Source organism: Streptomyces sp. NPDC046860 (assembly GCF_040645115.1).
Classification (GTDB): domain Bacteria; phylum Actinomycetota; class Actinomycetes; order Streptomycetales; family Streptomycetaceae; genus Streptomyces.
Genome location: NZ_JBEYXQ010000008.1, coordinates 1 through 230,686 on the forward strand (window position 1 = coordinate 1; position 230,686 = coordinate 230,686).

At 71.7% G+C, this 230,686-nt stretch carries 192 protein-coding genes, 1 tRNA gene, 1 rRNA gene, 3 pseudogenes and 1 riboswitch (1 of these 198 cut by a window edge); of the genes and pseudogenes, 128 read left to right on the plus strand and 69 right to left on the minus strand.

From position 1 onward, the window contains the following. The 3 genes from rrf to ABZ898_RS13795 form a co-directional block, all read left to right on the plus strand. Nucleotides 1-88: ribosomal RNA gene (gene rrf, locus ABZ898_RS13785) — 5S ribosomal RNA — on the plus strand; the annotation flags it as partial. 118 nt (nt 89-206) lie between these two features. Then, the gene (locus tag ABZ898_RS13790) at nt 207-872 is read left to right on the plus strand and encodes a DegT/DnrJ/EryC1/StrS family aminotransferase (protein ID WP_361657721.1); all 666 of its coding nucleotides are present in this window, start codon (nt 207-209) and stop codon (nt 870-872) included. 85 nt (nt 873-957) lie between these two features. Next, nucleotides 958-1,030 (plus strand) — tRNA-Thr (locus ABZ898_RS13795). Between the two features lie 77 nt (nt 1,031-1,107). Here the strand turns inward: ABZ898_RS13795 and ABZ898_RS13800 are convergent. Beyond that, nucleotides 1,108-3,864 (minus strand): SpoIIE family protein phosphatase, encoded by a 2,757-nt coding sequence (locus tag ABZ898_RS13800; RefSeq protein WP_361657086.1) that lies wholly within the window; start codon nt 3,862-3,864, stop codon nt 1,108-1,110. A gap of 425 nt (nt 3,865-4,289) precedes the next feature. Here ABZ898_RS13800 and ABZ898_RS13805 point away from each other — a divergent pair, with 425 nt between their 5' ends. The 10 genes from ABZ898_RS13805 (at nt 4,290) to ABZ898_RS13850 (ending at nt 19,056) form a co-directional block, all read left to right on the plus strand. Then, nucleotides 4,290-9,749: a HAMP domain-containing protein gene (locus ABZ898_RS13805; RefSeq protein ID WP_361657088.1), complete on the plus strand. Its 5,460-nt coding sequence runs from the start codon at nt 4,290-4,292 to the stop codon at nt 9,747-9,749. A gap of 241 nt (nt 9,750-9,990) precedes the next feature. Next, nucleotides 9,991-10,668, plus strand: a complete 678-nt coding sequence (locus ABZ898_RS13810) for a response regulator (protein ID WP_361657090.1) — start codon at nt 9,991-9,993, stop codon at nt 10,666-10,668. 124 nt (nt 10,669-10,792) lie between these two features. Next, a complete protein-coding gene (locus ABZ898_RS13815) occupies nt 10,793-13,498 on the plus strand; it encodes a DNA translocase FtsK (protein WP_361657093.1) in 2,706 nt (901 codons plus the stop codon). A gap of 280 nt (nt 13,499-13,778) precedes the next feature. Beyond that, nucleotides 13,779-14,624, plus strand: coding sequence for a RodZ domain-containing protein (locus ABZ898_RS13820; protein ID WP_361657096.1), 846 nt, complete (start codon nt 13,779-13,781; stop codon nt 14,622-14,624). A 103-nt stretch (nt 14,625-14,727) separates the two neighbouring features. Beyond that, nucleotides 14,728-16,200, plus strand: a complete 1,473-nt coding sequence (gene rimO / locus ABZ898_RS13825; protein WP_361657099.1) for a 30S ribosomal protein S12 methylthiotransferase RimO — start codon at nt 14,728-14,730, stop codon at nt 16,198-16,200. Further along, complete coding sequence (gene pgsA / locus ABZ898_RS13830) at nt 16,197-16,949, plus strand: CDP-diacylglycerol--glycerol-3-phosphate 3-phosphatidyltransferase (protein WP_361657102.1); 753 nt, start codon at nt 16,197-16,199, stop codon at nt 16,947-16,949. Before rimO ends, pgsA begins: the two co-directional genes overlap by 4 nt. Next, nucleotides 16,946-17,491 (plus strand): nicotinamide-nucleotide amidohydrolase family protein, encoded by a 546-nt coding sequence (locus tag ABZ898_RS13835; protein WP_361657105.1) that lies wholly within the window; start codon nt 16,946-16,948, stop codon nt 17,489-17,491. The genes pgsA and ABZ898_RS13835 overlap by 4 nt, the downstream gene beginning before the upstream one ends. Before the next feature lie 109 nt (nt 17,492-17,600). Then, a complete protein-coding gene (locus tag ABZ898_RS13840) occupies nt 17,601-17,975 on the plus strand; it encodes a helix-turn-helix transcriptional regulator (protein ID WP_086696108.1) in 375 nt (124 codons plus the stop codon). 197 nt (nt 17,976-18,172) lie between these two features. Then, the gene (locus ABZ898_RS13845; protein ID WP_361657109.1) at nt 18,173-18,643 is read left to right on the plus strand and encodes a DNA starvation/stationary phase protection protein; all 471 of its coding nucleotides are present in this window, start codon (nt 18,173-18,175) and stop codon (nt 18,641-18,643) included. A gap of 128 nt (nt 18,644-18,771) precedes the next feature. After that, nucleotides 18,772-19,056, plus strand: coding sequence for a hypothetical protein (locus ABZ898_RS13850; RefSeq protein WP_361657724.1), 285 nt, complete (start codon nt 18,772-18,774; stop codon nt 19,054-19,056). 103 nt (nt 19,057-19,159) lie between these two features. On the opposite strand, the gene ABZ898_RS13855 is transcribed toward ABZ898_RS13850, so the two are convergent. Together ABZ898_RS13855 and ABZ898_RS13860 are read right to left on the minus strand one after the other, a co-directional pair. Continuing rightward, a complete protein-coding gene (locus tag ABZ898_RS13855; protein ID WP_361657112.1) occupies nt 19,160-20,002 on the minus strand; it encodes a DNA-formamidopyrimidine glycosylase family protein in 843 nt (280 codons plus the stop codon). An 86-nt stretch (nt 20,003-20,088) separates the two neighbouring features. Continuing rightward, nucleotides 20,089-25,023: an ATP-dependent helicase gene (locus tag ABZ898_RS13860; RefSeq protein WP_361657115.1), complete on the minus strand. Its 4,935-nt coding sequence runs from the start codon at nt 25,021-25,023 to the stop codon at nt 20,089-20,091. Between the two features lie 100 nt (nt 25,024-25,123). On the opposite strand from ABZ898_RS13860, the gene ABZ898_RS13865 reads away from it, so the two are divergent. Genes ABZ898_RS13865 through ABZ898_RS13875 form a run of 3 tightly spaced genes read left to right on the plus strand, consistent with a single transcriptional unit; the run spans nt 25,124 to nt 27,108 of the window. Then, entirely contained in the window at nt 25,124-25,993 is an 870-nt protein-coding gene (locus tag ABZ898_RS13865) for an AraC family transcriptional regulator (protein ID WP_361657118.1), read from the plus strand. A 54-nt stretch (nt 25,994-26,047) separates the two neighbouring features. Then, a complete protein-coding gene (locus ABZ898_RS13870; RefSeq protein ID WP_361657121.1) occupies nt 26,048-26,803 on the plus strand; it encodes an AzlC family ABC transporter permease in 756 nt (251 codons plus the stop codon). Continuing rightward, entirely contained in the window at nt 26,800-27,108 is a 309-nt protein-coding gene (locus tag ABZ898_RS13875; RefSeq protein ID WP_361657124.1) for an AzlD domain-containing protein, read from the plus strand. The genes ABZ898_RS13870 and ABZ898_RS13875 overlap by 4 nt, the downstream gene beginning before the upstream one ends. 8 nt (nt 27,109-27,116) lie before the next feature. On the opposite strand, the gene ABZ898_RS13880 is transcribed toward ABZ898_RS13875, so the two are convergent. After that, complete coding sequence (locus ABZ898_RS13880) at nt 27,117-28,061, minus strand: hypothetical protein (RefSeq protein WP_361657127.1); 945 nt, start codon at nt 28,059-28,061, stop codon at nt 27,117-27,119. A gap of 79 nt (nt 28,062-28,140) precedes the next feature. Here ABZ898_RS13880 and ABZ898_RS13885 point away from each other — a divergent pair, with 79 nt between their 5' ends. Both ABZ898_RS13885 and ABZ898_RS13890 read left to right on the plus strand, forming a co-directional pair. Continuing rightward, nucleotides 28,141-28,335 (plus strand): DUF3046 domain-containing protein, encoded by a 195-nt coding sequence (locus ABZ898_RS13885; RefSeq protein WP_361657129.1) that lies wholly within the window; start codon nt 28,141-28,143, stop codon nt 28,333-28,335. Between the two features lie 301 nt (nt 28,336-28,636). Then, on the plus strand, nt 28,637-29,791 hold the full coding sequence (locus tag ABZ898_RS13890) for an AI-2E family transporter (RefSeq protein WP_361657727.1): 1,155 nt from the start codon (nt 28,637-28,639) through the stop codon (nt 29,789-29,791). On the opposite strand, the gene ABZ898_RS13895 is transcribed toward ABZ898_RS13890, so the two are convergent. Next, nucleotides 29,788-30,354, minus strand: a complete 567-nt coding sequence (locus ABZ898_RS13895; protein ID WP_361657132.1) for a CGNR zinc finger domain-containing protein — start codon at nt 30,352-30,354, stop codon at nt 29,788-29,790. The two genes, ABZ898_RS13890 and ABZ898_RS13895, sit on opposite strands and share 4 nt — an antisense overlap. A 56-nt stretch (nt 30,355-30,410) precedes the next feature. Here ABZ898_RS13895 and ABZ898_RS13900 point away from each other — a divergent pair, with 56 nt between their 5' ends. From ABZ898_RS13900 to recX, 3 genes are all read left to right on the plus strand, one after another. Next, complete coding sequence (locus tag ABZ898_RS13900; RefSeq protein WP_361657135.1) at nt 30,411-31,592, plus strand: MFS transporter; 1,182 nt, start codon at nt 30,411-30,413, stop codon at nt 31,590-31,592. A 232-nt stretch (nt 31,593-31,824) separates the two neighbouring features. Continuing rightward, nucleotides 31,825-32,961: a recombinase RecA gene (gene recA / locus ABZ898_RS13905; RefSeq protein ID WP_361657138.1), complete on the plus strand. Its 1,137-nt coding sequence runs from the start codon at nt 31,825-31,827 to the stop codon at nt 32,959-32,961. Between the two features lie 3 nt (nt 32,962-32,964). Continuing rightward, entirely contained in the window at nt 32,965-33,774 is an 810-nt protein-coding gene (gene recX / locus ABZ898_RS13910; protein WP_361657141.1) for a recombination regulator RecX, read from the plus strand. A gap of 53 nt (nt 33,775-33,827) precedes the next feature. Here the strand turns inward: recX and ABZ898_RS13915 are convergent, their stop codons facing one another. From ABZ898_RS13915 to ABZ898_RS13950, 8 genes are all read right to left on the minus strand, one after another. Then, nucleotides 33,828-34,247: a rhodanese-like domain-containing protein gene (locus ABZ898_RS13915; RefSeq protein ID WP_361657730.1), complete on the minus strand. Its 420-nt coding sequence runs from the start codon at nt 34,245-34,247 to the stop codon at nt 33,828-33,830. Continuing rightward, entirely contained in the window at nt 34,238-34,768 is a 531-nt protein-coding gene (locus ABZ898_RS13920; protein ID WP_361657144.1) for a cysteine dioxygenase, read from the minus strand. Before ABZ898_RS13920 ends, ABZ898_RS13915 begins: the two co-directional genes overlap by 10 nt. 67 nt (nt 34,769-34,835) lie before the next feature. After that, complete coding sequence (locus tag ABZ898_RS13925; RefSeq protein WP_361657147.1) at nt 34,836-35,108, minus strand: putative leader peptide; 273 nt, start codon at nt 35,106-35,108, stop codon at nt 34,836-34,838. After that, entirely contained in the window at nt 34,999-36,618 is a 1,620-nt protein-coding gene (locus tag ABZ898_RS13930) for an FAD-dependent monooxygenase (protein ID WP_361657733.1), read from the minus strand. Before ABZ898_RS13930 ends, ABZ898_RS13925 begins: the two co-directional genes overlap by 110 nt. A gap of 235 nt (nt 36,619-36,853) precedes the next feature. Then, nucleotides 36,854-37,756: an amino acid ABC transporter permease gene (locus ABZ898_RS13935; protein WP_361657150.1), complete on the minus strand. Its 903-nt coding sequence runs from the start codon at nt 37,754-37,756 to the stop codon at nt 36,854-36,856. Next, nucleotides 37,753-38,418, minus strand: coding sequence for an amino acid ABC transporter permease (locus tag ABZ898_RS13940; RefSeq protein WP_361657153.1), 666 nt, complete (start codon nt 38,416-38,418; stop codon nt 37,753-37,755). Before ABZ898_RS13940 ends, ABZ898_RS13935 begins: the two co-directional genes overlap by 4 nt. 130 nt (nt 38,419-38,548) lie before the next feature. Next, the gene (locus ABZ898_RS13945) at nt 38,549-39,382 is read right to left on the minus strand and encodes a glutamate ABC transporter substrate-binding protein (RefSeq protein WP_361657156.1); all 834 of its coding nucleotides are present in this window, start codon (nt 39,380-39,382) and stop codon (nt 38,549-38,551) included. Nucleotides 39,383-39,516: 134 nt separating this feature from the next. After that, nucleotides 39,517-40,293, minus strand: a complete 777-nt coding sequence (locus ABZ898_RS13950) for an amino acid ABC transporter ATP-binding protein (protein WP_161191257.1) — start codon at nt 40,291-40,293, stop codon at nt 39,517-39,519. Nucleotides 40,294-40,587: 294 nt separating this feature from the next. Here ABZ898_RS13950 and ABZ898_RS13955 point away from each other — a divergent pair, with 294 nt between their 5' ends. Together ABZ898_RS13955 and ABZ898_RS13960 are read left to right on the plus strand one after the other, a co-directional pair. Beyond that, nucleotides 40,588-41,277: a response regulator transcription factor gene (locus ABZ898_RS13955; protein ID WP_361657160.1), complete on the plus strand. Its 690-nt coding sequence runs from the start codon at nt 40,588-40,590 to the stop codon at nt 41,275-41,277. A gap of 9 nt (nt 41,278-41,286) precedes the next feature. Beyond that, complete coding sequence (locus tag ABZ898_RS13960; protein WP_361657163.1) at nt 41,287-42,714, plus strand: HAMP domain-containing sensor histidine kinase; 1,428 nt, start codon at nt 41,287-41,289, stop codon at nt 42,712-42,714. Here the strand turns inward: ABZ898_RS13960 and ABZ898_RS13965 are convergent. Then, nucleotides 42,693-43,712 carry a TAXI family TRAP transporter solute-binding subunit gene (locus ABZ898_RS13965; protein ID WP_361657166.1) on the minus strand — a complete coding sequence of 340 codons (1,020 nt, stop codon included), beginning with the start codon at nt 43,710-43,712 and terminating at the stop codon, nt 42,693-42,695. The genes ABZ898_RS13960 and ABZ898_RS13965 overlap by 22 nt on opposite strands. A gap of 121 nt (nt 43,713-43,833) precedes the next feature. Here ABZ898_RS13965 and ABZ898_RS13970 point away from each other — a divergent pair, with 121 nt between their 5' ends. From ABZ898_RS13970 to ABZ898_RS13980, 3 genes are all read left to right on the plus strand, one after another. Next, nucleotides 43,834-44,238 carry a MazG nucleotide pyrophosphohydrolase domain-containing protein gene (locus ABZ898_RS13970; protein ID WP_361657169.1) on the plus strand — a complete coding sequence of 135 codons (405 nt, stop codon included), beginning with the start codon at nt 43,834-43,836 and terminating at the stop codon, nt 44,236-44,238. Nucleotides 44,239-44,315: 77 nt separating this feature from the next. Beyond that, entirely contained in the window at nt 44,316-45,842 is a 1,527-nt protein-coding gene (gene miaB / locus ABZ898_RS13975; RefSeq protein ID WP_361657171.1) for a tRNA (N6-isopentenyl adenosine(37)-C2)-methylthiotransferase MiaB, read from the plus strand. A 70-nt stretch (nt 45,843-45,912) separates the two neighbouring features. Beyond that, nucleotides 45,913-46,644 carry a hypothetical protein gene (locus ABZ898_RS13980; protein ID WP_361657174.1) on the plus strand — a complete coding sequence of 244 codons (732 nt, stop codon included), beginning with the start codon at nt 45,913-45,915 and terminating at the stop codon, nt 46,642-46,644. On the opposite strand, the gene ABZ898_RS13985 is transcribed toward ABZ898_RS13980, so the two are convergent. Further along, nucleotides 46,641-46,901, minus strand: coding sequence for an antitoxin (locus ABZ898_RS13985; RefSeq protein ID WP_361657177.1), 261 nt, complete (start codon nt 46,899-46,901; stop codon nt 46,641-46,643). The genes ABZ898_RS13980 and ABZ898_RS13985 overlap by 4 nt on opposite strands. 182 nt (nt 46,902-47,083) lie before the next feature. Between ABZ898_RS13985 and miaA the strand changes: the two genes are divergently transcribed. The 6 genes from miaA to hflX all read left to right on the plus strand — a co-directional run bounded on the left by miaA (nt 47,084) and on the right by hflX (nt 55,548). Beyond that, on the plus strand, nt 47,084-48,022 hold the full coding sequence (gene miaA / locus ABZ898_RS13990; RefSeq protein ID WP_361657180.1) for a tRNA (adenosine(37)-N6)-dimethylallyltransferase MiaA: 939 nt from the start codon (nt 47,084-47,086) through the stop codon (nt 48,020-48,022). A gap of 107 nt (nt 48,023-48,129) precedes the next feature. Further along, complete coding sequence (locus tag ABZ898_RS13995) at nt 48,130-48,630, plus strand: hypothetical protein (protein WP_361657182.1); 501 nt, start codon at nt 48,130-48,132, stop codon at nt 48,628-48,630. 320 nt (nt 48,631-48,950) lie between these two features. Further along, nucleotides 48,951-49,841: a diaminopimelate epimerase gene (gene dapF, locus ABZ898_RS14000; RefSeq protein WP_361657185.1), complete on the plus strand. Its 891-nt coding sequence runs from the start codon at nt 48,951-48,953 to the stop codon at nt 49,839-49,841. A gap of 284 nt (nt 49,842-50,125) precedes the next feature. Next, complete coding sequence (locus tag ABZ898_RS14005; protein ID WP_361657188.1) at nt 50,126-52,252, plus strand: HD domain-containing protein; 2,127 nt, start codon at nt 50,126-50,128, stop codon at nt 52,250-52,252. A gap of 86 nt (nt 52,253-52,338) precedes the next feature. Further along, on the plus strand, nt 52,339-53,850 hold the full coding sequence (locus ABZ898_RS14010; protein ID WP_361657191.1) for a M1 family metallopeptidase: 1,512 nt from the start codon (nt 52,339-52,341) through the stop codon (nt 53,848-53,850). Nucleotides 53,851-54,054: 204 nt separating this feature from the next. Next, complete coding sequence (hflX, locus tag ABZ898_RS14015) at nt 54,055-55,548, plus strand: GTPase HflX (RefSeq protein ID WP_361657194.1); 1,494 nt, start codon at nt 54,055-54,057, stop codon at nt 55,546-55,548. A gap of 82 nt (nt 55,549-55,630) precedes the next feature. On the opposite strand, the gene ABZ898_RS14020 is transcribed toward hflX, so the two are convergent. Beyond that, complete coding sequence (locus tag ABZ898_RS14020) at nt 55,631-56,848, minus strand: hypothetical protein (protein WP_361657197.1); 1,218 nt, start codon at nt 56,846-56,848, stop codon at nt 55,631-55,633. A gap of 286 nt (nt 56,849-57,134) precedes the next feature. Between ABZ898_RS14020 and ABZ898_RS14025 the strand changes: the two genes are divergently transcribed. The 4 genes from ABZ898_RS14025 to ABZ898_RS14040 all read left to right on the plus strand — a co-directional run bounded on the left by ABZ898_RS14025 (nt 57,135) and on the right by ABZ898_RS14040 (nt 63,670). Then, the gene (locus ABZ898_RS14025) at nt 57,135-58,583 is read left to right on the plus strand and encodes a diaminobutyrate--2-oxoglutarate transaminase family protein (protein WP_361657200.1); all 1,449 of its coding nucleotides are present in this window, start codon (nt 57,135-57,137) and stop codon (nt 58,581-58,583) included. A gap of 217 nt (nt 58,584-58,800) precedes the next feature. Next, entirely contained in the window at nt 58,801-60,732 is a 1,932-nt protein-coding gene (locus tag ABZ898_RS14030; protein WP_361657203.1) for an IucA/IucC family protein, read from the plus strand. A gap of 35 nt (nt 60,733-60,767) precedes the next feature. Beyond that, entirely contained in the window at nt 60,768-61,532 is a 765-nt protein-coding gene (locus ABZ898_RS14035) for a GNAT family N-acetyltransferase (protein ID WP_361657206.1), read from the plus strand. Nucleotides 61,533-61,693: 161 nt separating this feature from the next. Further along, nucleotides 61,694-63,670 carry an ATP-dependent DNA helicase gene (locus ABZ898_RS14040; protein WP_361657209.1) on the plus strand — a complete coding sequence of 659 codons (1,977 nt, stop codon included), beginning with the start codon at nt 61,694-61,696 and terminating at the stop codon, nt 63,668-63,670. A gap of 133 nt (nt 63,671-63,803) precedes the next feature. On the opposite strand, the gene lexA is transcribed toward ABZ898_RS14040, so the two are convergent. Further along, nucleotides 63,804-64,580, minus strand: coding sequence for a transcriptional repressor LexA (gene lexA / locus ABZ898_RS14045; RefSeq protein WP_361657212.1), 777 nt, complete (start codon nt 64,578-64,580; stop codon nt 63,804-63,806). A gap of 583 nt (nt 64,581-65,163) precedes the next feature. Here lexA and nrdR point away from each other — a divergent pair. Both nrdR and ABZ898_RS14055 read left to right on the plus strand, forming a co-directional pair. Further along, entirely contained in the window at nt 65,164-65,724 is a 561-nt protein-coding gene (gene nrdR / locus ABZ898_RS14050; RefSeq protein ID WP_361657215.1) for a transcriptional regulator NrdR, read from the plus strand. 165 nt (nt 65,725-65,889) lie between these two features. Then, complete coding sequence (locus tag ABZ898_RS14055; protein ID WP_361657218.1) at nt 65,890-68,784, plus strand: vitamin B12-dependent ribonucleotide reductase; 2,895 nt, start codon at nt 65,890-65,892, stop codon at nt 68,782-68,784. A gap of 77 nt (nt 68,785-68,861) precedes the next feature. On the opposite strand, the gene ABZ898_RS14060 is transcribed toward ABZ898_RS14055, so the two are convergent. Then, nucleotides 68,862-69,518 carry a hypothetical protein gene (locus ABZ898_RS14060; protein ID WP_361657221.1) on the minus strand — a complete coding sequence of 219 codons (657 nt, stop codon included), beginning with the start codon at nt 69,516-69,518 and terminating at the stop codon, nt 68,862-68,864. A 68-nt stretch (nt 69,519-69,586) separates the two neighbouring features. Continuing rightward, a complete protein-coding gene (locus ABZ898_RS14065) occupies nt 69,587-70,120 on the minus strand; it encodes a TerD family protein (RefSeq protein WP_361657223.1) in 534 nt (177 codons plus the stop codon). 151 nt (nt 70,121-70,271) lie between these two features. Between ABZ898_RS14065 and ABZ898_RS14070 the strand changes: the two genes are divergently transcribed. The 5 genes from ABZ898_RS14070 (at nt 70,272) to ABZ898_RS14090 (ending at nt 74,025) form a co-directional block, all read left to right on the plus strand. Continuing rightward, entirely contained in the window at nt 70,272-70,877 is a 606-nt protein-coding gene (locus ABZ898_RS14070) for a YdbC family protein (protein WP_361657226.1), read from the plus strand. Nucleotides 70,878-70,958: 81 nt separating this feature from the next. Then, complete coding sequence (locus ABZ898_RS14075) at nt 70,959-71,618, plus strand: histidine phosphatase family protein (RefSeq protein ID WP_361657229.1); 660 nt, start codon at nt 70,959-70,961, stop codon at nt 71,616-71,618. Nucleotides 71,619-71,630: 12 nt separating this feature from the next. Beyond that, nucleotides 71,631-72,539 (plus strand): ADP-ribosylglycohydrolase family protein, encoded by a 909-nt coding sequence (locus tag ABZ898_RS14080; protein WP_361657233.1) that lies wholly within the window; start codon nt 71,631-71,633, stop codon nt 72,537-72,539. Nucleotides 72,540-72,622: 83 nt separating this feature from the next. Further along, the gene (locus ABZ898_RS14085; RefSeq protein WP_361657236.1) at nt 72,623-73,324 is read left to right on the plus strand and encodes a ribonuclease HII; all 702 of its coding nucleotides are present in this window, start codon (nt 72,623-72,625) and stop codon (nt 73,322-73,324) included. Nucleotides 73,325-73,392: 68 nt separating this feature from the next. Next, a complete protein-coding gene (locus ABZ898_RS14090; RefSeq protein ID WP_361657238.1) occupies nt 73,393-74,025 on the plus strand; it encodes a hypothetical protein in 633 nt (210 codons plus the stop codon). Nucleotides 74,026-74,206: 181 nt separating this feature from the next. On the opposite strand, the gene ABZ898_RS14095 is transcribed toward ABZ898_RS14090, so the two are convergent. After that, on the minus strand, nt 74,207-74,827 hold the full coding sequence (locus ABZ898_RS14095) for a hypothetical protein (protein WP_361657241.1): 621 nt from the start codon (nt 74,825-74,827) through the stop codon (nt 74,207-74,209). A gap of 321 nt (nt 74,828-75,148) precedes the next feature. Between ABZ898_RS14095 and ABZ898_RS14100 the strand changes: the two genes are divergently transcribed. Further along, a complete protein-coding gene (locus ABZ898_RS14100) occupies nt 75,149-75,538 on the plus strand; it encodes a helix-turn-helix domain-containing protein (protein ID WP_361657243.1) in 390 nt (129 codons plus the stop codon). Between the two features lie 27 nt (nt 75,539-75,565). On the opposite strand, the gene ABZ898_RS14105 is transcribed toward ABZ898_RS14100, so the two are convergent. Then, on the minus strand, nt 75,566-76,267 hold the full coding sequence (locus ABZ898_RS14105) for a ScbR family autoregulator-binding transcription factor (protein ID WP_361657246.1): 702 nt from the start codon (nt 76,265-76,267) through the stop codon (nt 75,566-75,568). A gap of 189 nt (nt 76,268-76,456) precedes the next feature. Here ABZ898_RS14105 and ABZ898_RS14110 point away from each other — a divergent pair, with 189 nt between their 5' ends. From ABZ898_RS14110 to ABZ898_RS14155, 10 genes are all read left to right on the plus strand, one after another. After that, a complete protein-coding gene (locus tag ABZ898_RS14110) occupies nt 76,457-77,443 on the plus strand; it encodes a ScbA/BarX family gamma-butyrolactone biosynthesis protein (RefSeq protein WP_361657250.1) in 987 nt (328 codons plus the stop codon). Continuing rightward, complete coding sequence (locus ABZ898_RS14115) at nt 77,440-78,432, plus strand: NAD-dependent epimerase/dehydratase family protein (RefSeq protein ID WP_361657253.1); 993 nt, start codon at nt 77,440-77,442, stop codon at nt 78,430-78,432. Before ABZ898_RS14110 ends, ABZ898_RS14115 begins: the two co-directional genes overlap by 4 nt. Nucleotides 78,433-78,578: 146 nt before the next feature. Then, a complete protein-coding gene (locus ABZ898_RS14120) occupies nt 78,579-79,853 on the plus strand; it encodes an MFS transporter (protein ID WP_361657256.1) in 1,275 nt (424 codons plus the stop codon). Between the two features lie 50 nt (nt 79,854-79,903). Further along, a complete protein-coding gene (locus ABZ898_RS14125) occupies nt 79,904-82,066 on the plus strand; it encodes a RecQ family ATP-dependent DNA helicase (protein ID WP_361657259.1) in 2,163 nt (720 codons plus the stop codon). A gap of 149 nt (nt 82,067-82,215) precedes the next feature. Next, nucleotides 82,216-83,685 (plus strand): DUF4192 domain-containing protein, encoded by a 1,470-nt coding sequence (locus ABZ898_RS14130; protein WP_361657262.1) that lies wholly within the window; start codon nt 82,216-82,218, stop codon nt 83,683-83,685. A 120-nt stretch (nt 83,686-83,805) separates the two neighbouring features. Next, nucleotides 83,806-84,564, plus strand: a complete 759-nt coding sequence (locus ABZ898_RS14135; protein ID WP_361657265.1) for an NUDIX hydrolase — start codon at nt 83,806-83,808, stop codon at nt 84,562-84,564. Between the two features lie 161 nt (nt 84,565-84,725). Next, nucleotides 84,726-86,573: an ABC transporter ATP-binding protein gene (locus tag ABZ898_RS14140; protein ID WP_361657268.1), complete on the plus strand. Its 1,848-nt coding sequence runs from the start codon at nt 84,726-84,728 to the stop codon at nt 86,571-86,573. Between the two features lie 162 nt (nt 86,574-86,735). Then, nucleotides 86,736-87,623, plus strand: a complete 888-nt coding sequence (locus ABZ898_RS14145) for an FCD domain-containing protein (protein WP_361657270.1) — start codon at nt 86,736-86,738, stop codon at nt 87,621-87,623. Nucleotides 87,624-88,055: 432 nt separating this feature from the next. Continuing rightward, on the plus strand, nt 88,056-89,585 hold the full coding sequence (locus ABZ898_RS14150) for an RNA polymerase sigma factor (protein ID WP_361657272.1): 1,530 nt from the start codon (nt 88,056-88,058) through the stop codon (nt 89,583-89,585). Nucleotides 89,586-89,705: 120 nt separating this feature from the next. After that, nucleotides 89,706-90,566, plus strand: coding sequence for a serine protease (locus ABZ898_RS14155; RefSeq protein ID WP_361657275.1), 861 nt, complete (start codon nt 89,706-89,708; stop codon nt 90,564-90,566). Nucleotides 90,567-90,677: 111 nt separating this feature from the next. Here ABZ898_RS14155 and ABZ898_RS14160 read toward each other — a convergent pair whose 3' ends face one another. Then, complete coding sequence (locus ABZ898_RS14160) at nt 90,678-90,908, minus strand: hypothetical protein (protein WP_086691807.1); 231 nt, start codon at nt 90,906-90,908, stop codon at nt 90,678-90,680. A gap of 440 nt (nt 90,909-91,348) precedes the next feature. Between ABZ898_RS14160 and ABZ898_RS14165 the strand changes: the two genes are divergently transcribed. The 6 genes from ABZ898_RS14165 to ABZ898_RS14190 all read left to right on the plus strand — a co-directional run bounded on the left by ABZ898_RS14165 (nt 91,349) and on the right by ABZ898_RS14190 (nt 98,384). Continuing rightward, nucleotides 91,349-93,472, plus strand: a complete 2,124-nt coding sequence (locus ABZ898_RS14165; protein ID WP_361657278.1) for a DNA topoisomerase IV subunit B — start codon at nt 91,349-91,351, stop codon at nt 93,470-93,472. A 313-nt stretch (nt 93,473-93,785) separates the two neighbouring features. Then, nucleotides 93,786-94,340, plus strand: a complete 555-nt coding sequence (locus ABZ898_RS14170; RefSeq protein ID WP_361657280.1) for a DUF1453 domain-containing protein — start codon at nt 93,786-93,788, stop codon at nt 94,338-94,340. Further along, complete coding sequence (locus tag ABZ898_RS14175) at nt 94,337-95,488, plus strand: sensor histidine kinase (protein ID WP_361657283.1); 1,152 nt, start codon at nt 94,337-94,339, stop codon at nt 95,486-95,488. The genes ABZ898_RS14170 and ABZ898_RS14175 overlap by 4 nt, the downstream gene beginning before the upstream one ends. Continuing rightward, nucleotides 95,485-96,171, plus strand: a complete 687-nt coding sequence (locus ABZ898_RS14180) for a response regulator transcription factor (RefSeq protein WP_361657286.1) — start codon at nt 95,485-95,487, stop codon at nt 96,169-96,171. The genes ABZ898_RS14175 and ABZ898_RS14180 overlap by 4 nt, the downstream gene beginning before the upstream one ends. Nucleotides 96,172-96,240: 69 nt before the next feature. Next, the gene (locus ABZ898_RS14185) at nt 96,241-96,795 is read left to right on the plus strand and encodes a DUF485 domain-containing protein (RefSeq protein WP_361657289.1); all 555 of its coding nucleotides are present in this window, start codon (nt 96,241-96,243) and stop codon (nt 96,793-96,795) included. Then, nucleotides 96,792-98,384, plus strand: a complete 1,593-nt coding sequence (locus ABZ898_RS14190) for a cation acetate symporter (protein ID WP_361657292.1) — start codon at nt 96,792-96,794, stop codon at nt 98,382-98,384. Before ABZ898_RS14185 ends, ABZ898_RS14190 begins: the two co-directional genes overlap by 4 nt. Nucleotides 98,385-98,419: 35 nt before the next feature. On the opposite strand, the gene ABZ898_RS14195 is transcribed toward ABZ898_RS14190, so the two are convergent. Further along, nucleotides 98,420-99,112 carry a response regulator gene (locus ABZ898_RS14195; protein WP_361657295.1) on the minus strand — a complete coding sequence of 231 codons (693 nt, stop codon included), beginning with the start codon at nt 99,110-99,112 and terminating at the stop codon, nt 98,420-98,422. A 185-nt stretch (nt 99,113-99,297) separates the two neighbouring features. Between ABZ898_RS14195 and ABZ898_RS14200 the strand changes: the two genes are divergently transcribed. The 3 genes from ABZ898_RS14200 (at nt 99,298) to ABZ898_RS14210 (ending at nt 102,088) form a co-directional block, all read left to right on the plus strand. Further along, nucleotides 99,298-100,113, plus strand: a complete 816-nt coding sequence (locus ABZ898_RS14200) for an ABC transporter ATP-binding protein (RefSeq protein WP_361657298.1) — start codon at nt 99,298-99,300, stop codon at nt 100,111-100,113. Next, nucleotides 100,103-100,975, plus strand: a complete 873-nt coding sequence (locus ABZ898_RS14205; RefSeq protein ID WP_361657301.1) for an ABC transporter permease — start codon at nt 100,103-100,105, stop codon at nt 100,973-100,975. The genes ABZ898_RS14200 and ABZ898_RS14205 overlap by 11 nt, the downstream gene beginning before the upstream one ends. A gap of 63 nt (nt 100,976-101,038) precedes the next feature. Next, nucleotides 101,039-102,088 (plus strand): ABC transporter substrate-binding protein, encoded by a 1,050-nt coding sequence (locus ABZ898_RS14210; protein ID WP_361657304.1) that lies wholly within the window; start codon nt 101,039-101,041, stop codon nt 102,086-102,088. A 21-nt stretch (nt 102,089-102,109) separates the two neighbouring features. On the opposite strand, the gene ABZ898_RS14215 is transcribed toward ABZ898_RS14210, so the two are convergent. Beyond that, nucleotides 102,110-103,756 carry a sensor histidine kinase gene (locus ABZ898_RS14215; RefSeq protein ID WP_361657307.1) on the minus strand — a complete coding sequence of 549 codons (1,647 nt, stop codon included), beginning with the start codon at nt 103,754-103,756 and terminating at the stop codon, nt 102,110-102,112. Nucleotides 103,757-103,793: 37 nt separating this feature from the next. Beyond that, nucleotides 103,794-104,735, minus strand: a complete 942-nt coding sequence (locus ABZ898_RS14220) for a sucrase ferredoxin (RefSeq protein ID WP_361657310.1) — start codon at nt 104,733-104,735, stop codon at nt 103,794-103,796. 121 nt (nt 104,736-104,856) lie between these two features. Here ABZ898_RS14220 and ABZ898_RS14225 point away from each other — a divergent pair, with 121 nt between their 5' ends. Continuing rightward, nucleotides 104,857-105,918 (plus strand): GTP-binding protein, encoded by a 1,062-nt coding sequence (locus ABZ898_RS14225; RefSeq protein ID WP_361657313.1) that lies wholly within the window; start codon nt 104,857-104,859, stop codon nt 105,916-105,918. Between the two features lie 22 nt (nt 105,919-105,940). Here the strand turns inward: ABZ898_RS14225 and ABZ898_RS14230 are convergent, their stop codons facing one another. Further along, entirely contained in the window at nt 105,941-108,394 is a 2,454-nt protein-coding gene (locus ABZ898_RS14230; RefSeq protein ID WP_361657316.1) for a DNA topoisomerase IV subunit A, read from the minus strand. Nucleotides 108,395-108,704: 310 nt separating this feature from the next. On the opposite strand from ABZ898_RS14230, the gene ABZ898_RS14235 reads away from it, so the two are divergent. The 4 genes from ABZ898_RS14235 (at nt 108,705) to ABZ898_RS14250 (ending at nt 113,500) form a co-directional block, all read left to right on the plus strand. After that, nucleotides 108,705-110,099 (plus strand): pitrilysin family protein, encoded by a 1,395-nt coding sequence (locus ABZ898_RS14235; RefSeq protein ID WP_361657319.1) that lies wholly within the window; start codon nt 108,705-108,707, stop codon nt 110,097-110,099. Then, complete coding sequence (locus tag ABZ898_RS14240; protein WP_361657322.1) at nt 110,096-111,484, plus strand: pitrilysin family protein; 1,389 nt, start codon at nt 110,096-110,098, stop codon at nt 111,482-111,484. Before ABZ898_RS14235 ends, ABZ898_RS14240 begins: the two co-directional genes overlap by 4 nt. Before the next feature lie 232 nt (nt 111,485-111,716). After that, nucleotides 111,717-111,870: riboswitch (cyclic di-AMP (ydaO/yuaA leader) on the plus strand. Between the two features lie 13 nt (nt 111,871-111,883). Beyond that, nucleotides 111,884-112,627 (plus strand): M23 family metallopeptidase, encoded by a 744-nt coding sequence (locus ABZ898_RS14245; protein ID WP_361657325.1) that lies wholly within the window; start codon nt 111,884-111,886, stop codon nt 112,625-112,627. Between the two features lie 189 nt (nt 112,628-112,816). Further along, nucleotides 112,817-113,500 carry a GntR family transcriptional regulator gene (locus ABZ898_RS14250; RefSeq protein ID WP_361657328.1) on the plus strand — a complete coding sequence of 228 codons (684 nt, stop codon included), beginning with the start codon at nt 112,817-112,819 and terminating at the stop codon, nt 113,498-113,500. A 174-nt stretch (nt 113,501-113,674) separates the two neighbouring features. Here ABZ898_RS14250 and ABZ898_RS14255 read toward each other — a convergent pair whose 3' ends face one another. Then, nucleotides 113,675-113,956: an HPr family phosphocarrier protein gene (locus ABZ898_RS14255; protein ID WP_361657331.1), complete on the minus strand. Its 282-nt coding sequence runs from the start codon at nt 113,954-113,956 to the stop codon at nt 113,675-113,677. Nucleotides 113,957-114,133: 177 nt separating this feature from the next. Here ABZ898_RS14255 and ABZ898_RS14260 point away from each other — a divergent pair, with 177 nt between their 5' ends. From ABZ898_RS14260 to ABZ898_RS14275, 4 genes are all read left to right on the plus strand, one after another. Then, complete coding sequence (locus ABZ898_RS14260) at nt 114,134-116,935, plus strand: GNAT family N-acetyltransferase (protein ID WP_361657334.1); 2,802 nt, start codon at nt 114,134-114,136, stop codon at nt 116,933-116,935. Nucleotides 116,936-117,147: 212 nt separating this feature from the next. After that, nucleotides 117,148-117,735, plus strand: coding sequence for a DUF5998 family protein (locus tag ABZ898_RS14265; protein ID WP_361657337.1), 588 nt, complete (start codon nt 117,148-117,150; stop codon nt 117,733-117,735). After that, a complete protein-coding gene (locus ABZ898_RS14270) occupies nt 117,735-118,925 on the plus strand; it encodes a nucleotide pyrophosphatase/phosphodiesterase family protein (protein ID WP_361657340.1) in 1,191 nt (396 codons plus the stop codon). The genes ABZ898_RS14265 and ABZ898_RS14270 overlap by 1 nt, the downstream gene beginning before the upstream one ends. 43 nt (nt 118,926-118,968) lie before the next feature. Next, nucleotides 118,969-119,619 carry a thymidine kinase gene (locus tag ABZ898_RS14275; RefSeq protein ID WP_361657343.1) on the plus strand — a complete coding sequence of 217 codons (651 nt, stop codon included), beginning with the start codon at nt 118,969-118,971 and terminating at the stop codon, nt 119,617-119,619. A gap of 1 nt (nt 119,620) precedes the next feature. On the opposite strand, the gene ABZ898_RS14280 is transcribed toward ABZ898_RS14275, so the two are convergent. Continuing rightward, the gene (locus ABZ898_RS14280; protein ID WP_361657346.1) at nt 119,621-120,421 is read right to left on the minus strand and encodes a VOC family protein; all 801 of its coding nucleotides are present in this window, start codon (nt 120,419-120,421) and stop codon (nt 119,621-119,623) included. 286 nt (nt 120,422-120,707) lie between these two features. Between ABZ898_RS14280 and ABZ898_RS14285 the strand changes: the two genes are divergently transcribed. Beyond that, entirely contained in the window at nt 120,708-121,550 is an 843-nt protein-coding gene (locus ABZ898_RS14285) for a sulfurtransferase (protein ID WP_361657349.1), read from the plus strand. A gap of 47 nt (nt 121,551-121,597) precedes the next feature. Here the strand turns inward: ABZ898_RS14285 and sepH are convergent, their stop codons facing one another. Further along, nucleotides 121,598-122,638, minus strand: a complete 1,041-nt coding sequence (sepH, locus tag ABZ898_RS14290) for a septation protein SepH (protein WP_361657352.1) — start codon at nt 122,636-122,638, stop codon at nt 121,598-121,600. 494 nt (nt 122,639-123,132) lie between these two features. Here sepH and ABZ898_RS14295 point away from each other — a divergent pair, with 494 nt between their 5' ends. Beyond that, nucleotides 123,133-123,891, plus strand: coding sequence for a hypothetical protein (locus tag ABZ898_RS14295; protein ID WP_361657355.1), 759 nt, complete (start codon nt 123,133-123,135; stop codon nt 123,889-123,891). On the opposite strand, the gene ABZ898_RS14300 is transcribed toward ABZ898_RS14295, so the two are convergent. Both ABZ898_RS14300 and ABZ898_RS14305 read right to left on the minus strand, forming a co-directional pair. Next, nucleotides 123,815-125,134, minus strand: coding sequence for a D-arabinono-1,4-lactone oxidase (locus ABZ898_RS14300; protein ID WP_361657358.1), 1,320 nt, complete (start codon nt 125,132-125,134; stop codon nt 123,815-123,817). The genes ABZ898_RS14295 and ABZ898_RS14300 overlap by 77 nt on opposite strands. Further along, nucleotides 125,094-126,332, minus strand: a complete 1,239-nt coding sequence (locus ABZ898_RS14305; RefSeq protein WP_361657361.1) for an MFS transporter — start codon at nt 126,330-126,332, stop codon at nt 125,094-125,096. Before ABZ898_RS14305 ends, ABZ898_RS14300 begins: the two co-directional genes overlap by 41 nt. A gap of 176 nt (nt 126,333-126,508) precedes the next feature. On the opposite strand from ABZ898_RS14305, the gene ABZ898_RS14310 reads away from it, so the two are divergent. Then, a complete protein-coding gene (locus ABZ898_RS14310; protein ID WP_361657364.1) occupies nt 126,509-127,636 on the plus strand; it encodes a ferrochelatase in 1,128 nt (375 codons plus the stop codon). An 8-nt stretch (nt 127,637-127,644) separates the two neighbouring features. Beyond that, nucleotides 127,645-128,460: an inositol monophosphatase family protein gene (locus tag ABZ898_RS14315; RefSeq protein ID WP_361657367.1), complete on the plus strand. Its 816-nt coding sequence runs from the start codon at nt 127,645-127,647 to the stop codon at nt 128,458-128,460. 99 nt (nt 128,461-128,559) lie between these two features. On the opposite strand, the gene ABZ898_RS14320 is transcribed toward ABZ898_RS14315, so the two are convergent. Further along, nucleotides 128,560-128,733 (minus strand): hypothetical protein, encoded by a 174-nt coding sequence (locus ABZ898_RS14320; protein WP_361657369.1) that lies wholly within the window; start codon nt 128,731-128,733, stop codon nt 128,560-128,562. A 414-nt stretch (nt 128,734-129,147) separates the two neighbouring features. Between ABZ898_RS14320 and ABZ898_RS14325 the strand changes: the two genes are divergently transcribed. The 4 genes from ABZ898_RS14325 to ABZ898_RS14340 all read left to right on the plus strand — a co-directional run bounded on the left by ABZ898_RS14325 (nt 129,148) and on the right by ABZ898_RS14340 (nt 132,743). Then, the gene (locus ABZ898_RS14325) at nt 129,148-129,801 is read left to right on the plus strand and encodes a response regulator transcription factor (RefSeq protein WP_007387794.1); all 654 of its coding nucleotides are present in this window, start codon (nt 129,148-129,150) and stop codon (nt 129,799-129,801) included. A 6-nt stretch (nt 129,802-129,807) separates the two neighbouring features. Then, nucleotides 129,808-131,097 (plus strand): HAMP domain-containing sensor histidine kinase, encoded by a 1,290-nt coding sequence (locus ABZ898_RS14330; protein WP_361657371.1) that lies wholly within the window; start codon nt 129,808-129,810, stop codon nt 131,095-131,097. 406 nt (nt 131,098-131,503) lie between these two features. Continuing rightward, on the plus strand, nt 131,504-131,800 hold the full coding sequence (locus ABZ898_RS14335) for a DUF4193 domain-containing protein (protein ID WP_005481602.1): 297 nt from the start codon (nt 131,504-131,506) through the stop codon (nt 131,798-131,800). 13 nt (nt 131,801-131,813) lie between these two features. Next, nucleotides 131,814-132,743 (plus strand): hypothetical protein, encoded by a 930-nt coding sequence (locus ABZ898_RS14340; protein WP_361657374.1) that lies wholly within the window; start codon nt 131,814-131,816, stop codon nt 132,741-132,743. A gap of 25 nt (nt 132,744-132,768) precedes the next feature. On the opposite strand, the gene ABZ898_RS14345 is transcribed toward ABZ898_RS14340, so the two are convergent. Further along, nucleotides 132,769-133,227, minus strand: coding sequence for a DUF3093 domain-containing protein (locus ABZ898_RS14345; protein WP_361657377.1), 459 nt, complete (start codon nt 133,225-133,227; stop codon nt 132,769-132,771). 101 nt (nt 133,228-133,328) lie between these two features. Between ABZ898_RS14345 and ABZ898_RS14350 the strand changes: the two genes are divergently transcribed. The 7 genes and pseudogenes from ABZ898_RS14350 (at nt 133,329) to ABZ898_RS14380 (ending at nt 139,901) form a co-directional block, all read left to right on the plus strand. Further along, on the plus strand, nt 133,329-133,907 hold the full coding sequence (locus tag ABZ898_RS14350; RefSeq protein WP_361657380.1) for a PaaI family thioesterase: 579 nt from the start codon (nt 133,329-133,331) through the stop codon (nt 133,905-133,907). Continuing rightward, nucleotides 133,904-134,454 (plus strand): annotated as a pseudogene (gene dut / locus ABZ898_RS14355) (dUTP diphosphatase). The gene ABZ898_RS14350 and the pseudogene dut overlap by 4 nt, the downstream one beginning before the upstream one ends. A gap of 1 nt (nt 134,455) precedes the next feature. Further along, on the plus strand, nt 134,456-135,205 hold the full coding sequence (locus ABZ898_RS14360; protein ID WP_361657382.1) for a DUF3710 domain-containing protein: 750 nt from the start codon (nt 134,456-134,458) through the stop codon (nt 135,203-135,205). 185 nt (nt 135,206-135,390) lie between these two features. Further along, a complete protein-coding gene (locus ABZ898_RS14365; RefSeq protein WP_361657385.1) occupies nt 135,391-137,946 on the plus strand; it encodes an ATP-binding protein in 2,556 nt (851 codons plus the stop codon). Further along, nucleotides 137,943-138,629: a response regulator gene (locus ABZ898_RS14370; protein WP_361657388.1), complete on the plus strand. Its 687-nt coding sequence runs from the start codon at nt 137,943-137,945 to the stop codon at nt 138,627-138,629. Before ABZ898_RS14365 ends, ABZ898_RS14370 begins: the two co-directional genes overlap by 4 nt. A gap of 66 nt (nt 138,630-138,695) precedes the next feature. Further along, a complete protein-coding gene (locus ABZ898_RS14375) occupies nt 138,696-139,094 on the plus strand; it encodes an OB-fold nucleic acid binding domain-containing protein (protein WP_078858303.1) in 399 nt (132 codons plus the stop codon). Nucleotides 139,095-139,097: 3 nt separating this feature from the next. Beyond that, complete coding sequence (locus tag ABZ898_RS14380; protein WP_361657391.1) at nt 139,098-139,901, plus strand: DUF3159 domain-containing protein; 804 nt, start codon at nt 139,098-139,100, stop codon at nt 139,899-139,901. 69 nt (nt 139,902-139,970) lie between these two features. Here ABZ898_RS14380 and ABZ898_RS14385 read toward each other — a convergent pair whose 3' ends face one another. From ABZ898_RS14385 to ABZ898_RS14395, 3 genes are all read right to left on the minus strand, one after another. Next, nucleotides 139,971-140,642 (minus strand): TrkA family potassium uptake protein, encoded by a 672-nt coding sequence (locus ABZ898_RS14385; protein WP_161145732.1) that lies wholly within the window; start codon nt 140,640-140,642, stop codon nt 139,971-139,973. Beyond that, nucleotides 140,642-141,313 carry a TrkA family potassium uptake protein gene (locus ABZ898_RS14390; protein WP_361657394.1) on the minus strand — a complete coding sequence of 224 codons (672 nt, stop codon included), beginning with the start codon at nt 141,311-141,313 and terminating at the stop codon, nt 140,642-140,644. Before ABZ898_RS14390 ends, ABZ898_RS14385 begins: the two co-directional genes overlap by 1 nt. Nucleotides 141,314-141,425: 112 nt before the next feature. Next, entirely contained in the window at nt 141,426-141,560 is a 135-nt protein-coding gene (locus tag ABZ898_RS14395) for a hypothetical protein (RefSeq protein WP_361657397.1), read from the minus strand. Between the two features lie 160 nt (nt 141,561-141,720). On the opposite strand from ABZ898_RS14395, the gene ABZ898_RS14400 reads away from it, so the two are divergent. After that, nucleotides 141,721-143,769, plus strand: a complete 2,049-nt coding sequence (locus ABZ898_RS14400) for an APC family permease (protein ID WP_361657399.1) — start codon at nt 141,721-141,723, stop codon at nt 143,767-143,769. 101 nt (nt 143,770-143,870) lie between these two features. Further along, nucleotides 143,871-145,199, plus strand: a complete 1,329-nt coding sequence (locus ABZ898_RS14405) for a TRAM domain-containing protein (protein WP_361657401.1) — start codon at nt 143,871-143,873, stop codon at nt 145,197-145,199. A gap of 256 nt (nt 145,200-145,455) precedes the next feature. Here the strand turns inward: ABZ898_RS14405 and ABZ898_RS14410 are convergent, their stop codons facing one another. After that, complete coding sequence (locus ABZ898_RS14410; RefSeq protein WP_361657404.1) at nt 145,456-146,802, minus strand: hypothetical protein; 1,347 nt, start codon at nt 146,800-146,802, stop codon at nt 145,456-145,458. Nucleotides 146,803-148,010: 1,208 nt separating this feature from the next. Between ABZ898_RS14410 and ABZ898_RS14415 the strand changes: the two genes are divergently transcribed. The 5 genes from ABZ898_RS14415 (at nt 148,011) to ABZ898_RS14435 (ending at nt 152,904) form a co-directional block, all read left to right on the plus strand. After that, on the plus strand, nt 148,011-149,573 hold the full coding sequence (locus tag ABZ898_RS14415; RefSeq protein ID WP_361657407.1) for an AAA family ATPase: 1,563 nt from the start codon (nt 148,011-148,013) through the stop codon (nt 149,571-149,573). 113 nt (nt 149,574-149,686) lie between these two features. After that, on the plus strand, nt 149,687-150,472 hold the full coding sequence (locus ABZ898_RS14420) for a hypothetical protein (RefSeq protein WP_361657410.1): 786 nt from the start codon (nt 149,687-149,689) through the stop codon (nt 150,470-150,472). A 409-nt stretch (nt 150,473-150,881) separates the two neighbouring features. After that, nucleotides 150,882-151,052 carry a hypothetical protein gene (locus ABZ898_RS14425; RefSeq protein WP_361657413.1) on the plus strand — a complete coding sequence of 57 codons (171 nt, stop codon included), beginning with the start codon at nt 150,882-150,884 and terminating at the stop codon, nt 151,050-151,052. Between the two features lie 163 nt (nt 151,053-151,215). Next, nucleotides 151,216-151,497, plus strand: a complete 282-nt coding sequence (locus ABZ898_RS14430; RefSeq protein WP_361657416.1) for a hypothetical protein — start codon at nt 151,216-151,218, stop codon at nt 151,495-151,497. 627 nt (nt 151,498-152,124) lie between these two features. Continuing rightward, the gene (locus ABZ898_RS14435) at nt 152,125-152,904 is read left to right on the plus strand and encodes a SpoIIE family protein phosphatase (RefSeq protein ID WP_361657419.1); all 780 of its coding nucleotides are present in this window, start codon (nt 152,125-152,127) and stop codon (nt 152,902-152,904) included. A gap of 657 nt (nt 152,905-153,561) precedes the next feature. On the opposite strand, the gene ABZ898_RS14440 is transcribed toward ABZ898_RS14435, so the two are convergent. After that, entirely contained in the window at nt 153,562-156,798 is a 3,237-nt protein-coding gene (locus ABZ898_RS14440; protein ID WP_361657422.1) for a type ISP restriction/modification enzyme, read from the minus strand. Nucleotides 156,799-157,345: 547 nt separating this feature from the next. Beyond that, entirely contained in the window at nt 157,346-158,227 is an 882-nt protein-coding gene (locus ABZ898_RS14445) for an aldo/keto reductase (RefSeq protein WP_361657425.1), read from the minus strand. Nucleotides 158,228-158,837: 610 nt separating this feature from the next. Between ABZ898_RS14445 and ABZ898_RS14450 the strand changes: the two genes are divergently transcribed. Next, complete coding sequence (locus ABZ898_RS14450; RefSeq protein ID WP_361657428.1) at nt 158,838-159,569, plus strand: AraC family transcriptional regulator; 732 nt, start codon at nt 158,838-158,840, stop codon at nt 159,567-159,569. A gap of 39 nt (nt 159,570-159,608) precedes the next feature. Here ABZ898_RS14450 and ABZ898_RS14455 read toward each other — a convergent pair whose 3' ends face one another. The 3 genes from ABZ898_RS14455 to ABZ898_RS14465 form a co-directional block, all read right to left on the minus strand. Continuing rightward, nucleotides 159,609-161,036 carry a serine/threonine-protein kinase gene (locus ABZ898_RS14455; protein ID WP_361657431.1) on the minus strand — a complete coding sequence of 476 codons (1,428 nt, stop codon included), beginning with the start codon at nt 161,034-161,036 and terminating at the stop codon, nt 159,609-159,611. Between the two features lie 187 nt (nt 161,037-161,223). Continuing rightward, a complete protein-coding gene (locus ABZ898_RS14460; protein ID WP_361657434.1) occupies nt 161,224-164,766 on the minus strand; it encodes a hypothetical protein in 3,543 nt (1,180 codons plus the stop codon). 342 nt (nt 164,767-165,108) lie between these two features. After that, a complete protein-coding gene (locus ABZ898_RS14465; protein ID WP_361657437.1) occupies nt 165,109-165,537 on the minus strand; it encodes a hypothetical protein in 429 nt (142 codons plus the stop codon). 342 nt (nt 165,538-165,879) lie between these two features. Between ABZ898_RS14465 and lanKC (ABZ898_RS14470) the strand changes: the two genes are divergently transcribed. From lanKC (ABZ898_RS14470) to ABZ898_RS14485, 4 genes are all read left to right on the plus strand, one after another. Further along, nucleotides 165,880-168,501 carry a class III lanthionine synthetase LanKC gene (gene lanKC / locus ABZ898_RS14470; RefSeq protein ID WP_361657736.1) on the plus strand — a complete coding sequence of 874 codons (2,622 nt, stop codon included), beginning with the start codon at nt 165,880-165,882 and terminating at the stop codon, nt 168,499-168,501. A gap of 256 nt (nt 168,502-168,757) precedes the next feature. After that, the gene (locus ABZ898_RS14475) at nt 168,758-170,236 is read left to right on the plus strand and encodes an MFS transporter (RefSeq protein ID WP_361657440.1); all 1,479 of its coding nucleotides are present in this window, start codon (nt 168,758-168,760) and stop codon (nt 170,234-170,236) included. A gap of 154 nt (nt 170,237-170,390) precedes the next feature. Continuing rightward, complete coding sequence (locus ABZ898_RS14480) at nt 170,391-171,413, plus strand: endonuclease/exonuclease/phosphatase family protein (RefSeq protein WP_361657443.1); 1,023 nt, start codon at nt 170,391-170,393, stop codon at nt 171,411-171,413. A gap of 62 nt (nt 171,414-171,475) precedes the next feature. After that, a complete protein-coding gene (locus ABZ898_RS14485) occupies nt 171,476-171,907 on the plus strand; it encodes a hypothetical protein (protein WP_361657445.1) in 432 nt (143 codons plus the stop codon). Here ABZ898_RS14485 and ABZ898_RS14490 read toward each other — a convergent pair. Then, a complete protein-coding gene (locus tag ABZ898_RS14490; RefSeq protein WP_361657757.1) occupies nt 171,888-172,109 on the minus strand; it encodes a hypothetical protein in 222 nt (73 codons plus the stop codon). The genes ABZ898_RS14485 and ABZ898_RS14490 overlap by 20 nt on opposite strands. Between ABZ898_RS14490 and ABZ898_RS14495 the strand changes: the two are divergent. Together ABZ898_RS14495 and ABZ898_RS14500 are read left to right on the plus strand one after the other, a co-directional pair. Further along, nucleotides 172,012-174,272 (plus strand): annotated as a pseudogene (locus tag ABZ898_RS14495) (hypothetical protein). The gene ABZ898_RS14490 and the pseudogene ABZ898_RS14495 sit on opposite strands and share 98 nt — an antisense overlap. Then, complete coding sequence (locus ABZ898_RS14500; protein WP_361657448.1) at nt 174,272-174,991, plus strand: hypothetical protein; 720 nt, start codon at nt 174,272-174,274, stop codon at nt 174,989-174,991. The pseudogene ABZ898_RS14495 and the gene ABZ898_RS14500 overlap by 1 nt, the downstream one beginning before the upstream one ends. Before the next feature lie 3 nt (nt 174,992-174,994). On the opposite strand, the gene ABZ898_RS14505 is transcribed toward ABZ898_RS14500, so the two are convergent. After that, nucleotides 174,995-176,203 carry a serine/threonine-protein kinase gene (locus tag ABZ898_RS14505; RefSeq protein WP_361657451.1) on the minus strand — a complete coding sequence of 403 codons (1,209 nt, stop codon included), beginning with the start codon at nt 176,201-176,203 and terminating at the stop codon, nt 174,995-174,997. Nucleotides 176,204-176,425: 222 nt separating this feature from the next. Between ABZ898_RS14505 and ABZ898_RS14510 the strand changes: the two genes are divergently transcribed. From ABZ898_RS14510 to ABZ898_RS14525, 4 genes are all read left to right on the plus strand, one after another. Continuing rightward, complete coding sequence (locus ABZ898_RS14510; RefSeq protein WP_361657454.1) at nt 176,426-176,701, plus strand: DUF3253 domain-containing protein; 276 nt, start codon at nt 176,426-176,428, stop codon at nt 176,699-176,701. Nucleotides 176,702-176,807: 106 nt separating this feature from the next. Beyond that, nucleotides 176,808-177,533 (plus strand): SDR family NAD(P)-dependent oxidoreductase, encoded by a 726-nt coding sequence (locus tag ABZ898_RS14515; protein WP_361657457.1) that lies wholly within the window; start codon nt 176,808-176,810, stop codon nt 177,531-177,533. Continuing rightward, the gene (locus ABZ898_RS14520) at nt 177,530-178,321 is read left to right on the plus strand and encodes a DUF2071 domain-containing protein (RefSeq protein ID WP_361657459.1); all 792 of its coding nucleotides are present in this window, start codon (nt 177,530-177,532) and stop codon (nt 178,319-178,321) included. Before ABZ898_RS14515 ends, ABZ898_RS14520 begins: the two co-directional genes overlap by 4 nt. A gap of 76 nt (nt 178,322-178,397) precedes the next feature. Continuing rightward, the gene (locus tag ABZ898_RS14525; RefSeq protein ID WP_361657462.1) at nt 178,398-179,432 is read left to right on the plus strand and encodes a tetratricopeptide repeat protein; all 1,035 of its coding nucleotides are present in this window, start codon (nt 178,398-178,400) and stop codon (nt 179,430-179,432) included. 25 nt (nt 179,433-179,457) lie between these two features. Here ABZ898_RS14525 and ABZ898_RS14530 read toward each other — a convergent pair whose 3' ends face one another. Together ABZ898_RS14530 and ABZ898_RS14535 are read right to left on the minus strand one after the other, a co-directional pair. Further along, nucleotides 179,458-180,357, minus strand: a complete 900-nt coding sequence (locus tag ABZ898_RS14530; protein ID WP_361657465.1) for a LysR family transcriptional regulator — start codon at nt 180,355-180,357, stop codon at nt 179,458-179,460. Next, on the minus strand, nt 180,354-180,911 hold the full coding sequence (locus ABZ898_RS14535) for a PadR family transcriptional regulator (protein ID WP_361657467.1): 558 nt from the start codon (nt 180,909-180,911) through the stop codon (nt 180,354-180,356). Before ABZ898_RS14535 ends, ABZ898_RS14530 begins: the two co-directional genes overlap by 4 nt. A 54-nt stretch (nt 180,912-180,965) precedes the next feature. Here ABZ898_RS14535 and ABZ898_RS14540 point away from each other — a divergent pair, with 54 nt between their 5' ends. Further along, on the plus strand, nt 180,966-181,358 hold the full coding sequence (locus tag ABZ898_RS14540) for a nuclear transport factor 2 family protein (RefSeq protein ID WP_361657470.1): 393 nt from the start codon (nt 180,966-180,968) through the stop codon (nt 181,356-181,358). A gap of 24 nt (nt 181,359-181,382) precedes the next feature. Here the strand turns inward: ABZ898_RS14540 and ABZ898_RS14545 are convergent, their stop codons facing one another. Together ABZ898_RS14545 and ABZ898_RS14550 are read right to left on the minus strand one after the other, a co-directional pair. Next, complete coding sequence (locus ABZ898_RS14545) at nt 181,383-182,078, minus strand: type 1 glutamine amidotransferase domain-containing protein (RefSeq protein WP_361657473.1); 696 nt, start codon at nt 182,076-182,078, stop codon at nt 181,383-181,385. Between the two features lie 180 nt (nt 182,079-182,258). Beyond that, nucleotides 182,259-183,212 carry a helix-turn-helix domain-containing protein gene (locus ABZ898_RS14550; protein ID WP_361657475.1) on the minus strand — a complete coding sequence of 318 codons (954 nt, stop codon included), beginning with the start codon at nt 183,210-183,212 and terminating at the stop codon, nt 182,259-182,261. Between the two features lie 87 nt (nt 183,213-183,299). Here ABZ898_RS14550 and ABZ898_RS14555 point away from each other — a divergent pair, with 87 nt between their 5' ends. Beyond that, complete coding sequence (locus ABZ898_RS14555; protein WP_361657739.1) at nt 183,300-184,235, plus strand: NADP-dependent oxidoreductase; 936 nt, start codon at nt 183,300-183,302, stop codon at nt 184,233-184,235. A gap of 11 nt (nt 184,236-184,246) precedes the next feature. Here ABZ898_RS14555 and ABZ898_RS14560 read toward each other — a convergent pair whose 3' ends face one another. Together ABZ898_RS14560 and ABZ898_RS14565 are read right to left on the minus strand one after the other, a co-directional pair. After that, complete coding sequence (locus ABZ898_RS14560) at nt 184,247-184,444, minus strand: DUF397 domain-containing protein (protein ID WP_361657478.1); 198 nt, start codon at nt 184,442-184,444, stop codon at nt 184,247-184,249. Beyond that, on the minus strand, nt 184,441-185,298 hold the full coding sequence (locus ABZ898_RS14565; protein WP_361657481.1) for a helix-turn-helix transcriptional regulator: 858 nt from the start codon (nt 185,296-185,298) through the stop codon (nt 184,441-184,443). Before ABZ898_RS14565 ends, ABZ898_RS14560 begins: the two co-directional genes overlap by 4 nt. Nucleotides 185,299-185,497: 199 nt before the next feature. On the opposite strand from ABZ898_RS14565, the gene ABZ898_RS14570 reads away from it, so the two are divergent. Beyond that, entirely contained in the window at nt 185,498-185,938 is a 441-nt protein-coding gene (locus ABZ898_RS14570) for an ATP-binding protein (protein ID WP_361657484.1), read from the plus strand. A gap of 43 nt (nt 185,939-185,981) precedes the next feature. Beyond that, a complete protein-coding gene (locus ABZ898_RS14575) occupies nt 185,982-187,130 on the plus strand; it encodes a PASTA domain-containing protein (protein WP_361657487.1) in 1,149 nt (382 codons plus the stop codon). Nucleotides 187,131-187,153: 23 nt separating this feature from the next. On the opposite strand, the gene ABZ898_RS14580 is transcribed toward ABZ898_RS14575, so the two are convergent. After that, nucleotides 187,154-188,386: a cytochrome P450 gene (locus tag ABZ898_RS14580; protein WP_361657490.1), complete on the minus strand. Its 1,233-nt coding sequence runs from the start codon at nt 188,384-188,386 to the stop codon at nt 187,154-187,156. Between the two features lie 243 nt (nt 188,387-188,629). On the opposite strand from ABZ898_RS14580, the gene ABZ898_RS14585 reads away from it, so the two are divergent. Further along, nucleotides 188,630-188,986 carry a hypothetical protein gene (locus ABZ898_RS14585; protein WP_361657493.1) on the plus strand — a complete coding sequence of 119 codons (357 nt, stop codon included), beginning with the start codon at nt 188,630-188,632 and terminating at the stop codon, nt 188,984-188,986. 1 nt (nt 188,987) lies between these two features. On the opposite strand, the gene ABZ898_RS14590 is transcribed toward ABZ898_RS14585, so the two are convergent. The 5 genes from ABZ898_RS14590 to ABZ898_RS14610 all read right to left on the minus strand — a co-directional run bounded on the left by ABZ898_RS14590 (nt 188,988) and on the right by ABZ898_RS14610 (nt 195,503). Continuing rightward, nucleotides 188,988-189,494 (minus strand): NUDIX domain-containing protein, encoded by a 507-nt coding sequence (locus ABZ898_RS14590; RefSeq protein WP_361657495.1) that lies wholly within the window; start codon nt 189,492-189,494, stop codon nt 188,988-188,990. Further along, on the minus strand, nt 189,491-190,453 hold the full coding sequence (locus ABZ898_RS14595) for a DUF4232 domain-containing protein (RefSeq protein WP_361657498.1): 963 nt from the start codon (nt 190,451-190,453) through the stop codon (nt 189,491-189,493). The genes ABZ898_RS14590 and ABZ898_RS14595 overlap by 4 nt, the downstream gene beginning before the upstream one ends. A 67-nt stretch (nt 190,454-190,520) precedes the next feature. Further along, nucleotides 190,521-191,516 carry a methylmalonyl Co-A mutase-associated GTPase MeaB gene (gene meaB, locus ABZ898_RS14600; RefSeq protein ID WP_361657501.1) on the minus strand — a complete coding sequence of 332 codons (996 nt, stop codon included), beginning with the start codon at nt 191,514-191,516 and terminating at the stop codon, nt 190,521-190,523. Nucleotides 191,517-191,523: 7 nt separating this feature from the next. Beyond that, a complete protein-coding gene (scpA, locus tag ABZ898_RS14605; RefSeq protein ID WP_361657504.1) occupies nt 191,524-193,698 on the minus strand; it encodes a methylmalonyl-CoA mutase in 2,175 nt (724 codons plus the stop codon). Beyond that, nucleotides 193,698-195,503 (minus strand): methylmalonyl-CoA mutase family protein, encoded by a 1,806-nt coding sequence (locus ABZ898_RS14610; protein WP_361657507.1) that lies wholly within the window; start codon nt 195,501-195,503, stop codon nt 193,698-193,700. The genes scpA and ABZ898_RS14610 overlap by 1 nt, the downstream gene beginning before the upstream one ends. A gap of 239 nt (nt 195,504-195,742) precedes the next feature. Between ABZ898_RS14610 and ABZ898_RS14615 the strand changes: the two genes are divergently transcribed. The 7 genes from ABZ898_RS14615 to ABZ898_RS14645 all read left to right on the plus strand — a co-directional run bounded on the left by ABZ898_RS14615 (nt 195,743) and on the right by ABZ898_RS14645 (nt 203,620). Then, complete coding sequence (locus ABZ898_RS14615; RefSeq protein ID WP_361657510.1) at nt 195,743-196,126, plus strand: cell division protein SepF; 384 nt, start codon at nt 195,743-195,745, stop codon at nt 196,124-196,126. A 174-nt stretch (nt 196,127-196,300) separates the two neighbouring features. Then, entirely contained in the window at nt 196,301-197,470 is a 1,170-nt protein-coding gene (locus tag ABZ898_RS14620) for an ATP-binding protein (RefSeq protein WP_361657513.1), read from the plus strand. Beyond that, on the plus strand, nt 197,467-197,811 hold the full coding sequence (locus ABZ898_RS14625) for a nucleotide pyrophosphohydrolase (RefSeq protein ID WP_361657516.1): 345 nt from the start codon (nt 197,467-197,469) through the stop codon (nt 197,809-197,811). The genes ABZ898_RS14620 and ABZ898_RS14625 overlap by 4 nt, the downstream gene beginning before the upstream one ends. A 173-nt stretch (nt 197,812-197,984) precedes the next feature. Further along, a complete protein-coding gene (locus ABZ898_RS14630; protein WP_361657518.1) occupies nt 197,985-198,455 on the plus strand; it encodes a DUF6099 family protein in 471 nt (156 codons plus the stop codon). Nucleotides 198,456-198,540: 85 nt separating this feature from the next. Continuing rightward, nucleotides 198,541-199,464, plus strand: coding sequence for an LLM class F420-dependent oxidoreductase (locus ABZ898_RS14635; protein WP_361657520.1), 924 nt, complete (start codon nt 198,541-198,543; stop codon nt 199,462-199,464). A 110-nt stretch (nt 199,465-199,574) separates the two neighbouring features. Continuing rightward, nucleotides 199,575-201,080, plus strand: a complete 1,506-nt coding sequence (locus tag ABZ898_RS14640) for a 3' terminal RNA ribose 2'-O-methyltransferase Hen1 (RefSeq protein WP_361657523.1) — start codon at nt 199,575-199,577, stop codon at nt 201,078-201,080. After that, entirely contained in the window at nt 201,077-203,620 is a 2,544-nt protein-coding gene (locus ABZ898_RS14645) for a polynucleotide kinase-phosphatase (RefSeq protein WP_361657525.1), read from the plus strand. Before ABZ898_RS14640 ends, ABZ898_RS14645 begins: the two co-directional genes overlap by 4 nt. A 24-nt stretch (nt 203,621-203,644) precedes the next feature. Here the strand turns inward: ABZ898_RS14645 and ABZ898_RS14650 are convergent, their stop codons facing one another. Continuing rightward, on the minus strand, nt 203,645-205,012 hold the full coding sequence (locus ABZ898_RS14650; protein ID WP_361657528.1) for an alkaline phosphatase PhoX: 1,368 nt from the start codon (nt 205,010-205,012) through the stop codon (nt 203,645-203,647). A gap of 212 nt (nt 205,013-205,224) precedes the next feature. On the opposite strand from ABZ898_RS14650, the gene ABZ898_RS14655 reads away from it, so the two are divergent. The 3 genes from ABZ898_RS14655 (at nt 205,225) to ABZ898_RS14665 (ending at nt 209,168) form a co-directional block, all read left to right on the plus strand. Next, the gene (locus ABZ898_RS14655; protein ID WP_361657531.1) at nt 205,225-206,448 is read left to right on the plus strand and encodes an arginine deiminase; all 1,224 of its coding nucleotides are present in this window, start codon (nt 205,225-205,227) and stop codon (nt 206,446-206,448) included. A 123-nt stretch (nt 206,449-206,571) separates the two neighbouring features. Next, nucleotides 206,572-207,600 (plus strand): ornithine carbamoyltransferase, encoded by a 1,029-nt coding sequence (argF, locus tag ABZ898_RS14660; protein ID WP_361657534.1) that lies wholly within the window; start codon nt 206,572-206,574, stop codon nt 207,598-207,600. A gap of 113 nt (nt 207,601-207,713) precedes the next feature. Further along, nucleotides 207,714-209,168, plus strand: coding sequence for an amino acid permease (locus ABZ898_RS14665; RefSeq protein WP_361657537.1), 1,455 nt, complete (start codon nt 207,714-207,716; stop codon nt 209,166-209,168). Here ABZ898_RS14665 and ABZ898_RS14670 read toward each other — a convergent pair. Both ABZ898_RS14670 and ABZ898_RS14675 read right to left on the minus strand, forming a co-directional pair. Next, a complete protein-coding gene (locus ABZ898_RS14670) occupies nt 209,131-209,580 on the minus strand; it encodes an ATP-binding protein (RefSeq protein ID WP_361657540.1) in 450 nt (149 codons plus the stop codon). The genes ABZ898_RS14665 and ABZ898_RS14670 overlap by 38 nt on opposite strands. Nucleotides 209,581-209,878: 298 nt before the next feature. Then, complete coding sequence (locus ABZ898_RS14675; protein ID WP_361657542.1) at nt 209,879-210,691, minus strand: PaaX family transcriptional regulator C-terminal domain-containing protein; 813 nt, start codon at nt 210,689-210,691, stop codon at nt 209,879-209,881. Nucleotides 210,692-210,861: 170 nt separating this feature from the next. On the opposite strand from ABZ898_RS14675, the gene ABZ898_RS14680 reads away from it, so the two are divergent. Then, nucleotides 210,862-211,290, plus strand: coding sequence for a DUF6299 family protein (locus ABZ898_RS14680; protein WP_361657545.1), 429 nt, complete (start codon nt 210,862-210,864; stop codon nt 211,288-211,290). Nucleotides 211,291-211,325: 35 nt separating this feature from the next. Here the strand turns inward: ABZ898_RS14680 and ABZ898_RS14685 are convergent, their stop codons facing one another. Next, the gene (locus ABZ898_RS14685) at nt 211,326-212,108 is read right to left on the minus strand and encodes a hypothetical protein (RefSeq protein WP_361657547.1); all 783 of its coding nucleotides are present in this window, start codon (nt 212,106-212,108) and stop codon (nt 211,326-211,328) included. A gap of 331 nt (nt 212,109-212,439) precedes the next feature. Between ABZ898_RS14685 and ABZ898_RS14690 the strand changes: the two genes are divergently transcribed. After that, nucleotides 212,440-213,171 (plus strand): BTAD domain-containing putative transcriptional regulator, encoded by a 732-nt coding sequence (locus ABZ898_RS14690; protein WP_361657550.1) that lies wholly within the window; start codon nt 212,440-212,442, stop codon nt 213,169-213,171. A gap of 11 nt (nt 213,172-213,182) precedes the next feature. Here ABZ898_RS14690 and ABZ898_RS14695 read toward each other — a convergent pair whose 3' ends face one another. Together ABZ898_RS14695 and ABZ898_RS14700 are read right to left on the minus strand one after the other, a co-directional pair. Then, a complete protein-coding gene (locus tag ABZ898_RS14695; RefSeq protein WP_361657552.1) occupies nt 213,183-214,403 on the minus strand; it encodes an HTTM domain-containing protein in 1,221 nt (406 codons plus the stop codon). Beyond that, nucleotides 214,400-215,110 (minus strand): DUF5819 family protein, encoded by a 711-nt coding sequence (locus ABZ898_RS14700; protein WP_361657554.1) that lies wholly within the window; start codon nt 215,108-215,110, stop codon nt 214,400-214,402. The genes ABZ898_RS14695 and ABZ898_RS14700 overlap by 4 nt, the downstream gene beginning before the upstream one ends. Nucleotides 215,111-215,354: 244 nt before the next feature. Between ABZ898_RS14700 and ABZ898_RS14705 the strand changes: the two genes are divergently transcribed. Next, nucleotides 215,355-216,113, plus strand: coding sequence for a hypothetical protein (locus ABZ898_RS14705; protein WP_361657557.1), 759 nt, complete (start codon nt 215,355-215,357; stop codon nt 216,111-216,113). A 53-nt stretch (nt 216,114-216,166) separates the two neighbouring features. Here ABZ898_RS14705 and ABZ898_RS14710 read toward each other — a convergent pair whose 3' ends face one another. Beyond that, nucleotides 216,167-218,527 (minus strand): helix-turn-helix transcriptional regulator, encoded by a 2,361-nt coding sequence (locus ABZ898_RS14710; RefSeq protein ID WP_361657559.1) that lies wholly within the window; start codon nt 218,525-218,527, stop codon nt 216,167-216,169. A gap of 202 nt (nt 218,528-218,729) precedes the next feature. On the opposite strand from ABZ898_RS14710, the gene lanKC (ABZ898_RS14715) reads away from it, so the two are divergent. Beyond that, nucleotides 218,730-221,312, plus strand: coding sequence for a class III lanthionine synthetase LanKC (gene lanKC / locus ABZ898_RS14715; protein WP_361657562.1), 2,583 nt, complete (start codon nt 218,730-218,732; stop codon nt 221,310-221,312). A 338-nt stretch (nt 221,313-221,650) separates the two neighbouring features. Here lanKC (ABZ898_RS14715) and ABZ898_RS14720 read toward each other — a convergent pair whose 3' ends face one another. The 3 genes from ABZ898_RS14720 to ABZ898_RS14730 form a co-directional block, all read right to left on the minus strand. Continuing rightward, entirely contained in the window at nt 221,651-221,878 is a 228-nt protein-coding gene (locus ABZ898_RS14720; protein WP_244336585.1) for a hypothetical protein, read from the minus strand. Between the two features lie 648 nt (nt 221,879-222,526). Then, complete coding sequence (locus ABZ898_RS14725) at nt 222,527-222,736, minus strand: hypothetical protein (protein ID WP_361657564.1); 210 nt, start codon at nt 222,734-222,736, stop codon at nt 222,527-222,529. A gap of 68 nt (nt 222,737-222,804) precedes the next feature. Beyond that, nucleotides 222,805-223,263 carry a hypothetical protein gene (locus ABZ898_RS14730; RefSeq protein WP_361657566.1) on the minus strand — a complete coding sequence of 153 codons (459 nt, stop codon included), beginning with the start codon at nt 223,261-223,263 and terminating at the stop codon, nt 222,805-222,807. Between ABZ898_RS14730 and ABZ898_RS14735 the strand changes: the two genes are divergently transcribed. Continuing rightward, nucleotides 223,262-223,522: a hypothetical protein gene (locus ABZ898_RS14735; RefSeq protein WP_361657569.1), complete on the plus strand. Its 261-nt coding sequence runs from the start codon at nt 223,262-223,264 to the stop codon at nt 223,520-223,522. The genes ABZ898_RS14730 and ABZ898_RS14735 overlap by 2 nt on opposite strands. A gap of 203 nt (nt 223,523-223,725) precedes the next feature. Here the strand turns inward: ABZ898_RS14735 and ABZ898_RS14740 are convergent. Further along, a pseudogene (locus ABZ898_RS14740) lies at nt 223,726-224,404 on the minus strand (nucleotidyl transferase AbiEii/AbiGii toxin family protein). Next, nucleotides 224,401-224,793 carry a hypothetical protein gene (locus ABZ898_RS14745; RefSeq protein ID WP_361657572.1) on the minus strand — a complete coding sequence of 131 codons (393 nt, stop codon included), beginning with the start codon at nt 224,791-224,793 and terminating at the stop codon, nt 224,401-224,403. The pseudogene ABZ898_RS14740 and the gene ABZ898_RS14745 overlap by 4 nt, the downstream one beginning before the upstream one ends. 548 nt (nt 224,794-225,341) lie before the next feature. Here ABZ898_RS14745 and ABZ898_RS14750 point away from each other — a divergent pair. Next, nucleotides 225,342-226,484 (plus strand): hypothetical protein, encoded by a 1,143-nt coding sequence (locus ABZ898_RS14750; protein ID WP_361657575.1) that lies wholly within the window; start codon nt 225,342-225,344, stop codon nt 226,482-226,484. Between the two features lie 154 nt (nt 226,485-226,638). Here ABZ898_RS14750 and ABZ898_RS14755 read toward each other — a convergent pair whose 3' ends face one another. Further along, entirely contained in the window at nt 226,639-228,285 is a 1,647-nt protein-coding gene (locus ABZ898_RS14755) for an integrase (protein WP_361657577.1), read from the minus strand. Nucleotides 228,286-228,658: 373 nt separating this feature from the next. Between ABZ898_RS14755 and ABZ898_RS14760 the strand changes: the two genes are divergently transcribed. Further along, the gene (locus tag ABZ898_RS14760; RefSeq protein WP_361657580.1) at nt 228,659-229,261 is read left to right on the plus strand and encodes a hypothetical protein; all 603 of its coding nucleotides are present in this window, start codon (nt 228,659-228,661) and stop codon (nt 229,259-229,261) included. Next, nucleotides 229,258-230,686 carry the 5' portion of a hypothetical protein gene (locus ABZ898_RS14765; RefSeq protein ID WP_361657583.1) on the plus strand. 26 nt of this gene lie beyond the right edge of the window, so 1,429 of the gene's 1,455 nt are visible here — the first part of the coding sequence; it begins with the start codon at nt 229,258-229,260; its stop codon lies off the right edge, out of view. The genes ABZ898_RS14760 and ABZ898_RS14765 overlap by 4 nt, the downstream gene beginning before the upstream one ends.

Here is a 230,686-nt window from a genome sequence, read left to right on the forward strand (position 1 = left end):
CGGTTACATTCCGAACCCGGAAGCTAAGCCTCACAGCGCCGATGGTACTGCAGGGGGGACCCTGTGGGAGAGTAGGACGCCGCCGAACTAATTTTGATGAAAAGGGTTGGTCCCTGAACTTCGGTTCAGGGACCAACCCTTTTTTGTTTTCCGTAACTTGGCGTTCACGTCGCCCCCCGAGCATCTCCTTCATGGGTACCGCAGCAATGCTCAGGGCCGCCGGCGTGGGAGTCGGCGACGAGGTCGTCGTACCTGCCTTCGGGAACGCCGAAGTCGCCGAGGCGGTGGCCCTGGTGGGCGCGCGGCCGGTGTTCGCCGACATAGACCCGCTCACCTACTGCCTGGACGCGGAGTCCGTCGGGGCCGCTGTGACGGCCCGGACCGCGGCCGTCGTCGTGGTCCACCGCTTCGGCCGCCGGGCCGACGTCAGGCCCCTGCGCGAACTGGGGCAGCGGCACGGGCTGTTGGTGCTGGAGCGCGGCGAAGCCGAGGCCCCCGACGAGGAGTTGGTGCGGCGGCGCGAGCGGGCGGCCTATCTGGACGCCCGGCTCACGGGAGTTCGGACACCGGACGGCGGTGACGGGCACACCTACCAGCAGTACGTGGTCCGGGTGCCGGGGAACGGCAGGCCGGACCGGGACGCGTTCGCCCGCGCTCTGCGGGCCAGGGGAGTCGGCTGCCGGATTCCCGTGCAGACGCCGGCCCACCGGCTGCCCGGGTTCCGCCACCCCGCCCGGACGCTGCCCGAGACCGAGCGGGCCGCGGACGAGACGCTCGCCCTGCCGGTCGATCCTGCCCTGACGAAGCGGGAGATGCAGCGGATCGTCGCTGCCTGCAATGCCCTTGGGGGACTGCTCCAGCCCGCTTTCTGAACGGGCCGCGAACGGATTTGGGAAGCCGCGCCTGTTCAGGGTACGATCTTCTTGTTGCCGCGAGGGAAACCTCGAAAGCGACAAGGCCCCCATAGCTCAGTCGGCAGAGCGTCTCCATGGTAAGGAGAAGGTCAACGGTTCGATTCCGTTTGGGGGCTCAGCGAAAGAAGAAAGGCCCCACCCGATCCGGGTGGGGCCTTTTCGCATGCCCGCCCGGGGGCGGGCCCCGCGGGCCTCAGTCCTGCTGAAGCCCCGGAACCCGCATCGCCAGGATCGCCATGTCGTCGGAGGGCGCGTCGGAGGCGAACCGCTCCACGGCGCGCAGGATGCGTGCCGCGACCGCGCCCGCCGTGAGACCCGTACAGGTCGTCAGGACGTCCGCCAGGCCGTCGTCGCCGAGCATGCGGGTGCCCTCGCGGCGTTCGGTGACGCCGTCCGTGACACACAGCAGGACGTCGCCCGGGTCGAGGGTGACCGTCTCCTCGTACAGCTCCAGGTCCTCGATCACGCCGAGGAGCGGCTGGGGTTCGGCGGCCGGGGTGACCGTGCCGTCCTGGCGCAGGCGCAGCGGGAGCGGGTGGCCGGCACAGACCACCTTCAGCTCGGCGCCGCCGTCCTCCTGCGGGCGCATCTCGCCGTACAGCAGGGTCAGGAAGCGGCTGCGGTCGCCCTCGTCGAGGATCGCGGAGTTCAGGCGCTCCAGGACCGCGGGGCCGCTGAGACCCTCGCGGGCCAGGAGGCGCAGGGCGTGCCGGGCCAGGCCCGTGACGGCGGCCGCGTTGGGGCCGGTGCCGCACACGTCGCCGATGGCGAAGCCGTACGCGCCGTCGCCGATGGGGAAGAGGTCGTAGAAGTCGCCGCCGACCTCGTTGCCCTCGCCCGCCGCGCGGTAGATGACGTCGACCTCGACGCCGTCGATGGGCGGCAGGCCGGGAGGCAGGAGGCTGCGCTGGAGGGACTGGCTGATGGCCGTGCGCTCCGAGTACAGGCGGGCGTTGTCCAGGGCCAGGGCGGCCCGGCGGGACAGGTCCTCGGCCAGCTCCAGGATCTCCTGGCGGAAGTGTTCGTCGGTGGGCTTGCCGAGGGTCAGCATGCCGATGACGCGGTTGCGGGCCACCAGCGGCAGCACGACCGTCTCGCCGCCGACCGCGGAGGCCGTCGCCAGCGTCGGGCCGATGCTGGACGTGAGCTGCTGGGTCGGGCCGCCGGACAGGCCCAGACTGCGCATGGAGCTGCGCAGGGCGGCCTGGTGGGCGACCTCGCCCGGCAGCGGCCAGACCCGGGCGCCGGGCGTAAGTACCGGGTCCGGCGGCGGGATCTTCGACAGCAGCGACTTGATGCCGTCGATGAACTCCTCGTCCTCGTGCAGGACGTAGGACAGGTACGGGTCGGCGGACTGCTCGCTGATCGTGTAGACCGCGCACCAGGTGGCGAGGGTCGGCACGGTCATCTGCGCCATCAGGGCGAGGGTCTGGTCGCGGTCCAGGGTGCCGGCGAGCAGGTCGGACGCCTCGACCAGGAAGCTGAGCGAGCCCCGGCGCAACCGCTCCAGCTCGCCGAGGCGGGCGGACTCCACGGCCAGGGCGATGCGGTCGGCGGCGAACTGCAGGCGCAGAGCCTCCTCGTTGGAGTAGCGGCCCGGTGCCTCGGCCGCGACGCCGAGGGAGCCGGTGAGGCGGCCCTCGACCTTGAGCGGGACGGTGACCACCGAGCGCATGCCGGTGCCGGCCAGGAGCGGGACGGCGGCGCTCGGGACGGCGCTCAGGTCCTCGTGGACGGCGGGCATGCGCGCCGAGCCGTAGCGGCCGGGGCCGGCCTCCACGGGGACGCGGGCGAAGCGCTGGCGGGTGGAGGGCAGGCCGGTGGAGGCGCGGACCTCGAGTTCCGTCTCGTCGTCGGTGGCGAGCAGCAGGAAGGCGGAGTCGCCGTCGAGCATGTCGCGGGCGCGCTCGACGGTGCGCTGGAGGAGTCCGTCGAGGTCGTCGGGGGCGGGGGAGCCGATGAAGACCTCGAAGGGGTCGGCGCTCTGGCCGTCGGAGCCGCCCTGGTCGCCCGCGGGGACGCGGGAGGGGGTCTGGAGGACGGCGCGCTCGTGGTCGCGGACCAGGAGGCAGACGGTGGAGGGCTCGCCGCCGGTGTCGCGGACGCGGAGGTGGGAGGCGTAGACGGGGGAGACGCGGCCGTCGGCGCCGCGGATGCCGTAGCTGCCCTCCCAGCGGGAGAGCTGGAGCGCCTCGGCGATGCCGGTGCCGGTGCCGGGGGTGTGCGGCCAGGCGGCGAGGTCGGTCAGCGGCTTGCCGATCACCTCGTTCGCCGGGTAGCCGAAGAGTTCCTCGGCGTCCTCGTTCCAGGCGCTGACACAGCCCTTGCGGTCGATCTGGAGGACGGCGACACGAACGCGGCTGTCGGCCAGGGGGAGCAGGTCGGGCGGCAGGGCCGGGCCGGCGGTGCGGGTGCCGACCGGGCGCTCGGGCAGGTCGAGCTGGAACCAGACGTTCTTGTGCGTGGGGGTGTACTCGACGCCCCAGCGGGTGGCGAGGGCCGCGCACAGCTGCAGGCCGCGGCCGCCCTCGCGGTCGGGGCTGCCCATGACGGCGTGCGCGCTCTGCAGCGGCACCTCGCGCTCGGGGTAGCGGTCGGAGACCTCGATGCGGACACCGTGCTCGGTGCGCAGGCACAGCACCTCCGCCTCGGTGCCCGCGTGGACCACGGCGTTGGTGACCAGCTCGCTGGTGAGCACCACGGCGTCGTCGACGATGTCGGCGAACCCCCAGCCCTGGAGGGTGTCGCGGACGAAGGCGCGAGCGGTCGCGACCGAACGCCCGACGGGCTCGAAGCTGGCGGCCGCGCGGGCGGTGATCACGGAACTCCTTGCTCTGTCGTCGACGTGCGGGGCCGGGTGGCCGTCCGGCTCGGACCGCTGCTGCGGCGCCCGCTCGCCCTTCGGCCGTGGCTCCGGGGGAGGTCCCCCCGGGATCAGTCCGGTGGTCATGCTCTGCGGCCCGCCCCTCCGATGCCCGTGTCCTTCTCGTGCCGCCGCCCAGGCCGGTCGGGCCGGTGCGGCTGGACAGCCGGATGCAAGGTTACTTACCTTCGCCGTCGCGGTGGATGCCGGTCACCGGTGATTACCCCCCACGGTGTGCGAACCGTGTGCGAAGCTGCCGAACTGTTATGGCCTGGTTCGGCAGGGGTGAAACACTGGGCAGGATTTTGATGAAGGTCCGTTCGGACCGCGTGTGTTCCGTGCACGAGGGGCAGCAGCCCCAGGATGCCGCCGGGACCACCGGTCCGGCAGCGGCACCAGGCAGTACCGAGCGGTAAAGAGAACGCGGAAGCAACCGGTGTGCCGGTCCCCGGCAAGCCGGGCCGACGCGGCCGGGCACGGCAGTGACGGTCTACCCCTCCGGGAGGGACACAGTGGAGTCTGGCGCAGCGACGCGGGGCAATAAGACGCGCGCGAAGGGCCGGCCGTCCCCGCGCAGGAGCGGTGGCGTCACCGAGGTGGACACGGCTGCCCTGAACCGGTTGCTCGCCGCGCTGGAATCCATGCGCGACGGGAACTTCCGCAAACGGCTCACCGTGTCCGGCGACGGCGTCATGTCGGAGATCGCGGCCGTCTTCAACGAGGTGGCCGACCGCAACCTCCACCTGACCGGTGAGCTGGCGCGGGTGCGGCGCACGGTCGGGCGTGAGGGGAAGCTCACGGAACGGCTGGAGACGGGCGCCTGCGAGGGTTCCTGGGCGGCCGCCGTGGAGAACTCCAACGCGCTGGTCGACGATCTGGTGTGGCCGGTGTCCGAGGTCAGCCGGGTGCTGACGGCGGTCGCGGAGGGCGACCTCTCGCCGCGCATGGATCTGCGCACCGAGGCGCCGGACGGGACCGGGCATCCGCTGCGGGGCGAGTTCCTGAAGGTCGGCCGGACCGTCAACAACCTGGTCGACCAGCTGTCCAACTTCACCGACGAGGTCACCCGGGTGGCCATCGAGGTCGGCACCGACGGCAAGCTCGGCGGGCAGGCCAAGGTGCGCGGGATGTCTGGGTCCTGGAAGGACCTGACCGAGTCCGTCAACACCATGGCCAACCGGCTGACGGCGCAGGTGCGGGACATCGCCCTGGTGACGACGGCGGTGGCCGGCGGCGATCTGTCGCGCAAGGTCACCGTGCAGGTGGCCGGCGAGATGCTGGAGCTGAAGAACACCGTCAACACGATGGTGGAGCAGCTCTCCTCGTTCTCGTCCGAGGTGACCCGGGTGGCCCGCGAGGTGGGCACCGAGGGCATCCTCGGCGGCCAGGCGCAGGTGCCGGGCGTGGCCGGGGTGTGGAAGGAGCTGACCGACTCCGTCAACACGATGGCCGGGAACCTGACCGCGCAGGTGCGCGGGATCTCCCAGGTGACCACGGCCGTGGCCAACGGTGATCTGTCGCAGAAGGTGACCGTGCCCGCGCGCGGCGAGGTGGCGCAGCTCGCCGAGACGATCAACCAGATGACCGAGACGCTGCGGATCTTCGCGGACGAGGTCACGCGCGTGGCCAACGAGGTCGGCGCCGAGGGGCGGCTCGGCGGCCAGGCGAACGTGCCGGGTGCGGCGGGAACGTGGAAGGACCTGACGGACTCCGTGAACACGGTGTTCCGGAACCTCACCACGCAGGTGCGGGACATCGCCGCCGTGACGACCGCCGTGGCCAGCGGTGACCTGTCGCAGAAGGTCACCGTCGACGTGGCCGGCGAGATGCTGGAGCTGAAGAACACCGTCAACGGGATGGTGGACCAGCTCTCGGCGTTCGGTGCCGAGGTGACGCGCGTCGCGCGGGAGATCGGTGTCGAGGGTGAACTGGGCGGCCAGGCGCAGGTGTCGGGCGCGGCCGGTACCTGGAAGGACCTCACCGACTCCGTCAACACCGCCTTCCGCAACCTCACCGGTCAGGTGCGCAACATCGCCCAGGTGACGACGGCGGTGGCCAACGGCGACCTGTCGCAGAAGGTCACCGTGGACGTCTCCGGTGAGATGCTCCAGCTGAAGAACACCGTGAACACGATGGTGGACCAGCTCTCCAGCTTCGCCGACCAGGTGACGCGGATGGCCCGTGACGTGGGCACCGAGGGCCGCCTCGGCGGTCAGGCCCGGGTGGACGGGGTGTCCGGCACCTGGAAGGAGCTGACGGACTCCGTCAACTTCATGGCCGGGAACCTCACGTCCCAGGTGCGCAACATCGCCCAGGTGACGACGGCGGTGGCCAACGGCGACCTGTCGCAGAAGATCGACGTGGACGCGCGCGGCGAGATCCTGGAGCTGAAGAACACCATCAACACGATGGTCGACCAGCTCTCCGCCTTCGCCGACCAGGTGACCCGGGTGGCCCGTGACGTGGGCACCGAGGGCCGCCTCGGCGGTCAGGCGCAGGTGCCCGGTGTGGCCGGTGTGTGGCGGGACCTCACCGATTCGGTGAACGGCATGGCGGGGAACCTCACCGCCCAGGTCCGCAACATCGCCCAGGTGGCCACCGCGGTGGCCAGGGGTGACCTCTCCCAGAAGATCACCGTGGACGCCCGCGGGGAGATCCTGGAGCTGAAGAACACGCTGAACACGATGGTGGACCAGCTGTCGTCGTTCGCGCAGGAGGTCACCAGGGTGGCCCGTGAGGTGGGTACGGAGGGCATGCTCGGCGGACAGGCCGAGGTGCAGGGTGTCTCCGGCACCTGGAAGGACCTCACGCAGTCCGTGAACTTCATGGCCAACAACCTGACGATCCAGGTGCGCAACATCGCCGAGGTCACGACGGCGGTGGCCAAGGGCGACCTGTCGAAGAAGATCACCGTCGACGCCAAGGGCGAGATCCTCGAACTGGTCACCACGGTGAACACCATGGTCGACCAGCTCTCCAGCTTCGCCGAGCAGGTGACGCGGGTGGCCCGTGAGGTGGGCACCGAGGGCATCCTGGGCGGGCAGGCGCACGTACCGGGTGTCACGGGCATCTGGAAGGACCTCAGCAACAACGTCAACCTGATGGCCAACAACCTGACCATGCAGGTGCGGAACATCTCCCAGGTGGCCTCGGCGGTGGCCAACGGTGACCTGACGCGCCAGGTCACCATCGAGGCGCGCGGTGAGGTGGCGCAGCTCGCCGACACCATCAACACGATGGTGAAGACCCTGAGTTCGTTCGCCGACCAGGTCACCAAGGTGGCCCGCGAGGTGGGTACGGACGGCATCCTGGGCGGCCAGGCGCACGTGCCCGGTGTGGCGGGCACCTGGAAGGACCTCACCGAGTCGGTGAACGGGATGGCGTCCAACCTGACCGGCCAGGTGCGCAACATCGCCATGGTCACGACGGCGATCGCCAAGGGCGACCTGACCAAGAAGATCGACATCGACGCCCGGGGCGAGATCCTGGAGCTGAAGACGACGATCAACACGATGGTCGACCAGCTCTCCAGCTTCGCGGAGGAGGTCACCCGGGTGGCCCGCGAGGTGGGCACCGAGGGCCAGCTCGGTGGCCAGGCGCGGGTGCTGGACGTGGACGGCACCTGGCGCGACCTGACCGAGTCGGTGAACGAGATGGCCGGGAACCTGACCCGGCAGGTGCGTGCCATCGCCAAGGTGGCGACCGCGGTGACCCGCGGCGACCTGAACCTGAAGATCGACGTGGACGCGTCCGGGGAGATCCAGGAACTCCAGGACTACATCAACAAGATGATCGCCAACCTGCGCGACACCACGATCGCCAACAAGGAGCAGGACTGGCTCAAGGGCAACCTCGCCCGGATCTCCGCGCTGATGCAGGGCCGCCGGGACCTGGAGGACGTGGCCTCGCTGATCATGAGCGAGCTGACCCCGGTGGTCTCCGCGCAGCACGGCGCGTTCTTCCTGACCATGCCGCTGATGGACGGCCAGGACCTCGCCGCCGACGGCGAGGAGGACTACGAGCTGCGCATGCTCGGCTCCTACGGCTGCTCCACCGGCGCCATGCCGACCTCCTTCCGGCCCGGTGAGGGGCTGATCGGGACGGCCGCGCAGGAGAAGCGGACGATCCTGGTCAAGGACGTGCCCAGCGGCTACCTGAAGATCTCCTCCGGGCTCGGCGAGGCGCCTCCGGCGCAGGTCATCGTGTTGCCGGTGGTGTTCGAGGGCAACGTCCTCGGGGTGATCGAGCTGGCGTCCTTCACGCCGTTCACGCACATCCAGCGGGACTTCCTCAGCCAGATCGCGGAGATGATCGCCACCAGCGTCAACACGATCTCCGTCAACACCAAGACCGAGCAGCTGCTCAAGCAGTCCCAGGAGCTGACCGAGCAGCTCCGGGACCGTTCCGAGGAGCTGGAGAACCGGCAGAAGGCGCTGCAGTCCTCCAACGCCGAGCTGGAGGAGAAGGCCGAGCTGCTGGCCCGGCAGAACCGGGACATCGAGGTGAAGAACACCGAGATCGAGGAGGCCCGGCAGGTCCTGGAGGAGCGTGCCGAGCAGCTCGCGGTGTCGATGCGCTACAAGAGCGAGTTCCTCGCCAACATGTCGCACGAGCTGCGTACGCCGCTCAACTCGCTGCTGATCCTGGCCAAGCTGCTCGCGGACAACGCCGAGAGCAACCTGTCCCCGAAGCAGGTCGAGTTCGCCGAGACCATCCACGGTGCCGGGTCCGACCTGCTCCAGCTCATCAACGACATCCTGGACCTGTCCAAGGTCGAGGCGGGCAAGATGGACGTCTCCCCGACCCGGATCGCGCTGGTCCAGCTCGTGGACTACGTGGAGGCGACCTTCCGGCCGCTGACCGCCGAGAAGGGCCTGGACCTGTCGGTCCGGGTCTCCCCGGAGCTGCCCGCGACCCTGCACACCGACGAGCAGCGGCTGCTCCAGGTGCTGCGCAACCTGCTCTCCAACGCGGTGAAGTTCACCGACTCCGGCTCGGTGGAGCTGGTGATCCGGCCCGCCGGTTCGGACGTCCCCCAGGTCATCCGGGAGCAGTTGCTGGAGGCGGGGGTGGTCACCGATCCGGACGCCGAGCTGATCGCGTTCTCGGTGACCGACACCGGCATCGGCATCGCGGCCAGCAAGATGCGGGTGATCTTCGAGGCGTTCAAGCAGGCGGACGGCACGACCAGCCGCAAGTACGGCGGCACCGGTCTCGGCCTGTCGATCTCGCGGGAGATCGCCCAGCTGCTCGGCGGTGAGATCCACGCGCAGAGCGAGCCGGGCCGCGGCTCCACGTTCACGCTGTACCTGCCGCTGCACCCGAGCGAGCTGCCGCCGCCGGGCTACCAGCAGGCGGCGCCCCCGATGGAGGCCGGCGAGCTGGTCGCGTCCGAGGCGCACCTGTCCGCCAAGCTGACGGCGCCCCAGGTCGAGACGCCGCACGAGGTGAGGTCGTACCGGGACACACAGAACGGCCCGGCCGCGCTCTTCCGGCGCCGCCGCCGGAACCTGCCCTCGGCCGAGCAGCGGCCGGAGCAGTCCATCACCGTCGAGCAGCCGGAGGACGCCGAGCGGCCGGTGCGCGCGGTGCGGTTCGGCGGCGAGAAGGTGCTCATCGTCGACGACGACATCCGCAACGTGTTCGCGCTCACCAGCGTGCTGGAGCAGCAGGGGCTCTCGGTCCTGTACGCCGAGAACGGCCGCGAGGGCATCGAGGTCCTGGAGCAGCACGACGACGTGGCGGTGGTCCTGATGGACATCATGATGCCCGAGATGGACGGGTACGCGACCACGACGGCGATCCGCAGGATGCCGCAGTTCGCGGGCCTGCCGATCATCGCGCTGACCGCGAAGGCGATGAAGGGCGACCGGGAGAAGGCGATCCAGTCGGGCGCCTCCGACTATGTCACCAAGCCGGTCGACCCCGACCATCTGCTCGCCGTCATGCGACAGTGGATGCGGCCGGAGTGACGGCACGACAGGACCGGTGACGGGGGCGCGGTTCAGTACGCGGGCCAGGTGTGGGAACCTCGGATTCCGGGAACCTTCCAGGCTCTGCCCGCGTTTGGACTGTGTGCACCGTGACATCGCGGTGACAGGGTGTGGCGACGGGCGGGGTGCGGCTACGATGACCGGCACAAGGACGGGCGGCGAAAGGGAGTCGTCCCCTGGGGCGGCGCCCGGTGTACCGCCGGGGCGAGGAGGGCGGGCCATGGTGCAGAAGGCCAAGATCCTCCTGGTCGATGACCGGCCGGAGAATCTGCTGGCGCTGGAGGCCATCCTCTCTGCGCTCGATCAGACGCTGGTGCGGGCATCTTCCGGGGAGGAAGCGCTCAAAGCACTGCTCACGGACGATTTCGCGGTCATCCTGCTGGATGTCCAGATGCCGGGTATGGACGGCTTCGAGACGGCCGCGCACATCAAGCGGCGGGAGCGGACTCGGGACATCCCGATCATCTTCCTCACCGCGATCAACCACGGCCCGCACCACACCTTCCGGGGTTACGCGGCGGGGGCCGTCGACTACATCTCCAAGCCGTTCGACCCGTGGGTGCTGCGCGCCAAGGTCTCGGTGTTCGTCGAGCTGTACATGAAGAACTGCCAGCTGCGGGAGCAGGCTTCGCTGCTGCGGCTCCAGCTGGAGGGCGGCGGCGCGGACGCCGTCGACAGCAAGGAGCCCGCCGGGCTGCTCGCGGAGCTGTCCGCGCGGCTCGCGGCCGTCGAGGAGCAGGCCGAGGCGCTCTCCAAGCAGTTGGACGACGAGTCGGCGGACGCGGCCGCGGTGGCCACGGCCGCCCATCTGGAGCGCAAGCTCACCGGGCTGCGCAGGGCGCTGGACGCCCTGGAGCCGGGCGCGGACGGCTCGGCCGCGCTGCCACCACAGGGCTGACGTCCCACCAGGCGCGGGGAGCCCCTGAGCGGGCGTCAGTTTGACGCCTCCGCAAGGGCGACACGAACGGGTGAAGCTCTGGGCACACGTGTCCGCTGTCGTCTCCCCCGGTAACCTCACACCCATGGCCTCACGTCCCTCCGCAGCCAAGAAGCCGCCCGCCAGGAAGGCGGTCGCTCCCGCGAAGGCTCCGGCGCGGAAGGCGGCCGCCAAGAAGCCCCCGGCCAAGAAGGCGCCGGCCCGCAAGCCCCCCGTCCGCAAGGTGCCGGCCAGGCCCGCGCCCAGCCCCACGGGGGGCGTGTACCGGATCGTGCGCGCCCTCTGGCTGGGCATGGCGCACGCGGTCGGCGCCGTCTTCCGGGGCATAGGGCAGGGAGCGAAGAACCTCGACCCGGCCCACCGCAAGGACGGGGTCGCGCTGCTGCTGTTCGCCGTCGCGCTGATCGTCGCCGCCGGCACCTGGGCCGACCTGAGCGGACCCGTGGGCGATCTGGTGGAGATCCTGGTCACCGGCTCCTTCGGCCGTCTCGACCTGCTCGTGCCGATACTGTTCGCGGTCATCGCCGTACGGTTCATCCGGCACCCGGAGCAGCCGGAGGCCAACGGCCGGATCGTGATCGGGCTGTCCGCGCTCGTCGTCGGCGTGCTCGGCCAGGTCCACATCGCCTGCGGCTCGCCCGCGCGGGACGACGGCATGCGGGCGATAAGGGACGCGGGCGGGCTGATCGGCTGGGCCGCCGCCACCCCGCTGACGTACACCATGAGCGAGGTGCTCGCCGTACCGCTGCTGGTGCTGCTCACGGTGTTCGGGCTGCTCGTGGTGACCGCCACCCCGGTCAACCACATCCCGCAGCGCCTGCGCGCCCTCGGCGTGCGCCTGGGCGTGCTGCACGACCACGCGGCCGACCTCGACGACGCGGGGTACGACGAGCAGTGGCGCGACGAGCCGCCCGCGCGCCACCGGGGGAGCCGGGGCGCCCCCCAGGGCCTCGACCACGACGCCGCGGAGGACGAGGCCCTCGGCCGCCGCCGCCCCCGCCGGTCCGCCCTGCCGCAGTCCGACCCGCGCGGGATGGACGCCGTGGACGTGGCCTCGGCGGCCGCCGAGGCGCTCGACGGCGCCGTGCAGCACGGTATGCCGCCGTCCCGCGTCGTCGCCGACCTCACCCAGGGCGTGGGCCTCGGGGACCGCGAGGAGACCACCCCGGTCCCCGCGCCCTCACCGGCACCGGCCTCCCGGCCCACGCCGGGCAGGAAGGCCGCGCCCGACGGCAGCGTCCCCGACTTCACCAAGGCCGCCCCCGAGAGCCACCGGGAGATGCCCGCCCGCGCGGAGCAGCTCCAGCTCTCCGGGGACATCACCTACTCGCTGCCCGCGCTGGACCTGCTGACCCGGGGCGGCCCCGGCAAGGCGCGCAGCGCGGCCAACGACGCCGTCGTGGACTCCCTGCGCACGGTGTTCTCCGAGTTCAAGGTGGACGCCGCCGTCACCGGCTTCACCCGGGGCCCGACGGTCACCCGGTACGAGGTCCAGCTGGGCCCCGCCGTGAAGGTCGAGCGGATCACGGCGCTCGCCAAGAACATCGCGTACGCGGTGGCCAGCCCGGACGTGCGGATCATCAGCCCGATCCCCGGCAAGTCGGCCGTCGGCATCGAGATCCCCAACACCGACCGGGAGATGGTCAACCTCGGCGACGTGCTGCGGCTCGCGGAGTCCGCCGAGGACGACGACCCGATGCTGGTCGCCTTCGGCAAGGACGTCGAGGGCGGCTACGTGATGCGCTCCCTCGCGAAGATGCCGCACATGCTGGTCGCCGGCGCCACCGGCTCCGGCAAGTCGTCCTGCATCAACTGCCTGATCACCTCGATCATGATGCGGGCGACCCCCGAGGACGTCCGGATGATCCTGGTGGACCCCAAGCGGGTGGAGCTCACCGCGTACGAGGGCATCCCGCACCTGATCACGCCGATCATCACCAACCCCAAGCGGGCCGCCGAGGCCCTCCAGTGGGTCGTGCGCGAGATGGACATGCGCTACGACGACCTCGCCGCCTACGGCTACCGGCACATCGACGACTTCAACCGCGCGGTGCGGGAGGGCAAGGTCACCCCGCCGCCGGGCAGCGAGCGCGAGCTCCAGCCGTACCCGTACCTGCTGGTCATCGTGGACGAGCTGGCCGACCTGATGATGGTCGCCCCGCGCGACGTCGAGGACGCGATCGTGCGCATCACCCAGCTCGCGCGCGCCGCCGGCATCCACCTCGTGCTGGCCACCCAGCGTCCCTCGGTGGACGTGGTCACCGGTCTCATCAAGGCCAACGTGCCCTCCCGGCTGGCCTTCGCCACCTCCTCGCTCGCCGACTCCCGCGTCATCCTCGACCAGGCCGGCGCCGAGAAGCTGATCGGCAAGGGCGACGGCCTGATCCTGCCGATGGGCGACAGCAAGCCGACCCGCATGCAGGGCGCCTTCGTGACCGAGGACGAGGTCGCGGCCGTCGTCCAGCACTGCAAGGACCAGATGGCGCCGGTCTTCCGGGAAGACGTCACCGTGGGCACCAAGCAGAAGAAGGAGATCGACGAGGACATCGGCGACGACCTCGACCTGCTGTGCCAGGCCGCCGAGCTGGTGGTCTCCACCCAGTTCGGGTCGACGTCCATGCTCCAGCGCAAGCTGCGGGTCGGCTTCGCGAAGGCGGGCCGGCTGATGGACCTCATGGAGTCCCGGAACATCGTCGGACCCAGCGAGGGTTCCAAGGCTCGTGACGTTCTTGTGAAGCCTGACGAGCTGGACGGCGTGCTCGCCGTGATTCGCGGGGAGTCTGACGGGTAGGGCTTCGGGCCGCCCGGCGTGTCGGGACTGCGCCGGGTGGCGGCACCGCCGTGATCCACTCGTTAGACATCGGCGGGCAACCGTTTCCCTTCGCAGTACGTCAAGTTGAGCGAGAGCAGGGGTGCGGGTACCGGCCCGGTTCCCCCGTTCCCGTCCGCCGTCGGGCTGACCGGCCATTCCGATGGCGTACAAGTCCGTTCGCCTGCTTGCCCCACCCTTTCGTACCCCGCCTAGACTGAACGCTCAGCACAGGTGGCTCATACGCTCGAAAGGCGCCCCCGTGTCCATCGGCAGCAACTCCCCCGAAGACGAGCCCCCGTTCCCCGACCGCCCCGAGTCCGACGGTCCCTCCGTCGGCACCGCCCTGCGGCAGGCCCGCGTCGAGGCCGGGCTGAGCGCGGCTGACGTCAGCAACGCCACCCGCATCCGCCTCGGCATCGTGCACGCCATCGAGGAGGACGACTTCACCTCCTGCGGCGGCGACGTGTACGCGCGCGGCCACATCCGCAACCTCGCCAAAGCCGTCCACCTCGACCCCGCCCCCCTGATCGCGCGGTTCGACGCCGAACACGGCGGCCGGCCCGCGCCCACCCCGGCGGCCCCCCTGTTCGAGGCGGAGCGCATCCGCCCCGAGCGCCGGGGCCCGAACTGGACCGCGGCCATGGTCGCGGCGATCGTCGTCGTCATCGGCTTCGTCGGCTTCACCGCGATCAAGTCGGAGACCGGCGGCGACACCGACACCCAGGCCGCCGAGGGCAGCGCCTCGCCGTCCGCCACCAAGTCCGCCGCGCCCACCCGCAAGCCGGAGCAGTCCGCCACACCGAAGTCCGACCCGTCCGACAGCGCCATCGCGGCCGCCCCGCAGGACAAGGTGACCGTCCGGGTCAGCGCGCCCGACGGACGGAGCTGGATCTCGGCCAAGGACCACAACGGCCGCATGCTCTTCGACGGACTGCTCAACAAGGGCGAGTCCAAGACGTTCCAGGACAGCACCAAGATCAACCTGATCCTCGGCGACGCCGGGGCGATCGAGCTGTACGTCAACGGCAAGAAGATCGACGACGACTTTCGGCCCGGCGCCGTGGAGCGTCTCACGTACACGAAGGGCGACCCCGAGGTCGGGTGACGCGCTTCCGGGCGCCCGGGGCGAGCGGACGATGACGGGGTTGGCCGGCAACGGCCAACCCCGTCGACATGGGGTGCCAGACAGACAAAGTAGTCTTGAGCCCATGCCTGAACGCCGTACCGTCGCACTAGTCACTCTCGGCTGCGCCCGTAACGAGGTGGACTCGGAGGAGCTCGCAGGCCGTTTGGAGGCGGACGGCTGGCAGCTCGTCGAGGACGCCGGGGACGCCGATGTCGCCGTGGTCAACACCTGTGGCTTCGTCGAAGCCGCCAAGAAGGACTCCGTCGACGCCCTCCTGGAGGCCAACGACCTCAAGGACCACGGCAGAACCCAGGCCGTCGTGGCGGTGGGCTGCATGGCCGAGCGGTACGGCAAGGAACTCGCCCAGGCGCTGCCCGAGGCCGACGGCGTGCTCGGCTTCGACGACTACGCGGACATCTCCGACCGCCTCCAGACCATCCTGGCCGGCGGCGTCCACGCCGCCCACACCCCGCGCGACCGCCGCAAGCTGCTGCCGATCAGCCCGGCCGAGCGCCAGGAGTCCGCGGCCGACGTCGCCCTGCCCGGCCACGGCCCGGCCGACCTCCCCGACGGCCTCGCGCCCGCCTCCGGCCCCCGCGCGCCCCTGCGCCGCCGCCTGGACGGCTCCCCGGTCGCCTCGGTCAAGCTCGCCTCCGGCTGCGACCGGCGCTGTTCCTTCTGCGCCATCCCGTCCTTCCGCGGCTCCTTCATCTCCCGCCGCCCCAGCGACGTCCTGAACGAGACCCGCTGGCTGGCCGAGCAGGGTGTGAAGGAGGTCATGCTCGTCTCCGAGAACAACACCTCCTACGGCAAGGACCTGGGCGACATCCGCCTGCTGGAGTCCCTGCTCCCCGAGCTGGCCGAGGTCGACGGCATCGAGCGGGTGCGCGTCAGCTACCTCCAGCCCGCCGAGATGCGCCCCGGCCTGATCGACGTGCTGACCTCCACGCCGAAGGTCGTGCCCTACTTCGACCTCTCCTTCCAGCACTCCGCGCCGAACGTGCTGCGCGCCATGCGCCGCTTCGGCGACACCGACCGCTTCCTGGAGCTGCTGGACACCATCCGCGGCAAGGCCCCCCAGGCCGGCGTCCGCTCCAACTTCATCGTCGGCTTCCCCGGCGAGACTGAGGCCGACCTGGCCGAGCTGGAGCGCTTCCTGACCGGCGCCCGCCTCGACGCCATCGGCGTCTTCGGCTACTCCGACGAGGAGGGCACGGAGGCGGCCACGTACGACACCAAGCTCGACGAGGACGTGGTCGCCGAGCGCCTCGCCCACATCTCCCGGCTCGCCGAGGAGCTCGTCTCGCAGCGCGCCGAGGAGCGCGTGGGGGAGACCGTGCGCGTGTTGGTGGAGTCCGTCGACGGCGAGGACGGGGTGTACGGCCGCGCCGAGCACCAGGCCCCGGAGACCGACGGCCAGGTGCTGCTCACGAGCGGCGAGGGCCTGACCGTGGGACGTATCGTCGAGGCCAAGGTGGTCGGCACCGAGGGGGTCGACCTGGTGGCCGAGCCGCTCCCCGGCTCGTCGGCGTGTAGCGAGGAGGCGGCCAGATGACCGGAGTCCCGGCATCCGCCTCGGGCGGTCCCTCCGGAGCGCGCAGCAGCGCACCGGAGCCGACCGCCCCCGAAGGCGTCCCGGAGGTCTCCGGCCCGGCCGCCGCGCTGGAGGCGCGGCACCCGCGCAGCGGCAAGCTGGCCGCGGCGGCCGTCAACCAGGCGAGCGTCTGGAACGTGGCCAATCTGCTCACCATGCTCCGGCTGGTCCTCGTGCCGGGCTTCGTGGCGCTGATGCTGGCCGACGGCGGCTACGACCCGGCCTGGCGCTCGCTGGCCTGGGCGGCCTTCGCCGTCGCCATGATCACCGACCTGTTCGACGGACACCTGGCGCGCACCTACAACCTGGTCACCGACTTCGGGAAGATCGCCGACCCGATAGCGGACAAGGCGATCATGGGCGCCGCGCTGATCTGCCTGTCCTCCCTGGGCGACCTGCCCTGGTGGGTGACGGCGGTCATCCTGGGCCGGGAACTCGGCATCACCCTGCTGCGTTTCGTGGTCATCAGGTACGGCGTGATCCCGGCCAGCCGGGGCGGCAAGCTGAAGACGCTCACCCAGGGCGTCGCCGTCGGCATGTACGTGCTCGCGCTGACCGGCTGGCTGGCCACGCTCCGGTTCTGGGTGATGGCCGCGGCGGTCGTCCTCACGGTCGTCACCGGTCTCGACTACGTGAGACAGGCCGTCGTGCTGCGCCGGCGGGGAATCGCGGAGCGGGCGGCGGCGTTGGAAGAGCGAGAAGAAGCGTGACCACCACGGCCACCGAGTTGGTCCGGCTACTGAGAGTGAACGGCGAGACGCTCGCCGTCGCCGAGTCGCTGACCGGTGGTCTGGTCGCCGCGGAGATCACCGCGGTCCCCGGCGCCTCCCAGGTGTTCCGGGGTTCAGTCACCGCCTACGCCACCGAGCTGAAGCACCGGCTCCTCGGCGTCGACGCCAGGCTGCTGGCCCGGTCGGGCGCGGTGGACCCGCAGGTCGCGGCCCAGATGGCGGCAGGTGTGCGGGCGGCTCTCGACGCCGACTGGGGCATCGCCACCACCGGGGTGGCAGGCCCGGACCCGCAGGACGGACAGCCCGTCGGCACGGTCTACGTAGCCGTTGACGGACCCCTCCGGCAGGGCTCCACGTCCGCCCCCGGCGGAAAAGTCCAGGCCCTGCGGTTGAACGGCGGCCGTGCGGAAATTCGTATGGAGAGTGTACGGAGCGTGCTCGCACTGCTTCTGCGGGAGCTGGCGGGCGAACAGACCGGAAATGAGCGGGCACAGGATACGGAACAGAACGGGGGGTTTTGATGTTTGCAGCCCTGAGTGAACACGACATCGCTCCCCGCACGGCCGCCGCGCGAGGCGGTACGGTGGGGCGAGAAGGATGCGGCTACGCGGTCCGAGGAGGGAGCCACCGATGATTCTGCTCCGTCGCCTGCTGGGTGACGTGCTGCGTCGGCAGCGCCAGCGCCAGGGCCGTACTCTGCGCGAAGTCTCCTCGTCTGCCCGGGTCTCGCTCGGCTATCTCTCCGAGGTGGAGCGGGGGCAGAAGGAGGCTTCCTCCGAGCTGCTCTCCGCGATCTGCGACGCGCTGGACGTACGGATGTCGGAACTCATGCGTGAGGTGAGTGACGAACTGGCACTCGCCGAGCTGGCCCAGTCCGCCGCCGCCACCGACGGTGTCCCGGCTCCGGTCCGTCCGATGCTGGGTTCCGTGTCGGTGACCGGTGTCCCGCCGGAACGGGTGACCATCAAGGCGCCCGCCGAAGCGGTGGACGTGGTCGCCGCGTGATTCGCGCGCGGGCGGCCTAAGCGCCCGAGAGACGTGAGCCCCGGCAGGGCCCACCAGGACTTTCCTGGCAGGGCCCGGCCGGGGCTCCCTCATGTTCCGGGCAGGGGCCGCAGGCCGGTTTGCTCCGTTTGCCGGGGTCAGGCGGGCCGGTCATGGTGAGAGGGACCCGAAGCCCGCCGAGGACCCGAGGACAGCGGATGTACGTGGTGAAGAGTCCCCTTCCCGAGGACGACCTGAAGACCGTCTCCGAGGCCCTCCAGGGTGCGCTGGTGGATCTGGTGGACCTCTCGTTGGTCGCCAAGCAGATCCACTGGAACGTGGTCGGGCCACGCTTCCGGTCCATCCACCTCCAGCTGGACGAGGTGGTCGCCTCCGCCCGTCTGCACTCCGACGAGGTGGCCGAGCGCGCCTCGGCGCTGGGCGTGCCGTCGGACGGACGCGCGCCCACGGTCGCCTCCGGCACCGGCATCACGGTCCCCCCGGCCGGCTGGATCAAGGACACGGACGCGGTCTCCGGGATGGTCGCCGCCCTTGGCTCGGTCATCGGCCGGATGCGGGAGCGGGTGAAGGCGACCGGTGACGCCGATCCGGTGTCCGAGGACCTGTTCATCCAGATCACCGGGGACCTCGAGAAGCACCACTGGATGTTCCAGGCCGAGAGTGCCTGAGAGAAGCGGGTTCCCGGACCGGGCGTGCGCGGGCTGTCTGCCCGGCCCTGCTCCGGTGAGCCCTTCGGTGCGCCTTCCGCAGGTGGCAGGCGGTGTTCTTGGCTTCCGGCCGGAGGTGGCGGACCATGATGGGGCGAATAGGGCGCTGGGGGGCTGTGCTCGGGCTGGGCGCGGTGTGGTGGTGGGCGGTGCTGCGGCTGGCCTTCGGGGACGGCGCGGGCGTGCTGGAGGGCTCCGTGGTCCTCGGCGGCTGGGGGCTGGGCGTGCTGCCGGTGCACTGTGTCGCCAAGGACCGGGCCGAGGGGGCCGTGCGGACCGGGCGGTGGCGGGAGGCGTGGCGCGCCGGGGAGGGGCCGGATGCGGACGCCGGGAGTTCTGGGGTCACTCGTTCGGGTGAAGCGGGGGCGGGGTAGCGGGACGCCGTCGGCGGGCGGAGGGCCGGTTCGGTAGGCGGGGGCCCGGTTCGGCGGGCGGATGGTCCGGTCCGGCAGGCGGAGGGCCCGGTTCGGCTGCGGGCTATCCCGCCTCGCGCGGGTAGCGCTCCCGCCGGTGGGCGGAACCCGGCGCGGGGGCGGGGCCGCTCTGGCACGCGGGGCACCAGTAGGTCGGCCGGTCCTGGGAGCCGTCGCCCTGGTCCGCCACGCGTACGCGCGTGCGGCAGCGCAGGCAGGGGCGGGACGCCCGGCCGTAGACGAACAGGTCGTTGTGGTGCAGGCCCGTGGTCTGCCGGACCGGACGGTCGCGGTTGATCTCCAGCAGGCGCTGGGCGACCCCCGGAAGCTGGGCGGCGCGGTCCGCGGGGAGTGAGCCGACGGGGAGCCAGGGGGTCACACCGAGCAGGAAGCACAGCTCGCTCTTGTAGACGTTGCCGATCCCAGCCAGATTGCGCTGGTCGAGCAGGGCCTCGCCGAGAGGACGGGCGGGATCGGCGTACAGGTTGGCCAGTGCCCGCTCCGGGTCCCAGTCGGGGCCGAGGAGGTCGGGCCCCAGATGGCCCAAGACACGGTCCTCCTCCTCGGTGCGCAGCAGTTCCAGCACCGAGAGCCGGTAGCCCACGGCCATGCGGTCGCCGGCGCCCAGCACCACCCGGATCTGGTGCCCCGGGCCGCCCCGCCAGCTTTCGCCCCGGCCGTACACCTTCCAGGCGCCCTCCATGCGCAGATGCGTGTGCAGGGTCAGGCCGCCCTCGAACCGGGTGAGCAGGTGCTTGCCGCGCGGCGCGGTGTTCAGCACGGTGCGGCCGGTCAGGTCGACCGTCGCGTACTGCGGCACCCGGAAGTCGCTGTGGTTGAGCACCCTGCCGGCGAGCGTCTCGTGCAGCCGTTTGGCGGTCCGCCACACCGTGTCACCTTCGGGCATGCGTCCAGAGTGCCACGGTGGGCCGGTCGCGGACGGCGCGCCGAGGTGGTGCGTGCGGTGAGGTGGGGTACGGCCGTGCGGCGGGCTCAGGCGCGCAGGCGCAGCCCCCGTGGGGTCGCGACGAATCCGGCGCCCTCCAGCACGGCGCCCAGCGGGGAGGTCAGGGCCGCGGTGCCGTTGACGCGTTCGACGGTGACCGTGCCCAGGGAGCCCGCGCGGGCGGCGGCGGCCAGGGCCTCGGCGGCGGCACGCAGGCGCGGATCGTCGCTCGCGGAGGCTTCCGGGTCGGCGGGCCACGCCAGCAGGGTCTTGCCGCCGCGCTCCATGTAGAGGGTCAGCTCACCCTCCACCAGCACGACCAGCGACCCCGCCTTCCGGCCCGGCTTGTGTCCGGCGCCGGTCGGCGGCTCGGGCCAGGGCAGCGCGGCGCCGTACGCGTTGGCGGGATCGGCGGCGGCGAGGACCACCGCCCTGGAGTCGGGTGCGGTGTCCCGCACGCGCGTGCCGTAGCCGCGGCTCGCGGGGGAGCCATGGTTCGAGCCGCGCGGGCCGCCCTGACCGGCGGAGCCGTACGGGCCGGGGAGGTCCGCCGGACCGAAGGGGCGCGGGAGACCGCCGTCGTCGCCCGGGGGCGGCCAGGCGAAGTCGCCGTCGGGACTCGGGTGGCCCAAACCGCCCGAGGACGGGTCGAAGGCGTCGGACGCGGCGTGGCCGTCGCCGGGGAAGGGCGGGAGGGCGCCGTCGCCCGCGGGGCTCGGCGCGGGCACCACGCGCTCGCCCCGGTCGCGGGCGTTGGACACCGCGCGGAGCCGGTCCACGGCGCCGTCCATGGCGAACTGGGCGGCGCCCAGCCCCTCCACCACATAGCCGCGCCGCGCCTGGCCGCTCTCCTCGAACACGGACAGGACCCGGTACACCGCCGAGAAGCCGCCCTCGACACCCTCGGCGCCCACCGCGCCCCGGGTCACCACGCCGTGCCGGTCCAGCAGGGCGCGCGCTCGCGCGTGCGCGCGCACGGTGGCGTCCGGTTCCGGCACCGGCAGCAGCGACCAGCGGCCTCCGACGGTCGGCGGACCGGACCGGGAGGCGGCCCGGGCGGCGGCGGTCAGCGAGCCGTAACGGCCGCGCGGGACATTGCGTTTGGCGCGGTGGGCCGTCGCGCCCGCCGTACGGCCCGAACCCAGCAGGGCACGCATCGGGGCCAGCGTGTCGTTGGTGAGCCGGCCCGACCAGGCCAGGTCCCACAGGGCGTCGGCCAGGTGGGCGTCGCTCGCCTCGGGGTGCGTGGTGGCGCGGACCTGGTCGGCGATCTGACGGAAGAACAGGCCGTACCCGCCGGAGAGCGTGTCCAGGACCGACTGGTGGAGCGGGCTCAGCTCCAGGGGGTGCGGGGGCGGCAGGAGCAGGGGCGCCGTGTCCGCGAGGTACAGCGAGACCCAGCCGTCCTTGCCGGGCAGCGAGCCCGCCCCGGCCCACACCACCTCGCCCGCGGCGGTGAGTTCGTCCAGCATCGACGGCTGGTAGCCGGCCACGCGGGACGGCAGGACCAGCTTCTCCAGCGCGGACGCGGGCACCGACGCGCCCTGCAACTGCTCGATGGCGCGCACCAGTCCGTCGGTGCCGCGCAGCGTGTGGCCCTTGCCGATGTGCTGCCACTGCGGCAGGAATTGCGCCAGCGCGGCGGGCGCCACCGGCTCCAGCTCGTGCCGCAGCGCCGCCAGGGAGCGGCGGCGCAGCCGGCGCAGCACCGTGGCGTCGCACCACTCCTGGCCGATGCCCGCGGGATGGAACTCGCCCTGCACGACCCGGCCGCCGCCGGCCAGCCGCTGCAGGGCGCCCTCGGTGACGGCCACGCCCAGCCCGAACCGGGCGGCGGCGGCCGTCGAGGTGAAGGGGCCGTGGGTACGGGCGTAGCGCGCGAGGAGGTCGCCGAGCGGGTCCTTCACCGGCTCGGTGAACGCCTCGGGCACGCCCACGGGCAGCGCGGTGCCGAGCGCGTCGCGCAGGCGTCCCGCGTCCTCGACGGCGGCCCAGTGGTCGGCGCCCGCCACCCGGACCCTGATGGCCCGCCGGGCGGCGGCCAGCTCGCGCGCCCACTCCGGCTCGGCGCCGCGCGCGCCCAGCTCGGCGTCGGTCAGCGGGCCCAGCAGCCGGAGCAGGTCCGCGACCCCCTCCACGTCCTTGATCCGGCGGTCCTCGGTGAGCCACTGGAGTTCACGCTCCAGCTCGGTCAGCACCTCGGCGTCGAGCAGCTCCCGCAGCTCCGCCTGGCCCAGCAGCTCGGCCAGCAGCCGGGAGTCCAGGGACAGCGCGGCGGCACGGCGCTCGGCGAGCGGGGAGTCGCCCTCGTACAGGAACTGGGCGACGTAACCGAACAGCAGGGAGCGGGCGAACGGGGAGGGCTCGGGGGTGGTCACCTCGACCAGGCTGACCTTGCGGGACTCGATGTCGCCCATCAGCTCGACCAGGCCGGGCACGTCGAACACGTCCTGGAGGCACTCGCGGATCGCCTCCAGGACGATCGGGAACGACCCGAACTCGCTCGTCACCTCCAGCAGTTGCGCGGCGCGCTGGCGCTGCTGCCACAGCGGGGTGCGCTTGCCGGGGTTGCGGCGCGGCAGCAGCAGCGCCCGCGCGGCGCACTCGCGGAACCGGGAGGCGAACAGGGCCGAGCCGCCCACCTGGTCGGTGACGACCTGGTCGACCTCGCCCTTGTCGAAGGCGACGTCGGCGGCGCCGACCGGGGCCTGTTCGCCGTCGTACTCGGTGCCGCCCTGGCCGGGGGCCTGGTCCAGCAGGTCCAGGCCCATCAGGTCGGCGTCGGGCAGGCGCAGCACGATGCCGTCGTCGGCGTGCATGACCTGCGCGTCCATGCCGTAGCGCTCGGAGAGGCGGGCGCCGAGCGCGAGCGCCCAGGGGGCGTGCACCTGGGCGCCGAAGGGGGAGTGGATCACGACCCGCCAGTCGCCCAGCTCGTCCCGGAAGCGCTCCACGACGATGGTGCGGTCGTCCGGGACGTGCCCGCACGCCTCGCGCTGCTCGGCCAGGTAGGACAGGACGTTGTCCGCGGCCCAGGAGTCCAGGCCCGCGGTGAGCAGCCGCAGCCGGGCGTCCTCCTCGGACAGGGCTCCGACCTCGCGCAGGAACGCGCCGACCGCGCGGCCCAGTTCGAGCGGGCGGCCGAGCTGGTCGCCCTTCCAGAACGGCAGCCGGCCAGGAACGCCCGGCGCGGGGGAGACCAGCACCCGGTCGCGGGTGATGTCCTCGATGCGCCAGGAGCTGGTGCCCAGGGTGAAGACGTCGCCCACGCGGGACTCGTACACCATCTCCTCGTCCAGCTCGCCGACCCGGCCGCCGCCCTTCTTCGGGTCGGAACCGGCGAGGAACACCCCGAACAGGCCCCGGTCGGGGATCGTGCCGCCGGAGGTGACGGCGAGCCGCTGGGCGCCCGGGCGGCCGCTGATGATGCCGGTCACGCGGTCCCACACCACGCGGGGGCGCAGTTCGGCGAACGCGTCCGAGGGATAGCGGCCCGCGAGCATGTCGAGGGTGGCGGTGAACGCGGACTCCGGGAGCGAGGCGAAGGGAGCCGCGCGGCGCACGGCGGCCAGCAGGTCGTCGTACTGCCAGTCGTCCACCGCCGTCATGGCGACGATCTGCTGCGCCAGGACGTCCAGCGGGTTCGACGGCACCCGCAGCGACTCGATCCCGCCCGAGCGCATCCGCTCGGTGACGACGGCCGCCTGCACCAGGTCGCCCCGGTACTTGGGGAAGACCACACCGGTGGAGACGGCCCCCACCTGGTGGCCCGCGCGGCCGACGCGCTGGAGGCCGGAGGCCACCGAGGGCGGCGACTCGACCTGGACCACCAGGTCGACGGCGCCCATGTCGATGCCGAGTTCCAGGCTGGAGGTGGCCACCACGGCGGGCAGCCGCCCTGCCTTCAGGTCCTCCTCGACCAGCGACCGCTGCTCCTTGGAGACCGAGCCGTGATGCGCGCGGGCGATCACCTGCGGGGCGCCCTGGGCCGCGCCCGAGCCGCCCATCAGCTCGGCCGGGGAGTGGTGCTCGTCCAGCTTCTCGCCGGTGGCGCGCTCGTAGGCGATCTCGTTGAGCCGGTTGCACAGCCGTTCCGCCAGGCGGCGGGAGTTGGCGAAGACGATCGTCGAGCGGTGCGACTGGACCAGGTCGGCGATCTTCTCCTCGACGTGCGGCCAGATCGAGGGCTTCTCCGCCTTGTCGTCGCCGTCCGCCGCGGGCGCGCCGCCCAGCTCGCCCATGTCCTCGACGGGGACGACCACCGACAGGTCGAACTCCTTGCCCGACTCGGGCTGGACGATCTCCACCTTGCCCCGGGGCGCGAGGTAGCGCGCCACCTCGTCCACCGGCCGCACGGTCGCCGACAGACCGATCCGACGGGCGGGCCTGGGCAGCAGCTCGTCCAGCCGCTCCAGGGACAGCGCGAGGTGCGCGCCGCGCTTGGTGCCCGCCACCGCGTGCACCTCGTCCAGGATCACGGTCTCGATGCCGGTGAGCGCGTCCCGCGCGGACGAGGTCAGCATCAGGAACAGCGACTCGGGAGTGGTGATCAGGATGTCCGGCGGGCGGGTGACCAGCGCGCGCCGCTCGGCGGGCGGGGTGTCGCCGGAGCGGATGCCCACCTTCACCTCGGGCTCGGGCAGGCCCAGGCGCACGGACTCCTGGCGGATACCGGTCAGCGGACTGCGCAGGTTGCGCTCCACGTCCACCGCGAGCGCCTTCAGCGGGGACACGTACAGCACCCGGCAGCGCTTCTTCGGGTCGGCCGGCGGCGGGGTGGAGGCCAGCCGGTCCAGCGCGGCCAGGAACGCGGCCAGGGTCTTGCCCGAGCCGGTCGGCGCCACCACCAGCGCGTCCGAACCCTCGTTGATGGCCCGCCACGCGCCCGCCTGAGCCTCGGTGGGCGCGTGGAACGCCCCCGTGAACCACTCGCGGGTCGCGGGGGAGAAGCCTTCGAGGGCCGGGTGGGCGGATCTGACCATGTCTCCATCCTGCACCCGCCCACTGACAATCCGGCTGACCTGGGCAAACAGGGCGGATCAGGGCGTGCGGGGGCCCACCGGCGTGGCCGACAATGGACGCATGGCGGGTTCAGGGGAGCGGGCACGGCACTGGCGGTACGCGGAACTGCCCGGGGTCGACCTGCTCCGGGCCCGCTACATCCGCAAGACGTTCGCCCGCCACACCCACGAGAACTTCGTGATCGCCGCGATAGCGGACGGCGTCGAGGTCTTCCACCACCGGGGCGCCGACGTGTCCGTGGGCGCGGGCGCCCTCGCGCTGGTCAACCCGGACACCCCGCACACCGGCCGCGCGGGCGTTCCCGAGGGCTGGCGGTACGGCGCGGTGTACCCGTCGCCCGAGGTGGTGGCCCGGATAGCGGCCGAGACCAGCACCATCCGGGGGACCCCGGGCTTCGCCGCCCCGATGGTGGACGACCCGTACACCGTGCGCCTCGTCCACCAGGTGCTGCGCGCCGCCGAGGAGGGCAACGCGCTGGCCGCCGACACGCTGCTGAGCGTGGCGGTGACCCGGCTCCTGCGGCTCAACGGCGGCCCGCTGCCCGAACGCCGCGCCACCTCGGCCGGTACCGGCGTCGCCGCACGCGCGCGTGCCGTGCTGGAGGAGCGGATGGCGGACCCGCCCAGCCTGGAGCGGCTCGCCACCGACCTCGGCACCAGCCGCTTCGCCCTGCTGCGGGCCTTCCGGGACACCTACGGCATGCCCCCGCACACCTGGCTCACCGACGCGCGCGTACGCCGCGCGCGGCTCCTGCTGGACGCCGGCACCTCACCCGCCGAGGCGGCCGTGGCGGTCGGCTTCACCGACCAGCCCCACCTCAACCGCCACTTCACCCGGATCGTCGGCGTGCCTCCGGGGGCCTACCAGCGCGAACACGAGAACGTGAACGGGCTCGACGGCCTCAACGCGCTCACGGGGCTGACGGGCTGACGGGCGCAACAACGTACAAGACCCGGCCGGGCGGGCGGCCGTAGCGTCCGCGGCGTGGCACAGATACGGACAGCAGCACTCGCGGACAGGGCCGCCGAGGACGTGGGAAAGCCGGACAGCGCCGTCGTCAGGGACGCGCTCGGGGTCGGAGTCGCCGTAGGGCTCTCCGGCTTCGCCTTCGGCGTGACCTCGGCCGGCAGCGGACTCGGACTCCCGCAGACCTGCGCGCTCAGCCTCCTGGTCTTCACGGGCGCCTCCCAGTTCGCCCTGGTGGGCGCGCTCGCGGCGGGCGGCAACCCCTTCACGGCAGCGGCGGGCGCCTTCTTCCTGGGCGTGCGCAACGCGTTCTACGGGCTGCGCCTGTCGCAGCTGCTCGCCCTCCCGCGCGCGGTGCGGCCGTTCGCCGCCCAATGGGTGATCGACGAGACCACCGCCGTCACCGTGGCCCAGCCGGACCGGCGCTCCGCGCGGCTCGGCTTCACCGTCACCGGCATCAGCCTGTACGTGCTGTGGAACCTCACCACCCTGCTCGGCGCGCTCGGCGCGCGGGCCCTCGGCGACACCGACGCGTGGGGGCTGGACGCGGCCGGGCCCGCCGTCTTCCTGGCGCTGCTCGCCCCCATGCTGACCACCTTCACCGAACGCGCGGTCGCGGCCCTCGCGGTCCTCCTGGGCCTCGGGCTGCTGCCGTTCCTGCCCGCCGGGGCGCCCGTACTGGTGGCGGCCCTGGCGGCCCCGCTCGCCCTGTTCGCGCAAGGCGTGCGCGCCCGCGTCGTCCAGGGCCCGGACGCCCCCGAGGAGGAACGTTGAACACCTGGCTCGCCATCGGCGTCACCGCGCTCGGCTGCTACGCCGTCAAGCTCGCCGGACTGCTCGTCCCCGCCAGTGCCGTGGAACGGCCCCTGGTCAAGAAGCTCGCCGCGCTCCTGCCCGTCGCCCTGCTGGCCGCCCTCACCGCCCAGCAGACCTTCGCCGACGGCCGCGCCCTCGTGCTGGACGCCAGGGCCGCGGGAGTCGCCGCGGCGGCCGTCGCCCTGCTGCTGCGCGCGCCGTTCCTGCTCGTCGTCGCGGTGGCCGTCGCCGTGACGGCGGGAGTACGCGCGCTCACCGGCTGAGCGCCGGCTCAGCCGACGTAGCGGCCGTACGCCTTCAGGGTGCGCAGCGCCCCGATGGTCACCCCGGCGCGCGCCTCCAGCGCCGGGGCCGGTGCCCAGCCGTGGCCGCGCACCGGCCAGCCGCCGTCCTCCTCCTGGGCGGCCGCCAGGAAGTCCAGCGAGCGCGTCATCTCCTCGTCCGTGAACCACCCGCGCGCCAGCGAACCGGGGTGCCGGGCGAAGTCGTGCGCGAAGTGGTGCTCACCGGGAGCGCGGCCGAGGGAGTCGGGCGGGGTGTCCGGGCGGTCCGGTTCGAGAACCGCGAGCCGCCGCTCGCGCACCAGGCGGCCGAGCCGGTCGGCGGCCGCCTGCGCGCGGGCGCGGTCGGGAACGGAGTCGAGGAACGCCACGGCGGCCCGCACCTCCCGAGGACGCGTCCCGTCCAGCGAGTCCACGGCCTGCCAGCAGTAGTCGGTGGCCCGGAACAGCCACGCGTGCCACACGTCGTTGCGGTGCAGCAGCCCCACCACCGGCCCCGTCGCCGCCAGCTCGCTGGGCGGGTCGTCCACCACCGGCACGGACGGCGCCGACGGATACCCGCGCTGGCTGGGACGTACCGCCGGGAGGGCGCCGTCCGCCGTGGACACCGAGGTCAGATAGCGGCACACCCGCTCCACCCGCTGCCCGCCGCACCGGCCGACCGAGTCCAGCACCCGCAGCGCGCGAGCGGTGTGCAGCGGCTGGCTCACCGGGCCGCGCAGGTCGGGTTCCAGCGCGTGGCCGTAGCCGCCGTCGTCGTTGCGATAGGCGTCCAGGGCCCGGTCCACCGGGTCCGCGCCGCCGTTCAGGAAGTGGTGCGCGAACAGCCGCTGCTCCAGCACGCGCGCGGTGAGCCAGACGAAGCGCTCGGCGCGGAAGAGGGGGGAGTGCGCCGGGGGCGCGGAGGGAGGTGAGGGAGCACCTGATTCGGCCATGGACCAGACCGTAGGGCCACCGGAGGCCGCCGGGAACGGCCGCGGACATCGCCGTCCCCCGAGGCGGGATACTTGAGGCATGCGGTTGACGGTCTTCTGGCAGCGGATGGCGGCGCACTTCGGTCCGGGGTACGCCGACTCCTTCGCGCGCGATCACATCATGTCCGAGCTGGGCGGACGGACGGTGCACCAGGCACTGGACGCCGGCTGGGACGCCAAGGAAGTGTGGCGCGTGGTGTGCGCCGTGATGGACGTGCCGGGGGACAAGCGCTGAGTCGCGGTCGTCGTGGACGGCCGGGCGGGGTCGGCCGAAAGACGGGGGCGAAATACGCGGATCGCCGGTCCCCCGGCCGACGGACCCGCCGGCGGATGTGTTGACGGCCACATACCGAGTCGGTCACCGAGGCCCCCAGACGGTCCGGGCCGCCGGCCGCGTGGGCGAGACTTGGCGCGTGGCACGCATCGACGACATCGAGCCGACCGATCCGCAGACCGCGCCCCCCGCCGGGCCCGCGGCCTCCGCCGCCGGTACGCCGCCGCGCGAGCCCGCGGCCGGTGCCGTCACGGCTCCCCGGATGCCGCGCTGGCTGCCGCGCGCCATGGTGCTGGCGCTCGCGCTGGTCGCCCTGTTCCAACTGGGGAGCTGGGCCTTCCACCAGCTGATCGGGCTCCTCGTCAACATCCTGATCGCGTTCTTCCTGGCCCTCGCCATAGAGCCCGCCGTGAGCCGCATGGCCGCGCGCGGGATGCGCCGGGGGCTCGCCACCTTCCTGGTCTTCCTCGGTCTCGCCGTCGTCACCGCGGGCTTCTTCACCCTGCTCGGCTCGATGCTCGCGGGTCAGATCATCACGATGATCGAGGGATTCCCCGAGTACCTCGACTCGGTCATCAACTGGATCAACCAGACCTTCCGCCTGGAGCTGCGCCGGGTCGACGTCCAGGAGGGGCTGCTCCACTCCGACTGGCTGCGCAAGTACGCGCAGAACAGCGCGGCGGGCGTCCTCGACGTGTCCGCGCAGGTGCTCGGCGGGCTCTTCCAGATCCTCACCGTCGGCCTGTTCTCGTTCTACTTCGCCGCCGACGGACCCCGGCTGCGCCGCGCCCTGTGCTCGGTGCTGCCGCCCGCGCGGCAGGCCGAGGTGCTGCGGGCCTGGGAGATCGCCGTCGACAAGACCGGCGGCTACATCTACTCGCGCGGCCTGATGGCCCTCATCTCCGGTGTCGCGCACTACATCCTGCTCCAGGCGCTCGGGGTGCCGTACGCGCCCGTGCTCGGCGTCTGGGTCGGCCTGGTCTCGCAGTTCATACCGACCATCGGCACCTACCTCGCGGGTGCGCTGCCGATGCTGATCGCGTTCACCGTCGCGCCCTGGTACGCGGTGTGGGTGCTGATCTTCGTCGTGGTCTACCAGCAGTTCGAGAACTACATGCTCCAGCCCAAGCTGACGTCCAAGACCGTCGACATCCACCCGGCCGTCGCCTTCGGCTCGGTGATCGTCGGCACCGCGCTGCTCGGCGCGGTGGGCGCCCTGATCGCCATCCCGGCGGTGGCCACGCTCCAGGCGTTCCTGGGCGCGTACGTGAAGCGGTACGCCGTCACCGACGACCCGCGCGTGCACGGACACCGGGTGCGCCGCCAGGACCGGCCCGACACCTTCGTCCGCCTTCGCCTGGGGCGCCCGCGCGCCGCGGAGCCCAAGCCGGAGACGGCGCCGGAGGAATCGGCCTAACCGGCCTCCCGCGCGGCGCGGGCGCGGCGGTGGGCGGCCACGCGCTCGCGGGTGGCGCAGCGGCGTGAGCAGTAGCGGCGGGGCGGCCCGCTGCCCTGGGTGACGTGGACGTTGTCGCACCCCGGGGAGGCGCACACGCCACCGGGCGGGCGCTGCCGGTCCCAGACCAGCACGGTCAGCGCCATGCAGGACGACGCGAGGAACCACTCGGCCCAGGGGGCGTCGTCGGCGTGGTCGAGGTGGGGGTGCCAGGGGGTGGCGCCGTCGTGCGAGGAGAGCCGGAGCGGTCCGGTGTGCGCACGCAGGAGGCGGTTGAGGGCCGAGGCGGCGGTGTCGGTGTCCTCGGCGGCGAAAACCTCGTGGAGCAGGGCGGCGGCCGCGCGCATCTCGGTCACGTCGCGCGCGGAGAGGTCGAAGGGGTCGGTCTCTCCGTAGGCGCGGAGCACGTCGGCCACCTCTGCCGGTTCGGGGTCGCCGGTGAGGACGTTGACCAGGTCGGCGGTCCGCCGGGCCGTCGTCAGCACCGAGTGCCGGGTGGACCGGTCGTCGGGGGTGGAGGACACCGGCCGAATGTAACGCACGTTGCGGAGTTTTGAGTTACCTCCGTAACGTCATCGGGATGCGAAGGCGTTACGCGCTCTCCTCCTACCTCGCCGGGGCGGTGGCCGCCCGTGTCGGCGACGAGGCGTCCGGGCCGGCCCTCATGCTGGCCGGGTTCGCCCTCACCGGCTCGGCCGGCGCCGCCTCCGCCCTGCTCGCGGGGATCACGATCTCCGCCGTGGTGGGCGGACCCGTGCTCGGCGCGGTCCTCGACCGGGTGGAGCGGCCGGGACGACTGCTCGCGGGGGCGCTCGGTCTGTACGCCGTCGGGCTGGGGGTGATCCTGCTCGGGCTCGGACGCCTCCCCTTCGCCGTGATCCTGGTCGCGGCCGTGGCGACCGGGCTGCCGGGGCCCGCCGTCGCGGGCGGATGGACCGCCCAGGTGCCCCGGGTCGCGCCGGAGGGGACGCGGACACGGGCGAACGCCCTGGACGCCATGACGTTCGGCGTGGCGGGTCTGGCCGGTCCGGCGCTGGCCGGGGGAGTGGCGGAGGGGGCGGGCGCGGCGGCCGCCGTGGCCGTCGCGGGGGCGCTCGTCGCGCTGGCGGTGCCGGCCGCCTGGCGGCTGCCCGGGGCGCCGGGGCGGGAGGGCGGACCGGTGGCGGGGGCGGTGGCCGGGGACCTCCTAGCCGGAGCGCGGTTCGTCGCGGGGAACACGGCGCTGGCGCGGGCGACGCTCGTCTCGGTCGGCTCCTGCGCGGCTCAGGGAGTGCTGACGGCGAGCCTCCCCGTCCTCGGCGAGCGGGCGCTGGGCGGGGCGGCGCGAGGTGCGGCGCTCCTCGTCCTCGCGGCGGCGTCGGCCCTGCTGGTCAACGCCGTGCTCGCGCACCGTCCGCCCGCCGTCGCCCCGGATGCCGTCGTCCGGATCGGCGCCCTGGTCCAGGCGGCCGCCATGGCGCTCGCGGTGTCGGGTGGGCCGGCCGCTCTCATCGCGGCCGCGCTGCTGCTCGGCGCCGGTGAGGGGCCGCAGCTGACGGCCCTGTTCGCCGTCCGGCACCGGGAGGCCCCCGACCGCCTGCGCGCCCAGATCTTCACGATGGGCGCCAGCCTGAAGATCACTGGCTTCGCCGTGGGCGCCGCGTTTGGCGGTCCGCTCGCGGCCTGGTCGCCGCCCGGCGCGCTGCTGCTGGCGTCGGGGGTCGCCGCCGCCGCGTGTGTGGGGCCCGTGGGGCGGGGCACCCGCCCGGCGGAGCGGACGTGAGCGGCGGGTGCCGCCCGACTCGCGGACGGCTCCTGAGGTGCTTGACAGGAAAATCGAACATCCATTCTCATGAAAGCTCAAGGCGAGGCCGTCGACGGGGATCTCATAGCGGTTCGGGTGGGTATGTCCCTCGGTTTTCCACAGGCCGGACCGGCGTCGGGGCGCGTTGTCAGTGGCAGGCGTTAGCGTCTTTGACGTGAAGCGATCGACTCAAGCAAACCGGGTGGAACCCATGGCAGGAACCGACCGCGAGAAGGCGCTCGACGCCGCGCTCGCACAGATTGAACGACAATTCGGCAAGGGCGCGGTGATGCGCATGGGCGAGCGGTCGATGGAGCCCATCGAGGTCATCCCGACCGGTTCGACCGCCCTCGACGTGGCTCTCGGCGTCGGTGGCCTGCCGCGCGGCCGTGTCGTGGAGATCTACGGCCCGGAGTCCTCCGGTAAGACGACCCTCACCCTGCACGCCGTGGCCAACGCGCAGAAGGCCGGCGGCCAGGTCGCCTTCGTCGACGCGGAGCACGCCCTCGACCCCGAGTACGCGAAGAAGCTCGGCGTCGACATCGACAACCTGATCCTCTCCCAGCCGGACAACGGCGAGCAGGCGCTGGAGATCGTGGACATGCTGGTCCGCTCCGGCGCGCTCGACCTCATCGTCATCGACTCCGTCGCCGCGCTCGTCCCGCGCGCGGAGATCGAGGGCGAGATGGGCGACAGCCACGTGGGTCTCCAGGCCCGCCTGATGAGCCAGGCCCTGCGGAAGATCACCAGCGCGCTCAACCAGTCCAAGACGACCGCGATCTTCATCAACCAGCTCCGCGAGAAGATCGGCGTCATGTTCGGCTCGCCGGAGACCACGACCGGTGGCCGCGCGCTGAAGTTCTACGCCTCCGTGCGCATCGACATCCGCCGCATCGAGACCCTGAAGGACGGCACGGACGCGGTCGGCAACCGCACCCGCTGCAAGGTGGTCAAGAACAAGGTCGCCCCGCCGTTCAAGCAGGCCGAGTTCGACATCCTCTACGGCCAGGGCATCAGCCGCGAGGGCGGTCTGATCGACATGGGCGTGGAGCACGGCTTCGTCCGCAAGGCCGGCGCCTGGTACACGTACGAGGGCGACCAGCTCGGCCAAGGCAAGGAGAACGCCCGCAACTTCCTCAAGGACAACCCCGACCTCGCCAACGAGATCGAGAAGAAGATCAAGGAGAAGCTGGGCGTCGGGGTGCGTCCCGAGAAGCCCGCCGCCGAGCCGGGCACGGACGCCGCCGCGGTCACCGCCCCGGGCGCCGACGCCAAGGCCACGGACGCCAAGGCGGCCACCGCCGCGGTCAAGGCCACGAAGCCCAAGGCCGCCACCGCCAAGAGCTGACCCGTGACGCGACGAACCGACTGGGCCGAGTACGACCACGCCGCGTCCGGTGCCCCACGGGGGAGGGGCATCGGGCGTGGCCCGGCCACGGCCGCGCCCGGCGACGACGCGGACAGCCACGACACGGACGGACACGACGACGGCCACCCGGCGTCGCGCCGGTCCGGGTGGGACGGCGCACGCTCGGAGGAGCGCCACGGGGGCGGCTCCTCCCGGCGTGGCCGTCGCCGGCGCGGCTTCGGGGAGGCCGCCGGCACGGACGAGGACACCCCCGGCTCGTCGAGGGCCGAGCCAGGGGTGTCCTCCACGGACACCGACCCGGTCGAGAAGGCGCGGAACATCTGTCTGCGCCTGCTCACCGGAACCCCGCGCACCCGCAAGCAGCTCGCGGACGCCCTGCGCAAGCGGGAGATCCCGGACGAGGTGGCCGAGGAGGTGCTGTCGCGCTTCGAGGAGGTCGGCCTCATCAACGACGGCGCGTTCGCGGACGCCTGGGTGGAGTCCCGGCACCACGGCCGGGGGCTGGCCCGGCGCGCCCTCGCCCGTGAACTCCGCACCAAGGGCGTCGACTCGGCGCTCATCGACGAGGCCGTGGGCCAGCTCGACTCCGAGCAGGAGGAAGCGACCGCCCGCGAACTGGTCGACCGCAAACTGCGGGCCACCCGGGGGCTCGACCGCGACAAGCGGCTCCGCCGCCTCGCCGGGATGCTCGCCCGCAAGGGGTACCCCGAGGGCATGGCCCTCCGTGTCGTCCGCCAGGCGCTGGACGAGGAGGGTGAGGACACGGAGTTCCTCACCGAGGACGGTTTCTGACGGGCGGACAGGATGGTCCGCTCAGGGCGGTGAGCCCCGGGCGGACGCACTGATCACTCCGCCGCCACCACCGGCAACCCCGCCGCGCGCCACGCCTGGAAGCCGCCCACCAGGTCGGTCGCGCGACGCAGGCCGAGCTGGTGCAGGGAGGCCGCCGCCAGGCTGGACGCGTAGCCCTCGTTGCAGATGACCACGATCCGCAGATCGTGCCCGGTGGCCTCAGGAACCCGGTGGCTGCCGCGCGGATCGAGCCGCCACTCCAGCTCGTTGCGCTCGATCACCAGAGCGCCGGGGATCAGCCCGTCCCGCTCGCGCAGGGCCGCGTACCGGATGTCGACCAACAGGGCTTCACCCGCGCGCGCCGACTCATGGGCGGCTCGCGCCTCGATACGCCGGTAGCCGGAGCGGACCCGGTCCAGCAGTTCGTCGATCCCCACCGGACGCGTCGCCTCGCCGTCGCCGCTCACTGCCAGTCCTCCGGCCGCTCGACCTGCTCCAGCCGGAGCACCTGCCCGGTACGGCTGTAGCGGCGGATGCGCGGCAGCGGCGGGTAGTAGGCGTGGACGGAGACCGCGTGCGTGCCGGGGGAGTCGTTGTAGACCTCGTGCACGTGATGGCGGCCGAACGCGCGGCCCTGGCCGGCGGTCAGCCGGCGTTCGCGGTCGACGTCCTCGGTGAGTTCGAGGGTGCGCCAGCCGTCCGTGGGCAGCCGGGCGGCCAGCGAGTTCTCGCGCAGCTCGCCCGACGCGGTGAGGAAGGCGCCGACCGAGTCGGCGTGGTCGTGCCAGCCCGTGCCGGTACCGGGCGGCCAGCCGATCACCCACGCCTCGCTGCCGCCGGGTCCCTCCAGCCGGAGCCAGGTGCGGCCCTCGGGGTCGAGCGGGAGCGAGGCGATCAGTTCGGCGTCGGCGGCGGTGCGCCGGACGAAGTCGAGCAGTTCGGCCTGACCGGGAGCCGACGTGGCCGCGGGCGGGGTGAGGGGGGAGACAGACACGTGCACCGTCCTGAGGAGGGTTCGCCGAACGGGCGCACGGCGGCGCCCGGAGAAGGGGGATGCGAATTCAGCAGGACGGGCGACACACGCAGCCCGCGTAGCGGAGCAGGTCCATATGGACCCTCCGCCACAGGCGTACACGGGTGTCGGTCACGATCCGGAGTACAGCACGCCGCCGCACTCCGGTCAATCGGTCGTCACCATGTGGACAGCGGGAGCCGGAGCCGAGGTCAGCGCGCCCCCGAACCGGCCTCCGCCTCCTCCTTCGGCGCGTCCTCCAACGCCACCGCACCGCCGAGCACGGCCTCCGCCGCCGCGTACAGGTCGGCGGGCCGGACACCGCTGAGCGCGGTGACCAGATGGCCGTCCGGCCGTACGAGGAGCACGCTGTGCGCCGGGGCTCCCGGATAGGCCTCCGCGACGAGCAGCTCCGCCCGGTGCGGCAGCGCGGTCACCGCGGCCGCGAGCCGGGGCATCACCCCGGCGGACATCCAGTGCTTGCGGTCCCACACCCCGGTGCCCGGCGCGATCAGGACCACGAGCAGCGCGCCCCTGCCCAGCCGGTCGCGCAGCCGCACGAAGGTGCCGTCCTCGGCGGTGACCCGTACGTCGGTGACGGGCGCGCCCGGACCGGTGTCGACCGGGATCTCGCCCTCCAGGTACCGGGGCGCGAGTGGTGACCCGGCGTACGCCCCCGGCTCGCCGAGCGCCCCGCGCCCCAGGTGACCGTCCGTCATCAGCGCGTCCTGGTTACGGGCCGCGCCGGGCACGTACCCGCGCAGGCCGCCAGCGCCACGCAGCACCGGCAGCAGCTGGTCGGCGGCCCGCAGCCGGGCGGCGACCACCGCGCGCCGTTCCGCCTGGTAGCTGTCGAGCAGCGCCTCGTGCGGACCGTGGTGCCAGGCGACCGCCAGCTTCCACGCCAGGTTGTCGGCGTCCCGCAGCCCCTCGTCCAGCCCCTGCGTACCGAGCGCGCCCAGCAGGTGGGCGGCGTCCCCGGCGAGGAACACCCGGCCCGCGCGCCAGCGGCGGGCCAGGCGGTGGTGCACGGCGTGCACGCCGGTGTCGAGAAGGTCGTAGGCCGGGGCCGCGCCGCCGGTCCAGCCCGCCAGTGTCCTGCGGACGTTGCTCACCAGGAACTCGGGTGTGATGAGGTCCTTGCCGGACGGCAGCAGCCAGTCCAGCCGCCAGGTGCTGTCGGGGAGCGGCCGGGCGCTGACCTCGCCCGAGGGGTGGCCGGAAGACCGCCACGGAGGCATCCGGTGCAGCACGGCCTGCCCGTCCCAGGGGAGCTCGACGCGCAGGGTGGCGACCGCGTGCCGCTCCACCGCCGTCCGGCCCGGGAAGCGGATGTCCAGCAGCTTGCGGACCGTGGAGCGGGGCCCGTCGCAGCCGACCAGATGGCTGCCCCGCCACCAGGTGCCCTGCGGGCCGCGCGTGTGCGCGGTGACGCCGGAGCGCTCCTGCTCCAGCGCGTCGAGGCGGCTGTCCAGGGCGATCCTGATCAGCGGCTCGTCGTCGGCCGCCGCGCGCAGGACGGAGGTGAGGACGTGCTGTTCGACATGGAGCGGGGCGGTGTCCTCCGGCGTGAAGACGACCTCGTTCACCACCTGCCTGCGCCGCTGCGACCGCCATCCGGTCCAGCGCAGTCCCAGGTGACCGGCCGGAACCGCGGTCAGCCGCTCAAGGAGCGCGGCGGTGTCCTCGCGGAGTACGACGGTGCGCGCCGGGCGGGGTTCGTCCTTGCCGCCGGTCTCGTCGAGGACGACGGACGGCACCTCCTGGCGGGCCAGTGCCAGGGCGAGCGTGAGCCCGACGGGCCCCGCTCCGACGATGATCACCGGGTCCACGGTGCGGCGCCCCCTGCCCATGACGATGCCTCGGCGAACACGCGGGAACAGGAAGGTGAAGCGGGGTGCACGATCACAGAACGTATGCAACCCATTGGCAGAGTATGCGTCAAGTGACCGGGGCCCGTGGCGATCACCCCTCCAGGATCGGGCACGCGGCGCCGGACCGCAATGGGGGGCCGGGAGGGCGCTCGCACGCCGTCCCGGCCCCCCATGGGGCGTTTCTGAGCCGCTGTCAGCCGGTCTTCCCCGCGGGGACCGAACCGCCGGTCTCGCCCGCGTTCAGGTCCTCGACCGTGCCGGCCCCGAGGACCGCGCCGGTGCCCCGCGTGCTGCGGCGCAGCCGGCCCTCCAGCCAGGAGGCGAAGGAGGTGAGCAGGAAGTTGAGGACGATGTAGAGGACCGCCACCACGAAGAAGCTCTGGATGACGTTGGCGTAGTTGGCCGCCAGGGTGCTGCGGGCGTTGAGCAGGTCGGTGAACTGGAGCATCACGCCGCCCAGCGCCGTGTCCTTCACGATCACCACGAGCTGGCTGACGATGGCCGGGAGCATCGCGGTCACGGCCTGCGGCAGCAGGATGCCCGCCATCGTCTGCCCCTTGCGCAGACCGATGGCGTACGCGGCCTCCGTCTGCCCCTTGGGCAGGGAGAGGATGCCCGCCCGGACGACCTCGGCGAGCACCGAGGCGTTGTACAGCACCAGGCCGGTGATGACGGCGTACATCGGCCGGGCGTCGCTCGGGATGTCGGTGGAGCGGACGTAGAACTCACCGGCGAACAGCATCAGCAGCAGCACCGGGATGGCGCGGAAGAACTCCACGACCACGCCCGCCGGTACGCGCACCCAGCGGTGGTCGGACATCCGGGCTATGCCGAATATCGCCCCGAGCGGCAGCGCGATGATCATGGCCAGCGCGGCGGCCTTCAGGGTGTTGCCGAGGCCGGGCAGCAGATAGGTGGTCCACGCCTCGCCGGTGGTGAACGGCTTCCACAGCGCCCACGCCAACTGGCCCTTGTCGTCCAGCTTCATCACGGCCCACCACAGCACCAGGCCGAGCACGGCGAAGAAGACGACGGAGAGGACGACGTTGCGCGTCCGGGCGCGGGGGCCGGGCGTGTCGTAGAGGACGGAACTCATCGCTTCACCGCCAGTCGCTTGCCGAGCCAGCCCAGGAGGAGACCGGTCGGCAGGGTCAGTACCACGAAGCCGAGGGCGAAGACGGTGCCGATGGCGAGGGTCTGGGCCTCGTTCTCGATCATCGTCTTCATCAGGGTGGCGGCTTCGGCCACGCCGATGGCGGCCGCCACCGTGGTGTTCTTGGTCAGGGCGATCAGGACGTTGGCCAGCGGGCCGATGACCGCGCGGAGCGCCTGCGGCAGCACGATCAGCCGCAGCGTCTGCGAGAAGCTCAGCCCGATGGCGCGGGCCGCCTCGGCCTGCCCGAGCGGCACCGTGTTGATGCCGGAGCGGATCGCCTCGCACACGAACGCCGCCGTGTAGGCGATCAGTCCGAGCACGGCGAGCCGGAAGCCCTGGATCTTGAAGTCCTCGGCACCCATGGTGACGCCGAAGATGTCGGCGAGGCCGAGCGAGGTGAACAGGATGATGATCGTCAGCGGGATGTTCCGCACGATGTTGACGTAGGCGGTGCCGAACCCGCGCATCAGCGGGACAGGGCTGACCCGCATGCCGGCCAGCACGATGCCCCAGACGAGGGAGCCGACGCCGGAGAAGACGGTGAGCTGCACCGTCGTCCAGAACGCCCCCAGGACGTCGTAGCCTTCAAGAAAGTCGAACACGTTCTCCCGCGCTTCCGGGTCTGTGGCCTACGGGGTGGTCGGGGCGCGCCGCCGTCCGGGAAGCGGTGGACGGCGGCGCGGGCCGTGGACCGTGCGGAGCCCGCCAGGTCCTCGCGTCGTCGAGTCGGGACTACTTGACGATGTCGCCGATCTTCGGGGCGGGCTCGTTCTTGTAGCCGGCCGGGCCGAAGTTCTTCTCCACGGCCTTGTCCCAGGACTTGTCGGAGACCATCTTCTCCAGCGCCTTGTTGATCTTGTCCAGGGTCGCGGAGTCGCCCTTCTTGACGCCGATGCCGTAGTTCTCGTTGCTGAGCTTCAGACCCGCGAGCTGGAACTGGCCCTTGTACTTGTCCTGCGCGGCGAAGCCCGCGAGGATCGAGTCGTCCGTGGTCAGCGCGTCCACGGCGCCGCTCTGGAGACCGGCGACGCACTCCGAGTAGCCGGACAGGGGGCGCAGGTTGGCCTTCGGGGCGATCGTCTTCTGGACGTTCTGCGCCGAGGTGGAACCGGTCACGGAACACAGCTTCTTGCTGTTGAGGTCCGTGCCCTTGGTGATGTCGGAGCCCTTCTTCACCAGCAGGTCCTGGTGGGCCAGCAGGTACGGGCCGGCGAAGTCCACCTTCTGCTTGCGCTCGTCCGTGATGGAGTAGGTGGCCGCGATGAACTTGACGTCGCCGCGCTGCAGGGCGTTCTCGCGGTCGGCGCTCTTGGTCTCGACCCACTCGATCTGGTTCGGCTTGTAGCCGAGCTGCCCCGCGACGTAGGTGGCGACGTCCACGTCGAAGCCGGAGAAGGAGCCGTCGGGCTGCTTCAGACCGAGACCCGGCTGGTCGAACTTGATGCCGACCTTGATCTTGTCGCCGCCCGAGGCGCCGTCGTCCTTCTTGTCGCCGCCGCACGCGGTGGCGCTCACGGCGAGGGCGAGCACGGCGGCGGAGGCTGCGGTGACCTTGCGGAGCTTCATGGTGAACATCCTTTGCGTGATGCGTGACGGAGCGAAGTGGAGAAAGAGCACGAGCGGGCGGACCGCCGCGCGGACAGCCCCGGGTCGCCCGGGGAACCGGACGGCGTGGCCGGCGCGGCAGCCCGTGCCGCGGCTCAGTGGTGCAGGATCTTGGACAGGAAGTCCTTGGCCCGGTCGCTGCGCGGATTGCTGAAGAACTGCTCGGGGGCGGCCTGTTCGATGATCCGGCCGTCCGCCATGAAGACCACACGGTTCGCGGCCGAGCGCGCGAAGCCCATCTCGTGGGTGACGACGACCATCGTCATGCCCTCGCGGGCGAGCTGCTGCATGACCTCCAGGACCTCGTTGATCATCTCGGGGTCCAGGGCCGACGTCGGCTCGTCGAAGAGCATCACCTTCGGGCCCATCGCCAGCGCCCGCGCGATGGCCACGCGCTGCTGCTGCCCGCCCGACAGCTGCGCCGGGTACTTGTCGGCCTGGCTGCCGACGCCTACCCGGTCGAGCAGGGCGCGCGCCTGCTCCTCGGCCTTCTTCTTGTCCGTCCTGCGGACCTTGAGCTGGCCCAGCATCACGTTCTCGAGCACGGTCTTGTGCGCGAAGAGGTTGAAGGACTGGAACACCATCCCGACGTCGGCCCGCAGCCGGGCCAGCGCCTTGCCCTCCTGGGGCAGCGGCTTGCCGTCGATGGTGATGCTGCCGGAGTCGATCGTCTCCAGGCGGTTGATGGTGCGGCACAGGGTCGACTTGCCGGACCCGGAGGGCCCGATGACCACGACGACCTCGCCGCGGCCGATCGTCAGGTCGATCTCCTGGAGCACATGCAACGCGCCGAAGTGCTTGTTGACGCTCTTCAGGACGACCAGGTCGTCGGACGCGGCCACGTCTTCCTTGGCCACCGCTACTTCGGTCATCGCTCTCGGGCTCCGTCCTCCTCGGTTTCGGAGGACAGTAGTGACGACCACGCGCCCCCGTCACCACATCTGAGGTGAATCTGAGCATCACGATCCGATAGCAATCGGACACGTGTCGTAGCACTTGCCTTCTGTGTGCGTATCGGCCGCATAACGGAAGTCATGGGCAACCGGAACGCTCTTGACGGCGTCGTCCTTCATCGGCGTCACTGCATGGTGCACACGCGCGCCCCACCGGCATACGTGCGCGAGAAGAACCCGGACCGTACGACCGCTGAACCGAAGGGGGCGGGAATGAGACTGCTGCTCGTCGAGGACGACAACCACGTCGCCGCCGCCCTCTCCGCCGTCCTCGCCCGGCACGGCTTCGACGTGACCCACGCCCGCAGCGGCGAGGAGGCGCTCCAGGCGCTCGTCCCCGAGGGTCCCGGCTTCGGCGTGATCCTGCTCGACCTCGGCCTGCCCGACCAGGACGGCTACGAGGTCTGCGGCAAGATCCGCAAGCGCACCGGCACCCCGGTCATCATGGTCACCGCCCGCTCCGACATCCGCTCCCGCATCCACGGGCTGAACCTGGGCGCCGACGACTACGTGGTGAAGCCGTACGACACCGGCGAACTCCTCGCCCGGATACACGCCGTCAGCCGCCGCACCGTCCCCGAGGACGCCGTGACCGGCGACGACAGCGCGGCTCTGCTGCTCGGCACGGTCCGCATAGAGCTGCCCACCCGGCAGGTCAGCGTGGCCGGTGCCGTCGTCGCGCTGACCCGCAAGGAGTTCGACCTGCTCGCGCTGCTCGCCCAGCGGCCCGGCGTGGTCTTCCGGCGGGAGCAGATCATCAGCGAGGTGTGGCGCACCAGTTGGGAAGGCACCGGGCGCACGCTGGAGGTGCATGTGGCCTCCCTGCGCGCCAAGCTGCGGATGCCCGCGCTCATCGAGACCGTGCGCGGGGTCGGCTACCGGCTCGTCGCCCCGGCCGGATAGCGGGGCCGGGTGCGCACTCGGCTGCTGCCGCTGCTCATCGTCCTGATGGCGGCCGTGCTTCTCGCGCTCGGCGTGCCGCTCGCCGTCAGCGTGGCCGCGGCCCAGCAACAGGGCGTCATCGTGGACCGCATCGACGACACCGCGCGCTTCGCCGCACTCGCCCAGTTCGTCACCGACACCCCGGGCGGCAGCCGCTCCACGGCCCCGGACGAGCGCCTCCAGACCCTCCACCGCGAGCTGGAGAGCTACCACGACGTCTACGACATCCGTGCCGGTGTCTTCTACAGCGACCGCTCCGCCATGGTCAACGCACCCGGCGACTGGTTCGTACCGCAGCAGGGGGTGGTCCGGGCGGCCTTCGAGGAGGCGCTGCTCAGCCGCCGCAGCCACGACCCCGGCCAGGTGTGGCCCTGGCAGCGGTCCCGGCTGGTGGTCGCCTCGCCCGTGATCCGGGACGGGGATGTGGTCGCGGTCGTCGTCACCGACTCGCCCACCGAGCAGATGCGATGGCGTGTCCTGCGCGGCTGGGCGCTGATCGCGGCCGGCGAGATCGCCGCCATGCTCCTCGCGGTCGGGGCCGCCCTGCGGCTGACCGGCTGGGTGCTGCGACCGGTCAGGGTCCTGGACGCCACCACCCACGACATCGCCACCGGCCGGCTGAAGTCACGCGTCGCGGTCGGCGGGGGGCCACCCGAACTCCGGCGTCTGGCGCGGTCGTTCAACGAGATGGCGGACAACGTCGAGGACGTGCTGGAGCAGCAGCGGGCGTTCGTCGCCGACGCCTCCCACCAGTTGCGCAACCCCCTGTCCGCCCTGTTGCTGCGTATCGAGCTGCTCTCCCTCGAACTGCCCGAGGGCAACGAGGAGATCGCCTCCGTGCGCACCGAGGGCAAGCGTCTGGCCCAGGTGCTGGACGACCTGCTCGACCTGGCGCTGGCCGAGCACGCCGAGACCGAGGCCCGGCTCACCGACATCGGCGCGCTGGCCGCGGAGCGGGTCGCCGCCTGGACGCCCACCGCCGAGGCCAAGGGCGTCCGCCTGGTCGGCGACTGCCCGCCCACGACCGCCTGGGCCGACGCGATCTCCCTGTCCAGCGCGCTGGACGCGGTGATCGACAACGCGGTCAAGTTCACCCCCGAGCACGGCACGGTCGAGGTCGGCGTCTCCGCGGGCGGCGACACCACCACCGTCGAGGTCACCGACACCGGACCCGGTCTGACCGACGACGAACTCGCCCGCGTGGGCGACCGGTTCTGGCGCAGCGGCCGCCACCAGAACATCAAGGGCTCAGGTCTCGGCCTGTCCATCACCCGCGCCCTGCTCGCCGCGACGGGCTGCTCGATCGACTACGGCCACCACGACCCCGAGGGGCTGCGGGTCACGGTCACCCTGCCCCGGCACGCCCCCGCCGCGCGTCAGGGCTTGACCGAACGGTAGTAACGCCGGGCCCCGGTGTGCAGGGGGAGCGGGTCGGTGTAGATCGCGGTCCGCAGATCCACGCGCTGCGCGGAGTGCACGTGCTTGCCTATCTCGTCCCGGCTCTTGATCACGATGCGGGTTATCCACTCCGTGAGCCGCGGGTCCAGGTCGGCGCGGGTCATCAGCAGGTTGGACACCGCGATGGTGGCCACCGTGGAGCCGCCCTGCACGAGCGGATAGGCGGACTCGGGCATGTTGGTGGGCCGGTAGTAGCGCGCCGCCTCACCCTCGGCGTGCAGCCGGGAGACGAGGTTCCCCTCTATCGGCACGAACCGGAACCCCGACCTGTCCGCCAGCTCCGTCAGACCGCCGGTCGGCAGGCCGCCGGACCAGAAGAAGGCGTCGATCTCGTGGGTGGCCAGCATGTCCGGGCCGGTGTCGATGCCCGCGGACACCGGGACGATGCCCTTGTCCGGGTCGATCCCGGCGGCCGTCAGCACGCCGTTCGCTATCAGGCGGACACCGGAGTTGGGCAGACCGGTGGCGACCCGCTTGCCGCGCAGGTCGGCGACGCTGTCGATGTCGGAGCCGGGCGCCACGATGAGCTGGACGTAGTCGTCGTAGAGCCGGGCCACTCCGCGCAGCCGGTGCTCGGCGGGGTGCGCCTGCTCGTACGTCTGCACCGCGTCGGCCGCCGCGATGGTGAAGTCCGCCTTTCCCGCCGCCACCCGCTGCACGTTCTCCTGCGAGCCGGCGCTGCTCGTGAGCCGCACCTCGAGTCCGGGCATGTCCTTCGCCAGCTCGTTGCGCAGGCGGCGGCCGTACTCCTCGTACACCCCGCGGGTGCCGCCCGTGCTGAACACGATCGTGCCGCTCGGCGGCTTCTCGCCGAGCGGCGCCAGCCACCACAGCAGCAGGCCCAGCACCACGACCCCCACGCCCGACGCCCACAGGGCACCGCGGCGCCGGCCGGGCAGCCGGGCGGAGATCTCGGCGAACGGGAAGAGGTTGGACATGCGGGCGATCCTGCCAGGCCGCAGGCGGCCCGACCAGGGCTGTGGACAACCGGACGGCCGGGTCCCCGGACCCCTGTGGACAACCGGAGGGGCTGTCGGAGGCGGCCGTTAGAGTCGCCGCATGAGCACTTCTCCCGCCCGTCTCGTCAGCGAGTTCCACCACGCCTTCGGCCTCGACGCACGCACCGTGCCCACCGAGATCGGTGCCGAACTGGCCGCGCACCGAGGGGAACTGCTCGCCGAGGAGGCGGCCGAGGTGGCCGAGGTCTCCGTCGCCGGTCCGCTCGACCACCTCGCGCAGGAACTGGCGGACGTGGTGTACGTGGCCTACGGCACCGCGCTGGTCCACGGCATCGACCTCGACGAGGTGATCGCCGAGATCCACCGCGCCAACATGAGCAAGATCGGCCCGGACGGCGAAGTGGCCCGCCGCGAGGACGGCAAGGTCCTCAAGGGCGACCACTACCGCGCCCCCGACGTCTTTGCCGTCCTGCGCCGCCAGGGCTGGACCCCGGCCGGGGGCTGACACCGGCGCTGTGTCCCCGGTCACGGGCCGCCCGGAGCGGGGACCGGGGCGTGCCCGGGACCGCCTACCCTTGACCCATGACCATCAGCAGCGACCGGAGCCCGGCAGTGGACGTTCGAGCAGCCAAGACGTACGAGGTGCGCACCTACGGGTGCCAGATGAACGTCCACGACTCCGAGCGATTGTCCGGTCTGCTCGAGGACGCCGGGTACGTGCGCGCGCCCGAGGGCTCGGACGGCGACGCCGACGTGGTCGTGTTCAACACGTGCGCGGTCCGCGAGAACGCCGACAACCGTCTCTACGGCAACCTCGGCCGGCTCGCGCCGCGCAAGGTGTCCCGGCCCGGTATGCAGATCGCGGTCGGCGGCTGCCTCGCGCAGAAGGACCGCGACACCATCGTGAAGAAGGCGCCCTGGGTGGACGTCGTCTTCGGCACGCACAACATCGGCAAGCTGCCCGTCCTGCTGGAGCGCGCCCGCGTGCAGGAGGAGGCGCAGGTCGAGATCGCCGAGTCGCTGGAGGCGTTCCCCTCCACCCTGCCGACCCGGCGCGAGAGCGCGTACGCGGCCTGGGTGTCGATCTCCGTCGGCTGCAACAACACGTGCACCTTCTGCATCGTCCCGGCGCTGCGTGGCAAGGAGAAGGACCGCCGGACCGGCGACATCCTCGCCGAGATCGAGGCGCTGGTGGCCGAGGGCGTCAGCGAGATCACCCTGCTCGGGCAGAACGTCAACGCCTACGGCTCCGACATCGGGGACCGGGAGGCGTTCAGCAAGCTCCTGCGCGCCTGCGGAAAGATCGAGGGCCTGGAGCGCGTCCGCTTCACCTCCCCGCACCCGCGCGACTTCACCGACGACGTGATCGCCGCCATGGCCGAGACGCCGAACGCGATGCCGCAGCTCCACATGCCGCTCCAGTCCGGCTCGGACACCGTCCTGAAGGCGATGCGCCGCTCCTACCGCCAGGACCGCTACCTCGGGATCATCGCGAAGGTCCGCGCCGCCATCCCGCACGCGGCCATCACCACCGACATCATCGTGGGCTTCCCCGGCGAGACCGAGGAGGACTTCGAGCAGACCATGCACGTGGTCCGCGAGGCCCGTTTCGCCCAGGCGTTCACCTTCCAGTACTCCAAGCGTCCCGGCACCCCGGCCGCGACCATGGAGGACCAGATCCCCAAGGAGGTCGTGCAGGCCCGCTACGAGCGCCTCGTCGCCCTCCAGGAGGAGATCTCCTGGGAGGAGAACAAGAAGCAGGTCGGCCGCACCCTGGACCTGATGGTCGCCGAGGGTGAGGGCCGCAAGGACGGCGCCACCCACCGCCTGTCCGGCCGCGCCCCCGACAACCGCCTGGTCCACTTCACCAAGCCGGACGAGCAGGTGCGCCCCGGCGACGTGGTCACCGTCGAGGTCACCTACGCCGCCCCGCACCACCTGCTCGCCGAGGGCCCTGTCCTCGCCGTGCGCCGCATGCGAGCGGGCGACGCCTGGGAGAAGCGCAACGCCGCCGAGACCGCGGAGAAGGCCGGCGTGATGCTCGGTCTGCCGAAGATCGGCGTGCCCGCGCCCCTGCCGGCGGCCACCGCCGGCTGCGGCTGCGACTGACCCGTCCCGCGCCTCACCCGCGGCCCCCGGCGTGCCCGGACCGCGGGTGAGGCGCGTTACGCTGCCGATCATGCTTGCCGCAGCCGCCGTCTGCCTCTGCCCCCCGCTGCTCGTCCCCGAGGTCGCCTCGGGCGCCGCGCCCGAACTGGACGCCGCCCGGACCGCCTGCGCGGACGCCCTCGGCGTGCTCGCCGCCGCCCGCCCCGACCGGCTGGTGGTCATCGGCCCCGCCGAGCGCGGCGGTCGCTACGCGCAGGGTGCGCGGGGCTCCTTCCGCGACTTCGGCGTCGACCTCGACGTGACGCTCGGCCCCGCCGGCCCGGCCGCGCTCGGCCCCGCCGCCCCGGCCACGCCCGGACCCGGGCTGCCCCCTTCGCTGGCCGTCGCCGCGTGGCTGCTGGAGCGGAGCGCCTGGGCGGACGTACCCGTCGAGGGGGTGGCCGTGGAAACGACGCTCCCGCCCGAGCGGTGCGCCGCGCTCGGGGCGGAGACCTGCGGGGGGAGCGACCGCGTGGCCCTGCTGGTGATGGGCGACGGCAGTGCCTGCCGCACCCTCAAGGCCCCCGGCTACCTCGACGACCGGGCGGCCCCCTTCGACACCGAGGCCGCCCGCGCCCTGGGCACCGCCGACCTGGCGGCCCTCGCCGCTCTCGACTCCGGCCTCGCCCGTGAACTCCAGTCCTCCGGCCGCGCCCCCTGGCAGGTCCTCGCCGGAGCCGCGGCGGGCGCGGGCCTCGGCGGCACCCTGCTGTACGACGAGGCGCCGTACGGCGTCGGCTACCTGGTCGCCGCCTGGAGCTAGCTCTTCGGCGGGCCGGGCGGGGTGTCGGTCCCGGTTGCGGGCTTCTGGCCCTCCTGGCCGAGGCGGTCCACCGCCTCCTTCGCCTTGTCCGTACCGGCGTGGATCTTGTCGGTGTACTTGCCCTTGGTCCGCTCGTCGACCACCTGGGCGGCCTTGTCGATGCCGCCCTGCACCTTGTCGCCGTGCTGCCGGGCCAGATCCGTCACCTTGTCCTTGGCCGGGCCGAGCGCGGCCTTCACATTGTCGAACAGGCCCATGGTCCACCTTCCGAAAACAACCCGAATGCGCGTCTTGCGGCGCTTGTGAGGGACGCTACCCCTCCCCACGAGGCGTCACACCACGCGTCCGCCCGGACCGCACCCGTGACCTCTGCCCCGCCGGCGGCCCCGCATTCCCCGTCGGCCACCTGCCCCACCGCGACGTTTGCGAGACTGGTGCCGTGAGCAGTGCATCCCCCGCCCCCCGTGTCATCGCCGTCGTCGGCCCCACCGCGGCCGGAAAGTCCGACCTCGGTGTCTTCCTGGCCCAGCAGCTCGGCGGCGAGGTCATCAACGCCGACTCGATGCAGCTCTACCGGGGGATGGACATCGGCACCGCCAAGCTCACCCCGGAGGAGCGCGGCGGCGTCCCGCACCACCTCCTCGACATCTGGGACGTCACGGTCGCGGCCTCCGTCGCGGAGTACCAGAAGCTGGCCCGCGCCCGCATCGACGCCCTGCTCGCCGAGGGCCGCTGGCCGATCCTCGTCGGCGGGTCGGGGCTGTACGTACGCGGCGCCGTGGACAACCTGGAGTTCCCCGGCACCGATCCCGAGGTCCGGGCCCGCCTGGAGGACGAGCTGGCCCTGCGCGGCCCCGGCGCCCTGCACGCCCGGCTGGCCGCCGCCGACCCCGAGGCCGGCCGCGCCATCCTGCCCAGCAACGGGCGCCGCATCGTCCGCGCGCTGGAGGTCATCGAGATCACCGGCCGCCCCTTCACCGCCAACCTCCCCGGCCACGACTCGGTCTACGACACCCTCCAGATCGGCGTCGACGTGGCCCGGCCCGAACTCGACGAGCGCATCGCGCTCCGGGTCGACCGCATGTGGGAGGCCGGACTCGTCGACGAGGTGCGCGCGCTGGAGGCCCAGGGGCTGCGCGAGGGGCGTACCGCCTCCCGCGCGCTCGGCTACCAGCAGGTGCTCAACGCCTTCGCCGGGGAGTGCACCGAGGAGGAGGCGCGCGCGGAGACCGTGCGCTCCACCAAGCGCTTCGCGCGCCGCCAGGACACGTGGTTCCGGCGGGACCCCCGGGTGCACTGGCTCAGCGGTGCAGTAGCGGACCGCGGGGAACTTCCGGGACGGGCGCTGGCGTTGGTCGAACGACCGGTCACAGCCTGATCACGTCCTGGCATCGGGATGCGCCACCGGTCAGCCCGGCCTCCGGCGCCGTGCCATCATCGAGCTTCGATCGACCAGTGAAGTCCTAGTTGGGAGGGCGCGTGGCGATGGAGGCCAGCCCTCGTGACACCGCAGCAGGCACCGAGCACGTCACCACCGACAGTGACGAGACCGGCGTCGAGGACCGTCTCGCCGACGACGGCCCGGAGGACCTCCCGGTCGTGGTCACCGCCGACGGCCCGACCCCCGAGGAGATGTTCGCGGGCGGCCCCGAGGTCGAGGTCGAACTGCGCCCGCAGCGGCGGCTGCGGATCTGGCAGCTGGCGCCCATCGTGGGGCTGGCCGCGCTCGGCTCGCTGATGTTCGCCTTCCCGCTCGCCTTCGACTTCGGCGACAGCGGCGCGGTGATCGCCATGCTGGGCCTGCTGATCTGCTCCTGCGCCGCCGGCTGGGGCATGATGGCCGCCCGCCGGGTCGGCTACACCTGGCCGGGCCTGCCTCCGCGCGGCTCCGGCCGCCGTGCCGACTGGCGCGTCGTGCTCGGATACGCCCTGGTCGTGGGCGTGGTCGCCGTGCTCGCCGTGTGGCGCGTGGCCCGGCTCCGCTAGGGCCTGTCTTCCGGATCTTGCCGGGGTCGCGGGCCCTGGCACGCACGTCTGCCGCGTTGTCGTCACTCTCCCCCAAGCTCTCGACTTCGCTCGAGCAGGGGGGACCCCCACCGCTCCGCGTCGACTCCCTCCTCCGCCTTGCAGCCGCACGCACCAGACCCCGCTCGGGTCGGCCCGGAGGCACCGTCGGCCCGAGCCGGCCTGATCCGGAAGAAAGGCCCTAGCCCCTTCCTTCCCGTACCCGCCGGGCACGGGCCCCTGGAGATCACCGCCGTCCCCCGTCCCCGGACGGTGTCGCCGCCACCCCGTACGATCGAGGGATGAGCACGCGGATCGCATTCCTCAAGGGGCACGGCACCGAGAACGACTTCGTGATCGTGCCCGACCCCGAGAACGCCCTGGACCTCACCCCCGCCGCCGTCGCCGCCCTCTGCGACCGCCGTGCCGGCATCGGCGGCGACGGCGTCCTGCACGTGGTGCGCTCCGCCGCGCACCCCGAGGCCCGGGACATGGCCGACGAGGCCGAGTGGTTCATGGACTACCGCAACGGCGACGGCTCGATCGCCGAGATGTGCGGCAACGGAGTGCGTGTGTTCGCGCGCTACCTCCAGCACGCCGGACATGTGGGCGCGGGCGACCTCACCATCGCCACGCGCGGAGGTGTGAAGCGGGTCCACATCACCAAGGCCGCCGAGGACGGTTCCGGAGCCGGGGACGTCACCGTGGGCATGGGCCGCGCCCGCCTGCCCGAGGGCGAGGTCACGGTGCGCGTCGGCGGGCGCGCGTGGCCCGCGCGCAACGTGAACATGGGCAACCCGCACGCCGTCGCCTTCGTGGACGACCTCGACCACGCCGGTGACCTCTACACCGCGCCGCCGGTCGGCCCGGAGGGTGCCTACCCGGACGGCGTCAACGTCGAGTTCGTCGTCGACCGGGCCCCCGGTCACGTCGCCATGCGCGTGCACGAGCGCGGTTCCGGCGAGACCCGTTCCTGCGGCACCGGCGCGTGCGCCGTCGCCGTGGCCGCCGCCCGGCGCGACGGCGCGGACCCGGCCGTCACCGGCACCCCGGCGCGCTACGTCGTGGACGTGCCCGGCGGCCGGCTGGTCATCACCGAGCGGCCGGACGGGGAGATCGAGATGACGGGTCCCGCCGTGATCGTCGCCGAGGGCGAGATCGACGCCGAATGGCTGGAAAACGTGGCCCGCTGACCTGGAAGGACCGTCTCCGGCGGCGGCTGGACGCCGGGGACCGGCCGTTCCGCGACGGCGAGGCCCTTCGAATCCGCGGCCGACTGGAGGGCACGTGGCGCAAACTCTAAACCTCCCCGTCGTCGCTCGAATGGGTGATCCGTTTCACGCTCGCCGAGAGGCGGTCGGTCGCACGTGATGGGCTCGGTAGCATCAAGCACCGGCACGGACGGGGGAACGTCGCCAACCCTGAGCCGCGTATGCCCTCCGGGCCCCGTCCGCCGGTCCACGAGCCGGAGGTGCCCATGAGTGCGGAGGCCACGAACCCTGCGACCCCAGGCCCGGTAGCGCCCACGGCGCCCGCCGTGGCCCGCAGGAAGTCCCGGCCGCGGATCGACCTGCGCCGGCTCGGCCGGGCCGCGCTGCTCGGCCCCGCCGTCCGCAGCAGGCTGCCCGACGCCATCGGGCACGTGGCCGAGGCCCACCGCGCCCACCACCCCGACGCCGACCTCGACCCGCTGCGCCGCGCCTACCTCCTGGCCGAGTCCTCCCACCGGGGCCAGATGCGCAAGAGCGGCGAGCCGTACATCACCCACCCCCTCGCCGTGACCCTGATCCTCGCCGAACTGGGCGCGGAGACCACCACCCTGACCGCCTCCCTCCTGCATGACACGGTCGAGGACACCGAGGTGACGCTGGAGCAGGTCCGCGAGGAGTTCGGGGAGGAGGTCCGCTACCTCGTCGACGGCGTCACCAAGCTGGAGAAGGTCGACTACGGCGCCGCCGCCGAGCCGGAGACCTTCCGCAAGATGCTCGTCGCCACCGGCAACGACGTACGCGTGATGTCGATCAAGCTCGCCGACCGCCTGCACAACATGCGCACCCTCGGCGTGATGCGCCCCGAGAAACAGGCGCGGATCGCCAAGGTCACCCGCGACGTCCTCATCCCGCTCGCCGAACGCCTCGGTGTGCAGGCCCTGAAGACCGAGCTGGAAGACCTCGTCTTCGCCATCCTCCACCCCGAGGAGTACGCCCGCACCAGCGAACTCATCGCCGAGAACGCGAGCGGCGAGGACCCGCTCGCCGAGGTCGCCGACGAGGTGCGCGTCGTGCTGCGCGAGGCCGACATCCCGGCCGAAGTCCTCATCCGGCCCCGCCACTTCGTCTCCGTCCACCGCGTCTCCCGCAAACGCGGACCGCTGCGCGGCACCGATTTCGGCCGCCTGCTGGTGCTCGTGAACGAGGACGCCGACTGCTACGCGGTCCTCGGCGAACTGCACACCTGCCTGACGCCGGTCGTCTCGGAGTTCAAGGACTTCATCGCCGTACCGAAGTTCAACCTGTACCAGTCGCTGCACACCGCCGTGGCCCGTCCGGACGGCCAGGTCGTCGAAGTCCTCATCCGCACCCACCACATGCACCAGGCCGCCGAGGCCGGCGTGATCGCGCTCGGCAACCCGTACACGCCGCCCGCCGAGGAGCAGACCACCGGACTCGACGGCGAACGCGCCGACCCCACCCGCCCCGGCTGGCTCTCCCGCCTGCTGGACTGGCAGCAAGGTGCCTCCGACCCCGACACCTTCTGGTCCACCCTGCGCGACGACCTCGCCCAGGACCGCGAGATCACCGTCGTCCGCCCCGACGGCGGCACCCTGGGCCTGCCCGAGGGCGCCACCTGCGTGGACGCCGCCTACGCGCAGTACGGGGACGACGCCCACGCCTGCATCGGCGCCCGTGTCAACGGCCGCCTGGCCACCCTCAGCACCGTGCTGCGCGACGGCGACACCGTCCAGCTGCTGATGGGCCAGGACCCGGCCTCCGAGCCGTCCCGCGACTGGCTCGAGCACGCCCACACCCCCGCCGCGCGCATCGCCATCCAGCGCTGGCTGGCCGCCCATCCCGGCGCCGACGGCAGAACCTCCGACGCCGCCGGCGAACCGGGCGGGACGCGTCCCACCAGCAGCGCCCCGGCCGCGCGCCCCAAGGGCGCCGACGTCCTCCTGGAGAGGCCCGGCGGCCCGGTGCGGCTCGCCGGATGCTGTACGCCCGTGCCGCCCGACGGCATCGTCGGCTTCGCCGTGCGCGGGGGCGCGGTCACCGTGCACCGGGTGGAGTGCTCCATGGTCGCCGACATGAAGAGCCGGGGCCGCGCGGAGATCCCGGTGCGCTGGGGCGACACCACCGCGTGCCGCGTCACCCTGGTCGCGGAATCGTTCAGCCGTCCGCATCTGCTGGCCGACCTCACCGAGGCCATCGCGGTGGAGGGCGCCGAGATCGTCTCCGCCAGCGTGGAGTCGCCCAGCCAGCAGCGCGTCCGCCACACCTACACCCTCCAGCTCCCCGACGCCGCCGAACTGCCCGCCCTGATGCGCGCGATGCGTGACGTGCCGGGCGTGTACGACGTCAGCCGGGCCCAGGCACCCGCCGCCTGAAACCCGGGACCCGCCGGACGACCCGATCGGGTGGGCCCGTCGCGCGCCGTCGCCGCCCGGTGGCCCGACGCTGGTAGCGGTGGGGCATGTCGCTCACTCGCCCCACGCGCCTCCACCCCGCACTCCGGTTCCTCCGGCGTCCGAAGGCGGCCCTGCTCGCCTCGGCCGTCTCGGTCTGCCTCGTCGCCGCCGCGGCCCCCGCCGAACCGCTGGGTGTCGGCGACCGGATCTTCCCGGAGCTGGGCAACCCCGGCTACGACGTGGCCGCGTACGACCTCGCCCTCACCTACCCCGGCCGCAACGACAAGCCGCTCCAGGCCGTCACCACCATCGACGCCCGGCTCACCGGCTCCCTGCGGCGGATCAACCTCGACTTCGCGCACGGCACCGTCGAGTCCGTCGAGGTCGACGGCCGCGAGGCCGCCTTCGCGAGCGCGGGCGAGGACCTCGTCGTCACCCCGGACCACACGCTGCCGCTCGGCAGCCTGACCCGGATCACCGTGCGGCACACCAGCGACCCCGTCTCCGCCGACGACCAGGACGGCGGCTGGGTGCGCACCACCGACGGACTCGCCATGGCCAACCAGGCGGACGCCGCGCACCTGGTCTTCCCGTGCAACGACCACCCGTCCGACAAGGCGATGTTCACCTTCCACGTCACCGCCCCGAACGGCTACACCGCCGTCGCCAACGGCCTGCCCACCTCGACGGTGAAGGCCGGCGGCTCCACCACCTGGAGCTACCGCTCCCAGCACCCCATGGCCACCGAACTCGCCCAGGTGTCCATCGGCCGCTCCGCCGTCGTCCACCGCCAGGGCCCGCACGGGCTGCCCCTGCGCGACGTGGTGCCCGCCGCCGACAAGGAGACGCTGGAACCCTGGCTCGCCAGGACTCCGGACCAGATCTCCTGGATGGAGAACAAGATCGGCCCCTACCCCTTCGAGACCTACGGCGTGCTGATGGCGCAGGCCAGCACCGGTTTCGAGCTGGAGACGCAGACCCTGTCGCTGTTCGAGAAGGACATCTTCACCGAGCCCGCCTACCCCAAGTGGTACATCGAGTCGGTCATGGTCCACGAGCTGTCCCACCAGTGGTTCGGCGACAGCCTCAGCCCCCGCACCTGGTCCGACGTGTGGCTGAACGAAGGACACGCCACCTGGTACGAGGCCCTCTACGCCGAGGAGAAGGCGGACCGGCCCCTGGAGACCCGGATGAAGGCCGCCTACGGAGCCTCCGACCGCTGGCGCGCCGCCGGGGGACCGCCCGCGAGGCCCAAGCCGCCCGCCCCCGGCCAGAAGATCGGCATCTTCCGCCCCAACATCTACGACGGGGCGGCGCTGGTGCTGTTCGCCCTGCGCCAGGAGATCGGCGCGGCCGCCTTCGAGCGGCTGGAGAAGGTGTGGGTCCAGGACAACCGGGACACCAGCGTCGGCACCGCCGACTTCGTCCGCCTCGCCTCAGCCATCGGCGGCCGCGACCTCACCGGCTTCTTCCAGGACTGGCTGTACGGCGAGAAGACCCCGCCCATGCCTGGTCACCCGGACTGGAAGCAGGTCCCGCCCCCGGCGCCCTCGGACTCCGCCAGGAAGAAGAACTGACACCTCCCGGACACGCGCCGCGTCCCCGGCGGATATCCCGGTGACGCGGTGCTCCGCGCCGTGCGACCATCTTCCGGTCGGCGCGGCGCGACGTACGGGAATCTCCCGGCATATCCGCGCGTTGTCCCTGATGAAACCGGTCCCTCGCCGACCCCGGGTCGCAAGAGAACCCCGGACCGGCCCTGCCCTCGACGTAAGGAACCAATGACCTCCTCCTCTTCTTCCCCTTCACAGGACGCCAAGCGCCTCGCGCACGCCTACCCCGAAGGTCTTCGGGCCGATGCCCTGATGGAAGAGGACGTCGCCTGGAAGCACGACATCGACGGCGAGCGTGACGGCGACCAGTTCGACCGCTCCGAGCGCGCGGCCCTGCGCCGTGTGGCGGGGCTGTCCACCGAGCTGGAGGACGTCACCGAGGTCGAGTACCGCCAGCTCCGCCTGGAGCGGGTCGTGCTCGTCGGAGTGTGGACCACCGGCACCGCCCAGGACGCGGACAACTCCCTCGCGGAGCTGGCCGCCCTCGCGGAGACGGCGGGCGCCCTCGTGCTCGACGGCGTGATCCAGCGCCGCGACAAGCCCGACGCGGCCACCTACATCGGCTCCGGCAAGGCCCTGGAGCTGCGCGACGTGGTCATGGAGACCGGCGCGGACACCGTCATCTGCGACGGTGAGCTGAGCCCCGGCCAGCTCATCCAGCTCGAGGACGTCGTCAAGGTCAAGGTCATCGACCGTACGGCCCTGATCCTCGACATCTTCGCCCAGCACGCCAAGTCCCGAGAGGGCAAGGCGCAGGTCGCGCTCGCGCAGATGCAGTACATGCTGCCGCGACTGCGCGGCTGGGGTCAGTCGCTGTCCCGGCAGATGGGTGGCGGCCGCGGTGGCCTGGCCACGCGTGGTCCCGGTGAGACCAAGATCGAGACCGACCGGCGCCGCATCCGCGAGAAGATGGCGAAGATGCGCCGGGAGATCGCGGAGATGAAGACCGGCCGCGAGATCAAGCGCCAGGAGCGCCGCCGCAACAAGGTGCCCTCCGTCGCCATCGCCGGTTACACCAACGCCGGCAAGTCCTCCCTGCTCAACCGCCTCACGGGCGCGGGGGTCCTGGTGGAGAACGCCCTGTTCGCCACCCTCGACCCGACCGTCCGCCGTGCGGAGACCCCGAGCGGCCGGCTGTACACCCTGGCCGACACCGTCGGCTTCGTCCGGCACCTGCCGCACCACCTGGTCGAGGCGTTCCGCTCCACCATGGAGGAGGTCGGCGACTCCGACCTCATCCTGCACGTGGTGGACGGCTCCCACCCGGTCCCGGAGGAGCAGCTCGCCGCCGTGCGTGAGGTGATCCGGGAGGTCGGCGCGACCGACGTGCCCGAGATCGTCGTCATCAACAAGGCGGACGCGGCCGACCCGCTGGTCCTGCAGCGGCTGCTGCGCGTCGAGAAGCGGTCCATCGCCGTCTCGGCCCGCACCGGTCAGGGCTTGGAGGAGCTGCTCGCCCTGATCGACGACGAGCTGCCCCGCCCCTCGGTCGAGGTCGAGGCGCTCGTGCCGTACACCCAGGGCAAGCTCGTCGCCCGCGCCCACACCGAGGGCGAGGTGCTCACCGAGGAGCACACCGCCGAGGGCACCCTGATCAAGGTCCGGGTGCACGCGGAGCTGGCGGCCGACCTGGCCCCGTACACGCCGACCGCGACCGCCTGACCGGTACCGCCGGAGCACGAAGAGGCCCGCCGTCCCCTCGTACGAGAGGGGGCGGCGGGCCTTCGTCATATGTGCGTGACGGCTACCGGCCCGCGAACTTCGCGCTCACCGAGTCGTACACGCCCTTGGCCACCTCGCCGAGCCGGGGACCGGCCAGCCAGCCCGAGGAGGCGGGGCCGATCGAGGTGTTGGAGACCAGCGTGGGCTTGCCGTCCGCGCCCTGCTCCACCCAGCCGCCGCCGGAGGAACCACCGGTCATGGTGCAGCCGATGCGGTACATCGTCGGGTCGGCCTTGGCGATCGACAGCCGTCCCGGCTTGTCCTGGCACTGGTACAGCAGCTGGCCGTTGTACGGCTCCGCCGCCGGGTAGCCGCTCGCGGTGAGCGTGCTGACCTCGGTCGCGGGGGGAGCGGCGAAGTCCACCGGCAGCGCGCCGCCGACCGTCTCCTCCAACGACTTGCCCCCGTTGCCCTGCTCCGGCGTCACATGGATGACCGCGAAGTCGTACGAGGCACCGTTGCCGCCCGTCTCGCCGCCCCCGTCGATCCACTGCTGAGAGGTCTTGGCGGCGTCCGCCCACCAGACGCCGTAGGGCGCCACCTGCTCACGGGACGCGTTCTCCATCTCCGAGGCCGACAGGCTCTGGTTGTTGTACGACGGAGCGAAGGCGATGTTGCGGTACCAGCCGCCCTTCTTGCCCGCGTGCACGCAGTGGCCGGCCGTCCAGATCAGGTTGGACTTGCCCGGGTGCGCCGGGTCCTGGACGACCGTGGCCGAGCAGACCATGGTGCCCTTGGGGGAGTCGAAGAACACCTTGCCCGAGGTGGCCGCGTTGGTGTGGTACGGCGGGCGGACCGCCTTGGCCTGCACCGGCTGCGGCGTCGGGTCGGTCACGCCCGCGTCGCCGGAGATGTCGTCGGCACCGACCCGCTTGGCCGGGTCGTCGGCGTCCCGCATCCGGTCCTTGTCCCACAGACCGCTGATGATCGGGTTGATGAAGTCGTTGGCCTCGCGCAGCCAGTCGTCCCGGTCCCAGTTCTTCCAGGCGCCGTCCTTCCACTTGTCCATGTCGATGCCGTGCTGGCGCAGCTTGTCCTGGAGGTCCTGCGGAACCCGGACCTTCCCGTCGGAGCCCCGCGCGGCCGCGGACGGGTCGCCGCCGGCGTTGTCGTCCCCGTCGCACGCGGTCGCGGTCAGCGCCAGTGCCGAGGCGAGAGCGACGGCCGCCAGCACCCGGGAGGTCCGGCGGCGCGTACCCCTTCCTCGGCTAGCGGTCGACGACGGCCGTATGGATCGCATGGTGGTGACTCTCCCTGCTGTGACGGAACTTGGCGCTTCGGTCCGGTGCCGGCGCCCAACTCGTGACGGGCCGGGGCCCGTTCCCGGCCTGCCGGGCACGGGACCACACACTATGCGCTCGCTGTAGGGGACATCTGACGGAACCGCAACAGTTACGTCACGGCAAGGATCTTGAGGCAACCCGTAACCAGGCGGCCGGCCGGCGGTTGGTAGCCGTGGGGGGACCGCTGCCCGCGCCCGCCCCCGTCGAGCAACTCGCCTCTGTACAGCGGGAGGACAGCGAGCCGTGGCCGTGACCGAGTCGGAGGCCGACAGCACCCACCGGGGAACTCCGGCCGTGCACGAGGGGATTCTCAGGCGCCAGTCGGCGCGCGAGTCCGCCGCGCGCACCTACGCCCGGGCCCTGCCCATCGTGCCCGTGCGGGCGCGTGGCCTCACCATCGAGGGCGCGGACGGCCGCCGTTACCTGGACTGCCTCTCCGGCGCCGGTGCGCTGGCCCTCGGCCACAACCACCCCGTCGTGCTGGAGGCCATCCGCAAGGTCCTCGACTCCGGCGCCCCCCTCTCCGTGCTGGACCTGGCGACCCCGGTCAAGGACGCCTTCACCACCGAGCTGTTCCGCACCCTGCCCCCCGGCCTCGCCGACCGGGCCCGCGTGCAGTTCTGCGGCCCGGCCGGGACCGACGCCGTCGAGGCCGCCCTCAAGCTGGTCCGGGCGGCCACCGGCCGCAGCGGCGTCCTCGCCTTCGCCGGCGCCTACCACGGCATGACCGCGGGAGCCCTGGCCGCGTCCGGCAGCGCCCCCGACCTCCAGGTGTGCCATCTGCCCTACCCCCAGGACTACCGCTGCCCCTTCGGCGTCGGCGGCCCGCGCGGCGCCGAACTCGGCGCCCGCTGGACCGAGTCCGTCCTCGACGACCCCAAGTCGGGCGTGCCCCGGCCGGCCGGGATGATCCTCGAACCCGTCCAGGGCGAGGGCGGGGTGATCCCGGCGCCGGACGACTGGCTGCGCCGGATGCGGCGGCTGACCGCGGAGCGGTCCATCCCGCTGATCGCGGACGAGGTGCAGACCGGCGTCGGACGCACCGGCGCCTTCTGGGCCGTCGACCACAGCGGGATCACCCCCGACGTGATGGTCCTGTCCAAGGCGATCGGCGGCAGTCTCCCGCTGGCCGTCGTCGTCTACCGCGAGGAACTCGACGTCTGGCCGCCCGGCGCCCACGCGGGCACCTTCCGGGGCAACCAGCTCGCCATGGCGGCGGGCACCGCCACCCTCGCCCACGTCCGCGAGAACGGCCTCGCCGAACGAGCCGCCACGCTCGGAGCCCGCATGCTGGACCGGCTCCGCGTGCTCCAGGCCGACTTCGCCTGCGTGGGAGAGGTGCGGGGGCGCGGGCTGATGATCGGGGTGGAACTGGTGAACCCCGAGTCCGCGCCGACGGGCGGACGGTTGCCCGAGGCCCGCGGCTCCGGCACGGACGGCGCCGACCGTGCGACCCCGCCCCACCCCGCCGACCCCGAACTCGCCGCGACCGTCCAGCGCGAGTGCCTCGACCGGGGGCTGATCGTGGAACTCGGCGGCCGTCACAACAGCGTCGTACGGCTCCTCCCGCCGCTCACCATCAGCGACGAGCAGGCGTCCGCCGTACTGGACCGCCTCGCCGACGCGGTGACGGCCGCCAGTTGCGACCACCGTCACCGCCACCCGGACCGGCCCACGGAGCGCACCGGCTAGCCGCCCCGGCCGGACCGCCCCTCCTCATCGCCGACGCGCACCGCACCCGCGCCCCGGCCGGCACCGGCGAACCCGCAGGCGGCCCTTCCGCCGACACCCCGCGGCGCCCCGGACACGCCTCCGCCCGCGCGCGGACCCCCGTCCACGTCACCGCCACACCTGCCGCGCGGACCCCCTCCGCGGCCGACCCGCACCCGCATCACTCCGAGGAACCGCCATGAACGCCACCCCCGCGCCCGACGGCCGGTCCGAGACCCCCGACGACCAGGCGGACCCCGGCGAGCCCGGTGCCGTCGTGCCGCTGGCCGAAGCGGTGCCGCACCAGAAGCGGCGCGCGCCTGACGCCCAAGGGCCGGACGAGACCGACGCCGACCCGCTGGAGGCGGCCGACCCCCACAGCGCGGCCCAGGCGGCGGCGGTGGAGAACCTCCTGCGCTGCTGGGTCCGGGAGACCGGCGTCGCGGCGCCGGACACCGGAGTCCTGCACCTCCCCCTGCCCGCCAGCGGCACCGCCCTGATCACCCCCGTACGCCACTGGTCCCCGACCGGCTGGCACCGCTTCGGAACGCCCCGGCTCGACGGCGCCCCCGAACACGCCCCCTCGGTCGACGCCGTCACCCTCGCCGCCCTGCTCACCCGCGAGACCCCCGGCACCGCACCCGGTCACGAGGGCCACGGAACCGCTCCGGCGGACGGCGCCGACCTCGTCGCCCGCGTCGCCGACTCGCAACGCCACACCGCCGTCTTCCTGCGCGAGCGCCGCGCCCGCCCCGAGGACGGGCCGGACCTCTTCCTCAGCGCCGAACAGGCGCTGCTCCTCGGCCATCCGCTGCATCCGACCCCGAAGAGCCGCGAAGGGCTCACCGAGGCAGAGGCCCGGCGGTACGCGCCGGAACTCCGCGGGTCCTTCCCGCTGCACTGGATCGCCGTCGCCCCCTCCCTCCTCGCCTCGGACTCCGCCTGGACCGAACGCGGGCGCCCCGTCCCCGCCGACCGCCTCCTCCGGCAACTCGCCGGAACCGACATCCCGTTGCCCGAGGGATACGGCGCGCTGCCGCTGCACCCCTGGCAGGCGCGCGACGCCCGGCACCGCGCCCCCGTGGCCGCCCTGCTGGACTCCGGCCTGCTGCGCGACCTCGGCCCCCTCGGCCCGCCCTGGCACCCCACCTCCTCCGTACGGACCGTCCACCGCTCCGGCTCCCCGGCGATGCTCAAGCTGTCGCTCGGGCTGCGCATCACCAACTCCCGCCGGGAGAACCTGCGCAAGGAACTCCACCGGGGCGTCGAGGTGCACCGCCTGCTGCGCGCGGGGCTGGGGAAGCAGTGGCAGGCGGCCCACCCCGGCTTCGACATCGTGCGCGACCCCGCCTGGCTCGCCGTGGACGGGACCGACGGACTGCCCGTCCCCGGCCTCGACGTGATGATCAGGCACAACCCGTTCGCCCCCGCCGACGACATCGGCTGCGTCGCCGGAGTCGTCTCACCCCGCCCCGCGTCCGAGCCCGATCCGGCGACGGACCCCCGGCTCCTGCGTTCCCGGCTGGCCCACCTCGTCGCACGGCTCGCCGCCCGCACCGGCCGGCCCGTGGGCGCCGTCGCCACCGAGTGGTTCCTGCGCTACCTCGAACAGATCGTCAGGCCCGTCCTGTGGCTCGACGGCGCGGCGGGCATCGCCCTGGAGGCGCACCAACAGAACACGCTGCTCCGCCTGGACCGGGACGGCTGGCCGGCGGGCGGCCACTACCGCGACAACCAGGGCTACTACTTCCGCGAGTCCCACCGCGCCGAACTCGACGCCCTGCTGCCCGGCATCGGCGAGCGCAGCGACACCTTCGTCGCCGACGACGTCACCGACGAACGCTTCGCCTACTACCTGGCCGTCAACAACGTCTTCGGCCTCATCGGGGCGTTCGGCTCCCAGCGCCTGGCCGACGAACACCTCCTTCTCGCCGCGTTCCGCCGCTTCCTCACCGCCGCGGCCTCCGGACCGGCCGCCCTGCGCAGCACCCTGCCGGGCAACCTGCTCGACTCACCCGTCCTGCGCTGCAAGGCCAACCTGCTGACCCGGCTGCACGGACTGGACGAACTCGTCGGTCCCGTCGACACCCAGTCGGTCTACGTGACCATCGCCAACCCCCTTCATTCCTGACCCTGTTCCCGTCCGCCCCCATGAGAGGAGCGCGCGTGTCCCTCACCGACACCGGCGCCGAAGCCCTGCCCGCCCCGGTCGACCCCGACCGCCCGGAGCCGCGAGGCTGCGCCGACCCGGACGCGAGCACGCTCCGCTGGGACGAGGAGGAGACACTCAACCTCCGGCTCCCCGCCGAACCCGGCCCGCTCCGGGCGGAGTCGCCCTGCCAGGTCTCACCGGTCCGGCCCGACCTCCTGGACGGCCCCCACACCTGGGGCCCGACCGCCACTCCCGCGGGCGTCTTCGAACTCGTCCCCGTGCGCCTCGACCACGACCTCCCCCTCGTCCAGGGATGGATGAACGATCCCGCGGTCGCCGCGTTCTGGAAACTCGCCGGGAGCCCGGACCGCACGGAGCGCCACGTGAGGGCCCAACTGGACGGGGACGGACGCAGCGTGCCCTGCGTCGGCACGCTCGACGGCATCGCGCTGAGCTACTGGGAGATCTACCGGGCGGACCTCGACCCGCTGGCCCGCCGCTACCCGGCGCGCCCGCACGACACGGGTATCCACCTGCTCATCGGCGAGGCAGCGCACCGGGGCCGGGGGCTCGGCACCGTCCTGCTGACGGCCGTGGCCGGGATGATCCTGGAACACCGCCGCGCCTGCTCGCGCGTCGTCGCGGAACCCGACATGCGCAACACCCCCTCGGTGACCGCCTTCCTCAACGCCGGTTTCCGGTGCTCGGCGGAGGTCGACCTGCCCGGCAAGCGGGCCGCCCTCATGATCCGGGACCGGGTCCGGCACGAAACCTCGTAGCACCAAGTGACCGGGTGCTCACCTGTTGTACGCACGGCCGTCCCGCCGAGTTCCCGCTCGCGCGAAGAAGAGTTCAGGAGTTCGGACGTGACCGCTTCCCGCTCCGCCCACTCCGGCGGCCGGGCACGATTGTCGGTGCGGGGCCGTAGGGTGGTCGGGCTATGACGAAGCCCTCACTCCCCGAACTCCTCCACGCCGCCGTCGCCGCCGTCGGCGGCACGGAGCGCCCCGGCCAGGTGACCATGGCCGAAGCGGTCGCCGAGGCGATCGACGACACCTCCCATCTCCTGGTCCAGGCCGGCACCGGCACCGGAAAGTCGCTCGGTTATCTCGTGCCCGCGCTCGCGCACGGGGAGCGGGTCGTCGTCGCCACCGCCACGCTCGCGCTCCAGCGCCAGCTCGTGGAGCGCGACCTGCCGCGCACGGTCGAGGCCCTGCACCCGCTGCTGCGGCGCCGGCCCGAGTTCGCCATGCTCAAGGGGCGGTCCAACTACCTCTGCCTGCACCGGCTGCACGAGGGCATGCCGCAGGACGAGGAGGACGGCCTCTTCGACCAGTTCGAGGCGGCCGCGCCCACCAGCAAGCTGGGCCAGGACCTGCTCAGGCTGCGCGACTGGTCCGACGAGACGGAGAACGGCGACCGGGACGACCTCACGCCGGGCGTCTCCGACCGGGCCTGGGCCCAGGTGTCGGTGTCGTCGCGGGAGTGCCTCGGCGCCTCGAAGTGCGCGTACGGCGCCGAGTGCTTCGCCGAGATGGCCCGCGAACGAGCCAAGCTCGCCGATGTCGTCGTGACCAACCACGCCCTGCTGGCGATCGACGCGATCGAGGGCGCCCCGGTGCTGCCCCAGCACGAGGTGCTGATCGTGGACGAGGCGCACGAACTCGTCTCCCGTGTCACCGGCGCCGCCACCGGCGAACTCACTCCGGGCCAGGTGAACCGGGCGGTCCGCCGCTCGGCGAAGCTCGTGAACGAGAAGGCCGCCGATCAGCTCCTGACCGCCGCCGAGGGCTTCGAGCGGCTGATGGAGCTGGCCCTGCCGGGCCGCCTGGAGGAGATCCCGGAGGATCTCGGCTACGCCCTCGCCGCCCTGCGCGACGCGGCCCGCACGGTGATCACCGCCCTCGGCTCGACGCGCGACAAGTCCGTGCAGGACGAGGACGCCGTCCGCAAGCAGGCCCTTGCCTCGGTCGAGACCGTCCACTCCGTGGCGGAGCGGGTGCTGAACGGCTCGGAGTGGGACGTCGTCTGGTACGAGCGTCACGAGCGCTTCGGGGCCTCCCTCCGGGTCGCGCCGATGTCGGTGTCCGGGCTGCTGCGGGAGAAGCTCTTCACCGACCGCAGCGTGGTGCTCGCGTCGGCCACCCTGAAGCTCGGCGGGGACTTCAACGGCGTCGGGGCCTCCCTCGGGCTCGCCCCGGAGGGCACGGAGGGCGACGACCTGCCTCCGTGGAAGGGCATCGACGTCGGCTCGCCCTTCGACTACCCCAAGCAGGGCATCCTCTACATCGCCAAGCACCTCGCCCGCCCCGCGCGGGACGGCGACCGCGGCGACATGCTCGACGAGCTGACCGAGCTGATCCAGGCCGCCGGCGGCCGCACGCTCGGCCTGTTCTCCTCCATGCGGGCCGCCCAGCTCGCCGCGGAGGAACTGCGGGTGCGCATCCCCGAGTTCCCCATCCTGCTCCAGGGTGAGGAGACGCTGGGCGAGCTGATCAAGAACTTCGCGGCCGACCCCCGCACCTGTCTCTTCGGCACGCTGTCCCTGTGGCAGGGCGTGGATGTGCCGGGCCCCAGCTGTCAGCTGGTGGTCATGGACAAGATCCCCTTCCCGCGCCCCGACGACCCGCTGATGAGCGCCCGCCAGAAGGCGGTGGAGGACGCGGGAGGCAACGGCTTCATGGCGGTCGCCGCCACCCACGCGGCGCTGCTCATGGCCCAGGGCGCCGGCCGGCTGGTCCGGGCGTCCGGGGACCGCGGTGTGGTCGCCGTGCTCGACCAGCGGCTGGCGACCGCCCGGTACGGGAGCTATCTGAAGGCGTCACTGCCCGACTTCTGGGCCACCACGGACCGCAACCAGGTCCGCAGGTCGCTCGCCGCCATCGACGCGGCGGCCAAGGAGACCGAGGAGAAGTGAGCGGAGGCCCGGGCGGCCCGATCCGTCGGGCCGCCCGGGCCTCCGGGGGCAAGAGCTGGGCCCCGGAACCGGCGCAGAGGTTCCGGGGCCCGGTGTGTGGGGACTTGCCGTACGGCTCGTCCGGGCGCGGGCGTCAGACGCGGCGCAGTACCGCGACGACCTTGCCGAGGATCGTGGCGTCGTCGCCGGGGATCGGCTCGTAGGCCGCGTTGTGCGGGAGGAGCCAGACATGGCCGTCCTCGCGCTTGAAGCGCTTGACCGTGGCCTCGCCGTCGAGCATGGCGGCCACGATGTCGCCGTTCTCCGCGACCGGCTGGCGGCGGACCGTGACCCAGTCGCCGTCGCAGATCGCGGCCTCGATCATGGAGTCGCCGACGACCTTGAGGACGAACAGCTCACCGTCGCCGACGAGCTGCCGGGGGAGGGGGAAGACGTCCTCGACGGACTCCTCCGCGAGGATCGGGCCACCGGCCGCGATACGGCCCACCAGCGGGACGTACGACGCGGCGGGCTTGCCCGTGGTGTCCGTGGGCTGGACGCTGACCGCCTGGTCCGAGCCGCGCACCTCGTACGCGCGGGGCCGGTGCGGGTCGCGCCGCAGGAAGCCCTTGCGCTCCAGCGCCATGAGCTGGTGCGCGACGGAGGAGGTGCTGGAGAGGCCGACGGCCTGGCCGATCTCCCGCATGGACGGCGGGTAGCCACGACGCTGTACGGAGTCCCGGATGACCTCGATCACCCGGCGCTGGCGGTCGGTGAGCCCCGAACTGTCCGCGCGGATGCCTGGAGGTCGGCCCGGCAGGGAGCGCTTGTGCCCCTCGGGCGCGGCTTCGTTCATCGCGTGCACCGGCTCCACCCGGCCCTGGGAGCGGTCCTGGGCGGTGATGGCGGCACTGTCTGCGGTCGTGGTCACGTCGGCCCCTCTCGATGGTCTCCCTGCTGCACAACGGTAGTTGCTTTCGAAAGGTTGCGCCAAACACACGTTCGAGTGAAAAAGTGCGATTCGGCTGACGCGATCAAGTGTCCGGGTGTATGGCTTACGCGACGTCCGGCGGGCAAAAGTGCCCATTGTTGTACTCTTCACCGCCGGGGCTCGCGACCTCGCGACCTCCGCCAGTGTGCCATTCGAACGCCGGACGGCCGGTCTCCGGGTCCGCCCGCGGTGCGATCCCCGTCGGACTTCCGCGAGGGCTCCGCGCGGTGTTCACCGTAACCCCGCCGGTCCGGCCGGGGGTGCGGGGCGCCCGCCCGTGTCGCCCCGGACGCCCCTTCGGACCGCTCTCGCGCTCCCTTCGGCGGCGACACGCGTGTTTGCCTCGGTTTCTGACCCCATCCCCACATGTAGTGGTTGGATGGCTACAGAGGCCCACAAGTTGTGGTTCTTCTCGGCCCCCGGGTCTTCGGGGCCTCCGCGATCGCCTATGCTTGGGGCTGCTTCGTGAGGCCCCTGAGGCCCGGCGAGGCCATCGAGTCTGCTGTGAGGAGGGTTGGAGATCATGCACTGCCCCTTCTGCAGGCACCCCGACAGCCGAGTGGTCGACAGCCGTACGACCGACGACGGCACGTCGATCCGCAGGCGCCGCCAGTGCCCCGACTGCTCCCGTCGTTTCACGACCGTGGAGACGTGTTCGCTCATGGTGGTGAAGCGGTCCGGCGTCACCGAGCCGTTCAGCCGCACCAAGGTCATCAACGGTGTGCGCAAGGCCTGCCAGGGGCGTCCCGTGACCGAGGACGCGCTCGCCCAGCTCGGCCAGCGGGTCGAGGAGGCGGTGCGTGCCACCGGGAGCGCCGAGCTGACCACCCACGACGTGGGGCTGGCCATACTCGGCCCGTTGCAGGAGCTCGACCTCGTCGCCTATCTGCGGTTCGCCTCGGTCTACCGGGCGTTCAACTCGCTGGAGGACTTCGAGGCGGCCATCGCCGAACTGCGCGAAGCCACGCCTGACCCCGCCGCGGACGACGAGGACGTCGAGAGCGCCGGCGCGGGGAGCCAGAAAGACCACAGCGGGCCGGGACGGACCACCCAGGTCCCCGTGCCCGCACGCGCCGCCGACTGACCAGCCGGCCGGACCGGGGGAGAACCCCGGACCGACCGGTGGGCGACGCACCGAAGACCTGTCGCGGGTCGTACTACGAGGGTGCCCGCGACACCAGACAGAACACCGTGCCCTGGGAACAATCGGGGCACTTCAGGGCGTTTTCGCCCGTACATGGGAGGCGGCATGACAGAGACGGCGAGCGGTCCGGCACGAGGTTCCCGCGCCAAGGGCACCAAGGCCGGCAAGGGGCTGCGCATCGAGCGCGTCCACACCACCCCCGGCGTGCACCCGTACGACGAGGTGACGTGGGAGCCCCGTGACGTCGTCATGACCAACTGGCGCGACGGCTCGGTCAACTTCGAGCAGCGTGGCGTCGAGTTCCCCGACTTCTGGTCGGTGAACGCGGTCAACATCGTCACCAGCAAGTACTTCCGGGGCGCCGTCGGCACCCCGCAGCGCGAGACCGGTCTGAAGCAGCTCATCGACCGCATCGTGAAGACCTACCGCAAGGCCGGCGAGGACTTCTCCTACTTCGCCTCGCCCGCCGACGCCGAGATCTTCGAGCACGAGCTGGCCTACGCCCTGCTGCACCAGATCTTCAGCTTCAACAGCCCGGTCTGGTTCAACGTCGGCACGCCGCAGCCCCAGCAGGTCTCCGCCTGCTTCATCCTGTCCGTCGACGACTCCATGGAGTCGATCCTCGACTGGTACAAGGAAGAGGGCATGATCTTCAAGGGCGGTTCGGGCGCCGGCCTGAACCTGTCCCGCATCCGCTCCTCCAAGGAGCTGCTCTCCTCCGGCGGCAACGCCTCCGGTCCCGTCTCCTTCATGCGGGGCGCCGACGCCTCCGCCGGAACCATCAAGTCGGGCGGCGCCACGCGCCGCGCGGCCAAGATGGTCGTCCTCGACGTCGACCACCCGGACATCGAGGACTTCATCCAGACGAAGGTCAGCGAGGAGGAGAAGATCCGCGTCCTGCGCGACGCGGGCTTCGACATGGACCTGGGCGGCGACGACATCGCCTCCGTCCAGTACCAGAACGCCAACAACTCGGTCCGCGTGAACGACGAGTTCATGAACGCGGTCGAGAAGGGCACCGACTTCGGCCTGCGCGCCCGTATGACCGGTGAGGTCATCGAGGAGGTCGACGCCAAGGCGCTCTTCCGCAAGATCGCCGAGGCGGCCTGGGCCTGTGCCGACCCGGGCATCCAGTACGACGATATGATCAACAACTGGCACACCTGCCCCGAGTCCGGCCGGATCACCGCGTCGAACCCGTGCAGCGAGTACATGCACCTGGACAACACGTCCTGCAACCTCGCCTCGCTGAACCTGATGAAGTTCCTGAAGGACGACGGCAAGGGCAACCAGTCCTTCGAGACCGAGCGCTTCCAGAAGGTCGTCGAGCTGGTCATCACCGCGATGGACATCTCGATCTGCTTCGCGGACTTCCCCACCGAGAAGATCGGCGAGAACACCCGCGCCTTCCGCCAGCTGGGCATCGGCTACGCCAACCTCGGCGCCCTGCTGATGGCCACCGGCCACGCGTACGACTCCGACGGCGGCCGTGCCCTCGCCGGTGCCATCACCTCGCTGATGACCGGCACCGCCTACCGCCGTTCCGCCGAGCTGGCCGCGGTCGTCGGCCCGTACGACGGCTACGCCCGCAACGCCGACGCCCACCAGCGCGTCATGAAGCAGCACGCCGACGCCAACACCACGGCCGTCCGCATGGACGACCTGGACAACCCGGTCTGGGCCGCGGCCACCGAGGCGTGGCAGGACGTCGTCCGCATCGGCGAGAAGAACGGCTTCCGCAACTCCCAGGCCTCCGTGCTCGCCCCGACCGGCACCATCGGTCTGGCGATGTCCTGCGACACCACCGGTGTCGAGCCGGACCTCGCGCTGGTGAAGTTCAAGAAGCTCGTCGGCGGCGGCTCGATGCAGATCGTCAACGGCACCGTGCCGCAGGCCCTGCGCCGCCTGGGCTACCAGGAGGAGCAGATCGAGGCGGTCGTCGCCCACATCGCCGAGAACGGCAATGTGATCGACGCCCCCGGCCTCAAGCCGGAGCACTACGAGGTGTTCGACTGCGCCATGGGCGAGCGCGCCATCTCCCCGATGGGCCACGTCCGCATGATGGCCGCGATCCAGCCGTGGATCTCCGGCGCCATCTCCAAGACGGTCAACATGCCGGAGACGGCGACCGTCGAGGAGGTCGAGGAGATCTACTTCGAGGCGTGGAAGCTCGGCGTCAAGGCGCTCGCCATCTACCGCGACAACTGCAAGGTCGGCCAGCCCCTCTCCGCCAAGACCAAGGAGAAGGAGAAGACCGAGGTCACCGGCAAGGCCGAGGCGACGATCCGCGAGGCCGTCGAGAAGGTCGTCGAGTACCGCCCGGTCCGCAAGCGCCTGCCCAAGGGCCGTCCCGGCATCACCACGTCCTTCACGGTCGGCGGGGCCGAGGGCTACATGACCGCCAACTCCTACCCGGACGACGGTCTCGGCGAGGTCTTCCTGAAGATGTCCAAGCAGGGCTCGACTCTCGCGGGCATGATGGACGCCTTCTCCATCGCCGTGTCGGTGGGCCTCCAGTACGGAGTGCCGCTGGAGACCTACGTCTCGAAGTTCACCAACATGCGCTTCGAGCCGGCCGGTATGACGGACGACCCGGACGTGCGGATGGCGCAGTCGATCGTCGACTACATCTTCCGCCGCCTGGCGCTGGACTTCCTGCCCTTCGAGACCCGCTCCGCGCTCGGCATCCACTCCGCCGAGGAGCGCCAGCGTCACCTGGAGACCGGTTCGTACGAGCCGTCCGAGGACGAGATGGACGTCGAGGGTCTGGCCCAGTCCGCCCCGCTCGCGACCGAGCTGACGGCCGTCGCCACGCCGAAGGCCGAGGCGGAGGCCGCCAAGCCGGCCCCGAAGCAGGCGCACACCAGCGCCGAGCTCGTCGAGATGCAGCTCGGCATCCAGGCCGACGCCCCGCTCTGCTTCTCCTGCGGCACCAAGATGCAGCGCGCCGGCTCCTGCTACATCTGCGAGGGCTGCGGCTCGACCAGCGGTTGCAGCTGATCAGCGGCTGAGCCCGTGACGCGGGCCCGGTGAAGGGGCGTCGGCCGAAAGGCCGGCGCCTCTTTCCGCGCCGGGTGTCAGGGGCGCACGGGGTGGCCTGTGGCGCGGACGCGGCTCGCTATGGACGCGAAGTCCGCCGTGGGGGAGAGGGCCGCGGTGATGTCCGGGGTCAGGGCCGCACCGGCCATGACGGCGCGGACGGCCTCGATGTCGACCGGGCGTTCCCAGTAGTCCTCGGCGAACTCGGCGTACGCGCGCGGGCTGCCGTCGGTCAGGAGGTCGAAGAGCCAGTCGGCGCCGTCCGACTCGATCGGCCCGAGTTCGACCGGGCCGCACCGCCACGCGTCGGTGCCCTTCTCGCGCCAGGCGCAGACCGTGGCGTCGAGGAAGCCGTCGAACTGGATCTCCGGCTCGGTCGTGTACCGGGCGAGCGGGGCGGGCAGCCCGTCGAGCAGGCCCGGCCAGTGGGCGCGCGGCTCCTCCCGCCACGGTGTGGTGTCGCATTCGTGGTCGAAGCCGTGGAGGAAGACGCCGGCCGGGTCGAACACGATTCCCCAGTTGTCCCCGGAGCCGTTGTCCATCCAGGCCAGGTCGACCCCCTCACGCCAGCCGGCCCGGTACGTGTGCATGGGCTCCGTCGGGTCGAGGACGGTGTCCAGCACCGCGAAGGCGCGGCAGCGGGCCGCCAGCACGGCGGGATCGGGCAGCAGGGGCAGCAGCTCGTGCACGGTCATGACGGTCATTCAACAGCGCGCCACTGACAACGCCCCGGCCACGCACACCGGCCGGGGCGCCGGCGCGCTCAGCCGTTGCGCCTGGACCCCATCACCCGCGGGAAGACCTCCGGGTCCTCGTCGAAGCCGTGGACGCCCGGGTGGAAGGTCCACTCGCCCGAGGCGTCGCGCGCGAACTCCGCGACCACGGCCGCCGTCGCCTCCTGGGCGGTGCCGAAGTCCGACTCGGAGAGGGCCGTGTAGCCCTCGCCGACGCGGACCGCCGGGTTCAGGACCGACGCGAAGGTGGTGCGCGCCTGGTTCTGCCGGATGACGACGCCGACCACCACGCGCGCGTAGCGGCCGTCCAGACGACCGAGTTCGAGGCTCATGACCTCGTCCCAGCCGAACCCCTTGCCGTCGGGGCTGTCCCGGTCGAGGAAGATCGTCCCGTCCGGGGACCGGCTGTCGAAGTGCACCAGATAGGCCGGTTCCCCGTACGCGTCGTCGGCCGTGTACGTCGCGGCGACGATGTCCAGATCGGAGGGCGGCCGCCCCGCGGGACTGGGGTCCCACTTGAGCGCGACCTCGACCTCGCGGATGCCCTTGCTGAACCCGGTCACCAGGCTTCCCCTTCCCCGTGCGGTGCCAACGCCCCCAACTCCCGAGCGGTGAGGGCTCCTTGCCCATCGTGTCACGCGAACGGCCTTGGTGCGCGGGCGATCTCCGCCAGAGCGTGACCGGCGCCACGCCCGGTGGCCTTACGATGGCGCGGTGCTGGTCAAGTGGATTCGCTGCACCGTCGTGGACCGTCGCGGGTTCGAGCGCGGGCAGCGGAAATGGGCGGGGCTTCTGGGGGAGCCGGGGTTTCGGGGGCAGGGCGGCGGCTGGAGCCGGCACCGGCCGGGGGTGGCGCACATCTTCGCCTTCTGGGAGAGCCGCGCCTTCTACGACTCCTTCATGGCCCGCTCGCACGACCGGCTGGCCGCCTCCCAGTCCGGCACGTTCAAGGACGCCCAGGTCAAGCTGTTCGAGTACCGCTTCGACGTGAAGACCGGATTCGAACCCCGGTTCACGGACGCCGACCTGGTCCGGGTGGCCCTGTGCCGGGTGCGCGAGGAACGCGTCGAGCACTTCACGCTGATGCAGGAGAAGGTCTGGAACCCGGCGATGGCCGGCTCTCCCGGGATGATCCGGGGGATGTTCGGCGAGGCGGCCGAGCACGACTTCCTGGTCCTGTCGATGTGGCGCGCGGCGGCCGAGCACGGAAAGTACCGCACCGAACGCGTGGAGCGGCTGGCTCTGCGTGCCCAGACCGAGGCCGACATCGCCTCCCTGACGGGCGACATCGTGGAACTGGAGCCCTCCTGGACGGTCTGAGCCGCGCGAGCGGTGTGACCTACGCCGTATGAAGGCCGTACAAGTGCCCGACCCCGCCCCGCGCCCCGTAGGGTTTCAGACATGGCACGACCACGGCGCATCGTCCTTGTCCGGCACGGAGAGTCAGTGGGCAACGTCGATGACTCCGTGTACGAGCGTGAGCCCGACCACGCCCTCGCGCTGACCGACCGCGGCCGGCGCCAGGCCGAGGAGACGGGCAGGCACCTCAGGGAGGTGTTCGGCGACGAGCGGGTGAGCGTCTACGTCTCCCCGTACCGCCGCACCCACGAGACGCTGGAGACCTTCCGCCTCGACCCCGGCCTCATACGCGTGCGCGAGGAGCCCCGGCTGCGCGAGCAGGACTGGGGCAACTGGCAGGAACGCGACGACGTACGGCTGCAGAAGGCGTACCGGGACGCGTATGGGCACTTCTTCTTCCGCTTCCCGCAGGGCGAGTCCGGGGCCGACGTGTACGACCGTGTCGGCGGCTTCCTGGAGAGCCTGTTCCGCAGCTTCGAGGAGCCCGACCACCCGCCGAACGTCCTCCTGGTGACGCACGGCCTGGCGATGCGGCTGTTCTGCATGCGGTGGTTCCACTGGACGGTGGCCGACTTCGAGTCCCTGTCGAATCCGGGGAACGCGGAGGTGCGGATGCTCGTTCTCGGGGAGGACGGCAAGTACGCCCTGGACCGGCCCTTCGACCGCTGGCGGGAACCTGTCCCGCACTGGGCCGACCGATAGAGTGGGGGGAAGATGATCCCTGAATCCTCCTCGTTCTCCGGGCGCCTGGAGCGCGCCCTGTCCAGCCTGCGCGGACTCGCGGTCGGCGACGCGCTCGGCTCCCAGTTCTTCGTCCCCGTGAACCACCCGCTGCTGGGGCGCCGCGAGCTGCCCGCCGGGTCCTGGCAGTGGACCGACGACACGGAGATGGCCTGCTCCGTCGTCTCCGTTCTCGCCGCTCACCAGCGGGTCCACCAGGACGCCCTGGCCCGCTCCTTCGCCGACCACCACGACTTCGACCGCGGCTACGGACCCGCCGTGAACCGGCTGCTGCGGCTCGTCCGCGAGGGCGCCGACTGGCGTGAACTGGCCGCCCAGCTCTTCGACGGCCGCGGCTCCTGGGGCAACGGCGCCGCGATGCGCATCGCGCCCCTGGGCGCCTGGTATGCGGACGACCCCGAGCAGGCGACGCACCAGGCCGAGATCTCCGCCTACACCACCCATCAGCACCGCGAAGCCGTGGCCGGGGCCATGGCCGTGGCGGCGGCCTCGGCGCTGGCGGCCGCTCCGGGCGGCCCGCCGGGCCCCGAGGCCCTGCTGGACGGCGTGATCGCCCTGGTGCCCAGGAGCGCCGTGGGCGCCGGGCTGCGCCGCGCGCGGGACATGCTCGACTACGACGACGCCGCCACCGTCGCGGCCGTCCTCGGCTGCGGACGCCGGACGAGCGCGCACGACACCGTGCCGTTCGCCCTGTGGTCGGCCGCGCGCTCCCTCGGTGACTTCGAGCACGCCTTCTGGACGACCGCCCAGGTGGGCGGCGACGTGGACACGACGTGCGCGATCGTCGGCGGGGTCCTCGCGTCCGGCCCGGCCGGAGCGCCGCCCGCCGCCTGGGCGGAGCGGACCGAGTCGCTGCCGGACTGGGTGCCGACGCGTGTCTGACGGCGAGCCGCCACCTCGGTGACCGGGACTTCCGGGGGCCGGGGTGTCGGGTCCGCCGAGGGGCGGCGTAGTCTAAGTGGGCCATGCCGTACGAACCACCCACTCATACCGTCGAGCGCTCCCTTCGCGCCACGACCGGGGCGAAGGTCATCGCCGGCGTCGACGAAGTGGGGCGGGGTGCCTGGGCCGGACCCGTCACCGTCTGCGCGGCGGTCACCGGACTTCGCCGTCCGCCCGAGGGTCTGACCGACTCCAAATTGCTGACGGTCAGGCGACGGGCGGAACTGGACGGGATACTGCGTTCCTGGGTGACGGCCTTCGCCCTCGGTCACGCCTCTCCGGAGGAGATCGACGACCTGGGCATGACCGCCGCCCTGCGGCTGGCCGCCGTCCGGGCCCTGGAAGCCCTGCCGGTCCGGCCGGAAGCCGTCATCCTCGACGGCAAGCACGACTACCTCGGCGCGCCCTGGCGGGTGCGCACGGTGATCAAGGGCGACCAGTCCTGTGTGTCCGTCGCGGCGGCCTCGGTGATCGCCAAGGTCCACCGCGACAAAATGATGGCCGAACTCGGTTCCGGCCATGCAGACTTCGGATTCGCGGACAACGCCGGCTATCCGTCGCCGGTGCACAAGGCCGCACTGGAGGAGCGGGGCCCCACCCCGTACCACCGTCTGTCGTGGGCGTATCTTGATGCGCTGCCCCGGTGGCGGCACCTCAAGAAGGTCCGCGGCCTCGCGGACGGCGGCGTTCCGGTGATCGAGGGCCAGCTCGGCTTCGATTTCTGACGCTTCCGCCCGAACCGATGCGCCACCCGGCCATCGGCGTCGTACCAACGTTTGATAAACATCAGCTCATGCCTCTCCTTCCCGAGGAGCCTCAGATTCACGAGAGCGTCCAGGGTCCCGTTGCGACTCCGGCCAGCAGCCGCGTCGCGCCGACCCCCCGTCCCGTCCCCGGCCCCCGCCCCGCGGCTCCGGTCCGTCCCGGTCGTCCCGGCCCCCCGCGGCCCGCGCCGCCGGCGCAGCGCGCGCCGCGTGACGTGGCTCCGGCCAAGCCGAGCCCGTCGGGCCCGGCCGCTCCCGCCGCACCCGCGGCCGGCGCCCAGATCCAGCTCATCCCGGCCTCGGCCGAGGGTGCCCTCGACGCGGCCGAGGAGGCGCTGGACCTGCTGCTGGACTCCGGCCGCGCCCCCGGCGAGGTGCTGGTGCTCACCACGGGTGCCCGGCACCCGTGGGCCGAGCACGAGCTGTCCTTCGGCGAGGCGTCCTACTGGGCGCAGCAAGACGCCGGTGACGACGTCTTCTACGCCGACGGCGCCTCGGCGGCCCGTGCCGCCACCCGGCCCGTGGTCATCGTGGCCGTCAACGGAGGCCCCGCCTCCGCTGCCGCCACCGCGCTTCCGCTGGCCCACGGCCGGGCCGGCACCCTGCTGATCGTCTGCGGCGACCCGCAGCAGATCAACTCGGTTCTGGGCACCGGGGTCTGACCCCGACGCACGACCGGCGGCGCCGCGCGCGCCGGGCAGCCGTTCCGCCTGGACGAGGCGGAACGCGGCCGCCCGGCCCGTACGGCGCCGCAGTGGCGTCCGGGGCCCGGCACCGAAGTGCCGGGCGTCGCCGCGGTGTTCCGTCGAGCGGCCGTGTCCTGCTCAGCGGGCCGTGTTCCGCTCAGCGGGCCGCGGCCCGGCGCATGACCTCCGAGACCGGTCCTCCGGTGCGCGGCAGCAGCGGCGGCGACTGGGACAGCGCGAAGGGTTCCGGCGCGGAGTGCGCGTTCGGATGGCGTCCGCCGCGTCCCTCGCCGAGCACCTGCCAGCCGTCGTGCGTCAGGGTGATGTACGCGCCGCAGCGCAGCCCGTGGAGCGTGCAGGCGTCACGCAGGCCCCACATCCAGGCGCCGTCCTCCTCCGTCCAGCGCGCGTCGCCCTCGCGGCAGTACAGCAGCACCGCGGTACGCACCGGGGTGCGGCGGCGCAGGTCGTGCGGGATGACCCGGCGCAACTGGTCCAGCAGCGCGTTGCGGAACATCCAGCCGTCCGCCGGGGCGGAACGCCGGGTGAACGAGGCGCTGGCGTGCAGCCGTTCGTCCGGATCGAGGACGGCCACGATCGCGGTGGACGGCTTGGGACGGTGGCGGACGTGCAGACCGCTGACGACCTCGCGCGGGTTGCGCAGCAGGGGGATTCCGGCGGCCGCCCATTCGGCGGGTTCGAGCAGACGGCTGACGGAAGCGGCGGACGCGGACGTCGACAACGAGGCCGCCGAGGACGAGGCGAATCCGAAGGTCACGTTCCTCCCTTCGGCTACGCGCCCACACTGCGGGCGAGGTCGGATTCGGGGGAGCGCGCACCGCAGTAAAGCCCAACCGGAACACGGGCCGAGCCGTGCGGGGAGCGGACTTCAATTCTTCCTGTCGAACTTGGATGCGGCAACGAGCAATTGAGGCCGCCGACACTTATCTGGTGCTCCGGGGCTTATATCCCTACCCACGGAGGCCGTTGACGACGCCTGTGGCGGCCGGCGCCGGACGACGGCGGCAATCTTCCGGGAAGCCCGCATCCTGAATAAAGTAGGTACCCGGAGGAAAGTGACCTCCCCGGGAGGGGCCGCATGACCGCACCCGCCGTACGGAGGACGCCCGTCGAGCCGGAACTGGCCTGCCCTGTCTCGCCGGTGCTCGACATCGTCTTCAGTCGCTGGACGACCCCGATCCTGTGGTGCCTGAACGAGTTCGGGCGGCAGCGGTTCGTCGTTCTCCAGCGGAACATCGCCACCATCACACCCAAGGTGCTCACCCAGCGGCTGCGCCAGATGGAGCGGGACGGGCTGGTGGTGCGCACCTACCACCCCGAGGTGCCGCCGCGCGTCGAGTACGAGATCAGTGAGCTGGGGCGCAGCCTCGCGCCGATCTTCGCCCGGCTCGCCGCGTGGTCGGAGGAGAACCTGCCGAAGGTCGACCGGGCGCGCCGGGAGTACGACGTGGGCAGCGAGGCGCGCTGAGCGGGGCCTCGTGATCCGGCGGGCGTCTCAGGCGCTGATGCGGTCCGGGTTGTCGCCCTCGCCCTCGTCCTCCTCCGGCTCCGCGGGCCGCTGGGCCAGCAGGCGTTCGGCGCGGTCGGGGGCGAGGTCCAGGGTGGGCATGAGCTGGGGGAGGGTGATGCTGGGCAGGAGGTGCCGCAGCAGGACGGTCACCCGCTCGCTGAGGTCCGCGCGCTCGCACAGGATCTGCGACATCCACTGGATGCCGGTGAAGGCGCCGGCGAGCATGTCGGCCGTCTCCGCCGGGTCGACGTGCGGCAGCAGCTCCCCGCGCTCGCGCGCCTCCACGAGCAGCTGGGTCAGCCGGTTCGCCCAGGACTGGAACGGCGTGCCGTGGAACGGGTTGCCGCGCTCCGGGCCCTCTCCCCACTGGTCCATCGCCAGGCCGACGCTGGCCCGGGTCAGCGGATCGTGGCGCAGCTGATGCGCGAACAGCAGCCCCTGGTCGATCAGTTCCTGCACCTTGGTGCGCTGCGGGGGCAGCGGGCCCACCTCGAGCTGGGCCGCGATGACGCCGAGGGCCAGTTCCTCCTTGGACGCGAAGTGGAAGTACAGGCCCCCCTTCGTGACCCCGGCGCGCGCGAGGATCTCGGTGATCGTGGCGGCGCTGTAGCCGCGTTCGTCGAAGACGGCGGCCGCGGCCAGCAGGATCGTCTTGCGGGTCTGGATCGCGCGTGCTTGGCGTGCCATGGGCTGTCGCCCCTGTTTCTAGTCAGAGCTTGGTCAGGTTCGCTCACGAAGCGAACCGGACTGTCAGTATTTTGTCGAGGGGGAACGAGCCTCGATCGCACCGGACTCAAAGGGCAATCCATGTCTGAAGGCATTAGCTTCATAGCCGTTCGCGCCGCCACCGGCACCTCGTCAGCCGGCCGGACGGTCATGACACGAGCCCCCGCACCCGCCCTGCCCCCCGAAGACCAGACCGACCCGCTGGTTCTTGTACCCGACTCCGGCAACACCGGTCAACCTCCCTCACAGGGGGGCCGGGCCACCGGCGAACTCGTCCACCGCCCGGACACCGCCGACGCCTTCCCCGTGGAGTGGAGGAGGCTCGCCGAGCACCACTACCTGGTCGCCGCCGACTGGCCCGCCGGACACCGCTTCTTCGCCCCGCTCCCCGGCGGCGTCCAGGACCCGCTGCTCGTCGCGGAGACCATGCGGCAGACCGCGATGATGCTGGCCCACGCCGAGTACGGCGTCCCCGCCGACCACCGCTTCGTCATGTGGGACATGGAATACGCCCTCACCGACGCCGACTTCGACCTCACCGGCGCCTCGGGCCGCATCGACGTCACCGTGCGCTGCTCCGACGTCCAGATGCGGGCCAGGAGCCTGGCCGGGATGCGGGTCCGGCTCCGCTTCGAGCGCGACGGCCGGCTGCTGGCCACCAGCTCGGGCAGCCTCAGCTGCACCTCGGACCGGGCCTACCGCAGGCTGCGCGGCGACCGGCTGGCCGCCACCGGTGCCGACGTACCGCTGCTGGACGCCGTACCGCCGCAACGGGTCGGGCGCAGCGATCCACGGGACGTCGTGCTCGCACCGCCGGTGGAGGGGACCGGCTGGCGGCTGCGGCTCGACACCACCCACCCCACCCTCTTCGCACGGGCCAACGACCACGTCCCCGGCATGGTGCTCCTGGAGGCGTCCCGGCAGGCCGCGGCCGCGCTGGCACCCGGGGGCCGCTTCCTGCCCGCCACGCTGCGGATCGCCTTCCACCGGTACGCCGAGCTGACCGAGCCGTGTTTTGTCCGCGCCCGGCGCGAAACCTCGCCCGAGGGTGACGTCTCGGTCCACGTCGAGGGTGTCCAGGCCGCGGAGCCCGTCTTCACGGCCACCCTCGCCGAGACGCCGGAGGTGGCCCGATGACCCGCCGAGTCCTCATCACCGGATCGAGCGGTTTCATCGGCGGCCACGTCCTGAGCGCCGCCCGCGCCGCCGACGACGTCCGGCTCCGCCTGCTCGTCCGCACCCCGCCGGCCACGCCCGATCCGGACGTCGAGTACGTGCACGGCGACCTCACCGCCCCCGCCTCGCTGCACGGCGTCTGCGCCGACGTGGACGCCGTCGTGCACTGCGCGGGCCGGATCGGCGGCGACGCCGACCTGCTGCGCCGGGCCAACGACCTCGGCACCCACGCGCTGACGCGGGAGGCACGGCGGGCCGGAGTCGCGCGGTTCGTGTACCTGAGCACGGCCGCCGTGCACGGCCGCGGCCCCTTCCGCGACGCCCGGCCCGGCGAGGTGCCCCTCGCCCCGGCCTCCGACACCAGCCGCACCCGCGCCGCCGCCGAGGAACACGTCCTCGCGGCCGGCGGCACGGTCCTGCGCCCGCATCTCGTCCACGGCAGGGGCGACCGCTGGGTGGTCCCCGGCATCCTGGCCCTGCTGCGCGCCCTGGGCGGTCTGCCGGACGGCTGGGCCGGGCTCCAGTCGATGATCGACGCGGACACCCTGGGCCGGGTCGCGTTCGCGGCGGCCACCACGGCCCCGGCCGACGGCGCTCCGGCCGACGGTGCGGGCAGCGTCCACTACGTCGTCCATCCCGACCCCGTGCCCGGGGAGCTGCTGCTGTCCACCGTGGCGCAGACCTTCGGGCTCTTCACCGAGGGCGCCCCGCGTGTTCCGGCCGACACCGCCCGGCAGCGGGTCCACGACAACCCCGCCGCCCGCCATCACCTCGGCATGCTCGCGTCCGACCACTGGTTCACCGACGAGCTGCTCTGGAGCGGGCTCGGCGTCGCGCCCGGTGAAGGATTCGCCGCCCGCTTCACCGAGTACGCCGACTGGTACCGCGGCCAGGCCGGACTGCCACCGCTGGAAGCCGGACACCGGCTGAGGACGGCGGACATCGGCTGAGGACGGCGGAGCCCGGGCTGGCCCGCTGACCGGGAGAGGTCCGTCCGGATACCGGCCACGCGCGCGTGGCCGGTATCCGTGCCGGGGAGCGGGAGCCCTTCGGCGCGGCTCGGCCCGCATCCGGCCGCCGCTGGTAGGACCGGATCATGACGCGAGGAACCGGCCGCCACCTGCTCGCCACCAGCCTGCGCTCCCTGACGGTGCGCAACTTCCGGCTCTACGCGGGCGGCCAGATCGCCTCCGCCACCGGCACCTGGATGATGGCGGTCGCCCAGGACTGGCTCGTACTGGAGCTGACCGGCGACTCCGGCGCCGCCCTCGCCACCGTCACCGCCCTCCAGTTCACACCGGTCCTCCTGCTCACCCTGTACGGCGGCCGGCTCGCCGACCGGTACGACAAGCGCGCGCTCCTGACCGGCGCCAACATCGCCTCCGGCACCCTCGCCCTGCTCCTCGGACTGATGGTGACCACCGACGCCGTCCGGCTCTGGCACATCTACGCCGCTGCCGCCGCGCTCGGCGTGGCCAACGCCGTGGAGGTCCCGGCCCGGCTGTCCTTCATCACCGAACTCGTGGGACCCGAGCTGCTCCCCAACGCCTCCGCGCTCAGCGGCGCCTACTTCAACATCGCGCGCGTACTGGGCCCTTCGCTGGCCGGACTGCTGATCCAGTGGTCGGGCACCGGCACCGTCATGCTCCTCAACGCCGTCAGCTACACGGCGACCGTGGCCGCGCTGCGCGCCATGCGCCCGGCGGAGCTGCACCGCGCACCCCGCCCGGACACGCCCGCCCGCGTCACCGAGGGCCTGGCGCACCTGCGCACCCGGCCCGACCTGCTCGCGACGCTCGCACTGGTCGCGGCGGTAGCCCTCTTCGGCCTCAACCTGCCCCTGACGCTGCCCCTGCTGGCCCGCGTCGTCTTCCGCACCGAGGCCGCCTCCTTCGGGCTCCTGACCGCCGCGCTCGCCGCGGGCTCCCTGCTGGCCGCGCTGGTCGGCACCCTGCGCCGCGACCGCCCCTCGGCACGGCTCGTGGCCGTCTGGGGATGCGTCTTCGGCGCCCTGGAACTGATCACCGGGTGGGCGCCGGACCTGCCCGTCGCACTGGTGCTGCTGGTGCCGACCGGATTCGCCTCGCTCTACTTCGTCCAGGCGGCCAACCACCGCATCCAACTGGGCGGAGACCCCGCCCACCGAGGCCGTGTGATGGCCCTCTACACCGTCATCCTGCAAGGCAGCACCCCGCTGGGCGCCCTCTTCGTCGGCGCGGCCACCCACACCCTCGGCGCCCGCTCCGGACTGTGGGCGGGCGGGCTGATCGCACTGACCGCCGCCCTCGTGGCCCTGGCCCGGGCCCGCGAGGAGGCGCCCGTGGCGGACACCGGGCACCCGCGAACCCCGGCGACCGGCAGCCGTCCCTAGCGCCATGGGGCGAGTGGCCGGATGTCGGTGCCGTGCGGTTGCATGGGGGCATGAACGATCTGGAGCCGCTGCGTACCGAAGCCGACGCCGTCCTCGCCGAGCTGGTCGGTGCCCCGGAGGGGTCCGCACGGCTACGGGAGGACCAGTGGGAGGCGGTCAAGGCCCTGGTCGTGGACCGCCGCCGGGCCCTGGTGGTGCAGCGCACCGGCTGGGGCAAGTCGGCCGTCTACTTCGTGGCCACCGCCCTGCTCCGCCGGCGCGGCGCGGGCCCCACGGTGATCGTCTCCCCGCTGCTGGCGCTCATGCGCAACCAGGTCGAGTCGGCCGCGAAGGCCGGGATCCAGGCCCGCACCATCAACTCGGCCAACCCCGAGGAGTGGGACGCCATCCACCAGGAGGTGGAGCGCGGCGACGTCGACGTGCTGCTGGTGAGCCCGGAACGCCTCAACTCCGTCGACTTCCGCGACCGCATGCTGCCCAAGCTGGCGGCCACCACCGGCCTGCTGGTCGTGGACGAGGCTCACTGCATCTCCGACTGGGGGCACGACTTCCGCCCCGACTACCGCAGGCTGCGGACCATGCTCCAGGAGCTGGCGCCCGGCGTCCCCGTCCTCGCCACCACCGCCACGGCCAACGCGCGCGTCACCGCGGACGTGGCCGAGCAGCTCGGCACCGGCGCGGGTGAGGCGCTGGTGCTGCGGGGGCGGCTGGACCGGGAGAGCCTGCGGCTCGGCGTGGTCCGGCTGCCGGACGCCGCGCACCGGCTGGCGTGGCTGGCCGAGCACCTGAACGACCTGCCGGGCTCCGGGATCGTCTACACACTGACCGTCTCGGCCGCCGAGGAGGTCACCGCCTACCTCCGCGCCCGCGGCTTCGCCGTCGCCTCCTACACCGGCCGCACGGAGAACGCCGACCGCCAGCAGGCCGAGTCCGACCTGCTCGACAACCGGGTCAAGGCCCTGGTGGCGACCTCCGCGCTCGGCATGGGCTTCGACAAGCCGGACCTGGGCTTCGTGGTCCACCTCGGCTCGCCGTCCTCCCCGATCTCCTACTACCAGCAGGTGGGCCGCGCGGGCCGTGGCGTCGAGCACGCCGACGTACTGCTGCTGCCGGGCAAGGAGGACGAGGCGATCTGGCGGTACTTCGCCGAGGTCGGCTTCCCGCCCGAGACCCAGGTCCGCCAGACCCTGGCCGCCCTCGCCGACGCGGGCCGCCCGCTGTCCGTGCCCGCGCTGGAGTCGCTGGTCGATCTGCGGCGCACCCGGCTGGAGCTGATGCTGAAGGTGCTCGACGTGGACGGCGCCGTCCACCGCGTGAAGGGCGGCTGGACGGCCACCGGCGCCGACTGGGCCTACGACACCGAGCGCTACGCCTGGGTCGCCCGCCAGCGCGCCGCCGAACAGCAGGCCATGCGGGACTACGTCGGTACGGACGAGTGCCGGATGGCGTTCCTGCGCCACCAGCTCGACGACGTCGAGGTCACCCCGTGCGGGCGCTGCGACAACTGCGCGGGTGCGTGGGTCGACACGGCCGTCTCCACCGACGCGTTGACCGCCGCCGCCGGTGAACTGGACCGCCCGGGCACCGAGATCGAGCCGCGCCGCATGTGGCCGACCGGGATGGCCGCGCTCGGCATCGACCTCAAGGGACGCATCCCCGCCAAGGAGCAGTGCGCGACCGGACGCGCACTGGGCCGGCTGTCGGACATCGGCTGGGGCAACCGGCTCCGGCCGCTCCTCGCCGACCAGGCGCCCGACGGCCCGGTTCCGGACGACGTGTTGCGGGCCGTGGTCGAGGTGCTCGCCGACTGGGCGCGCTCGCCCGGCGGCTGGGCGACCGGCACCCCGGACGCCATGCCCCGTCCGGTCGGCGTCGTCGCCATGCCCTCGCTGAACCGGCCCCAGCTCGTGGCCTCCCTCGCGGAACGGGTGGCGGCCGTCGGACACCTTCCGTTCCTCGGCACCCTCGACTACGCGGGAGAGGCGGGGGCGCACCAGGCGCACCGCAGCAACTCCGCGCAGCGGCTCCAGGCGCTGGCGTCCGCTTTCACCGTGCCGCAGCACCTGGCGGACGCCCTGGCCGCCACTCCCGGCCCGGTGCTGCTCGTGGACGACCGGACCGAGTCCGGCTGGACCCTGGCGGTGGCGGCGCGGCTGCTGCGCCGGGCCGGAGCGCAGGAGGTGCTTCCGCTGGTGCTGGCCGCGGCGGGGTGAGGCTGAGGGGGGCGTTGGAGGGCGTAGGGGGCGGGCAGAGGAGGGGCGGAGGGGGTGTGCGGCGGCGCGGGTGGCTGGGTTGTCGTGTCCCTGCTTCGACTTATCCACAGGGTCGAGCGGGATTTCCGGATACGCGGGATCGTCGACGCATGACGAATCACGGCGAAACGACCGGACCCTTCGAAAACGGTGACATCGTGGCGGGGGCGCCCTTTACGGGGCAACCCGCCCCCGAGTCCCCGATCGCCCTGCGTACCCCGGCCGAGCTGGCCGACGCGCTGCCCTACCTCCTCGGGTACCGCCCCGAGGACAGCATGGTGCTGGTCTGCCTGCACGGCCGGGGCAGCTTCGGCGGCCGCGCCCGGCTGGGCATCCCTGCCAACGACGAGGACTGGCCGGCCGCCGCGCGCCAGATGGCCAGAGGGCTGGTGATCTCCAGCGAGCGGCGCGGTACCCGGCCCGACCGGCTCGTGGCGTACCTCTGCCAGGAGCCGCGGCCGGGCGAGACGGGGCGGGACGTGATGCGCAGGCTCACCCCGCTCGCCCAGCTCCTGCGCACCGAGTGCGGCAGCCTCGACGTCCCGGTGATCGAGGCGCTGTGCGTCTCCGACAGCCGCTTCTGGTCCTACGTGTGCCCGGTGGAGACCTGCTGTCCGCCCGAGGGCACCCCCATGGGCCTGTCGGGCACCTCGGTACTGGCGGCGGCCGCCACCTACGCCGGGATGCAGGTGCGGGGCACCCTGAAGGAACTGCGCGCGAGGATGCAGCCCTGGGAGACCTCGGCCGCCCTGGAGCAGGAGGTCGCGCTCGACGCCGCGGGCATGGCCCTCGTGCCCCGCATCCTGGACGACGCGAGCCGCGCCGAGGTGGCCGGGGAGACGCTGGACCTGGCCGGACGGATCATCCGCCGGTTCGCCGCTGCCGCTCCGGTGTCGGGCATCCACCCGGCCGACGTCCGTGACGACGCGCTGCTCGCCCATGACGAGGCGGCCACCCTCATCCTCGGACTCCAGGACCGGACGACCCGCGACCGGGCGGCGGCCTGGATGGAGGGCGACGAAGGAGCGCCCGCCCTGCGGCTCTGGCGAGCGCTGGCCCGCCGCTGCGTCGGCCCGTACCGCGAGCACGCGGCGGCACCGCTGACCCTGGCCGGCTGGGTGGCCTGGTCCACCGGCGACGAACTGGAGGCCCGCGAGGCGCTGGCCATGGCCCTCGGCGCGGACCCCGACTACCTCTTCGCCCAGCTCCTGCACCGCGCGTGCAACGACGGCCTCGACCCCGAGTCCATCCGCCGCTGCCTCCGCCGGGAGCGGGACGGGCGACCTGCCGCCGAGCGGGACGAGCGGCCGCCGGAGGTTCGCGGTGTTCCTGAGCAGAAGACCGGCTCCCAGCTCCCTCCGACCCCCGCGCCCGCCTCGGAGGACTCCGAGGTGAAGGCCCTCCCGCCCGCTCCCGGCCCTGCCCGCCGAAAGCGCCGGAACCGGTCCGCCGGGTCTACCGGCTCCGGCGAGCCGGGCCCCGGCCCCCAGCGTCCGCAGGGCCGAAGCTGTCCGCCGTCCCGCTCACGCCCCCGGCCGCCCGCCACCGGCCGGGCATGCGCCAGGCGGAAGAACGGCTGAGCGGCCCGTTCCCCCGCACCTGCCCGATCCCGGTGAATCCCGGTGTCCGGTTCCCGTCGATTCACTGATCCTCCCGGAGAACGGAGTGTTTATCGTCAGGAAGACGACTATGATCGCGGCATGCCCTACGACCCGTCAGCGTTCCCGCCCTTCGCCGTCACCGTGGACCTGGTCGTGCTGACCGTGCGCCGCCACGCCCTGTGTGCGCTGGCGGTACGCCGGGGTGAACCCCCTTTCCAGGGGCGATGGGCACTCCCCGGAGGCTTCGTACGGGACGACGAGGACCTGTCCCAGGCGGCGGCGCGCGAGCTGACCGAGGAGACCGGGCTCTGCGCCAGCGACCCGGAGACCCCGGCGCAGGACAACGGCGCCCACCTCGAACAGCTCGGCACCTACGGCGACCCGAAGCGCGACCCGCGCATGCGCGTGGTCAGCGTCGCCCATCTCGCCCTCGCGCCCGACCTCCCGGCCCCGCGCGCGGGCGGGGACGCCAGCAACGCGCGCTGGGCCCCGGTGGAGGAACTGCTCCAGCACGGTGGATACGGCCGCGACGGCGAGCCGATGGCGCCCTTGGCCTTCGATCACGCCCAGATCCTCTCCGACGGAGTGGAGCGCGCCCGCTCCAAGATCGAGTACTCGTCGCTGGCCACCGCCTTCTGCCCTCCGGAGTTCACGGTCGGGGAACTGCGGCGGGTCTACGAAGCCGTCTGGGGCGTGGCGCTCGACCCGCGCAACTTCCATCGCAAGGTCACCGGCACGCCGGGATTCCTCGTCCCGACCGGGGGCACCACCACCCGCCAGGGCGGCAGGCCCGCCCAGCTCTTCAGGGCGGGCGGCGCCACCCTGCTCAACCCTCCGATGCTCCGCCCCGAGATCTGAGGGCGGCCCTCGGAGCACCGTTCGTACGACAGTTGGGCCGGTGGCGCACGCCGGATGCTCATCGGGCAAGTGAGCCATGCAGGTTGACCACGCGCCCGACAACTGCCGGACAGAAGAGGCGATACCTGGAAAACAGGACATAGCGCGCTATCTTGCTGCAGGTGATCCAGGCTGTCGGACTGACCAGTGATTTCCCCAAAGCCCAGCCGCCCGCCGTCGAAGACGTCTCCTTCGAAGCGCGTTCCGGCCATGTGACCGCCCTCCTCGGAGCGGCGGGAGCGGGCAAGACGACGGTGCTCAGGCTGATGCTCGAACTCCAGGGAGGGCGCGGCATCACCTACTTCAGGGGGCGCCCCCTGCACTGCATCGCCCACCCGTCACGCGAAGTCGGCGTACTCCTCGGCGATGTGCCCGGACACCCCGCCCGCACGGTCCGAGGCCATCTGCGTATGCTCTGCGCCGCGGCCGGTGTCCCCGCACGGCGGGCCGACGAAGTCCTCGAAGCGGTCGGCCTCGTCAGCCTCCGCGAGGAGCGGCTCGGCACGCTCTCCCTCGGCATGGACCGCCGCCTCGGCCTGGCCTGCGCCCTGCTGCCCGACCCGCACACCCTCGTGCTGGACGAGCCCGCCGCCGGACTCGCCGCACCGGAGGCCCGCTGGCTGCACACCGTCCTGCGGGAGTACGCCGACCAGGGCGGCGCCGTACTCCTCGCCACCGCGGACTCCAAGGAGGCCGCCCGCACCGCCGACCATGTCGTCGCCCTCGAAGCGGGCCGGATCGCCGCCGATCTCCCCGCGGCGGAGTTCGCCCGCACCCGGCTCCGTCCGCGCGTGGCCGTCCGCAGTCCCCAGGCGGCACGCCTGGCGACCTTGCTCGTCATGGAGGCCCGCGCCGAGCAGCGGTCCGTTGAGGTCGTCCGCGAGGACGGCAACCGCCTGTCGGTGTACGGCAGCACGACCGCCGACATCGGAGACGCGGCCTTCCGGAACGGCATCCTCATCCACCAACTCGCGGACGAGGTCGGTGACATGCGCGCGGGTGCCGAGGAGGAGCCCCCCGCCTGCGCCGAACCGGCCGGAGAGCAGGACACGGTGCTGCCGCGACAGGCCCAAGAAGGCGCCCCCGAGGGCGCTCTGGCGGAAGCGCCTCAAGAGCCGTCGCAAGAGACGGCCACGCCCGGCGAGGCGGAGGGCGCCGAGGACCCCGCCCCCCTGCCGCTCCCCGTCGCCGTCCGTGCCGTGCGCGGTCCGCTCCGCCCCCTCCGTTACGAACTGCGGCGCGCCACCGGCATCGGCACCGGGTTCGTCATCTGCGGCGCCGCGCTGGTGGTCTCCGTTGTCACCGCCCTGGTGCTGGCCCGCATCGGCCACACGCCGCAGGCCCGCCTTTTCGCCGCCTGGCCCCGCGAACTGCCGTTGCCGCCCGTCGCCCTCGCGTCGGGGCTGCTGGGTGCGCTGGCCTTCGGCGACGAGTTCCGGCACCCCGCGCTGGCGGCGGACCGGGGCACCGTCCCCCGCCGGCTCGGGCTGCTCACCGCGAAACTCCTCGTCTCCGGTTCCGTCTCCGCAGCGCTGGCCTTTCTCACGCTCGGCTGCGACGCCGAGCTCCTCTACCTTTTCTACGGAAAGGAATTGGTGCAGGTCCCCGGAGACTGGCTTCCGCTGTGCGCGAGTTGGCTGGCGCTCGTGGTCGGCTGTGCGTGGGCCGGCGTACTGGCGGCCGGCGTCTTCCGGTCCACCGCGGCCGGACTCGCCGCCGTCCTCGCGGTCCCGGTGGCCGTCGTACCGCTGGTGCACCGGATGTTCGAGGGTTCGTACGTGCGGGCCGCGGCCGGGATTCATCTGCGCATGCGGGAGCTGCTCCTGCTCCAGTGGCCCTTCGGGGGAGAGCGGTATCTGCTCGGTCTGGCGCGCGTGATCGCTCAACCCGTGGGTGGAGCGATGACGTTGTCTCTCGCCGCGCTGCTGTGCGCGTACCTGGTCACGTCGCTGCGGGCCAGGGTGAGATGAGGGCCTGAGGGGTGGTTTCGGCAGCGCCGTGTACGCAACTCCCCACAGAAAGCCCGTTTATTTCCGATAAGGCGTCAATTGCGACGGGGTGAGCGATCACCCTTTCGTGTGCTTTTCACCAAAGCCCTCAAGGCAGTTGGAGGCAGCGCCGACAAATGATGCGTGAGTACCCTTGCGCACACCATGATGACCGCCGCCCGCTCCGCCGACTCCGGCCTCGCCGGACCGGGCGAACTCGACCGCTACCCCTACGCCGAGGCCCCGATGGCCGACCGCGTGGCGGCGCCCGCCTGGGAGGGCGCCGATTCCGACCTGGGCCGCGTGGGCCGGCGCGCCGCGGGCAGCCGCGGGCGCGGACTGCACGGCCAGCTCGTCCAGCAGCTGGGGCAGATGATCGTCTCCGGTGACCTGGGCGCCGACCGCCCGCTGGTGCCGGAGGAGATCGGCCAGCGTTTCGAGGTCTCCCGCACCGTCGTGCGCGAGTCCCTCCGTGTCCTGGAGGCCAAGGGCCTCGTCAGCGCCCGGCCGAACGTGGGGACCCGCGTGCGCCCGGTGAGCGACTGGAACCTTCTCGACCCGGACATCATCGAATGGCGCGCCTTCGGCCCGCAGCGCGACGACCAGCGCCGCGAGCTGAACGAGCTGCGCTGGACGATCGAGCCGCTCGCCGCCCGCCTCGCCGCCGGGCACGGCCGTGAGGACGTGCAGCAGCGCCTCGTCGACCTGGTCGAGATCATGAGCCACGCCCTCGCGCAGGGCGACGCGCTGACCTTCTCGCGGGCCGACTCCGAGTTCCACGCGTTGCTCGTCCAGGTCGCGGGCAACCGGATGCTGGAACACCTGTCCGGGATCGTCACCTCCGCCCTCCAGGTCTCCGGCGGACCCGCCACCGGTTGCGAGCGGCCGACCGAGGCGTCCGTCGCGCAGCACGGGCGGATCGTGGACGGCCTCGGCAGCGGCGACGGCGCGGTGGCCGAGGGAGCCATGCGCCAGCTGCTCACCGTCCACCCCGAGGTGGAGCGCGTCGTCCCCGCGCCGCGCGAGCACTGACGGAGGCGGCCGGCGCGGCCGCCCGTGCGGTGCGCCGGGCCGATCGGGACGGTGGTACCGCGACCGGGGTCCCGCCACCGCCGGACCCGGCCGGACTTCCCGGATTCCGGCCGGGTCCGGCGGCGCGACGGGCCGCCCGGACCGGCTGAGCGATCAAGGTCGCGCAGGCAGAGGACCGCTTCGTTCACATCTGATCGCATTCGCCTGTGGACGGGGTGTGACTCGGGCCACGCGGAATGGGCGTAACGCTCCCGGAAACAGCGCGATGACCTAAGAGGTGAACAGCCGCGGAGGGAATACGGACGCCGTGCCAGGCGCTGTGTATCCTCCCGGCCCCGCCCGCGCCGTCGGCCCATCCCCAGGCCGGTGGTCGGTTCCCGTCCACGCTGGACGGTGCCGAAAGCCGCTTTCCAACGTTCCGAGAGGTTGTTCGTGTCGGCCAGCACATCCCGTACGCTCCCGCCGGAGATCGCCGAGTCCGTCTCTGTCATGGCGCTCATTGAGCGGGGAAAGGCTGAGGGGCAGATCGCCGGCGACGATGTGCGTCGGGCCTTCGAAGCTGACCAGATTCCGGCCACTCAGTGGAAGAACGTACTGCGCAGCCTCAATCAGATCCTCGAGGAAGAGGGTGTGACGCTGATGGTCAGTGCCGCGGAACCCAAGCGCACCCGAAAGAGCGTCGCAGCTAAGAGCCCCGCCAAGCGCACCGCCACCAAGACGGTCGCGGCGAAGACGGTGACCACGAGGAAGGCCGCGTCCGCCCCTGCCGCGCCCTCCGTCGCCGGTGAGGACTCCACCGACGAGGCCGCCACCGCCAAGAAGGCCGCGGCCAAGAAGACCACCGCCAAGAAGACGGCCGCGAAGAAGACCACGGCCAAGAAGACGGCGGCCAAGAAGACCGGCGCCAAGAAGGACGACGCCGAGCTTCTCGAGGACGAGGTCGTCGAGGAGACCAAGTCCGGCGACGAGCCCGAGGGCACCGAGGCCGCCGGCTTCGTGCTGTCGGACGACGACGAGGACGACGCGCCGGCCCAGCAGGTCGCCGCGGCCGGTGCCACCGCCGACCCGGTCAAGGACTACCTGAAGCAGATCGGCAAGGTCCCCCTGCTCAACGCCGAGCAGGAGGTCGAGCTGGCCAAGCGCATCGAGGCCGGTCTCTTCGCCGAGGACAAGCTCGCCAACTCCGACAAGCTCGCCCCGAAGCTCAAGCGCGAGCTGGAGATCATCGCCGAGGACGGCCGCCGCGCCAAGAACCACCTGCTGGAGGCCAACCTTCGTCTGGTGGTCTCCCTGGCCAAGCGCTACACCGGCCGCGGCATGCTCTTCCTGGACCTGATCCAGGAGGGCAACCTCGGTCTGATCCGCGCGGTCGAGAAGTTCGACTACACCAAGGGCTACAAGTTCTCCACGTACGCCACCTGGTGGATCCGTCAGGCCATCACCCGCGCCATGGCCGACCAGGCCCGCACCATCCGTATCCCGGTGCACATGGTCGAGGTCATCAACAAGCTCGCGCGTGTGCAGCGCCAGATGCTCCAGGACCTGGGCCGCGAGCCCACCCCGGAGGAGCTGGCCAAGGAACTCGACATGACCCCCGAGAAGGTCATCGAGGTCCAGAAGTACGGCCGCGAGCCCATCTCGCTGCACACCCCGCTCGGCGAGGACGGCGACAGCGAGTTCGGTGACCTCATCGAGGACTCCGAGGCCGTCGTCCCCGCGGACGCCGTCAGCTTCACGCTCCTCCAGGAGCAGCTCCACTCGGTGCTCGACACCCTGTCCGAGCGCGAGGCCGGCGTCGTCTCGATGCGCTTCGGCCTCACCGACGGCCAGCCGAAGACGCTCGACGAGATCGGCAAGGTCTACGGCGTGACGCGTGAGCGCATCCGTCAGATCGAGTCGAAGACGATGTCCAAGCTGCGTCACCCGTCGCGCTCCCAGGTGCTGCGCGACTACCTCGACTAGATCGAGCCGGTTCGCACACCGAAGGCCCGCCTCCCTCGTGGGGGCGGGCCTTCGTGCTGCGGGCCACCGCGTGCTGGATGACTCTGGGTGTTCCGGAACCACCCTGAGTGAGGAGTCCGCATGCGCCGTTCCGTTGTCCGGGCACTGATCCGGCCGCTCTCCCTGGCGGCCACGCTGACCGCGATACCCCTGATCGGCGCGGCTCCGGCCGCCGCCGACAGCGTCGTGGTCGGAGGCTTTCCGATAGACGTCTCCCAGGCCCCGTGGACGGTGGCGCTCTCCAGTCGTGACCGGTTCGGGGGTAGCCGCGCGGGCCAGTTCTGCGGAGGGGTGGCCATCGCCCCGACCACCGTTCTCACCGCCGCCCACTGCGTCCAGGACGACGTGCTGGGCAAGCCCCCGAACCGGGTGCGCGACCTCAAGGTCATCACGGGCCGTACGGACCTGCTGGCGGCCGACGGCCAGGAGACGGCCGTGCGGGACATCGAGGTCAATCCCGGGTACGACCCCGCCACCAACGCCGGGGACTACGCCGTGCTCACGCTCGCCGAACCGGTGCCGGCCAGTGCCGTCGTGTCCATGGCGGCTGCCGGGGACCCGGCGTACGACCCCGGTACGGAAGCCCTGGTCTCGGGCTGGGGTGACACCAGCGGCGGCGGCGCCTACACGAACCGTCTGCGCGCGGCGCGGGTCCACGTGCTGGCCGACGACCTCTGTGCCCGCGCCTATCCGGGCGGGCGGAACGGCGCCTACCGCGCCGCGTCCATGCTCTGCGCGGGAGAGGAGGCGGGCGGCCCGGACGCCTGCCAGGGCGACAGCGGCGGCCCGCTGGTCGCCAAGGGACGCCTGATCGGGCTGGTCTCATGGGGGAGCGGCTGCGGGCAGGCCGGGAGCCCCGGTGTCTACACCCGGGTCTCCGAGGTCGTGCGCACGCTGGGGGCGGCCGCACAAGGGGCCGAGAAGGCCCTCAGACGCCCCTGAGAGGGCTTGCGGGGGCCATTCGGGCATGAGTGCGGGCGGCCGCTCCTGGAGGGGAGCAGCCGCCCGTTCACCGGCCTATGCCGGGGCTGGCTCGTCGGTGGGGTGCGAGATTCAGCGCTCTTCGGTGGCAGAAGTGCCGGGAACGGACGTCAGCCGCTCCGTCTCGTCCTGTATCTCAGCGGCGATCTTCTTGAGTTCCGGCTCGAACTTGCGCCCGTGGTGGGCACAGAAGAGCAGTTCTCCGCCGCTCAGCAGGACGACGCGCAGGTATGCCTGGGCGCCGCAGCGGTCGCAGCGATCGGCGGCCGTCAGCGGGCTCGCGGGGGTCAGAACAGTAGTCACGTCGCCTCTTCTCTAGCTCGACGAGCTGTCGTACCAGGGTCAACATCCAACCAGGCCGAAATCGTTCCCGCTCGTGGCTTTCCGTCGAAAATTTCTTTGCGGATGGCTGGCTGTTGCCGGTTGGCGGCGAATGTGCCGTAGTGCGTGGTCTGGTGCGTACGGTTTCGCGCGGTCTATCGGGGTCGGTCCTCCCGGCTGGCTTGCCGGTCGTTGAAGAGGACGTGCCCGGAGCCTAAATGGTTCATGCCTCGAAGGGAACGTGATGTGTGCTTCACTCCATCGAGGGATCGAACGTCCGTACGACCCTCGGCTAGTCTGAGTTTCCCGACGAGGGTGGCGTTACACCGGCTCTACCAGGCATCGGTACCCTCTGAGCGGCGACCGAAGCCGGCCCCGTACCCACTAGGGGCCCATCTGAAATTCAGCGAGGAGCGAACCGCGTGACCGCCGATACGTCCGTGCCGTCCACTGCGCTGCTGGCAGGAGCAGACCGGGACGGCTCCAACTACACCGCGCGGCACCTGCTCGTCCTTGAGGGCCTCGAAGCCGTGCGCAAGCGTCCGGGCATGTACATCGGCTCGACCGACAGCCGCGGCCTGATGCACTGCCTCTGGGAGATCATCGACAACTCCGTGGACGAGGCCCTCGGCGGTTACTGCGACCGCATCGAGGTGATCCTCCACGACGACGGCTCCGTCGAGGTCCGCGACAACGGCCGCGGCATCCCCGTGGACGTCGAGCCCAAGACCGGCCTGTCCGGCGTCGAGGTCGTCATGACCAAGCTGCACGCCGGCGGAAAGTTCGGCGGCGGCTCCTACGCCGCCTCCGGCGGCCTGCACGGCGTCGGCGCCTCCGTGGTGAACGCGCTCTCCGCCCGCCTCGACGTCGAGGTGGACCGGGGCGGGAACACCCACGCCATCAGCTTCCGCCGCGGCGTTCCGGGCGCCTTCGCCCGAGGCGGCGCCGAGGCCAAGTTCGAGGCCGGGACCGGCCTGGCCAAGACCAAGAGGATCCCGAAGAACCGCACCGGCACGCGCGTCCGCTACTGGGCGGACCGCCAGATCTTCCTCAAGGACGCCAAGCTCTCCCTGGAGAACCTGCACCAGCGAGCCCGGCAGACCGCCTTCCTGGTCCCCGGCCTCACCATCGTCGTCCGCGACGAGCTGGGCCTCGGCGACGGCGGCAGCAAGGGCGAGGAGTCCTTCCGCTTCGACGGCGGCATCAGCGAGTTCTGCGAGTACCTGGCCAGTGACAAGCCGGTCTGCGACACGCTGCGCTTCTCCGGCCAGGGCACGTTCAAGGAGACCGTCCCGGTCCTCGACGAGCACGGCCAGATGACGCCCACCGAGGTCACCCGCGAACTGGGTGTCGACGTGGCGATGCGCTGGGGCACGGGCTACGACACCACCCTGAAGTCCTTCGTCAACATCATCGCCACCCCCAAGGGCGGCACGCACGTGGCCGGCTTCGAGCAGGCGGTCGCCAAGACGATGAACGAGGTGCTGCGCAGCAAGAAGATGCTGCGCGTCGCCGAGGACGACGTGGTGAAGGACGACGCCCTGGAGGGCCTGACGGCCGTCGTCACCGTCCGCCTGGCCGAGCCGCAGTTCGAGGGCCAGACCAAGGAGGTGCTCGGCACCTCGGCGGCCCGCCGCATCGTCTCCACCGTGATCGCCAAGGAACTCAAGGCGTTCCTGACGTCCGCCAAGCGGGACCAGGCCGCGCAGGCGCGCACGATCATGGAGAAGGTGGTCGCCGCGGCCCGCACCCGCGTGGCCGCCCGCCAGCACAAGGACGCCCAGCGGCGCAAGACCGCGCTGGAGTCCTCGTCCCTGCCCGCCAAGCTCGCCGACTGCCGCAGCGACGACGTCGACCGCAGCGAGCTGTTCATCGTCGAGGGCGACTCCGCGCTGGGCACGGCCAAGCTGGCGCGGAACTCCGAGTTCCAGGCGCTGCTGCCCATCCGGGGCAAGATCCTCAACGTCCAGCGCTCGTCCGTGACCGACATGCTCAAGAACGCCGAGTGCGGCGCGATCATCCAGGTCATAGGAGCGGGCTCGGGCCGCACCTTCGACATCGACGCAGCCCGCTACGGCAAGATCATCATGATGACCGACGCCGACGTGGACGGCTCCCACATCCGCTGTCTGCTGCTCACGCTGTTCCAGCGCTACATGCGGCCCATGGTCGAGGCCGGCCGGGTCTTCGCCGCCGTGCCCCCGCTGCACCGCATCGAGCTGGTCCAGCCGAAGAAGGGCCAGGACAAGTACGTCTACACGTACTCCGACCGCGAGCTGCGGGACACGCTCATGGAGTTCCAGCGCAAGGGCGTCCGGTACAAGGACTCCATCCAGCGCTACAAGGGTCTCGGTGAGATGGACGCCGATCAGCTGGCAGAGACCACGATGGACCCGCGCCACCGCACCCTGCGCCGGATCAACCTCGCGGACCTCGAAGCCGCCGAGGAGGTCTTCGACCTGCTGATGGGCAACGACGTGGCGCCGCGCAAGGAGTTCATCTCCAGCTCCGCGGCGACGCTGGACCGGTCGCGGATCGACGCGTAGCCGTGTGCACTCGGCTCTGACCGGGTGCCGGGCGGGACGACGGGAGTACTGGCTTTGGCCGGTGCTCCCGTTTTCGTTGCCTGTGCCTGTGCCTGTGCCTGTGCCTGTGCCTGTGCCTTGCCCCGCCTCTGCCCCGCCGGGTCTGGCTCAGGGTTTCCCCAAGATCTCTCCACCCGTGGGTGGAGAAGACGGGCCCTCGGAGATCCACCCGTGGTCCACCCCCGCTCCGATCCCGTGGCCTGCGGATTTCCGTAGTTTCGAGGGTGTCGGGAGCGACCGCCTCCGACAGTCCCTCTCGTACACGGAGGCTCGGATGTCCGGGTTCGTCGACGCGCTGGTGGTCGTGGCCGTCGCTGTGCTGGTGATCGCCAGGCAGTTCCGCACGCACGCCATCGACGCCGAGCGGCGCTGGTGGCTGGCGCCCGCGATCCTCACCGTCATGGCGCTGCGCGGGCCCGGCATCGTGGACTCCCACCACCGCGTCGAGTCGCTCGGGCTGCTCGTCGCGGAAGTGGCTGTCGGGCTTGCCACCGGAGCGGGCTGGGCTTGGACCACCCGGATCTGGAGGGCTCCGGACGGGGTCGTGTGGAGCCGCGGCACCAAGACCACCGCCGCCGTGTGGGCCGGCGGGATAGTCCTGCGCGGCGGCCTCTTCGCTCTCGGGCATGCGATGGGGGTCCGGCAGGACAGCGCCGCCCTGATGCTGGGCCTCGCCGCGACCCTGCTGGTCCGCGGCGGCATCACCGCCTGGCGGGCACGGCTGCCGGCCTACTTGCCCGCGCCCGCCCCGACGTACGGTGACGGAACGCCGTCAGCGTCAGCGCCACCGGCACCGGTAGCACGGCCGGCGTGGAAGGAGCGGGTGTGAACGAGAACTCCTGGACACGCTGGCCCTCACGCGAGGCGCTCAGCAGGGAGGGCGTCACCCGCCCCAGGCGTCTGATGGCCCAGGCCATCAGGGTGGTGCTGCTCGGGCTGCTGCTGTGGGCCGCGCTCAGTCAGAACGACGTGCCCCTGTGGGGTGAGGCGCTCGCCGTGGCGGGCGTGGCGGTGGCCTCCGCCGCGGCGTGGGGCTTCTTCCGCACTACGTACGCGCACCGGCTGCTGCCGTCCCTGGCGCTCATCGCCGTGCTGCCTGCCGTGGCGATCGCCGCGCAGGTCAGCGGCTTCCGGGGACCCGCCCTGGTGCTCTGGTGCGGCTGCGGCATCCTCGCTCTGGAGCGGCTGCCTCTCGCGGCGGCGGTCCCGGTGACCTCGGTCGCCCTGGCCTCGTACGCGTCCTTCAACAACGACATGTGGCTCACCACCGCCGCCACCGTGGCCGGACTCGCCCTCGCCGGATATGTCACGCGGCTGGACGCGGAGGCGCGGGGCAACGCGCAGCGGCTGCTCGCCCAGGAGCGGGCAGCGCGGGAAGCCGAGGCGAGGTCGGCGGCGCTGACCGAACGGGCGCGGATAGCGCGGGAGATCCACGACGTCCTGGCGCACAGCCTCTCGGCGCAGATGGTGCACCTGGAGGCGGCCCGGCTGCTGCTGGAGCGGGACGCGAGCCGTGAACAGGTGCTGGAGCGAGTCGTGGCCGCGCGCGGGATGGCCCGCGACGGACTCGCCGAGACCCGGCAGGCGCTGTCGGCGCTGCGTGGCGAACTGACCCCGCTGGAGGAGTTCCTGACCGGTCTCGTCAGCGCGGGCGCCGGAGGCGAGGTCACTGTCACGGGTGAGCGCAGGACCCTGCCCGTCGAGGCGTCGCAGGCCGTACGCCGGGTGGCGCAGGAAGCGATGACCAACGTCCGCAAGCACGCACAGGGGGCCGAAGTACGGGTCAGGCTCGATTACGGCGACCACCAAGTGACCCTCGATGTGCGGGACAAGGGCGGCAGTCCGGGCGAACTGGCCGCGTCCGGCGGCGGGTACGGTCTCCTGGGCATGCGGGAACGCGCGGAACTGCTGGGCGGCTCCCTGGACGCGGGACCGGATGAGGAGGGGTTCGCGGTGACGTTGAAGGTGCCGGTATGACGGCGCCGGAGGGGGAGCGGGAGCCCGCGCGGGTGGTGGTCGTCGACGACCAGACCGTGGTGCGGGAAGGCATCGTGATGCTGCTCGGACTGCTGCCCGGCGTCGAGGTCGTCGGCGCGGCGGGAGACGGCGAGGAGGCCGTGCGTCTGGTGGGCGAACTGGCCCCGGACGTGGTGCTGATGGATCTGCGGATGCCGCGGTGCGACGGGGTGGAGGCCACTCGCCGTATCCGGAGCAGGTATCCCGGCACTCAGGTGGTGGTGCTGACCACGTTCGCGGACGACGAGTCGCTGTTCGCGGCGCTGCGGGCCGGGGCCCGGGGATATCTGACCAAGGACGCGGGCGGGGAGGAGATCGTGCGGGCGGTGCGCAGCGTGCTCTCGGGAGAGGCCGGACTCGCGCCCGGTATCCAACTCCGGCTGCTGGAGAAGCTTTCCCAGACCGAGGTGCGCACGGTCGCACAGCCCGAGTCTCCCGACGGGCTGACCGCCCGGGAGAGCGAGGTGCTGGTGCTGATCGGCGAGGGGCTCAGCAACCAGGAGATCGCCCGGAAGCTGCACGTGTCGACCGCGACCGTGAAGACGCACATCAACAATCTCTTCGCCAAGGCGGGCCTCAAGGACCGTGCGCACGCGGTGCGTTACGCGTATGCGAAAGGCCTGGTGCGGCCGAGGGTGGAGTGACTCACCTGATGGGGTGAAGTGGTACGGGAAGATGTGTCGGGGATCTTCCCGATCTGTCCATCCTTGGGTATGCAGTCAAGCAATGGCCGACTCTTCGGTGCCGGGGACGGTCCCGGAAGTTCGGCCGACAACCAGGAAGAGCAGGGCGTGACTTCCGGCGATGTGCGGCACGAAGACCCTTGGCACGACACCCTGACCGCCGGATGGGGCGAGGCGGACGGGACGGGGATGCCCGCGCCGGCCGTACCGCACCCCCGTGCCGAGGGCGGGCGGGAGACGGCCGAGGCCCGTACCCGTGACGTGTATCTCGCGGTGCAGCGGAGCGAGGCGTTCCAGGAAGTGCGCAGCCGGTACCGGAGGTTCGTGGTGCCGGGAGTCGCCGCCTTCCTCTGCTGGTACGTGGGATACGTGGTCACCGCGACGGCAGCGCCGGGTCTGATGGCGCGGCCCGTCATAGGGGCGGTGAACGTGGGGATGCTCGCCGGGCTGGGACAGTTCCTCAGCACGTTTCTGCTCACCTGGGCCTACGCGCGGCACGCGCGCCTCAGGCGCGACCGGGCCGCGCTGGACCTGCGCTGGGACACCCAGGAGCTGACCCGCGGCGTTCAGGGAGGCACCTCGTGACCGGCCACCACCAGACACTCGCTCTCGTCCTGTTCAGCGTGTTCGTGGCCGTGACGCTGGCCATCACCACGTGGGTGAGCCGCCGCAGACACGGCTCCGCCGAGGAGTTCTACGCCGGAGGGCGTCTCTTCACCCCGCTGGAGAATGGGTTCGCCATCTCGGGCGACTATCTCTCGGCCGCCTCCTTCCTGGGCGTGACCGGACTCATCGCGCTGTACGGCTACGACGGGCTGCTGTACGGCGTCGGCTTCCTCGTGGCCTGGCTGGTCGTGCTGTTCCTCGCGGCCGAACTGGTGCGGAACTGCGGCAGGTTCACCCTCGCCGACGTGGTCGCCGCGCGGATGGCCGAGCGGCCGGTGCGCATCGCCACCGGCGCCTCCTCGGTCACCGTGTCCGTGATGTACCTCGTCGCGCAGATGGTGGGCGCCGGAAGCCTGGTGGCGCTGCTGCTCGGCGGCAAGGGCGGGGCCGCGCAGGCGTGGACGGTCATCGGCGTGGGCGCCCTCATGGTGATCTACGTGTCGCTGGGCGGCATGCGGGCCACCACCTGGATCCAGATCGTCAAGGCGGTCCTGATGCTGGCCGGGACGATCGCGCTGACCGTGCTGGTCCTCATGCGGTTCCACGGGGACATCAACCAGCTGCTGCTGACGGCCGCCGAGCGCAGTGGGCACGGCCAGGCGTTCCTGGCTCCGGGGCTCAAGTACGGCGGTGACTGGACCGCGCGGATGGACTTCATCAGCCTGGGCCTGGCACTGGTGCTGGGCACGGCTGGCCTGCCGCACATCCTGTCCCGCTTCTACACGGTCCCGACGGCACGTGCCGCCCGGCGCTCCACCGTGTGGTCGATCGGGCTCATCGGCGGCTTCTACCTGATGACCATCGTCCTCGGCTTCGGGGCGACCGCCGTGGTCGGCGCCGACGCCCTGCGCGCGTCCAACGCGGCCGGGAACACGGCGATCCCGCTGCTGGCGCTCGACCTGGGCGGTGGCGCCTCCTCCACCGGCGGCACCGTGCTGTTCGCGGTCGTGGCCGCCGTCGCCTTCGCCACGATCCTCGCGGTGGTCGCCGGGATCACCCTCGCCTCCTCGGCGTCCGTGGCCCACGACCTGTACGCGTCGATCCGGCGTACGCCCACCACCCCGCGCACCGAGGTGGCGGTGGCGCGGGTCGCGGCGGCCGCCATCGGCGTCGTCGCGATCGCGCTCGGACTGCTGGCCCGCGATCTCAACGTGGCCTTCCTGGTCGGCCTGGCCTTCGCGGTGGCCGCGTCGGCGAACCTCCCGACCCTGCTGTACTCGCTGTTCTGGCGGAACTTCACCACCCGCGGCGCGGTCTGGTCCGTGTACGGCGGGCTGATCCCCGCGGTGGTCCTGGTGCTGCTCTCGCCGGTGGTGTCGGGGAGCCCCGCCTCGCTGTTCCCCGGCGTCGACTTCCAGTACTTCCCGCTCCAGAACCCGGGCATCGTCTCCATCCCGCTCGGTTTCGTCTCGGGCTGGCTGGGCACGGTCACCTCCGACGAGGTGCCGGACGAGGCCAAGTTCGCCGAGACCGAGGTGCGTTCGCTGACCGGCGCCGGAGCCGTGTGAGGCGGCGCCTGGGTGGCGTCACCCCGTCACAGGGGTCAGGGCGTCACCCAGGCGTACCGGTGCTCGGGCCGCCCGGTGTCCCCGTACCGGAGGGACAGCCGCAGGCGGCCCGCCTGTTCCAGATGACGCAGATAGCGCTGGGCCGTGGAGCGGCTCAGCCCCGTGCGGGACGCCACCTCGTGCGCGGACAGCGGTTGGTCGGCGCCGTGCAGGACACCGCAGATCAGGTCCGAGGTCGGCTCCGAGTGGCCGCTGGGCAGCCCGGGGACCGAGGGCGCGGACGCCGTACGCAGCGCCCCGAAGATCCGGTCGACCTGCTCCTGGCCCGTCACCCCGCCTCCGCCGACCCGGTCGACGGTGCGGCGCAGGGCGGCGTAGGAGTCGAGGCGGCCGCGCAGCGCGTTGAAGGTGAAGGGCTTCACCAGGTAGTGCAGGGCGCCGAGCCGCATCGCCTGCTGCACGGTCGCCACATCACCGGCCGCCGTGATCATGATGACGTCGGTGCCGTGCCCCTGCTGGCGCATGTGGTGGACGAGTTCGAGGCCGGTCCGGTCCGGCAGGTAGTGGTCCAGCAGCACCAGGTCGACGGCACCGCGTTCGACGGCGGCCAGCGCCTGGGCGGCACTGTGGGCGCGGGCGGCCACCCGGAATCCGGGAACCTTCCCCACGTACCTGGCGTTGATCTCGGCGACACGGAAATCGTCGTCCACGACCAGCACGTCAATCATCGGGCCTCTCCTCCAAGGCCGGCGAGCTCGCGGGCCTGTCTTCGGTGAGACAGGTGTGAAGCCCGTGTTTCGGCTCCGCAGTTGTAGCGCGAGCAAAACGAGCACAACAGGTTCCTGCGAGCAAAAGATGGGGTTGCGCGCACAAGACTGCTGCCCGGGCGGCGCCGCGCCTACCGTCCCGGGGCATGAGCGCAGACACCAGCCCCGCTATCGAGCTGAGGGGCGCGAGCAAGATTTTCAGGACCCCTTCCGGTGATCCGCACACCGCGGTGCGCGGCCTGGACCTCACCGTGGAGCGCGGCGAGTTCGTCGCCGTCGTCGGGCCGACCGGCTGCGGCAAGTCCACCACACTGACCCTGGTCAGCGGGCTGGAGGAGCCCAGCGAGGGCGAGGTGCTGGTGGCGGGGCAGCCTGTCGACGGGGTCGGCGACCGGGTGGGCTTCGTGTTCCAGCAGGACGCCACCTTCCCCTGGCGCACGGTGCTGTCCAACGTGATGGCCGGTCCCCGCTTCCGGGGCGTGCCGAAGGCGGAGGCGAAGCAGAAGGCCCGCGAGTGGCTGGCCCGCGTCGGGCTCGCCGCGTTCGAGGACCGCTACCCGCACCAGCTCTCCGGCGGCCAGCGCAAGCGCGTCGCCCTCGCCGCGACCTTCGTCAACGACCCCGAGATCCTGCTGATGGACGAGCCGTTCTCCGCGCTCGACGTGCAGACCCGGGCCCTGATGTCGGACGAACTGCTGGAGCTGTGGGAGGGGACCGGCGCCTCCGTCGTCTTCGTCACCCACGACCTGGAGGAGTCCATCGCGCTGGCCGACAAAGTCGTCGTGATGACCGCCGGGCCCGCGACCGTCAAGCAGGTGTTCACCATCGACCTGCCCCGGCCGCGCAAGGTGGAGTCGGTGCGGCTGGAGCCGAAGTTCATCGAGATCTACCGCGAGATCTGGGAGTCCCTCGGTGAAGAGGTCCGCATCACCCGTGAGCGAGGTGCCGCCGATGTCGCCTGAGACCGTCACCGCGCCGCCCGCCGGCACCGCCGCCACCCCCGGCCCGCAGGCTCCGGCCCGCTCGCGGGCGCAGGCCGCCCGCAGGCGCCGGGTGATCGTGATGGTGGCCCGTGTCCTGCTGCTGGTCGGCTTCCTCGGCCTGTGGGAGGCACTGTCCCGCACCGAGGTGATCGACCCGTTCAACTTCTCGATGCCGTCGGAGATCTGGGACCAGATCACGTCCTGGGTGCTGCACGGCACGGCACTCGGCTCCCTGGGCGAACAGATCTGGTACACGCTGTACGAGGCCCTGCTCGGCTGGGTCATCGGCGTCGTGGGCGGTGTCGTCCTCGGCATCGCGCTGGGCCGGATCGCCTTCCTCGCCGACCTCTTCGGCCCCTACATCAAGGTGCTGAACTCCATCCCGAGGATCGTGCTCGCCCCGATCTTCCTCATCTGGTTCGGCCTGGGCCCCGCCTCGAAGGTCGCCTCGGCCGTGGTCCTGGTGTTCTTCCCGGTGTTCTTCAACGCCTTCCAGGGCGCGCGGGAGGTCAACCGGGATCTGGTCGCCAACGCACGCGTCCTCGGCGCCACCGACCGCCAGGTCACGCTCCAGGTGGTCATCCCCTCGGCCACCTCCTGGATCTTCACCAGCCTGCACGTCAGCTTCGGCTTCGCGCTCATCGGCGCGATCGTGGGCGAGTACATCGGCGCCACCCGGGGCATCGGCCTGCTCGTCGCCCAGTCGCAGGGCACCCTGAACTCGGCGGGCGTCTACGCCGCGATGGTGATCCTCGCGGTCGTGGCGCTCCTCGCCGAGGGGCTGCTGACCTTCGCCGAGCGCCGTGTCTTCCGCTGGAAGTCCTCGAACTCCGAGCACTGAAGCCACCGCGCCTCGCGCACCGAACCTCCCGCACCCGCACAGCTCACAAGGACGTGACCCGTCATGCGCAAGCGCACCAGGATCGCCTCGCTCACCACCGCCTGTCTGCTCTCCCTCACCCCGCTCACGGCCTGCGCCAACGAGGTGGCGAGCCACGGCGGTTCGGGCGGTGACGGCAAGGGCACCAAGGTCAAGATCATGGTCGGTGGTCTCGACAAGGTCATCTACCTCCCCGCGATGCTCACCCAGCGGCTCGGCTACTTCGACGCCGAGGGCCTGGACGTCGAGCTGCTCACGGAGCCCGCCGGGGCCCAGGCGGAGACCGCGCTCGTCTCCGGCCAGGTGCAGGGCGCCGTCGGGTTCTACGATCACACCCTCGACCTCCAGGTGAAGGGCAAGTCGGTCGAGTCCGTCGTGCAGTTCTCGCGGGCGCCGGGCGAGGTGGAGGTGGTCTCCGCGAAGAAGACGGGTGACATCCACTCGCCCGCGGACTTCGAGGGGCGCAAGCTCGGTGTCACCGGGCTCGGTTCGTCGACCGACTTCCTCACCAAGTACCTCGCGGTCAAGCACGGCGTCCCCGTGAACCGCTTCAGCCCGGTCGCCGTGGGGGCCGGTCCGACGTTCATCGCCGCCCTGAAGAAGGGCTCCATCGACGCGGGCATGACCACCGACCCGACCGTGGCGACGATCCTGGCCAAGAAGGCCGGCCGCGTCCTGATCGACATGCGGACCCCCGAGGGCTCGCAGCAGGCGCTCGGCGGCCCGTACCCCTCGTCCAGCCTGTACATGAACACGGACTGGGTGAACGGGCACAAGGGCACCGTGCAGAAGCTGGCCGACGCGTTCGTGAAGACGCTCCGGTGGATGTCCACCCACAGCGCCGCGGAGATCGCCGCCAAGATGCCGGCCGACTACTCCCAGGGCGACAAGAAGCTCTACGCGGCGGCCATCAAGAGCACCCTGCCGATGTTCACCAAGGACGGCATCATGCCGGCGCGCGGCCCGGAGACCGTCGAGAAGGTCCTCAAGGCGTTCAGCCCCAACATCAAGAACGCCGACGTCGACCTCGACAAGACGTACACCACCGAGTTCGCGGAGAAGGCCGCCAAGTAGCCGCCCGGAGGCGCGGGGGTCCTAGTGCCCCCGCGCCTCCTCCGTTCCCGGGAGCACCGGATCGCCCAGCGCGTCGGGGAGCACCACCGTGAACTCGGCGCCGCCGCCCGCCGCCGCGCCCACCGAGGCCGAGCCGCCCTGGCGTTCGGCCAGGCGCCGCACCAGCGACAGGCCGATGCCGCGCTTGCCGTGCGCGGGCGGCTCCTTGGTGGACCAGCCCTCCGTGAACACCGACTCCCGCTGCTCCTCGGGCACGCCCGGACCGGTGTCCCGTACCCGGAGCACCACGGTCCGGCCCTCGGTGCGCAGTTCGGCCTCCACGCGCGCGTGCGGGGTGCCCGCGACCGCGTCGAGCGCGTTGTCCACGAGGTTGCCCACCACCGTGACCAGCCCGCGCGGGTCGACCAGCCGGTCCGGGAGCCAGGTCCGCTCCGACAGTCTGAGGGCCACCCCGCGTTCGGCGGCGACGGTCGCCTTGCCCACCAGCAGCGCGGCCAGCAGCGGGTCCTCGATCCGCTCGGTGACCTGCTCGGCCGTCGCCCGGTGCTCCCCGACCAGCTCCCCGATGAACTCCGCCGCGTCGGCGTACATCTCCAGCTCCAGCAGGCCGAGCAGGGTGTGCATCCGGTTGGCGTGCTCGTGGTCCTGGGCGCGCAGGGCGTCGATCAGGCCGTGCGTGGAGTCGAGTTCCCGGCCCAGCCGCTCCAGTTCGGTGCGGTCGCGCAGGGTGGCCACCGCGCCGCCGTCCCCGGTGGGCATGCGGTTGGCGACCAGGACACGCGGACCGCGCACGGTCAGCAGATCGGTGCCGGTCACCCGCCCGGCCAGCACGTCGGTCGTACGGCCCGTGCCGAGCGCCTCGTCCGGCGACCTCCCGAGCGCCTCGTCCCCGATGCCGAGCAGCCGTCCCGCCTCGTCGTTGAGCAGCCGTATCCGGCCGCCCCGGTCCAGCGCGACCACGCCCTCCCGGATGCCGTGCAGCATCGCCTCGCGCTCCGCGAGCAGCGCCGAGATGTCGGAGAAGGCCAGGTCACGGGTCTGCCGGTGCACCCGCCGGGAGATCAGCCAGGCGGCCAGCGCCCCCACGGCCAGCGCGCCCCCGGCGTACGCGAGCAGGCCGGGTATGGCGCCGAACAGCCCGGCCCGCACGCTGTCGTACGCGATGCCCACCGAGACCGCGCCGACGATCCGGTGCCCGGCGTCGTACAGCGGCACCTTGCCCCGCGCGGAGCGGCCCAGGGTGCCCCGGTCGATCTCCATCACCTGGCGGCCGGCCAGCGCACGGCTGGGGTCGGTGGAGACGCGGCGGCCGATCTCCGCGGCGGTGGGGTGGGACCAGCGCGTCCCGCGCGCGTCCATCACCACGATGTACTCGGCGTGTGTGGCCCGTCTGATCCGCTCGGCCTCCCGCTGCACCGGCCCGTCCCCGGTGGGCGGGGTGCGCAGGACGCCCTCGGCGATCGCCGGGTCCTGCGCGGTGGTCTGCGCGATGACCAGCGCGCGGCGCATCGCCTCCTCGTCGAGCCGGCCGCTGAGCGGTGCGAGGAAGAGCCCGGTCGCCAGGACCGCGACCCCCGCCGCGATCGTCACCTGGGTGAGCAGGATCTGCGCGAACGCCCGCCTGGGCAGACCGAGTCGCGGACGGCGGACCGGGGGAGTGGGAGACATGCGCAGACGGTACGCGTCCTGTCGGCCGAGGCGGCGGTCAGCCCGCCAGAGCAGCCGCGTGCAGGGCCTCCACGCCCACCACGTCCATCCGCGCGGGGGTGCCCAGCACCTCCACCCCGCAGCTCTCCGGGCGCGGCGGTAGCGCGGCGGTCTGGGCCACGGTCACCCGCCAGCCCCGGCCGTCGGCATGAGCGACGGTGACCTCCCAGCGGGGCGCGGCCCCCTCGGTCCGTACGACGTGCAGGGCGTCCGCCGCGTACTCGGCGTACGCCGTCCGTACGGCCAGCTCGGCGGCCTGGCCCGGGCGGTCCCAGGCGGAACGGCCACGGCAGTCCTCCAGCAGGACCTGTCCGTCCTGGGCGCGGTGCAGGGCCTCCTTGACCGTGTGCGCCTCGGCGCGGGCGTACGCGTAGCCGTGCGGCAGCACGAGCACCGTGGGGGCGAAGCGATGACCACCCAGATGGGTGACCTCCCAGACGCCCTGCACGTCCGACGCGGTCAGTTCGGCGGCGAGCGGGCGGCCCAGCAGGGCGCAGCAGCGGTCGCGCTTGCCGTTGGTGCACACGAGCGCCAGCGGGTCGCCGGTGTGCGGCCGCCCGCCGAGCACCGACGCGAAGGACCGGGGGTCGCCGGCGCCCAGCGCGGCGAAGTCCAGGCCGAGCAAACGCTGTGGCTCAAGGGTGGTGGTGCCGTACAGCCACACGTTTCCGGGAACCGTGTGGGCGACGTACACCTGCCGTACGGGCGCGGTGCCCGGGTCGGCGTGCCTGCCGGGGCGCCGGATCAGCGCCACCCGTACCCCGGTGTCCGCGGCCGCCGCCTCCAGGGCGCGGCCCAGCGCGGGGTCCAGATGGCTCGCGGTCAGCGCTTTGGCGCCCCAGGGGCCCGGCTGTTCCAGCAGCAGCCACGTCGTCGCCGTGGCCGCCGTGCCGGAAACGGGCTCGTCGAGGTTCCGGGAGACGGTCGCACACCTACTCACGAAGGTGAGCCTAACCTGAGCCGGAGGCGGGTCGCTCCCCGGCCCGCGCGCGGCCGTGGGCCGGCCGTGAACTCGTATCCTGGCCCGGTCCCAGTCCGGCCGCCGGGAAAGGTGCCCCTCGTTGGCGAACAGTCGTGGTCCGCAGATTCCCGTCGTCGTGCTGGCCGGGTTCCTGGGGTCCGGGAAGACCACGTTGCTCAATCATCTGCTGCACCGCAGCGGGGGCAGCCGGATCGGCGCCGTCGTCAACGACTTCGGGTCCATCGAGATCGACGCGATGGCCGTCGCGGGCGCGCTCGGGGACTCGACCGTCTCGCTCGGCAACGGCTGCCTGTGCTGCGCGGTCGACGCGAGTGAGCTCGACACCTATCTGGCCAGGCTCGCCGCCCCGGGCGCCGGGATCGACGTCATCGTCATCGAGGCCAGCGGGCTCGCCGAGCCGCAGGAACTGGTGCGGATGGTGCTGGCGAGCGAGCAGCCGGAGATCGTCTACGGGGGCCTCGTCGAGGTCGTGGACGCCGCCGAGTTCGACGAGACCCGCGCCCGGCACCCCGAGATCGACCGGCACCTCGCCCTCGCCGACGTCGTCGTGGTCAACAAGCTCGACCGGGCGCCGGACGCCGACCGCGTCCTCGCCCTGGTCAGCACGCTCACCGACGGCGCGGCCGTGCTGCCCGCCACCTACGGCCGCATCGACCCGGAGTTCCTCTTCGACTGCCGCCCCAGCGAGGAGCGCGTCGGCCAGCTGTCCTTCGACGACCTGCACGGCCACGGGGAGCACGAGGAGCACTCCGGGCATCTGCACTCCGGCTACGACACCCTGTCCTCCGTCTCCGACGTGCCCATGGACCCCCGCGCCCTGATGGGCTTCCTGGACAGCAGGCCAGAGGGGCTGTACCGGATCAAGGGGTACGTGGACTTCGGCGCCCACGACCCGGGCAACCGGTACGCCGTGCACGCGGTGGGCCGCTTCCTGCGCTTCCGGCCGGAGCCCTGGCCGCCCGGCGCCGAGCGCCTCACCCAGCTCGTCCTGATCGGCGCCGGCATCGACGCGGACGCCCTCGCCAAGGAGCTGGACGCCTGCCGTAGCGGTCAGGGCGACGGCGCCGCGACCGACGAGCAGGCCATGTGGGGCGTCCTGCGCTACGTGCCGGGCTCCGAGGAAGAGCCCGGCACACCGTAGAGACCGCTACAACCCGAACCCGCTAGAGCACCGGCCCCGCCACCACCGACACCGTCTTCTGCAGCGAGGTGCCCGAGCCGTCCCGGCGCGGGTCCAGCTCCGGCAGCTCGACCGGCAGACCGGTCTTCTGCGCCGCCCGGGCCGGGACGGGGCCCGCCCAGGCCAGGGCCAGGCAGTCCTCGCCCTTCAGGAAGCGCTGGCAGCGCACACCGCCGGTGGCCCGGCCCTTGCGCGGATACTGGTCGAACGGGGTCAGCTTGGCCGTGGTCTGCACCGAGTCGTCCAGCGTGCCGCGCGAGCCCGCCACCGTGAACACCACCGCGTCGGCGGCCGGATCGACCGCCGTGAACGAGATCACCTTCGCGCCCTCGCCGAGCTTGATGCCCGCCACTCCGCCCGCCGGGCGGCCCTGCTGGCGCACCTGGCCCGCCTGGTAGCGCAGCAGCTGGGCGTCGTCGGTGATGAACACCAGGTCCTCCTCGCCGGTGCGCAGTTCCACCGCGCCGACGATCCGGTCGCCCTCCTTGAGGGTGATGACCTCCAACTCGTCCTTGTTGGACGGGTAGTCGGGCAGCACGCGCTTGACCACGCCCTGTTCGGTACCGATCGCCAGGCCGGGCGAGGACTCGTCCAGTGTGGTCAGGCAGACCACCGTCTCGTCGTCCTCCAGGGACACGAACTCCGCCAGCGGTGCCCCTCCGGAGAGGTTGGGCGCGCTCGCGGTGTCCGGCAGCTGGGGCAGGTCGACCACGTTGACGCGCAGCAGCCGGCCGGCGGAGGTCACCGCGCCGATCTCGCCGCGCGCGGTCGCCGGGACCGAGGAGACGATCACGTCGTGCTTGACCCGCCCGCCGTCCTGCGGCATCGGCTCGCCCCCGCTCGTACGGGCCAGCAGGGCCGTCGAGGACAGCAGCACCCGGCACGGGTCGTCGGCGACCTGGAGCGGCACCGTGGCCACCTGGGAGGCCGCGGACTCCAGCAGGACAGTGCGCCGGTCGGAGCCGAACTGCTTGGCCACGGCGGCCAGTTCGGTCGAGACCAGCTTGCGCAGCTCCGCGTCCGACTCCAGGATGCGGGTCAGCTCCTCGATCTCCTTCTCCAGCCGGTCCTTCTCCGCCTCCAGCTCGATCCGGTCGTACTTGGTGAGGCGGCGCAGCGGGGTGTCGAGGATGTACTGCGTCTGGATGTCGCTCAGGCCGTAGCGCTCCATCAGGCGCTCCTTGGCCTGCGCGGAGTTCTCGCTGGACCGGATGACCCGGATGACCTCGTCGATGTCGACCAGCGCGGTCAGCAGGCCCTCGACCAGGTGGAGCCGGTCGCGGCGCTTGGTCCGGCGGAACTCGCTGCGCCGGCGCACGACCTCGAAGCGGTGGTCGAGGTAGACCTCCAGCAGCTCCTTCAGGCCCAGCGTGAGCGGCTGGCCGTCCACCAGCGCCACGTTGTTGATTCCGAAGGACTCCTCCATGGGCGTCAGCTTGTAGAGCTGCTCCAGGATCGCCTCGGGCACGAAGCCGTTCTTGATCTCGATGACCAGGCGCAGGCCGTGCTCGCGGTCGGTGAGGTCCTTGACGTCCGCGATGCCCTGGACCTTCTTCGCGTTGACCAGGTCCTTGATCTTCGCGATGACCTTCTCCGGGCCGACCGCGAAGGGCAGTTCGGTGACGACCAGGCCCTTGCGGCGGGCGGTCACCGCCTCGATGGCGACCGTGGCGCGCATCTTGAAGGAGCCCCGGCCGTTCGCGTACGCGTCCCGGATGCCGTCCAGGCCGACGATGCGGCCGCCGGTGGGCAGGTCGGGGCCCGGGACGTGCCGCATCAGGGCGTCCAGGTCCGCGTTCGGGTGCTTGATCAGGTGGCGGGCGGCCGCGATGACCTCGCGCAGGTTGTGCGGCGGCATGTTCGTCGCCATGCCGACCGCGATGCCGGAGGAGCCGTTGACCAGCAGGTTCGGGAACGCGGCGGGCAGCGCGACCGGTTCCTTCTCCTGGCCGTCGTAGTTCGGCGCGAAGTCGACGGTGTCCTCGTCGATGGACTCCGTCATCAGGCTCGCGGCCGCGGCCATCCGGCACTCGGTGTACCGCATCGCGGCCGGCGGGTCGTCGTTGCCCAGCGAGCCGAAGTTGCCGTGTCCGTCGACCAGCGGCACGCGCATCGAGAAGGGCTGCGCCATGCGCACCAGCGCGTCGTAGATGGACGCGTCGCCGTGCGGGTGGAGCTTGCCCATGACCTCGCCGACCACGCGCGCGCACTTCACGTAGGCGCGCTCGGGGCGCAGGCCCATCTCGTTCATCTGGTAGACGATGCGGCGGTGCACCGGCTTCAGGCCGTCACGGGCGTCCGGCAGGGCGCGCGAGTAGATGACCGAGTACGCGTATTCGAGGTAGGAGCCACGCATCTCGTCCACGACGTCGATGTCGAGGATCTTCTCCTCGTACGCGTCGTCGGGCGGCGGGGTCTTCGTGCTGCGGCGGGCCATCGCTGCCGGCTCCTTGCTCAAGATCGGGACGGATCGGACGCGGACCATTGTGGACCGGGGCACTGACAACACGGGCCGCGACCCGTGTCCGCGCGGGTCCGCCCCGTGCTCGGCGGCCATGCGTTCCGCCGCCGTACGCCGGCCGGGGACCGCGCTCGCCATGAGCACGCCTGACGCAGGCTAGTCGATCCGCTGTGGGCGTACGTCGGCCGGGAACTCCGCCGGGCCCTCGCACGCTTTGCATACAGTGGCAGGAACGGCAGGAAAACAGCGGTTTCTTTCGACCGCCTCCGCTTGCGAAGGGACGTACATGCCCATGGGTCACACGACCACCGCCCAGGCAGGCTCCGGGGGCCTGACAGCGACCGAGCACCGCCTGGCCAACGGTCTGCGCGTGGTGCTCTCCGAGGACCACCTGACCCCGGTGGCCGCGGTATGCCTCTGGTACGACGTCGGCTCCCGGCACGAGGTCGCGGGCCGCACCGGTCTCGCGCACCTCTTCGAGCACCTGATGTTCCAGGGCTCCGGGCAGGTCAAGGGCAACGGCCACTTCGAGCTGGTCCAGGGCGCCGGCGGCTCGCTGAACGGCACCACCAGCTTCGAACGCACCAACTACTTCGAGACGATGCCCGCCCACCAGCTCGAACTCGCCCTGTGGCTCGAGGCCGACCGCATGGGCTCCCTGCTGGCCGCGCTGGACGACGAGTCGATGGAGAACCAGCGCGACGTCGTCAAGAACGAGCGCCGCCAGCGCTACGACAACGTCCCCTACGGCACCGCCTTCGAGAAGCTGACCGCCATGGTCTACCCCGAGGGCCACCCCTACCACCACACCCCGATCGGCTCCATGGCCGACCTGGACGCGGCCACGCTGGAGGACGCCCGCGCGTTCTTCCGCACCTACTACGCGCCCAACAACGCGGTGCTCTCCGTGGTCGGCGACATCGACCCCGAGCAGACGCTGGCCTGGATCGAGAAGTACTTCGGCTCCATCCCCGGCCACGACGGCAAGTCCGCCCCGCGCGACGGCTCGCTGCCCGAGGTCATCGGCGACGAACTGCGCGAGGTCGTCGTCGAGGAGGTCCCGGCGCGCGCCCTGATGGCCGCCTACCGGCTCCCGGAGGACGGCACGCGCGCGTCCGACGCGGCCGACCTCGCCCTCACCGTCCTCGGCGGCGGCGAGTCCTCCCGCATCTACAACCGCCTGGTGCGCCGCGACCGTACGGCCGTCGCCGCCGGCTTCGGGCTGCTCCGCCTCGCCGGCGCGCCCTCGCTCGGCTGGCTGGACGTGAAGACCTCCGGCGACGTCGAGGTCCCGGTCATCGAGGCCGCCATCGACGAGGAGCTGGCCCGCTTCGCCGAGGAGGGCCCCACCCCCGAGGAGATGGAGCGCGCGCAGGCCCAGTTGGAGCGCGAGTGGCTGGACCGGCTCGGCACGGTCGCGGGCCGCGCCGACGAACTGTGCCGGTACGCCGTCCTGTTCGGCGACCCGCAGCTCGCCCTGACCGCGGTGCAGCGCGTCCTGGAGGTGACCCCGGAGGAGGTCCGCGAGGTCGCGGCGGCCCGCCTGCGCCCGGACAACCGCGCGGTGCTCGTCTACGAACCCAAGTCCCCGGAGGCGGTCGAGGACATCGACCTGCCCGACGACCCGGAGCACGAGGCCACCGTAGAGGCCGGCAACGACGACGAGGAGACGGCCAAGTGACCGAGCTCGCCCCCATGGAGTTCCACCCCCAGCCGCAGGCGGGCGAGGCCAAGCCGTGGGCCTTCCCGGCCCCCGAGCGCGCCACGCTGGACAACGGCCTGACCGTGCTGCGCTGCCACCGCCCCGGCCAGCAGGTCGTCGCCGTCGAGGTCCTGCTCGACGCCCCGCTGGACGCCGAACCGGCCGGTCTCGACGGCGTCGCCACCCTCATGGCGCGCGCCTTCTCCGAGGGCACCGACAAGGACTCCGCCGAGGAGTTCGCCGCCGAGCTGGAGCGCGCCGGCGCCACGCTGGACGCGCACGCCGACCACCCCGGCGTCCGGCTCAGCCTGGAGGTGCCCGCCTCCCGCCTGGAGAAGGGCCTCAACCTGCTCGCGGACGCCCTGCGCGCCCCCGCCTTCGCGGAGAGCGAGATCGAGCGCCTGGTCCGCAACCGCCTGGACGAGATCCCGCACGAGCTGGCCAGCCCGGCCCGGCGCGCGGCCAAGGAGCTGGCCAAGGAGCTGTTCCCGGCCTCCGCGCGCATGTCCCGGCCGCGCCAGGGCACCGAGGAGACCGTCGAGAAGATCGACGCCGCCGCCGTGCGCGGCTTCTACGACCGCCACGTGCGGCCCGCCACCGCCACCGCGGTCGTCGTCGGCGACCTCACCGGCATCGACCTCGACGCGCTGCTCGCCGACACCCTGGGCGCCTGGACCGGCACGCCCGGCCAGGCCCGCCCCGTGCCGCCGGTGACCGCCGACGACACCGGCCGTGTGGTCATCGTGGACCGGCCCGGCGCCGTGCAGACCCAGCTGCTGATCGGCCGGATCGGCTCCGACCGGCACGACCGGGTGTGGCCCGCCCAGGTGCTCGGCACGTACTGCCTCGGCGGCACCCTCACCTCCCGCCTGGACCGCGTCCTGCGCGAGGAGAAGGGGTACACCTACGGCGTGCGCTCCTTCGGGCAGGTGCTGCGCTCCGCGCCCGACGGCACCGGCGCCTCGATGCTCGCCATCAGCGGCTCCGTGGACACCCCCAACACCGGCCCCGCGCTCGCGGACCTGTGGACGGTGCTGCACACCCTGGCCGCCGAGGGCCTCACCGACGCCGAGCGGGACGTGGCGGTGCAGAACCTCGTCGGCGTGGCGCCGCTGAAGTACGAGACGGCCGCGGCCGTCGCCGGCACGCTGGCCGACCAGGTCGAGCAGCACCTGCCGGACGACTTCCAGGCGGAGCTGTACCGCACGCTCGCCGCCACCGGCACCGTGGAGGCCACGGCCGCCGTGGTCAACGCCTTCCCGGCCGACCGGCTGGTCACGGTCCTGGTCGGCGACGCCGCCCGGATCAAGGAGCCCGTCGAGGCGCTCGGCATCGGCGAGGTCAAGGTGGTCTCCGCCGAGTAGCGCGAGATGCCGCACGCGTGTGGGCCCTGACGGCGCATGAGCCGTCGGGGCCCACACGCGTGTTCGGGACTCTCCTCGAACACCGGTCGGCAAATGTCCGGATTGGGACGGAGGTCACCGCTCTGGCATGTGGGATGCGCTACAAAAGCCCGGACTCGTTTGAAGATCCGCTCCGGTCCCCTTTAGCTTCTTCCGGGCTGTTCGTCAGGCAGTGCGCCGCGTCCGCGGCACCGGACAGCCATCGCCGAGTCCCCCGCAGGGGGAGCCGGGGACCCACCGCAGTCCCTGGGGTGAATCGGACGCCCGCGCGTGAAGCGAGGGCGGCCGTAGGAGACCTTCCTGCTCCGAACCCGTCAGCTAACCCGGTAGGCGAGAAGGAAGGAAAGGACCAGCCAGCTCATGGCGTTCATGTGCGCCGCCGGGAAGCACCGCAAGCCCGGCCGGGTCAAGCGCACCACCGCTGCCGCGGCCGGTGTGGCGGCCCTCACCACCGGTGTCGTCGGCACCCTGGCGGCCTCCCCGGCACTCGCCGCGGACAACTCCGTCGAGGACTCCGGCCTCACCCCTGTCATCACCGTCAGCGACACCCTCGGCGACGAGATCGCCGCGCAGGCCACCGCCCAGAAGGCGGCCGCCGAGCGCAAGGCCGCCGAGGAGGCCGCGGAGCGCGCCGCCGCCGAGCGCGCCCGCGAGGCCAAGGAGCGCGCCGCCCGCAAGGCGGAGCGCGAGCGCCTCAACTCCTTCGTCATGCCGGTCACCGGCTCCTACGTCTCCACCGCCTACAAGTCCGGCGGCACCCTGTGGTCGTCGGGTTCGCACACCGGCATCGACTTCCACGCCGCCAGCGGCACGACGGTCCACGCGGCCGGTGCCGGGACCGTGGTCTCCACCGGGTGGGGCGGCGCGTACGGCAACGAGATCGTCATCAAGATGGCCGACGGCGTGTACACCCAGTACGGCCACCTGTCGTCCATCGGGGTGAGCGTGGGCCAGAAGGTCGTCCCCGGCCAGCGGATCGGCCTGTCCGGCGCGACCGGCAACGTCACCGGCCCGCACCTGCACTTCGAGGCCCGCACGAGCCCCGAGTACGGCTCCGACATCGACCCCGTCGCGTACCTCCGCAAGCACGGCGTGAACGTCTGACCCGAGTTCTCCGAAAGCCCCGGCCCCCAGGCCGGGGCTTTCGTCGTTTCCGGCACCCTTTCCCCGGGCCGGTGTCCAAAAAATAGCCATGGATTCCGGTCCGCCGTCGGAAATTCCGTCGCATTGCAATAGAGTCACGGAAGAAGCGCTGTCGTCGGCGTTGCACGGGGATTAAGGCGGAGGTGGGGCATGCGTATTCCGGCGCACTCGGTGTGCACGGCGATCCGGGACGACATCGTCGCCGGGGTCCACGAGCGCGGCAGCCGGCTCACCGAAGAGGTCCTCGCCCGCCGCTACGGCGTCTCCCGCGTCCCCGTCCGCGAGGCGCTGCGCACGCTGGAGGCGGAGGGCTTCGTCGTGACCCGTCGGCACGCGGGCGCCTGCGTGGCCGAGCCCAGTGAGCAGGAGGCCGCCGACCTGCTGGAGATGCGCCTGCTGCTGGAGCCCCTGGGGGCCGCGCGGGCCGCCCAGCGGCGCACCGAGGCCCATCTGAAGGTGCTGCGCGGCCTGGTCAGGCTGGGGCAGGAGCGGGCGCGGCTCGGGAACAGCGACGACCTGCGCGCACTGGACGGCTGGTTCCACGAGACGCTCGCCCAGGCGAGCGGCAGCCACGCGCTGACCTCGGCGCTCACCCAGCTCCGCCACAAGATCGCCTGGATGTACACCGTGGACGGCCCGGTCAGCCCGCCGGAGTCCTGGGCGGAGCACGGCGCCATCGCGGACGCGGTGGCGCGCGGTGACGGCGAGCGCGCGCGGGCGCTCACGGCGCTGCACACCGAGCGCGCGACCCTCGCGCACCGGCTGCGCACCACGGGCGGCGACCGCGCCCGGCACGCGCAACATGCTGTAAACACAGCGGGACTCCGGAATTAACACGGACGCTGTATACAAAGAGGGATATTCGCTTGCCGGGCAATTGTGCTGCCCTTTTCCGGTGCGCCGTGAATCACCGTGGGCGTGATTTTCGTGATGCCTGAATTCTTGGCCCGGAAAACGCGGAAGCCGCGCCGTCCCGAACGGGGCGACGCGGCTTCCGCCGAAGAACTGTCAGACCGTCTCGGGCAGCTCGTCCAGGCCCTCGGCGACCAGCTTGGCCAGGCGGTCCAGCGCGGCCTCCGCGCCGTCGGCGTCGGAGGCGAGGAGGATCTCCTCGCCACCCTGGGCGCCAAGGCCCAGGACGGCCAGCATCGAGCCGGCGTTGACGGGGGTGCCGCCGGACTTGGCGATCGTGACCGGGACGCCTGTGGCCGTGGCGGCTCGGACGAAGATGGAAGCGGGGCGGGCGTGGAGGCCCTCGGCCCAGCCGACGTTGACGCGGCGCTCAGCCATGTGATGCAGCCCTTCAGTCTCTCAGGTTGTCTAGACCAGTTTCCCACACCGGTGAACGTGTCCGGAGCGGCGTTCCGCCCCTTCCGGACCGGCCGTCGGACCGCGGCCTCGGCCCGACTTCCGTGTCCCGCGCACCGCCTCACGCCGTCCGTCGGCGCGAGCCGTACCCTGGGCCCCATGCAGACCCCGGCGGACCGGCAGGACCGGCACGAGTACCCCGCCCACTGGGAGGCGGACGTGGTGCTGCGCGACGGCGGGACCGCGCGCATCCGGCCCATCACCGCCGACGACGCCGACCGTCTCGTCAGCTTCTACGAGCAGGTGTCCGACGAGTCGAAGTACTACCGCTTCTTCGCGCCGTACCCCCGGCTCTCCGCCAAGGACGTGCACCGCTTCACGCACCACGACTTCGTGGACCGGGTGGGGCTCGCCGCCACCGTGGGCGGCGAGTTCATCGCCACCGTACGCTACGACCGCATCGGCGCCGACGGCATGGCGGCCTCCGCCCCCGCCGACGAGGCCGAGGTCGCCTTCCTGGTGCAGGACGCCCACCAGGGGCGGGGTGTCGCCTCCGCGCTGCTGGAGCACATCGCCGCCGTCGCCCGCGAACGCGGCATCCGCCGCTTCGCCGCCGAGGTGCTGCCCGCCAACAACAAGATGATCAAGGTGTTCACGGACGCCGGGTACACCCAGAAGCGCAGCTTCGAGGACGGCGTCGTCCGGCTGGAGTTCGGGCTCGAACCCACCGACCGCTCCATGGCCGTGCAGTTGGCGCGCGAGCAGCGAGCCGAGGCCCATTCCGTGCGGCGGCTGCTGGCCCCCGGCGCCGTCGCCGTCATCGGCGTCGGCCGGGCACCCGGCGGCGTCGGACGCAGCGTCCTCGGCAACATCGGGAGCGGCGGGTACGCGGGCCCGCTGTACGCCGTCAACAACGCCTTCCCGGCGGACCTCCACGAGGTCGACGGGGTCCCCGCCCACCGCTCGGTCCGCGAGATCGAGGGCCCGGTGGACGTGGCCGTGGTCGCCGTACCGGCCGCGGCGGTGCCCGGTGTGGTCGCCGAGTGCGGTGAACACGGCGTGCAGGGACTCGTCGTGCTGTCCGCCGGATACGCCGAGAGCGGCCCCGAGGGACGGGAACGGCAGCGGGCCCTGGTACGGCAGGCCCGCGCCTACGGCATGCGGATCATCGGCCCGAACGCCTTCGGCGTCATCAACACCGCCGAGGACGTGCGGCTCAACGCCTCGCTCGCCCCCGAGATGCCCCGGCCGGGCCGCATCGGGATGTTCGCCCAGTCCGGCGCCATCGGCATAGCCCTCCTCTCCCGGCTGCACCGGCGCGGGGGAGGGGTCACCGGGGTCACCGGCATCTCCACCTTCGTCTCCTCCGGCAACCGAGCCGACGTCTCCGGCAACGACCTCCTGCAGTACTGGTTCGACGACCCCGACACCGACGTCGTCCTCATGTACCTGGAGTCCATCGGCAACCCCCGCAAGTTCACCCGGCTCGCCCGGCGCACCGCCGCCGCCAAGCCGCTCGTCGTGGTGCAGGGCGCGGGCTCCGCACCGCAGGGCCACGCGGTCCGGGCCACCCAGCTCCCGCACGCCACCGTGTCCGCGCTGCTGCGGCAGGCCGGGGTGATCCGCGTGGACACCATCACCGAACTGGTCGACGCCGGGCTGCTGCTGGCCCGCCAGCCCCTCCCGGCCGGCCCGCGCGTCACCATCCTCGGCAACTCCGAGTCCCTCGGCATCCTCACCTATGACCGCTGCCTCGCGGAGGGGCTGCGGCCCTCCCGCCCGCTGGACCTGACCACCGGCGCCACCGCCGCCGACTTCCACCGGGCCCTCGCCCACGCCCTCGCCGACGACACCTGCGACGCCGTCGTGGTCACCGCCATCCCCGCCATCGGGGAGGGCTCCCCGGACGACGCAGAGCTGGCCGAGGCGCTGCGCTCGGCGGCCGCCGCCGTGCCGGGCAAGCCGGTGCTGGTCGTCCATGTCGAGCTGGGCGGCCTGGCCGAGGCCCTGTCCGCCGCCACCAGCACCCACCCGCACGCGGGCACGCCCGTACTGCCGCCCGTACCGGTGCCGGACGACGCCCCCGAGGAGGACGCCCCGCGCCTGATCCCGGCCTACCCCGCCGCCGAGCGCGCCGTCCGCGCGCTGGCCGAGGCCGTCCGGTACGGGCAGTGGCGCCGGGAGGCCGCCGAGCCCGGCAAGGTGCCCGAGTACGACGACGTCGACGAGCGCAAGGCCGCCGAGATCATCGCCGGGCTGCTGGAGCGCGGCGAAGGGCTGGCCGTCGGCCCCGAGGACACCCGCGAGCTGCTCGCCACGTACGGCATCCACGTCCGCCCGGCGCTCCCCGCGCCCACCCCGGACGCCGCCGCCTCCGCGGCCCGCTGCCTCGGCTACCCGGTCGCCCTCAAGGCCACCGCACCCCACCTGCGGCACCGCGCCGACCTCGGCGGGGTCCGGCTCGACCTCGCCGACGAGGAGCAACTGCGGCGGGCGTACGCCGAATTGACCGAGCTGTTCGGGCCGCCCGGGCAACTGCGCCCGGTGGTGCAGGCCATGGCACCCAGGGGCGTGGACACCGTCGTACGGTCGGTCATCGACCCGGCGGCCGGTGCCGTGCTGTCCTTCGGGCTGGCCGGGGCCGCCTCCCAGCTCCTCGGTGACATGGCGCACCGGCTGGTCCCCGTCACCGACCGCGACGCCACCTCCCTGATCCGCTCCATCCGCACCGCCCCCCTCCTCTTCGGCTGGCGCGGCTCCACCCCCGTGGACACCCCCGCGCTGGAGGAGCTGCTGCTGCGGGTCTCCCGCCTGGTCGACGACCACCCCGAGGTGGTGGCCATCACCCTGGAACCGGTCGTCGTCGCCCAGCACGGCCTCACCGTCCTCGACGCCACGATCCGCCTGGCACCCCCACCGGCCCGCAACGACCTGGGACCACGCACGCTGCCGACGTACTGAGCAGCTACCGCTGTGCCGGACGGAGAGGTTTTGCTGTACGGGGTGTCGTACCCCTGCGAGCGGCCGTACAACTCCATACAGCGGTGCTGTGCGGTTCACCTCCTGATCGGGGTGGCACCGCCTCCGGTCCATCCCGCGGCACCGCGCCGAGGGCGCCGCCGGTCCCTCCGACTGGCCCGGAGTGCCCCCGCCCACGGATTAGGATGGACGCCATGGCCAAGACCAGTACGACGACCCAGGGGCTCCGCGCGGCGATCGAGCGCAGCGGCTACTACCCGGCCCTCGTGGCCGAGGCGGTGGAGGCCGCTGTCGGCGGCGAGCCCGTCTCGTCGTACCTGGTCCACCAGGAGACCACGTTCGACCAGAACGAGGTCCGCCGCCATGTCACCGTCCTGGTCCTCACCGCCAACCGCTTCATCGTCAGCCACACCGACGAGCAGGCCGCCGACGGCACCTCCCCGACGCCGTACGCCACCACGTCGACCGAGTCCGTGAAGATCGGCCGGATCTCCTCCGTCGTGGTCAGCCGGGTGGTGGCCAACCCCGAGCAGTACACGCCGGGCACGCTGCCCCGCGAGGTCGTCCTGACCATCGGCTGGGGCGCGGTCAGCCGCCTCGACCTGGAGCCCGCCGCCTGCGGCGACCCGAACTGCGAGGCCGACCACGGCTACACCGGCAGCTCCACCGCCGACGACCTCAGCCTGCGCGTGAGCGAGGCCGGGGACGGCCCGGAGACCGTGCGCCAGGCGCTCGTCTTCGCCCAGGCCATCTCCGAGGCGACCGCGGACGTCACGCGCTGATGTCCCACCCCTCGCCCTGGGACGCCCTGGAGCCCCTCGCCCTGGACACCGCGCCGTTGCCCGAGTACGGCAGCGGCTCCCTCGCCGACCTGCTGCCCACCCTGGCCGCCGGTCTCGGCGTCCCCGGCATGACCCCGGCCATCACCGAGCTGACCCCGGCCGACCGGGTCTGCGTCTTCCTCGTCGACGGCCTCGGCTGGGACCTGCTGCGCGCCCACCCCGACGAGGCGCCGTTCCTGAACTCGCTGCTCGGCAGCTCGCGCGGCGGCACCGGCCGCCCGCTCACCGCCGGTTACCCGGCGACCACCGCGACCTCCCTCGGCTCCGTCGGCACCGGCCTGCCGCCCGGCGCGCACGGCCTGCCCGGCTACACCGTGCGCGACCCCGCGACCGGGCAGCTGATGAACCAGCTCCGCTGGCAGCCCTGGACCCCGCCGCGGGCCTGGCAGCCGTACCCGACCGTGTTCGAGCTGGCCGACCGGGCCGGTGTGCACACCGCGCAGGTGTCGGCGCCGCACTTCCAGAACACCCCGCTCACCCAGGTCGCGCTCAGCGGCGGCACCTTCGTCGGCAGCCTCGCCGGCGACGAGCGCATGGACCGCGCCGCCGCCCAGCTCGCCGCCGGGGACCGCTCGCTGGTCTACACGTACTACGCCGAACTCGACGGCGCCGGACACCGCTACGGCATCGGCTCCGACACCTGGCGCGGCCAGCTCATGTACGTCGACCGGCTCGCCCAGCGGCTGGCCGAGCAGCTCCCGCCGCGCAGCGCGCTCTACGTCACCGCCGACCACGGCATGGTCGACATCCCCTTCGACGAGGAGCACCGGATCGACTTCGACGAGGACTGGGAGCTGCGCGCCGGCGTCTCCCTCCTCGGCGGCGAAGGCCGTGCCCGGCACGTCTACGCGGTGCCCGGCGCCGCGAACGACGTGCTCACCTGCTGGCGCGAGGTCCTCGGCGACCGCTTCTGGATCGCCTCCCGCGACGAGGCCGTTCAGGCGGGCTGGTTCGGGCCGCACGTCGACGAGCGCGTGTACCCGAGGATCGGCGACGTCGTCGCGGCCGCCCACGACGACGTGCTGATCACGGCCTCCGAGCGGGAGCCCAAGGAGTCGCTGATGGTCGGCAACCACGGCTCGATGACCCCCGCCGAGCAGCACGTCCCCCTCCTCGAAGTCCGCTCCTGACCCTCCCCCCACCGTCAACTCGCCGAAAGGTGCTCAACCCCTCATGCCCGAGCTGGTGTTCTTCTCCGGAACCATGGACTGCGGGAAGTCGACCCTGGCTCTGCAGATCGAGCACAACCGCTCGGCGCGAGGACTCCAGGGCCTGATCTTCACGCGGGACGACCGGGCGGGCGAGGGCAAGCTGTCCTCCCGCCTCGGCCTGGTCACGGACGCCGTCGAGGCGATGCCGGGCATGGACCTGTACGGCCATGTCGTGGCCCTGATGTCGCGCGGCGGCAAGGTCGACTACGTGATCGTGGACGAGGCCCAGTTCCTCGGGCCCGAGCAGATCGACCAGCTGGCCCGCGTCGTGGACGACCTGGACCTCGACGTCTTCGCCTTCGGCATCACCACCGACTTCCGCACCAAGCTCTTCCCCGGCTCCCAGCGCCTGATCGAACTCGCGGACCGGATAGAGACGCTCCAGGTCGAGGCGATGTGCTGGTGCGGAGCCCGCGCCACCCACAACGCCCGCACGGTCGGCGGCGAGATGGTCGTGGAGGGCGAGCAGGTGGTGATCGGCGACGTGAACCGCCCCGCCACGGCCATCGGCTACGAGGTCCTGTGCCGCCGCCACCACCGCCGCCGGATGACCGCCGCCGCCACCCAGGCCGGCGCGCTGTCCCCGGACGTGCTGCCGGTGACCTCGGGCTGACTCACCTCCGGGGCCGGGGCAGCGTCCCGGGCCTGCGCACCACGCCGAGCCGGGCCCCGTGCGGGTCCGCCACCGTGGCCACCCTGCCGTACGGGGTGTCGTGGACCGGTTCCAGCAGGCGGCCACCGAGGTCCAGCACCTGCCGGACGGTGGTGTCGGTGTCCGTCACCTCGAAGTGGGGCATCCAGTGCGCGCCCAGGGCGCGCGGGAGGTCCGGGCCCATGCCGTGCAGCGCCACCACCGGGCGGCCGCCGCTGCGCAGGGTGATGTGGTCCGGCGCCGAGGGGGGCTCGGCCTCGTAGCCGAACACCCGCGCGTAGAACGTCGTCACGCGCACCGCCGACATGGTCCGCAGCTCGGTCCACGCGGGCAGACCCGGTCCGCCGCCGCGCGCCGGGGCCGGGTGCGCCCAGGCGGTGCAGAAACCGAAGACCGCTCCCAGCGGGTCGGCGGCGATGGCCACCCGGCCGTTCCCGCCCGCGTCCAGCGGGCCCACCGCGACCGTGCCGCCCGACATCCGTACCCGCTCGGCCGTGAGGTCCACGTCGTCCGAGGCGAGGTAGGGCGTCCAGGCCGCCGACAGGCCCGCGTCCGGCGGCAGTTGGCCGATGACCGCCACCTCCCGCCCGTGCAGCGACGCCCGCACCGGGCGGCCCAGCGGGCCGGCCCGGAACTCCCAGCCGAACAGGGTCCGGTAGAACTCCTCGGCGGCGGCCGCCGCCGGTGTCATCAGGCTCACCCAGCACGGCGTGCCGGGTGCGTGCGGCGCTCGTGGGTCTGCCGACTCCGGTGCCTCGGTCATCGATCACTCCCTCTCCGGTCCCTCATGGGGGCCGTGTCGCATCCGCTCGCCGCGGGCGGGGCCGGTAGCCGGCGCCCGCGTGCCCGTGCCGCCTCCGGTACGGGGTGACACGCGGTGGTGGCGGAAGGTCCGGTCGGCCGCCGTCCGCCCCGCGGGCGATGACCGGCGAGCGCCGCCGAACGCACACTGTGTGCCCGATACCGTACGCCGTGTGATCGGGTCCGTCCGGCCGAGCGGGACAGCCGTACCCGGGCGTGGCGGCCGGACCGTGCGCGAGGATGGCGTCATGACTGTCACCATCACCGCCTCCGAACTCGCCCGGGATCTGGCCGGACCGACCCCGCCGACGCTGCTGGACCTGCGCTGGCAGCTGAGCGCGCCGGGCGCCCCCGCCTTCGACGCCCGCCGCGCGTACGAGGCCGGACACCTTCCCGGCGCGGTCTTCGTCGACCTGAACAGGGAACTGGCGTCGGCTCCGGGCCCGCGCGGCCGTCACCCCCTGCCGGACATCGCGGAGTTCGGCGCCGCCATGCGCCGCGCGGGCGTGTCCGCGGGCACCCCGGTCGTCGTGTACGACGGCGGCCAGGGCTGGGCGGCCGCCCGGGCGTGGTGGCTGCTGCACGCGACGGGTCACCCGAACGTGAGGGTGCTCGACGGCGGGTTGACGGCGTGGGAGGGCCCGCTGTCCACCGAGGTGCCCGCCCCGGCCGAGGGCGACTTCGCGCCGCTGCCGGAGCCGGCCGGGGTGCTCGACGCCGACAGCGCGGCCGGACTCGCGGGCTCGGGCGTCCTGCTCGACGCCCGCGCGGGGGAGCGGTACCGGGGCGAGGTGGAACCCATCGACCGGGTCGGCGGGCACATCCCGGGCGCGCTGTCGGCGCCGACGGCGGAGAACGTGGGTCCCGACGGCCGCTTCCTGTCCGCCGCCGACCTGCGCGACCGCTTCAAGGCGCTGGGCGTCACCGGTGACGCGCCGGTCGGGGTCTACTGCGGCTCCGGCGTCTCCGCCGCCCACGAGGTGCTGGCACTGGCGGTCGCGGGCATCCCGGCCGCGCTGTACGTGGGTTCGTGGTCGGAGTGGTCGGCCGACCCCTCCCGCCCGGTCGCGGTGGGCCCGGACCCGCGCTGACGAGGTGAGGGGTGGAGCGCCTGCGCACTCCACCCCTCACCTCGCGGCTACTCCTGCTTCTTGCGCCGGGTGCCGAACACGATCTCGTCCCAGCTCGGCACCGCGGCCCGGCGGCCGGGGCGCACCCCGTCGGCCTCGGCCTGACGGTCCGTCGCGCCGGTCAGCCGGTCGCGGTGGCTGGAAACCGCGCGGGGCATGAGCACGTCCGCGTAGGCGGAACCGGCCGACGCCGCGGACGCCGGGGGCTCTTCCTCCATGACCTCCTCGGCCGCCTCCTCCTCGGGCTCCGGCGGCGGCTCGGGCACCACCAGATCGCCCCGGAAGCTCGGCACGGCCTCCAACAGGCTGGTCAGGGAGTCGCGTTCGCCCGCGCTCTCCTCGGCGGGCTCGGACGGCTGCGCGGGCAGACCCGGCCGCTCGCGATCACCCCGGTCGAGGGCGCGGTCCATGGTCCGGTCGCGCGGCAGCCGGGCGATGCGCGGGACGAACGGGAAGCTGGGCTCCGCCACCGCGAGGTCGTCGGACTCGCCGATCAGCGAGCGCGCCTCGTCGTCGACCGCCTGCACGAGCCGCCGGGGCGGGTCGTAGGTCCAGCTCGCCGAGTGCGGTTCACCCGCGACCAGATAGACGAGCAGCACTTCCCAGGTGCCGTCGTCGCGGCGCCAGGAGTCCCACTGCACGGTGTCCTTATCGGCGCCCCGCAGCAACAGCCGTTCCTGCACGGTCTCGCCGAGCAGGGGGCCGGAGTTCTCGCCGGGGCGGCGGACGGGGGTCTTGCGGGCACGCTCGGCCATGAAGGCGCGCTCGGCGAGCACGGGTCCCTCGAAGCGGCGGACGCGGTCGACCGGGATGCCGGCGAGCTGCGCGACCTCTTCCGCGGTGGCACCGGCTCTTATACGCGCCTGGATGTCCCGGGGGCGGAGGTGGCTCTCCACCTCGATCTCGATCTGGCCGAGCCGGGGGCGGTCGCCGCGGACGGCGGCGCGCAGCCGCTCGTCGATCGGAAGGGTGTACTCCGTCGCGTCGGCAGCCTTGAGCACCAGCCGTGTGCCGTCATTCGAGACGGCCACGACACGCAGTTCGGGCATGGGGACCTCCCGGATGGTGCCTGCCGACGTCACCTGCGTCGCTGCTTCCGCTAGTCGAGTGTGGCCTGCCCGAGCGCAACGTGCCACAACCTTGCCGAGTTCCCCGGCGTGTCGGGCGCGGGCCCGGCGCTGCCGTTATGGCACGGTTACCAGTTCGCAACGCTGAGTGACGAACTTCATCACCCTGTGCAACTTTCCCCCTCCTGGCGGCCCTGCGAGGCTCCGGACATCCCTATGGGACACCGGTGCCCAGGGCTCGCAACAGTACTCCATTCGGGCCATGCGCGTCGGTCGGCGCGCCACTCAACTTCAGCCGAGGGGTGCGACTTGGCCGCCCATGGGCGGGTTCCGCCGCGCACCAACGTGGCGAAGTTCACGCAATGCGGCCAAACGGAACTAATGCTCCGGTCCGCACGTCCCTCCCTCGTGCGACCGGCCGGCCCGCGGTGGTCGCGAGTCGAGTCGAGTACGGGAAAGGCAGGCAGGTTCCGGGTATGCGTGAAACGCCCGACGAGGGTCGAAAACGGTTCGACCTGAACGTCCCCCAGGTCGCGGGCAGTGCGCTCGCGGCGGTCGTGGCGGCCAAGATGGCCTCCTACTTCGGGGTGTACGGCACGATCCTGGGCGCCGGAGTGGTCAGCATCGTCGCCACCTGCGGCGGCTCTGTCTTCCAGCAGTTCTTCCGGCGTACGGGGGAGCAGCTCCGCGAGGCCAGGGACGTCCCGCGCCTTCGGACGGGAGCGGTCGCGGGTGTACCGGAGCCGGTGCCGGGCGAGTTCACCGAGGGCACGGTCTACCGGGCGAAGGTCAAGAGCTGGAAGCGCCCGCTGCTCGCCGCGGCCCTGGTCTTCGGCGTCACCATGGGCGGCATCACCGCCTACGAGGCCGCGTCCGGCAACACCTTCAGCGGCGGCTCGGGCACCACGGTCAGCGACGCCGTCGGCGGCCGGAGCTCCTCGCACCACCGCCGCGACGACGACCGCGCCCCCGACCCGGCCCCGTCCACGACACCCGCGCCCACCGAGGAGACCCCGTCCGGCGGCGGTGGCGCCACCACGCGGCCGACCGCGCCCGAGACCACCCGGACCCCGAGCGGCCGGCCGAGCACCACGCCCGGTCAGGACGGGACCGCGACTTCCGCCCCCACGCCCAGCGAGGGCGGGACGGAGACGGCGCCTACGTCCCCAGAACCCTCCGCAAGTAGTCGTTCTGGAACAGCCGTTCCGGATCCAGTCGGTTCCGCACTGCCGTGAACTCGGTGAAGCGCGGATACACCCCTTCGAGGTACTCCGCGTCGCGGGTGTGCACCTTGCCCCAGTGCGGCCGGCCCTCGTGCGCGGTGAACACGCGCTCGGCGGCGCTGAAGTAGGCCTGGTAAGGGGTGCCCCGGAACATGTGCACGGCGACGTACGCGCTGTCCCGGCCCGAGGCCGTGGACAGCGTGATGTCGTCGGCGGGCGCGGTGCGCACCTCGACCGGGAAGCTGACCCGCAGCCCGGACCGCTCTACCGCCGCCTTCAGTTCGCGCAGTGTGTCGGCCAGCGCCGCGCGGGGCACCGCGTACTCCATCTCCACGAACCGCACCCGGCGCGGCGAGGTGAACACCCGGTAGGGGATGTCGGTGTAGGACCGCGCCGACAGGGCCCGGCTGGAGATCCGGGCGAGGGCCGGGACGGAGACCGGGGCCGCGTGGCCCACCCACTGGGCGGCCTGGAAGACGCCGTTGGAGAGGAACTCGTCCTCGAACCAGCCGGCCGCCCGCCCCACCGGCCGTGCGGGGCCCGCGCTGCGGTTGTTGCGCTTGGTGTTGGTGCTCCCGGTGTGCGGGAACCAGTAGAACTCGAAGTGCTCGTTCTCCGCCCAGAGCTGGTCGAACTCGGCCAGCACCCGGTCGAGCGGCATCGGTTCCTCGCGGGCGGTGAGGAGGAACAGCGGCTCCACGGCCAGGGTCACCGCGGTGACGATCCCCAGCGCGCCGAGGCCGATCCGGGCGGCCGCGAACACCTCGGGGTTCCGCTCGGCGGAGCAGGTGAGCACCGAGCCGTCGGCGGTGACCAGTTCGAGCCCCCTGATCTGGGCGGCGATGGAACCGGACTCCCGGCCGGTGCCGTGCGTGCCGGTGCTGGTGGCGCCGGCGACGGTCTGCTCCATGATGTCGCCCATGTTGGTGAGCGACAGCCCCTCGCGCGCCAGCGCCGCGTTGAGCCGCTTCAGCGGGGTCCCTGCCTCGACCGTCACGGTCATGGCGGCGCGGTCGATGCCGCGGATGCCGGTCAGCAGGTCGGGGCGGATCAGCACCCCGTCCGTGGCCGCGACGGAGGTGAAGGAGTGCCCGGTGCCCACCGCCTTCACCCGCAGACCCCGTTCGGCGGCTCCGCGCACCTCGGCGGCCAGCTCCTCGACCGAGGCCGGAGACGCCTGCCGGGCGGGCCGGGCGGTCACGTTGCCGCCCCAGTTACGCCAGATTCCGTGCTTCGAGTTCGCCCTGCTGCTCAACGGTGCCTCCCCGCCCCGTGACCGGCCTGCGCAGCCGGCGGTACCCGAGGAAACCGACCACGACCGCGGCCGCCCCGGCGACCACCGGGACCCCGTACCCGGCGCGCGCGTCGGCCGCGTCGATCACCCAGCCCGCCGCGGCGGAGCCGAGCGCGACCCCGACCGCGAGGCCGGTGCCCACCCAGGTCATGCCCTCGGTGAGGTTCGCGCGAGGTACGTGCTTTTCGATGAGGGACATCGTCGTGATCATCGTCGGTGCGATGGACAGCCCCGCAACGAACAGTGCCACGGCCAGAAGCGCCAGGTTTCCGACCAGTAGGAGTGGGATCATACTCATGGCCATCGCGCTCACTCCCAGGAGCCACCGGCGCTGAGGCGGCCCGGAGAAGCGCATCAGGCCGAAGACCAGGCCCGCGAGGCACGATCCGGCGGCGTAGAGCGCGAGGACCACGCTGGCCGCGCCCTTGTGGCCGCGCTCGTCGGCGAAGGCGACGGTGACCACGTCGATGGCGCCGAAGATCGTGCCCGTGGCCACGAAGGTCGCCACCAGCACCTGGAGTCCGGGGGAGCGCAGCGCGCTGCCCGCGCCGTGGTGCTCGCGCGGGTGCGGCACCGGCTCGGTGGCCCGCTGGGCGGTCAGCCAGAACACGCCGACGGCCAGACAGCAGGCCGCGAGCAGCGGGCCCGCCTCCGGGAACCAGGCCGTGGACAGGCCGATGGAGACGATCGGTCCGAGGATGAAGCAGAGTTCGTCGACGACCGACTCGAAGGAGTAGGCGGTGTGCAGCCTGGGGTCGCCGGCGTACAGCGCGGCCCAGCGGGAACGGATCATCGCGCCCAGGCTGGGCACCGCGCCGACCCCGGCGGCGAAGGCGAACAGTGTCCAGTCCGGCCAGCCGAAGTGCGCGGCCAGCAGCAGCCCGGCGCCCGCGGCGAGCGCCACCAGGGTCGCGGGGCGCAGCACCCGGCGCTGGCCGTGCCGGTCCACCAGCCGGGAGATCTGCGGCCCGAGCACGGCGGCGGAGAGCGCCATGGTGGCCGAGAGCGCGCCCGCGAGGCCGTAGCGCCCGGTGAGCTGGGAGATCATCGTGACCACACCGATGCCCATCATCGACAGTGGCATCCGTCCGACGAGACCCGCGGCGGAGAAGCTCTTGGTGCCCGGTTCGGTGAACAGGGCGCGGTAGGGGCTGGGCACGCGGGGCTCCGTCTGGACTGCTCAGTAAGGCGCGAAGTGGGTGGATACAGCTTACAAGTTAGGTGACCCTAACGCAGCCGGTTCTCCGGGCCGGGCGAATCAGTGCGAACACCTGCATTCCCGGCGCGTCCTCGTGCCGTTTCCTCCCTGTCAGTGGCGGGTGGCAGGATCGAGTCATGCCAGACGCGCTCGATGCCACCCCCTACGACGCCCTCCTCCTGCTCTCCTTCGGCGGTCCCGAGGGGCCGGACGACGTGGTCCCGTTCCTGGAGAACGTCACGCGCGGCCGCGGTATCCCCAGGGAACGCCTCAAGGAGGTCGGGCAGCACTACTTCCTGTTCGGCGGGGTCAGCCCGATCAACGAGCAGAACCGCGAGCTGCTGGACGCGCTGCGCAAGGACTTCGCGGACCACGGGCTGGACCTGCCCGTCTACTGGGGCAACCGCAACTGGCAGCCCTACCTCACCGACACCCTGCGCGAGATGACCGCCGACGGCCGCCGCCGGGTCCTGGTCCTCGCCACCAGCGCCTACGCCTCCTACTCGGGCTGCCGCCAGTACCGGGAGAACCTGGCCGACGCGCTCGGCGCGCTCCAGGCCGAGGGCCTCACGCCCCCGAAGGTCGACAAGCTCCGGCACTACTTCAACCACCCCGGCTTCGTCGAGCCCATGGCCGACGGCGTCCTGCGCTCGCTGGCCGACCTCCCCGAGGAAATCCGCGACGGCGCTCACATCGCCTTCACCACCCACTCCATCCCGACCGCGGCGGCCGACACCTCCGGCCCGGCCGGGGACCACGGCGACGGCGGCGCCTACGTCGCCCAGCACCTGGAGGTGGCCCGGCTCGTCGCCGACGCCGTCCGCGAGCGCACCGGCGTCGACCACCCCTGGCAGCTCGTCTACCAGTCCCGCTCCGGCGCCCCGCACATCCCCTGGCTGGAGCCGGACATCTGCGACCACCTTCAGGAGCGGCACGCCGCCGGGGTCCCGGCCGTCGTCATGGCGCCCATCGGCTTCGTCTCCGACCACATGGAGGTCCTCTACGACCTCGACACCGAGGCCACGGCCAGGGCGGCCGAACTGGGCCTGCCGGTGCGCCGCTCGGCGACCGTGGGCGCCGACCCCCGGTTCGCGGCCGCCGTCCGCGACCTCGTCACCGAGCGCGCCGGCACCGAGCGCGGCGAGGCCGTCACACCGTGCGCCCTGGGCGCGCTCGGCGCGAGCCACGACCTGTGCCCGGTCGGCTGCTGCCCGGCCCGCGCCCCGCGCCCCGCGGCCGCGGGCGCCGACAGCCCCTACGCGTGAGGAGACCCGTGACCGACCCGCTCCGTTCCGAACTGCTCCAGCTCGCCCAGCGGGCCGCCCGCGAGGCGGGCGCGCTGCTGCGCGACGGCCGCCCGGCCGACCTCGCGGTGGCCGCGACCAAGTCCAGCCCGGTCGACGTCGTCACCGAGATGGACCTCGCCGCCGAGAAGCTGATCGTCGACCTCATCTCCGGCAGCCGCCCCGAGGACGGCTTCCTCGGTGAGGAGGGCGCCAGCTCCGAGGGCACCAGCGGAGTCCGCTGGGTGATCGACCCGCTCGACGGCACGGTCAACTACCTGTACGGGCTGCCGACCTGGGCCGTCTCCATCGCGGCCGAGGTGGACGGGGAGACCGTCGCCGGTGTGGTCGCGGCCCCGATGCGCGGCGAGACCTACCAGGCCGTGCTCGGCGGCGGCGCCTGGGCGACCGGGGCGTGGGAGGGCGAGCGCCCGCTGGCCTGCCGCCCGCCCGCCCCGCTCGACCAGGCGCTGGTCGCCACGGGCTTCGCCTACGTCGCCGAGGCCCGCGCCCGCCAGGCCGCCGTCGCGGCCCGGCTGATCCCGCTGGTCCGGGACATCCGGCGCGGCGGCTCGGCGGCGATCGAGCTGTGCGACGTGGCCTGCGGCCGCCTCGACGCGTACTACGAGCGCGGGCTCAACCCGTGGGACGTGGCCGCGGGGGACCTCATCGCGCGGGAAGCGGGCGCCGTGACCGGTGGGCGGCCCGGAGAGCGCCCCTCGGGCGCGCTGACGCTCGCGGGTACCCCGAGCGTCTTCGAGCCCCTCCAGCGGCTGCTGGGGGACTTCGGCACCTGGCAGGACTGACCGCGCCGCGCGGCGGAAAGTGCTGACCGCGCGCAGCGGAAAAGAGCGGGCCCCGGCACAGGCGTGCCGGGGCCCGCTCCTTCTTGTGTGCGAAGCCGGTCAGGCGTGGGTGACGCCGACCTCCACACCGTGCTCGGCCGCGAGGCGGCGCAGGTCGTCCAGCTCGCCCTGCTCCACCTCGACGAGGAATTCGTCCCCCTCGTCACGAGCCCGGGTGAGGTCGGACTCGGTCGTCTGTATGCGCTGCAGAAGTCCCGTGGTGAAAGCGTCCATGCTGCGCCCCCTCGTCCTGGGTCGTGGGTCGTTGGCACGGGTGTGCCTGGTTCAAGGAAGGGGCGATCATCGCCGCGAGTGCCCAGCGCTGCCCTGCTGGGCGGCGGCGGTGCCGGACACCCGCGCCCGCTCCGCGGAGTGATCGCGGAGTACCGCATGGTGCTGCGGCACATGCAGAGCGTGATCGCGGGGTGTAAAGCCGTCCTCCCCGCGCGCCATGCCGGGGAAACCTCGCCGACCGGAGAAATTGCGGCATTCTCGTCCCGCCACCCCCGCCCCTGCGGTGCCGCACCCGGCTTACAGCCGACTTATGGCCGAAAAGGGCAGGATGGAGGCCCACGATCCCACGGACGGCCCCGCCCGCCCGCGCTCCGGCGCGGCTCACGCGGGCGGACTTCAGGAAGGACTAGCGACGTGCGTGTACTCGTCGTCGAGGACGAGCAGTTGCTCGCCGATGCGGTGGCCACCGGACTGCGCCGGGAGGCCATGGCCGTCGACGTCGTGTACGACGGTGCGGCCGCCCTGGAGCGCATCGGCGTCAACGACTACGACGTGGTCGTCCTCGACCGCGACCTCCCCCTCGTGCACGGCGACGACGTCTGCCGCCGCATCGTGGAGCTGGGGATGCCCACGCGCGTGCTCATGCTCACCGCGTCCGGCGACGTCAGCGACCGCGTCGAGGGGCTGGAGATCGGCGCGGACGACTACCTGCCCAAGCCGTTCGCCTTCAGCGAGCTGATCGCGCGCGTGCGCGCCCTCGGCCGCCGCACCAGCGTGCCCCTGCCCCCGGTCCTGGAGCGGGCCGGCATCAAGCTCGACCCCAACCGCCGCGAGGTCTTCCGCGACGGCAAGGAGGTCCAGCTCGCGCCCAAGGAGTTCGCGGTGCTGGAGGTGCTGATGCGCAGCGAGGGCGCCGTCGTCTCGGCGGAGCAGCTGCTGGAGAAGGCGTGGGACGAGAACACCGACCCCTTCACCAACGTGGTGCGGGTGACGGTGATGACGCTGCGCCGCAAACTCGGCGAACCCCCGGTGATCGTGACCGTCCCCGGCTCGGGCTACCGGATCTGATCCGCCGTGGCCGCCACACCCGCGCCCCCGCAGGCGCCCCCGAAGCCCACCTGGGACCCCCGCCCCCAGCCGCCCTTCCCCTGGCTGCGTCCGACCATCCGGATACGCCTCACGCTGCTGTACGGCGGCATGTTCCTCATCGCGGGCATCCTGCTGCTGTCGATCATCTATCTGCTGGCGGCGCAGGCGATCAGCACCGGCAACCAGCCGCTGTTCAAGATCGTCGGCTACCAGGACCTCCGGGTCTCCAGCGGCAACTGCCCGGCGATCAACAACACCACCAGCCTGTCGCTGCAGGATTTCAACACCGCGATCAGCCAGTGCGTCGACCACCAGCGCCAGGTCGCCCTGGACAACCTGCTCAGCCGCTCCCTGCTGGCCCTGCTGGGCCTCGCGGTGATCGCCTTCGCGTTCGGCTACGCGATGGCCGGCCGGGTGCTCTCCCCGCTGGGCCGGATCACCCGCACCGCCCGTCAGGTGGCCGGGTCCGACCTGTCCCGCCGGATCGAGCTGGACGGCCCCGACGACGAGCTGAAGGAGCTGGCCGACACCTTCGACGACATGCTGGAGCGGCTCCAGCGGGCCTTCACCGCCCAGCAGCGCTTCGTCGGCAACGCCTCCCACGAGCTGCGCACCCCGCTGGCGATCAACCGCACCCTGCTGGAGGTCCACCTCTCGGACCCGGACGCCCCGGTGGAGCTCCAGCAGCTCGGCAAGACCCTGCTGGCCACCAACGAGCGCAGCGAGCAGCTCGTGGAGGGCCTGCTGCTGCTGGCCCGCAGCGACAACCAGATCGTCGAGCGGGGTCCGGTGGACCTTGCGGAGGTGGCCGGACAGGCCATCGACCAGGTGCGCGGCGAGGCCGAGGCCAGGAAGGTGGAGATCCGCAGCGGGCTGGAGCCCGCCGTGGTGCGGGGCAACGGCGTCCTGCTGGAGCGCATCGCGCTCAACCTGGTGCAGAACGCGGTGCGCTACAACGTGGCTCCCGGTGAGGGGGGCACCGGCGACGGCGACGCCGAGGCACCCGAGAGCGGCTGGGTGGAGGTCACCACGGCGGTCGAGCACGGCCGCGCGGTGCTGACGGTCTCGAACACGGGTCCCGTGGTGCCCGCGTACGAGATCGACAACCTCTTCGAGCCGTTCCGGCGGCTGCGCACGGAGCGTACGGGCAGCGACAAGGGGGTCGGGCTGGGGCTGTCCATCGTCCGGTCCGTGGCGCGCGCCCACGGCGGCCACATCGCGGCCGTGCCGCGCGAGGGCGGCGGTCTGGTGATGCGGGTGACCCTGCCGTTGTGACCGTCGTTGTCACAGATCCCGACACTCGCGGAGGATGTTCGCTTCGCGCGGAATTTTCCGAGCACCGAAAGAGGTTTTCCCTGTGTGATCAATCACATGGGCGGATTTCCGGCCATGCACTCACTGTGATCATGAAGGGGGCCGTAAAGCCGGGAAAATCCGGGTTTTCAAGGCTCCTGATCACGGGAAGTACACGATGAGGCGCCTTTGAGGTGCGGCATTCGAACCGTGTACGGTCCTCACCGCCATCCAACCCGATCACTCACGAGGGGCCGGGTTGGGTGTCGATTGAGTAACAGACCTTGATGTGAGGCAAAATCTCCGCCTCAGGTCGGGCACAAGTCCGGCCTCTCACGCGTTACGTGCGCTGAAGACACCGCAGACACCCAGAGGGGGAGAGCGACACATGGCAACCGATTACGACACTCCACGCAAGACCGACGACGACGTCGACTCGGACAGTCTCGAAGAGCTGAAGGCCCGCCGGAACGACAAGTCCACCTCCGCGGTGGACGTCGACGAGTTCGAGGCCGCTGAGGGCCTGGAGCTGCCGGGCGCCGACCTCTCCAACGAGGAACTGGCCGTCCGCGTGCTGCCCAAGCAGCAGGACGAGTTCACCTGCATGAGCTGCTTCCTGGTCCACCACCGCAGCCAGTTGGCCCGTGAGAAGAACGGCCAGCCGATCTGCCGCGACTGCGACTGAGGACGGGTCGGCCGTGACTGGCTCGACCCCTCCGCGGAAGCGCCGCTTCCATCTGCCGGGAGCGGACAAAGGGCCCGTGAAGGGCCCGCACGGCACGCGTGACGACGACGAGCGGGGCCCCGCCGAACCGGGGGCCTCGCTCGAACCGGCGTCCGGGTCCGCGACGGCCAGGACGGGGGAGTCCCCCGGCCGCGCGGAACCGCGACCGGCGGGCAGGGCTGCCGCGATCCGCGACCGCGCCCGGCTGCTGGCCGGCGAGGGCGCCCGCAGAGGCCGCACCCACGCCCGCGCGGGGCTCGCCTACCTCGCGGACCGGATCATCGACCTCGCCCCGCGCGTCCCCGTACGCGACCTGGCGACACTGCGCCGGCAGTTCCCGGGCCTCGGGCCCGAGCAGCTCGCCGACAAGCTCGTGGCCGGGGCGGCCAACGGCACCTCCACGGTCGGCGCCGGCATCGGCGCGGCCGCCATGCTCCCCGTACCGCCCGCCATGCCCACCGAGCTGGCCGCCGAGATCACCGGGGTCGCCGCGATCGAGCTGAAGCTCATCGCCGAACTCCACGAGGTCTACGGCCTGCGCCCGCCGGGGAACCTGAAGACCCGCAGCACCGCGTACCTGTCCTCCTGGTCGGGGGAGCGCGGGATCGACGTGATGAAGCCGTCGACCATCGACGTCGCCCTCGGCGGCCGGATGAAACGCGAACTGCGCCAGCAGATCATGAAGCGCATGGTCCGCAACCTGCCCAACCTCATGCCGTTCATGGTCGGCGCCGCCGTCGGCGCGGTCATGAACCGCCGCGACACCAGAAAGCTCGCCGGGCGCGTCCGGGCCGACCTGCGCAAGAGCCAGGTGCCGTGGGACAAGCTGCCCGACCTGCCGCCGCTGGAGGAACCCGACGACCCGCTGCGGATCGCCGGATACCCCGAGGGCACCGGGAGCTGAGCCTCCCGGCGGCCGCCCAGGCCGCTCAGGCCGCCTTCGCGCCCGCGATCGCCGCCGCGAGCCGCTCCGGCTCGCGCGTCGACAGGTACAGGTACGGCGTCGGGTCCTCCGGGTCGGTCACCTCGACCCGCAGCGCCGTCGGGATGTAGGCGCGCAGCAGCAGGAACGCGCGGGTGTCGGCCTTGTACGTGCGCCAGGCGCGGGCCTCCTCCGCGTCCAGCACCTCGGCGGCGCCGAGCGCCGACAGGGGGATGCGGGCCTCGCCCGCGATCAGCGCGTCACCCACCACACGGATGCGCGGGGAGCCGTAGGCGCTGGCCATCACCGCCGCGACGGCCGTGCCGCCGACCAGCCCGCCGAGCAGCGGCAGGGTGCCGAAGGGCAGCAGGATCAGGGCGAACGAGACACCCACGAGCACGCTGATCAGCCACCACGAGCGCGGGGCGGTCAGGCGTTCTTCGTAGGGGGCGGCGGAGAGCTGCATGAGCCAAGCTTGGCACGGTGTCCGGACATCCCGGACGCCGGGTGGCCGCCCGTACGACGGCGTGGTGGCGGCCACAGAACGGACCGGTAAGGTCTGCGCCTGTGAGTTCCGCAAGCCTTCAGCCCCCCGCCGACGCGACGCGGCCCGAGCGGCACCCCGACGCTCCCGCACCCGGTGAGCTCCTCGGTGCCCACTACGAACACTGTTTCGGCTGCGGCCCCGGACAGGCGCACGGGCTGCACCTGGAGGCCCGCGCGGGCGACGGCGTCTCGCTGACCGCCGAGTTCACCGTCCAGCCCGCCCACCAGGGCGCCCCCGGTCTCGCGCACGGCGGAGTGCTCGCCACCGCCCTGGACGAGACCCTCGGCTCGCTGAACTGGCTGCTGCGCACCATCGCGGTCACCGGCCGGCTGGAGACCGACTTCGTGCGCCCCGTGCCCGTGGGCACCGTGCTGCACCTGGAGGCCGAGGTCACCGCCGTCGCCGGACGCAAGATCTACTCCCGCGCCACCGGCCGCATAGGCGGCCCCGAGGGCCCCGTGGCCGTGCGCGCCGAGGCACTGTTCGTCGAGGTGAAGACCGGCCACTTCACCGAGCACGGCCGCCCGCAGGAGATCCAGGCCGCCATGAGCGACCCGGACCAGATCAGGCGCGCCCGCGCCTTCGAGGTGAACCCGTGACCCGCCCCCCGCTCGACGTCCGGCTGCGCCGTATCGACCCCGAGGTGCCGCTCCCGGCCTACGAGCACCCCGGAGACGCCGGCGCCGATCTGCGCACCACCGAGCCCTGCGAACTGAAGCCCGGCGAGCGCGCCGTACTGCCCACGGGGGTGGCCATCGCGCTCCCCGAGGGGTACGCGGCCTTCGTGCACCCCCGCTCGGGTCTCGCGGCCCGCTGCGGAGTAGCGCTGGTGAACGCCCCAGGGACGGTTGATGCCGGGTACCGTGGAGAGATCAAGGTGATCGTGGTGAATCTCGATCCGCGCGACAGCGTGCGGTTCGAGCGCTTCGACCGGATTGCCCAACTGGTCGTCCAGCAGGTCGAGAGGGTCCGCTTCCACGAGGTCGCGGAACTTCCCGGTTCGGTGAGGGCGGAGGGGGGCTTCGGGTCCACCGGAGGCCACGCCTCGGTGGACGGCTAGCGCGGCACGACGGTCCGGCCGCCGAAGGCGGCCGGGCGGGTGGGAATCGATACGCTTCGGTCGTATCCGACCGGGAAGGACAGTGACGTGTTCGGACGTCGCAACAAGAAGGGTGCCGCCGAGGACGCGGCCGGCGAGACCGAGCAGGTCGTCGACAGCGTCGACACCGAGGCGGAAGAGCAGACGCGGGTACGGCTCGAGCCCGAGCCGCGGCCCGACGGACCCTGGGACTCCACCGAGGTGCGCGACCCGGCCGAGGGCCGTGTCGACCTCGGGGGTCTGTTCGTACCGGGTGTCGACGGCATGGAACTGCGGGTCGAGGTCGCCGGTGACGCGATCGTCGCCGCCACCGTCGTACTGCAGGACAGCGCCGTCCAGCTCCAGGCGTTCGCCGCGCCCAAGCGCGAGGGCATCTGGGGCGAGGTCCGCGACGAGATCGCGGGCGGCATCACCCAGCAGGGCGGCATCGTCGACGAGGTCGAGGGCCCCCTCGGCTGGGAGCTGCGGGCCCAGGTGCCGGTGCAGCTGCCCGACGGCACCGGCGGATTCCAGGTCGTGCGGTTCATCGGCGTGGACGGCCCCCGCTGGTTCCTGCGCGGTGTGATCTCCGGCCAGGGCGCGGTGCAGCCGCAGGCGGCCGGGCTGCTGGAGCAGATCTTCCGGGACACGGTCGTGGTCCGCGGCGACGGCCCGATGGCCCCCCGCGACCCGATCGTCCTCAAGCTGCCCAACGACGCCCAGATGGTCCCCGAGGGTGTCCAGCAGGAGGAGGGCTCCCGCTTCTCCGGCGGCATGGGCCAGCTCCAGCGCGGCCCGGAGATCACCGAGGTCCGCTGACGGCGGACGACGACGCAGGGCCGCATCCCCCGGGGGTGCGGCCCTGCGCGCGCTCCGGCCGCCCCGCGGCGTCAGGGATGCGTCAAAGCATCCCGGAGCGAGGCCTCCCGTCCGCTTTGTCCGCACCGCCCGCCGTATGGTCGACGCGAGGTGTGGGCGGCAGTCACCGGAAAGACGATGGGGCCATGGCACGCGGCAAGCTTCGGATCTACCTCGGCGCGGCACCGGGCGTGGGCAAGACCTACGCCATGCTCGCCGAGGCGCACCGCCGTGCGGAGCGGGGCACCGACTGCGTGGTGGCCTTCGTCGAACACCACGGCCGGCCCCGCACCGAACTGCTCCTGCACGGCCTGGAGACCGTGCCGCGCGGGCGGCTCGGGCACCGGGGCGGGAGCTTCGAGGAGATGGACGTCGACGCGGTGCTGCGCCGCGCCCCCGCCGTCGCCCTGGTGGACGAACTCGCCCACACCAACGTCCCCGGGTCCCGCAACACCAAGCGCTGGCAGGACGTGGAGGAACTCCTCGCCGCCGGGATCGACGTCGTCTCCACCGTCAACATCCAGCACCTGGAGTCCCTCGGGGACGTGGTCGAGTCGATCACCGGGGTGCGCCAGCGCGAGACGTTGCCCGACGAGGTCGTACGGCGGGCCGACCAGATCGAGCTGGTCGACATGTCCCCGCAGGCCCTGCGCCGCCGCATGGCCCACGGCAACGTCTACCAGCCCGACAAGGTCGACGCGGCCCTGTCCAACTACTTCCGCCCCGGCAACCTCACCGCCCTGCGCGAGCTGGCCCTGCTGTGGGTCGCCGACCGGGTCGACGAGCACCTCAACGCCTACCGCAGCGAGCACCGGGTCTCCCGGATCTGGGGCTCCCGCGAGCGCATCGTGGTCGGCCTGACCGGCGGCCCCGAGGGGCGCACCCTGATCCGCCGCGCCGCCCGGCTCGCCGAGAAGGGCGCCGGCGGCGAGGTGCTGGCGGTCTACATAGCCCGCAGCGACGGCCTCACCGCCGCCTCCCCGAAGGAACTCGCCCTCCAGCGCACCCTGGCGGAGGACCTGGGCGGCACCTTCCACCACGTGGTCGGCGACGACATACCCGCCGCCCTGCTGGCCTTCGCGCGCGGCGTCAACGCCACCCAGATCGTGCTCGGCTCCTCGCGCCGCAAGGCGTGGCAGTACGTCTTCGGACCCGGCGTCGGCGCCACCGTGGCCCGGGAGTCCGGACCCGACCTCGACGTGCACATCGTCACCCACGAGGAGGTCGCCAAGGGGCGCGGCCTGCCCGTGGCCCGCGGCTCCCGGCTCGGCCGGGGCCGGATCGTCGCCGGCTGGGCGGCCGCCCTCGCCGGCCCCGCCGTACTGGCGGTGCTGCTCAACACCGTCGACCTCGGCCTCGCCAACGACATGCTGCTGTTCCTGGCGGTCACGGTCGCGGCGGCCCTGCTCGGCGGACTGCTCCCCGCGCTCGCCTCGGCCGCGCTGGGCTCCCTGCTGCTGAACTTCTTCTACACCCCGCCCCTGCACCGGCTGACCGTCTCCGACCCGCGCAACATCGTCGCCATCGCCATCTTCTTCGGCGTCGGTATGGCGGTCGCCTCCGTGGTCGACCTCGCCGCCCGCCGCACCCACCAGGCGGCCCGGCTGCGCGCCGAGTCGGAGATCCTCTCCTTCCTCGCCGGCAACGTCCTGCGCGGCGAGACCAGCCTGGACGCGCTGCTGGAACGGGTCCGGGAGACCTTCGCCATGGAGTCCGCCGCCCTGCTGGAACGGGCCGGCGACCTGGAGCCCTGGACCTGCGCCGGGCGCGCCGGACTCGGGCCCCCGCTGGAGCGGCCCGAGGACGCCGACGTCGACATGCCGGTCGGCGACCACATGGCGCTCGCGCTCACCGGCCGGGTGCTGCCCGCCGAGGACCGCCGGGTACTGGCCGCCTTCGCCGCGCAGGCCGCCGTCGTGCTCGACCGCAGCCGCCTCAAGGCCGAGGCCGACCGGGCCGGCGCGCTCGCCGAGGGCAACCGCATCCGTACCGCCCTGCTCGCCGCCGTCAGCCACGACCTGCGCACCCCGCTGGCCGGGATCAAGGCCGCCGTCTCCTCCCTGCGCTCCGACGACGTGGCGTGGTCCGAGGAGGACCGGGCCGAGCTGCTGGAGGGCATCGAGGAGGGCGCCGACCGGCTCGACCACCTCGTGGGCAACCTGCTCGACATGTCCCGCCTCCAGACCGGCACCGTCACCCCGCTGATCCGCGAGATCGACGTGGACGAGGTGGTGCCGATGGCCCTGGTCGGCGTCCCCGAGGACAGCGTCCTCCTGGACGTCCCCGAGACGCTGCCCATGGTCGCCGTCGACCCCGGCCTGCTGGAGCGCTCGGTCGCCAACCTGGTGGAGAACGCCGTCAAGTACGGTCCGCCCGGCCGCCGCGTCACCGTGTCCGCCAGCGCCCTGGTGGACCGGGTCGAGGTGCGCGTGGTGGACCGCGGCCCCGGTGTCCCGGACGACGCGAAGGACCGTATCTTCGAGCCGTTCCAGCGCTACGGCGACGCCCCGCGCGGAGCCGGGGTCGGCCTCGGCCTGGCCGTCGCCCGCGGCTTCGCCGAGGCCATGGACGGCACCCTCACCGCCGAGGACACCCCGGGCGGCGGACTCACCATGGTGCTCAGCCTCCGCGCCGCCCGGCCCCGCCCCGAGCGGCCCGGTACCGCGCGGGGCACCGAAGAACAGGAAAGGCAGCCGCAATGACCAGGGTGCTGGTGGTCGACGACGAACCGCAGATCGTGCGGGCCCTCGTGATCAACCTCAAGGCGCGCTCGTACGACGTCGACTCGGCCCCCGACGGCCGCACCGCCCTCCAGCTCGCCGCCTCCCGCCACCCCGACGTGATCGTCCTCGACCTCGGCCTGCCCGACATGGACGGCGTCGAGGTGATCCGGGGGCTGCGCGGCTGGACCCGGGTGCCCATCCTGGTGCTGTCCGCCCGCCACTCCTCCGACGAGAAGGTCGAGGCGCTGGACGCCGGCGCCGACGACTACGTCACCAAGCCCTTCGGCATGGACGAACTCCTCGCCAGGCTGCGGGCCGCCGTACGCCGGGCCGAGCCGGCCGGGACCGGCGAGGACGACGTGGTCACCGTGGAGACGGCCGGGTTCACCGTAGACCTGGCCGCCAAGAAGGTCGACCGCGGGGGCAAGGACGTCCGGCTCACGCCCACCGAGTGGCACCTGCTGGAGGTGCTGGTCCGCAACACCGGCCGGCTGGTCGGCCAGAAGCAGCTGCTGCGCGAGGTCTGGGGGCCCTCCTACGGCACCGAGACCAACTACCTCCGGGTCTACATGGCCCAGCTCCGCCGCAAGCTGGAGGCCGACCCGGCACGCCCCCGCCACTTCATCACCGAACCCGGCATGGGATACCGCTTCGAGAAGTGATCCGGACCGGCCGCCGTCCCCCTCTGGAGTACGGCCTCACCGCCCCTCCCCGGTAGGCTTTCAGACATGAGTGGCGTTCCCCGTTCCGAAAAGCCGGCCGGCCGGTTCCGCCGCATGCTGGACCGGCTCTCCACCTCCCAGGAGGACCTGGAGTCGGAGGAGCTGCGCGAGGACACCGAGACCGCCGGATGCACCCGGATCGGCGACTGCCACGACCGGCAGATCGTCACCGTGACTGGTACCTTGCGCACGGTCACCCTGCGGCCGCGGGCCGGTGTCCCGGCCCTGGAGGCGGAGCTGTTCGACGGCACCGCCGCGCTGGACGTGGTGTGGCTGGGCAGGCGCTCCATCACGGGCATAGAACCGGGACGCAAGCTGATCGCGTCGGGCCGGATCTCGATGAGCCGGGGCCGCCGCGTGCTGTTCAACCCGAAATACGAACTGCGACCCCTCGGACGGGAGTAGCCGGTGACGTCCCTCGACAAGCCGACCCAAGACGCCGGGCAGAGCCCGCCCGACGGCACCGGGCAGGACCACGACTCCCGCGCGGTCACCGAGGCCGCGCTGTTCGAGGCCTTCGGCGGCATCCGCGGCATGGTCGAGACGGTGCTGCCCGGCCTGCTGTTCGTCACGATCTACACGATCAACAAGGACCTGCACCTCTCCGCGGCCGCCGCGCTCGGCGTCGCGCTGGTGATGCTCGTCGTCCGGCTGCTGCGCAAGGACACCGTCAAGCACGCCTTCAGCGGCGTCTTCGGTGTCGCCTTCGGTGTCGTGTTCGCCATGTTCACGGGCAACGCCAAGGACTTCTACCTGCCCGGCATGCTCTACACCCTCGGCCTGGCGCTCGCGTACATCATCACGACCCTCGCCGGGGTGCCCCTGATCGGCCTGATGCTCGGCCCGGTCTTCAAGGAGAACCTCTCCTGGCGCACCCGCAACCCCGGCCGGAAGAAGGCCTACGCCAAGGCGAGCTGGGCCTGGGGCCTGATCCTGCTCGCCAAGTGCGCGATCCTCTTCCCGCTCTACTGGTGGGCCGACACCACCCAGCTCGGCTGGGTCCTGGTCATCCTGAAGATCCCGCCCTTCCTGCTGGCGGTCTACCTCACCTGGGTCTTCCTGGCCAAGGCGCCGCCGCCGATCGACGTGTTCGCCGAGATGGAGGCCGCCGAGAAGGCGGAGGAGGCCGAGAAGGCCGCCGAGGCCGGGCGTGAGGGCCCCGCAGCCGAGACCGGCGAGTCCGCGGCCGGTAGGCACCGCAGGGGCGCCTAGACGCTCCGTACACGCACGAGGAGAGCACCCGCCGGGAAATCGGCGGGTGCTCTCCTCGTCTGTTCCGGCTCAGGCGCTCTCGCGGCGCACCGACAGCAGGTCCTCCAACTGCTCCTCGCGGGCCTGCGCGGCCACGAAGAGGAGTTCGTCGCCCGCCTCCAGGGAGTCCTCCTTGGACGGCGTCAGCACGCGGGTGCCGCGGATGATGGTGACCAGGCTGGTGTCCTCGGGCCACTCCACGTCCCCGACCTGGGTGCCGGCCAGCGCCGACTCCTCCGGCAGGGTCAGCTCCACCAGGTTGGCGTCGCCGTGGCTGAAGCGCAGCAGCCGGACCAGATCGCCGACGCTCACCGCCTCCTCGACCAGGGCGGACATCAGACGCGGCGTGGAGACGGCCACGTCCACACCCCACGACTCGTTGAACAGCCACTCGTTCTTGGGGTTGTTCACCCGGGCGACGACGCGCGGGACGCCGTACTCCGTCTTGGCGAGCAGCGAGACGACCAGGTTGACCTTGTCGTCACCCGTCGCGGCGATCACGACGTTGCAGCGCTGCAGCGCGGCCTCGTCCAGGGCCGTGATCTCACAGGCGTCGGCGAGCAGCCACTCCGCCTGCGGCACCCGCTCCACCGAGATGGCGGTCGGCGCCTTGTCGATCAGCAGGACCTCGTGGCCGTTCTCCAGCAGTTCCGCCGCGATCGAGCGGCCGACCGCCCCGGCTCCGGCAATGGCGACCCTCATCAGTGACCGCCCTCCTCTTCGGGACCCTCGGCGAACGCCGCCTCGACCTTCTCGACCTCGTCCGTGCGCATCATCACGTGCACCAGATCGCCCTCCTGGAGGACCGTCTGCGAGGTGGGCAGCACGGCCTCGCCCAGCCGGGTCAGGAACGCCACGCGGACGCTCGTCTCCTCCTGGAGCTTGCTGATCTTGTGGCCGACCCACTTCGCGGAGGCGTGCACCTCGGCGAGCTGGACCCCGCCGGTGGGATCGCGCCACAGCGGCTCCGCGCCCGAGGGCAGCAGCCGGCGCAGCATCTGGTCGGCGGTCCAGCGGACCGTGGCGACCGTCGGGATGCCCAGACGCTGGTACACCTCGGCACGGCGCGGGTCGTAGATCCGGGCGGCCACGTTCTCCACACCGAACATCTCGCGCGCCACCCGCGCGGAGATGATGTTGGAGTTGTCACCGCTGGAGACCGCGGCGAAGGCGCCCGCCTCCTCGATGCCGGCCTCGCGCAGGGTGTCCTGGTCGAAGCCCACACCGGTGACCCGGCGGCCGCCGAATCCCGGTCCCAGCCTGCGGAAGGCGGTGGGGTCCCGGTCGATCACCGCGACCGTGTGGCCCTGTTGCTCCAGGGTCTGGGCGAGAGCGGAACCCACTCTGCCGCAGCCCATGATGACGATGTGCACGACCGTCCTTCCGGTGTCCAAAAGTTGCTGCTCGGCATCAGGGTCTCAGACCGAGGCCCAAAGCTGCACACGCGTGCTTCCGGTATCCGGCGCGGACCCTTCGCGGGGGCCCTCATCTGCGCTGTTCCGTGACCGTGGTCACCCCCGCTTCCCGGCGCCGAGTGATGCTGCGCACGCTGTACCCGGTGAGGACGGCGACGAGGGCGAGGGCGAGCACGGCCCCGAGCAGCTCGGCGAGGGCGGGCATGGGACCTCCGAAGTGCGATGACGGGCCGGGGCTGACATCTAGGCACGGGGGCGCGCACACCCGGCACACCCCACTTCCGCGCGCCCCCGAATTCACTCGTGAGGCAGAACATGACCACCGGGTGGGCGGCTGCCTGTTCGAAGCCTTACGATCCCTTCTCGTGTCCAAACTGACCGACGTGCCCAAACGGATCCTGATCGGGCGCGCTCTGCGCAGTGATCGGCTGGGCGAGACGCTCCTGCCGAAGCGCATCGCCCTCCCCGTCTTCGCCTCCGACCCGCTGTCCTCCGTCGCCTACGCGCCGGGGGAGGTCCTGCTGGTCCTGTCCATCGCGGGCGTGTCGGCGTACCACTTCAGCCCCTGGATCGCGGTCGCGGTCGTCGTGCTGATGTTCACGGTGGTCGCCTCCTACCGGCAGAACGTGCACGCCTACCCCAGCGGCGGCGGCGACTACGAGGTGGCGACCACCAACCTCGGCCCCCGGGCCGGGCTCACCGTCGCCAGCGCCCTGCTCGTCGACTACGTGCTGACCGTGGCCGTGTCCATCGCCTCCGGCATCGAGAACCTCGGCTCGGCGATCCCCTTCGTGGTCGAGCACAAGGTGCTGTGCGCCTCCGCCGTGATCGTCCTGCTGACGCTGATGAACCTGCGCGGCGTGAAGGAGTCCGGCAAGCTCTTCGCCATCCCGACCTACGTGTTCGTCGGCGGCGTCTTCATCATGATCGCGTGGGGTGCGTTCCGGGGCCTGGTCCTCGGGGACACGATGCGCGCCCCCACCGCCGACCTCCACATCAAGGCCGAGCACCAGGGCCTCGCGGGCTTCGCCCTGGTCTTCCTGCTCCTGCGCGCCTTCTCCTCCGGCTGCGCGGCCCTCACCGGCGTGGAGGCCATCTCCAACGGCGTCCCCGCCTTCCGCAAGCCCAAGTCCAGGAACGCGGCGACCACGCTCGCGGCGATGGGCCTGCTGGCCGTCACCATGTTCTGCGGCATCATCGCCCTCGCCATGTCCACCAAGGTGCGCATGGCCGAGTACCCGGCGACCGACCTGCTGCGCGACGGCGTGCCCATCGGCTCCGGCTACGTGCAGAACCCGGTGATCTCCCAGGTCGCCGAGGCGGTCTTCGGCAAGGGCAGCTTCCTGTTCGTCGTCCTCGCGGCGGCGACGGCCCTGGTCCTCTTCCTCGCGGCGAACACGGCGTACAACGGCTTCCCGCTGCTCGGCTCGATCCTCGCGCAGGACCGCTACCTGCCCCGGCAGCTGCACACCCGCGGCGACCGCCTCGCCTTCTCCAACGGCATCGTGCTGCTGTCCGGCACGGCGGCGCTGCTGGTGGTCATCTACGGCGCCGACTCCACGCGGCTGATCCAGCTCTACATCGTCGGCGTGTTCGTGTCCTTCACCCTCAGCCAGACCGGCATGGTCCGGCACTGGAACCGGCACCTGGCCGCCGAGAAGAACCCGGCCGAGCGCAGCCGGATGAAGCGGGCCCGCGCGATCAACACCTTCGGCGCCTTCTTCACCGGCCTGGTGCTGGTCGTCGTGCTGGTCACCAAGTTCACCCACGGCGCCTGGGTCGCCCTGCTGGGCATGTGCATCTTCTACGCGACGATGACCGCGATCCGTAAGCACTACGACCGGGTCGCCGAGGAGATCTCCGCCGTCGACGGCCCCACCGACGACAGCGTGCGCCCCTCCCGCGTGCACTCCCTGGTGCTGGTCTCCAAGATCCACCGCCCCACGCTGCGCGCCCTGGCCTACGCCAAGCTGATGCGCTCCGACACCCTGGAGGCGCTCACCGTCAACGTCGACCCGGCGGAGACGAAGACCCTGCGCGAGGAGTGGGAGCGGCGCGGCATCGCGGTACCGCTGAAGGTCTTGGACTCGCCCTACCGCGAGATCACGCGGCCGATCATCGAGTACGTCAAGAGCCTGCGCAAGGAGTCCCCGCGCGACGCCGTCTCGGTGATCATCCCCGAGTACGTGGTGGGCCACTGGTACGAGCACCTGCTGCACAACCAGAGCGCGCTGCGGCTCAAGGGCCGGCTGCTGTTCACGCCCGGCGTGATGGTGACCTCGGTGCCCTACCAGCTCGAGTCCTCCCAGGTCGCCCGGGACCGGGCGCGCAGGCGCCAGGAGTGGAACGCGCCGGGCGCGGTGCGACGCGGACCCGCCGAGCGGGCCAGGGACGGCGCGGGCACGAAGGAGTGACCGAGGGGGCACGCGGTACCCCGTAGACTGGTCGGCTGTTGTCCCCGCAGGCCGGTGTACGGCCGCCGCCCAGCCCTCCCCGATCTTGGAGTCACCCCACCATGCAGGCAGAACAGAAGAAGTCTCTGGTGGGCGAGGAGTATGAGGTCGAGGTCGGCCCCGTCGCCCACGGCGGCCACTGCATCGCCCGTACCGCCGAGGGCCAGGTGCTGTTCGTCCGGCACACCCTGCCGGGCGAGCGGGTCGTGGCCCGGGTGACCGAGGGCGAGGAGGGCGCGCGCTTCCTGCGCGCCGACGCGGTGGAGATCCTGGACGCGTCCAAGGACCGCGTCCCGGCGCCCTGCCCGTTCGCCGGCCCCGGCCGCTGCGGCGGCTGCGACTGGCAGCACGCCAAGCCGGGCGCGCAGCGCCGCCTGAAGGGCGAGGTCATCGCCGAGCAGCTCCAGCGGCTCGCGGGCCTCACCCCCGAGGAGGCCGGCTGGGACGGCACCGTCATGCCGGCCGAGGGCGACAAGCTCCCGGCGGGCGAGGTCCCGCAGTGGCGCACGCGCGTGCAGTACGCGGTCGACGCGGACGGCAACGCCGGCCTGCGCCGCCACCGCTCGCACGAGGTCGAGCCGATCGACCACTGCATGATCGCCGCCCCCGGTGTCAGCGAACTCGGCATCGAGGACCGGGACTGGTCGGGCATGGCCTCCGTCGACGCGATCGCCGCGACCGGCTCGCAGGACCGCATGGTCATCCTGGAGCCCCGCCCCGGCGCCCGTCTGCCGCTGGTGGAGCTCGACAAGCCCGCCTCCGTGATGCGGGTGGACGAGAAGGACGGCGGCGTCCACCGCGTCCACGGCCGCGCGTTCGTCCGCGAGCGGGCCGACGACCACACCTACCGCGTCGGCAGCGGCGGCTTCTGGCAGGTCCACCCGAAGGCCGCCGACACCCTGGTCAAGGCAGTCATGCAGGGCCTCCTCCCGCGCAAGGGCGAGATGGCGTTGGACTTGTACTGCGGCGTCGGCCTCTTCGCCGGTGCCCTCGCCGACCGCCTGGGCGAGAAGGGCGCGGTCCTCGGCATCGAGTCCGGCAAGCGGGCGGTGGAGGACGCGCGCCACAACCTGGCCGACTTCCCCCGCGTCCGCATCGAGCAGGGCAAGGTCGAGTCCGTCCTGCCCCGCACCGGCATCACCGAGGTCGACCTCATCGTCCTGGACCCGCCGCGCGCGGGGGCGGGCAAGAAGACGGTCCAGCATCTCGCGACCCTGGGCGCGCGTCGTATCGCCTACGTCGCCTGCGATCCCGCTGCGCTGGCGCGGGATCTGGGGTACTTCCGGGAGAACGGGTACCGGGTGCGGACGCTGCGGGCGTTCGATCTGTTTCCGATGACGCATCATGTGGAGTGCGTGGCGATCCTTGAGCCTGCCGAAAAGGGTCGCTGACCTGCGGTTTTATCGGATGTGCGCTATGTGCGCTATGTGCGTTACGGGCGATATCTTGACGCTGAAATGACGCTCGCGGAGGTGTCTTGACGCTCGTTCTGATGGGGCGTCAGACCCTCCGAGGGGCTGCTCAGGTGGCCTGCGGATTCAGACCTTGAGGGCTGGGTCACCCGTCGTACGGGTGCCCCAGCCTTCAGGCGCACCGCTAGTTAGACAGCGGTCGGGGCACCGCCGTTGTCCTCCTCGTCGGCACCCTCTAGAACAGGTGCTCCTGTCGTGCGTCGCATTTCGTCGAGACACCTGATCGTTGAGTAGCGGGGCGAGAGCATGTACCACACTTGCTACGGCCTCTGCGGATGCTGGTCAGGGTGAGCGTGACATCGGTGCCACACCTGCAGCGACAGCGCCACTTGTCAGTGGTCTTCCCGGGGTACGTCTCCAAGGGCTCGAACCCGGCCGCGCGTGCCTCTGCGGCCGCTGTTTGGGGATCGGTATAGCCGCCTGAGCGGCGGCACTTAACGCAGCTTTTCACCCCTGACCTGACGGAGGTCAGGCGCGTGGCGATTTCGTTCCCGCAGGAGCAGCGGCAGCGCCAGCGGTCTGTGGTGCGGCCGGGGTAGGGCTCCAGGGGCTCGAACCCAGCCGCACGGACCTCGGCGGAGGCTTGTTCGTCCGTGGCCGAGTTGAAAGCACAGAACCGGCAACCGCTCGAACCGCCGTTGACGTTGGAGTACGTCGGCGTGGTTTCGCGGCCACAACCTGTGCAGCGGCACCGCCAAGGTGTTGCGTTGCCGGGGTAGGGCTCCAGAGGTTCGAGTCCGGCCGCGCGCATCGTTTCGAGCGCCTTCGGCGCGTTCGCAGCGGAACGCTTGCCCTGCGCTTCCTTCGTTCGGCAGATACGGCAGCGTTGGCCCGCGTTACGGACGGCATTGAACGTCGGACGCCCTTCATGGCCGCAGGTCGTGCATCGCGAGGGCCAGGTCGCGTTGGTGCGGCCTGGATAGGGAACGAGCGGTTCATATCCGCAGGCACGCATCTCGGCAGCTGCGGCGTCTGCATCGATGAGAACCGTCGCCCGCGGCCGACCGCCGGCTCGGGGAGCGTACGGATCCTCCGTGTTCCGGGTCTCTTCTTCGACCATGGCCCAGATCTTGCCCGCCGTGATGCGCTCTGCGGAGCAGGTCTCGGTCCAGCCGTTCGGCATGATGTCTCGGGTGAGGTAGGGAGCCAGTCCGGCCTCACGCAGGCGCCCCAGTACGGCCTGTTCGACATCCTGGGCGGCGGCCCCAGTGGTGTAGTCCCGCGCTTGGTATACCTGCCAGCCCTGGCGCTCGTGCTGAATGAGGCGGGAGGTGTAACCGGTGCAAGCGCCGATGCCGATCTTGACGGCGTTCCACTCCTGGTGGGTGATCACGTAGACTTTCGACGCCCCGGCCAGGTCGATGCCGTGTGCGGCGCAGAACTTACACCCTCCGCCACGGCGGATCCTCATCAGAGTCGGCGTGACCTCATTGCCGCAGCTTGTGCAGCGGCACCGCCACGCCGTCATTGAGGTGGCATAGGGCTCCAGCGGCTCCAGGCCGGCCGCTCGCATGGCCGCCACCGCAACGTCCGGTGCGGTCTTCCTGCCCCCTGCCGCCCGTAGGTCAGCGCAGCGCCGACAGCCGCCCTGACCCGCCAGAATGCCGCCCAGACTTGGTGATGTCTCACCCCCACAGCCGTTGCAGCGGCACTGCCACCCCTTGTCACGGCGTCCGGCGTACGGTTCGAGCGGTTCCAGCCCGGCGGCGCGCATGAGGGCCTCGGCCTCGTCTGCAGGCCAGCGGCGCCGGCCACCGGGTGTCGGCGGGCAGTATGGGCAAGCCCGGAGGCCGCGCCGGAGGTTGCTCAATCTGATCTCGACGTCGCGGTTGCAGATGAGGTGGCGGCATTTCCACAGCTCGCTCGGCCCCGGGTAGGGCTCCAGGGGCTCCAGACCGAAGTCCTTCGCCTCGGCTGCGGCCTGGTCACCGTCGGTGCGGGGGAGTTCGCGGCGCCGGGCCCATGCCTGGCTGATTCCCCGTCCGGCGTTCTTGCGCCCGCACGGCCCGCAGCCTCCTTGTCGGCCCTTAATCGATCCGTGCGTCGGCGTTCCGATCGTGCCGCACACCGTGCAGCGGCACCGCCAGGGAACGTCAGTACCCGGATAGGGCTCCAAAGGCTCCAGACCCGCTGCCCTCATGAGCGCGGCGGCCTGCTCCGGATTGACCGGAGCGTTGGGCGCACACCACCGGCACGGCCCCCCTCCGCGCTTGATGTACGAGTACCGCGCCTTGACCTCTCGACCGCACGGAACGTGCCGACAGCGCCACGGTGGAGTCGAGCCGGGATACGGCTCCAGTGGTTCGAGGCCGGCCGCGCGCATCAACCCCACTGCTTCCTCAGGAGGAATCGGCGCCGTGCCAGAGCAGTAGCGGCAGCCGCTCTTTCGGCTCGCCGAGAGATTGCCCAACCTCGGAGTCACCTCGGTCCCGCATGCCTCGTGACGGCACCGCCAGGGCTTATCCGTCCCGGGGTAGGGCTCCAGCGGTTCGAACCCGGCTTCCCGCATGATCAGCACCGGATCGCGCGGATCCTTCCGCGGACGTCCCACAGCCACCCGGCCTCCTCTGCAGTGGCCAATACCTGAAGGAGGATTCCATGAGCCACTGACAACGGGCTGTTCACACCTGACGCTTGGAGACATGCTCCCTCGCGGGCTCCCTCGTCCGGAGTGGCCTGACCTTGCCCCACGAGTAACGAGCTGCAGAGCGTGTTCGGTAATGTGACGCGATGCACTTCACTACGGCGCCCAACGCAAGGGAATCAGCGCGTAAACGTCCGGGCATAGCGTCGCTCCGCGACGACAACTGGGACGACTTCGGATTCAAGACGGTCTTCCATTTGCTCTGCAACAACGGTAGCCGCGGCATCAACGTTGGTGCAGTGAAGATCGGCTTCTTCGGCATGGAGTCCGGCAGGACTTCTCTCCCCAGGAGCTTTGATGCCCTCGAGCCGGGGTTCTTCTCCCTGGGGATGGATGAGAGCTACTACGCCACGCTCCGTGACGAGTTCGATGACGAAACACGCGTGGCCATCTTCTCCGGTCTGCGCGATGTCGCCTACGACGCTGACCTCTTCGAACAGGCACGCAGTGAACGCGTTATGCGCGACTCACTGTTGCGCGGCACTGATGCCGATACGGTCCGTACGCAATACCACAGGATCACCCAGGGCGGCCCAACGCTCTCACGCTTCCACGTCCGATACCGGCAGAAGGCACCGGCCGAGAGCGCCCCGCCACTCACCCTCGAACTGACGGTAGACCCCGACAAGAACCCCCCCAGCAACATCCATGCGGTCATCGGCAGCAACGGCGTAGGCAAGACACGCCTGCTGCACAACATCGCCCAGACCACACTCGCCCCACAGGGCCGGATCCGTGATAGCTCGCTGGAGGATAGGCTCGACCACCGACAGCACCCCTTCACCAACGTCGTTTACGTATCGTTCAGCGCCTTTGACTCCCAAGGTCCGCACCAAGCCAGGAGAGCGATCAACCGGGTCGGTGACCATGTCGACTACCAGTACGTCGGTCTGAAAACGGCTGATGGTGCGGGAGTGAAGAGCTACGCGGATCTGGTCTCCGAGTTCGCTGAGTGCGTACAGAGATGCGTGGAGGATCATCCCGCGAAAGCTCGTCGCTGGAGTGAAACCCTGACCAAGTTGGAAGAAACAGATCCCCTCTTCCATGACCTGGGAATCACGGGACTCGCGTGCAGTCAAGACCGGCCAGACCCTGATTACATCGCCGACGGATTTTCCTTGGAACCGGCCCCCGAGCGGCCGGACCCGGAGGAGGTCTTCCACGGGCTTAGCTCGGGACACAAGATTGTTCTGCTGACCCTGGCCAGGCTGGTACAGCACACCGCCGAACGCACCCTCGTCCTGATCGACGAACCGGAGGGTCATCTCCACCCCCCGTTGCTGTCGACGTTCGTGCGTACCGTTTCCGAGCTGCTAAGAGATCGCAACGGCATCGCACTCATCGCCACGCACTCGCCGGTGGTACTCCAAGAAACCCCGCGTGAGGCAGTCTGGGCCCTCCGAAGGGCTGGCGATGACCTGCGCGTCGATCACCCCGAGATCGAGACGTTCGGCGAGAACGTCGGAGTGATCACCCGAGAGATCTTCGGACTGGAGGTGCGTCGCACGGGTTTCAACCGGCTAATCCAGTCACTTGCCGAGGGGGGCATGTCGTTCGAGGAGATCCTCACCGAATTTCATGACCAACTGGGGGCCGAAGGGCGAGCCTTGGCCCGCTCCGCGACTCGGCGCCGTGAAGGCAGGCTCTAATGCGGCGACTTGATCCTCCTCAGATCGGAACGCGAGAAGCGTTCCGCATGTGCATCAGTGCGAAAATCAGCCCGCCAATGAAGGATTTACTCAGTCAGTATGAGGGAAGAGTCGTGATCGCCGCCGATGCGTATGAGCAGGCTTGCCGTACCTCGACACTTCACCACATGCATCCTGCCGCGTTCGCTCCCCTTCCGTGCAAGAAGCACGACAGGGACGCCCTGATCGCTATGTATGAACGGCGGATGGGCCCAGACCATCCTGGCCGTCCCGTGTATGAAGAGGCCCGGAATCGCAAGACCAAGTGCCCCATGTGTGGTGTCGGTGCAGTGCGCCAGGTCGATCACCACATGCCCAAGTCGATCTATCCCTACCTTGCTGTCGTGCCCATCAACTTGCTGCCCATCTGCTCGGACTGCAACTTCGAGAAGAAAGACCGCGCGCCGACCTGCTACGAGGAACAGGCCCTCCATCCCTATTTCGACGACGTCGACGTCGATCGATGGCTGAGGGCGCGGCTCATAACCCGCTCGGCTGATGGCCGGGCCTTTCAGGCGAAAGCCCTTGACAGTCCTGCAAGTTGGGAGATCGAGTTCTACGTGGATCCGCCCTCATCGTGGGATGTACAGTTCGCGGAGCGCGTCAGAAGCCACTTTGAGACTTTCAAGCTGGCCCGGCTGTATGAGGACCAGGTCGCCGACGACCTTCCGGGCATCGAGTTGTCGATCGAGGAAGCATTCCAGGCCGGCGGAGCGCCAGACGTCCGTGCGCACCTGGAGGGACTAGCGCGCTCACGTGCGCGCCTGCACAAGAATTCCTGGATGGTGGCCCTATACGAAGCGCTTGCTGCGCAAGACTGGTTCTGCGACGGGGGCTTTCGTCAGGTAGCGGCTGGATAGAGATTTCGCCTATCGCGGGACGCCTGCGGCAGGGGCCCGTGTCGGTGTATGGCCGAGGGGCGAAACACCCAGGGGCTGAGGCGGGGGAGTAGATCGGCGGGTGGTTGGCTCTCGGGGTTACCGTGGATGAATGCCTGGGGACGTGGTGGAGTTCCGCTTCAATGTGTAGCGGCTGACATACCACCACATCGCCGATCCGGCAAACATTCAGGTCAGGTGGGGTCCGATCTTTCGGGGTCGGGCCCCTGGCTTTTTCCCGTGCTGGGATGGTGCTGGGATAGCTGACCCCTCGTCATCACCCCTGCTCACCTCTACCGTGCTGGGATGCCCGCGCGCCCCCGTGCTGACACACTCAGAATGGGACCACGGAGCCTTGGTTGGCCATGCGAAGGTGTCGATCTCTAACACCATGACGGTAGCCTCGGCGACGCGCAGCCTCTCGGACGACGGGTATAAGAACGGCAGCTCTAACCCGGTCATGAAGGCAGGCTCCAACGCTGCGAAGCAGATCTGGCCTGACGGACAGACGGACATCACCGTTAAGATCAACTGGATCGAGGAAATTTATGTGCCGTACTAGGAGCGGCAGGCGCCCCCTTTTGGCCGTCGCCATCTTCACCGTACTAGTCACGGGACTGTCCGCTTGTCAGAAGAGCGAACGCCTCGCCGTGCCTACTGAAGGCCAGATCGTTGGCTCTTGGGGCAACCCCGGAGGTGATTGGATCACCTTTAGGAAGGGCGGTGTGGGCATCATTTCGGCAGGGGCGCAGCTCCAGTTGAGCAGCCTGATGGAGAAATCCGACACCAAGCCGCAATGCCCGTTCTCCTGGGGCGTGGACACGGTACCCGCAGGCGGCAGTAAGTGGATCTCCGTCACCTTCGCGGCGGGGCAGTGCGGATCACAGCTGGGGGAGTTTGGCCTCTACTACTACTACGTGGAGAAAACCGGGGAGATGCGGCTTTCACCGGCTGTGGAGTTCCCTAAGCCCTCTGAGGTCTATGCTCGCTCGGATGCGACTACGTAGCGTGTGATAAGGGGTACCGCTCGCGGGTGCACCTATGCCTTCGGCGGGGAGGTTGCTTCTGTCTCCCCGCCGAGAGCTACCCTCTAACGTGCCGGCCATTCAGCGTCGGCGCCCTTGCGGCAGCCAACTGGCGCCAGATCACGCATTTAAGGTTCTTGAGCTCACACGAATCATGGTGACTGCCCGAACCAGGTCGAAGCGGTCTGCGGGTGGGTGTCGCCTATAGCCGCACATCTTCTTCCCCGCCGTCCCACCTGGACGTCGAGCGCGGAAGGTTTCATTTGTTTCACTGCGGCTGCGAGTCCACGACTGCCACTGCGAATCGCCCTCGCGCTTCCGCCCGGACCTCGTCCCACAAGCGCTACGAAATCTCGGCCAGCAGGTACGTGAGCCTGCCAACGACAAGTGAAAGCGCCCCTCTGATTGGGCTAAGAGTGCGCTCGACTGACGCTCGCTTCGGGGTCTGGGCGTTACTGGGGCCATTGTGAGGTGGTCTCGGTATTTCGACACTCCGGCGGCCGAGACCGCCGGCGTCTACCGGTCCACGGGCCGTGGGCGGGCACCAGTGGCGACTGGTACGACGCTATTCCCCTGCCTTCTCTCCGGCTGGCCCTCGTCGCCGGAGACGTGATCGGCCGCGGCATACCCGCCAGCGCCACGATGGGCCGTCTGCGCGCCGCCATCCAGACTCTCGCCGACCTCGAACCGGAGCCGGACGAGTTGCTACCTGGATCGCCGACCTGGTCCAGTGCCTTGCGGCGGAAGCACCACCCGGTGACCACGACGCCATGGGCGGCCACCTGCTTGTACGCGGTCTACGGCCCGGCCACCCGACGCTATGCCATGGCCAGTGCCGGGCACCCGCCGCCCGTGCTCGTACGGCCTGATGGGACCACCGAAGCCGTCGACGTTTCCTCAGGGCCGCCCCTCGCCGTCTGCGGCATGCCGTACGAGACAACCACGATCGACCTCGAGCCGGGCAGCGTCCTAGCGCTCTACACGGACGGCCTGATCCACCGCGGCGCGTACGACAGCGACGACGGGCTCAGGAGGCCGACCGATGCCCTCGCCACCTCCTGCCGCCCGGACCGCGCCCTGGACGAGACCGGCCTGGCCCTCCTCGACGACCTGGTGAACGGCGCACCGCGTGACGACGCGAGCCTGCTACTGGCGCGCACCCGCGCCGTGTCGGCCGAGGACACCGCTCACTGGCGGATACCGGCCGATCCGGCTGCTGTCTCGGATGCCCGGGAATGGGCGACCGGCCAACTCACCGCATGGGGGTTGGGCGACCTCCTCTTCACCACCGAACTCATCGTCAGTGAACTGGTCACCAACGCGATCCGCTACGGCCGTCCGCCGGCGGATCTGCGACTGATCCGCTCCGACGTTCTGGTCTCTCTCTGAGGTCATCGACTCCAGCTGCACCCAACCCCGTCTGCGCCGCGCACGCACCACCGACCGGGGCGGACGCGGCCTTTTCTTCGTCGCCCAACCCGCCGAGCGCTGGGGCTGCCGCCATGGCCAGAACCACAAGACCATCTGGTCCGAACAGCCCCTCGCGCGCGCTCACTGATTACGCCCGTGTGCCCACACGGCCTGCCATGTACGGCATGCCTACCGAATCCGCAGCTGTGACGCTCGTTTGACGCTCTGGGGCTTCCGTACGCGGGGCAGTGGACGGAAAAGCCGTGCCCGACCTGGTCTTTTTGTCCATCCTTCTCAGGTCGACCTGTTCCCTATGACGCATCATGTGGAGTGTGTGGCGATTCTTGAGCCGGTGAAGAAGGGCGCCTGACCTGCGGCTTTGCGGTTTTCGTCGGCTACTCGACCTGTTTCCCGTTATTCATCGGGTCGAGTGGACCTTCTTCCGTTGAGGGTGGTCTGACCTGCGATGTCACGCTGAAGCGGCAACCAGGCCGACCGTGGGGCGCGACGCCGCGCGGAAATCTTGACGCTCGAACGACGCTCGTCCTGAGTAGCCGTCAGAGCCCGATGGCGCTCCGATTTCGTCCTGGTATGAGGGTGAGGGCGGGCCGCGAGTTGCCGATCGCAGTGCGAGTGTCAGTCCGGGAAGTCGAGGCTCTGCTGACCAGGTCCAGGGGCGCGCCGGGACTTCCGTGGCGGCTTCGGTTCCTTGGTCGCGTAGGCAGGCACGGGCAGGATGCCCTCGCCCCGTAGGTCGTCGGTGGTGATGAGCGGGCCACTGATCACGGCGTCCAAGAGCCGGGCCTGTCGGGGTTCGAGGGCTACGAGGAGCCCGAGTGCGTTGATGAGGTCCAGCAGGTCGACGGTCCACCGGGAAGGCCAGGTCGGAGGCAGGATGTCGTTCAACGGGGTCTGCCGCTCCACGTCCGGTCGGCGTTTGCGGAAGCTGAACCACTTGCGGATCACCTGCACCCCGCCGATCCGGTAGTCCCAGACTTCCGGCGCCACTGGACGTATGCAACCGGTGCCCACCGTGAGGGTTCGTGTGGGAGCGTCGTAGGAGATGTCCTCCGGCAACCCGTCGTCTTCCCCGATCGCGACGACGGGTTCCGGTTGCTCCTCCAGGGGAAGCCTCGGGGCCGATCCAGACGGACCGTCACCGTGGTGAGAGGCGAAGCGCTGCCCGTACGTGTGGATCCACACTGTGCGCCTGCCCACCTCCACCACCTCCGCCCACAGGGCCGGATCACGCGTCAGAGGGATACGGGTGCCCCGCTCGGCGAGGTTCGCGGACAGGCGTTGGGTGTAGCCGCGGTGGCCGGCTGTTCCCGCGATGTACGCGAAGAGGTCTTCGGCGGTCACCGTCACTCCGTACGTCTTGGCGAGCAACTGCAGCAGGCCGGGGGTCACGTTCGGCTCTGCCTGGTGAGGGTGGCGGTAGAGAGGGGCGACGCGGCCGCCTTCGGTGCCTTTGAAGTGATGCATGTCGGGCAGGAGCGCGGTGAACCCCACCGCCGGGCCGGTGCGCAACGACTCCGTGTGAAGCTCGGAGAGGTAGATCTGGCATTGGTCGTTGTGGGCGAACCACAGGGCCGGTCGCGGAAAGTCGATCACTCTCCTGTCCGCGATGATGTACTGCCGGTCGAAGGTCATCCGACCATAGGGAACGATGACCGGCACTGTCTCCTTCTCTGCCGTGAGGCTGTCTTTTTCCTGCTGGCCGGGCAGTGGTGGTTCCGGCTTGTCCGGACGGCGGTCCCTGGTGGTTTTCAGCAGTGCTGCCTTGGTCTCCGCCGGAGCTTGCACGAGCCGGCGCCAACGTCTCTCCAGAACCTTCCGGCTGGGTGAGACTGGCCAGCTGCGGTTGTTCTTGTTGCCGGAGCTCGTCCAGGGCAGCAAGGCGTCCACCGGTGGCATGGCCGACCAGTCGGAGTCGGACGTGACGTGAAAGGGCGCGGTCCACTGTGCGGGGCAGAGCTGCCAGGAGGTTCCGTCGCGATGACCGTCGAGGCCGAGCCCGTCCAGCCAGTCGAACTTCTCCTCCCGTGGGCCCGCGGGGACGTCGAGTCGCCACACCCGGGCCGGATTCCTCGGGTCCGGCGCACCCCGGCGGACGAAGACGGCGATACAGACCTCGCGCTTGACTCCTTGGAAGACGCGAGTGCGCGGGTCGGAGAAGGGGCCTTCGGGGGACAGGCCGATGATCCAGCCCTCGTCGGCGGCCTCGCGCAGGTAGTGGCGCATGCCGGCCGCGCCCTCGCTGTCCAGGTAACCGGAGTTGGTGATGAGGGCGACGATCCCGCTGGGGGCCTTCGGCGCTCCCAAGGCCGTCACCTGGTCGAAGACCTTCCAGGTGGACCACGCCCAGAAGTAGACGTAGAGGTTGTCGAGGGCGTATCCGACGCGCCCGTTGTCCTCGGGATGGAAGCGGGCGAGGATCGGGCCCTGGTCGTTCGGGTTTCCCTCGGTGACCCAGCGTCCGACACCCGACTGCCTCGCACCCCGCAGGTAGGGCGGATTGCCGATGACCACCATGACCTTCTCGTCCGCCTTGATCCTGTTCGCCATGCGGCGGTGGCGGGCGATCGCCTCGTACATGAAGCCCAGGTGGTGTTCGACGGCGGGATCGTCGAGTGTGTCAGCCACCAGAAGCTTCGGCGGGCGGCGCGTGACATCGGCGTCGTGGGACTGGAAGGCGTGGTGCACACGGAGTTCGGCGACCGCGTACGGCCCGGTCTGTTTCTCCAACCCGACCAGTCGGCCCGAGAGTTCCCGGAGAAGTCCGGACTTGAGCGTCTTGCCGTACTTCAGTGACAGGGACTTGGCGACGTGGTCGATGATGTTGATGAGGAAGGTCCCGGTACCCATGGCCGGGTCGACCACGGTGACGTCCTCGCTTCCGTACCCGTCCGCCTGGCCGAGCCGATCACGCAGTATCCCGTCGGTGAACCCGACCATGAAGCGGACGACCTCGCCAGGGGTGTAGTACGTCCCCGTCCGTCGGCGCAGTTCCGGGTCGTAGGCGCTCAGAAAGCCCTCGTACAGGTGGAGGTAGGCGTCTCCGGTCTCGTCCTTGAACATCTCGGGGTCGACGGCCGATATGACGTCGATCAGAGGGTCGGTGATCCCTCGCAGATCGTCGAGGGCTTCGTCCGTCAGTACCGCAAGCGCCTTGCCCATCAGGGAGTGCCGTTTGCCCAGCCGGATCGCGACATCGGGGAGGGAGAGCCGGTCGAGATCGATGCGCTCGAGACGCGCCAGGAGAACGGCGAAGGTCAGTGTCTGGCTGTACTGGTCCGCGAACTCCTCCGGACGGGCGTCGGGAAAGAGCAGGTCCTTCCAGTTGCCGGCCAGGACCGAGAACGCCGCGTCGGCCTCCCCGTGCTCCTCGCGGGTGAGGCGTTCGGTGACCTCGTCGCGCAGCAGCACGCAGATTCCCGCGATGCGCCTGACCAGTTCGTCGATGCTGCCGTGGACGATGGGCGCCGGCAGGAAGAAGTGCGTGAGGACGCGCTCGAACCCGGTGTCCGGGGCGATGAGTGGCCGGCTACCGGTTTCCAGGTCTCCGGCCAGGATTCCCGTCGGGCCGACCTGCACGCCGAAACGGTAGACCGCCCACTGGTATCCGTCGGTGTACAGCACGTTGTGGAGTGCCTTGATCTTCTCCCACTGCTTCCGGTCGTGGGTCTTCACCGACCACTTCTCCGGGTCGGCCCCCGAGCCCGGCCGCTTGAGCTCGACGTGCCCTATGGTCCTGCCGCCGCAGGCGATGGCGAAGTCGGGCCTGATCCCAAGTTCCTTGACCCGACTCTGGCCGTGGGCGACGAGCTTGAGGCGTAGCCGTGAGGCCATGCCGCGCAGCAGTTGCTCCACCGGCGCCGTGAGGGCGTCCTCCTTGCTGCTGACCGCTCCCGCAGGACCTTGCAACTTGGCCCTGACCTCCTCACCGAACCGGGCGACGAGGTCCGTGACCGATCCAGTCGTGCCCTTCCCCGCCCGGACGTCCCCTCTTGCCATCGGCCCCCCAAGGTTGCACCCACGCCGACGATCAGACCAATACAGAATGCCCATGACATGCCAAGCAGCAAACGCCGGTGGATGTGGGGCGATCGGCAGTATGTAGCGAAAAACCGGCGTACGGACTGGTGTTGGAGCGTGAGTCAGGAGTGCGTGCCGTGCGGTGCGGTGCGTCAGTGCGCGGGACACAATCGGTGGAGGGTGTGGCGATCTTGCCGACGCGCTGGGTGAGTCGATCGAGGGGAGCGACGGATTTGGTGGTGCCTGCCGTCCACGCCTGACCTGGGGGCAAGGAGATTCGGACCAGTTGTCGTCCATGCATGGATTGAGGGCGAGCCCCGAACGCGATGCTTCCTGCGTTCGACGGGCTCGCCGGTCGGTGCCGCGTTCTCCTGACGCGAGGTCAGGCCTCCGGGATGAGGATGTGTCCGTATGCGGCGAGGGTGACGTCGGCCGGTTCGGGGCCGCCTCGGTGGCCGGATTCCAGGGCGTCCAGGGTTTTCAGTTCGTCCGCGTCGAGGGTGAAGTCGAAGACGTCGATGTTCTCGGCCATGCGGTGGGGCTTGGTCGACTTGGGGATCACCGAGCGGCCCTGCTGGATGCCCCAGCGGAGCAGTACCTGGGCGGGGCTCTTGCCGTGTGCGCCGGCGATCGCGGTGACGGCCGGGTCGGCCAGGACGCTCTGGCGCTCCTCGCCCGTGTAGAAGGTGATGCCGCCGATGGGGGACCACGCCTGGTTGAGGATGCCGTGCCGGTCGTCGAAGTCGAGGACCGCGCGCTGCTGGAAGTAGGGGTGGATCTCGAGCTGGTTGACCGCGGGGACGACGCTGGTGGCGTCGAGCAGGGCGGTCAGGTGGTCGGCCATGAAGTTGCTGACGCCGATGGCGCGGACCTTGCCGTCGGCGAGGAGCCTCTCCAGGGCGCGGTAGGCGGCGAGGGTCTTGTCGAAGTCCGACGGCAGGGCCTGGTGCAGGATCAGCAGGTCGATCCGGTCCACGCCGAGCTTGGCGGCACTCTTGTCGAAGCTGTGCAGGGTCTCGTCGTAGCCGTAGTCGCTGATCCAGGTCTTCGTCTCGACGAAGACCTCCTCGCGGGGGAGCCCGGACTCGCGGATGGCCTGGCCGACTTCGCGTTCGTTGCCGTACACGGCGGCCGTGTCGATGTGCCGGTAGCCGAGGTCCAGCGCGGCCATGACGGCGGCGCGTGTCTCGTCCGGCGGGGTCTGGAAGACGCCCAGCCCCAGGGCGGGCATCTGGACGCCGTTGTTGAGGGTGTAGCTCTGCATCACAGGGACCTTTCGGCGCGATGTGAGGACTTAATGAGGGTATTTGGTGTCATGTCGGTTGGGTAGAAGGCGTCGTCGTGCCGACCCGGCGGGCAATCGCACCTGCGTGCCACCGAGTCGGACCATCGCGCCACCGCCCCCTTGATCGTTTCGACACGTGCTTCGGGCGGCCGGTAGAGTCCTGGAATCCAGGCGTGCGACAACGATGTCACCGGCTGTGTGGGCGAATCGATTCCCCTTCCGGTGGCACCGTCGGTTCACGGTTCACAGTTCGCGGTGCACCGGATTGCAGCGTCGAAAAGAGGCGCAGGTGAGTTACCGAAGCATGGATGGGACCACGGATGGGTCGTCAGACCGGGGTCGTTCCACGGATTTCCGGACCGCCATGAACCTGCCTGTCCGGCAGATCCATCGCACCGACCGCTTCTTCCGGGAGTGGGAGCGCGGTCCCTTCCGTCACCTCACGCGTCTCACCATTCCTCAGCCGTCCGCCCATCACGGATTCAGGTTCGTGGCCAACGGACACCTCGTCGAGAGCCTGCTCTCGGTGAAGGTGTACTGCGACTCGCTGGCCGGAGTCTCGGGGAGTGATCAGGACCAGGACCCCGTCGTGGCGGACCTGGTGACCGCGGGGAAGATCACTTTCCGGGGCCGGCGGGAGACGTACACGGTCACGCCCGGCCGTATCTGCATCCGGGACACCAAGGCTTCCTGGGAGTTCTCCTGCGCGCCCGCCACCCGCGTACGCGTGGTGAGGATTCCCCGGCACCTGGTGCTCTCCCACGCCGCGTCGCCCAAGGACCTCGGCCGGGCTCACCTGTCCGACGTCACCGCGCCGGAGGTTCGCTTCCTCCTGAACTTCCTGGAAGCGATCGAGAAGAGCAGTGCCGAGCTGAGCGGTTCGGCCTCTGCGCGGAAAATCGCGTTGGACGCCAGTGCGGCGCTGTTCTCGGGGCTGCTTTCAGGCCGTCCCGATCCCGGGTTTCGGGATCATCAGAATGTCGTCCTGGTGGCGGCCAAGAACGCCGTGGAAAGGAACCTGGACCGGCACGACCTGTCGCCCGCCGTGGTGGCCAAGCTGGTCGGGGTCTCGCTTCGCACACTGCACCGGTCTTTCGCGGAGTCCGACGAATCCCTCATGGCCTTCGTGCGCCGGCAGCGCCTGCAGAAGGCGCACGGTGAACTGGTGAGACTGGGCCGGCAGGCGAGCGTGTCCGAGATCGCGGCGCGCTGGCACTTCTCCGACGCGAGTCACTTCATCCGGAACTTCAAGTCCCTCTACGGAAGCACACCGGCCGCTTATCTGAGGAACCTCGGCGACGGGCGGGACACGGGGCACTGAGCCCCTGCTCGCCCCCCCCCGTACCCGGATCAGTTCCTCTCAACTGTCCCTGCCCTCACAGGAGACCGCCAGCGGGAGTTTCTCGGAGAGGATCGGCTCCGGTTCCCGGATCTCGACTCCGATGAGGGTGCGGAACGACTCGCCCCGGTAGGCCGAGAAGTCGATGAAGGTGACCTTCTTCCTGTCACCGGCCGCGGCGAAGGTGAGCGTCTCCCACTTTCCGTCGGTGACCGAGCCGGCCGTCGTCACCCACCGGTACGTCACCTGGGCCGGCGTCCGGTCGACGGTGAACGTCGCCGTGAAGGTGGGAGCGTCCTCCTTGGCCGGCGGGCAGCTGCCCTCGTAGACGCTGGTCTCGGCGGCCACGGTCACGTCCACCGCGCCGGTCGACTGCGGCTCCACGGGTGCCTCCACGGACCCTGCCGCCTCCGTCGCTCCCGGTGCGGCCTGATGGTCCTGCCGTCCGCCGTCCAGCAGCCCGTAGGCGAGCCCGCCGCCGCCCACCAGCAGCAGTGCCGCCGTGCCGGCTGCCAGCACCACCGACCTCCTGCGGCGCCGGGGCGTGACGGAGGCCGTCGGTGTCGTGAGGGCCGGCGTCGTCTCGTCCCTCGTCGGCGGACGGTGGACGAGGTCGCCGGTGTCGCCGTCGCGCACGGCGCACAGTTCCCGGTGCGTCTGCTCCATGGTCGGACGGCGTTCGGGGTCCTTGCTCAGCAGCGCCTCTATCAGAGGGGTCAGCGGCCCGGCCCGGTGCGGGGGAGGCAGTTCCTCGTCGACGACGGCCCGCAGGGTGATCAGGGGTGTCGTCTGCCGGAACGGGGAGCGCCCCTCCACCGCGGCGTAGAGGAGGATGCCGAGAGACCACAGGTCCGAGGCCGGGCCCGGCTGGCGTCCCAGGGCACGTTCCGGCGCCAGGTACTCGGGGGAGCCCACCAGTTCGTCGGCCATCGTCAGCGCCGACGTCCCTTCGACCATGGCGATGCCGAAGTCGGTGAGGACCACCCGGCCGTCGTGGGCCAGCAGGACGTTGGCCGGCTTGACGTCGCGGTGCAGCACTCCCACCGCGTGGGCGGCGCGCAGCGCGGCCAGCACCTCGACGGCGATGCGGGCCGTGCGCCGCGGGTCGAGCACCCGCTCCGCCTCGATGAGTTCGGCCATGGACGAGCCGCGTACCAGCTCCATGACGATCCAGGGACGGCCGTCGTCCTTGGCCACGTCGTAGACGGTGACCACGTTGGGGTGGGTGATGCGCGCGGCCGCCCACGCCTCGCGTTCCAGCCGGGCGTTCAGCCGGTCGACCTCGGGCGGGGCGAGCTCCAGAGGGGCTCGGACCTCCTTCACGGCCACCTCGCGCTGCAGCACCTGGTCGTACGCGCGCCACACCGTGCCCATACCCCCGGAGCCGAGCGACGAGAGCAGCCGGTAGCGCCCGGAAAGTATGTGCCGCTGAGTCTGGCCTCTGAACATGGCACCCTCATCGAGCATCGGAGCGACGGCCCTCCCTCTTTGGCAGCCGTAATTCACGCGTTCGTGCGATGATCAGCTTTGGCCTCGTCGAAAATAAACCTCCTCGCGGCCGTGACGACACCCTTGGCCGGTGATCTGGCGTCCAGGTGCCATCAACGCGGCACGGTCGTGCCGTCGGCCGGACGTGTCAGGCGGGTGAGGCGAACTTCCAGAGCGACACGGGAATGCCCGGCTGGAATGTCTGCACGGTCAGTTGGCCGAACTCCTCGTCGGCGGTCAGGTACATGTCCCCGTTGTCCCGGGTGTGGTTGGTGAGGAACACTCCGTCGTCGCCGTGCGGCGAGGCGCACCAGAGGTAGCCGTCGTCGTCGGCGCGGAACGGGCTCAGTTTCACCACGGCGCCGTTCGGCGGGTCGTACGGGTGGCCCGACGTGGAGTTCATGTAGTTCCCGCCGTAGGACAGGTAGTAGCACTCCTCGCCGTCGATGCGGCCCGCGTGGATCGTGGTGAACCTCTGCTCGGGGTCGTTGACGTCCCGTTCGACGATCACCTGGGGATCGCCCTCCTCCAGGTCGTCCAAGCCGAGGACGAGGGAGTCGGCCGTGGGGGACTGGAGGGCGACCTCGTTCACGTCCAGCGCCTCGTCCTTCCGGTCGATGAACCAGCGCTGTGCGGGCGAGCCGTCCCAGTCACGGGCCACGACGGTCTGTCCGCCGCCGGGAGCGGTGAGGTACTGGTGCGTGTAGTAGTTCTCCAGCGTCCAGGTGCCGTCGCCCTGCGGCAGCGGCATCCAGAGCTGGTCGACGGACTGGTCGGGCCAAAGCACGGCCCGTGCGTCACGACGGCCGCCCTCCTGCCCGAGGTAGCGGCGGTCCGCCTCGTGCATCACGCGGTAGTAGCCGGGGTATTCCGGGTCGAGGGCCAGACTGTACGTCTGGCCGGGAAGGCCGGCCTGGTTGACCGGCTGGTCGGTGATCACGTTGCTGCTGCCGGAGGGGCCGGCACCGTTGGTGGTGGCCGCGTTGCGCATCGTCCGGGTCCCCACCAGGTCCTGATCGATGGTCGACTGCGGTGGCGTCGGCTCGCTGGGCAGGTTGCCGAGAACGGCCGCGACGGGAAAGTGGTCCGACGCCCTGACCTCGACCCGGGCGATGCTCTCGATGGTGGTCTGGCCCGTGGGGACGACCGCGTAGTCGAGGGTGGTCGGGGTGCCGTTGTTGTTCGTGGGGTGCGTGAAGGTGCTCGGCGCCCGGACTCGGTAGACGCCGGGATAGTCGGTGTCGAGCCTGGTCGCGAGGCTGTTCGTCGAGCCGTCCGGTGCCCTGTTGTAGTCGCCCATGGCGACCCACGGCAGTCCGGCTGTGGCCATCCGCTCCCGGATGTTCCGCAGCAGTCCGGGGTCGTCGTTACCGCTGCCCGAGAGACCGTGCACCGTGAAGTAGGCGACGCCGTCGACGGCGACGCCGAGCGCCGGCCGGGAGTTCCAGATGCCGTTCCCCTCGTCGTAGAACGCCGGATGGGTGACGAACACGTTCGCGGGATCGACACGATTACGGGTCCAGATGGCCAGGTTGACCCGGCCCCTCGAGGCGTCCTCGTGGTAGTCGGTCTGCATCCAGTACAGCCAACCCTGTGATCCCCGGCTCGTTCCGAGGCGGTACTCGATGACCGGAGGCCGCTCTCCGTCGCGGAACCAGTAGTCGGTCTGCGCGATGCTCTGGGTCCGGTGTGCGGACGGTGGCGGCGAACCGGCCTCCTGGAGGAGTGCGATATCGGCTCGGTTCGGGGCGCTGCCGCCGCCCACCAGACCGGGGAGGACGGTGCTGTACTTGTTCTGGCCGTCGGTGTTCGCGCCCTGCATGTTCCAGGTGATCACCTTGCGCCGGTTGTCGACCCGTGGGTCCAGCTCGCCGCCGGTGTCACGCAGGAACAGCGAGGACCGCTTCCCGACGTCGGTGAGCACCACTCCCTGACCCGAGAAGTCCTGGGTCTCCCGGCCGGTCCAGTCCGCGATGGGCCGGCCGTCCTGGCTCAGCGGCCTGAAGACCTGTGGTGAGCCGCTGTCGGACCCGAACTGGTAGGCGGTGCCGACGTGTGAGCCGGAACTGCCGTTCGAGTACGGGGCGTAGGGCTCGTAGGCACCACCGGGCGTGGTCTGCTTGATGAGCGTGTTGTTGTAGAAGACGTTCTGCGGTCCCGTCGATCCGGACCACTTCGCCGCCTTGGGGCCGGCTCCCCACCAGATGGGGTACCAGGTCCCCTCGTCTATCTCGCCGCCCTCACCGCCGCAGTTGCTCTGGCAGTTGGCCGAGCGGTGTTCGTAGGGGATGCGGACCGTGTTCTGCTCGAAGAGGTTGTGGTGCTCCCAGCCGCCGTGGAGGTTGAGGTCGGAGTCGAGGTCGTTGCGGAAGGCCACGTTGCCGCTGGCCGACCACTGGAAGGTGAAGTGGCGCAGGTTCCGGCTGAGGTTGTAGGCCCACAGCGAGTTCCACACCCGGCTGCCCCGCAGGTACCCGTTGCCGCCCTTGCCCTTGTTCCAGGCGCCGTCGAAGCTGTTGCGCTCGATCTGCAGGTTGCGGGCGTTCTCGGTGACGATCGGATGCGAGCCGGTCATCGTCGCCTTGAGTCCGCGCGCCCAGCTGTTGGCGGCCCACTTGAAGACGATGCCGTGCATGGCGTACTCCGGCGCCATGTTGCCGTAGTTGTTCTTCGCCTGCTCGGGGGTGAGCTGGTACGTGCCGCCGCCGAGCTTGGGCAGTCCGTTCATGTCCTGGGTGAAGGCGAAGTCCTCGAAGCCGACGCCCTCGACGATCTTCAGCGGGGTGACCTTGCTGGCGTACACCGTGGCGTTGATCGGGGAGCCGTCCGAGGCGGAGTCCACCGGCAGGTCCCACTCCAGGGGACGGTCGAGCCTGATCGTCCTTGCGTCGGCGTCGATGCTCGTGACCCGGAACATCTGCTGGCGCATGTGGAGGTTGTCCATCATGCTGCCGTCGGTCACGCCCTGCTGCTCGTAGAACTTGCGGCTGTTGGCGGCGCCGACCCAGACGTAGCCGTTCACGCTGAACTTCGACATGGGCGCGTTCGAGGCCAGCCGGACGACGTTTCCGCCCTGCCGGGCGGAGAAGCCCGGATCGTCGTCCCGGGCCGCGAGCTTGACGCCCGAGACCCAGTGCTGGTTGACGCTGCCCTCGAACAGGTCCTTGCGGTTGGCCGGCGCGGCCGCGCGGTCGTCCACGTAACGGTCCGCCACGTCCCGGGTCTGTACCCGGAACATCCCCCGGCCCGGCCAGATCCAGCCGCCCGTACCGACGTCGCTGCCGCTGCCCGCCGTCATGCTGTCCTGGTCCCAGCGACCGTTGCCGACCGTGTCGTAACGGGTGTTGGTGTCCGGGCGGAACACCATCTTCGTTCCGCCGTCCCCCGACCCCTGACCGCGCACGACCAGGAAGCTGGTGTCGACGGAGATCTGCCGGGTGATGTCGACGCGTCCGGCGGGGAGTGTGATGAGGGACAGCCGGTCGAAGCTCGCGTTCGGCGTGCACCGGCTCTTGATGTCGTCGATCGCGTTCTGCAGTCCGGTGGTGTCATCGGCGCCGTCGTCGGCGACCACCCTGAACTTGGAGGCGAGTTGGGACGGTGTGACCCTGCACGACGCGTCGCCGGTCACGCTCTGGTCGCCGGGCAGGGACGCGCCGCCGCGGAATCCCACCCGCGACCAGTCGGGCATGCCGGGAGGCGGCCCCGTGCGGTTGGCCTGGCCGAGGTCCGGACCCTCGGCTCCCGGTCCGGCCGTGGGTGCCGCGGCCGCTGCCGCGGGCGTCGGCGGGGTGAGTGCCGGCAGGGTAGTGGAGAGCAGCAGACCGGACAGAAGTACGGCCGCTGTTCGGAGACTTCTCACGTGAGCTCGATTCTGCGTCGGCGTGGTGGAGAGAGGGGTGCACGGCTGTCGTGCCGTGCCCCGACGGCCGCGGTCCTGCCACCGACGTCGGGTGTCGGTGACAGGACCGCGGGGGACCTCAGGTCGTCATGTGCGCGGGCGGGTGAAGCCGTCCGCCGAGGGGGTGCCGGCTCAGTAGGTGTAGTAGTACGAGCTGAGGCCGTGGTTCTCGGTCGTGCCCTCGGCGGCGATCCCGACGCCGTCCTTGCCGTTGTAGAACCACAGGTACTCACGGCTCGGACCGACCACGTCGAACGTGCCGCCGGAGGTGTTGTAGTGGCCGACGACCGCGATCATCCCGGGCTTGGCGCCGCTCGGGGCGGGACCCCACCAGCAGGCGGAGCCCGGGTTCAGGACCGGCCCGAGCTGCCGGAACACGTTGTCCTCACCGGCGAACTCCAGGTGCACCTTGTAGTTGCCCCACGGGCACAGCTGAACCCAGCCGTCCCGGATGCTGGAGGCCGAGGCCGGAGCCGCCGTGGCCACGGAGAAGCCCGTCAGCACGGCGATGGTGGTGAGCGGCGCCGCTACGGCGCGCAGCAGCCTGGTCAGTCGGGACATACGTCTTTTCCGTTCCTTGGACCGGTCCGCAGGCATGCCGAGGCGGGCTTCGGCCGGCATCGGCGTGAGGGACCGTCATGGGTGTGAGAGCCACAGCGGTTCGACCGAGTCGGTCGTCGGACAGCCGGTCCGCCTGCCGAGTGAGGGAGGCGGCGCCCGCAGGGCCTCCGAATCCAAACACGTCGACGTCGCCGGGACTTAGAACATCGGCGCCATGATCGCGAACGACCCGAATGGGCACGGTCGTTCTATTTCCTCGCCGGGGGCCTTCATAAGCTCGCCGTCGTCGGCCGCCACCAGCGTCCCGATGGTGGCTCGAAAGGAACGAACTCCTTGTTGCACGTGCCCTACTCCCTCGCGGATCAAGACTTCTACCTACCGTTCGAGAAGGTGCCGGACGCCGATCCGGTGTACTCCGTCGACGAGCTGCCCGAGGGATGGAACCGAGGCCGCTCGGGAGTCTGGACGGTCTACAGCCCGCCGTCGGGCATGCGGGCCGGACACGGCTGGAAGGTCCACGTGTCGGCCACCAAGGACCGGGCGCAGCCGGTGCTGGACATCGCCTCGCGCGTCCTGATCGACAGCGGAATCCCGTTCAAGCACCTCAGCGACGTCCTGCGCTACACCTGGCTGCACCACAAGGTGGGAAACCGGGCCCAGAGCGGTAAGTTCATCGCCGCCTACCCACCGGACGCCGACTCCGCGCGGCGGCTCATGGAGCTGCTCTCCGAGTCCCTGCGGGACGAGTCGGGACCGCACATTCTCGGCGACCGGCGCTTCCGCGACTCGAACGTGGTCGCCTACCGCTACGGAAGCTTCCGCGACACCAGCCGGACCCGGCCGGACGGGCTCCCGGAGAGGCTGGTCCCGGACGGGTCCGGGGAACTGGTGCCCGATCAGCGGGGCGTCACCTTCATCCTCCCGGCCGGGGTCACGGACCCCTTCGCCGCGCCCACCGCCCCCGCACCGCCGACCCACACCGACAGCGTCCCGCAGCCGGACGCCGTCACCTTCGACGGACTGCGCTTCGAGCGGGTGCTGCAGCGCAGCAGCGGCGGCGCCGCCTACCAGGCCGCGACCACGGACACGGGCCTCCGGGTCTTCGTGAAGGAGGCCCGCGCCCACGTCGGACTGCACTGGAACGGCACGAGTGGCCAGGAGCGGCTGCTGCACGAGCACACGGTGCTGAGCGAACTGCACGAGAAGGCACCCGGTGTCGCACCTCGGCCGCTGAGTCACTTCCGCCGCTGGGAGAACACCTTCCTGGTCACGGAGTTCGTCCAGGGCCGGCCCCTGCGCACCTGGATGGTGGAGAACCTCCCCAGCATCAAGGCCGGATCGCCCGCGTGGTCCTACGAGGACTACTACGCGCGGTGTGTGGAGATTCTCGACCAGCTGCGCGAGCAGATCAGCACCCTGCACGCGGCCGGTCACGTGTTCGTCGACATGACCCCGAACAACGTGATGGTCGACGACGAGGACCAGGTCCGGCTCATCGACTTCGAGGCGGCCGCCCGCAGCACGGACTCCTTCCCCCTGCTGGGCACCGACGGGTTCTTCCCGAAGCTCCCCCAGGCCGAACTGAAGCGGCTGGCGCGGGAGAACCCGCAGCACTTCGACTGGTACGGGCTCTCCGGCATCGCCAGGTTCCTGCTGGGCCCGCTGTACGACCTGGTGCAGCGCGAGCCCGGAGTCCTGCGCCACGTACGGCACAGCCTGGAGGAGAGCGCGCCGGTGCCGCGGCGTCTGTGGCGCGAGGCCACGCGGTTCACCGACCCCGAGGCCGCCACCTCGCTGCCCTCACCCGAGGCGGTGGCCGCCGACCCCCTGACCCACCTGCGGCTCCTCCGCGACCGGACCGCCGACGCCATCCTGGCCATGGCGGACCCGAAGGCCGACGTGGTGTTCCCCACCGTCCCGCGCGGCTACGAGTCCAACACGCGCTCGGTGGCCTACGGGACCGCGGGGGTGCTGCACGCGTTGCGGCTGGCGGGACGGGAGACCGACCCGGAGATCCTGTCCCGGCTCGCCGAGTCCGCCCTGCGTGAGCGGCACGACGCGGCTCCCGGGATCACCGTGGGAAGCGCGGGCGTCGCCTGGGTGCTCGCCGACCACGGAATGCTGGAGGAGGCAGGCGCGCTGCTCGACGCCGCCGAGCGGCATCCGGTGCTGGCGCAGCGGGCCACGCTCGGCGAGGGAACGGCCGGCGTCGCCCTGACCCACCTCGCCCTGTACGGCCACGACGGTGACGAGCGGCATCTGCGGAAGGCCGCCGAACTGCGCGCCTCGATCCCGGAGGACGGCCCCGGCCTGGCCGCCCTCATGGGCTACAACCACGCGACGGGTCTGCTGAACGGGCGCGCCGGTATCGCCCTCCTCGACCACTACCTCCACCGGATGCTGGGCGAGGAGAAGGCCCACGCTCGCGGCCTCGGTCTGCTGCGGACCGAACTCCTGCGGGCCAGGCCGAGCGGCGAGGGCGGCGTGGCCTTCCCCGTGTCCGACAAGGACACCCGCTCGATGATCTACCTGTACGCCGGGTCCGCCGGGTTCGCGACGGTGGCCACCCGATACCTGGACGATCTCGAGGATGACCGGGACGCCGATCTCCGGCAGGCGCTCGCCGCCTCACTGACCGCGTGCCGCACTCCGTTCACGGTCTACAGCGGACTCTTCGAGGGCCGCGCGGGCCTGGTGTTCGCGCTCGCCGAGCACGCCTCCCGCACCGGGGACCGGAGCACCGGCGCCGCCGCCGTGGACGCGGCACGCCGACTGTACGGGCACGCGGTGGCGCACCCCACCGGAGCGCGCTTCGTCGGCGAGGGCACGGTGCGCTTCAGCACGGACCTCGCCACCGGCTCGGCCGGCGTCCTGCTCGCCCTGACGAGGCTGCTCGACGACCGCGCCGACATGTTCTTCACCCTCGACGCCCTGGCCGCGCGGATGGCTACCACCCGCGGCTGACCTGACTTCCGCCCCGGTCATGGGGCGGAGTGGCACAACGGATCGACCGAAAGGAAATGACAATGAACGAGGTCCTCGAACTGCAGCTCATGGAGGCCGAGGAGACCGTCGAGGTCGGTGTCGCGATCTGCAGCGAGAGCAGCGGCAGCACCATCGCCTGCAACTAAGCACACCTGAGCGACATGCGTGGGCGGGTGGCGGGGTGCGACACGGCACCCCGCCGCCCGTCCCGGGCTCATCACCAGTGAACGGCCATATGACCAAGACGAAGGACCACGACGCCGTGCTCTTCATGGGCGGCAGGGTTCTCTCCACACTCGGCTCGACACTCAGCGCCACCGCGCTGTCGGCCATCGCCGTCACCCACTTCCACGCCTCCGCCGGTCAGGTGGGTGTCATCGCCGCCGCCGGCAGCGTGCCCCCTCTGCTGTTCGGGCTCCTCGCCGGGGTACTGGCCGACCGGGTCCGCCGTCCGCGTCGACTGCTCGTCCTCGCCGACCTGGCCTGCGCCTGCTGCATGACCGCGGTCGCGCTCGGCATGTGGAGATCGCTCGCGGACTACCGGTGGCTGGTGGGCCTCAACCTGGCACTGGGCACCGTCTCGGTGGTCATGGAGTCGGTCTACTTCATCCACCTCCGCACGGTCGTGACGGGCGAACTGGCCCCGGCCCGGGCCCGGCTGCAGGTCGGACAGACGTCGGCCCAGGTGGCCGGCTCCGCCGTCTCCGGGCCGCTCTTCGCCGCGATCGGCGGGGTGGCACACCTCGCCGTCGACGCGGTGACCTACCTGGCCAGCGCGTCGAGCCTGCTGCTCCTGCGTCGCTCCCACCCCGTCGGGCGCAAGGAGCCGGAGAACGCGCGGGCCTCCTCCCCGGCACGGGCAGGGGCGGCGCGCCGGTTCCTGCACGAGGCCCGCACCTCGACACGCGTCCTGTCCGCCACGCCCGTACTGCGCGCCCTCATGACGTTCCTCCTGGTGCAGGGCACCTGCTCGGTCGCCGCCGGGACGCTCGTCGCTCCCTACCTGCTGGGCTCCCTGGGGCTGCCGGTCGCCGCGTACAGCGTGCCGCTGACCGTACGCGCCCTTCTCGCCGTGGGCGGCTCACTGCTGGCAGCGCGGTTGGTCGGCCGACGGGTCGACGAGGCCCGGCTGATGGCGGGCGGGCTGATCGGTGGTTCCGTGTCCACCGCGATGATGCCGCTGGCCCAGGGCCACGGGGTCGCTGCGCTGGTCGTGGCCTCCGTGAGCCTGGGCTCGGCCGCGTTGTCCGGCGCCGTGACGAACATCGCGCTGGCCTCGGCGCTGACCCGGTGGGTGCCCGAGGAGTCCATGGGCCGGGCCGCCGGGGCCTACCAGTTCCTGGGCACCGCGGGGATCGTGGTGGGCGCCCTGGCGGGCGGTCTGCTCGGCGATCTGCTGGGCGTCCGAGGCGGCCTCACCGTCTGTGCCGTCGCCCTGCTCCTGTCCCTGACGCTCGCGATACCGGTGGCGCGCGCCGCCACCCGGCCCCCGGTGACGGCGGCACATCCGGGTGTCCCGGAACCCGGCGCCGCCGAGTCGGAGGTCTCGCCCGCGGGGGGTCGTGTCTCCCGGCGTCCGGGCCCGCTGCCGGGCGGAACGTGTCCTGAGTGCGGGGAACCCGGGGTGCGCAGGGGTCCCAGCGCGCACCCCGCCCTGCTTTATCTGCTCTGCGACACCGACGGGTGCGGCTGGCGTTCGGATCTTCTGTGCTGAACCCCTCCTGACCTGGGAGAGTTCCGGCGGCCGGGTGGGCGGCACCGTATCGGCGTCCGAACGCCCGGAACCGGGCGGGCCGGTGTCGGCGTCCCTGTGCGGAAGGCCGGCGGCCGCGAGTGTCTCGCCGGGTACGGATCGGAGGCGAGGCCGCATGAGCAGGGCGGTTGGTGATGCCGTGCCGGACACGCGTCGGCGGCGGTCACGAGACCGGCGCGGGCGGGTGTGGACCCTGCTGGGCTGCTGTCTTCTCGCCGCCCTGCCCGCCGCTCTGCTCGTGGTGCGGCTCACCGGGCTCGACCGGGGGACGCCGCTCGCGGTGCCCATGGTGCTGTTTCCCTGGTCGGCCGTCCTCGGCGTGGTGGTGCTGGGCGTGGTGGCGGCTGTCCCCGCGTTGCGCTCCCGTCGGGTGCTGGCTGCCGTCGCGGTAGTCGTGGTCGCTCAAGTGGCCCTGCTGGTACCCCGGTTCGTGCCTGAGCGGCAGTACGTGCCTACGGGTGCGGCCGAGTTGCGTGTCGTGACCCTCAACACCGATGCAGGCGCCGTGGACGCCCGTGCGGTGGTGGACCTGGTCCGCGCCGAGCGGATCGACGTGCTGGCCGTCGAGCAGACGCCCGCGGAGGGACTGCGGGCGCTGGACAGGGCGGGCCTCGCCGCGCTGATGCCCCATCGGGAGGCCCATCCCGAAGACGACTCCTCGATCTACTCGCGGCTCCCCCTTTCCCACGGCGCCACGACCCGTGGGGACACCGCCTGGCCCCAGACCACCGCCCATGTCGAAGTCGGCGGGCGCCAGGTGCAGTTGGTGGCCGTCCACACCTTCTACCCGCTCGGAGACCCGGAGCGGTGGACGCGGGACATGACCGCCCTCGCCGCCGTGGCGCGGCGCTCCGGCCCGGACACGGTGTTCCTGGGCGACTTCAACGCCTCACTGGACCACAGCCCGATGCGGGAGCTGCTCGCGGCCGGCCTCACGGACACCCATGCCGAACTCGGTCGCGGATGGGCGCGCACCTGGCCCGTCGGCCATGCCCTCGTCCCGCCCCTGGTCCAACTGGACCACGTGCTGCACGGCTCCGGTCTGGCGGGGGTCTCCGTCGGCGAGCGCACCGTGCCGGGTACGGACCATCGGGCGGTCGTCGCGGTACTGGCGGTGCTGCCGGTACGCGAGAAGTGATCGGTCCGCACGGCCGCGCGAGCAGGGTGAGGTCGCCTGCACGAATGGACCTGGGGGTATTCGTGACGTTCGAGCGAGAATGGGCCGAACTCCGCGAGGGGGCGGCCAAGCGGAGTGCGACGCGGCTCAACAGCGTGCCTGCCGACGGGGGCGGTGGCGGGGGCGGCGGGTTCGACCTGGTGGTCGACCGTGACGATCTCGGGGCCGTCGGCAACGACGCGTACGACCTCCTCGGGCGGCTGGCCAAGGAGGGGGACATCGCCCGTCCGGCCACCTTCGACGCCGCGACCGCGCTGACCAACGGGAACTTCGTGAGCGGTTCGGCCGTGCTGAAGGTGCACGACCTCTGGCGGACGCATCTGAAGACGCTGCTGGACTCCTGCGCGCAGATCTCGAATCACCTCGACTACAGCAAGGCGCGGCACGCGCGGGACGAGGTGAAGATCGTGGGAGATCTGACGCAGATCTCCGTTCTCACGGACGACATGAAATAGGGCTCGGGGGAGCGCGCGCCATGCTGAAGTACGAGGACATCGTCGACGCCCCGGTGGCGAAGCTGAAGGCCGCGGCCGACGACTGGGCGGAGATGGCGGGGAAGCTGGAGAAGCTCGCCGACGACGCCGCCCGCGGGATGAAGGCGAAGGCGGACCGGGCGGCCTGGGACGGCGTCAACGCCGGGGTCACCAAGGGGTTCATCGGCAAGACGGTCAAGGAGTTCACGGACGCCGCCGCCGAGGCCAGGGGGGTGAAGCTCATCCTGGAGGACGGATACGCGGCCATCAAGAAGGCCCGGGACGACCTGGTCGGCATCCGGGACCACGAGGGGCCTGCGGCCGGTGTGCGGGTGGACGGCAAGGGCAAGGTGACGGCGCGAAAGCCGTTGTCCGAGTTCCCCATGGCGCATCATGACCCCGACTACAGCGATCTTCTGCAACAGGAGAAGCAAACATCGAGTCGTGGCAGAAGAGGATCGACCTCATCGTCGACAACTGCAACGACACCGACTTCGCCCTCAAGAACGCCCTTGAGGCCAACGTCACCGACCGCAAGGACTTCAGCGCCCCGACGTACACGAAGCTGGACCAGGAGGAGGCCGCCCGCGCCGCCGCTCTCGCGGCCAAGGGCAGTGACCTCACCCACGCCGAACTCCAGCAGCTCAACGAGCTGCTCAAGGACAACAGTTCGTCGGCCGAGTTCTCCACGGGCTTCTACGGCAGGCTCGGCCCCGAGAAGTCGCTCGCGTTCTTCGGGCAGCTGGCCAGGGACACGTCCGAGTACGGCAAGGTCGACCCGGAGCGCCTCAAGGACGTCCAGGAGCTCCAGAGGAACCTCGGCCTCAACCTGGCCACCGCCTCCCACGACAAGGCGTTCAGCGACAAGTGGGGTCCGGACCTGCGGAAGTTGGGTACGGAGCGCATCCCGCTGGCCAAGCACGAGTACGGCGGGCCGTTCGGGTACCAACTGCTCGGCGGGATCATGCGGTACGGGAACTACGACGCGAAGTTCCTCAACCCGATCGCCGAACACGTGGCGCAACTGCACCAGAAGGACCCGTTCATGTTCGCCGAGAACAAGACACTGAACGGTTGGATCAAGAACCCCCTCAACCCCTCCGGTGTGAACGGAGCCGGGTACGACCCGGCCACCGCCATGCTCGAAGCGCTCGGCAACAGCCCGGAGGCGGCGAAGAAGTTCTTCGCCGATCCCCCGACCGCGTACAACGAGGACGGCACCGTCCACCACGGTGCCACCGCCGACCTCGGCAAGAACAAGGACGGCGAGGCGATCGGCAACTACCTCGACTTCTTCGGCAACGAGAAGTGGGAGTCCTTCCCCGACGTCAACTCGACCGACCCCAAGGAACACAAGGCGTCGCTCGACCAGATGCCCGACGCCCTCGGCCACGCCCTGGAGGCGGCGACCCTCGGCTACCCGGCCGGACATCCGGACGCCCACGTGGTGCGGGACGCGGACAACGCCGCCATCATGCAGAAGGTCATGGAGAAGTACGCCGCGGACCCGGGCCTGCTCAAGGAGCACCACTCGGCCATGGCCGACAGCCTGGGCGTCATGGGCGCCGGCTACATCGACGACATCAACTGGGCGCTCGACAAGAACGATCCGGACAGCGTCTTCGCGCCGGGCAGGAACCCGGACGCACACGTCGACTTCGCGGACACCATGGACGGGAACGGTCGGAGCGTCGTCCGGGGCTTCCTCAGCACGCTTGGCCAGCACCCGGACGCCTACGCGACGGTCTCGGCGGCGGAGCAGGTGTACACCCGCAGTGCGCTGGAAGAGACCGTGGGGCCGGACGGAAAGATCAGCGAGGGTGCAGCCCGGGCCACTGTGCGTACGGGCGCCGAGGTGCAGGGCATGCTCGACCAGTCCCGCGCCGACCAGGTGGAGGCGACGAACCTCAAGACCCACGAGGACTACGAGAAGGCCGTCGCCAAGCGCGCCGGCTGGGTCGAGTTCGGGGCCACGGCGGGGATCGCGGCGGGCGTCGCCTTCCTGCCCGCCACGGCGGCCGTGGGCGCCGCGGCGGTGCTCGTTCCGCTGGCGACCGACACCGCCAGCGGGGCTGCCGAGCAGTTCATCGGACAAGTGATCGGCGATGTCGCGGACAGTTCGGTTGACGAGCACAAGGAGAAGATGGAGGACCTCACCGAGGAGGAGAAGATCAAAATCTACTCCGCCGGTGAAAGCATGGCCGAAGCCCCCACGCGGGAGTTCTTGAGCCGCCAGGGGGTTGTCGAGGACCAATTCAAAGAGGACCTCCTCGAGTCGATGTTGATCGGCTACGGGGTCGGCAACGACCGGGAGAGACAGCAGGGCAACGACCCGGAGACCGGCTGATGACGGTGGACGGCCGAGGACATGTGAGGATGCGGACAGTGTTCGATCGTAGGTCGGTACGGGGGGAAGTTCTCGCCGTAGCCATGGCGGGCTCGTTGCTTCTCGGTGCCACGGGTTGTGCTGGGGACGAGGGCAACGACGGCCTCCCGAATGACTACAAGGTTGTTTCGGGGACGCAACTCTGCGGTGGCAATGCCATCTCCGCTGACGCGTCCAGGGCACTCAAGGTGATCACGGGGTCGTCGCGCTTCGAGGCGTCGTCAGAGAAGTACACGGTCGCACAGGCTGCGACGGACCTTGTCGATGTGTTCCCGACGGTCACAGTCGGCAGAGAGGACGCCTGTCGTATCTTCAAGCCCATCGGGACACGGAGTTTTCGGCTCAGAGTTACCTGGAGTCTGGAGAACGACGCCCCGACGGGTCCGTCGGCCTCGAAGTTCACCGTGCTGAAGATGGGTGAGCGGACCGTGGCGGCGACGGAGAAGGCGTACGTCTTCTTCGCGTGCCGGAGCCCCAGGCTGCTGGACTCGACCAATGTGGCCCACATCGCACTCGGCGTGGAGTACTGGGGAATGCCGAAGGACCCCCAGGACAACGTAGAGGGCCTGAAAAAGGCCTACGCCACCGTCGCCCACTCCTACTCCCTCGCCATGGCCAAGGAACTGCGCTGCGAGAGGAACGGCGGGCTCCCGGCGAAGCCCGTGCTGGAGCCCGCGTAGCGGTCAGTGCTTCCCCTTGTCCCCGCCCCCGTGCTTGCGGGGCTTCTCGTGTTTGTCGTCCGGCTCGGCGGGAGGCAGCCCGGTGCCGGCGGCCGGGGCGGACGCGGCAGAGGGGGACGCGGATGCGGGTGCGGACGGGTCGGCCTGGGGCGGCTTCGCCGTGCTGGTGTCCGGCGAGAACCAGCTCATGCCGATGAGGAGCGCGGCGGCGAACAGCGCCACGACGCCCACGGCGGCCACCCGCCGGGAACGGCGGATGCGTGACGCGCTGGGGCGACGGGGCACCGCACGGTGCACGCTCGTCGTCCAGTCGGTGTCCGCCGTGGCGGGCAGGGCGCCGGACACCGGGGCGGTGACGGCGGTCCCGTGGCCGGTGTGCTCGTGCGGCAGGGCGGCCGGGACTCCCCGCCAGTGCCCCTGGGCGAACCAGTGCGCCGCCTCCTCGGCCGTCGGCCGGTCCTGGGGCTCCTTGGCGAGCAGGCTGAGCAGGTAGTTCTCGAAGGCGGGCGAGAGGCTGGCGCCGTGCTCCCGGGGCGGTACGGGAACGGCGTCCAGGTGCTGGTGCAGCACCGCGAGGGCGGAGTCCGCCTGGAACGGCGGCCGTCCGGTGAGGAGTTGGTAGAGCACGCAGCCCAGGGAGTAGACGTCGGAGGCCGCGCAGGCGGCGCGGCCCAGGGCGCGTTCGGGCGCGAGGTAGAGGCTGGTGCCGACGATCTGGCCGGTGGCGGTCAGCGCGTTGCCGGGGTCGTCCATGAAGCGGGCGATGCCGAAGTCGCCGATCTTCAGGCTTCCGTCGGCGTCCAGGAGGAGGTTGGCGGGCTTGATGTCCCGGTGCACGATGCCCTGCCGGTGCGCCGCGGCCAGCCCGTCCGCGGCCTCGGCGGCGACGCGGGCGACCCGTTCCGCGGAGAGGCTTCCCCAGGCGGCGAGCGCCCCGGCGAGACTGTCGCCGTCGATCAGGTCCATCACCAGGAACAGATGGCCGTCGAACTCGCCGAAGTCGCGTACGCCCACCACGTGCGGGTGGGCCAGACGCCCGGCGGTCTGCGCCTCCAGCCGGAACCGGGAGGACGCGGTGGGGTCCGCGTTCTGGGTGAGCATCAGCTTGACGGCGACAGGCCGGTTCAGCGCCTCGTCCACGGCGCGCCAGACCTCGCCCATCGCTCCGCGCCCGATGACGTCCAGCAGCCGGTATCGGCCCGCTATCAGCACAGTGCCTCTTCCTCATGCCCGACGACGCCTCGACCGTCGCAGGGCACAACTCACCGTGTCAGCACGGGTGGAGGGGGGACGCCGCTGCAACTGCCACAGCCTATCCGCCTCATGAGGTCGCCATGGGCGTCCGCTTTCCTCCTACGGTTCCGGCGGGCGCTTTGGAGGAAGAGGCGCCGTGCGGCACGCGCCGTCACGCGTGTCCGGTGCCACACTGGAGAGGTGGCGGACACCGACCGGCAGGACGGTCAGCGGCTGGAGCGGGCCATCATGGGCCTGCTGGAGCAACGTGCCGCGAGCGCCTCGATCTGCCCCTCCGACGTGGCGCGTGCCGTCCACGAGGGGGACGACGACGGCTGGCGGGCGTTGATGGAGCCGGTCCGGCGGGCCGCCTGGCGGCTGGTCGCCGCCGGCGAGGTCGAGGTCACCCAGGGTGGTGAGCCCGTGGCGGAGGGCGAGGCGCGCGGGCCCGTCCGTATGCGCCGGGCGCGACGGTAGCGGCGTCTCCTGGCCCGCCGCCGCGTCCGGCGATTTCGTCACCGCGCATCCGTCCGGGCCTCCCGGAGCGAAAATCCATCAGGGCGTTCAGGACGGGAGGCGCGGTGTGGAGATCCGAGGCGCACGCATTCTCGTCGCCGGGGCGACCGGTGACATCGGCGCGGCGCTGGCCGAGCGGCTGGCGGGGCTCGGGGCGGTGACCGCGCTCGCGGGGCGGGATGCGGGGAAGCTCGCCCAGGTGCGCGAGCGGTGCGGGCCCGGCCCGTCGCGGACCTTCGACGCCTGGGATCTCGACGGCGCCGAGGGGATCGCGGCCTGGGCGGCGCGGGAGCTGGGCGGGCTCGATGCCGTCGTGGTGTGCGTGGGAGTGGCCGCGTTCGGGCCGGTCGGCGAGATCGGGGAGGCGGTCGCGGAGCACCTGATGGCGGTGAACGCGCTCGCGCCCATGGCGATCCTGCGCTCCGCGTCGACGCATGTCGTTTCCGGCGGCCTGCTCGCCGCCGTCACGGGTACGGTCGCCCGCTCGGCGCCGGCCGGCATGGCGGACTACGCGGCCGCGAAGTCCGCCCTGGCCACCTGGCTCACCGCCGCCCGCAGGGAGCTGCGGCGCGCCGGTGTGGGGGTCCTGGAGGTCTGCCTGCCCCATGTGGAGTCCGGGTTCGCCGGGCGCGCGGTGACCGGCACCGTCCCGCCGCTGCCCCGGGGGATCACGGTGGCCCGGGCGGTGGACGCCGTCGTGGAGGGGATGCGGGCGGGCGCGCGGTTCGTGGGGCCCGGGCCCGGTGAGGGGATCGAGGCGGTACCGGCCGCGTCGGAGCGGGGTGTGCCGTGACGGGCGGCGCGCCGGTGTCCGGGCGGTTCGCCGGTCCCGTGGAGGACGTCACCCCGCTGTCCCCGCGCCCGCTGTCACGGGTGCTGTTCCGGCAGTGGTGGCGCGACCTGGTGTTCCTGCACTGGCCCGCCGATCCCGACGAGGTGGCCCGGCTGCTGCCTCCCGGCACGGTCCCCGACCTCCACCTCGGGCGCACCTACGTGGGCCTCGTCTTCTTCCGCATGGAGCACCTCGGCCTGGGCCGGGGTCCCGCGATCCCGTACCTGGGCAGCTTCGGCGAGGTGAACGTACGGCTGTACAGCACGGACGTCCTCGGGCGGCGTGGGGTGGTGTTCCGCTCCCTGGACTGCGACCGGCTGCTGCCGGTGCTGACGGCACGGGCGGTGTTCGGGCTGCCGTACCGGTGGGCCCGTATCCGCGCACGCCGGTTCGGTTCCGTGCTCTGCTACGACAGCCTCCGGCGCGACCGTTCCGGCGCGGGCGCGCGGGTACGGGCCGAGGTGTCGCACGAGCCGTACGCGGCGAACGCGCTGGAGGAGTTCCTCACCTGCCGCTGGGGGCTCCACGCCGGCGTCCGGGGCCGCGGCTACTACCTGCCCAACGTCCACCCCCGGTGGACGTTCACCCGCTGCGAGCTGCTCCGCTACGACGAGTCCGCCGTCACGGCGGCCGGCCTCTCCGAGCCGCACGGCGAACCCGAGAGCGTCCTGTACGCCCCCGGAGTCCCCGTCCACTTCGGCCCGCCACTACGGCTCCCCGAAGCCCCACGCCGGGCTCGGGCCCGCTAGACCGGTCCCGTCAGGGGGGAGCGGCCGGGCAGGGGTGGCGGCGTCGGGTGAGGCTGCCGTCCGAGAAGATGTCCCCATGACAGAAAGCAACCTGGCCGCCGAGGCCGGACAGCGCCTCGCGGCCGGTGACCCCGCCGCCGCTCTCACCCTCTACCTGCGGGCCTGGGACCGCCCCGACGACGAGGTGGCGGAGAGGATCTTCGAACTCGTCTCCGAGTGGGGGGACATCGACGCCGCGCTCAAGACCGTCGAGGCGGACGCCAAGGGCGGCAACGCCGCCGCCTTCGAGGCCCTGGCCGAGCTGTACGTCGAACTGGAGCGGCCCGAGCAGGCGTTGGCGGCGCTCCGGGCGGCGGCCGACGCCGGACGCGACGTCACCCTGATGATCGCCTCCGTGCTCGCCGACGAGCTGGGGGACCGCAAGCAGGCCGAGCTGTACTACCGGCAGGCGCTCGCCGCCGGCCACCCCCGCGCGCTCAACGACTACGGCGCCTTCCTCAGCGAGGACGAGGAACGGCTCGACGAGGCCGCCGACCTGCTGCGCCGGGCGATCGAGCGGGGCGACACCATGGCGGCCGGCAACCTCGGCCGCCTCCTCGCCGACGAGGAGCGCTACGAGGACGCCCTGCCCTGGCTGAAGCAGGCGCTGGAGGCCGGACACCGTTCGGTGCTCGCCGTGCTCGGTGAGACCGAACACGCCCTCGGTGACCTGGAGTCGGCGCGTACGCACCTGCGCGAGGCCCTGGCCGAGGACGTCACCGGCGCCCACTTCGCCTACGCGCTGCACCTCGCCGACACGGGTGCCCCCGAGGAGGCCGTACGCCACTACGAGGCCGCCGCCGAGGAGGACGGGGAGACGAACGCCTATCTGAACCTCGCCCTGCTCCACGAGGAGCTGGAGCAGTGGGACCAGGCCGACCGGCGCTTCAAGGAGGCCATCGGGCAGGAGGACGAGACCGCCTTCGTCTACTACGCCCAGTTCCTCGCGGACCACGACCGGGGTGCGGAGATCGGCGCGCTGCTGGTCCCGGCGGCCCGGCTCGGCGTCGACGAGGAGGACATGGCCGAGCTGCGTGAGCTGGCCGGGGAGTACGGTTCCGGGAAGAACTGACGCCCCCTGCCGGACCGGGACGCCCTCACCAGCGGCGTCCCGCGTCCAGCAGCACGTCCCGCACCCGGGTCACGTCCGGGTCGGCAGGGTGCCCGGGGCGCTGGACCAGGTACCCGGTGTTCAGCGGCGGGTCCTCCGGGCTGTGCAGCGCGACGAGCGCGCCGGAGGCCAGCTCCGGTTCGCACAGGTAGCGGGGCAGCACCGAGAACCCCGCCCCTGCGGTCACCGCGGACTTCACCGCCCGCAGGTCCGGCACGGTGACCGCGGCCGGGCGGGTCAGGCGGGCGTTGAAGACGTGCCGCCAGTAGCGGCGGGCGATCGGCAGGTCCTCCGCGTACGTGATCAGCGGGACGGGGTGGAGGGCCGACGGGCCTTCCCGCGCGAGGCGTTCCCGCACCCGGTCGGCCCAGGCGGGCGCGGCCACCAGCACGAACTCCTCGTCCATCAGCGGCACCGCGGTGAGGGTGCGCCCGCGCGGACGGTAGGTGGCGATCACCAAGTCATGGCGGCCCGCCCGGAGTTCGTCGAGGAGCGGGTCGGTCAGGCCCGGCGTGACCCGCAGGCGTACGCCCGCCGCCAGCAGGGGCGCCAGGGCGGGCAGCACGCGCGCCGAGAGCAGTTCGGCCGGGCCCGCCAGATGGACGGGCGCCGCCCGCCCGGCGGCCGCGGTCTCGCCCGCCGTCCCGGCCGCGAGCGCGTCGAGCGGGGCCGCGACCCGGGAGGCCAGGTCGTGGGCGACCGGGGTCGGGGCGACACCGCGCGGAAGGCGTTCGAAGAGCACCCGGTCCATGCCGCGCTCCAGCGCGCGGATCTGTGCCGTCACCGTGGACTGCGAGAGGCCCAGGAGGGACGCCGCCGCCGTGAAGGAGCCGGAGCGGTAGACCGCGAGGAACGTCCGCAGCAGGTTGAGGTCGGGGGAGTTCATGAGGAGCGCGCCGTCAGCACACGCAGCGCCGTCTCGCCCCACCGGAGGTTCTCCTCCTCGAAGGCGATGCCCCGCAGCAGTGTGAGGTACGGCCCCACCCGGTCGGCGCCGGCCAGGTACTCGTCCTCCGTGCGCCCGGCCAGCAGGCGTTCGCGCAGCCGCTCGTAGCGGTCGAGCTTGGTGCGGGCCCACTCCATCCGGTCGCTGATGTCGGCCCGGACTGCGGTGAGTTGGCCGATGTCGGCGCACTGCACCTTGACCAGGAGGCCGTCCCGGATCGCGGTGGGGCGGCCGAGCGGCTCCGCGAGGTAGGCGCGCAGGGCGTCGTGGCCGGCGTCGGTCAGGGAGAAGAGGCGCTTGTCGGGGCGGCGCTCCTGGCGGATCACCCGCGCGCTGACGAGGCCCTCGCGCTCCATCCGGTCCAGCTCGCGGTAGAGCTGCTGGGGGGTGGCCGTCCAGAAGTTGGCCACCGAGGCGTTGAAGCCCTTGGCCAGGTCGTAGCCGGACGCCTCGCCCTCCAGGAGGGTGGCCATCACCGCATTGCGCAAGCTCACCTCCTCACTCTACTCTCCAACACACCTATTCAACTTGTTGAGTAAGGAGCCTTTGTGCATCCCTTCCGTGCCGCCGTGGAGAACCGCGACGAGGCCGCCATCGAGGCCCTCCTCGCGGAGGACGTCGTCTTCACCAGCCCCGTCGCCTTCAAGCCGTACCCGGGCAAGGCGATCACCGCCGCCATCCTGCGCGGGGTGCTGCGGGTGTTCGAGGACTTCCGGTACGTCCGGGAGATCGCCGACCCGGGCGGGCGCGACCACGCCTTCGTCTTCACCGCCACCGTCGGCGGGCGGGAGATCCAGGGCTGCGACTTCCTCCACTTCGACGAGGAGGGCCGGATCGACGACTTCACCGTCATGGTCCGCCCGCTCTCCGCCGCCCAGGCGCTGTCGGAGGCCATGGGCGCGCAGTTCGAGCGGATCAGCCGCGAGGCGGCCGGCGCCTGAGAGGCGCCGGCGCACTCCTGCGGTTCAGCTCAGGCGCCCCAGGACCTCGGCCGCGAGCGGAGCGGAGGACGCCGGGTTCTGGCCCGTGATCAGGTTCCGGTCGACCACGACGTTCGGCGCCCACGGCTCGCCGACGCGCACGTCGACGCCCGCCTCGCGCAGCCGCGTCTGAAGCAGCCACTTGGCCTTGTCGGCGAAGCCGGCCTGGGCCTCCTCGGCGTCGGAGAAGGCGGCTACCCGGTAGCCCGCGAAGGCGTTGCCGCCGTCCGGGCGGGTCGCCGCGAGGAGCGCCGCCGGGGCGTGGCAGACGACGGCGAGCGGCTTGCCGGACTCCAGGGCGTCGATCAGCAGCCGGCCGGAGGTGGCGTCCACGGCCAGGTCCTCCATCGGGCCGTGGCCGCCGGGGTAGAAGACGGCGTCGTAGCCGGCGAGGTCCACGTCCTCCAGCCGGACCGGGTGCCGGAACTCGTCCGCGGCGTCCAGCGCGGCGGCGACCCGGTCGGCGCCCTCCTGGCCGCCGTTCACCTCGGGCGCGAGGCTGCCCTTGTCGACGGTCGGCACGACCCCGCCCGGCGTGGCCACGACGATCTCGGCACCGGCCTTCCTGAACGCCTCGTACGGCGCGACGGCCTCCTCGGCCCAGAAGCCGGTCGGGTGCCGGGTGCCGTCGGCCAGCGTCCAGTGGTCGGCGCCGGTCACCACGAAAAGGATCTTCGACATGGGGTCTCTCCAAGCAGTCTGAGGTGGCGGGAGCACCGGCTCCCGGCTTGACCGTAGACCGGTGCCCGGAGCGGGACCAATGAAGCGGCCGATGTCCGGTATCGACACTTCGATGGCTCCACCGGGAATAGGCCCTATCCGCTCTGACCTGCAAGGACGCGAATCCGGCGCGGTCCGGCGCTAGCCGACGGGCGTGCCCCGGAACGTCCGCCGGTACGCCAGCGGGGTCACCCCGATCGCCGCGTGCAGGTGCTCGCGCAGCGAGGTGCCGGTGGCGAAGCCGACCTGCAGGGCGAGGTCGTCCACCGCGAGATCGGTGGTCTCCAGCAGGTGCCGCGCCCGGGTGATCCGCTGCTGGATCAGCCAGCGCCCCGGGCTGGTGCCGACCTCCTCGCCGAAGCGGCGCGCGAAGGTGCGCACGCTCATCCTGGCGTGCCCGGCCAGCTCGGTCAGCGACAGCGGTTCGTGCAGGTGCTCCAGCGCCCACTGCCGGGTGGCCGAGGTGCCGTTGGCCGACTCCTCGGGCACCGGGTGCTGGATGTACTGCGCCTGCCCGCCGTCCCGCCACGGCGGTACGACGCACGCGCGGGCCACGTTGTTGGCGACGGCGGCGCCGTGGTCCTGGCGTACGACGTGCAGGCACACGTCCACCCCGGAGGCCGCGCCCGCGGAGGTGAGCAGGTCGCCGTCGTCCACGAACAGCACGTCCGGGTCGAGCTCCACGGCCGGGAACCAGGAGCGGAAGGTGTCCGCGAGGGACCAGTGGGTGGTGGCGCGGCGGCCGTCGAGCCGCCCGGCGGCCGCCAGCACGAAGGCGCCGGTGCAGATCGACACGATCCGGGTGCCGGGCGGGACGGTCGCGAGCGCCTCGGCGAGTTCGTCGGGCAGCCCGCGGCGGACCATGGAGACGTCGAACGGCGGCAGCACGACCGTGTCCGCCGTCGCCAGCGCCTCGGGCCCGTGCCCGACCGTCACCGAGAAGTCGGAGTTGGTGGCGACGGGCCCGCCGTCGACCGAACAGGTCAACACCTCGTAGCGGCCTCCGGCCGAACCGAAGACCCGGCTGGGGATGCCCAGCTCGAAGGGGTAGACCCCGTCCAGGGCGAGGACGACGACACGATGCGGAGCGGTCATGGCACGATCCCGTTGAAAGATGGCATTCATGCCATGGTACGCCGGGCCGGTCCGGGCGAACCTGGACGTATGACGAACCACCCCACCATGCGCGCCATCAGCCAGGACGAGTACGGCACCCCCGAGGTCCTGAAGGTGGCCGAGCTGCCCCGCCCGGAGCCGGGCCTCAGCGAGATCCTGGTCTCCGTCCGCGCCGCCGGTCTCAACCCGACCGACTGGAAGCACCGCGAGACCGGCCTCTTCCTCGACCGCCTCCCCGTCGTCCTCGGCTGGGACGTCTCCGGCGTCGTCGAAGCCGTCGGCTACGGCGTGACCCTCTTCAAGCCCGGCGACGAGGTCTTCGGCATGCTGCCCTACCCGTACGGCGTCGGCTCCCACGCCGAGTACGTGACCGGCCCCGCCCGCGCCTTCACGCACAAGCCCGACTCCCTCGACCACGTCCAGGCCGGCGCGCTGCCGCTGGCCGCGCTCACGGCGTACCAGGCCCTGGTGGACACCGCTCGGGTCCAGCCCGGCCAGCGGGTGCTGGTGCACGCCGCCGCCGGAGGCGTCGGCCACCTCGCGGTGCAGATCGCCAAGTCCCGCGGGGCGTACGTCATCGGCACGGCGAGCGAGCCCAAGCACGACTTCGTGCGCTCGCTCGGCGCGGACGAGGTGATCGACTACCGGGCCGGCGACTTCCGGGACGCCGTCCAGGACGTGGACGTGGTGCTGGACCCCATGTCCGGTGACACGCGCGTGCGCTCGCTGGACGTGCTGCGCCCCGGCGGCGTGCTCGTCTCACTGCTCCCGGGCACCGACCCCGAGGAGGCGGAGAAGGCGCGGGAGCGCGGCGTACGCGTGGAGACGCTGCTCGTCGAGGCGGACCAGGAGGGGATGAAGGCGGTCGCCGAACTGGCCGCGTCCGGGGCGCTGCGGGCCCACGTCGAGGCGGTGTTCCCGCTGGAGGAGGCCGCGAAGGCGCACGAGCAGGGGGAGACCGGGCGCACGACCGGCAAGCTGGTGCTGACCGTCGGTTCCTGACCCGGCGGACGTCAGGTGTACCGCTCCGCGGGGGTGCGGCGGACGAACCCGGCCCACGCGGAGCGGGACACCTTCAGGACGGGGCCGGCCGGGGCCTTGGAGTCACGGACGTGCACGATGCCGGTGCCGAGGGCGACTTCGAGGCACTGGCCGCCTTCGGTGTCGCTGTAGGTGCTCCTGAACCAGGCCAGGGGCTCGATGCTGTTCATAGCTCTCCCAGCAACTTCTCTATGAAGTTCAATGACTCTCGCGGGGTGAGAGCCTGCGAACGGATGATCCCATAGCGGGCGGCGGCGAGACTCGTCTGTTCGGGATCGGTTTCCAGTTTGCTGGTCGCCTGCGCCTCCACATAGAGGAACCGCTTGCCGTCAAGGCGCGTGACGACCGTGAAGGGTCCGCCCATGCCCGCGTTGTCCTCGCACTCGACCGGCATGACCTGCAGTTCGACATTGGGTCGGTGTCCCGTCAGGAGCAGGTGCTCCAACTGACCGCGCAGCACCTGTTTGCCGCCGTACCGGTGCCGAAGCACCGCCTCGGTCATGACGAAACTCAGCAGCGGCGTCGGGCGCCGGTCGAAGACGGCCTGCCGGGCCAGCCGGGCGGACACCCGCTGCTCGACCGTGTCTGGGTCGAGGGCCGGTCGCCGCATGGCGAACAGCGCGCGCGTGTAATCCTCGGTCTGGAGAAGGCCGTTGATCAGGAGAGCGTCGTACTCCAGCAGTTCCAGCGCCTGCTTCTCCAACTGCGCCATGCCCTGGAAGAAGACGGGGTACTGCGCCCGTTCCAGCTCCTCCTTCCAGAGCTTCAACAGGCCCTCCGCGGCCAGCACTTCGTCGGCCCCGTCGATCGCGCGGGGTGACGGGATGCGGCGTCCCTGCTCGAAGGAGGCGATCGTGGCGGCCGAGTAGCCCAGCCGCCTGCCGAGTTCCTGACGCTCCATCCCGGCCCGCAACCGCAGGGTCTTCATGGTCTGTCCGAACGCCGCGACGACCCCCTGCGCGGTCTTGTCCGCCATGCGCGTACCGCCGCTGTCGGGCCCCGCGCCGCTCTCGGTCTCCGCCATCACCTCACCGCCTCCCCGGACCAACGCCCGCGCGCGGACGCCAGTCACGCCGTACCGCGCGTACCGGCGCCGCCGCTCCGCGTACAACCGGCTCGCGTCAGTGCGTCACCGCTGGTCACGCTATGCCATCGACGGGAGCGTGGAGCCCATGATGAGCAACCTCGGTGTTCCCGTGCGTCACTCGGGGACCGACTTCGCCATGCGTTTCACGTCCACGGCACGTGGGGCGCGCCTGGCACGCAGGCTGGTCGCGATCCGCCTCCACGAGTACGGCGTCCCCTACGGCACCGACGCCCACGACGACATCGTCCTGATCACGGCCGAGCTGGCCGCCAACGCGGTGCGGCACGGGCACGTGCCCGGACGCGACTTCCACGTCCGGCTGTCCCTGACGGCTCCGCCCTCACGGACGGCACGGATCGAGGTGTCCGACACGAAGGGGGAGCGCATGCCGCCCCGGCCGGGCGAGCCGAGGGCCGGCGGGAGAGGGCTGGTCCTGGTCTCCGGGCTGGCCGCGGCCTGGGACTGGCACCTCCGGAAGGAGGGGCCGGGGAAGACGGTATGGGCGGAGGTCGGGGTGGGGGACGGCGGGGGTGAACCGTACGGGAAAACCCCCACAGGTGGGTCGACACCTCACTAGGCTCCGGCGAATTCGACCTATCCGAAACAGGGGGCGGTTCGACGTGAATCCGTACAGCTCCACGCCAGGCCGGGCCGCGTCCGGGAGGCCGTGGTGGAAGACCACCCCGGCCGGGCTGGGACTCCTCGCGCTGGTCACGATCGTCGGGGCGTTCAGCTTCCCGCTCGGCTTCCTCGTGCTGGTCGCCGCCGTCGGGCTCCTCTGGTTCCTGCCGCCGTGGCGCTGGTACGCCAAGCTCGGCGCGAGCGTCGGGGCGCTGTTCCTGCTGATGACGGGCGCGGGTCTCGGCGGACAGCTGGAGGGGGCGAGCAAGGCCGACGCGAAGCCGGCCGGTGCCCGTACGCCGAGCCCGACGGCCTCGCCGAGCCGCACCGCCGAGCCGAGCGCGCCGGACCTGCGGGGCGAGCGCCTCGAAGCCGCGGAGCGCGCCGCCCGCCGGGCGGGCTACGCCACGCGGCGCCACGACGCCTCGGCGGACCACCGGGCGATCGTCCTGCGGTCCGGCTGGATCGTCTGCTTCCAGAAGGCCGGGCGCGAGGGAGCGGGACAGGTGCTCTCCCTCGCCGCCGTCAAGGCGGGCGAACCCTGTCCGGGCAAGGACGGGGAGAAGATCCCCTGGCCCACGATGCCGCGATTGACGGGCATGACCTGGAAGGCGTCCGTGGAGGCGCTGACCGGTCTCGGGGTGGACGAGGACGCGATCCGCGCCGAGTCGCGGTACCTGAACGACGCGCTGCCGGACGGCGGTCATGACACCTGGCGCGTGTGCGAGCAGGACCCCGCCCAGGGTGACGCCGTCACCGCGCGGGTGACCCTCGGGCTGACCGACCCCCGGGCCGGGTGCTCCCGTACCGGACCCTCCCTCGCCGACCGGGACGCCGACGGCACCCCGGACTACCGGGACCGTACCGACGACCGCGTGCGGGACACCGGGTCGTCGGGAGGATCGTCCGGAACGACGGGAGGTTCCTCCAGCGCGTCGGGGGGAACCGGCGGGACCTCGGGAGGGACCGGCGGCTCGTCCGGAACGGTCGGGGGCGGCGGGCGGTCGTCGTCCGGCGGAGGCGGTGTCGGGACCGTCCACCCCGGGTCCTTCTGCGCGCCCGCCGGGGCCAGGGGGGTCACCCGGGCGGGCACGTCCATGGTGTGCGGTCCCGGCTCCGACGGCCGGGACCGGTGGCGGTCAGGGTGAGGCCGGCGCTGCCGGGGCCCGCCTCACCGCGCTGCCCGCCCCAGCCGCACCGGCAGGCTCCTGTGCCCGTTGCTGATCAGGGACGGCACCGGGCGCAACTCGCTGGTGGGAACTGCGAGTTCGAGTTGAGGGAAGCGGTCGAACAGGTGCCGTAGCGTCGTGCTCACCTCAAGGCGGGCCAGCGGAGCGCCCAGGCAGAAGTGGACGCCGTGGCCGAAGGCCAGGTGGTCCTTCACCGTGCGGGTCGCGTCGAAGGCGTCGGCCGATTCGCCGTGCCAGGACGGGTGGCGGTTGGCCGCCGCGTAGGAGGCGAGGATCGGCTCGCCCGCGAGGATGCGGCGGCCGTCGGGGAGGGGGATGTCGCGGACCGCGTACCGCAGGGGGAGATGCTTGACCGCCGGTTCGTGGCGCAGGGTCTCCTCGACCACGTCGTTCCAGTCCGCGCGCCCCGCGCGGACGTGCGCCAGCTGCGCCGGGTCCGTCAGCAGGGTGGTCACCGCCTGGTCGATCACGTTCACCGTCGTCTCGTAACCGGCGCTGATCACCAGGAGCAGGGTGTCCCGCAGCTCCTCGTGGGTCAGCGCGTCGCCGGCGCCCTCCTCGTCGCGGGCCGTGATCAGGGCCGACGTCAGATCGTCGGCCGGAGTGACCCGCTTCGCCTCGATCAGGGCGTCCAGCATCTTGTACAGGGCCCGGGTGTTCTGGGTCGCCTGCTCCACCGTGAGCGTCGTGTCGAAGACGCCGTCCACCGCCGCGCGGAACTCCGGCGCGTGCACCTCCGGCACCCCCATCAGGCTGCTGATCACGGTGATGGGCAGCGGGTACGCGAGGTCCTCGCGCAGGTCGACCACCTCGCCGTCGGGGCGGCCCGCGAGGTCGTCCAGCAGACCGGTCACGATCGACTCGATCACCGGCTGGAGCGCGGCGATCCGGCGGGCGCTGAACGCGGGGGCCACCATGCGGCGCAGCCTGCGGTGATCGCCGCCGTACGCCGTGAACATGTTGGTCACCGCCACCCACAGCGCCAGCGGCCACGTCGGCGCCGTCTCGGCGAAGGCCGGCCAGTGGGCGCGCGGGTCCTTGGAGACGTCCGGGCTGGTCAGGAGGGCCTTGAGGAGAGCGGGGTCGCTCACGGACCAGGCCGTGACACCGAGGATGTCCACCTGCGTGGCCGCGCCCCGGGCGTACAGCGCCCGGTGCTCGGCGTGGTGATCGGCACCGGTGGGATCGAGGACCAGCGGCTGCTGCTCGGGCACGGGGGCTCCTAGGTGGGGGAGACGGCGCGTGCGGCGCCACGGTCAACCGTAGAAGCGTCACTCGTGGCCGCGCAACGGTGACGCGGATCTTCATCTCCCTTGATCAACAGCTCAGTTGATGCTTTCGGCCTCACCGCCCGATGACCCCGGCCGCCTCCTGGGTCCGTGCGGAGCTGATCCCCCGCCCGCCGGGGTACCCGTACTCCAGCCCGCCGCACACCGGCCGCACGGAGAGGGACGAACATGGCGCCCACGACACGCCCCCGCCCACGCAGGCTCCGGGCCTGGCTGACCCTCGCCACGGACAACTGGCTCTCCCGGGGCTACCTCGTGGTGGCCGGGTCCGCGCTCGGATACTTCCTGTACTGCGTCTACCTGACCCCGGACCCCGGCTTCGCCGCGATCTGGCCCTTCGCCGCCGCCCTGCCGTTCAGCGCCGTCGCCTTCCTCGCCCCCTCGCCCGGGATCGACCCCTCGGCGGACTGGACCGGCCCGCCGCTCTTCGCTGTCTGGGTGGCGCTGTGCGCGCTGGCGAACGCGGGCCTGCTCGGCCTCCTCGTACGGGCGTTCCGCACCCGGCGGCACGGGCGTCCGGTGTAGCTCACCCCACCGGATACCGGTGCACCGGCGGCAGCCCCGCCAGCCGGCCCGGCCACACCGTGTCGAGGACATGCGCGCTCGGCGTGAACAGCGGCCGGGGCAGCGCCGCGAGGTCGTGCCACTCCCAGCGGTCGATCAACTCCGGCTCGCACACGCTCGGTTCACCCTCGTACGCGAGCACCCGCACCGCCGCCGTCACCCGCGGGATGCCGTGCGCGGAATCCATCAGCAGCGCCAGCACCCGCGCGTCCCCCGCGTCCGCCCGAAGCCCCGTCTCCTCCGCCAGCTCCCGTACGGCGGCCTCCGCGAAGCCCTCCCCGGCGTCGTTCTTCCCACCCGGCAGCTCCCACACCGCGCGCTTGACCGACCAGCCCAGCAGCACCCGGCCCGCGGCGTCGGTCACGGCCACCCCGGCACCGGTGAGCGCGTGCGGCGAGGGCCGCCCCTTGTCGGCGTACTCCATGTCCGGCACCGTCTCCCCTTCCTGTCGCGCGGAAGGGGCCGTCACCGCTCCTCCTTCCGCCACACCTGGACCCCCAGTCTGCCCGTCGTGCCGAGGTCCAGTTCCGGGGTCACCATCACCGGCGCGGCGCCGGCCTTGGCGCGGACGCGCAGGTAGGGGGCGTTCACGGCACCGCCGAAGGCCTCCACCGTGTTGCGCCAGACGATGCCGGACAGGGCGCTCTCGCCGGGCCGCAGGGTGAGGGGGCGCGCCACGTCCGGCGGGCCGCCGAGCTGGGCCACCTGGGCGGAGGGGAGCACCTTGACCCCCTCGACGCGCTCGTGGTCGGCGTCGATGATCTCCAACTCGGGGCGGCCGTCCAGCGTGTACGGCTCCTTGCCGCAGTTCCGCAGATGCAGGCCCACCACGCGCAGCCCCATCGCCGCGTCCCCCTGGTCGGCGTACACCCGCACACCGGACGCGGGACAGGGGCCGCCGGGGGCCGGGGCCTCGGAGGTGGGGACGCTGCGGACGGACATGATCGACACGCTGGTGCCGCCCGCGATGTCACCGGGGCCGCGGCTCATCGCCACCCTGCCGCGCAGGGTCCTGCCGGGCCCGACGCCCACCACCCGGCTCGCGCCGGTGTAGCCCTTGGCGTCGAAGACGACCGTGTACGTCATGTCGTGCGGGGCGGGGTTGGCCACCTCGAACTCCGCCGTCAGCGAGCCCGACCGGCAGACACCCTCCTCGTCGATCGCACCGGCGTACACGCGGGTGATCCGGACGCCGTCCTGGACGGTACCCGTGGAGGACGGCACCGGGGTGGGCGTACCCGGCGGGCGCGGGACATCGCCTGTTGTCGTGGGGCGGGCGAGCGGGGCCTCGCCGTAGCGCGGGGCCCTGGAGGCGCACAGCGGCTCCGCGCTCACCCCGCCCGCACCGAGCGGGCCGGACCCGGCGGTGCCGCACCCGGCGAGGGTCAGAGAGGCGAGCAGACTCAGCCCGACAAATGATCTGCGCATCAGGCGAGTTGACCAGGCCCCGCCCCCTGCGGCTGTGGCGGAGGCCACTCCTCCGGTCACAGGACCGCTACAGCGTCCCGTCCCGCCCCTCGAACGCCCGCAGAATCCGCTCCGCCGCCAGCGTCGCCGTCAACTCACCGTCCCGCACGTCCTGTTCGAGACCCGGCGTCAGCCGCTTGACCTCCGGGTCGGCGTACAGCCTGCCCAGCAGCTCGTCGCGCACCATCGCCCACGTCCAGCGCACCTGCTGGTCACGGCGCTTGGCGGTCAGCCGGCCGGTGGAGTCCAGCAGAGCGCGGTGCTGCTCCAGCCGCTCCCACACCGTGTCCAGACCGCTCGCCTCGCGGGCGCTGCAGTGCAGCACGGGCGGGGTCCAGAAGGCGTCCTTGCCGTGCATCAGCCGCAGCGCGCCCGCCAGTTCACGCGCCGCCGCCCTGGCATCCCGCTCGTGCGGGCCGTCCGCCTTGTTGACGGCGATCACGTCGGCCAGCTCCAGCACACCCTTCTTGATGCCCTGGAGCTGGTCGCCGGTGCGGGCCAGGGTGAGCAGCAGGAAGGAGTCCACCATGTCGGCGACCGCGGTCTCCGACTGGCCGACACCGACCGTCTCCACCAGGACCACGTCGTACCCGGCCGCCTCCATGACCACCATGGACTCGCGGGTCGCCTTCGCCACCCCGCCCAGCGTGCCCGCGCTGGGGGAGGGGCGGACGAACGCCCGCGGGTCCACCGCGAGGCGCTCCATCCGGGTCTTGTCGCCCAGGATCGAGCCGCCGGTGCGCGTCGAGGACGGGTCCACGGCGAGCACCGCCACCCGGTGGCCCTGCCCGGTCAGCATGGTGCCGAACGCGTCGATGAACGTGGACTTGCCCACGCCCGGCACCCCGCTCACCCCGATCCGCCGCGCCCGCCCGCTGTGCGGCAGCAGCTCGGTGAGCAACTGCTGCGCCAGCGCGCGGTGCTGCGGGCGGGTGGACTCCACCAGGGTGATGGCACGGGCCACCAGGGCGCGCTTGCCGTCGAGCACGCCCTTCACATAGGTGTCGAGATCGATCGCGGCCATGCCGGGCTCAGAGGGCGTGGCCGAGATCGGCGGCGAGCCGCTTCACCAGGTCGTACGCCGCGTCCGGGATGACCGTGCCCGGCGGGAACACCGCCGTCGCGCCCATCTGGAGCAGCGTCGGCACGTCCTGCGGCGGGATCACCCCGCCCACCACGACCATGATGTCCTCGCGCCCCTCCTCGGCCAGCTTCTCCCGCAGCGCCGGGACCAGCGTGAGGTGACCCGCGGCCAGCGAGGACACCCCGACCACGTGCACGTCGGCCTCGACCGCCTGCCGGGCGACCTCCTCCGGCGTCTGGAACAGCGGGCCGACGTCGACGTCGAAGCCCAGGTCGGCGAAGGCGGTGGCGATCACCTTCTGGCCCCGGTCGTGCCCGTCCTGGCCCATCTTGGCGACCAGGATGCGCGGCCGGCGTCCCTCGGACTCCTCGAAGGCGTCCACCAGGGCACGCGTGCGGTCCACCGACGGCGACTCGCCTGCTTCGTTGCGGTACACCCCGGAGATGGTACGGATCTGGCTCGCGTGCCGGCCGTACACCTTCTCCAGCGCGTCCGAGATCTCGCCCACCGTCGCCATGGCGCGGGCCGCGTTCACCGCCAGCTCCAGCAGGTTGCCCTCGCCGTCCGCCGCCCGCGTGAGCGCGTCCAGCGCGTCCCGGCAGGCGGTGTCGTCCCGCTCCGCGCGCAGCCGCCGCAGCTTCTCGATCTGCTGGGCGCGCACCGAGGAGTTGTCGACCTTGAGCACGTCGATCTGCTCGTCGCTGTCCACCCGGTACTTGTTCACCCCGATCACCGGCTGCCGCCCGGAGTCGATCCGGGCCTGGGTGCGCGCCGCCGCCTCCTCCACCCGGAGCTTCGGGATGCCCGCGTCGATGGCCTGCGCCATGCCGCCCGCCGCCTCGACCTCCTGGATGTGCTGCCACGCCTTGCGCGCGAGGTCGTACGTCAGCCGCTCCACGTACGCGCTGCCGCCCCACGGGTCGATGACCCGCGTGGTGCCGGACTCCTGCTGGATCAGCAGCTGGGTGTTGCGGGCGATCCGGGCGGAGAAGTCGGTGGGCAGCGCCAGCGCCTCGTCCAGGGCGTTGGTGTGCAGCGACTGGGTGTGGCCCTGGGTCGCCGCCATCGCCTCCACGCAGGTCCGCGTGACGTTGTTGAACACGTCCTGCGCGGTCAGCGACCAGCCCGAGGTCTGCGAATGGGTGCGCAGCGACAGGGACTTGGCGTTCTGCGGGTCGAACTGCTTCACCAGCTTGGCCCAGAGCAGCCGGGCCGCGCGCAGCTTGGCGACCTCCATGAAGAAGTTCATGCCGATCGCCCAGAAGAACGACAGCCGGGGTGCGAACGCGTCCACGTCCAGCCCCGCCTCCCGGCCCGCCCGGATGTACTCCACGCCGTCCGCGAGGGTGTACGCCAGCTCCAGGTCGGCCGTCGCACCCGCCTCCTGGATGTGGTAGCCCGAGATGGAGATGGAGTTGTAGCGCGGCATCCGCTGCGAGGTGTACGCGAAGATGTCGGAGATGATCCGCATCGACGGCTTCGGCGGATAGATGTAGGTGTTGCGGACCATGAACTCTTTGAGGATGTCGTTCTGGATGGTCCCGGCCAGCTTCTCGGGCGGTACGCCCTGCTCCTCCGCCGCCACGATGTAGAGCGCCAGCACCGGCAGCACGGCGCCGTTCATCGTCATCGACACCGACATCCTGTCCAGCGGGATGCCGTCGAACAGCTGACGCATGTCGTAGATGGAGTCGATGGCGACGCCCGCCATGCCGACGTCACCGGTCACCCGCGGGTGGTCGCTGTCGTAACCCCGGTGCGTGGGCAGGTCGAAGGCGACCGACAGACCCTTCTGGCCGGCGGCCAGATTGCGCCGGTAGAACGCGTTGGACTCCTCGGCCGTGGAGAAGCCCGCGTACTGCCGGATCGTCCAGGGCTGGTTGACGTACATCGTCGGATAGGGCCCGCGCAGATACGGGGCCATGCCCGGGTACGTGTCCAGGAAGTCCAGGCCCTCCAGGTCACGGCCGGTGTACAGCGGCTTGACCTCGATGCCCTCGGGGGTCTCCCACAGCGGCTCGGCGCCCCCGGTGTCCCGCTTGACGGCGGCACGCCACTCCTCGGGACCGCCGTCCACGGCCGGGGCGCCCAGCTCGATGCCGGAGAAGTCGGGGATTGGCATCAGGACACTCCCATGCGGTCGAGAGTCGCGGACAGCACGGCGACGGCGTCGCAGCCCGCGAAGACGTAATGGTCGACGCCCGCGAACTCGGCCGGGCGGCCCGCCAGGTGCACCTGCCGGGCACCGGCCGCGCGCAGGGCCTCGGCGGCCTGCCCGGCCTCCTCGGCGTAGCGGGCGTCGCTGGAGCACAGCACCGCCTCGGTGGCGCCGCTGTCCTCGAAGTTCCCGGTGGAGACCGGCTCGATGCCGCCCGCCTGGAAGAGGTTGGCGGCGAAGGAGGCGCGCGCGGTGTGCTCGGCGGCCGGGCCGAGCGTGGCGAGGAAGATCCGGGGGCGGGTGCCGGTCGCCGCCAGGTGGGCGTCGGAACGGGCCCGCAGCGCCTCGTACGCCTCGTCCCGGCGCACGCGCGGCAGACCGCCGGACGGGGGCTCGGGGGCGGGCTCGCGGTGCACCGGCTTCTCGTCCAGGAAGGGGAACTCGCTGACCCCGGTGACGGGTTCGCGGCGCTTGGCGAGCTTCGCGGACCGCTCCTGCCAGGTCCGCGCGAGGTCCGCGCGGAGCCTGCCGGAGCGCAGCACGGCCGCCTGGCCGCCGTCCTGCTCGATCGACCGGAAGAACTCCCACGCCGCGTGCGCGAGTTCGTCGGTCAGCCGCTCCACGTACCAGGAGCCGCCCGCCGGGTCGACGACCCGCGCGAGGTGCGACTCCTCCACCAGGATCGTGGAGGTGTTGCGGGCGATGCGGCGGGCGAACGCGTCCGGCAGGCCGAGCGCGTGGTCGAACGGCAGCACCGTCACGGAGTCGGCGCCCGCCACCCCGGCGGCCAGCGTGGCCACCGTCGTGCGCAGCATGTTCACCCACGGGTCGCGCCGGGACATCATCACCGGCGAGGTCACCGCGTGCTGCGTCTGCGCGCCCGCGCCCGGCGCCCCGCACACCTCGGCGACCCGCGCCCAGAGGCGGCGCGCCGCGCGGAGCTTGGCGATGGTGAGGAACTGGTCGGCGGTCGCCGCGTACCGGAACTCCAGCTGGGCCGCCGCCTCTTCGGCGCTCAGGCCGGCCGCGGTCAGCTCCCGCAGATACGCCACGGCGGTGGCCAGCGAGGCCCCCAGCTCCTGCGCGGCCGAGCCGCCCGCCTCGTGGTACGGCAGCGCGTCCACGGTCAGCGTGCGCAGCCCCGGGTACGCGGCGGCGCGGGCCGCGAGCGCGGCCACGGGGGCGAAGTCCAGCGGGGTGCCGGTGCGGGCCTCGTACCCCAGGGGGTCGGCGCCGAGACTGCCGCGTACGTCCTCGGGGGCGATGCCCCGCTCCTCGTACAGCTTCAGCAGCGCGTCCGCGGCCGCCTCGGTGTCGGCGCCCGCGTCCAGGACGACCGGGGCGAGGTCGAGGTAGACGCCGTCGAGCGCGCGGGGGAGGTCCGCGACCGGGATGCCGCCCTCGCCGAGCACGAGCCACAGCGAGGAGACGCCGTTCTCCAGGTCGGCCAGCACCGAGCCGTCGTGGAGCGCGGCATGCCGCTGCCGTACGTCCCACCCGTCGGGGGTGTTGCCGGCCGGGCGGGCGCCGCGCGTGAAGGGCGCGAAGCCGGGCAGGCCGGGGTCGGGCGCGGTGTCGCGCGCGGTGTACAGCGGCCGGGTGCGCAGCCCGTCCTCGAGTGTGGTGGACAGGGCGTCCTCGGCCGCCGCGCCGGAGGCTTCCTTGCCGGACTTGCGCAGTACACCCTCGACCAGGCGTTGCCACTGCTCGTGCGTCGCGTCAGGGAACTCGGCGGCCAGGGAGAGCCCGTCGTCAGGCAGGACCGTCATGCTCGGATGTTAGGACAGGGTGCTCAGGTGACAGCAGAACGATGGCCTGTGACGTTCCCCTCGTCGCGGTTGTGATCGGGGCCTCCCACGGGCGCTTTCGGCGTCATGTGCACGGCTGACGGGCCGTGCGCCGGATCAGCGCCGTGTCGCACAGTGTGTCGTTGTTGGGCCGAACGGGTGACTTGGCGTAAGAATTGGCTGGTGCAGGCATCGAAAGTGAGTCAGGTCAGGGGGAGCCGGTGAGCCGTTACGACGTCACCGATGAACAGTGGGAAGGGCTCGCCCAGGTCGTGCCGCTGCGGGGCCGGGACGCGTGGCCGTCCGCGGTGACCCACCGGACGCTCCCGGAGGCGGACACCGAGGCGCGCCGACGGTTCGTCGTCCTGCGGGTGAACATCTTCGCGGACGCCCGCGACGTGGCCGAGACCCTGATGGCCGGGGTGCCGGTGCTGCTGGACCTGTCCGGCGCGGAGGGCGATGTCGCCAAGCGGGTCCTGGACTTCAGCACCGGTGTGGTGTTCGGGCTGGCCAGCGGGATGCACCGCGTGGACCGCAACGTCTTCCTGCTCACGCCGCCGGGGACCGAGGTCAGCGGGCTGATGGGCATGGAGGCGTCGGGCTGAGGCGGGGCCGGGCGGGGCTTGATGCTGGGCTGAGGCGGGGCTCTGCGCGCTCGTAGGCTCGTAGGACGGTTCGGCCGAGCGGGTGGTGCGGCGGGAGCCGGGGCGGTCGCCCGATCGTAGGAAGACCGGAGGAGAAAACGGTTCGTCCCGCGAGGGCGGTCCTACGGTCCGCTCATGCTGGTCACCCCGCTCGCCCCCGCCCCCGCTCCGGTCCTGTTCCCCGACGCGTACGACGTGCGCGCCCGGATCACCGAGCTGCGGCTGTCCGCCTTCGCCGGGCACCGCCGGGCCTCGTTCCCGCTGGGCACCGTCACCCTGCTCGCCGGGCCCAGCGGCTCCGGGAAGTCGACCGCGCTGGCCGCCTTCGAGGCGCTCGCCCGGCTCGGCGCCGGGGCCGCGCTCGCCGAGGTGTTCCCGGACCCGTCGCCCTGGGTGCCCGACCGGGCGCAGCCGGACGCCCAGGGGCGGCGCGGGTTCCGGATCGGGTGCACGGCGGACGGCGGCGAGGGCCCGGTCCGGCTCGACGTGGCCGTCCAGGCCGAACCCCGGCTGCGGATCGTGGGCGAGCGGCTCAGCGCGGGCGGGGTCGTGCTGCTGGAGACCGCCCTGCGCGACCCGGAGAGCCGGACCGTGCAGGCCGCCTGGCACACGGCGGGCACCACCCCGGTCACCCGCGCCCCGCTGCCCGACGACCTCCTGGGCACCCCCCTGCTGCCGCTGCGGGTGGCGGGGAAGACGGACGGGCAGCGCAGGGTGCTGGCCGCCGCCGAGCAGATGGTCGTCGCGCTGCGCTCCGTCTTCGCCTGCGACCCCGTGCCCGCCCGCATGCGCCCGCCGGTGCCCACCGGTTCGGGCCGGCTGCTGCGGGGGTGCGACAACCTCGCCGACGTACTGAGCCGGACGCGGTCCGAATGCGGGCGCAGGCACGCCCAGTTGGTGGAGGTGGTGAATGCCGGGTGCGCGGGTCCGGTGGCCGACCTGGCCGCCGAGCTGCTGCGGGACGGCACGGTACGGGCACTGCTCGACCGGGGCGACGGCCACCGCACCGAGCTGGCCCGGCTCGGCGACGGCGAGCTGCGCTACGTCGCGCTGGCCCTGGTCCTGCTGACCGGACCCGGGGTGCTGGACGTGGACGCGCCGGGGGAGGTGCCGGACGCGCTGCGCACCCTCACGGTGCTCGCCGACGGCTTCGACCACTTCATGGACCCCGCCCAGCGGGGCCGACTCCTCGTCACGGCGGCCCGGATGGGCGAGCGGGGCCACATCCGCTGCGTGGGCGCGGTCGGCGACGCGGGCTGGGCCGCGGGGACGCCGGGCGTGACGGTGGTACACCTGGAGCCGTGACCGAACACCCCGATCTGGCCGGACTCCAGCGCAGGCTGGCCGAGTTCGCCGCCGCCCGCGACTGGCAGCCGTACCACACCCCCAAGAACCTGGTCTCCGCCCTCAGCGTGGAGGCCGCCGAACTGGTCGAGATCTTCCAGTGGCTGACCCCGGAGCAGTCGGCCCGTGTCATGACCGACCCCGGCACCGCCCACCGCGTCACCGACGAGGTGGCCGACGTCCTCGCCTACCTCCTCCAGCTCTGCGAGGTGCTCGGCATCGACCCGTTGACGGCTCTCGCGGCGAAGATCGAGCGGAACGAGAAGCGGTTCCCGGTGCCGGGAGCCGGGGACGCGCCCTGACCCGAGGCGGACCGGCAGGCTCCGTTATCACTCTATGGAGTCAATTCCCCTGTCGATTCCGAATTGTTGTCCACAGATTTCCGCCTTCCTCTGGCTTTTCGCCCCAAGTGCCATCACTCTGGGTAGTGAAGACGTATGTGCGGTCGAACGGACGGACGGGGACGGGGCGGCGGATGGACGCGTTACGGCTCATCGAGATCAGCAGAGAAGCGTTGGTGGCGGGCGCCGACGCGCCGGGGACCCTGAGAGCGGTGTGGCAGGCGCAGGCCCTGTCGCAGGCGATCGGCAGCAGGCTGGCGGTGTCCGGGCCGCCGGAGCTGCGGGGGGAGGCGCTGGGGCTGATGGAGCTGGCCGGGCGGGGGTGCGGTGTGCTGGACCCTCCCGAGCTGCACACCGGCGAGCTGCTGGCCGCCCGCCTCACCGAGCTGGCCGACGCCCGCGCGACCCTGCTGTGCCTGTGCGGGCTGCTCGGCGAGGTCGGCATGGCCCTGGTCGGCATGGCCAGCGCCGCGTCCGACGAGGCGGTGTACTGGCAGTGCATGGAGGCCATCGACGCGGCGGACGAGTCCCGCGACCGGGTCCTGGAGATGCTGCGCAAGCTGGCGGCCAGGGAGGAGCTGCTGCCCGAGCGGGAGCCGGGCTGAGCGGGCCCCGGCGCTCCTGCCCGCGGCGGGCCGCGCGGCGGCGCCGATGCGGTCCGCGGGGCCGATGACGTGCAGGATGGAGGGCATGGACCTCCGTATCTTCACCGAGCCCCAGCAGGGGGCCACCTACGACACCTTGCTCACCGTGGCGAAGGCCGCCGAGGACCTCGGGTTCGACGCATTCTTCCGTTCCGACCACTATCTCCGCATGGGCGACGTCAGCGGCCTGCCCGGCCCCACCGACGCCTGGATCACGCTCGCCGGACTCGCCCGCGAGACCAGTCGCATCCGGCTCGGCACCCTCATGACCGCCGGCACGTTCCGGCTGCCCGGCGTCCTCGCCATCCAGGTCGCCCAGGTCGACCAGATGTCCGGCGGCCGGGTCGAACTCGGCCTCGGCGCGGGCTGGTTCGAGGAGGAGCACAAGGCGTACGGCATCCCCTTCCCCAAGGAGAAGTTCGCCCGCCTGGAGGAGCAGCTCGAAGTCGTCACCGGTCTGTGGGCGACCGAGGCCGGCAAGACCTACGACTTCCACGGCACCTACTACGACCTCACCGAGTCCCCCGCGCTGCCCAAGCCCGCCCAGCGCAAGATCCCGGTGCTCATCGGCGGCCACGGCGCCAAGCGCACCCCGCGCCTCGCCGCCCGCTACGCCGACGAGTTCAACATCCCCTTCGCCTCGCTGGAGGACACCGAGCGCCAGTTCGCCCGGGTCCGCGCCGCCGCCGAGGAGGCCGGCCGCGCGCCCGGCTCGCTCGTCTACTCCAACGCCCTGGTCGCCTGCGTCGGCCGGGACGACACCGAGGTGGCCCGCCGCGCCGCCGTCATCGGCCGCGACGTCGACGAGCTGAAGGCCAACGGCCTGGCCGGCACGCCCGCCGAGGTGGTCGAGAAGATCGGCCGCTACCAGGAGGCCGGCTCCGAGCGCGTCTACCTCCAGATGCTCGACCTCGACGACCTGGACCAGCTGGAGCTGATCTCCTCCCAGGTCATGTCCCAGTTGTCCTGACACCTTCCCCGGGCCCGCCGCCACCCGTGCGGCGGGCCCCGCCCGGACCAGGACACCGATATCCGTAAAACCGGTGGTCGACGCCCCGCTCTGCCGCGAGACTCGGACACGTGTTCCTGACGATCTCCACGAGCGGCACCGCCGCCGTCCCCGCCACCGACCTCGGGTACCTGCTGCACAAGAACCCGGGCAACGCGCAGACGTTCAGCACGTCCCACGGGACGGCGCACGTCTTCTACCCCGAGGCGGAGGCCGAGCGCTGCACGGCCGCGCTGCTGCTGGAGGTCGATCCCGTCGCGCTGGTCCGGCGCGGCAAGGGCAAGGGCCGCGGCGGCGCCCCCGACGCGGCCCTCGGGCAGTACGTCAACGACCGCCCCTACGCGGCCTCCTCGCTGCTCGCCGTCGCGCTGAGCGCCGTCTTCTCCACCGCGCTGCGCGGTGTGTGCAAGGCCCGCCCGGAGCGCGCCGCCGCCCCGCTGCCGCTGCGCGTCGAGGTGCCCGCCGTCGCCGCGAAGGGCGGCCCGGACCTGGTGCGCGCCCTGTTCACCCCGCTCGGCTGGGACGTCACCGCCGAACCGGTCGCCCTGGACACCGAGTTCCCCGACTGGGGCGACTCGCGCTACGTCCGCCTGGTGCTGGAGTCGGAGAAGCTCACCCTCGCCGAGGCGCTGCGCCACCTCTACGTACTGCTGCCGGTGCTGGACGACGCCAAGCACTACTGGGTCGCCCCCGACGAGGTCGACAAGCTGCTGCGCGCCGGTGAGGGCTGGCTGCCCGGCCACCCCGAGCACCGTCTGATCACCAACCGCTACCTCTCCCGCCGCTGGTCCCTGACCCGGCAGGCCATGGAGCGGCTGGAGCTGGTGCGCCTGGCCGAGACCGACGACAGCGAGGTCGAGGACCTCGACAACGCCGTCGGCGCGGAGACCGAGACCGAGCCCCGGCCCACCCCGCTCGCGGTCCAGCGCCGCGAGGCGATCCTCGCCGGGCTGCGCGAGACCGGCGCCGCCCGCGTGCTCGACCTCGGCTGCGGCGAGGGTCACCTCGTGCGCGAGCTGCTGCGGGACGTGCGGTTCTCCGAGATCACCGGCGTCGACGTCTCCGCGCGTGCCCTCGCCATCGCCGCCCGCCGCCTCAAGCTGGACCGCATGGGCGAGCACCAGGCGTCCCGCGTACGGCTGCTCCAGGGCTCGCTCACCTACACCGACAAGCGGCTCGCGGGGTACGACGCGGCCGTGCTCAGCGAGGTGATCGAGCACCTGGACCTGCCCCGGCTGCCCGCCCTGGAGTACGCCGTGTTCGGCGCGGCCCGCCCGCGCGCGGTCCTCGTGACCACCCCGAACGTCGAGTACAACGTGCGCTGGGAGACCCTGCCCGCCGGGCACGTCCGGCACGGCGACCACCGCTTCGAGTGGACCCGCGAGGAGTTCCGGGCCTGGTCGGCCGCCGTCGCCGAACGGTACGGCTACACCGTCGAGTTCCGCCCCGTCGGACCGGACGACCCCGCGGTGGGACCGCCCACCCAGATGGCGGTGTTCCACCGCGCCACCACCGAGCAGGACAAGGCCGGGCACGACAAGGCCGGGCTGAACAAGAAGGAGGCGAAGGCCGCATGACCGAGACCCGCCCGGGACGGGCGCTGCCCGTCACCGACCTCTCCCTCGTCGTCCTCGTCGGCGCCACCGGCTCCGGCAAGTCGACCTTCGCCCGCAAACACTTCGCGCCCACCGAGGTGATCTCCTCCGACTTCTGCCGGGGTCTGGTCGCCGACGACGAGAACGACCAGAGCGCCACCAAGGACGCCTTCGACGTCCTGCACTACATCGCCGCCAAGCGGCTCGCGGCCGGCCGCCGTGTCGTCGTCGACGCCACCAGCGTCCAGCCGGACGCCCGGCGCCAGCTGATCGGCCTCGCCAGACAGCACGACGTGCTGCCCATCGCCATCGTGCTGGACGTGCCCGAGGAGGTGTGCGCCGAGCGCAACGCGGCCCGCGCCGACCGTGCCGGGATGCCCCGCCGGGTGATCCAGCGGCACATCCGCGAACTCCGCCGCTCCATACGGAACCTGGAGCGCGAGGGCTTCCGCAAGGTGCACGTGCTGCGCGGGGTGGCCGAGGCCGACGGCGCCACGGTCGTCACCGAGAAGCGGTACAACGACCTCACCCACCTCGCCGGCCCCTTCGACATCATCGGCGACATCCACGGCTGCTCCGCCGAACTGGAGTCGCTGCTCGCCGAGCTGGGCTACACCGACGGCGTCCACCCCGACGGCCGCACCGCCGTGTTCGTCGGCGACCTGGTCGACCGCGGCCCGGACAGCCCCGGCGTGCTGCGGCGCGTGATGGGCATGGTCGCGGCCGGGACCGCGCTGTGCGTGCCCGGCAACCACGAGAACAAGTTCGGCCGCTACCTGGGGGGCCGTACCGTCCAGCACACCCACGGCCTCGCCGAGACCATCGCCCAGATGGACGGCGAGAGCGAGGAGTTCAGGGACGAGGTGCGCCGCTTCCTGGACGGGCTGGTCAGCCACTACGTCCTCGACGGCGGCCGCCTCGTGGTGTGCCACGCGGGCCTGCCCGAGAAGTACCACGGCCGCACCTCCGGCCGGGTCCGCTCGCACGCCCTGTACGGCGAGACCACCGGCGAGACCGACGAGTTCGGCCTGCCCGTGCGCTACCCGTGGGCCGAGGACTACCGGGGCCGTGCCGCGGTGGTCTACGGCCACACCCCGGTGCCGGAGGCCACCTGGCTCAACAACACCATCTGCCTGGACACCGGCGCCGTCTTCGGCGGCAAGCTGACCGCGCTGCGCTGGCCGGAGCGCGAGATCGTGGACGTGCCCGCCGAGCGGACCTGGTTCGAGCCGGTCCGGCCGCTGCGCGTCGACGCACCCGGCGGCCAGGACGGACGGCCGCTGGACCTGGCCGACGTGGTCGGCCGGGGCGGCGTCGAGACCCGGTACGCGGGCCGGGTCGCGGTCCGCGAGGAGAACGCGGCCGCGGCGCTGGAGGTGATGAGCCGCTTCGCCGTCGACCCGCGCCTCCTGCCGTACCTGCCGCCCACCATGGCGCCGACGCCCACCTCCCAGGAGGACGGCTACCTGGAGCACCCGGCCGAGGCGTTCGCGCAGTACGCCCGCGACGGGGTCGGGCGGGTCGTGTGCGAGGAGAAGCACATGGGCTCGCGGGCCGTGGTCCTGGTCTGCCGGGACGCGGCGGCCGCCGCCGAGCGGTTCGGTGTGCCCAAGGGCCCCACGGGCGCCCTCTACACCCGCACCGGCCGCCCGTTCTTCGACGACGGCACGGTGACCGAGGAGATCCTCGGCCGGCTCCGCGCGGCCCTCACCGAGGCGGACCTGTGGGAGCGGCTCGACACCGACTGGCTGCTGCTGGACGCCGAGCTGATGCCGTGGTCGCTCAAGGCACAGGGGCTGCTGCGTCGCCAGTACGCCGCCGTGGGCGCCGCCTCCGGAGCCGTGTTCCCGCCCGCGCTCGCCGCGCTGGAGGCCGCCGGGTCCCGGGGCGCCGACGTCCAGGCGCTCCTGGACCGGCAGCGCGAACGCGCCGCCGACGCCGCCGCGTTCACCGACGCCTACCGCCGCTACTGCTGGACCACCGAGGGCCTGGACGGCATCCGCCTCGCCCCCTTCCAGCTCCTCGCGGTACGCGGCCGCAACCTGGCCGGACTCCCGCACGACGAGCAACTCGCCCTGCTGGACCGCCTGGTGGAGCACGACGGCTCCGGCCTGCTCCAGACCACCCGGCGCCTGTACGTCGACACCGGGGACCCGGAGTCGGTGCGGGCCGGGGTGGACTGGTGGCTGGAGATGACCGGCCGGGGCGGCGAGGGCATGGTCGTCAAGCCGCTCGGCGCGCTCGTCCGCGACGCCCAGGGCCGGCTGGTGCAGCCGGGCGTCAAGTGCCGGGGCCGCGAGTACCTGCGGATCATCTACGGTCCCGAGTACACGCGTCCGGAGAACCTGGCCAAGCTGCGCCGCCGGTTCCTGGGCCACAAGCGGTCGCTGGCGCTGCGCGAGTACGCCCTCGGCCTGGAGGCCCTGGACCGGCTCGCCGACGGGGAACCGCTGTGGCGGGTCCACGAGGCGGTGTTCGGCGTGCTCGCGCTGGAGTCGGAGCCGGTGGACCCTCGCCTGTGATCCACCGGCCGGCCCTGGCGGGACCTACCTCCGCCAGGGCCCTGTCACCGCGAACGTGGTGCCCGGGGTATAGCAGTTGACGTACATCGTGGAGCCGTCGGGCGAGAAGGTGACGCCCGCGAACTCGCCCCACTCCGGCTTCTCCGGCGTCCCGGTGTTCTGCCGGCCGCGCGCCATCGCGTAGACCTCGCCGCCGCGGGTGACGCCGAAGACGTGCTGGGCGCCGTTGCCGTCCTCGCACACCATCAGGCCGCCGCTGGGGGCGAGGCAGATGTTGTCGGGGGACTCGCCGGGCAGCCGCACATCGGTGTCCGGGCCGAAGACGATCACCAGGGTGAGGCGGCGGCGCCCGGGGTCGTACCGCCAGATCTGGCCGAAGTGGTCGGCGGCGGAGCCCTCCGCGCTGTGGGCGAAGGACGACACGAAGTACACGCAGGAGCCGCCCCAGTAGCAGCCCTCCAGCTTCTGCGCGTGGGTGATGCCGCGCGGGCCGTAGTCCTGGAGGCGGGTCGGGGTGGCGGCGGCCAGCGGGTCGGGGACGTCCACCCATTCGACGCCGTCGAAGGACGCGCCCGTCTCCTGCACCGAGGACAGGTCGGGCACGCCCGGTACCCGCATCGCCTGCAGGCGCCCGCCCGCGCGGAGCGAACCGACACCGCCGAGCGGCTTCTTCGGCAGGAAGCGGTAGAAGAGGCCGAAGGGCTTGAGGAAGGCGTCCTCGGTCTCGTAGACGATCCCGCGCCCGGGGTCGACGGCGATCGCCTCGTGCTGGAAGCGGCCCATCGCGGTCAGCGGGACGGCGCCGGTGCGGCGGGGGTCGGTGGGGTGGACCTCGAAGATGAAGCCGTGGTCCTTGGTGTGGCCGTTGTCGCCCGCCCGGTCCTCGGTCTCCTCGCAGGTCAGCCAGGTGCCCCAGGGGGTTCGGCCGCCCGCGCAGTTGACGGCCGTACCGGCGATGGCGACCCGCTCGGACAGCACCCGGTTCCGGGAGTCCAGCGTCAGGGCCGTACAGCCGCCGTGCCCCTCCGGGTCGTAGGTCAGGCCCTCGATCGCCGGCACGCGGATGCGGGCGGTGGGCCGGTTCTCGTGATTGCGGACGAGGTGGGTGCGGCCGTCCCGGCCCGAGAAGGCGGCCATGCCGTCGTGGTTGGACGGCACCGGCCCCTCGCCGGAGCGCAGCGGGTCGCCCTCGCGGGAGAGCACCCGGTAGCGGAACCCCTCGGGCAGGTCGAGCAGGCCGTCCGGGTCGGGGACGAGCGGGCCGTGACCGGTGTGGCCGAGCGGCTCGGCGAGGGCGGTGCCGGCGAACAGCTCGGACAGCGCGCCGGTGAAGGCGATACCCGCCCCCACCGCGCTCGCGGAGGCCAGGACCTGACGTCGTGATGCGGACATGCGGGAGCAACCTTCCTGCTGGCGGACAGGAACACGTGCACCCGCTGTGTGTACCACCAGGTCCGGACCACGGGAACCACGCGTGCGTCATCTGTCACTCTCCGAGCACGCGCCCCGGCAGACCCCGCCGCACCCCCGCGCCACGACGGAAACAGTGCGCGGAAACGGTCGGGAAGCGAGTGAACCCGGTCGCGGACGGCCAGGATGAAGGCATGGCATTCCACGTCGAATCCGAGGCCGGGCGGCTGCAACGGGTGATCCTGCACCGGCCCGATCTCGAACTCAAGCGCCTCACCCCGAGCAACAAGGACGCCCTTCTCTTCGACGACGTGCTCTGGGTGCGCCGGGCGCGCGCCGAGCACGACGGGTTCGCCGACGTCCTGCGCGACCGGGGGGTCGCCGTGCACCTCTTCGGTGACCTGCTCACCGAGACCCTGGCCGTCCCGGAGGCCCGGACCCTGGTCCTGGACCGCGTCTTCGACGAGAAGGAGTACGGCCCGCTCGCCACCGACCACCTGCGCACCGCCTTCGACGCGATGGCCCCCGCCGAGCTGGCCGAGGCCCTGGTCGGCGGCATGACCAAGCGGGAGTTCCTGGCCGGCCACCCGGAGCCCGCCTCGGTCCGCTTCCACGTGATGGAGCTGGACGACTTCCTGCTCGGTCCGCTGCCCAACCACCTCTTCACCCGCGACACCTCGGCGTGGATCTACGACGGTGTCTCCATCAACGCCATGCGCTGGCCCGCCCGGCAGCGCGAGACCGTGCACTTCGAGGCGATCTACCGGCACCACCCGCTCTTCGGCGCGGAGGACTTCCACATCTGGTCGCGCGGCCAGGCCGACTACCCCTCCACCATCGAGGGCGGCGACGTGCTGGTGATCGGCAACGGCGCCGTGCTGATCGGGATGAGCGAGCGCACCACGCCCCAGGCCGTCGAGATGCTCGCGCACAAGCTGTTCGCGGCAGGCTCCGCGCAAACCATCGTGGCGCTGGACATGCCCAAGCGGCGCGCCTTCATGCACCTGGACACCGTGATGACCATGGTCGACGGCGACACCTTCACCCAGTACGCCGGGCTCGGCATGCTGCGCTCGTACACCATCGAGCCCGGCGTCGGCGAGCGCGAGCTGAAGGTCACCGACCATCCGCCGGAGCACATGCACCGCGCCATCGCCGCCGCCCTCGGCCTCGGCGAGATCCGGGTGCTCACCGCCACCCAGGACGTGCACGCCGCCGAGCGCGAGCAGTGGGACGACGGCTGCAACGTTCTCGCCGTCGAGCCCGGGGTCGTCGTTGCCTACGAGCGCAACGCCACCACCAACACCCACCTGCGCAAGCAGGGCATCGAGGTGATCGAGATCCCGGGCAGCGAGCTGGGCCGGGGGAGAGGCGGGCCGCGCTGCATGAGCTGCCCCGTCGAGAGGGCCGCCGTGTGAGCGGGGTGAGCGAGCGGGCCGCCGTGTGAGACTCCGCATAATCATGCCGCTCAATGAATAGAAATGCCGAGGCTCGTATAGAATTCCCGAGTCAGTGCACCACGTACCCCCTGGAGCGCCCCCATGGCGACAGTCCCGACCGCCCTCACCGGCCGCCACTTCCTCAAGGAGCTGGACTTCACGGCCGAGGAGTTCCGCGGGCTGCTCGCGCTGGCCGCAGAGCTGAAGGCGGCCAAGCGGGCCGGAACCGAGACGCGGCACCTCACCGGGCGGAACATCGCCCTGATCTTCGAGAAGACCTCCACGCGCACCCGCTGCGCCTTCGAGGTCGCCGCCGCCGATCAGGGCGCCCACACCACCTACCTCGACCCGGCCGGCTCCCAGATCGGGCACAAGGAGTCCGTCAAGGACACTGCCCGGGTCCTGGGCCGGATGTACGACGCCATCGAGTACCGGGGACACGGCCAGGGTGTCGTCGAGGAGCTGGCCGCGCACGCCGGCGTCCCCGTCTACAACGGGCTCACCGACGAGTGGCACCCCACCCAGATGCTCGCCGACCTGCTCACCATGACCGAGCACAGCGACAAGCCGCTGGAGGACATCGCCTTCGCCTACCTCGGCGACGCCCGGTACAACATGGGCAACTCCTACCTCGTCACCGGCGCCCTGCTCGGCATGGACGTGCGCATCGTCGCCCCCCGGCTGCTCTGGCCCGACGAGACCATCGTCGCGCTGGCCCGCCAGCTCGCCGAGGCGTCCGGCGCCCGCGTCACCCTCACCGAGGACGTGAAGGAGGGCGTGCGCGGCGCCGACTTCGTCGCCACCGACGTGTGGGTGTCGATGGGGGAGCCCAAGCAGGTCTGGGACGAGCGCATCGGACTCCTCGGCCCCTACGCCGTGACGATGGACGTGCTGCGCGCCACCGGCAACCCGGACGTGCGCTTCCTGCACTGCCTGCCCGCCTTCCACGACCTCGGCACCGCCGTCGGCCGCGAGATCCACGAACGGTACGGACTGACCGAGCTCGAAGTCAGCGACGAGGTCTTCGAGTCCGAGCACTCGGTGGTCTTCGACGAGGCGGAGAACCGGATGCACACGATCAAGGCCGTGCTCGTCGCCACCCTCGGGGATACGTCACAAACCCTTGCGTGACCCACCTCACCTGGCCTTATCCTGACCGACGGCCTGGCCCCCACCTTCGTGCCGCGCCGACGCAGCGCGCCCCGATCGGGCCGTCCGCACCACCAGAAACGAGCACCACCCGCATGCCCGCTCCCCGCATAAAGTCCCCGCACCTGCTCGTCGCCGAATCCGGCGCCGACCGCGAGGGCCACGGTCTGAAGCGCACCATGGGCCTCTTCCAGCTCATCTGCTTCGGTGTCGGCGCCATCGTCGGAACCGGCATCTTCGTCGGCCTCTCCGACTCCGTCGCGCAGGCCGGACCCGCCGTGGTCGTCTCCTTCATCCTCGCCGCGATCACCTGTGTCTTCACCGCCTTCTCCTTCGCGGAGCTTGGCGGCGCGATACCGGTCTCCGGCTCCTCGTACTCGTTCGCCTACGCCGGTCTCGGCGAGTCCACCGCCTTCCTGGTCGGCTGGTGCCTGCTGCTGGAGTACGGCATCTCCATCTCGGCCGTCGCGGTCGGCTGGAGCCAGTACGTCAACGAACTCCTGCACAGCCTCACCGGCTGGCAGCTGCCCGACGCGCTGTCCGCCGGACCCGGTGACGGCGGTGTGGTCAACCTGCCCGCCGTGATCGTCATCGCCATGGCCGCCGTGCTGCTGGTGCGCGGCGTGCGCGAGAGCGCGCGGGCCACCGCCGCCATGGCCGCCGTGAAGCTCGTCATCCTGCTCGCGTTCTGCGCCATCGGCTACAGCGCCTTCAAGGACGGCAACCTCACCCCGTTCTCCCCGGCCGGCCTGGGCGGCATCGGCGCGGGCACCACCGCGGCCTTCTTCTCGTACATCGGCTTCGACGCGATCACCACGGCCGGCGAGGAGGCGAAGAACCCGCGCCGCGACATCCCGGTGGCGATCCTCGTCTGCATGGCCCTGGTCACCCTGCTGTACTGCGCCGTCGCGGTCGCCGCGATCGGTGCGATCGGCGCCCACCAGGTCGGCGGCCGGCCCGCCGCGCTGTCGTACGTGGTCAACATGGTCACCGGCTCCACCATCGGCGGCGGCGTCATCGCCTTCGGCGCGGTCGTCGCCATCGCCTCGGTCGTCCTCGCCGTCATGTACGGCCAGACCCGCATCCTGCTGTCGATGTCCCGTGACGGACTCATCCCGCGCGCCTTCGAGAAGGTGTCCCCGAAGACCTCCACCCCGGTGGCGGGCACGCTCATCGTCGCCTGCGTCTTCGCCGTCCCCGCGGCCTTCGCCTCGCTCGACTCCGTCGTGAACCTGTGCACCATCGGCACGCTGGCCATCATGGCCGTCGTCAACATCGCGGTGATGGCCCTGCGCCGCCGCGAGCCCGGCCTCAAGCGCAGCTTCCGGGTGCCGCTGTACCCCGTCGCCCCGCTGCTCGGCGTCGCCTTCTGCCTCTACCTGATGTACGAGACGGGCTGGCAGACCTGGGTGCAGTTCGCGGTCTTCCTCGTGGTGGGCCTCGGCGTGTACTACGCCTACGGGCGCCGGCACTCCACGCTGGGCCGCGCTCAGGCGGCCGGTGCCGCCGGTGTCACGCCGAACGCTGAGCGGGAACGGCAGGAAGCCTGAACCACACCGCCTTGCCCGACGAGGTGGGGCGGTGACCACAGGACGAACTGAGGGCGCGGATCAGCAACAGACCGCGCCCTCCCTCCTGCCACGGGTCGGGCTCCTCGATCACCGGGCGGGTCAGATGGCCGGGCGGCGCCGGGTCGGGGTCGTGCACCTCGACCTGGCAGCCGGTCGGCCGCAACTCCACCACCAGCTCGATCGGACCGCTGCCCGCGGTGTGCTCCACCGCGTTCGCCACCAGCTCGGCGGTCAGCAGCTCGGCCGTGTCGCAGTCCGCCGTGTGCGCCACCTCGGCCAGCGCCGACCGCACCAGGGCACGCGCCACCGGCACCGCCGCGGCGGTGTGCGGCAGCGCGATGCGCCAGGAGGCCGATTCGGTGGGGCGTTCGTGCAAGGCGAGTCCGTTCATGGAGCAGGCTGTCCTGCCTTCGACTGTAGGAAATGGTACGGGTGCGGCCATCGAAACCATCGGCGGGCACCGGCCCGCGCCATGGGTCCCGATACCCGTCCACGCACCGCGTCGAACGCCCCACCATCCCCTTCCGTGCCTGCTGTTACGTCCTTGTCGATCACCGGTGACACCGGTGACGGGACGGGGTCGCGCACAGGGCGGACGGCCCCACCGCGTGACCACAGTCACAGCGCCGGGACGCCTCGCGGGGCCGCGTGATTCCGGGGAGCGAGCGCCCGGTCACGGCCCGCCCCGGTCAGACCCCCACGAAGGCCGCGCCCGCGTCCCGCAGCCGCTCGTGCAGCGCCCGGAAGACCGCCGCCGAACGGGCGCCCGGCCAGTCGGCGGGCAGCAGCCGGGCGGGCAGGCCCGGATCGGCGCGCGGCAGCAGGCGCCAGGAGTCCAGCGCCAGCAGATAGTCGCGGTAGGCGTCCTGGGCCGGAGTGTCGGCCCGGCCCTCCCAGGCGCGCAGCACGGGCGCGTACGCGGCGAGGAACCGCTCGTGCCCGTCGGCGATGGCCGGCAGGTCCCACCAGCGGCCGACCGACTCGGCGGTGGGCGCGAACCCCAGATGCTCGCCCCGGAACAGATCCACGTAGGCGGCGAGCCCCAGCCGGCTCAGGGCGTGCCGGGCCTCCTCGTACAGCCGGGCCGGGGCTATCCACACGCCGGGGGCCGCCGCGCCGAAGCCGAGCGCGGCCAGCCGCGAGCGCAGCACGTGCCGCCGCTGCCGCTCCGACTCGGGCACCGAGAACACCGCGAGCACCCAGCCCGCGTCCTCGGCGGGCCCGGTGGCGTGGATACGGCTGTCGTCCGCGCTGAGCAGCCGGCTCGCCTCCGCCGACAGCTCGTAGCCCGCCGCGCCCCCGGCGGTGCGGGCCGGCAGCAGCAGGCCGCGCCGCTTGAGCCGCGACACCGAGGAGCGCACCGAAGGCGCGTCCACCCCGACCGCGGCCAGCAGCCGGATCAGCTCGGCGACGGGCATCGGGCCCGGAACGGAACGGCCGTACGCCCCGTAGAGCGTGACGATGAGGGACCTGGGGGCGTGCTGCTCGGACACGTTGATCATTTTAGATCTTCGGCATACCTGCTGGTCACCACTGGTGTGAAGGCCCGGCGTGGGTCACGGGGACGACTGCGCCCGGCCCATGGACGCGCCACCGAAGGGGTGACGTTCGCCGCCCGCGGGGGGTGGCGCCGGTACCTGTGGAGCCCCACACCCACACCGGGAGGCACCCCATGCCCGTACGCCCCGCCCTCGCCACCGCGCTCGGCGCGGCCGCCCTGCTCGGCGCCCTCGCCGCACCCGCCGCCGTCGCGGCCCCGGCCGAGAGCGTCACCGTGGACGCCACCGCCCGCCTCGCGGCCGACGGCACGGTCACCCTCTCCGGCACCTACCGCTGCCTGCCCGGCTCGGGCCCCGTCTTCGTCAGCTCCTCCGTCAGCCAGGCCGACCCGCGCGTCCGGCACGGCATCGGCGGCGGCGCCGCCCACTGCGACGGCGCCGAGCACCGCTGGGAGAACTCCGGCAAGGTGTCCTCGGAGACGCTGAAGGCGGGCACCGCGCACGTCCAGGCCAACGTGATGGAGCTGCGCCCCGGCGCGCCCCTGATCGTGCCCGTGTTCCACGCCACCGAGGAGCAGGACATCACCCTCGTCGCAAGCTGAACGCCCCGGCCACCGGGAGACACCCCCGGACCCTCCTAGGGCGGTGGCATCCTCCCGGTGTGCCGCCGCCACTGGAGCCGGGCGGTCTCCAGCTCGGCGCGTGCCTCGGCGAGCCGGGGGTTGTCCTTGTTGCGGGCGCGGATCTCGGCGAGCCGCTCGTGGGCCCGGTCCACGGCCTCGGTGTCCCGCTCCAGTAGCTCGCGGTCGTGCTGAGCCTGCTTCAGCTGCCCGGGCAGGGTCGCGCGGAAGGTGTTCTCCCTGGCCACCGCGCCCAGCACCGCGTCGGCGAAGTCCCGCACCCGGTCCTCGGTGTACCCCCTGGCCTGGTCGCCCTCGCCGGTGCGGCGCGGGTAGTTGGTCCGGTCGGGGGTGCCGTCGGCCTTGAGGACGTAGAGGTAGTAGGCGCTGTCGCCGGACTCGATCCGGACCCGCAGACCGGCCAGGCGCAGGGTGCGTACGGCCCCGGAGCTGAGTTTCTTCACCAACACGTGCTCGTGCAGCGTGAGTTCGCCCAGCGCGTCGAGCCGTCCGCCCCGGCCCGGCTTCTCCAGCGAGGCGATCCGCCGCTCCGCCTCGCGCAGTTCCCGCTCCCGGTTCTCCTTCAGCGTGGCCGCCTCGGTCCGCGCGGCGGACTCCTCCGAGCGGGCCGTCTGCTCCAGCGTCCGCACGCTCGCCCGCGCCTGGGCCAGCGGCCGCCGGTCCTCCGCGTGCCGGGGCAGGACCGCCAGGGCGAGACTGCCCGGGAACCTCCGCGCCCGGGTCACCACCGCCCAGCCCGCCAGCGCGGCCGCGAACAGCACCACGATCACGTACGCCATGCGCCCCCCTGAACTGCCGTCAGGCCCCGCTGTCAGTTACTGCTCAGCACACGCCGACGGCAAACGGGTCCGACCGGGCAGGGCGTGCGCGTCACCGGCGGTGTCCGGGCCCTCACCCCGGCGACTCAATTGTGGCAATTGCCGCAATTGGACAAACCCGATCGGCCACAGCAAGCTGGTTCCACAGCGAGTTCTGCGGTCGTGTGCGCTCTGCGCGGCGTCCGCACGGCCGGGGCACGCGTGTCGCGGCTGACCCCTCTACGCGCTGAGGCAAGTTATGACCGCAGGTGACCAAGCCATCGCATCCGGAGTCGTCCAGATCAAGCCCTCCGTGCGCATCGCTCTCCTAGGTGGTTTCGACCTCATCGTCAACGACGTACCGGTGGCGGCCCCGGTGGGTTCCCGGCGGCTGCTGGCGTTCGTGGCACTCAACTACCGCGCCCCGGTCCCCCGCCCCCTGCTCGCGGGCAGCCTCTGGCCCAAAGTGCCCGAGACGTGCGCCCACACCAATCTCCGGGCCGCGCTGTGCCGGCTGCGCGGGCTCGGCACCAGGGCCCTCGACATCACCCCGACCGACGTCCGCCTCGCCTCCGACGTCACGGTCGACCTCCGCGACGCCCGGATGCTGGCCCAGCACCTCCTCGACCCGTGCGTGCCGCCGGTGGCGCTCAGCCTCAGCACGGCGACGGTCGACCAGCTCTCGGCCGACCTGCTGCCCGGCTGGTACGACGAGTGGGCCCTGCTGGAGGCCGATCACTGGCGGCAGTTGCGGCTGCACGCCCTGGAGTCCCTGACCGAGACGTTCATCGACGCCACCGAGTACGCCGGAGCGGTGGTCGCCGCCCAGGCGGCGGTCCGGGCCGACCCGCTGCGCGAGAGCAGCCAAGCCTCCCTGATCCGCGCCTACTTGGCCGAGGGGAACCCGTCCGAGGCGGTGCACCACTTCGAGCGGTACGTACGCCGGCTGCGCGACGAACTGGGCCTGTGCCCCACCCAGCGGCTGCACCAGCTGGTGGCCCGGGTGCGCTACGCCGGGGACGGGGACGCGGCCCTGCGCCGGTGAGCGCCCCCTGCTCACGCCTCGGCCGTCCCGGGATCGCGTCCGCCCCGCACCCGGCCCGCCAGACGGCGGGCCGTGTCCGACACCCAGGAACCGAGCCAGCGCAGGAAGCTCGTCGGCAGGAACACCGCGTCGGCGAACACCATGGCCATCGAGAAGAACGGCAGCCCGCACAGCACCGCGATGGAAGCGTGTTCCGCCATCAGGACCGGCAGCAGCACGTTCTTCACCCGGCGGTTGAGCAGGGTGAAGGGGAAGGCCACCTGCAGGATGACCGTGCCGTAGGTGATCGCGGTGACCAGCAGGGCGCTGCTGTCCACGGTCCGGGACAGCGGGCCCCACGGACTGAAGTAGGCCAGGTGCAGCGGGTAGTGGACCGCCGTGCCGTCCTGCCAGCGCGGACCCTGGATCTTGTACAGCCCGGCCGTCGCGTACAGGATGCAGACCTGGGCGGCGATCACCAGCAGCGCCGCGTTGTGCACGACGTTCGCCGTGGCGTCCATGACCGTCCGCAACTCGCTCTGTCCGCCGCGCTCGACCCGGAACCACAGTGCCTGGACGAGCCACATGCCCCACAGGAACAGCGCCCAGCCCCAGGACAGTTCGGCGAACCCCGTCACCTGGGCGAGCGCGAGGAAGACGCCGAGGACCGCCCAGAGCGCGACGCGGGCCGGCACACCTGCGTCCGCCCCGCACCTGCCCTCGGCCGCACGCCGTCCTCTGCGCGCGTCCAGCGACCAGACCTGGCCGCAGCGGGTGAGCACCAGATACCCGGCGACCAGATGGATCAGGGTGTCGCCGCCGTCGCCCAGCAGGACGTTGCGGTTGAGCAGCGCCAGCACGCCCACCATGAACAGCAGCGACATCGTGCGGGTGTGCCAGCCCAGCAGCAGCCCCAGACTGGCGGCGATCGCCATGAGGTAGACCACCTCGAACCACCAGCCGCTGTCCGACCACATCAGGATCGAGAACGCCCCGTTGGAGGCGATCAGCCGCTGCGCCAGGTCGAAGGACCACGGGCTGGTGGTGCCGTAGAGCTCGTGCCGGTTCGGGAACTCCCGCAGGAGATAGAGCAGGAAGGTCAGGGAGAAGCCGATCCGGACGATCGCCGCCTGGTACGGGAAGAGCGCCCGGCCCGTGATGTCGTTCAGGCACCTGATGATCCTGGCGTCGATCCGCCGGCTCATGCCCTTGAAGGGGGAGGGCGCGGGGGAGCGGTCCGTGTCGGCGGTCAACGGAAGTCCTCCTTCGACACCGGCCACCAGGCCATCGTCTGATAGGTGACCGGCTCCACGCCGGTCTCGCCGCTCCATCCGGGCGGGGCGATCGGCCGGTACGTCGAACGCAGCTGGACCTTCACCACCTGCCCGCCGAGCAGCGCGGGCCCGAGCCGGCCCGCGGCGATCCGGCGTACGTACGCCTCGGACAGCTGCCCCTCCAGACCGACCGGCAGGCCCTTGGCGTCATGGGTCCGGGTGTAGAAGTCCCACGCCTGGCGCAGCAGGTTCTGGTCGGCGTGGCTGGGCGCGGGGTTGTCCCGGATGCGCGCGATGTCCTGCGCGGTCAGCGGCAGCCAGTCGCTGGTGCGCCGCGAGCCGTCGGGCATCACCACCTCGGCGCGCGCGTCGACGTAGATGTTCCCCTGGAGCGGATTCGGGGCGAACAGCTTCCAGTTCTGGTCGAACTCCGGGTAGACGTAGCTGTTCACCAGTTCCCGGTGCTCTTTGCTGATCGCGTTCGCCGGGGCCAGATAGAGGAAGAGCAGCAGCAGGTGGACGGTGACAGCCACCGCCGTCACCACGATCACCGTGGCGAGCCACAGCCGCGCCGGCCTGGACCAGGACCCGTTCAGCCTGGGGGGCAGCGCACCGCTCGCGTCGGGCTCCCGGTGTGCCGTGGCCCCCGGGCCGGCCTCATCCGCGCCCTCGTCTCGCTCCACCATGCTCCCCCCGATCCGGGGTCCCGGGACGTATCGGAGAAGGGCAGGCGAGTCGCCCGCCGCTTCGGCCGGTCATGTGAGATCAGCATAGGAAGACGGGTGGACAGGGGGGATTTCTGTTCGGCCGAACGGTTGCCCGCCCCGGCGCCGGACGGGCGTCACGGCACCGTCACGCTGGACCAACGCCGCCGTCATGCCCGGTGCCTCAGGTTGGAGAGGTATCTGCCCCATCCCTGAGGGAGGCATCATGGCGGCGCGCAAGTGGAGGCACGTTCCCAAGGCGGTCGGCGCGGCCTACCTGGCCGTGGCACTCGTCGGGACAGGCGGCGTCATGGCCGTCGGAGCGCCGGCCCACACAGCGAAGGCGCCGGCGTCGTCGGCGGCCGCTCCGAACATCGTGTGCAAGCTCGTCCTGCGCAACGGACAGATCATCGCCGTGAACGCCAAGACCGGCGTCCGCGTGGACCCGAGGCTCTGCAACCGCGGCGGCGGAGGCACCGGCGCCACCACCACCGGCGCGACCACGGGCGGCCGCGGCGGCACAGGTGCGACCACGACCGGCGCGACCACCACGGGCGCCACCACCACGACCACCGGCGCCACCACGACCGGCGCCACCACCACGGGCGCGACCACGACAGGCGGCACCACCGGAGCCACGACCACCGGCGCGACGACCGGCGGCGGAGGCGGCACAGGCGCGACCACTACTGGCGCGACGACCGGTGGTGGCGGCGGCACGGGCGCGACCACGACCGGCGCGACGACCGGCGGCGGTGGCGGAACCGGAGCCACGACGACCGGTGCGACCACCGGCGGCGGTGGCGGCGGAACCGGCGCGACGACCACCGGCGCGACGACCGGTGGTGGCGGCGGCACGGGCGCGACCACTACTGGCGCGACGACCGGTGGCGGCGGCGGCACGGGCGCGACCACGACCGGCGCGACGACCGGCGGCGGCGGGGGAACCGGCGCGACGACCACCGGTGCGACGACCGGAGGCTGAGAGACAGAGCGAGGACCGGGCCGCCGGGGCCGGTACGACAGCGTCCCCGGCGGTCACACCCGTGCGCGCACCTCGCGCGAGACGTCGTCGGCCACCGCCGGCCCGCCCCCGCACGGTGCCCGTTCCCCCAGCTCCCGCAGGTGGACCGTGGCCTCCTCCTGGCGGGGGCTCTTGAGCCCGCGCAAGCCCGCCTGCGCGGCGAGCAGGGTGCGCCGGGCCTCGTCGTGCCGGGACAGGCGCCTGAGCGCGATGCCGAGGTCGAGGCGGGTGCTCTCCGCCCAGGAGGCCATCTTCACGGTCTCGAAGATGTCCAGGGCCTCCCGCAGCGGCCCCTCCGCCTCCGCCCAGCGGTCCAGCGCCGCCAGGTCGTTGCCGATGTGCTGCAGGCTCGCCCCGAGATACACGGTGATCAGCTCGGTGGGCCGTCCCGGTTCCTCCGCGCGGCAGATCGCCTCGCTGCGCCGGTGGATGGAGAGAGCCTCCCCGGCGCTGCCCGACTGGCGCAGATAGCTGCCGAGGATGTTCAGAGCCGTGAGTTCGGCCAGGCGGCCCTGCACCGAGGTCTGGTCGGCGAGGCAGTCGACGGCGTCCCGCAGCCGGTCCATGGACTCCTCGGTCCGCCCGAGCCGGTGCAGCGCCGACGCCCCGTACCCCAGCGCCCAGCCCATCTGGAGCCGGTCCCCGATGTCACGGGCCACCTCCAGCGCGGCATCGGCGGTGACCAGCGCGGTGCCGGGGTCGTGGACGCAGTTGTTGCAGGCCCAGGCGAGGAAGTTGAGCTGGACCGCCTCGTCCTGCCTGCTGCCCAGCGCGCGGGCCGCCTGCGCCCCGCACCGGAAGACCTCCACCCACAGCTCCCAGTGCTGGTTGAGATCGGAGAACCAGTGCATGGCCCGGGCGGTGTCGATCACCTGCCGGTGCCGCCCCGTCTCCTTCGCCCGGTACAGCGCGGCGAGCCACTGGGCGCGCTCCGCCTCCAGCCAGGCGCGGGCCTCGTCCCGGTCGGCGGGAGCGGAGGCGGGATCGGGATCGCCGTACGGCAGGTCCTGGTGGGGGTCGGCGTCGAAGCGCAGCGCGGCGGTCGTGGCCCGGCGCAGCATCCACCGCGCGGTCCGGTCCAGCGCGGCCGCGCACACCTCGTCACCGTCCTCGGCGGCCACCCGCTCACCGGCGAAGAGCTTGAGGAGGTCGTGGAAGCGGTACCGCTCGGCGGACGCGTCGGGCTGCAGCAGCCCGGCGTCCGTCAGCTCCTCGGCACAGCGGGCCGCCTCCGCGACGGGCAGGCCGGCCAGCAGCGCGGCGGTCTCCGGGCTGAAGTCGCCCCCGGCGGCCAGGGAGGCCCGGCGCAGCACGGTTCTGGCGGCCGGCCCCAACTGCCGGTAGGACAGGGCGAACGCGGCCCGCACCTGGAGGTCGCCCGCCCGGAGCGTGTCCAGACGACGGCTCTCCTGGGCGAGTTGGGCGGCCAGCTTGCCGATGCGTTCCCCGGGCCTCCCGGCGAGCCGCTGCCCGGCGATCCGCACGGCCAGGGGCAGCAGGCCGCACAGGTCCACGAGGTCGCGTGCGGCCTGGGCCTCCCGCCGCACCCGCTCCGGACCGACGATACGGCTCAGGAGCTCGACCGCCTCCTCCCGGCGGAGCAGCGCGAGATCGGTCCGGTGCACCGATTCCAGACCCGCCAGCGCGTGCCGGCTGGTGACGACCGTCAGACAGCGCCCGGCCCCGGGGAGCAGGGGACGGACCTGGTCCTCACCGGCCGCGTTGTCCAGCACCAGCAGCAGCCGTCGCTCCCGCAGCACCGACCGCAAAAGCCCCGACCGGTCGTCGGTCGAGGCCGGGATCGCCCGCTCGGCCACGCCGACCGCCCGCAGCAGCGACGCCAGCGCGTCGCGCGCGCGGACCGGCTCCGGGTCCATCCCGTGCAGGTCGAGAACGAGCTGACCGTCCGGGAAGTGCGGCGCGAGATGGTACGCGGCGTGCACCGCGAAGGCCGTCTTGCCGAGCCCTGGCTGCCCCGACACCACACTCACCGCGCAGCCGCCGGCGTCGGCACGCTCGGCCAGGCCGAGCAGCCCGGCAAGAGCCGGACCGCGCGCGACGAAGTCGCTCACGTCACGCGGCAGGGCCAGCGGGCCCAGGGTGTGGGCTCCGGAGCCCGCCCGCGGGCGGGGCCGCCCCAGGCGGGCGGCCCGCTCCAGCCCGGCGGCCGCCTCGTCGTCCAGGCCCAGCCCGGCGGCCAGGGCCCGCACGGTGCGCTGCTGCGGCCCCCTGGAACGGCCGCGCTCCAGATCCGCCAGCGCGCGCACACTGACGCCCGCGGCATGAGCCAACCGCTCCTGACTGAACCCGGCGCGCCCGCGCAGGGCCAGCAGCAGCCGCCCGAACTCCTCCTCGGCCGGTGCGGCACCGCTCACTCCACATACCCCCTGCTCAGCGCTGTACGGACTCGAACAGCGACTCCCCGGCAGAAGTATGACGGGCCGTAATCCCGCCGGACGAACTGCCTGGTCCCCCCTCGGCGTGGCTGATCAACTTGACCCGTTCGCACAACAAGGCCCGGCCGGGGCGGCGTGACGCGGATCACGCCGTCGGTGTCCCCTTGAAGGAGAGAGTCTCGTGGAAAGAGCCAACCACCTCGCCTACTGCCGGGCCGGCGTGCGGTTCTACGACCACCCCGCCGCCTCGCGGGCCGGCACGCCGTTCCCCGCCACCGGACGCCCGGCCCCGGCCGGCTGGCAGCGCGTGGAGAACAGCTCCTGGGTGTACCTGAGCCCCGAGGGCCTCCGGCTCCCCGGCCAGGGCTGGAAGATCCACGTCTCCGCCACGGCCGACGACGCGGCCGAAGTCATCGACACGGTGTGGGAGTACTGCCTGTCCCGCTCCCTGACCTTCAAGTTCCTCCCGAACTCGCGGGTCCACCAGTCCACGAACAGCAAGTACGCGCCTCGCGGCAGCAGCGGCAAGCTGATCACCCTCTACCCGGTGGACGACGCCGAACTGAAGGACGTTTTGGAGGAGTTGGGCCCCCTCCTCACCCACCACACGGGTCCGTACATCCTCAGCGACCTGAGGTGGCGCCAGGGGCCGCTCTACCTGCGCTACGGAGGCTTCGCCCGCCGCGAATGCCTGTCCGCGAACGGTGACCGGACCGCGGCCGTCGCCCGTCCCGACGGGGTGCTCGTCCCCGACGAGCGGGCCCCCGTCTTCAAGATCCCCGAGTGGGCGCCGGTGCCCGGGTTCATCGCCGAGCAGATCGCCGCCGGTCACGCGTCGGCGGACGAACCGGCCTTCCCGTACACCATGGAGAAGGCCCTGCACTACTCCAACGGGGGCGGCATCTACCTCGCCACCGACAACGCCACCGGCCGCCGGGTGGTCCTGCGGGAGGCCCGTCCGCTGGCCGGCCTGGACGGCGCGGGCGACGACGCGGTGACCCGGCTGCACCGGGAGGCGGCGACGCTGCGCCGCCTCGCCCATCTGGACAGCGTGCCCGCGCTGCTGGGCACCTTCACCGCCTGGGAGCACCACTTCCTGGTGCAGGAGTACATCGAGGGCCAGACCCTCCAGCAGTTCACGGCCACCGCCAACCCGCTGAACCGGCCGGGCCGGGACGCGGGGGAACGCCAGGAGTACGTGGACACCGTGCTGGACATCCTGGACCAGCTCGAACGCGTCCTGGACGCCGTCCACGCCACCGGAACGGTGTTCGGCGACCTCAGTCCCAGCAACGTGATGCTCCGTCCCGACGGACGCGTCGCCCTCATCGACTTCGAGATCGCCTACCGGCCCGGCACCGACGACCCCGAGCCCAGCATCGCCACCCCCGGCTTCGTCGCCGGGCACGCCGTCGGCTTCGAGAGGGACCGCTACGCGCTGGACAGTCTGCGGCTGGCGCTGTTCCTGCCGCTGACCACGACGCTGGACATCGACCCGGCCCGGGCCGCCCAGCTCGTGGAGGCGGCGGCCGGACTCTTCCCCCTGCCCGCCACACTGACCGACCGTGTACGCGCCGCACTGACCCCGCCCGGCATCCCGACCCGCACCGACCGGGCGATACCCGATCTGTTCGCCGCGGCCGCGGACGCCCCCGGCTCGGCCCGGGCCCGCGAGCTGGAGCGGGCGCTGGTCACCGCGATCCGGGCCGCCGCCACCCCCGAGCGCCTCGACCGGCTCTTCCCGGGCGAGCCCGCCGCACTGCACGACGGCGGCCACACCCTCGCCCACGGCGCCGCGGGTGTCCTGTACGCGCTGACCGTCACCGGACACGAGACCGACCCCGGACACCACGAGTGGCTGTGGCAGGCCGCCCGGCGCGACGAACAGCCGCGCCCAGGTCTGTACGACGGCCTGCACGGCGTCGCCCACACCCTGCGTCTGCTCGGCCGCCCGGACCAGGCCCTCGACGTGCTGAACCGGGCGATCGACCTCACCACCGAGGCGACACCGAGCGGCATGCACGACGGCTTGGCGGGCATCGGACTGAACCTGCGTCATCTCGCGCGGGCCCTGGACATCCCCGGCCTGCACAGCGAGGCCCTGCGGACGGGTGAGCTCCTGGCCGCCCGGCTGACCGGTGTCACCCGGACCCCCGCCGTCCGCGCCGGACTCATGCGCGGCTGGAGCGGACCGGCCCTGTTCTTCCTCGGCCTGTACGAGGACACCGGCGAGACCCGCTGGCTGGACCTCGCCCGCCAGGCGATCCACCTCGACCTCGCCCACTGCCGGCGCGTGGGCACGGCACTCACCCCCAGCGACGGAACCCGGCCGCTGCCCACCCTCGGAGGCGGCGCCGCCGGCATCGCCGTGGCCCTGTCCGCCTACCTCGGGCACCGCCCCGAGGAGGAGCTGAGCGGCACCCTGGACGCCCTGCACTCCGCCCTGGACATGGACTTCACCGTGCACAGCGGGCTCGTCGCGGGCCGGGCCGGTCTCGCCGCGGCCCTCGCCCACAACCGGGCGGCCGACCGCGACCCGGCCCTGGCCGCCGCTCTCACGGCCCACATCCGGGACCTGGCCTGGCACGCGCTGTCCCAGGACGGCGGTATCGCCGTCATCGGCGCCCAGAACATGCGCCTGTCCATGGACCTGGCCACCGGTACGGCAGGCATCCTCCACGCCCTGCACACCGTCTCCGACGGCCTGCCCGTCCTGCCCCTGCTGCCTCGACCCGCCCGGAACGAACGAAAGGACCGACCATGACCGTCATCGCGACGCCCACGACCGCCGCTGAGGCGGCCCGGCGAAGACCGGGCACACAGGTCCGGGGCAAGTGGCCGTGATCAGTCCCGGGTGCCGAGCAGTCCGTAACGGCTGCTGATCCCTGTTCACGACATCAGAAGCACATACCAAGGAGAACTCACCATGAACGCGATCCTCGACCTCCAGATCCTCACCCCGCAGCTCGAGTCGGAGGAGCTGGACGGCGCCATCGGCCAGAGCAGCACCATCTGGTACTGCCACGTCGAAGCCAACTAACCACTCACGACGGGCCCCGAGGTGCGTCCACCTCGGGGCCCGTCCTGTCTATGTATGAATGACTACGGTGTACGAATCGAGTGCACGTAGGTGGCCGCCGCGAAGAGGAAGGCGCCGGCACAGCCGGTACACCCCGCTCCCACGCAGATGGCCGTCCACCAGGGCTGCTTGAACGCCAGTGCCACCAGGATGGCCAGCGTCCCGAAGAGAAGACTGCTGGCGATGAGGAAGCCGACCTTCAAGTAGGGATACCAGAAGCGCCTAGCGTCGTCTGCGAATTGTGCGTTCATAGGGTCTCCTCAGGTTCGGTGCGATCGTTTTCATGAATCCGCCTTCGATGTGATGCATGCATGCAGGTGACGTCAGTGAACGCGACGTCAGATTCGTGAATTCGCTTCGAGTGGTGCGGTCAAGGGCCTCTCATCGTGACCTCCCGGAAAACAACCTCGGACAAAGATCATGAATGCGCCTCCGCAGCGGGAGGTGACCGCCCGGCCCCGTCGGGGCGGGCATCCAGGGTGAATCGCTCGACCCTCACGTCAACATACGCCCCATCGCCAGGGAGAGTTCCCGAGTTCACTCGATCGTGGGGCTCGTACGGGGGTGCGTCTCACAAGGCCACGGAACCCGAGATGCCGAAAGGTCACTCCCGCGGTGTGGTGGCTGGCGTCAGGCCGCGTTCCGCTGACGACGGGCGAGGGCGTCGGCGGCTGAGCGACGGCGCCTTCCGTGGACATCTATGAGGGTGCCAGCGCCTCGGCCGGAGGTGGCCTGGTCGATGCGGAGGCGTTCGGCGACAGCGGCCAGAGGGGGGGCGTCGGGGCCGACCGCGAGGTAGAAGAGCGCCTCGTCGACGGTGTGGTCGTCGCCTGGACGGATTCGTACGGCGGTGCCGGAGGCCAGGTCGCGTGCGGGTCCCTTGAGCCCGTCGAGGGGGTTCAGCCGACGACCTCACCGGGCTGCAGTTCCGCGAGTTCGTAGTGGAACCCGCAGAGGAGGTGGACCAGGACAGTCTCCGGTGCCGAGCGCTTGTTCCGGGCCTCGGCCCGTGCGACGCCCTCACGAACGGCCTTGGGGAAGGTGTACTCCTGTGGCCCCGCAGAGTAGGCGGGGGAGGCCAACGCCTGCGAGTGAGGCAGGACTGTCACGGTGGTGACGACTGCGACGGCGCGCAGCAGGAACCCTCAGCGGGAGAACGGGGAGGCGGGGTCTGCCCTCACGTATTCCTCGTCTCAGGATGGTCGGATGGGGTGGTGCGGCGGTGTTCGGCCACGGCAATCAGAGCGAGCGTCACCGCGATCACCGCGCAGCCCGTCAGGACAGGCGTGAGGAATCCCGGGACGGCTGCCCCGTAGGAACCACCGGACGTCAGGTGACACTCAAGGGCGGGCGGCAGGTAGGAGACGCTGTAGCTGCCCACCTGCCCGTACAGCGCGGGGTTCGCGTCCTGGCACGCCCGGGCGGTTCCGCTCTCGTCACGGACAAGTGACGCCAGACCCCAGACATAGGCGGACGCGGCGAGGGCTCCGGCGAGCGCGGCGGCGCCGCGTGCCACATTCTCCCGGCCGCCCTTGCCGATAGTGGGGAATCCGTAGCCGGCGAGGCCGAAGGCGGTCACTACGGCAACGACGATGCCGAGGAGCAGCGGCAGGGCAGCGGGGTACGAGGAGGTCATGGTCACCATCTCACGCGCGGGCGACCTGCCGTACAAGGTCGTTGTACTTCTCGAAGATGTGGTAGATCTCCATCCGCTCGGCGGCATCGGTCTCGGCTTGATCGCCCCAGCCATGCCGGGGGTTTTATCCGCCCGGCTTGCCCGCGACGGCCCAGAGGTGAATCAGCGGCACGGTCCGACTGGAGAAGGCATTGTCCTTGTTGACCTTGCGTCACATTTCCCAGATGTCTGCGTCCTTGGTCGGTTCGGGTTCCGGTGACGACGCCACCTTGCAGGCATCGGTGCGGACCTGGCCGAGGCCCGCGCCTTCACCGAGGCGACCGGCGTTTACGCGGACCCGCTCGTGGCGCTCGGTGTGTGTCAGTGTGTGACGACCGGCCGCCCGTGTCCGGGCGGCCGGTCGTCTTTACTTCCTGGCTTTTGCTCTGAATCACCTGCAGCTGCGATCTCATCCGGACGTGATCAGTCGATGTCCGGATCATCGGCCTCTTCGAGGAGGCGGGCCGCGAGGTCGTCAGCCCACTCCAAGGCCCACGCGCGGAGTGCTGTGATGGTGGCGTCATCGAGTCCGTAGGCGGCGAAGGCCTCGTCGTCGGTCCATTCGGCGCCCGTGAGGTTCGATTGCAGATCCTCGCGCTCGAAGCGGCCGCGGGCGTGGCGGCGGCCGAACTCCTCGAACTCGGCATTGGTCCAGCGGCGGGAGGCCGCGAACACATCGATCAGATCGCGGGGCGCTCCGCCATCGGCCAGGGCACGGACCTTGGTCCCGATCACGTCCTCCGCCGCGAGGACGGGTCCGTACGGGCTCTGGGCCACCGGTCGCCAGAAGATCTCTTTGAGGATGTCGACTTCGCATTCCTGCCCGGTGGCCGGGTCGGAAACGGTGAAGCGGGCAGACAGCGGGGCGGTCTCCAGCGCGTGAACCTTCCAGCCGCGGGCTTCCAGGCCGGTGCGGAGCGTGGCGGCGATGTCGGCCATGGGCGTCGGGTTCTCCGTGGCGACGTCGAGATCCTGGCTGGGGCGGCTTACGAGGCGGTGCGCTCCGCACTGCATACCCGCCGGTGAGAACCGGGGGATACGGGGAACCGAGCGCAATCACATCTGCCAGGAGTCGCGCGTGCAGCTCCGGCATGTCCTTCATGCGGCTGCCCGGGTGCGGGAGGCGAGCTGCGGGAAGGCGTCTTCCCAGACCGCGCGCACGGTGCGACCGACGAGTGTGCGCAAGTCCGGCCACAGCTGGAGGAGCAGGTCCTGGTTGAGGTAGTGGGGCAGGTCGTCGTGGAGGCCCTCGTGCAGGACGGTGCGGTACAGGCCCATGCGCTGGCGTGGCTTGCCCAGGTCGTATGAGGTCATGCCTGACCAGGCGATGTGCAGCGGCAGATCCACGACACCCTGCGCCGGCCCGTGCAGCTCGTCCAGCGACTCCGGCAGACGGCGGCGGAACTTCTCCCGGTACAGCGCGAGGTCCTCGGCGTCCGCGCCCGGGACGTCCCCCGGGCTGGGCGCAGAGTGCGGTGGGCTGGAGGGCATGAGTCCATTATGGCGTCCGGAGACGTTGCGAGGGTCCCGATGTGCGAGTCGGCGTCCGGAGCGAAGCGGGGGGCGGATCCTCCGGCGAGCTCGTTGCCGCAGTCTGTTCAGCCCTGAGCGGGACGGACTCTTGTCCGGTCACGTGACGTGCCCTGTCACTCCAAGTCTTCGAGCACGCCCAGAAGTCACAAAAGCCCCGCGAGTCCCTCCTGCCTCTCATTTCTGCAGGTCAGGAGGGGCTTCGCGATTCTTTTCCTCAGAACCTTCAGATGTCCCGGAAGAGACCAGTGAACGCGGTGACCTGCCGCGACGAGTGGCGTGTGGTCGCTGAGCTGCGCGAATGACCTTTCGGCTGTTTCACGCTCGTGCCGCTTGATGGGGCCGGAAGTCCCAGAAAAGTCCCAGGGGACTCCCACTGCTGACGGGTGTCTTTCGGCTCTGTATGGCAGTACGGGGAGTCGAACGGCCTCGTTTCCAGCAAGGGTGGTGGAGCCTGAATGTCGAGTGACTGGCGCTCGGCCGATGCCTTGCGGGATGGTGGGGTCCTGATGATCGACGACGACTCTGCGGTCGCTGGTGGCAGCGAGCCGGCCGTGCCCGCCAGCCCTCGGACGCCCTACAGCGAGAGGCCCGTCGCGCGGGCCCGGCGGGCGAAGGCTCAAGAGCTGATCGAGCGGCTCGTCGCCGAGGGCCGCGTTCGGATCACCGACCCTGATGACGACGAGGTCGCGGAGTGGCGGCGCGTCGTCAACTACGCGAAACGGCACGGCCTGGAACCAGCGGGCAAGCGCATTGAGAAGGTTCCGAACGGCGGGCCGGGGCTGGAGCTGTTCCTGGCGGATGGCCCGCATCCCAATGCGCGGAGTCAACGGCCGAAGGAAGGCGGGGATCCGGTTCCCGTTCCCTCACGGCTGGGGAACCTCCATCCGATCGTGACCGCGCTCAAAGACGACGAGCGCCGACTCGTCATGCCTTCTGTGCTCCGCCGAAGGTCGCTTCTTCTGCTGCAGGGACTGTCGGCTGAGGCGGTCCGGCGAGGGTACGAGGTGCGGAAGGCACACTCGTTCTTCCACCCACGCGAGGGCGGAGTGGACATTGCTATCGACGGCTTCCCTTACACCGTCAGTGTCAGGCAGGAGTTCCCGCAGTCCTTGGATCCCGACCGCTCCTCTCGCCTCGTCGTGGAGCTCGCTCATGGCCTGACCGACCGGCCCGGCCGCTGGCGAGATCGGAAGACCCGGACGCTCGAAGAGGCCCTGGACGCGGTCCTTGGAGAGATCGAGGTACGAGCGGCACAAGACGCCCGGCGCAGGCAGGACGAGCAGCAGGCCATTGTGGAACGCGAAGTTCGCTGGCGAGCCGCGTTGGAGGTGGCGAAGGAACAGGCTGTTCGAGAACAACATGCCCAGGCCCTACGCGAAGAGGCCGGGCGCTGGCAGGAGTCTGCTGCCCTCAGCGCGTACTGCACGGCATTGGAACGTCGTATTGGCGAGCTTCACGGCGTTGTAGACGAGCCGACTCTGAGTCAGACCCGGCTCTGGTTGGAGTGGGCAAGGGCGTACGTGAGGTCGATCGACCCCTTGAGTGAGCTGCCGAAGATGCCAGACGTACGAGAACCCACGCCGGAGGAACTCAAGCCATATCTCAGGGGATGGAGCCCTGACGGGCCGGAACGGCGGGGCGGTCGCTGACGCGCGCATAAGTAGTTCGCCGACCTGCTGAAGAGTGGGCGTCGGCTAGCAAACGACGCCTTCACGTGGGCACACGCCTGCGTACGGGCTTGGTGTGTCGCGGGCACAAGGGCCAGGTCGCTGAGGCTTTCTGCCTGCGGGCTGGCCCTCAGCGTTACCTGACGGGCTCGAGCAGGTCGACCGTCGTCAGGCCGGTTTCGCCGTGAACGAGCTGGAGGGCGACTTCGGCACGGGCGGCAAGGTCGAGTGGGTCGAGGGTTTCCGTGTAGGAGGCGTGCACGATCCGGTCGAGCCCGGCACCGAGGAGCGGGGCGGCGGTGCGCAGGGATGCTTCGAGGGCGACACCGTGGGTGGCTCCGCCATGGAGGATGATGTTGCGGGTGCGGTAGAGGCGACGCATGGCGATACGGAATGCCTTGGTGACGTCGTTGAGCTGGGATCGTGGGTTGGCCAGGAGAGCAGCCATGCGCTGGGCAGCGGCCTGATCGCTGTAACCGGTGGGCTTGGTCAGCGTCAGGGCTTCGGTCCCGGTGGCTTCGAGGGCGTTGACGACCAGTCGGGCGGCTTCCCTGTTCGTGCTGCAGGCTGCGACCGCGCGGGAGAGGTCGTCGGGCTCGCTCGGGTTGTGGCGGTGGGCCAGGGTGGTGAGTTCGGCGCGGGGCCATGAGCAGGCGATGATGGTGGCCATCCGATCGGCGGCGATGGCCTTACCGGAGCGCTCCCCGTCGCCCTTCGGGTCGTCGGCGTGGACGAGGAGGGACTCGACGGCAGCCCAGCCGCCGGCGACTGCAGGCGCGAGCGCTCCGCGGTTGACCGCGGCGGCGAGCTCGAGAGCGTCATCGATGCGGCCGCGCCCGCTGTCGACCTTGTACAGGTGTCCCTCGTGCACGAGGGACAGGACGTCGGCGCCCCGGGCAGGAGGATCCAGCGGTACTGGCCTGGGATGACCGGCGACCCAGATGCGGGGAACAGGGACGACGCCCCCGCGGTGAGCACGCAGGTAGTGGGATCGAGCGACCATCCGGTCCAGCAGCTGGCGTGCCTGCTCGGCTGCACCGTACGGGTCGAGGGCGTCGAGCCGGTAGACGAAGCCGCCTCCGGTGCGGATACCGGCTGGGTCGTGGCCGTTGTCCTTGAGCCAGGTGATGACCTCGCCCTTGGAGCGCCAGTGGTCGAGCGGTTCCGCGAGCTCACGGCGGCCCGGTACTTTCTCCAGTGCGACCAGCACCTCGTGGGGTCGGGCGCGTGTGCGAGCGAGTTTGGCGGCGGACTCCGCAATCTCCACGGCGGTGGCCCGATCGTGGTCGAGCCTCCTGGCCCAGACCTTGAGGTGGCTGGCGCTGAAGCCAAGGTCCAGAAGATGCGCCGCCACGGTCCGGGAGAAGCGCTCAGGCTTGACGCGCTTGTCTTCTTCGACCTTCAGAGCGTTCGCCCAACGGTCCAGATACCCGGCGCGGACATGACCGATGATCTCCTTCAGCCGCCGTCGCTCCGGGCTGGGGTCCACGAGTGAATTCTGGAGCAGCAGGTTGATCTCCTTGCGGAGCTCCCGGTCGCCCAAGCCCTGATCGGGCCCGATCAGAGCCCTGAGCTCGTTGCGCTGCCAGTCGCACGCGGAAGGAGCCAGCACATTGTGGGACTGCCAGTGGCCGGCCTCCCACAGTTCTTCCAGGGCCAGCACAGACCCGATGTCCCAGAGTCGGCGAGGCCACGGCGTTCCCTCGTCGGTGAAGAAGTCCGCCATCCGTGCCAGCACGCGGCGCGCGTACGGGTCGGAGTCAGGGGCTGTAGCACTGGTCATCACCGCACCCTATCGACGTGGCCGCTGGCTGGTAGCCACCCCAGGGACGCCGTGCTATGTTGGTCTCAGACTTAAAGGGGCACTCGCTTCGGCCACTGCCCCTCTTTTCTTTGGCCCGCACACCATAAGATGGTGTGCGGGCCATTTTCCTTTGCGTGGCCGGCGAGCACAACAGGAGCCGGCAGCGCGGCCCCCGCTAGCGGCCTCGTCCAGGTTGGATGCGGAAGCCTTGGCGATTGAGGCGTCCGAGGCGGCTGCGGGTGACGTTCATGCATGGGTCGTCGGTTTGCATACGCCGCAGTCCGCTACAGCCACGCCAGTTTTCCGCCGCAGCGCTCGCCGGGCCGCCTTCTGCGGCGCTTAGACTCTCACCGTGGTAGGAGAGGAAGCCCACTTCAAGGGGATCTCGGGAGCGAAGAGAGCCAAGCTCTACCTCGAGGGCACGATGCGAATCTGGGGGGCCTTCGCGAACACGGACTCGGACGCGTGGGCGAAGAAACTGACGCTCGCCTGGCCGGAGGGCGGCCGGACCTTCTCCTTCGACCTGGGCGGGTCGATGAGGGGCGTTCCGTACCATGGCGATCAGTTCTGCGCGGAGGTCAAGCACTATCAGGGTCCGGCGGACCAGGGCACTCACTTCGTCGAGTTCCTCGCCAAGTGCTACGTCGCGCACCAGCAGACGTACCTCTTCGGTGATCACTACATGTGGATCACCTGGGCTCCGTTCAACGTGAACAGTTGGTCGCAACTACATGAGCCAGAAAAGATCGAATCCGCTGTCGTCCAGCACCGGCAACGCATCTTCGGTGATGTCTCAGAGGACGAGGCCAGGAGCAAGATCGATGCGACCGCGGTGCAGAGCGTGTCCGAGCGCGTGTGGCGCATCGTCCTGTCAGAGAAGCAGGAGGGACTGCTGCCCCTCACCGAGTGGCGGGCCATCCTGGCGCATGAGCTGACCCTAAAGGGGGAGTGGTGAACGCCGTCGCATCGTCGATCGCGGAGGCACTCGAGGCGGACGACCCGTACCGCTCGTTCGCCGAGATCAAACGACTCCTCGAACAGCACATCCGGCAGATCAATCCGCAGATCCGGACCAGAAGCACCGGATACTACAACCACACCCACATGCCGGACCTGGTCATGCGATGGCCGCACGACGACGGCCTCAGCGACCGGTACGTCTACCTGCGTAGCACGACGGACGCGGACGAGCTCGGGTTCGACGTCACGCGCCTCGCTCGCCAGGACCGGCCCATCGTTCTGGCGCTCGGCGCCCTTCGCCCGCCCTTCGACGCCCGCGCCCTGGATTCGCTCGCGATCGACCAACACACCCTGGTGCTGGACCTGGCGGCTTTCGCGGAACTGACATCTGGCGATTCGGCCGACGTCGCGTTGAGGCGTCTGATCGCGAACACCGTTATCGAAGGCGGCCAGGGCCTCTTTGACGAGCGCTCCGTGTCCCGGCTGGCCCGTGCTATGACTACGGGCGCGCAGGCGGCCCGCCGAGGTGATCGTGAGGCGACTGAGGACGCGCTTGCTTTCGCTTCGGACACGCTGCCCCCACCGATCGCGCGCCGTCTGACGGCCCTCTTGGCGACCATGTGGCGCGCTAGCGGTGCACCGGTAGCCGCGCTCGAACGTGCTCCCAGGTATCCGCAGCAGCTGGACGAGTCGTCACTCGATTACCTCCTCGAAGGCCAGGAGATTCCTGATGGGGACTTCTGGAACCGTATCGCCCGTGAGATCACTCTGATCGATCTGCTGCGGCACATCAGGATCACCGCCACTGACAACCTCCAGCACCTCATGCGCGCGGCGCTGAGCACATGGAACGCACGGGTTTGCGCCGTAGTCCCCTCCTCCCGCGGCGACGCTCGCCGTGGCACAGCCCTCCCGCGCTGGACCAAGAGCGAAGGCGTCCTCAGCTTCGACGCACCCGGCTTCGTTCTCACGCTCGCCCAGAAGGTCGACCACCTGACATCGTCGGCGGCAGGGGTCGTGTACGAACTGCCGGCCCTCGACGAGGTCGGGAAGCGTCTTCCGCTCCTAGGGCTGAGCCTCAAGGCCATCACACTGGTCAACGGTGGCGGGAAAGTGGCGTACGAAGGGGAGGTGGGCGCTTTGCATGGGGACCGCCTCCGCCACCTCAGCGAATCCCTCGGACCGGGAACCTTGGTCAGGAATCTCGAAGCCCTGCCGCCAAGTGGCATACCGGTGAGGTACAACTTCTCTACCCGGACCGCCTCGGTAAAACCGCCTCGCGGCAGTGTCCCCCTACTGGAGCTCGTGAACACGTCCATTCGACTCTTCACGGATCTATCCCGTGACGAGGAGGAACGCCTCGTCGAGGTGATCCCACCGGGCGGCCGCACCCTGCATGCTGGAATCGATCACGACATGC

Excerpts from the sequence above, each read along its gene's own strand:
- ABZ898_RS13790 (WP_361657721.1), top strand. The coding sequence starts at position 207 with ATGCTCAGGGCCGCCGGCGTGGGAGTCGGCGACGAGGTCGTCGTACCT.
- ABZ898_RS13800 (WP_361657086.1), bottom strand. The coding sequence starts at position 3,864 with ATGACCACCGGACTGATCCCGGGGGGACCTCCCCCGGAGCCACGGCCG.
- ABZ898_RS13810 (WP_361657090.1), top strand. The coding sequence starts at position 9,991 with ATGGTGCAGAAGGCCAAGATCCTCCTGGTCGATGACCGGCCGGAGAAT.
- ABZ898_RS13815 (WP_361657093.1), top strand. The coding sequence starts at position 10,793 with ATGGCCTCACGTCCCTCCGCAGCCAAGAAGCCGCCCGCCAGGAAGGCG.
- rimO (WP_361657099.1), top strand. The coding sequence starts at position 14,728 with ATGCCTGAACGCCGTACCGTCGCACTAGTCACTCTCGGCTGCGCCCGT.
- pgsA (WP_361657102.1), top strand. The coding sequence starts at position 16,197 with ATGACCGGAGTCCCGGCATCCGCCTCGGGCGGTCCCTCCGGAGCGCGC.
- ABZ898_RS13840 (WP_086696108.1), top strand. The coding sequence starts at position 17,601 with ATGATTCTGCTCCGTCGCCTGCTGGGTGACGTGCTGCGTCGGCAGCGC.
- ABZ898_RS13845 (WP_361657109.1), top strand. The coding sequence starts at position 18,173 with ATGTACGTGGTGAAGAGTCCCCTTCCCGAGGACGACCTGAAGACCGTC.
- ABZ898_RS13850 (WP_361657724.1), top strand. The coding sequence starts at position 18,772 with ATGGGGCGAATAGGGCGCTGGGGGGCTGTGCTCGGGCTGGGCGCGGTG.
- ABZ898_RS13855 (WP_361657112.1), bottom strand. The coding sequence starts at position 20,002 with ATGCCCGAAGGTGACACGGTGTGGCGGACCGCCAAACGGCTGCACGAG.
- ABZ898_RS13860 (WP_361657115.1), bottom strand. The coding sequence starts at position 25,023 with ATGGTCAGATCCGCCCACCCGGCCCTCGAAGGCTTCTCCCCCGCGACC.
- ABZ898_RS13865 (WP_361657118.1), top strand. The coding sequence starts at position 25,124 with ATGGCGGGTTCAGGGGAGCGGGCACGGCACTGGCGGTACGCGGAACTG.
- ABZ898_RS13880 (WP_361657127.1), bottom strand. The coding sequence starts at position 28,061 with ATGGCCGAATCAGGTGCTCCCTCACCTCCCTCCGCGCCCCCGGCGCAC.
- ABZ898_RS13885 (WP_361657129.1), top strand. The coding sequence starts at position 28,141 with ATGCGGTTGACGGTCTTCTGGCAGCGGATGGCGGCGCACTTCGGTCCG.
- ABZ898_RS13890 (WP_361657727.1), top strand. The coding sequence starts at position 28,637 with ATGCCGCGCTGGCTGCCGCGCGCCATGGTGCTGGCGCTCGCGCTGGTC.
- ABZ898_RS13900 (WP_361657135.1), top strand. The coding sequence starts at position 30,411 with ATGCGAAGGCGTTACGCGCTCTCCTCCTACCTCGCCGGGGCGGTGGCC.
- recA (WP_361657138.1), top strand. The coding sequence starts at position 31,825 with ATGGCAGGAACCGACCGCGAGAAGGCGCTCGACGCCGCGCTCGCACAG.
- ABZ898_RS13935 (WP_361657150.1), bottom strand. The coding sequence starts at position 37,756 with ATGAGTTCCGTCCTCTACGACACGCCCGGCCCCCGCGCCCGGACGCGC.
- ABZ898_RS13945 (WP_361657156.1), bottom strand. The coding sequence starts at position 39,382 with ATGAAGCTCCGCAAGGTCACCGCAGCCTCCGCCGCCGTGCTCGCCCTC.
- ABZ898_RS13950 (WP_161191257.1), bottom strand. The coding sequence starts at position 40,293 with ATGACCGAAGTAGCGGTGGCCAAGGAAGACGTGGCCGCGTCCGACGAC.
- ABZ898_RS13955 (WP_361657160.1), top strand. The coding sequence starts at position 40,588 with ATGAGACTGCTGCTCGTCGAGGACGACAACCACGTCGCCGCCGCCCTC.
- ABZ898_RS13965 (WP_361657166.1), bottom strand. The coding sequence starts at position 43,712 with ATGTCCAACCTCTTCCCGTTCGCCGAGATCTCCGCCCGGCTGCCCGGC.
- ABZ898_RS13970 (WP_361657169.1), top strand. The coding sequence starts at position 43,834 with ATGAGCACTTCTCCCGCCCGTCTCGTCAGCGAGTTCCACCACGCCTTC.
- miaB (WP_361657171.1), top strand. The coding sequence starts at position 44,316 with ATGACCATCAGCAGCGACCGGAGCCCGGCAGTGGACGTTCGAGCAGCC.
- ABZ898_RS13980 (WP_361657174.1), top strand. The coding sequence starts at position 45,913 with ATGCTTGCCGCAGCCGCCGTCTGCCTCTGCCCCCCGCTGCTCGTCCCC.
- ABZ898_RS13985 (WP_361657177.1), bottom strand. The coding sequence starts at position 46,901 with ATGGGCCTGTTCGACAATGTGAAGGCCGCGCTCGGCCCGGCCAAGGAC.
- ABZ898_RS13995 (WP_361657182.1), top strand. The coding sequence starts at position 48,130 with ATGGAGGCCAGCCCTCGTGACACCGCAGCAGGCACCGAGCACGTCACC.
- dapF (WP_361657185.1), top strand. The coding sequence starts at position 48,951 with ATGAGCACGCGGATCGCATTCCTCAAGGGGCACGGCACCGAGAACGAC.
- ABZ898_RS14005 (WP_361657188.1), top strand. The coding sequence starts at position 50,126 with ATGAGTGCGGAGGCCACGAACCCTGCGACCCCAGGCCCGGTAGCGCCC.
- ABZ898_RS14010 (WP_361657191.1), top strand. The coding sequence starts at position 52,339 with ATGTCGCTCACTCGCCCCACGCGCCTCCACCCCGCACTCCGGTTCCTC.
- hflX (WP_361657194.1), top strand. The coding sequence starts at position 54,055 with ATGACCTCCTCCTCTTCTTCCCCTTCACAGGACGCCAAGCGCCTCGCG.
- ABZ898_RS14020 (WP_361657197.1), bottom strand. The coding sequence starts at position 56,848 with ATGCGATCCATACGGCCGTCGTCGACCGCTAGCCGAGGAAGGGGTACG.
- ABZ898_RS14030 (WP_361657203.1), top strand. The coding sequence starts at position 58,801 with ATGAACGCCACCCCCGCGCCCGACGGCCGGTCCGAGACCCCCGACGAC.
- ABZ898_RS14040 (WP_361657209.1), top strand. The coding sequence starts at position 61,694 with ATGACGAAGCCCTCACTCCCCGAACTCCTCCACGCCGCCGTCGCCGCC.
- nrdR (WP_361657215.1), top strand. The coding sequence starts at position 65,164 with ATGCACTGCCCCTTCTGCAGGCACCCCGACAGCCGAGTGGTCGACAGC.
- ABZ898_RS14055 (WP_361657218.1), top strand. The coding sequence starts at position 65,890 with ATGACAGAGACGGCGAGCGGTCCGGCACGAGGTTCCCGCGCCAAGGGC.
- ABZ898_RS14060 (WP_361657221.1), bottom strand. The coding sequence starts at position 69,518 with ATGACCGTGCACGAGCTGCTGCCCCTGCTGCCCGATCCCGCCGTGCTG.
- ABZ898_RS14075 (WP_361657229.1), top strand. The coding sequence starts at position 70,959 with ATGGCACGACCACGGCGCATCGTCCTTGTCCGGCACGGAGAGTCAGTG.
- ABZ898_RS14080 (WP_361657233.1), top strand. The coding sequence starts at position 71,631 with ATGATCCCTGAATCCTCCTCGTTCTCCGGGCGCCTGGAGCGCGCCCTG.
- ABZ898_RS14085 (WP_361657236.1), top strand. The coding sequence starts at position 72,623 with ATGCCGTACGAACCACCCACTCATACCGTCGAGCGCTCCCTTCGCGCC.
- ABZ898_RS14090 (WP_361657238.1), top strand. The coding sequence starts at position 73,393 with ATGCCTCTCCTTCCCGAGGAGCCTCAGATTCACGAGAGCGTCCAGGGT.
- ABZ898_RS14100 (WP_361657243.1), top strand. The coding sequence starts at position 75,149 with ATGACCGCACCCGCCGTACGGAGGACGCCCGTCGAGCCGGAACTGGCC.
- ABZ898_RS14105 (WP_361657246.1), bottom strand. The coding sequence starts at position 76,267 with ATGGCACGCCAAGCACGCGCGATCCAGACCCGCAAGACGATCCTGCTG.
- ABZ898_RS14110 (WP_361657250.1), top strand. The coding sequence starts at position 76,457 with ATGACACGAGCCCCCGCACCCGCCCTGCCCCCCGAAGACCAGACCGAC.
- ABZ898_RS14115 (WP_361657253.1), top strand. The coding sequence starts at position 77,440 with ATGACCCGCCGAGTCCTCATCACCGGATCGAGCGGTTTCATCGGCGGC.
- ABZ898_RS14120 (WP_361657256.1), top strand. The coding sequence starts at position 78,579 with ATGACGCGAGGAACCGGCCGCCACCTGCTCGCCACCAGCCTGCGCTCC.
- ABZ898_RS14125 (WP_361657259.1), top strand. The coding sequence starts at position 79,904 with ATGAACGATCTGGAGCCGCTGCGTACCGAAGCCGACGCCGTCCTCGCC.
- ABZ898_RS14130 (WP_361657262.1), top strand. The coding sequence starts at position 82,216 with ATGACGAATCACGGCGAAACGACCGGACCCTTCGAAAACGGTGACATC.
- ABZ898_RS14135 (WP_361657265.1), top strand. The coding sequence starts at position 83,806 with ATGCCCTACGACCCGTCAGCGTTCCCGCCCTTCGCCGTCACCGTGGAC.
- ABZ898_RS14155 (WP_361657275.1), top strand. The coding sequence starts at position 89,706 with ATGCGCCGTTCCGTTGTCCGGGCACTGATCCGGCCGCTCTCCCTGGCG.
- ABZ898_RS14170 (WP_361657280.1), top strand. The coding sequence starts at position 93,786 with ATGTCCGGGTTCGTCGACGCGCTGGTGGTCGTGGCCGTCGCTGTGCTG.
- ABZ898_RS14180 (WP_361657286.1), top strand. The coding sequence starts at position 95,485 with ATGACGGCGCCGGAGGGGGAGCGGGAGCCCGCGCGGGTGGTGGTCGTC.
- ABZ898_RS14185 (WP_361657289.1), top strand. The coding sequence starts at position 96,241 with ATGCAGTCAAGCAATGGCCGACTCTTCGGTGCCGGGGACGGTCCCGGA.
- ABZ898_RS14195 (WP_361657295.1), bottom strand. The coding sequence starts at position 99,112 with ATGATTGACGTGCTGGTCGTGGACGACGATTTCCGTGTCGCCGAGATC.
- ABZ898_RS14200 (WP_361657298.1), top strand. The coding sequence starts at position 99,298 with ATGAGCGCAGACACCAGCCCCGCTATCGAGCTGAGGGGCGCGAGCAAG.
- ABZ898_RS14205 (WP_361657301.1), top strand. The coding sequence starts at position 100,103 with ATGTCGCCTGAGACCGTCACCGCGCCGCCCGCCGGCACCGCCGCCACC.
- ABZ898_RS14210 (WP_361657304.1), top strand. The coding sequence starts at position 101,039 with ATGCGCAAGCGCACCAGGATCGCCTCGCTCACCACCGCCTGTCTGCTC.
- ABZ898_RS14215 (WP_361657307.1), bottom strand. The coding sequence starts at position 103,756 with ATGTCTCCCACTCCCCCGGTCCGCCGTCCGCGACTCGGTCTGCCCAGG.
- ABZ898_RS14230 (WP_361657316.1), bottom strand. The coding sequence starts at position 108,394 with ATGGCCCGCCGCAGCACGAAGACCCCGCCGCCCGACGACGCGTACGAG.
- ABZ898_RS14235 (WP_361657319.1), top strand. The coding sequence starts at position 108,705 with ATGCCCATGGGTCACACGACCACCGCCCAGGCAGGCTCCGGGGGCCTG.
- ABZ898_RS14245 (WP_361657325.1), top strand. The coding sequence starts at position 111,884 with ATGGCGTTCATGTGCGCCGCCGGGAAGCACCGCAAGCCCGGCCGGGTC.
- ABZ898_RS14250 (WP_361657328.1), top strand. The coding sequence starts at position 112,817 with ATGCGTATTCCGGCGCACTCGGTGTGCACGGCGATCCGGGACGACATC.
- ABZ898_RS14255 (WP_361657331.1), bottom strand. The coding sequence starts at position 113,956 with ATGGCTGAGCGCCGCGTCAACGTCGGCTGGGCCGAGGGCCTCCACGCC.
- ABZ898_RS14260 (WP_361657334.1), top strand. The coding sequence starts at position 114,134 with ATGCAGACCCCGGCGGACCGGCAGGACCGGCACGAGTACCCCGCCCAC.
- ABZ898_RS14265 (WP_361657337.1), top strand. The coding sequence starts at position 117,148 with ATGGCCAAGACCAGTACGACGACCCAGGGGCTCCGCGCGGCGATCGAG.
- ABZ898_RS14270 (WP_361657340.1), top strand. The coding sequence starts at position 117,735 with ATGTCCCACCCCTCGCCCTGGGACGCCCTGGAGCCCCTCGCCCTGGAC.
- ABZ898_RS14275 (WP_361657343.1), top strand. The coding sequence starts at position 118,969 with ATGCCCGAGCTGGTGTTCTTCTCCGGAACCATGGACTGCGGGAAGTCG.
- ABZ898_RS14280 (WP_361657346.1), bottom strand. The coding sequence starts at position 120,421 with ATGACCGAGGCACCGGAGTCGGCAGACCCACGAGCGCCGCACGCACCC.
- ABZ898_RS14285 (WP_361657349.1), top strand. The coding sequence starts at position 120,708 with ATGACTGTCACCATCACCGCCTCCGAACTCGCCCGGGATCTGGCCGGA.
- sepH (WP_361657352.1), bottom strand. The coding sequence starts at position 122,638 with ATGCCCGAACTGCGTGTCGTGGCCGTCTCGAATGACGGCACACGGCTG.
- ABZ898_RS14295 (WP_361657355.1), top strand. The coding sequence starts at position 123,133 with ATGCGTGAAACGCCCGACGAGGGTCGAAAACGGTTCGACCTGAACGTC.
- ABZ898_RS14310 (WP_361657364.1), top strand. The coding sequence starts at position 126,509 with ATGCCAGACGCGCTCGATGCCACCCCCTACGACGCCCTCCTCCTGCTC.
- ABZ898_RS14320 (WP_361657369.1), bottom strand. The coding sequence starts at position 128,733 with ATGGACGCTTTCACCACGGGACTTCTGCAGCGCATACAGACGACCGAG.
- ABZ898_RS14335 (WP_005481602.1), top strand. The coding sequence starts at position 131,504 with ATGGCAACCGATTACGACACTCCACGCAAGACCGACGACGACGTCGAC.
- ABZ898_RS14345 (WP_361657377.1), bottom strand. The coding sequence starts at position 133,227 with ATGCAGCTCTCCGCCGCCCCCTACGAAGAACGCCTGACCGCCCCGCGC.
- ABZ898_RS14365 (WP_361657385.1), top strand. The coding sequence starts at position 135,391 with ATGGCACGCGGCAAGCTTCGGATCTACCTCGGCGCGGCACCGGGCGTG.
- ABZ898_RS14370 (WP_361657388.1), top strand. The coding sequence starts at position 137,943 with ATGACCAGGGTGCTGGTGGTCGACGACGAACCGCAGATCGTGCGGGCC.
- ABZ898_RS14375 (WP_078858303.1), top strand. The coding sequence starts at position 138,696 with ATGAGTGGCGTTCCCCGTTCCGAAAAGCCGGCCGGCCGGTTCCGCCGC.
- ABZ898_RS14385 (WP_161145732.1), bottom strand. The coding sequence starts at position 140,642 with ATGAGGGTCGCCATTGCCGGAGCCGGGGCGGTCGGCCGCTCGATCGCG.
- ABZ898_RS14395 (WP_361657397.1), bottom strand. The coding sequence starts at position 141,560 with ATGCCCGCCCTCGCCGAGCTGCTCGGGGCCGTGCTCGCCCTCGCCCTC.
- ABZ898_RS14405 (WP_361657401.1), top strand. The coding sequence starts at position 143,871 with ATGCAGGCAGAACAGAAGAAGTCTCTGGTGGGCGAGGAGTATGAGGTC.
- ABZ898_RS14415 (WP_361657407.1), top strand. The coding sequence starts at position 148,011 with ATGCACTTCACTACGGCGCCCAACGCAAGGGAATCAGCGCGTAAACGT.
- ABZ898_RS14425 (WP_361657413.1), top strand. The coding sequence starts at position 150,882 with ATGACGGTAGCCTCGGCGACGCGCAGCCTCTCGGACGACGGGTATAAG.
- ABZ898_RS14445 (WP_361657425.1), bottom strand. The coding sequence starts at position 158,227 with ATGCAGAGCTACACCCTCAACAACGGCGTCCAGATGCCCGCCCTGGGG.
- ABZ898_RS14455 (WP_361657431.1), bottom strand. The coding sequence starts at position 161,036 with ATGTTCAGAGGCCAGACTCAGCGGCACATACTTTCCGGGCGCTACCGG.
- ABZ898_RS14460 (WP_361657434.1), bottom strand. The coding sequence starts at position 164,766 with ATGCCCGACTGGTCGCGGGTGGGATTCCGCGGCGGCGCGTCCCTGCCC.
- ABZ898_RS14465 (WP_361657437.1), bottom strand. The coding sequence starts at position 165,537 with ATGTCCCGACTGACCAGGCTGCTGCGCGCCGTAGCGGCGCCGCTCACC.
- ABZ898_RS14475 (WP_361657440.1), top strand. The coding sequence starts at position 168,758 with ATGACCAAGACGAAGGACCACGACGCCGTGCTCTTCATGGGCGGCAGG.
- ABZ898_RS14480 (WP_361657443.1), top strand. The coding sequence starts at position 170,391 with ATGAGCAGGGCGGTTGGTGATGCCGTGCCGGACACGCGTCGGCGGCGG.
- ABZ898_RS14490 (WP_361657757.1), bottom strand. The coding sequence starts at position 172,109 with ATGAACCCCTTGGTGACCCCGGCGTTGACGCCGTCCCAGGCCGCCCGG.
- ABZ898_RS14500 (WP_361657448.1), top strand. The coding sequence starts at position 174,272 with ATGACGGTGGACGGCCGAGGACATGTGAGGATGCGGACAGTGTTCGAT.
- ABZ898_RS14525 (WP_361657462.1), top strand. The coding sequence starts at position 178,398 with ATGACAGAAAGCAACCTGGCCGCCGAGGCCGGACAGCGCCTCGCGGCC.
- ABZ898_RS14530 (WP_361657465.1), bottom strand. The coding sequence starts at position 180,357 with ATGAACTCCCCCGACCTCAACCTGCTGCGGACGTTCCTCGCGGTCTAC.
- ABZ898_RS14545 (WP_361657473.1), bottom strand. The coding sequence starts at position 182,078 with ATGTCGAAGATCCTTTTCGTGGTGACCGGCGCCGACCACTGGACGCTG.
- ABZ898_RS14550 (WP_361657475.1), bottom strand. The coding sequence starts at position 183,212 with ATGACCGCTCCGCATCGTGTCGTCGTCCTCGCCCTGGACGGGGTCTAC.
- ABZ898_RS14555 (WP_361657739.1), top strand. The coding sequence starts at position 183,300 with ATGCGCGCCATCAGCCAGGACGAGTACGGCACCCCCGAGGTCCTGAAG.
- ABZ898_RS14560 (WP_361657478.1), bottom strand. The coding sequence starts at position 184,444 with ATGAACAGCATCGAGCCCCTGGCCTGGTTCAGGAGCACCTACAGCGAC.
- ABZ898_RS14565 (WP_361657481.1), bottom strand. The coding sequence starts at position 185,298 with ATGGCGGAGACCGAGAGCGGCGCGGGGCCCGACAGCGGCGGTACGCGC.
- ABZ898_RS14570 (WP_361657484.1), top strand. The coding sequence starts at position 185,498 with ATGCGTTTCACGTCCACGGCACGTGGGGCGCGCCTGGCACGCAGGCTG.
- ABZ898_RS14585 (WP_361657493.1), top strand. The coding sequence starts at position 188,630 with ATGGCGCCCACGACACGCCCCCGCCCACGCAGGCTCCGGGCCTGGCTG.
- ABZ898_RS14595 (WP_361657498.1), bottom strand. The coding sequence starts at position 190,453 with ATGCGCAGATCATTTGTCGGGCTGAGTCTGCTCGCCTCTCTGACCCTC.
- meaB (WP_361657501.1), bottom strand. The coding sequence starts at position 191,516 with ATGGCCGCGATCGATCTCGACACCTATGTGAAGGGCGTGCTCGACGGC.
- scpA (WP_361657504.1), bottom strand. The coding sequence starts at position 193,698 with ATGCCAATCCCCGACTTCTCCGGCATCGAGCTGGGCGCCCCGGCCGTG.
- ABZ898_RS14610 (WP_361657507.1), bottom strand. The coding sequence starts at position 195,503 with ATGACGGTCCTGCCTGACGACGGGCTCTCCCTGGCCGCCGAGTTCCCT.
- ABZ898_RS14620 (WP_361657513.1), top strand. The coding sequence starts at position 196,301 with ATGCTGGTCACCCCGCTCGCCCCCGCCCCCGCTCCGGTCCTGTTCCCC.
- ABZ898_RS14630 (WP_361657518.1), top strand. The coding sequence starts at position 197,985 with ATGGACGCGTTACGGCTCATCGAGATCAGCAGAGAAGCGTTGGTGGCG.
- ABZ898_RS14635 (WP_361657520.1), top strand. The coding sequence starts at position 198,541 with ATGGACCTCCGTATCTTCACCGAGCCCCAGCAGGGGGCCACCTACGAC.
- ABZ898_RS14645 (WP_361657525.1), top strand. The coding sequence starts at position 201,077 with ATGACCGAGACCCGCCCGGGACGGGCGCTGCCCGTCACCGACCTCTCC.
- ABZ898_RS14650 (WP_361657528.1), bottom strand. The coding sequence starts at position 205,012 with ATGTCCGCATCACGACGTCAGGTCCTGGCCTCCGCGAGCGCGGTGGGG.
- ABZ898_RS14655 (WP_361657531.1), top strand. The coding sequence starts at position 205,225 with ATGGCATTCCACGTCGAATCCGAGGCCGGGCGGCTGCAACGGGTGATC.
- argF (WP_361657534.1), top strand. The coding sequence starts at position 206,572 with ATGGCGACAGTCCCGACCGCCCTCACCGGCCGCCACTTCCTCAAGGAG.
- ABZ898_RS14665 (WP_361657537.1), top strand. The coding sequence starts at position 207,714 with ATGCCCGCTCCCCGCATAAAGTCCCCGCACCTGCTCGTCGCCGAATCC.
- ABZ898_RS14670 (WP_361657540.1), bottom strand. The coding sequence starts at position 209,580 with ATGAACGGACTCGCCTTGCACGAACGCCCCACCGAATCGGCCTCCTGG.
- ABZ898_RS14675 (WP_361657542.1), bottom strand. The coding sequence starts at position 210,691 with ATGATCAACGTGTCCGAGCAGCACGCCCCCAGGTCCCTCATCGTCACG.
- ABZ898_RS14680 (WP_361657545.1), top strand. The coding sequence starts at position 210,862 with ATGCCCGTACGCCCCGCCCTCGCCACCGCGCTCGGCGCGGCCGCCCTG.
- ABZ898_RS14685 (WP_361657547.1), bottom strand. The coding sequence starts at position 212,108 with ATGGCGTACGTGATCGTGGTGCTGTTCGCGGCCGCGCTGGCGGGCTGG.
- ABZ898_RS14700 (WP_361657554.1), bottom strand. The coding sequence starts at position 215,110 with ATGGTGGAGCGAGACGAGGGCGCGGATGAGGCCGGCCCGGGGGCCACG.
- ABZ898_RS14705 (WP_361657557.1), top strand. The coding sequence starts at position 215,355 with ATGGCGGCGCGCAAGTGGAGGCACGTTCCCAAGGCGGTCGGCGCGGCC.
- ABZ898_RS14720 (WP_244336585.1), bottom strand. The coding sequence starts at position 221,878 with ATGAACGCACAATTCGCAGACGACGCTAGGCGCTTCTGGTATCCCTAC.
- ABZ898_RS14735 (WP_361657569.1), top strand. The coding sequence starts at position 223,262 with ATGGTCACCATCTCACGCGCGGGCGACCTGCCGTACAAGGTCGTTGTA.
- ABZ898_RS14730 (WP_361657566.1), bottom strand. The coding sequence starts at position 223,263 with ATGACCTCCTCGTACCCCGCTGCCCTGCCGCTGCTCCTCGGCATCGTC.
- ABZ898_RS14745 (WP_361657572.1), bottom strand. The coding sequence starts at position 224,793 with ATGCCCTCCAGCCCACCGCACTCTGCGCCCAGCCCGGGGGACGTCCCG.
- ABZ898_RS14750 (WP_361657575.1), top strand. The coding sequence starts at position 225,342 with ATGATCGACGACGACTCTGCGGTCGCTGGTGGCAGCGAGCCGGCCGTG.
- ABZ898_RS14755 (WP_361657577.1), bottom strand. The coding sequence starts at position 228,285 with ATGACCAGTGCTACAGCCCCTGACTCCGACCCGTACGCGCGCCGCGTG.